The sequence below is a fragment of the Pantoea sp. alder81 genome, from assembly GCF_020179835.1.
Classification (GTDB): domain Bacteria; phylum Pseudomonadota; class Gammaproteobacteria; order Enterobacterales; family Enterobacteriaceae; genus Pantoea.
This window is the reverse complement of sequence record NZ_JAIUDA010000001.1, coordinates 517,663-748,348: the sequence shown is the minus strand read 5'-3', so window position 1 is coordinate 748,348 and position 230,686 is coordinate 517,663. Positions and strand designations below refer to the sequence as shown.

Sequence of the window (230,686 nt, the reverse complement as noted above, 5' to 3'; positions counted from 1 at the left end):
GAAAAACTGATTAGCAACGATGCTGACTGGCAGGAAATGATAGAAGTCTGCCCGATTGTCGCCAATCGTGTCAGTAAACCGCAGCCTGTGCCGCTGGGCCTGCTGGCGCTGCTGACGCTTGAAATCACCGTTCCGCTGAATTCAACACCGCGCCAGGCGCTGTATGACGAAGCCGATATGCTGGAGCTGCCAGCGCCCGGCCAGCCTGCCGACGTGGGTCAGCAAGAAGATTTAGCCCAGCTGCGCAAACGCGATCCTCTGCGGGCGGCGCTGCTGGAGCAAAAACGTGCGCTGTTGCCGGGACTGTATGCCGCGCGTCAGGGCATCGATCTCATGCTGATCTGTACCGCCGCCAGCCAGCGTCTGGATACCGACATTGCGGTCAATGCACTGCGCGAATGGCATATCCATCAAACCGTAGCGGCCAGCGGCGAGAAGCCCCGCCTGATTTGGGCAATCACGCCGCACGATGCGCGCTATCAGCAGCAGCAGATTAATGTTGATGAAGCCGTGCAGCGTCAGATTGGGCAACCAGGACAAAGCTGGGGCTCGATGCTGGCGCTGGATCGCGCTGGCGTCGATCGCATGGGCAGCTGGCTGCAGGATGAGATGCAGCCGGAAGCGCGTCGTGATCGTCTGGCCCAGCAGTTGAGCACCTTGCAGCAGAAGCTGGTCGAACGTTTGCAGCCGTGGACCGAATCCACTGCCACGCCAGAACAGGCGGCACGCAAGCAGGCGATTTCCGACACCTTGCTGAAGTGCTTGCAGCATCGCACCGGCCTGCACGGCGAACTGCTGGAGCGTTTACAGCCTTCGCGCGAAGCGGTGCGCCAGCTGTGGCTGAGCCAGAGCAGCGGCACTGTCGCGCAGCACAGTGCGAAGACCGCAGCCGCTGAGCAGAGCTATTTTGGCATTGGCTTTGAATTTGACCTGTTCAAAGATGAGCCGGTTGCGCCCGCTGAACCGCGTAACAGTGGTCAGCGCGATCAGCAGTTCCCGCAGCAGGTGTTTGCGCTGTGGCTTGAGCACCTGCGCCAGTTGCCGGAAAGCCGCAGTTTGCTGGCACTGCTGAACGTCGATAAACCGACCATGGAAATGCTGGTGGAAGAGCTGATTACCGCCAGCTTCCGCCTGAAGGTGTTGAATAAGCTGCAAAGCGCACTTAATGAACCGGATGCTCAGGCCAGCGCACATGAAGCACGGACCGATCGTCAGGTCTCGCGCGCAATGACGGTGTTGGGTGATTTTGTCGCCTGGCTCGGCTTCCTGCAGCGCCCGGAGAGCGAGCGCCCGGAGAGTCGTGTTAATCGCGGACAAACCATCTTCGCGCGTCCGCCTGCGCCCAGCGTCAGTTTCTCGCCGGGACAGCGCTTAACCCGCTTGTCAGCCGCACCCGCCAATCATACTGCGTATTACATCTATGACTGGCTGGTGGGATTAAATTCGGTGATCGTGGAGAACAACGGTTATACCGGCGGCGGTGACCTGCCCGCCAATGCACGCCAGATGCTGGCTATTTTGCTGCTGCCGTTGCACGCGTAATCAGTCCTGAATCAGGCGCAGCTCGCCTCGCAGCTGCTGCGCCGCTTCTTCCATCAGCGCCAGCACCGGGGCAAATTCCGCCTCACTCGCCAGTGCGACATGATGCAAATGCAGCTCTGCGGGCAGTTGAATCCCGCCTGTCAGCCAATCCCACAGCGCATCCAGATTGCAGCCAAACGCCCCGCTGCAGCCGCTTTGTGCCACAAACTCACGGTAGAACGCCTGGCGATCGGCTAACTGCTGGAAATCAAAAGAGAGCGTCAACATGGTTAGTTCACCTCTTTGAAGCTGCGATAGTGATCGGTTGTCAGAAAGATCAAACCATCTGAAGAGTAAAGCAGACGATCGGCATCGCGGTGACCGCAGTCGTAATTCACATCGGCTTCATACCACTGCCGCCCTTGTTGCATCGGCAGGCGCTGTTCACGATTGCTAAAACGATCGCCACCGATCGCCCGGCCAGGCAATACGTTGCACAAGTCGCCTTTGCTCGGGTTCCAGCCCTGACGACGCGCTTCACCTTTGGTGAGATATAAATCGGGCAGTTTATGGTGCTGCTGCAACCAGCGAGCGACGGTATTGGCCTCGGTGAGTTGTGCAATATCAGCGCTGTGGGCAGCCGTTTTACCGCCTAAATGCGGTTTGAGTCCGGCCCATGTAGCGGCCAGCGCGAGGAGTAATCCAATCCAGAGTTTCTTTGACATAGTGACATCCTGAGGGGCAGGACGCCGATAATAGCAGTTTTAACGCGGAGAAAAACGCGGGCCAGCATGGCTGGCCCTGGCGGAGGTGTTACTGCATCGCGCTGGCGGCAGGAACGGCATGTCGACGCCATGCACCTGGCGCAACACCGAACTGGCGTTTAAAGCTGCGATTGAACGACTGCTGCGAATCAAATCCCAGTGAGATCGCCACATTGAGGATCGGTTCGTTGGTGGTCGTCAGACGATCCGCCGATTTTTTCAGTTTCTTATTACGGATGTACTCACCCAGCGGGTAGCCGGTGTGCTCTTTGAACATACGCTGCAGGTGCCATTTCGAGTAACCGGCGCGCCCTGCTACGGTGTCCAGATCCAGACGTGCTTCAATGTTGTTATCAATCCAGTCGATCAGATCGTGAATAAATGCGTCGCTCATCATCCCATTTTCTCCCGTCGCCTTAACGAACAGTATCAGTATCAGTTGCAATTACACTTTAAGGGTGACTGACTATGACACTTAATGCAAGTTTTATTATTGCATTAAATGCCGCACTCGCCGTAGGGGCTTTCCCCCTTTGAAACGAATTGATCAAAACAGCACATAAAGTGTATCAGATATTCTTGCAGATGCGGTTTGCAGAAGCCTACACTCATCGCGTTTTAATGCAATCTTAAAAGTTGCAGATTTTTCGTACATGTCCTTTTTTTATTACACCAACGCGGAATAACAACAATGCATCTGCAAACATATGGGGTTCGTCGGGCGGTAAGCCTGTCAGGAGTGATGTTGCTGGGAAGCCTGCTGGCCGGTTGCGATCGTGGTGTGGCGCAAAACGCCCCGCCACCCCCGCCCGAAGTGAGTGTCGCGCAGGTGGTAGAGCAAAACGTTAGCCAATGGGATAGCTTCAATGGTCGCTTTGAAGCGGTGCAGAGCGTGCAGCTGCGTCCCCGCGTTTCTGGCTATATCGATCAGGTTAACTATCGCGAAGGCGACGACGTGAAAAAAGGTCAGGTGTTGTTCACCATCGATGACCGCACCTACCGCGCCACGTTAGAACAAGCACAGGCTGAACTGGCCACGGCGCGCAGTCAGGCATCGCTGGCACGCAGTGAATCGGCGCGTACCGATAAACTGATTGGCACCAATGTGGTATCCCGTGAAGAGTGGGAACAGCGTCGTTCTGCAGCCAGCCAGGCGCAGGCCAATGTGCTTTCTGCGCAGGCAGCGGTCGACATGGCGCAGCTGAACCTCGACTTTACCCGCGTGACAGCCCCGATTGATGGCCGCGCCAGCCGCGCGATGATCACCACCGGCAACCTGGTGACCGCAGGTGACAGTGCCAGCGTGCTCACCACGCTGGTGTCGCAGGATCGCATGTATGTCTATTTCGATGTGGATGAAGCCACCTACCTGCAGTATCAGGCAATGGCGCGTAAGGGACAAAACCGCGGCTCGCTGCCGGTGGAAATCGCGCTGACCGGTGAACAGGGTTATCCACATCACGGCACCGTCGATTTCCTCGATAACCAGCTGACTGCCAGCACCGGCACCATTCGCATGCGCGCCTCGCTGGATAATCACGAACGTCAATTTACGCCCGGTCTGTTTGCCCGCGTGCGTCTGCCCGGCAGTGCCGCGTTTAACGCGCTGTTGATCGACGATAAAGCGGTGCTGACCGATCAGGATCGTAAATACGTTTATGTGGTCGATGCGCAGGGTAAAGCCGAGCGTCGCGATATTCAGGCTGGCGAGTTGGCTGATGGCCTGCGCATTGTGCAATCCGGTTTGAAGCCGGGTGACAAGGTGATCGTCAATGGCCTGCAGAAAGTCTTCATGCCTGGCATGCCGGTGAAAGCTCAACCGGTGGCAATGCGCTCCGCTCAATAATAATCGAGACTGCCTGTTATGGATTTCTCCCGCTTTTTTATCGACCGACCGATTTTCGCGGCGGTGCTGTCGATCTTGATATTTACCACCGGTCTGATCGCCATACCGCTGCTGCCGATCAGTGAATACCCCAACGTGGTGCCACCCAGCGTGCAGGTGCGCGCGGAATACCCTGGTGCCAACCCCAAAGTGATTGCTGATTCGGTGGCGACGCCGCTGGAAGAGGCGATCAACGGGGTCGAAAACATGATGTACATGAAGTCAGTCGCCGGTTCTGATGGCGTGCTGGTCACCACCGTGACCTTCCGTCCGGGTACCGATCCCGATCAGGCGCAGGTTCAGGTGCAGAACCGTGTGGCCCAGGCGGAAGCGCGTCTGCCGGAAGAGGTGCGTCAGCTCGGTCTGACCACGCAGAAGATGTCGCCGACGCTGACGCTGGTGGTGCACATGTTCTCGCCGAAGGGCAAGTATGACTCACTCTATCTGCGTAACTACGCCACCCTGAAGGTCAAAGATGAGCTGGCACGCCTGCCGGGTGTCGGTCAGATTCAGATCTTCGGAGCGGGCGAATATGCGATGCGCGTATGGCTCGATCCGAACAAGGTGGCCGCCCGTGGCATGACCGCTTCCGATGTGGTCAGCGCCATGCAGGAGCAAAACGTGCAGGTGTCTGCCGGTCAGTTGGGCGCAGAGCCGACCAAAAAGGCCAGCGACTTCCTGCTGTCGATCAACACTCAGGGCCGTCTGGAAAGCGAAGAACAGTTCGGCAATATCATTCTGAAAACCGCCGATGACGGCTCCCTGGTGCGCCTGCGTGACGTGGCACGTATAGAGATGGGTTCCGGTAGCTACGCCCTGCGCTCTCAGCTGAACAACAAGGACGCGGTGGGTATTGGTATCTTCCAGGCGCCGGGCGCCAACGCCATCGACCTGTCTAACGCCGTGCGTGACAAGATGGCTGAACTGGCCACCCGCTTCCCGGACGATGTGCAGTGGGCCGCGCCGTACGATCCAACCGTGTTCGTGCGTGACTCGATCCGCGCCGTGGTGCAAACGCTGTTTGAAGCGATTGTGCTGGTGGTGTTGGTGGTGATCCTGTTCCTGCAGACCTGGCGCGCGTCCATCATCCCGTTACTGGCGGTGCCGGTGTCGGTGGTGGGAACCTTTAGCGTGCTCTATCTGCTGGGCTTCTCGCTTAACACCCTCAGTTTGTTTGGCCTGGTGTTGGCGATAGGCATCGTGGTGGATGACGCCATCGTGGTGGTGGAGAACGTCGAACGTAATATCGCGATGGGACTCTCACCGACGGCGGCGGCGCATCAGGCGATGCGTGAAGTGTCGGGACCAATTATCGCTATCGCGCTGGTACTGTGTGCGGTATTCGTGCCAATGGCGTTCCTGTCGGGCGTAACCGGCCAGTTCTATAAACAGTTTGCGGTGACGATTGCCATCTCCACGGTGATCTCTGCCATCAACTCACTGACGCTCTCTCCGGCACTGGCGGCCAAGCTGCTGAAGGCGCATGACGCGCCGAAAGATATGCCGACGCGTCTGATTGATCGTTTGCTCGGCTGGATTTTCCGTCCGTTCAACCGCTTCTTCCAGCGCAGTTCGGATGGCTACGAGTCAATGGTCGGCAAAACCCTGCGTCGTCGTGGTGCGGTGTTTGGCGTGTATGTGCTGTTACTGGTGGGTGCGGGCTTTATGTTTCACACCGTACCGGGCGGCTTTATTCCGACGCAGGATAAGTTGTATCTGATTGGCGGCGTGAAAATGCCGGAAGGTTCATCACTGGCGCGTACCGATGAAGTGATTCGTAAGATGAGCGAGATCGGCATGAACACTGAAGGCGTGGCCTATTCGGTTGCTTTCCCTGGCCTGAATGCGTTGCAGTTCACCAATACGCCGAATACCGGCACCGTCTTCTTTGGTCTGAAGCCGTTTAGTGAGCGCACGCGCAGCGCGGCGGAAATTAACGCCGAGATCAACGCGAAAATCTCCAAAATCCAGCAGGGCTTCGGCTTCTCGATTATGCCACCGCCAATTCTGGGGCTGGGGCAAGGATCGGGTTACTCGCTGTATGTGCAGGATCGTGCGGGATTGGGTTACGGTGCGCTGCAAACCGCCATCAATACTTTGTCCGGTGCGGTAATGCAGACGCCAGGCATGATGTTCCCGATCTCCTCTTATCAAGCCAACGTGCCACAGTTGGATGTACAGGTAGATCGTGACAAGGCCAAAGCGCAAGGCGTTTCTCTCACCGATCTGTTTAGCACCCTGCAGGTTTATCTGGGTTCGTCTTACGTCAACGACTTCAATAAGTTTGGTCGTACCTGGCGTGTGATGGCGCAGGCGGACGGGGATTTCCGTAACAGCGTGCAGGATATCGCCAATCTGCGTACCCGCAATAATCAAGGCGAGATGGTGCCGATTGGTAGCATGGTGAACATCACTACCACCTACGGCCCCGATCCGGTGATTCGCTATAACGGCTATCCGGCGGCGGACTTGATTGGTGATGCCGATCCACGCGTGCTCTCTTCGGCACAGGCAATGGAGAAGCTGGAAGCGATGTCGGGTCAGGTACTGCCAAACGGCATGAACATCGAATGGACCGATCTGAGCTATCAGCAGGCAACGCAAGGGAATACCGCGTTTATCGTCTTCCCGGTCGCCGTGCTGCTGGCGTTCCTGGTGCTGGCGGCGCTGTATGAGAGCTGGACGCTGCCGCTGGCGGTGATCCTGATTGTGCCGGTCACCATGCTGTCCGCGCTGGTTGGCGTGTGGCTCACCGGCGGCGATAACAACGTGTTTGTGCAGGTGGGTCTTGTCGTGCTGATGGGGCTGGCGTGTAAGAACGCCATTCTGATCGTCGAGTTCGCCCGTGAGCTGGAGATGCAAGGCAAAGGGATTGTCGAGTCGGCGCTGGAAGCCTGTCGCCTGCGTCTGCGCCCTATCGTGATGACCTCGATTGCCTTTATCGCCGGGACCATTCCGCTGATTCTGGGTGAAGGTGCGGGTGCTGAAGTGCGTGGTGTCACCGGGATTACCGTGTTCTCGGGCATGTTGGGCGTCACGCTGTTTGGCCTGTTCCTGACGCCGGTGTTCTATGTGACGCTGCGTAAACTGGTCACGCGTAAGCAGCCGGATGCGGAAGTGCAAACGGTGTAAGGTTTTACCGTGTTAAACAGGGGCGGTCTTCACAGACCGCCCCTTTTTTATTGGGGAACGAAGAGCTGGAAGCAGGCACCCGGCGCTTTTTTCAGTACGATATCGCCACGATGCAGTTGCAACATGCGTCTGACAATCACCAGGCCTAAACCGCCATTATCGCGACGGTTGGTATCGATGATCGAGGGCCGTTCAAACAACGTCTGACTTAACTCGTAAGAGATGCCAGGACCGCTGTCTTCCAGCTCCAGCATCACTTTTTGATCCTCACTCCAGATACGCAGAGTAATGTTGCCGCCGAGTGGCGTATGACGGATGGCGTTGTCGATCAGATTGGTCAGCACCCGTTCAATCATCGACATATCAGCATCAATCATCGGTAAACCGGGTTGAATGTCTACGGCAAACTGCAGCTGCGCGTTATCGAAAGGCAACTCGAATTTCTGTAATACATCCTGCACCAAATCGGGCAGAGAGAACCGCTCACACTGCGGTGTCACCACGCCGTGCTCCAGACGCGCAAGCTCGAACAGCTGTTGCGCCAGCATGCCCACCTTCTCACTTTGCGTCAGCGCGATCTGCAGATAGCGACTGCGCTCTGCGTCAGTCAGACTGTTGGCTTTCACCGACAAAGTTTCAAGATAACCCTGAATCGACATCAACGGGGTACGCAGATCGTGAGAGATGTTGGCGACAAACTCACGGCGCTGCTGGTCTTTCAACTCTAACGCCTGAACCTGCATTGCAATACGCTTCGCCATATCAATAAAGGCATTGTGCAACTGCGCGACTTCATCCTGTGATGTTGAATAAGGCAGCGCTGCAAAATGCTCCAGCGCATCCTCGCGTGAGACCACTTGTTGCGTCAGTTTTCTGACCGGTCGCGTGACCCAGTAATAGGCGCATCCGCCCGCAATCAGCCCGCATAAGATGATCACCACCACTGACCACAACATCGAACTGCGCAATACCGAGGTCAGCACACCCTGCTGTAACTGTTGATAATTCTCACCCTGCAAAATCACATACAGATAACCAAGGGTGCGATTTCCATCCTGTATGGGCGCGGCACTGAACACTTTTTTGTCGGCCAGAGAACGAGGGTCGTCGCCGTACACAGGCAAAGCAGCACCCTGCAGTAACTTTTGTACCGAACGGACATCAATTTGTTGTCGATGCAGGTGCCCAACCGGCGCGTCGTTGGCCAAAATGCGGCCTTGCGTATCCAGCAGATAGACTTCCACGCTCGGGTTATACGACATCATCTGACCAAACAGCTGTTTCAACGCCGGACGCGCGGTGCCTTCGGCATTCATCAGCACGCTGCTTTTGGCGATTGAACTGGCCAAATTGCGCGACAGGTTCTGCATCATCGCATCGCTGTACTGCTTACGGTTTTGATCCTGAATAACCAAAATCAGCGCACTGCTGATCACCAGCATCAAAGCAAACACCAGCGTCAGTCGTTGGGTGAGAGAGAGACGCTTCATCTGGCATGCTCTCCCTCTTCGGGCACCACGAACTTATATCCCTGCCCCCACACGGTGAGGATCCAGCGCGGTTCGGCCGGTGTCGCTTCGATCTTCAAACGAAGACGGTTGATATGGGTATTCACCGTGTGCTCATAACCTTCGTGCTGGTAGCCCCAGACCAAATTGAGCAGGCTCAACCGCGAGAAGACTTTGCCGGGGTGACGGGCGAAGTGGTACAGCAGCTCGAATTCGCGCGGCGTCAGCTCAATCGGTAGCTGATTGAGGTGAACTTCACGGGCGACGGGATCGATACTCAGCGTGCCGAGACGCAGGTTTCCCGCGTCCTGACGCATATTCTGGCTCATCGCTTCTTGTCGACGAAATAACGCCTTCACGCGAGCGACAAGTTCCAGCATGGAAAAGGGTTTGGTCAGGTAATCATCCGCGCCCAGTTCAAGCCCCAGTACACGATGCACTTCACTGGCGCGGGCGCTGATCATCACAATCGGCGTGTAATGCGGCATATTGCGCGCGCGGCGACATAACTCCAGTCCGTCGACGCCGGGCAGCATAATGTCGAAGATCAGCGCATCCCAGCGTTGGCTTTCCAGCAATTGACTGCCCATGTCACCATCCGCAGCATGCGTAATATCAAAGCCTTCATCGCGCAGGTGAATGTTTAACAGCTCCGCAATATTGCCATCGTCTTCAACGATTAAGATCTTCTTCGCCATGTTTACCGCCTCAATGAACCTCTTTTTTAATCTTATACAGAATCGCCCGTTGGAGTTATCACATTTTGTTTAACTCTGCGTGAGGATTCCGTGATCAATAAACGGGCACTCTGTCATCATTCCGAACAGCATAGCGATATGCAGAGGTAAAGAATGAAAACAGCATCGGGTCGACCTGTTCATCCGCTGTGGTTGAGAGTGTGTCACTGGATAAATGCCGCCGCCATTATCATGATGATTCTAAGTGGATGGCGCATTTATAACGCGTCACCCTTATTCCCCTTCTCTTTTCCTAATCCTTATACGTTAGGAGGATGGCTGGGTGGCGCGTTGCAGTGGCATTTTGCCGTAATGTGGATATTCGGCCTGAATGGTGTGTTTTATCTGGTCATGAATCTCTTCAGTGGCCGCTTCAGGCAACGTTTCTTGCCGCTGAGTATCACGCAACTTTTTAAAGACGCTTTCGCTGCATTAAGGGGCCGACTCGATCACCACGACCTGCGTCATTATAATATGGTGCAAAAATTTGCGTATTTATTGGTGACTGTTGACGGCATTTTATTAGTAGCCTCTGGACTCGTGCTATGGAAATCAGTCCAGTTTTCGCTGCTGCGTGAATTATTAGGCGGATATGACACTGCTCGATTAATACATTTCGGCGCAATGTCCTTTTTATGCATGTTCTTTGTCATTCATCTGGTGATGGTAGCACTGGTTCCCAAAACGCTGTTGCTGATCACTCGTGGGCGCTGAGGATGAAAATGGAAAAGAAACCCATTGCGCTCACTGCCAGCGATGCTTCACACCTGGTTAAAGACGCGCAAGCCTTACTGGCAAAAAAGTTGTCGGGGCACTCCCGCCGTCATTTTCTTCGACTGGGGTTAACCCTTGGTGGCGTGGCGATGCTCAGCGGTTGCGATCTGGATGACAATCCGGATGTTGAAAACGTATTGAATCGCATGTCCCGTTTTAACGATCGCGTTCAGGGATGGTTATTCAACGGACATCAGATGGCGCCGGAATATACTTTGCAAGATATTACACGCCCGTTTCCGTTTAATGCCTTTTATGGCGAAGAAGATATTCCGCAGGTAACCGGGGATGATTACCAGTTGCAGATTATCGGGCTGGTACGTGATAAACGCAGCTGGCGACTTCCTGAGTTATATAAGCTATCGCAGCATGAACAAATCACCCGTCATATATGTGTTGAAGGATGGAGTGCAATTGGCCGCTGGGGCGGTGTGCGATTCAGTGATTTTCTGCAACTTATTGGGGCTGATACCAAAGCGAAATATGTCAGCTTCCGCTGTGCGGATGATTATTACACCAGTATTGATATGGCGACCGCATTGCATCCGCAAACGTTATTGGCACTGAGTTGGGATGGGCGCATATTACCGCCGAAATACGGTTATCCAATGAAACTGCGCATTCCGACAAAACTTGGCTATAAAAACCCGAAGCATATTGTTTCGATTGAAATCACCAACCGCTTTACCGGTGGCTACTGGGAAGATCAGGGCTACAACTGGTTCGGCGGCAGTTAATACCCTCAACCTGAAAGGAAGTTAAGATGAAAAACGTTATTGCAACTGTATTGGCTGGCGCAATGTTAATGGCTTTCTCTGGCGCTTATGCAGCCGATAACATGGCAAAAGATGGCATGCAAAATGAAAGCGGTATGTCGCACGATGGCATGAAGAAAGAGCACATGAAAAAACCGATGAAGAAACATGACAGCATGAAGAAAGACGGCATGTCTAAAGATGGTATGTCTAAAGATGGCATGGCGAAAGATGAGATGTCTAAAGACGGAATGTCTAAGTAAAAATGCGGGTTACCGGGCTGATGTCCGGTAACCGTTTTACTGATTTCAGCGGGATTTTTTGCAGAGGTCTTCAATTTCGAGATCGGGCAGTTCATCGCAGCTGCTGGTATCGTGTTTCTTCAACTCAGCCAGCGCGTCGGCCACGGTGCGCGTCTCAAGCACTTTCAGCGAGGCTTCTTCCGCCTCTTCAGCAATCGATTTGAAGTACCAGCACAGGTTGGCACTCACCAGACAGCGCGGTGCCACATCCGGACGCGAAGCCCAGAGTTTTTTATCTTCGATCACAGAAGTATAAATATCGCGCAGCGTAATCTCCGCGGCTGTACGACCGAGATGAATCGAACCGGTACGGCCAAGCGTAGAGACAATGATGCCATCGCGCGTTAACGGAACCATCAGTTTTCGAATGAAACTGGGGTTCGCTTCAAGACCATACGCCAAAATAGCACTGGTCGAGCGTTTGCCCAGTTGCTCCGCCATCGCTACGCTCAAAACCATCTGCAAAGCTGTCGGGAAGCGGTAATCAAGCATTTCTGTATCCTGAGTTGCGGTTTATCTTATTGTTTTTATGCCGCGGCAGTGAGTAATCAATGAGCAATAAATATAACAAACACTGTTGCTTTTTAGAAGCCAGCGACTGTGATCAAGGCACGTATTCATCATTTGATCAGACAGAAGCGCACAGGCTGCTTAGTTTACTGCTCCCTTTTACGTTTGCGGCTTGAGCGCAGGCAATTTTTGCTTCAGCACCCCCACCAGCAACACGTTCACTAACGCCAACAAGCACAGCAGCCATAATGTGGCATTCGCCCCGAGCTGCTGAAAAACATATCCCCCTACCAGCGGCGTTAATGCCTGGCCAATCAGTGCAGGGCGCGCCATGCGCCCTACCACAATGGCGTAGGCCTCTGGTTTGACCATCACCAGCGGTAAAGTTCCCCGTACAATCGCACGCAGTCCATTTCCTGCACCATAGAGCACCATGCTGACCAGTGCGAACTGCGGATAGAGGGTCAGCAGCAGCAGCCCTAACGCCACTAATCCTACCGAGAAAAATGTCGTCCAAATCGGATGTCCCCGTTTAAACGCGATATCCACGATCCGCGAGCCAACCTGACAAGGGCCCAGAATCGCGCTGATGGCTAAGGCGGCAGTCAATGAGTGACCGCTGGCTTGTAACAAACTGATTAACTGCACCGAAATAGCGGTCATAATCACCGAAGCGAGGGTAAAAATGCTGCATAACAACCAAAAGAGCGACGGTGCCAAATCACCCGTATTGTTACTGCGCTTCGCCGCGACTTTCGCAATAGGCTTAACAGGCGCAGGCAGTGCATACCAATACGCAGGCAGCACGGTCAGGCATAACAGTGCGGCAATGGCGAAACAGGCGCCGCGCCAGTCAAGCCAATGGATGAGCAGCGCGGTGCCCGGCCATACCAGCGTGGTGCAAAAGCCGGAGATGAGGGTAATACCGGTAATTGCCCCGCGAGCCTGTCCACCGTAAAGCGTTCCGAGGGTGGCAAACAGGGAGTCGTATAAACCCATCGCCATTCCAATGCCGATAATCAGCCAGGCAAAGAGGAACAGCAGCAGATGGTGGCTTAATCCCATGATGACCAGGCCCAGCGCCATCACCGCCCCGCTCGACGCCAGTAGTACGCGGCCATAACTGCCCGCAATCAGGCGGCCACTTAAGGGTGCTAACAGGCCAGAAACCAAAATGCCCAAAGACAATGCGCCATATACCCACTGCTGCGACCAGCCGGTTTCCGCCACAATCGGATTCGCCATCACGGCCATGAGATAAAACGAGCCGCCCCACGACAGGATTTGAACCCATCCGAGTGTCACGATGGCAGGAACCGCAGGTTTAGGGTGATGCTCCACGACAAGTTTCCGTTAGCAGGCAAAGCATTGTTATAACATATTCATCCTGCTGGAAAAATGCTTGTGTGCCCTGCTTCGCGAATTCACGCTATCAGGGTGGAAGATTGACTCCGAATGGGATAAGTTAAATGGTATGTTGTAACTATGGAGCGTAACATGTCCCGCTATGATTTGGTGGCCGATTTGCACGAGTGCGTTAACGCGCTGGAGCTGGGTCTTAGCACCCTGCGTCAACAGGTGGAACAGCAGCCGTTGCTGATTGCGCGCGCCTTTAGTTTGCCCGAAATTGAAAAAGGTCATGAGAATGATGAGATTGAGCGCATCGCCGTCACTCAACATCTCGGCCAGAAAGCGCGCGATATGGCGCTGACCCATTACTGTCGTCTGTTTATGCAGCACCAGTCAGAAAAACTGAGCACCAAGGCTGCGGTGCGCTTGCCTGGCGCTATCTGTATTGAAGCGGATGATGCCGTCAGCGAGCACATCAGCCAGCAAGTGTCAGATATCAATGCGCTTAAGCTGCGCCTTGAACACCTGATTACCGTGGAGTCGGGCTTGCCGAGTGAGGCGCGTTTTGAGTTTGTCCACCAGCATCTGCGCGGTTTGATCACCCTGAATGCTTATCGCAGTGTGACCTTACTGCATGCGCCGGACAGCCTGCGCTTTGGCTGGGCCAACAAGAACATTATTAAAAACCTCACGCGTGAAGCCGTGGTCGAGCAGCTGGAACGCAGCCTGAAGGCAAACCGTGCGCAAGCACCCTGGACGCGCGAACAGTGGGCGGAAAAAGTCCAGCAGGAGCTGGATATGATTTTGTCACTGCCCGCCGATGCCAAACTGAAAATCAAACGTCCGGTTAAGGTGCAGCCGATTGCCCGCGTCTGGCGCGCCAGTAACAAAAAACAGGTGCAACTCGCCTGCCCTTCACCGCTTCTGGTGCTGTGTCGGGATAAGACTCAGGTGCCGATTTTAGGGGAATTGCTGGATTACGACGCCGATAACGTCACGCATCGTCATAAGCCGTTGGCGCAGCCGCTGCATTTGGTTATCCCACGGCTGCACTTGTGGAGTGACAAGCTTTAATGAAGAAGCGGCCCTCAGGCCGCCTCTGTCATTGCACATCATCGCTGAACTGAGGGGTATTATCCCTCAGTTTGCCGCGATAATTATTGCTTCATGCTGCCAACCATCTCTTCAGGACGTACCCACTCGTCAAACTGCTCTTCAGTCAGATAGCCGAGTTTCAGCGCTGAGCCTTTTAGCGTTAGCCCTTCTTTATGGGCTTTCTTGGCGATTTCCGCCGCTTTGTCATAACCGATATGGGTATTGAGCGCCGTCACCAGCATCAGCGATTCATTCAGCAACTGATCGATACGTTCGCGCACCGGTTCAATCCCTACCGCACAGTGATGGTTGAAGCTGTCCATCCCGTCGGCCAGCAGGCGAATTGACTGCAGGAAGTTGTGGATCACCATTGGACGGAACACGTTCAACTCAAAGTTGCCCGAAGCACCACCAATATTCACCGCGACGTCGTTACCCATCACCTGGCAGCACAGCATGGTTAAGGCTTCACACTGGGTTGGGTTCACTTTACCTGGCATGATTGAGCTGCCCGGTTCGTTTTCTGGAATGGCAAGTTCACCAATACCACAACGCGGACCCGATGCGAGCCAGCGCACGTCGTTGGCGATTTTCATCAATGACGCTGCCAGACCTTTCAGCGCGCCATGGGCATGCACCAGTGCATCGCAGGTCGCCAGCGCTTCAAATTTATTTGGTGCCGTCACAAAGGGTTGTTGCGTCAGATCGGCCAGCGCTTTCGCCACGCGAACCGCATACTCGGGATGGGTATTTAAACCGGTGCCAACAGCGGTGCCACCCAGCGCCAACTCGGCCACATGAGGAATGCTGTGTTCGATGTGCTTCAGGTTATGCTCCAGCATTGCCACCCAGCCGGAAATTTCCTGGCCCAGGGTCAATGGCGTCGCATCTTGCAGGTGGGTACGACCAATCTTCACGATGTCTTTAAAGGCTTCAGACTTCTCGCTCAGGGTCTTTTTCAGCACATGAATCTGCGGAATCAGCTGCTCCCGCACGGCGATGACCGCGGCCACGTGCATGGCGGTGGGGAACACGTCGTTGGAGCTCTGGCTCTTGTTGACGTCATCGTTTGGGTGCACCAAACGCGACATGCCACGCTCGCCGCCGAGAATTTCACTGGCGCGGTTGGCCAGCACTTCGTTCATGTTCATGTTGGTCTGGGTACCGGAACCGGTCTGCCAGATCGCCAGCGGAAACTCTTCACTGTGTTTATCAGCCAGCACTTCGTCAGCCGCTTTCAGAATCGCTTCTGCTCGTTCAGCCGGAAGCAGGCCGAGATCGCGGTTCACCTGTGCTGCTGCGCGTTTAGTCAACGCTAAAGCATGCACTAATGCGACGGGCATCTTCTCGGTTGAGATACGGAAATGCTCCAGCGAACGCTGGGTTTGTGCCCCCCACAACTTATCTGCCGGTACTTCGATCGGTCCCATTGAATCTTTTTCAATGCGATTCGCTGCCATGACTACGTCTCCTTAGCTCAGATTAGAGGTTTCCGCTCAGGTCGTCTTCCCGCGACGCCGTTGAGCGAGCAAGATTGTCACATACAAGAAATTAACATTATGCGAGCCCATCGCGTTTATTGCACTTGTTGATGTATTTTGTATGGCACTTTCTGCTTTAATAAGCCTATTTACTTACGGTTATTAGGGGTAAACGATGCAAAAAATGAACAATTCGCTGCAAAATTACGCTTGGGGCAGCAAAACTGCGCTGACCGAACTTTACGGCATTGAGAACCCGCAGGGATTACCGATGGCGGAGCTGTGGATGGGCGCCCATCCAAAGAGTCCGTCAACCGTTGAGATCAAGGGTGAAACGCGTTCCCTGCGCGATGTCATCAATGATGACCAAACCGCTACGCTAGGCGCGGCCGTTGCACAGCGTTTTGGCGAGTTGCCTTTCTTGTTTAAAGTGTTGTGTGCCGATCAGGCCTTATCGATTCAGGTGCACCCAAGCAAAGCCGCAGCCGAAGAGGGATTTGCGCGCGAGAATGCTGCCGGGATTCCGATTGGCGCTGCTGAGCGCAACTACAAAGACGCGAATCACAAGCCGGAACTGGTTTATGCCCTGACTCCATTTCAGGCGATGAACGGCTTCCGCGAGATGCACGAAATTGTTTCGCTGCTTGAGCCGGTGGCCGGCGCCCATCCGCAGATCGCTCACTTCCTCGAAAAACCCGATGAGGCCAGCCTTGCCAAACTGTTCTCTACCCTGCTGTCGTTAAAAGACGAGCCTAAATCACTGGCGTTGGCGGTGCTGAAATCTGCACTCAACTCACGCGGTGGCGAACCCTGGCAGACCATCAAAAGCATTGCGGCAGATTATCCGGACGATACCGGCTTGTTCTCGCCGTTGTTGCTGAATGTCATCACCCTGCAGCCTGGCGAAGCCATGTTCCTGTTTGCCGAGACGCCGCACGCCTATTTAAAAGGGGTGGCACTCGAAGTCATGGCGAATTCCGATAACGTTCTGCGCGCGGGACTTACCCCAAAATTCATCGATATCCCAGAGTTGATGGCGAATCTGAAGTTTGAGGCCAAACCGGCTGCCACGCTGTTGACTCAGCCTGTGCAAGCAGGCGATACGCTGAACTTCCCGATTCCGGTGGAGGATTTTGCCTTTGCCATCCACGCCCTCTCCGCCACGCCACAGCCGTTAGCGCAACAGAGTGCGGCGCTGCTGTTTTGCATTGAAGGTCAGGCGGTGATTGAGAAGTCAGGTGAGCAACAGGTGTTGAAGCCCGGTGAGTCGTGCTTCGTTGCCGCCAGTGAATCCCCGGTTAACGCTGCGGGCACAGGACGCCTGGCGCGGGTCTACAACGCGCTCAGTTGATCCGGCTGACGATGCCAGCATTAACTGCTATTCTTTCAGACTATTACTTTAAAACGCCTGCGGGCGTTTTTCTTCACCGTCGCACCCCAAGCAGCGGCGTGCGGACCCAAGGATAAGGACGACTCAGCGATGAAAAAGACCAAGGTTGCCGTAGGTGTAATTGTAGCGATCGGCGTAATCTGGACAGGCGCATCCTGGTTTACCGGCAAGCAGCTGGAAAGCCATATGGATCAAATGTTGCAGAACGCCAACACTCAGCTTAATGCCTATGCGCCGAATGCTCGCCTGACGCTCAGCTATCAGGATTACCAGCGCGGCATCTTCAGCAGCAAAACTAAATTGGTGATTCAGGCCAGTTCACAGACTGAAGACAATCCGCTGCTGAAGCCTGGTCAAAGCATCGTGCTGAACGAAACCATCGACCATGGTCCCTTCCCGTTCGCGCAGTTGAAACGCGGCAGCCTGATCCCAAGCATGGCATCGGTGCATACCGAGCTGGAAAACACCGATGCGGTGAAGAAACTGTTTGAGCTCACCAACGGTAAATCGCTGGTGACCGCTGACACTCGCGTCGGCTACAGCGGGGCAACCGACACCGTGCTGGATCTGCTGGCAGTGGATTATAACAACGCACAGACCGGCGATCGTCTTGCCACCAACGGCGGCACCCTCGAAATCAGCGCGGACAGCAAAGGCGATAAAGTCAGCCTGAATGGCGACTTTTCCAGCATTGCCGTTACCAGCAAAAACCAGGTTGAGCAGCCGGTGCTGTTCACGATTAATGGCCTGAAGCTGAAGGGTGATACTCATCTCAGCCCGGAAGGTGTGCGCGTGGGTGATCAGTCCATCAGCCTGGATAAACTCGACGCCAGCATTAACGGTCAGGAAGGTTTGTCATTGCAGAAGCTGGACACCAAATCCTCCTTCGATAATAAAGATGGCAAAATTGGCGGCGATCTGAATATGAACGTCGGCAATATCACCCTGCAGAAGCAACCGTTCGGCGAAGCTAAGCTGGCGATGAAGTTTGCGCAGTTTGATGCGCAGGCGGTGAAAACCTTCTCAGACAGCTACAACGCGCAAATGCAGGCACTATTGAACCAGCCTGGTCTGGTTGAAGATCCAGTGCGTTATCAGGCCAGTGTGCAAACCATCCTGAAAAATAACCTGCCGACGCTGTTAAAAGGTTCTCCAACCGTCAGCATCGCGCCGCTGAGCTGGAAAAACGATAAAGGTGAAAGCACCTTTAACCTCAGCGTTGGCTTTAACGATCCTGCTACCGTAACGGGCGAAGCGCAGAATCTTGGTGCCGCAGTGGATCGCGTGCTGAAAACGCTCGATGGCAAGCTGAACATCAATATGCCGATGGCCACCGAAGCCATGCGTCATGTGGGTCTGGCTGAAGGGTATCAGAGCGACGATGCGCAGAAGCTGGCGGATCAGCAGGTGAAAGGTCTGGCCGCCATGGGGCAGATGTTCCGTCTGACGCAGCAGCAGGATGACAACATCACCACCAGCCTGCAGTATAGCAACGGTCAGGTGACGATGAATGGCGACAAGATGTCACTGGAGCAGTTCCTGTCACGCTATATGCTGGGCGCGCAAACCAGCGAAGGGATGCCGGAGTAATCAGCTTGCGGGTGCACCTCGGTGTGCCCGCCAATTTTATCCTCCCCGCACCAACTGCGGCGGCACAATCAAGGTTTGCACTTCCGCATCCGGCTTCGCCATTCGTTGCAACATCCTTTCCCCCGCTCGCCTTCCGACATCACGCGCTTCACTGCTGACAAACGTCAGTGAGGAATCATACGACTCACGCTGCGGATCATCATTAAAACCGACCAGCGCCAGCTTTTGCGTAAAGTAGCTGTCCACCGCATCTTCGCCCAGCGAGCGTCCACTGTGAATGGCACCAAAATAACAGCCCAGCGCAGTGCTGGCGTTATGGGCAATGATGGCGGTGATGCGCGGATGATGATGCAGCAAGTCCTGAGTTAACGCTGCAACACTCTGCTGGCGATCGTCGCACTCAATGATCCAGTCTGGACGAAACGGCAGTCCGTATTGCAGCAGCGTCGCACAATAGCCGCCGATACGTTCCGCACGCGTCAATGAAGAACCCAATCCGCCGACCCACGCGATACGCTGATGCCCCTGACGGATCAGGTACTCTGTCGCGATACGCGCGGCCTGGCTATTGTCCGGACGCAAGGAATCGACCTTGTCGAGGCTACTGGCACGTGCGGCGCAAATGAGCGCAATCTGTTGTTCATGCGCCTGCGCGACCAGCGTTTCCGCCTGCGCAACGGCACCCCCCAACACAATGCCATCGGCGCCCTGAGCGGCCAGAGAATCGAAGCAGCGCTGCAGGTGCTGCCCGTGTTGTCCGCTTTGCGTCAGAACCAGCACTTTTCCCTGCTGCTCCAGCACTTCACTCAGCCCCGCCGTCATCGCCGCATAAAACGGCTGGCTGAGATCGCGCACGATCAAGCCAATAACGCCGCTCTCACCGCCACGCAGAATCGATGCTGAACGGTTGCGTACGTAACCCAACTGCTCAATTGCCTGATTAACTCGCTCGGCGGTGGCAGTAGAGATACGTCCTTTACCAGACAGCACCAAAGAGACCGTCGAGACAGAAACGCCAGCCGCTTGTGCGACATCATGAATAGTGGTTTTAGGCTGAGACATCCGGTTCCGTTTCCAACAACTGATGAAGAAACAAAGAGGTAAAACGTTACACTGATTAGCGCAAAAATAAAGCCTGGGATTAGTCACGCTTTGTGACTATAGCCACAAAATTGCTTGGTAAAACGTTTTATCATTCTTTACCATTTTGATAAATTGCCGCTTTTTAACCAGGAGAGACTATGTCCGCCAGCCGACCCAAAATGTCACTTTGGGAATTTTTCCAGAGTCTGGGTAAAACCTTTATGTTGCCCGTTGCTTTGCTGTCGTTTTGCGGCATTTTGCTCGGCATCGGGAGTTCACTGAGCAGTCACGATGTGTTGACGCTGATTCCGATGCTCGATCAGCCCTTCCTGCAATACCTGTTCATCTGGATGGCTAAGTTAGGCTCATTTGCCTTCAGCTATCTGCCAGTGATGTTCGCCATTGCGATTCCCCTGGGCATGGCGCGGGAGAACAAAGGCGTCGCTGCCTTTGCCGGTTTTGTCGGCTACGCAGTGCTGAACCTGAGCGTGAACTTCTGGCTCAATATCAACGGCATTCTGCCAACCACTGATGCGGCGGTGCTGAAAGCCAACAACGTACAAAACATCCTGGGCATTCAGTCCATCGACACCGGTATCCTGGGAGCGGTGATCGTTGGCGTGGTGGTGTTCTGGCTGCATGAGCGCTTCCACAACATTCGCCTGCCGGACGCACTCGCCTTCTTTGGTGGTACGCGCTTTGTGCCGATTGTCACCACCGTAGTGATGGGTTTGCTCGGCTTAGTGGTACCGCTGATTTGGCCATTCTTTGCCCGTGCGATTACCGGCTTAGGCTGGATGATCAACAGTGCCGGTGAATTTGGCCCGATGATCTTCGGCACCGGCGAACGCCTGCTGCTGCCGTTTGGTCTGCAACATATTCTGGTGGCGATTATTCGCTTCACCGATGCGGGCGGCACGCTCGACGTCTGCGGCAAAAGTGTCAGCGGTGCCCTGACCATCTTCCAGGCGCAGCTGGCTTGTCCGGAGACTCATGGCTTCGCGGAGAGCGCCACGCGTTTCCTGTCGCAAGGCAAGATGCCGGCGTTCCTCGGTGGTTTGCCAGGTGCCGCACTGGCGATTTACCACTGTGCGCGTCCTGAAAATCGTCACAAAATTAAAGGGCTGCTGATTTCGGGTGTGGTGGCTTGCGTGGTCGGCGGTACTACTGAACCGATCGAATTCCTGTTCCTGTTCGTGGCACCGGTGCTGTATCTGATCCACGCCCTGTTGACGGGTCTGGGCTTTACCGTGATGGCGATTCTCGGCGTGACCATTGGTAATACTGACGGTAACGTCATCGACTTCTTCGTGTTCGGCGTGCTGCACGGCCTCTCCACCAAATGGTATTGGGTGCCGGTGATTGCGGCGGTGTGGTTCGTGGGTTACTACGCCATCTTCCGTTTTGCTATCACGCGCTTCAACATCAAGACACCGGGGCGCGAAGCAGAAACCAGCAGCGTGGAACAGCAGGTCAGCCGCGCGGGCGTGGGGAAATCGGGCTACAACACCCCGGCGATTCTGGCGGCTCTGGGCGGCGTGGAAAACATCACCTCGCTGGACAACTGTCTGACGCGTTTACGCCTCACCATTGCGGACATGAGCAAAGTGAACGATGCCGCGCTAAAAGCCAATGGCGCAATTGGCGTGGTGCATCTCAACCAAACCAGCCTGCAAGTGGTGATCGGACCGCAAGTGCAGTCGGTGAAAGATGAAATGGCACACCTGATGAGTGCGACGGTGTAATGATGCAGAGCTTTGATTTCGACCAGACCGTGGATCGTCACGGCAGCTGGTGCACGCAATGGGATTTTGTGGCGGATCGCTTCGGTGTGGAGGGCTTATTGCCCTTCACCATCTCCGATATGGATTTCGCCACGGCGCCCTGCATCATTGAAGCGCTGCAACAGCGGTTAAACCATGGTGTATTTGGCTACAGCCGCTGGCAGCACGAGGACTTTACTTCAGCCATTCAACACTGGATGAAGCACCGTTTTGCCACAGAGGTTGAGGCGCAATCGCTGGTTTACGGCCCGTCGGTGATCTACATGGTGGCGCAATTACTGCGCCACTGGACAAAACCCGGCGATGAAGTGCTGATTCATACGCCTGCCTACGATGCGTTTTATAACACTATCAACGGTAATCAGCGCCGCGTGCTGGAACTGCCACTCCAGCGCCAGGGTAATGACTGGCAGTGTGATATGGCGCAACTGGAGCAGCTACTGGCGCGACCCGATTGCAAAGTGATGCTGCTGTGCAGCCCGCACAATCCTACCGGCAAAGTGTGGCAGCGTGAGGAGTTACAGCAAATGGCCGCGCTCTGTGCGCGCCACGATGTGAAGGTGATCAGCGATGAGATCCACATGGATATGGTGTTGGGCGATGCACACCACATCCCGTGGAGCCAGGTGGCGCAATCTCCCTGGGCATTATTTACCTCGGCTTCGAAGAGTTTCAACATTCCGGCACTGACGGGCGCGTGGGGCATCATTCCGCATCAAGCCGATCGCCAGGCCTGGTTCCTCGCACTCAAACAGCAGGATGGCTTATCGTCACCGGCGGTGATGGCCGTCGCGGCGACCATTGCCGCATATCGCGAGGGTGAAGCCTGGCTGGATGCACTGCGCGATTATCTGCAGGCGAATATGCAGCATATCGCGCAGCGGCTTAATACCGCTTTTCCTGCGCTCAGCTGGCAGCCCCCTGCCGCCACCTATCTGGCATGGATTGATCTCACTCCGCTGGGTATTGATGAGCAGGCACTGCAACAGCAGCTGATTCATCAGTACAAAGTGGCGATCATGCCGGGTTCGACTTACGGTGATGCCAGCCGGGGTTATCTGCGCCTCAACGCGGGTTGCCCACGCAGTAAGCTGGATGACGGGTTGGATCGCCTGATTGCTGCTTTAAAATCGTATTAAATGCGCTCGGATGCTGATTAATTCAGCATCCATTTCACGTCTTGCGCAAATCACTGGCGCTGTTGCGCAAGATGTTTTTATAATGCTCTGCACTTTATGAAACTTTAGCGAGTGCGACATGATTGACCTGAAACTCCCCCTGACCGACATCCACCGCCACCTCGATGGCAACATCCGCGCACAAACCATTCTTGATTTAGGTCGCCAGTTTAATCTCGCGCTGCCTGCCAACTCGCTCGACGATCTGCGTCCGCATGTGCAAGTCACGGCCAATGAACCCGATCTGGTGAGCTTCCTGCAGAAGCTGGACTGGGGCGTAAAAGTGCTGGGCGATTTAGACGCCTGCCGCCGCATTGCGCTGGAAAACGTCGAAGATGCTGCGCGCGCAGGGATCCACTACGCGGAACTGCGCTTTTCGCCGGGCTATATGGCGATGACGCACAACCTGCCGATTGCCGGTGTGGTAGAAGCCGTGATTGATGGCGTGCGCGCGGGCGTGAAACAGTACGGCGTGGATGTGAATCTGATCGGCATTATGAGCCGTACCTTTGGTGATGAAGCCTGCCTGCGCGAACTGGAAGGCTTGCTGGCACACCGCGATGGCATTACTGCCGTTGATCTGGCCGGTGATGAGCTTGGCTTCCCGGGCAGTGAGTTCCTCAGCCACTTCAATCGCGCGCGTGATGCCGGTTTCCGCATTACCGTGCACGCCGGTGAAGCCGCGGGTCCGGAAAGCATCTGGCAGGCGATTCGCGAACTCGGCGCGGAGCGTATTGGCCATGGCGTGAAAGCGATTGAGGACCGCGCGCTGATGGACTTCCTGGCTGAGCAGCGTATTGGCATTGAATCCTGCATGACCTCAAATATTCAGACCAGCACCGTGGCTTCGCTGGCCACTCATCCGCTGAAAGCCTTCCTGCAGCACGGCATCCTCGCCACCATCAACACCGATGATCCGGCAGTTCAGGGGATTGAGCTGGCGCATGAGTATGAGCACGCTGCGCCGCAGGCCGGACTCACCGCCGAAGAGATGCGCCAGGCGCAGGAAAATGGTGTGACGATTGCCTTCCTTAGCGATGCAGAGAAAGCTGCGCTGCGTCAGCGCGTGGCGGGGTAACGCGCTTTAAAAGCAAAAAAGGTGCGCATCGCTGCGCACCTTTTTTATTGAAGCCGCCCTGCAGAGTGACCTTGCCTGTTTGCCGGCACGGATTCTCTCAAAGCGCACTTTCATTGTGTCACTTCAGCGACATCGTCTGGCGTTTTTCAGCGGACTGTAAACCAAGTTCAATCAGCTCCATCACCTGAATCGCCTCTTCAGCCTGGACGGGATTCTCACCGGTGCCGGCAATCGCATCGCGAATCGCCGCGTAGTAGGCCGGATAGTTACCCGGCAGCGTCAGCAGCTCTTTTTCCACCATCACGTCGCCTTCTGCCAGCGTCAAAGTGCCGTTGCGCATGTCATAACCCCAATCCTCCTGCGGTGGACGTTCACCCGCTTTCAGACGATCTTCCTGCGGATCGAGGCCATATTTGACGTAGCTGCCACGCGTACCGTGCACCACGAAGCGTGCCGACTCCGCTGCCGCCAGCATGCTGCCGTGCAACACCACACGACGGGTTGGATAGGTCAGCACCGCATGGAAATAATCGGTGGTTTGCGCACCTGGGCGCAGTTCTGCCATATCCACATTGATAGCGACCGGCGGACCAAACAGCTGCAATGCCTGATCCAGCACATGCGGACCCAGATCAAACCAGATACCGCTGCCAGGGCCTTTCATTTCACGCCAGCGCTGACGAACTTCGGGACGGAAACGATCAAAATGCGATTCGAGATAGCGCACATCACCTAAGGCGCCATCAGCCAGCAACGTTTTCAGCGTCAGAAAATCACTGTCCCAGCGGCGGTTGTGGAATACCGACAGCAGCAAACCTTTGGCTTTAGCCAACGCATCCAGCTCACGCGCTTGTGACAGTGTCACGGTGAAAGGTTTATCCACGACGACATGCTTACCGGCATTCAACGCCGCTTTGGCTAATGGGAAGTGAGTGTCATTCGGGGTGGGTATGACAATCAGTTGCAGTGTCGGATCATCCAACAGCGCCTGTGGATCCGAAACCACCTGCACTGAGGGCCAGTCGGCATGCACCTTGCTGGCATCACTGCTGGAGACGGCTGCCAATTCAACGCCAGGCGCGCCGACGATCAAAGGAGCATGAAAGGTTTTGCTGGCAAAACCATAGCCAATCAGGCCGACACGTAATTTATCGCTCATTCTCATTCCTCTTGTTCGTTACCAGACTGATTTAAGACGAATCAGCCAGTAACAACAAGGCGGAATCACCTGAAAACTCAGGAGATAGCACTCCGTGCCGGTTGCCAGCTTTCCTGAGCGACTAAGGCATCGTGCGCATCCTGACTACGACGCCGGAAATCACTGGGACTGACGCCGACCCGTTTGCGGAAAACGCGAGAGAAATAGAGCTGATCGTCATAACCCACTTCTCGCCCAACCGAGGCAATCGGCTCCTGCGTGGTCTGCAGCAGCAATTTGGCGCGGATCACCCGCTGATCTTCACGCCAGCGCAGCAGATTAATGCCCATCTGTTCGCGAAACAGATGCGCCAGCCGTGACGGGGAAAGGCACACGTGCCGCGCCACTTCCTCGATTTTTACCTCGCTTGCCAGATGGTTGGTGACGTACTGACAGGCTTCAATCACGCGCGGATCGCGAATTTGCTGATGGCTGCGCGGATCTTCCTCCACTGCACGCAACAGCAATCGCTCCAGCAGGTTCATCGCCAGCTCCTCGGCAAAGCGACGCCCCGAATTGTGCGTCTGTTCAATGCTGGCGAACAGACGATCAAACTCGGCACGCTGCGCTTCTGGCAACCGCAACCGCCCCACGCCCTGACTCTCATCCTGCCACTGCAACCAGTCTGTCCAGTAAGCACGCGGACGGAAATAGACCCAGCGGTGGAACCAGCATGGGCTGTCAGGTGAACGGCCATAGTAGTGCGGGGTTTTAGGCTGGAACAACAGCAAGTCACCGGGTTCGCAGTCAAACGCCGATTCGCCATCAAAAATGCGCCCCTGACCTTTGATTGTCAGATTAAGGATGTAACCCTTCATACCGAGCGGTCGGTCGATAAAAAAATCCAGCTGATCGTTAGCATTGATCGGCGTTAAGCCCGCCACCAGCCAGGCATTAAAGGGATAGCCGGGTAACAGGGGGTTCTGCTGCTCACTGGGGGGTTCACGATGGTACATAGTGCCCTCACGGTAACCTGTAAATGCGCAGTGCCGCGCGCCAGAAGGGCGACCCTTTGGCCGCCCTGCCTCATCTTTTACGGCTGGAATCAGGCCGCTTTGTTTTTCTGTTTATAGCGGTCAAAAATCACCGCCGCTAACAGTATCAAACCGCGCACCACATACTGTGAGAACGGCGAGATATTCAATAAATTCATCGCATTCTCAACCGTACCCAATATCAGCACGCCCGCCACTACATACGAAATCTTACCGATGCCGCCTTTCAATGAAACGCCGCCCAGCACACAGGCTGAAATCACGATCAATTCATAACCGAGTGAGGTCATCGGCTGACCACTGGTCATGCGCGAGGCCAGAATAATGCCCGCCGCCGCCGAGACCAGCCCCGACAAAATGAAGATGATAATGCGGGTGCGCACCACCGGCACCCCAGCCAGACGTGCCGCTTCCTCATTACCGCCAATCGCCAGCGTGTTGCGACCAAAGGTGGTTTTATTCAGCACGAAACCAAACACAATCATGGTGGCGATGGTCAGCCAGATCGGCGCTGGCAAGCCGAGCCAGTTGGCATATCCGAGGGTGAAGAAGCGCTCATCCTCGATACCGACCGCTTTACCGTCAGAGAAGATATACGCCAGACCACGCACAATCTGCATGGTCGCCAGCGTGGTGATCAGCGCATTGATTTTCAGCCGGGCAATCACAAAGCCGTTGATGAATCCGGTGGCCATACCAAGCACTAAACCGGCAGCCACGCCCAGCCACAGGCTCTCCGTCATGTTAATCACTACAGCGGTCACCACACCGGCACAGGCAATCACCGAGGCGACGGAAAGGTCAAAATCGCCAGACGCGAGGCAAAAAAGCATGCCGCACGCCACCATTCCGGACATCGACATCGCCAGTCCCAGCCCTTTCATATTGATGAAAGTGCCGAAGTTGGGCACGAAGATGGTGCAAACGATAAATAGCAGCGCAAAGACCACCAGCATGCCGAAATTATCCCAGATACGCCCTAACTGCAGTCCGCTGCGCTGTGCCGGTGGCGTGTTGGAAGTGGTAGATGAAGCCATTGTTGCTCTCCTTTACATCAGGCCACGGCGGCCGCTTGAGGTGTTTTCGGCATCGCCAGGCTCAGCGTCAGCTGCTCCGTGGCCGCGTCGTGTGGCAGTTCTCCGGCAATTTCACCTTCGCGCATCACCACGATGCGGTCAGCCAGCCCCATGACTTCGGGCAGATCGCTGGAAGCAAACAGCACCGCGATCCCTTTATTTGCCAGTTGGTAAATCAGGTTATAAATCTCATGCTTGGCACCGACATCAATACCGCGCGTCGGCTCATCCAGCAGAATCACGTTCATCTCTTCGGACAGCCAGCGGCCCAGAATTGCCTTCTGCTGATTGCCCCCTGACAGGTTCATGATCAGCTGCTGCGGCCCTGGTGTTTTGATATTCAGTGAGCGGATGTGGAGATCGGCGTTTTTCGCCTCCCAGCCGGGTTTAATCAGACAACCCGCCGTGAGGTTATGGCGGCGAGCGCTGATATTGATGTTGTCGCGCACCGAGTGCACCGGAATAATGCCTTCAGATTTACGATCCTCCGGGCACAGCATGATCCCCGCGCGAATCGCATCGATCGGCTGGCGGATATTGAGTTTTTTGCCATCCAGCGACACGCTGCCGCCGCGTAGTTTGGTGGCACCGAACAGCCCTTTCATCAACTCGCTGCGCCCTGCGCCCACCAGACCAAACAGGCCAACGATTTCACCGGCACGTACCGTCAGCGAAATCGGCATGCGCACGCCTTTGGCCTCGACCTGATCAAGCTGCAAACGCACTTCACCCAAGGCGCGCGGCGCATAACCGTAGATATCGCCAAGGTTGCGGCCGACCATCGCCTGCACCAGATCGTCATGATGGGTGTTGGCCATGTCAGTGAAGGTGCGCACATAGCGACCATCTTTGAACACGGTGATCGCATCACTCAGGGCAAAAATTTCCTCCATGCGATGCGACACATACAGCACGGTACGGCCCTGATCGCGCAGCTGACGGATGACGCGGAACAGATGCTCGATTTCACGCGCCGAAAGTGAACTGGTCGGCTCATCAAAGGCGATAATGCGCGCATTGCGCGCCAGCGCTTTGGCAATCTCCACCATTTGCCACTGGCCGAGCGACAGATATTTCAGCGGCATATCAGGATCGATATCCATGCCGAGATTTTTAAGCTGCAAATCCGCTTCGTAGCGCAGCAGTTTGCGATTCACCAACCCGCGTTTGTGGGGCAGCTGGCCAAGATAGATGTTCTCCGCCACGCTCATCTCAGGCACCAGATGCAGTTCCTGATAGATGATTGCCACACCCGCATCCAGCGCGTCCACGGTGTTGTTGAAGCTTTTGGTTTCGCCTTTGATGCGAATTTCACCTTGAGTCGGCTGATAACTGCCGCTGAGAATCTTTAACAGCGTGGATTTCCCTGCGCCGTTTTCGCCCATCAGCGCGTGCACTTCCCCGGCGCGGCACTGGAACGAGATATCCTGCAGCGCTTTTACGCCCGGAAAAGTTTTACTGATGCCATGAAAGGACAGAAAGGCTTGATCAGTTTCCATGGAAACTCCTGGATAGTGCCTGTTAGATCACAGGCGCGCATAAATGCGCGCCCTACAAATATCGTGCTCATCATTTGTAGAGGTCACCGTTGACTGCACACCCTACAAATGTCGTGCTCATCATTTGTAGGGTCACCATTAATGGTGACCGTTGACCATTACATCAGCCCTTTCTTCGCCAACTCGGTTTTGAAGTTGTCGCGGGTAATCAGCACCACATCGGTAACTTCGGTGAATTTCGCTGGCTCTTCGCCTTTGGTCACCCAGTTGTAAAGCATCTGGCTGCTCTTATAACCGTGCACATCCGGGCTTGGCAGCAGCGAACCGTAGAAGCCGGTTGCTGCACCTTTTGACAGCTCGCTCACCGCGTCCACACCGTTGATGCCAATGCCAATCACGTCGGGCGCTTTAAAGCCCTGGCCTTCGGTCGCGCGCACGCCACCCAGCACCGTATTGTCATTCATGCCGACGATCAGCCAGTGTTTCACCTCTGGATGCTGCACCAGCAGCGAGTTACCAGCATCAAACGCGCCGGGAATATCGTTGGATTTGGTCGGCACCTGATAGATCTGTTTTTCCGGGAATCCGGCTGCTTTCAGCGCGTCCATCGAACCGCCGGTGCGACGACGTGCAGTGTCCAGCTCATTAGCGGTAATCGCCATTACGCCGGTCTCTTTCGCATCCCAGCCGCGTTTCTGCATCTCTTTGTAGAGTTCCTGGCCCTGACGCTCACCAATTTTGGTTGCGGCCATCATCACCAGCGGCACGGTGTCCATTGGCTTGCCTTTGGCGGTGACGAACTGATCGTCAACTGCAATCACCTTCAGGCCATAGCTGCGCGCCTTCGCCACGATGGCTGAACCCAGTTTCGGATCCGGGGTACAAATCACGAAACCTTTTGCCCCGCTCGCCGCCAGGCTATCAATAGCATTGAGGGTTTTCTCACCGTCGGGCACGGCAATTTTGATCACTTCGAAGCCGAGATCTTTACCGGCCTTATCAGCGAACTTCCATTCGGTCTGGAACCAGGGTTCCTCCGGTTGTTTGACGAGGAAACCGAGTTTCATGGTCTCGGCGATAGCGGATTGTGACATAACCGCGGCGAGACCTACCGCCGCCAGCGCTTTAGTTAATTTATGCATGATGCTCTCCGGCACAATGGTGTTTTTCGCTGTTAATAACGAATCGGTGTAAACGCTACCAATTGGATTTCACGTTTGGGTACAGCGCAAAATCAGCGCGTTAGCTCAAAGGTTGTACAAAGGCTGTGCAAACGCTGGGCTAGTTGTAGCGGTAATGGAGAAGAAAAATGTAGAGCGGTATCACATCCCAAAACGATGACCAATTCCTCCATATATTCAGCGAAATTAACCAGTCATTAACTTTTGCTATCGATCACATAACGGTTTCGATGGCAGAAAAGTGCATATTCTCAGCCAGCGATGACTAACCGCTTACGCACCCGCATTCCAGGATAGAGCCAGATAACTCACACAGGAGAATCCCAATGGGTGCAGGCGCCATAACAATTGGGCTGGATTTTGGCAGTGACTCGGTGCGTGCCCTCGCCGTGGACTGTCACAGTGGTAAAGAGCTGGAAAAGGCAGTGGTGAACTATCCGCGCTGGGCGAAGGGGGAATTCTGTGACGCGCACGCCAACCGTTTCCGCCATCATCCACAAGACTATATTGATGCGCTGGAGCAGGCGGTGGTTGCGGTGGTGCAAACGTTAACCCGCGAACAGCGCGCCGCCGTAGTGGGGATAGGTGTGGATTCAACGGGTTCAACCCCTGCGCCGATTGACCGTGACGGCAACGTTTTAGCGCTGCGTCCGGAGTTCGCCACCAACCCCAACGCCATGTTTGTGTTGTGGAAAGATCACACCGCAATTGAAGAAGCAGAAGAGATCAACCAGCTGTGCCGCAACGGTCATTTCACCGATTACACCCGCTATATCGGCGGCGTGTATTCGTCGGAGTGGTTCTGGGCCAAGATTCTGCACGTGTCACGCCAGGATGCAGCGGTGCGTGATGCGGCAGTGTCTTGGGTGGAACTCTGTGATTGGGTGCCAGCCCTGTTGAGCGGGCGCACCGCCCCGGCGCAGCTGCGGCGTGGACGCTGCGCCGCTGGACACAAATCGCTGTGGCATCCTGAATGGCAGGGTTTACCGCCCGCAGATTTTTTCCGTGCACTCGATCCGATGTTGGTTGAGCAGCTGGATTCTCCATTGTTTACCGACACCTTCACTGCTGATGTACCGGTGGGCACGCTCTCCATCGAATGGGCGCAGCGTTTGGGGTTGTCGGAACAGGTCATTCTCTCCGGTGGCGCCTTCGACTGTCATATGGGCGCAGTCGGTGCGGGCGCGCAGCCTTATACGCTGGTGAAAGTGATTGGCACCTCAACCTGCGACATTCTGATTGCCGACAGTGAGAAAGTCGGTGACCGCGCCATCAAAGGCATTTGCGGCCAGGTCGATGGCAGCGTCGTGCCGGGCGCCATTGGCTGCGAAGCGGGTCAATCTGCGTTTGGTGATATCTACGCCTGGTTCAGTCGCTTGCTGGGCTGGCCGCTGCAACAAGCCGTGGCGCGTCATCCTGAGCTGCAGCCGCAACTCGCCGAGATGCAGCAGGATTTGATCCGCTCCCTCACCGAAGCCTGGGCCGCCGATCCGCAACTTGATCATCTGCCCGTGGTGCTGGATTGGTTCAACGGGCGTCGCACGCCGGATGCCAATCAGCGTCTGAAAGGCGTGATCACCGATTTGAATCTTGGCACCGACGCACCCGCCTTGTTTGGTGGTCTGGTCGCTGCCACGGCATTTGGTGCACGCGCCATTATGGAGTGTTTTGAGAAGCAGCAGATTCCGGTGGAGAGCATTCTGGCGCTCGGGGGCATTGCGCGGAAGTCTCCCGCCATTATGCAAGCCTGTTGCGACGTGATGAATCGTCCGCTGGATATCGTGGCTTCTGACGAGTGTTGCGCGCTGGGTGCTGCCATTTTTGCCGCCGTCGCCGCGAACGTCTATGCCGATGTGCCTGCCGCACAGCAGGTGATGGCAAGTCCGATTGCCGTGACCTTGCAGCCCAACAGTCTGCGCGTGGCGGGCTATCAACAGCTTTATCAACGCTATCAAAACTGGTGCCAGGCCGCTGAACCTCAGTATGCCGCCCGCGCCACATCCGCTAAGTAAAGGAGCGAGAAATGGAACAGAACGTTTGGTTTGTGATTGGAACTCAGCATCTCTACGGAGCGGAAACCTTGCGCCAGGTCGAACATCACGCACGCCAGGTGATGGACGGATTGAATCAGGCGGGCACGCTGCCGGTGCCGCTGGTGTTGAAGCCGCTGGTGAAATCACCGGATGAAGCGCTGGCGCTGTGCCGCGAAGCCAATCACGACAATAGTTGTGTCGGTATCATTACCTGGTTACACACTTTTTCACCGGCCAAGATGTGGATTGGTGGGCTGAGTATCCTGAATAAGCCCCTGTTGCAATTCCATACCCAGTTCAACGCAGAGATTCCGTGGGACAGTATGGATATGGACTTTATGAACCTGAATCAGACCGCGCACGGCGGCCGTGAGTTCGGTTTTATCGGCGCGCGCATGGGCTTACAGCACAGCGTGGTGACCGGCCACTGGCAGGATAAAACCAGCCAGCAGCGTATCGGCCGCTGGATCAATGCGGCACTCGCGAAGCAGGCCAGCCAGCAGCTGAAAGTGGCGCGCTTTGGCGACAATATGCGCGAAGTGGCGGTGACCGAGGGCGATAAAGTGGCCGCGCAGATTCAGTTTGGTTATTCGGTCAACGGTTGGGGCGTCGGCGATCTGGTTGAGGTGGTAAATAGCGTCAGCGATGGCGATGTGCATGCGCTGGTCGATGAATATGAGAGCCAGTATTTGTTCAGCGAGGCTGCCGCCGTCAATGGCGAGAAGCGTCAGAATGTGCTGGATGCAGCGCGCATTGAACTTGGTTTGAAGCGTTTCCTTGATGATGAAGGCTGTAAAGCCTTTACCACTAATTTCCAGACCCTGCACGGCATGACGCAGTTGCCGGGGTTAGCGGTGCAACGTTTGATGGGCCAGGGTTATGGTTTCGCTGGTGAAGGTGACTGGAAGACCGCCGCGCTGCTGCATATTTTGAAAGTGCAAGCCGGAAACCGTGCGGGCGGCACCTCATTTATGGAGGATTACACCTATCACTTCTCACCGGGCAACGATTTGGTGCTCGGCTCACATATGCTGGAAGTGTGCCCATCGATCGCCAAAGAGGCGAAGCCGTTAATTGATGTGCAGTTCCTCGGCATAGGTGGCAAAGCCGATCCGGCGCGCATGATTTTCTCCACGCCAGCCGGTCGCGCGGTGAATGCCAGCGTGATTGATATGGGCGATCGTTTCCGTCTGTTGGTGAATGTGGTGGATGCGATTGAGCAGCCAAAACCGCTGCCGAAGTTGCCAGTTGCGCGTGCTTTGTGGCGTGCCCAGCCCTCACTGGCTACCGCCTCTGAAGCCTGGATCCTGGCCGGCGGTGCGCACCATACGGTGTTTAGTCAGGCACTGGATTTGGATGATATGTATCTGTACGGCGAGCTGAACGGCATTGAGGTGCTGGTGATTGATGAGGATACGCGTTTGCCGGCGTTCAAAGACGCGTTGCGCTGGAATGAGGCGTATTACCGGTTAGCACGTTGATCGTTTGATTACCGGTTAAAGCCGCGTTGAGTCGCGGCTTTTTTGTGGTTAAAACCCTCGTTCCAGTGGGCAAAAGTGGATTGTGGGTAAAACCGTGCGGTTCAGTCGACAAAAGTGGACGCTGTGACTAAAAACGTGCGGTTCAGTCGACAAAGGTGGGCGCTGTGGCTAAAAACGCGCGGTCCAGTCGACAAAGGTGGACGTTACGTAAAGTCGGCGTGAATACATCCCTGTAGCCTCGGACGCCGCATCCATGCGGCGTACGCTTTACTCCACTGCCCACCTTTGTCTCCTTTGTGCAGGTTCGTTGCGGTTTTTGGGAGCTGAATTTGAATTGAACGCTCAGGTTCGCACTGACTACAGCAATAAACATCTCAATTGCCTCATAAAGGCCAGCCCGAAGAGCAAAGCGTTCGCGCCAGGGATGGCGCGGTCGATCTGCATGGATGCGGGGTTCCTTTGCGATCGGGCTGGCCTTTGTGGGGCGATGCACAAAACTTTCAGCAACCCTACCTAACATTCAAAATATGAGCGCCAAAACCTGCAACCCCGCACCCAACATCCACAATTCTCAGCACCAAGCCTCCAACACCCTCGAATCGCAGCCTCAAAACAAAAAAGGTGCACAAATTTGCGCACCTCCTAAAACAAGCCACTAACGACTACGAAGTTAAACGCTTAACCGGCGCATTCTTTTGACGATCCCACATCACGGTCAGCAGGCGCTGCAGGGCAATAAATGCAAATAACAGGATGCCGATGGCGATCTTCGTCCACCACGAACTCAGCGTGCCATCGAAGTTAATCCATGTCTGAATCAGCCCCTGGATCAATACACCAAACAACGTGCCGAGTACCGTGCCGACACCACCGGACAGCAAGGTGCCGCCAATCACCACCGAGGCAATCGCGTCCAGTTCCACGCCCAAGCCTGCCAGGGCATAGCCTGCCGAGGTATAAATCGAGAACACAATCCCCGCCAGTGTCGCCAGGGTAGTGGACAGCATATAAATCTTGATGGTGGTGGCGCGAGTTGAAACGCCCATCAACTGCGCCGACGTCAGGCTGCCGCCGATGGCGTACACCTGATTACCAAATCGCGTGCGATGCGCGAGGATGATCCCGCCGATCACCACCACCAGCATAATCACTGCCAGCAAACTAAGACGACCGCCACCGGGAATCTTCCACGCGAGGCTCGACAGCGTGGAATACAGCGGGTGATCGATGGGAATCGAGTTTTCCGACACCAGATAACTACAACCGCGCAGGAAAAACATCCCCGCCAGCGTAATGATAAAGGCCGGGATCTTCAGCGCATCGATTAGCCAGCCCATCATGGCGCCAAACAGTGCCCCCATCGCCAGCACAATCGCGAAGGCAAGGATTGGATCGACGTGATAATCGCCGATGATCTTCGCCAGAAACACACCGCTAAAGGCGATAACGGCTCCCACCGACAGATCGATACCGCCTGACAAAATCACAAACGTCATGCCGACGGCGATGATGCCGAGAAACGCGTTATCGGTCAGGATATTGCAGATCACGCGTGTCGAGGCAAAGCCAGGGAACTGACTCAGGCAGAACAGATAACCGGCGACAAACACCAGCAGCGTAATCATCAATGGCAGATGGCGCTTAATCATTTTGGTCGTCTCCCTTTCAGCATGGCGATAAAGCGCGGCGATTGCAGTAACAGCACACACATCACCACTACCGCTTTCACGACCTGATTCAACTCCGGCGGGAAGCCAGAGAGCAAAATACCGGTATTCATCGACTGGATAATCAGCGCGCCGATTAACGACAGCACCAGATTAAAACGCCCGCCCATCAGCGATGCGCCGCCAATCACCACGGCGAGAATGGCATCCAACTCCAGCCATAAGCCCGCGTTGTTGGCATCGGCGCCACGAATATCCGCGGCCACGATCAGGCCCGCGACAGCCGCGCACACACCGCTGATGGCATAGGTGGACATCACCACTAACCAACCGTTAACACCGGCATTACGGGCAGCGCGCAGGTTAATGCCCACCGCTTCGATAAACAGACCCAGCGCGGTTTTACGCGTCAGCAGCCACACCAACAGCGCCACCAGCAATGTTATCCACACCGGAACCGGCAGCATCCACAACGAGCCACTGCCGAACCAGCCGAGGCTGTCGCTGTTGAAGGTCACAATCTGACCCTGAGTAATCAGCTGCGCGATACCGCGCCCGGCCACCATCAAAATCAACGTGGCCACAAACGGCTGAATCTTCAGGAGGGCGACCAGCACGCCGTTCCACAAGCCACAGGCCAGTCCGGTACCCAATGTGGCAAGGATGATAAAGCTCAGGCTGTGCCCTGCAACGGTCAGGGTGGCCGCTGTTGCGCCCGCAATCGCCATCACCGCGCCTACCGACAAATCAATCCCGCCGGTGGCAATCACCAGCGTCATACCGATGGCCAGCAGCGCAACCGGCGCAGCGCGGTTGAGGATATCAATCGGGCTGCCGAACAGGCGGCCATCCTGGATATGCACGGCAAAAAAATTGTTCGCGACCAGGCTATCCACCAGCAGCACCAAAATCAGCGCGACGATTTGTGGCATGCCAGGCGGCAACTTCGGCTTACGCCGTTCAGGTTTTGGATGTGTCATAGGGGATTCAAGCATGTTGTGCTCCTCCATCGGCGATGGCATTCACGATTGATGCCACCGACAGCTGCTCCAGCGGGATTTCAGCCACCTGCTTCAGATCGCGCATGATCAACACGCGATCGGCATAGCCCACCAGCTCTTCGAGTTCAGAGGAGATAACCAGTAACGCCAGTCCATCGGCGCACAGTGTTTCAATCAAACGAATAATCTCGGCATGTGCACCAACGTCAATGCCACGCGTCGGTTCGTCGAGGATTAAGAATTGCGGTTTAGTCACCAGCCAGCGTGACAGAAGCACCTTTTGCTGATTACCGCCGGAGAGTAGCTCAACCGGCTGATCGGCATGAGGCGTGCGAATCCCCAGGCTTTTGATAAAGCGCTCGGCGATGGCCTGCTGCTCACGACGTTTGATTGGCCTTAGCCAGCCGCGTTGGGCCTGCAGTGCCAGAATAATATTTTCACGCACTGAAGCCGCACCGATAATACCGTCGGTTTTACGATCTTCCGGGCAGAAACCCATGCCCAAATGGGAAGCTTTGGCCGGTGTCCGAATGTGCTGCACTTTGCCTTTAATGGTGGCGGTACCGCGATCCGCACGACGGATGCCAAACAACACTTCGGCGGTTTCGGTGCGGCCCGATCCCAGTAATCCGGCTAAGCCCACCACTTCTCCCGGGCGCACCTCCAGGTCGAACGGTTCGATGGTGCCCTTCTTGCCGTAATCTTTGAATGACACCACTGGTTGATTGCTCTTCAGCGTACTGCCCTGACGCTGCAGGGCGGTCTCCAACAGCTCGCGCCCCAGCATCAGTTTGATCAATTCGATTTGCGGCAGCGATGCCGTATCACGTGTGGCAATAAACTGCCCGTTGCGCAATACGGTGATGCGATCGGTAATGCGGTACACCTGGTCTAAAAAATGTGTGACAAAAATCAGGCTCATCCCTTTGGCTTTCAGCTGCGCCATCAGGGTGAACAACATTTCGACTTCACTGGCATCAAGGCTGGCTGTGGGTTCGTCGAGGATTAACACCTGAGCCGAGAGATCCACGGCGCGGCAAATCGCAATGATCTGCTGCATTGCCACCGAGTAATGGCCCAGGGGACGCGTCACGTCGAGGGCGAAACCGTAGTTGCGCATCAGCGCATCGGCGTCACGCACCATGCGCTTACGATCGATCATGCCAAAGCGGCGTGGCTCGCGGCCAATATAGAGATTGTCTGCCACCGACATATTCGGCAGGAGATTCACTTCCTGATAAACCGTACCGATGCCCATTTGCTGCGCATCGGCAGTATTGTGCGGTGAAATAGCGGTGCCATTCAGGGTGATGGTGCCTGCATCACGGGTGTAAACGCCGGTCAGCACTTTAATTAACGTGGATTTCCCCGCGCCATTTTCGCCCAGCAGCGCCATGATCTCGCCTTTGCGAATGCTGAATGACACATTATCCAGCGCTTTCACGCCGGGGAAACCTTTGCTGATACCGTTGAGAGTCAGGAGTGCGGATGCATCTGCGGTGCTCATCAGGTTCTACCTCGCCTTACGTCATGAAAAACCGCCCCGAAGGGCGGTTGCGGGGATCAGTAACCCATGCCTTTTTTGGTGTCGAGCTGGGCCTGCGCGGAGTCCGGCAGATACAGTTTCGATTCGGTTTTGATGATTTTTGGTGGCATCGTGCCGTCTTTTTTGAATTTCTCCAGCGCATCGAAAGCCGGACCCGCCATGTTTGGCGTCAGCTCTACGTTGGCATTGGCCTCACCCGCCAGCATCGCTTTGTAGATATCCGGAACGCCATCGATAGAACCGGTAAGGATATCTTTGCCCGGCTTCAGACCCGCCTCTTTGATAGCCTGGATGGCACCGATAGCCATATCATCGTTATGCGCATACACCATGCAGATGTTCTTGCCGTTGTTTTCCGCCTTGATAAAGCTCTCCATTACCTCTTTCCCTTTACTACGGGTAAAGTCGCCGGACTGCGAACGGATCACTTTGATGTTGTTGTGGCCCGCGATGGCTTCGGCAAATCCTTTCTTACGATCGATCGCTACGCTGGCACCCACGGTGCCTTGTAACTCAACCACGTTACACTTCTTGTCGCCGACTGTTTTCACCAGCCAGTCACCGATCAACTTGCCTTCCAGCACGTTGTCTGCGGTCACCACCGCCATATACAGCGACTTGTCTTTTACCACGATGGCGCGGTCTAACAGGAACACCGGAATTTTGGCGTCTTTGGCTTCTTCAAGCACCGGTTCCCAACCGGTTTGTACCACCGGGGCGATGAAGATGGCGTCAACGCCCTGTGCGATGAACGAACGCACCGCTTTGATTTGGTTTTCCTGCTTCTGCTGACCATCGGCGATTTTCAACGTGATACCGCGCTTTTGCGCTTCGCTTTTCGCCACGTTGGTTTCCGCTGAACGCCAGCCAGATTCCGAGCCAACCTGTGAGAAGCCCACCGTCATATCAGCGGCAAGTACAGACGTACTCAATGCTGAACTCACCATGGCGGTTAAGAGTAAACGTTTCCACATAATTTCATTCCTCTGAAGGGAGTGTGCTGTAGGGGTACAAAACGCAGATTAAGCCTGGCGCAAAAGCGAGAAAACAAGCGCGACATGCCTCACAAAATAGAATGAATTAAAGGGGTTACGGAATTAACCACTTAAGAAGTCGTACCAGCCATATGGACGATTTGCCTGAAAATTATTTCAGTAGCCGTTAAATAAATGTAATAAACAGAATCGGTTATGTACGTTAACACTGGAAGCGATTACAGACGTTGCGTAAAGAATGGTTATTGACCGCGGACACGAGCAATGATCAGTTTTGTGATTATTCGCACACTATGTGATGGGTGTTTTTAAAGCTTGCACCTGAATTTGCCAAACTGATCTGCATTATTTGCCCCATAAAGCCTTTATAAGCGTAAAAATCAGGGCGCTAAGTTGAAAAAAGAATGACGTCGTTTATTTGCTTTAAGGGTGTGAGCTTTTTTTACATCCTATCGTGCGTCGGGGCTGAAATTGCCCTATTCGCGGTCAGAAATGCGCGTTTAAAACAGTAAAATGAAGAAAAAATGTCTTTTTATGAGCGAATTAGCTCACGTTGTCTGATTTTTGAATTTTTTTAACGCGTGCGTATGGACTCTGACGGCGTGCTCCCTATACTTGGGCACTTCCCAGTTTTCTATTTTTTAATGGCAATCATGACTGCGCTAGATTACCTGTTGAAATTCCGCAAAGTGAATAATCTTGAGAGTCTGGAAAAACTCTACGACCATCTTAATTATTCGCTGACCGATGATAATGACATCATCAATATGTATCGCGCTGCCGATCACCGTCGTGCTGAACTTGTTTCCGGCGGCCGCCTTTTCGATATGGGACGCGTGCCAAAATCTGTCTGGCGCTACGTAATGTAATTGGTTTTCCCCGCCTTTTTCTGCACTATTGCGTTGTCCATGTCGGGCGTGCCCCGTTTGGACATACAACGCCTTCTAAATTTCGTTACAGGATCCGCAAGATGACCGAATCGGTAAACCCGCCGCGTATTGCTGGCTGGCTGTTGTTGCCGCTGGCCTGGTTGATTATGACAATGCTGACCAGTGCGCTCGTCGTGGCCATGTATCTGAGCCCGTTATTTAATACCGAACTGCGCACCACGCTGTTTACTCACGGCGAGTTGTTGATGCAATGGGCGATTTCTCTGCTCACCGCCGCTGTGGTCTGGGTATACAGTATCTGGGTCTGCTGGATTTTCTGTAAACGTTCTCGCCGCTTACCGCGTCATTACATCCTGTGGCTGCTGATGACCGTGCTACTGGCATTGAAAACGTTCGCGTTCAGCCCGGTGGCGGATAGTAAGGCGATTCAAACGCTGCTGTTATCGCTGCTGGCTGCGGCGGTATTTGTGCCCTACTTCAAACGCTCACAGCGTGTGAAAGAGACGTTTATCCAACCATAACGGCGCGAGTTTCGTCAGGAATTTAATTCTGAGTGCTCTCAACACCCACACATTTTGTGTAGAGGTTGAGATGCACGTCTCAATTCCGGATAATAGACGCCTTTCGGCTTCCCAGGTTAAAAAATGACCGACTACTTACTTCTCTTTATTGGCACCGTGCTGGTGAACAACTTCGTATTAGTGAAGTTTCTCGGCCTATGCCCCTTCATGGGCGTGTCAAAAAAATTGGAAACGGCCATTGGCATGGGACTCGCCACCACTTTCGTGATCACCCTCGCGGCGATCTGCGCCTGGCTGGTGAACCATCTGATTCTGGTGCCGCTCGACCTGGTTTACCTGCGCACGCTGGCGTACATCCTGGTGATCGCCGTAGTGGTGCAATTCACCGAAATGGTGGTGCGCAAAACCAGCCCGTCACTCTATCGCTTGCTGGGTATCTTCCTGCCGCTGATTACCACTAACTGCGCAGTGCTGGGTGTGCCGCTACTGAGCGTCAATCTTAACCATACCTTTTTGCAGGCCGCGGTCTATGGCTTCAGTGCCTCGCTCGGCTTCTCTTTGGTGATGGTGCTGTTCGCCGGTATGCGTGAACGCCTGGTGTTAGCCAACGTCCCTGCGCCATTCAAGGGCAACTCAATTGCATTAGTGACCGCAGGCTTGATGGCGCTGGCCTTTATGGGCTTTACCGGGCTGGTGAAATTCTAATGACCGCGATTTGGATTGCTATTGTGGCGATTGCTGCGCTGGGCCTGGTCTTTGGCGCCCTGCTCGGCTACGCCTCGCGCCGATTCGAGGTGGAAGAAGATCCGATCGTTGAACAGATCGACAGTATTCTGCCGCAGAGTCAGTGCGGACAGTGTGGTTATCCCGGCTGCCGTCCGTATGCGGATGCCGTGGGTAATAACGGTGAAGCCATTAATAAATGCGCCCCCGGTGGCGAGCAAACCATGCTCAAGCTGGCCGCACTGCTGAACGTTGAACCGCAACCGCTGGATGGTGGTGAGGAAGTGCAGGAACCGATCCGCACCGTGGCATGGATTGATGAAGCCAACTGCATCGGCTGCACCAAATGCATCCAGGCTTGCCCGGTGGATGCGATTGTGGGCGCCACACGCGCCATGCATACCGTGCTGAGCGATGTCTGTACTGGCTGCGATTTGTGTGTTGCTCCCTGTCCGACCGACTGTATTGAAATGCGTCCGGTTGCCACCACAACGGCCAACTGGAAATGGGATCTCGAAACCATTCCTGTACGGGTGATCCCGGTAGAAACTCATGCTTAATCTGCTAAAACTGTTCCGCAAAGAAAAACTGTGGGATTTTCAGGGCGGTATTCATCCGCCGGAAATGAAAACCCAGTCAAACGGCACGCCACTAAGCCAGTTGCCGCTGCCTGAACAATTCATCATTCCGTTAAAACAGCATATCGGCCATGAAGGCGAGATTTGCGTGTCGCCTGGCGATCACGTTCTGCGTGGTCAGCCGCTGACTTTTGGTAGCGGACGCATGCTGCCGGTTCACGCGCCGACTTCCGGTACCATCGAAGCGATTGCGCCACATATGACAGCGCACCCTTCGGGTCTTTCCGAACTGTGTATTTTCCTGCGCGCCGATGGTGAAGATCGCTGGACCACGCTCGATCCGCAACCTGACTTCCGTGCGTTGCCACGTGAAGATGTCGTGAAACGTATTCATGAAGCAGGCGTCGCCGGTTTAGGTGGTGCGGGCTTCCCCACCGCCACCAAGCTGCGTGGCGGATTGCGCGGGGTCAAAACCCTGATTATCAACGCCGCCGAATGCGAGCCTTACATCACTGCCGATGATCGTCTGATGCAGGACTGCGCGGCGGAAGTGCTGGAAGGATGTCGCATCCTTGCCTGGGTATTGCAGGCAGAACGAGTGATGATTGGCATCGAAGATAATAAACCCGAGGCGATTGCAGCGCTAAAGCAGGCTTTGGGCGGTGACCGCGAGTTGCAACTGCGCGTTATCCCAACCAAGTACCCATCGGGTGGCGCCAAACAACTGACTAAGATTCTTACCGGCGTTGAAGTGCCGCACGGCGGTCGTTCCACCGATATCGGCGTGCTGATGCAAAACGTCGGTACGGCTTGGGCGGTCAAGCGCGCCATTATCGATGGCGAGCCGATTACCGAACGTGTCGTCACGCTGACAGGCGAAGCCATTGCGCAGCCGCGTAACGTTTGGGGACGTCTGGGCACGCCGGTGAGCCATCTGTTGCACCATGTTGATTTCACACCGGGCTCGCGTCAGATGGTGATCATGGGCGGTCCGCTGATGGGCTTTACGCTGCCATCACTGAACGTGCCGCTGGTTAAAATCTCCAACTGCATTCTGGCGCCGTCAGCCAGTGAGATGGGCAATAACGAAGAAGAGCAGTCTTGTATTCGTTGCAGTGCCTGTGCAGATGCCTGCCCGGCGAAGCTGCTGCCTCAGCAGCTATTCTGGTACAGCCAGGGCGGCGACCATGAGAAAGCGCGTGCCCATAATATTGATGACTGCATTGAGTGCGGTGCCTGTGCGTACGTCTGCCCGAGTAATATTCCGCTGGTGCAATATTATCGCCAGGAGAAGGCCGAATTACGTGCTATCGATCTCGAAGCGAAGCGCACCGCCGAAGCGAAGGCGCGCTTTGAAGCGCGTCAGGCGCGTTTAGAACGTGAAAAGCTGGCGCGTGAAGCGCGTCATGAAGAAGCCAAACAGCGTGTGGCGCGTAGCGATCAGGGTGAACGTGACGCGGCGATTGCTCGCGTGAAGTCGCGTGCCGCCAAAACACCAGAGCAGGAAACCGCCGAACGCGAAGCCCGTCATGCGCAGGCGTTAGCTCAGCAGGCGGAAAAACAGTCTGAAACGCAGGCGCTGAGCCGCCAGTCTGGCGATCCCCGTAAAGCCGCGGTTGAAGCGGCAATTGCGCGTGCTAAGGCGAAGAAGTCTGGTGTCGCTGAGCAACCAGTAAACGACGTTGCTGAAACATCTGTTGCTGAGGCCGATCCGCGTAAAGCGGCGGTTGAAGCCGCTATTGCGCGTGCCAAAGCGAAGAAAGCGGCGGCTGCGGCTGGCGAACAAGCGCCTGAGCCTGCTGATGCAGCTCCGGCTGCTGAAGTCGATCCGCGTAAAGCGGCGGTTGAAGCCGCCATTGCGCGCGCCAAGGCGAAGAAAGCTGCGGCGGCTGCTGGCGAACAAGTTTCTGAGCCTGCTGATGCAGCTCCTGCTGTTGAAGTCGATCCGCGTAAAGCGGCGATTGAAGCCGCCATTGCGCGCGCCAAGGCGAAGAAAGCTGCGGCTGCGGCTGGCGAACAAGTTTCTGAGCCTGCGGATGCAGCTCCTGCTGCTGAAGTCGATCCGCGTAAAGCAGCGGTTGAAGCCGCTATTGCGCGTGCTAAAGCGAAGAAAGCTGCGGCTGCGGCTGGTGAACAAGCATCTGAACCCGCTGATGCAGCCCCGGCCGCTGAAGTCGATCCGCGTAAAGCGGCGGTTGAAGCCGCTATTGCGCGTGCTAAAGCGAAGAAAGCTGCGGCTGCGGCTGGTGAACAAGCATCTGAACCCGCGAATGCAGCTCCGGCCGCTGAAGTCGATCCGCGTAAAGCAGCAGTTGAAGCCGCCATTGCCCGCGCTAAAGCGAAGAAGGCAGCGGCGGCTGAACAAGCATCGGTACCCACTGAAACCGCACCTGAATCATCTTCTGAAGTGGAGGCTGCTGCCTCTCCTGACTCCGCCGACCCACGTAAAGCGGCAATTGCTGCCGCGGTCGCCCGTGCCAAAGCGCGTAAAGCGCAGCAGCAGCCTTCGACGACTGAGGAATAAATGGCTTTTCGTATCGCAAGTTCTCCTTATACCCACAACCGCCGCAGCACCGGCAACATCATGCTGCTGGTGGTGCTGGCTGCCCTGCCGGGCATGGTTGCGCAGTGGTATTTCTTTGGCGTGGGTTTTCTGATTCAGGTATTACTGGCCACCGCCACCGCGTGGATCACTGAAGGCGCCATTTTGCGTCTGCGCAAGACACCGGTGGTTCCGACACTGTCGGATAACTCTGCCCTGCTCACCGCACTGCTGCTCGGTATCAGTCTGCCGCCGCTGGCGCCCTGGTGGCTGGTGGTCATCGGCACCGTGTTTGCCATTGTTATCGCAAAACAACTCTATGGCGGCCTGGGTCAAAACCCGTTTAACCCGGCCATGGTGGGTTATGTGGTCTTACTGATCTCTTTCCCGGTGCAGATGACCAGCTGGTTACCACCAGACTCCTTACAGGCGATCAAACCTGGTTTGCTCGATTCTCTGAGCATGGTTTTCACCAATCACACAATGGCCGGTGAGACCATGCAGCAACTCCAGCTCGGAGTGGATGGCGTGAGTCAGGCCACCCCACTGGATACCTTTAAAACCGGCTTACGTGCCGGGCACAGTGCAGAGCAGTTGCTGGCTGAGCCGATTTATACCGGCGTGCTGGCCGGATTAGGCTGGCAGTGGATCAACCTTGGCTATCTGCTGGGTGGGATGCTGCTGCTGGCGAAGAATGCCATTCGCTGGCACATCCCCGTCAGTTTCCTGGTGTCGCTGGCCTTCTGCGCAACCCTTGGCTGGTTGTTCTCACCGGAATCACTGAACTCGCCGCTGATTCATTTGTTCTCTGGCGCAACCATGCTCGGCGCGTTCTTTATCGCCACCGACCCGGTCACCGCTTCGACGACTAACCGTGGTCGCCTGGTTTATGGTGCATTGATTGGCTTGCTGGTGTGGCTGATTCGAAGTTTTGGGGGTTATCCGGACGGTGTGGCCTTCGCGGTTCTGTTGGCGAACATCTGCGTGCCGCTGATTGATTACTACACCCAGCCGCGCGTTTACGGCCATCGCAAGGATTAATGATGTTCGATGCTATTCGTAAAAATGCCGTGACGCTGGCGGCGTTTGCAGTGATCACCACCGGCGTCACGGCCGTGGTGAACTATGTCACCAAGCCCACGGTGGAACATCAGACGGCGCTGCAGCAAAAGAACCTGCTCGATCAGGTGGTGCCCACCGAGATGTATGACAATCACATTCAGCAAGAGTGTTTCCTGGTGACGGATGCAGCGGCATTAGGCAATAACCAGCCGCATCATCTCTATCTGGCACGTAAAGGTGACAAGCCTGTCGCCGCAGCGCTTGAGACCACCGCGCCAGACGGCTATTCTGGTGCGATTCAGATGTTGGTTGGTGCCGATTTCCAGGGCAAAGTACTGGGCGTGCGCGTAGTGGAACACCATGAAACGCCAGGGCTGGGCGACAAGATCGAACTGCGTATTTCTAACTGGATCAACAGCTTTAACGGCAAAGTCGTGCACGGTGCCGATGACAAGAACTTTGCGGTGAAAAAAGACGGTGGTGAATTTGATCAATTTACCGGCGCCACCATTACCCCGCGCGCGGTGGTCAATGCCACTAAACGTGCCGCCTTACTGATTGAAACGTTGCCAGCGAAGCTCTCTTCGCTGCCAGAATGTGGAGATGCACCATGAGTGAAGCGAAAAACCTGCTGGTTGGCGGCCTGTGGAAAAACAACTCCGCCTTAGTGCAGCTGCTCGGCTTGTGCCCGCTGCTGGCCGTGACCTCAACCGCCACTAACGCCCTCGGTCTTGGCCTGGCCACCACGCTGGTGTTGACCATCACTAACAGCGCCATTTCGGCGTCGCGTCGTTGGGTGCCGGCGGAAATCCGTATCCCTATTTATGTGATGATCATCGCCTCGGTGGTGAGCTGTGTACAGATGCTGATTAATGCTTACGCTTACGGCCTGTATCAATCACTGGGTATCTTCATCCCCCTGATCGTGACCAACTGTATCGTTGTGGGCCGTGCGGAAGCGGTAGCGTCGAAAAGCAGCATTCCGCTCTCCGCGCTGGATGGATTTGCCATTGGTATGGGCGCGACCTGCGCGATGGTGACCTTAGGTTCAATTCGTGAATTGATTGGTAGCGGCACGCTGTTTAACGGTGCTGACCAACTGCTGGGCCCCTGGGCTAAAGCGCTGCGTATTGAAGTGTTCCATTTCGATTCACCGATGTTGCTGGCCATGCTGCCGCCAGGTGCGTTTATCGGTTTGGGTATGTTGCTGGCGGGTAAATATCTGATCGATCAGAAAATGAAGCAACGCGCCGCCTTGCGTGCCTCTGAACCTGAAGCTGCCCCGCAGGGTGAAACCGGGAAAGCAGTGTGAACAAGGATAAGCGACTGGAAATTCTCACGCGTCTGCGTGATGACAACCCGCATCCCACTACGGAACTGAACTTTAGCTCACCCTTTGAACTGCTGATTGCGGTTCTGCTCTCCGCACAATCGACGGATGTCAGCGTCAACAAGGCCACCGCTAAGCTCTATCCGGTGGCCAATACCCCTGCCGCGATTCTGGCGTTAGGCGTGGATGGCGTGAAGGAGTACATCAAGACCATCGGCCTGTTTAACAGCAAGGCAGAGAATGTGATCAAAACCTGCCGCATGCTTATCGAGCAGCATGGCGGTGAAGTCCCCGAAGATCGGGCAGCACTAGAAGCCCTGCCCGGTGTCGGACGCAAGACCGCCAACGTAGTGTTGAATACCGCCTTTGGCTGGCCGACCATTGCGGTGGATACGCATATCTTCCGCGTCAGCAATCGCACCCGCTTCGCGCCCGGCAAAAATGTTGAAGAAGTCGAAGATAAGCTGATTAAAGTGGTGCCTTCCGCCTTTAAAGTCGATTGCCACCATTGGTTGATCTTGCACGGCCGCTATACCTGCGTAGCACGTAAACCGCGCTGTGGCTCCTGCCTGATTGAAGATCTGTGTGAGTTCGACGCCAAAACCGAAGTCTGAGTCCATGCCGATAGCCGGTCGCAATCTCGCGCTCTTGTATCGGCAGTTTGGCGATCCTGTAGATGTGCTGACGCTGGAATCCTCCTCTTTAAACCCACGTCCCGCTGACATGCTGCGTGTGCAAATGCACTATGCGCCGATTAACGCGTCTGACCTGATCCCGATTACCGGTGCTTATCGTCATCGTGTGGCACCTCCGCAGATAGCCGGCTACGAAGGTGTGGGCACCGTGATCGCCGCACCTCCCTCTTTACAGCATCGGGTAGGCCAACGCGTCTTGCCGCTGCGTGGCGTGGGCTGCTGGCAACGTTATGTTGATATCGATCCACAACTCGCCGTTCCGGTTCCGGACGATATCGTGAGTACGCTGGCCGCACGCGCTTATATCAACCCGCTGGCCGCCTGGCTGATGCTGCAGCAATGGCCGGTCAGCGGTAAAAACGTACTCATCACTGCCGGTGGATCCGCGTGCGCGCTTTTGCTGGCCCAGTGGGCCCACCTGCACGGTGCACAACGTGTGGTGGTGGTGTATCGGTCGTCAGCGCATGCAGAGCGGTTGCAAGCTCTGGGCCTGACGGCATTGCAGGACACCGAATGGGAAGCGATGGGTGCAGTAAGTGCGCAAACAGACATCGTGTTTGATGCGGTGGGAGGCGAAACGGGACAATACATCTGGCAGGCGCTGCCTGAGCACGCGCACTTTGTGGCTTATGGCGTCCTAAGCGGCACGCCGGTGCGCGTTAACGCCGCTCGTCCGGCACTGCGCTGGTTTCATGTACGGCACACTTTGGGCGATATTGACGCGGCACAGTGGCAACAGCTTTTCTCAGAAGTCTGGCCGCTGCTGCGTGACAGCGAGTGTGGTGAGGTCGACATTTTCCCATTGAGCGAGTGGCGCGCGGCTATCGAAAGTTATCACCAGTCGGGTCGTGCGCGTAAACCCCTGCTATGTCTGGACAAGTGAAGAGAGGCAAAGCAGCCTCTCTGTTCAATCTATTATTTGGCCGCGGCCTGCAGCCAGGCGACCACCAGCGGGGATAGTCGATTTTGCAGCGCCGCTCGCTCTGACTGAAACAGCGTCGCAACAAAGAACGGATGATCGGTCAGTTCAACGCCACGGACATCCTGATCCAAATCCCACGAGGTAATCTTCAGATTATTGGTCGCCAGCGCGGCGCTAAATTCTGGATTCACGCCGAAATTGCAGTGATAGCCTTCATTACTTTCGAGCGCGCCGTAGGCCTGCGCAATGCGTGAGCCCGCTTCGAATGTCACCGTGCCACGCTGTTCCACCAGCGAACAGGCTAGCGGGGCAATCACCCAGCGCCCACCTTCATCCGTTTCCGCATGTCCGGCATCTTCCCAACCCAGCACATTGCGAGCGTACTCCACCACCGCATACTGGAAACCGCCACACGAACCCAGGAAAGGTTTGTGGTTTTCACGCGCCCAGCGGATCGTTGCAAAGACACCTTCGTCGTTCAGATACGGGCTGCCTGGCACAACCCAGATGGCATCGTAATCGTTCCAGTTATGTTGATGGATATCAGGAGTGGCGATCCAGTCGGCGGTAACGTCTAGCGAGAGGGATTTTGCGGCAAACTGTACAGCAGGAGGAATGGCTTGATGTGCAACGGCATTGGCACGGTAATCGCCAACAAGGGCGACACGAACTGACTGCGTCATGGCTACGTCCTTTTAGGGAAAAAACGAGGTTACAGCAAACATCACGACCTGTCTAAGCGCATTTCCGCGCAAGATCACTCACTTTCGCTTGCGAGCATTGTGGTTAAAGCCTGCATTTTATGCGGTTAAAAACTGCCCTTAATGGTGATTAACTCGACAGACGTCGACCGCGCAATCGTTTACTTCTTTTACGGATTTTATTAATTCGTAATTTTGTGCGCAGGATCAACAAATTAGCCTATTGGAAACTTCAACCCGCCCATTACGCTCAACAATCAAGCAATTGTGCTTAGTAAGTGTGCAACCGCAAGCTTTATATTGGTATAAATAATCATCTACAGCGTTATATTCTGTAAAATACGCCTTAAGGAGTTTATATCAGGAAAATGATCTTCAGGATCTCCAGTTAGTACGATTATTCTGATATAATGCCACCCAGCAATATTTAACACTGATTTACAACTTCTTATAACGGCATTAACCCTACCTGTTACAAGTATTTCAGCGTGCAAAAAATGCTTGCCCTGATGGCCTGATTCAGCCAAATTAGGCGCCGTTTTTCCTTTCTAATAACAATGTTGCGCGGGATTGCTCAGCCCGACGCAGACTTAATTCCTGTCGTAAAACAGGCTATGTATAAACTGAGGTACACGTGTCAACTGCAAACAAACACACTGACGAGGCAGTAAGCCTCAACGCGTTCAAGCAACCGAAAGCGTTTTATCTGATTTTCTCCATCGAACTGTGGGAGCGTTTCGGCTACTACGGTCTGCAAGCCATCATGGCCGTTTACCTGGTGAAACAGCTGGGGATGTCCGAAGCGGACTCCATTACCCTGTTCACCTCGTTCAGCGCCCTGGTCTACGGCATGGTCGCGATTGGCGGCTGGCTGGGCGATAAAGTATTGGGCACCAAACGCGTGATTGTGCTCGGCGTGATCGTGCTGGCTCTCGGTTATGCACTGATCGCCTTCTCAGGCCACGATACCGCGATGGTGTACGTTGGCATGGCGACCATTGCCGTGGGCAGTGGCTTGTTTAAAGCCAACCCCTCTTCTTTGCTGTCTACCTGCTACGAGAAAGATGATCCGCGCATCGACGGTGCTTTCACCATGTTCTACATGTCGATCAACATCGGTTCACTGTTCTCGATGATGCTGACACCGTGGCTGGCTGCACATTACGGCTGGGGCGCTGCTTTCTCGCTCTCCGTAGTGGGTCTGGTGATTACCTTACTGAACTTCCTGTTCTGCCAGCGCCTGGTGAAAAACTACGGCTCTAAACCTGACTTTGCACCGCTGAACGTCAGCAAATTGCTGATGACGCTGGTGGGTGTAGTGGCTCTGGTGGCGATCGCGGCCTGGCTGTTACATCACCAAACCATCGCTCGCATTGCGCTGGGCGTGATTGCCATCGGTATCGTGCTGGTGTTTGCGAAAGAAGCTTTTGCGCTGCAGGGTGCGGCTCGTCGTAAAATGATCGTGGCCTTCCTGCTGATGGTCGAAGCGATTGTGTTCTTTGTGCTCTACATGCAGATGCCAACCTCACTCAACTTCTTTGCCATTCGTAACGTTGAGCATGCCATTCTGGGCATCACTTTCGAACCCGAACAGTTCCAGGCGCTGAACCCGTTCTGGATCATGCTGGCTAGCCCGATTCTGGCCGCGGTGTATAACAAGCTGGGCGACAAACTGCCTATGCCGCACAAATTCGCCATCGGTATGGTGCTGTGCTCTGCCGCGTTCCTGGTGCTGCCATTTGGTGCCAAATTCGCTAACGATGCCGGTATTGTCTCTGTGAACTGGCTGATCATCAGCTATGCACTGCAGAGTGTGGGCGAACTGATGATTTCTGGTCTCGGCCTGGCGATGGTGGCTCAGTTAGTCCCACAGCGTCTGATGGGCTTCATCATGGGTTCGTGGTTCCTGACCACTGCGGGTGCCGCAATGATTGCCGGTAAAGTGGCTAACCTGATGGCCGTGCCGAGTGATGTGACCGATCCCCATGCCTCACTGGAAGTTTACAGCCATGTGTTCCAGCAGATTGGTATTGCTACCGGCGTGATCGCTATCCTGATGCTGATCACCGCGCCACTGCTGAACCGTATGACGCAGAGTGATGCTCCACAGCCTGAACTGAAAAGCGCTAACGCGAATCAGTAATGAAGGTGATGTGAACAAGCCGGGCAAATGCCCGGCTTTTTTATTTCCTGTTACTCATTTATTCACACCGGTTTAACGTTTCCTGCTGCCAAAGCTTCGCTTTTAATCCACTTACCCGCATGATGACGGCTTCTTGTTTATCAAGCGGTAATTATCATGGACCGATTCGAAGAGCTGCAGGTATTTGTCGCGGTGGTTCAGCAAGGCAGCCTGGCCGGCGCCGCACGTCTGCTACAGCGATCCCCACCGGTCATCACACGATCGTTAAACGCACTCGAATCCCGTCTCGGCACCACCCTGATTGAACGCACCACGCGTCAACTCGCGCCGACAGAAGCCGGCTGGCAGCTGTTTGAACGTGCGCAGCAAATATTAGGTGATTATCAGCACGCGCTGGACAGCGCGCATCACAGTGGCCTGCAGGGGTTGCTGCGTATCACTGCGCCCGTGCCTTTTGGTCGACGCCATATCATGCCGCTGGTCAATGCCTTTTTGCAGCAGCATCCTGAGATGCAGATCGAAGTGGTATTGAGCGACAGCTATCAGGATTTGATAGAAAACGGACTGGATATCGCGCTGCGCATTGGAGAATTACAGGATTCCTCAATGGTGGCACGTAAAGTGGGCAGCGTGCGTTCGACATTGGTGGCGAGCCCAGAATATCTCAGGCTTGCGGGTGCGCCTGCACATCCAACAGAGCTCCAGCAACATACCGTGATCACCAGCTTACGCCACACAAGAGAGTGGCGCTTTGCGCAGGATTTACGCGTGCGCATTTTGCCACGTCTGCGCGTTAACGATATTGAAAGCCAGCTGGAAACGCTGCGGGGTGGCCAGGGGATTGGTCGTTTGCTGTCGTACCAGGTGCTGGATGATATTCGTGATGGCAAACTGATCCGTCTATTACCCGAGTGGGAACCTGCCCCATTGCCGGTACAGCTGGTCACACAGCGGGTTAAGAACATGACACCCAAGGTGCGGCAGTTCTGGGACTATGCGCTGGAACAATTGCCTTCGCTTCCTTGTTTTGCTCCAGAAAAGTTAAAAGCGGACCGTAATTCCTGATCGCGGTCACTGGTAAATTATTTTCGCAGATTTATGCTAATTCGATCACAACCACACTTCCAGGAGAAGCCATGATGAAACTCTATTGCAAGCCCGGTGCCTGTTCGCTATCACCGCATATTGTTGCGCTTGAATGCGGGCTGGACTTTACCCAGGTCAATGTCGATCTGCAGAAAAAGGTCACCGAGCAGGGAGAAGATTACTGGCAAATTAACCCCAAAGGACAGGTTCCCGCGCTGCAATTTGATGACGGCAGCTTGTTGACCGAGGGCGTTGCCATTGTGCAGTATCTGGCGGATCTGAAGCCAGACCGCAATTTGCTGGCACCGACCGGCAGCCTGACGCGCTACCACACCATTGAATGGCTGAGCTTTGTCAGCAGTGAACTGCACAAAACCTTTTCTCCGCTGTTCCGCCCGGACACACCGGAAGAGTACAAAGCGATTGTGCGAGCGCAGTTAGAGAAGAAATATCAGGCGGTAAATGAAGCGCTGCAAGACAAGCAGTGGCTGATGGGCCTGCGTTATACCGTGGCCGATGTCTATCTGTTCGTGGTCACACGCTGGGCAAAAGCCATCAAGCTGGATTTGAGCGGGTTAACGGCGCTTGAAGCTTGGTTTGATCGCGTCGCGGAACGCCCGGCGGTGCAGGCAGCGTTGAAGGCGGAAGGTTTGGTTTAAGACGATTCAGGCGCACACTGTGCGCCTGTTTTGCATTGTGTCTGCAGGCCACCGGGTGGTTGCCTGCAGATTTCGCAGCTGTTACAGCTTCTCAGCAGCAAAATGCTGAGTCGGTTGCGCAATCGCGTCCTGTGCCGCCACCAGTTGCAGCTCATACTCGCCCATCTCATGGGTTTTCAGCATCACTTCATACACTGCGGCGGTAACGTGCTCCAGCGCATCCTGCAACGATTTACCATGAAGCAGATCGACCAGCAGTAAACCACTGGTGAGATCGCCGACGCCTACTGGCTGACGTACCCCGAAATCCACCAGCGGACGGCTGATGTGCCAGCACTCGTCAGCGGTGACCAGCAGCATTTCAAAGCGATCGCTGCGGCGTCCGGCACGCGCCAGATGCTTCACCAGCACCACTTTGGGGCCCTGCGCGACTAAGGCACGGGCGGCAACCACCGCCTGCTCCACGTTAGACACTTCGTGACCGCTGAGCATTTCCAGCTCCAGCAAGTTCGGGGCGATGATATCGCTGGCCGGCATCGCCATCTTGCAATGGAATTCCGCGACGCCGGGCGCCACGATGCAGCCCTTCTCAGGATGGCCCATCACCGGATCGCAGAAGAACCACGCGTTCGGATTGGCGGCTTTCACCTGACGCACGATCTCCAGAATCTGCTCGCCCTGCTCTGCAGACCCTAAATAGCCGCTCAGCACCGCATCACAGGTCTTCAGACGGTCAATCGCCGCAATGCCTTTGACGATGTCGGTCAGATGCGTAGCGGGCATCACAGTGCCGGTCCAGTGACCGTACTGCGTATGGTTAGAGAACTGTACGGTGTTCAACGGCCAAACGTTTGCGCCCATACGACGCATTGGGAATTCGGCGGCGCTGTTACCAGCGTGGCCGTAAACCACATGAGACTGGATTGCGAGGATATTTTTCATTATTGCCCTGTACTGATTGCCCTGTACTGCCTTGCCATAAAAAAGGGCCGGAAACCGGCCCTCGAACCTTACTGCCAGTTAATCAGGCAGTAGTGTTTTTTACCGCGACGCAACAGCGTGAAGCGACCAAACAGTTTGTCGCTGTCGCTGAAACGATACTCGGCGTCAGATTGTTTTTCACCGTTAAGCGACACGGCGTTAGAACCGATCATGGTACGCGCCTGGCCACGAGACGGCACCAGTTCAGCGGCCACCAGCGCCTGCTGCAGATCGTCTTCCGCATTCAGGTTAATCACCGGCATACCATCCTGCGCCAACTGCTCGAAGTCCGCTTCGGTCATTTCGGTCAGGCTGCCTGAGAACAGGCTGTCGGTGATACGTTTTGCCGCGGTCAGACCCGCTTCGCCGTGCACCAGACGGGTAACTAACTCTGCCAGCACATACTGCGCACGTGGCGCCTTACCGCTGTTCTTGTCTTCCTCTTCCAGCGCATTGATCTCTTCAATGCTCATAAAGGTGAAGAACTTCAGGAAGCGATACACGTCAGCATCGGCCGTGTTGATCCAGAACTGGTAGAACTTGTACGGGCTGGTTTTCTTCGCATCAAGCCAGACTGCGCCACCTTCGGTTTTACCGAATTTGGTACCGTCTGATTTGGTGATCAACGGAACGGTCAAGCCCCACGCTTGCTGCTGATGCAGGCGACGCGTTAGGTCGATACCTGAAGTGATGTTGCCCCACTGATCGGAACCACCAATCTGCAGCACCACATCGTGACGCTTGTTCAGCTCCGCGAAGTCATAACCCTGCAATAGGTTGTAGGAGAATTCGGTGTAGGAGATACCCTGATCTTCACGATTCAGACGCTGCTTCACCGCTTCGCGGTTAATCATCTGGTTCACCGAGAAGTGCTTGCCAATATCGCGCAGGAAGGTCAGCACGTTCATGCCGCCGAACCAGTCGTAGTTATTGGCCGCAATGGCGCTGTTGTCACCGCAATCGAAGCTAAGGAAAGGCGCCACCTGGTTGCGGATCTTCTCGACCCACTCGCCCACGGTATCAGCGGTGTTGAGTTTACGTTCTGCTGCTTTAAAGCTGGGATCGCCAATCAGACCGGTGGCACCACCCACCAGCGCGACCGGCTTGTGTCCGGCGTCCTGAAAACGTTTCAGGCAGAGCAGCGGCACCAGATGGCCCAAGTGCAAGCTATCAGCGGTCGGATCGAAGCCGCAATAGAGTGCAATTGGCCCTTGCGCCAGTCGCTCTGCTAACGCTTCCTCGTCCGTTACCTGGGCGACTAAGCCCCTTTCTTGCAATTGTTGTATCAGGTTACTGCTGGTCATCACTGACTCCAAATTGATCAGACTGCACCTAGGCTGGTACACAGCTTTCCGCTGAGATGCGGATACGAAAAAAAAGAGGGCTATAGCATAAAGCGCTGACGCCAACTGCGCCAGCGTTGAAAGGGGGTAAAACGCAGTTTTACGGGGCTAAACGGTCAATCGTCCAGCCATCGGCTTCACGTTGATAGAGGAAGCGATCGTGCAGACGATGCTCGCCGCCCTGCCAGAACTCCACGGTGTGGAATTTGACGCGATATCCGCCCCAGAAACTGGGTAAAGGCACTTCGCCTTGCTGGAATTTCTGCTTCAGTTCAAGGAACTTGCCCTCCAGCACGCCGCGCGCCGAAATACGGCTCGATTGCTTCGACACCCAGGCACCAATCTGGCTGTCACGCGGACGGCTGCTGAAGTATTTCAATACTTCCAGTGGCGTCAGTTTCTCAACTTCACCCAGCACCATCACCTGACGCTCAAGGAAGTGCCACGGGAAGTGAAGCGAGATGCGCGGGTTATCGGCCAGTTGCAGCGCCTTACGGCTGCCAAGGTTGGTGTAAAACACCATACCTTGCTCATCATAATGCTTCAGCAACACGATGCGCTGATAAGGCTGACCGCTGCTGTCCACGGTGGCGACGGTCATCGCTGTGGGATCAGGCAATTGCGCATCGCACGCCTGCCTGAGCCAATGTTCAAACAGCGCCAGCGGATTGTCTGGCAGATCGTTACGTCTCAGTCCGCCGCGGGTGTACTCACGACGCAAATGGGCAATATTTTGCAAGCTATCACTGTCGCTCATGCTGATTCTCTTCGTTACTGGGCGGACGCATCCGCATTTTGCAATTCACAGTCATTAATCACGATTTTGTCATTGCGCTCAACAAAAGCGCCATTGCCTTTCGACCAGAAGACATAAGTGCCGTCGCTGTATCGCGCGCCGGAAGCCGATACAGTTTGCGTTAAGGTGAGCGGTTTACCATCCAGAATAAAGCTCACCTGCTGCTTTGGATTATCCAGTGTCACCGTCAACGGCAAAGTGCCGCACTGGTAGCGCAATGTCTGGGGTGCTGGCTGCTCTTTGTGCATCATGCCGCAACCACTCAGCGCAACGGCACAGCCCAACATCATAGCGATTTTTTTCATCGTTCACTCCTTAACGTGTTAATCGGGCATTCGCCGGATAAATGGCGCCCAACACACTCATTTCTCGTGCACCGGTCACCGCCGGTAAATTACCAGGCAGACCGGATAAAGTGCGAAACGCCAGCCAGGCGAACGCCAACGCTTCCATATCATCGCCACTGATCCCGGCTTCATCGGTCGTCCCGACTTCCGTTCCCGGCAGATAAGCTGCCAGTCGGGCCATCAGCACCGGATTGCGACTTCCACCACCGCAGACCAACAGCCGATCGCAGCCATCGTTGAGCTGAACTTGCTGAGCAATGGTTAGTGCAGTGAGTTCGCTAAGTGTGGCCTGCACGTCCTGCGGTGCCAGTGCCGGGAAGCGCTGTAGTTGGCGCTCAACCCAGCCAAGATTGAAATATTCACGGCCGGTACTTTTGGGTGGTGGCAGCGCAAACCAGGGGTCGTTGAGCATTTCATCAAGCAGTGCAGGCACCACCTGACCACTGCGTGCCCAGCTGGCATCTTTATCATAGGGCACGCCCTTATGGCGCCAGATCCACGCATCAATCAGCATATTGCCGGGGCCGGTATCAAAGCCACGCACCGGCTGGCCTGGGATCAACAACGACAGATTGGCAATACCGCCAATATTGAGCACCATGCGCCTTTCAGTGCTGTCCATCAGTAGCGCCTGATGGAACGCGGGAACCAGTGGCGCACCTTGTCCACCTAAAGCCATGTCGCGACGTCTAAAATCGGCCACCACTGTGACTCCTGTGGCTGCGGCGATCTGATTGCTATCACCAATCTGCAGCGTATTCGGCGCGTCGCTCTGTGGTTCATGCCAAACGGTCTGACCATGGCAACCTATTGCCATGATGTCGCTGGCTTCCAGAGATTGCCGCTGCATTAGGGTCAACACCGCTTCTGCAAACAGCTTGCCCAATCGGGTATCCAGTTGGCCGAGTTGTGACAGGGTCAGCGATTGCCCCTGACAGATGGCCAGCACCTGTTGGCGAATCTCCTGCGGCATTGGGTGGCAATAGCTGGCCTGCTGCGCCACCATATGCTCATCAATGACCGCCAGCACCACATCTACCCCGTCGAGGCTGGTGCCGGACATCACACCAATATAGCGTCCTGATTTCATAGCGGTTCCTTACCCACGTGCGAGTCTTCAATACGATTCTGTTTAGCCTGGCAAATATCAGCGGCTAATTCTATGATAAAATTCCGCTTTTCAACCGCACAGCACACAGCATTTCAGCGCTAAAATATTTTCAGCACGAAATTGAATTTTTGTTGAGGGGCAATGGTCTATCCTTCGCCTCAGCCGCGTATTATTTGGACATAGAGTCAATTGCCAGCTTTCTGTCTTATACTCTTGCTGTAGAGGACGAGAACATGGCGTTTTTTTGCATTAAGGAGCTTTCTGATGATTAAGCGTTTTGTAGCCGTGGCACTGACCGGCCTGACGCTGGCAGGTTGTGTCAGCAATGACACCCTTTCCGGTGATGTGTATAGCGCCAATGAAGCCAAACAAGTACAAAGTGTTTCTTACGGTACTCTGGTGTCGGTTCGCCCGGTTAAAATCCAGGGTGGCGATGAAAATAACGTGATTGGCGCGATTGGTGGTGCGGTACTGGGTGGTTTCCTCGGTAACACCATTGGTGGCGGTACCGGTCGTAGTCTGGCTACGGCAGGGGGTGCGGTACTCGGCGGCGTCGCAGGTCAGGGCGTACAGGGTGCAGTTAACAAGTCTGACGGTGTTGAGCTGGAAATCCGTAAAGACGATGGCAACACCATTATGGTGGTGCAGAAGCAGGCTGCAACCCGTTACTCCGTGGGTCAGCGCGTCGTGATGGCGTCTAACGGCAGCCAGGTGACCGTTTCACCACGCTAAGCGAACAGATAAAAAAAACCGACGCCAGCGCGTCGGTTTTTTTATTTCTCGCGGTTCTGGAACTCAAGAATGTTTTTTTCCAGCCGTGCAATCAGCGTGACCATCTGATTGATCTCTTCAAGGCTGATGCCTGAAAGGATGTCATCACGGGTGGCGTCAATCACATTTTCAACCTTCTCAATGATCGGCTCGGCTTGCTTAGTCAGCTTGATGCGCTTGGCACGACGATCGTTAGCGCAGGTGGCACGGGTGATTAATCCTTTCTCTTCCAGCTGATCCAGCGTACGCACCAGTGAAGGCTGTTCAATACCAATGGCTTTTGCCAACTGGATTTGCGACTGCTCTGGCGGGAGTTGATGAATATTGTGTAACGTCACCCAATGCGTTTGTGTCAGCTCAAGCGGCTTCAAACGCTGGTCAATCAAGGCACGCCAGATGCGTACCAGCCGAGACAGGTCTGTTCCGAGGGGCGTATCCATTTCATCTCCTTATAATTAGCTTGCTAGCTATCAAGCCAGATTTTACACTATTCTGCGAGTTTACAGGACAAATTACAAATCTCAGGCCAGACGGCACGCTCTCTTCTACGCTAGTTATAGAGAGAACCTGGGACCATGAAGGATGAAAACACGTGTCCATTACCGCACTTTCCGCCACCGCTCCGCTTACTGACCTGGTATTTGGTGCCTCGCTGTTCTTTCCGCCGCTGTTTAAAGCCGTGCTGCTGGGGTTCTTTTTCTGGTTACTGATTCACCCCTTGCTGCGCGGCTGGATGTACTCCGGCGACATCTGGCATCCCACCTTGATGGATCTTTCCCTGTTTGTTCTCTGCGTCACTGGCGCACTGTGGATACTGAGCCTCGGATAAATCACCATGAAATTCAACCCTTTTAAATACTTTTCAACTCTGGTGGTGTTTGCCCTGGCCCTGATTGCCGGCTGGTGGATGTGGAACTACTACATGCAGTCACCGTGGACGCGTGATGGCAAAGTGCGCGCTGAGTTGGTGGATATCACACCGGAAGTTTCAGGGCGAATCATTGATCTGAAGGTGCATGACAACCAGTTTGTGCATAAAGGTGACGTCCTACTGAAAATCGATCCCGTGCCCTGGCAAATTGCCCTGGATAACGCAGATGCCCAGCTGGCGAAGGCGCAATCCGATCTGGCCAAAGCTCAGCATGAGGCCAATCGCCGCGCCAGCCTGCCGCGCAACGTGATTTCAGCAGAAGATATGGATGCCGCGCGATTAACAGCGAACGCCGCCACCGCCACCACTAAAGCGGCACAGGCCAGTCTGGATCAGGCGCGCTGGAACCTGCAGCAAACCACCCTTACCGCCCCCACCGACGGTTGGATCAGCAACCTGACACTCCGTCCCGGCAATTACGCCACCGCCGGAACGCCACTGTTCGCATTGGTGGATAGCCACTCTTATTACGTGATGGGTTATTTCGAAGAGACCAAACTGCGTCACATTCAGCCCGGCGCAGACGCGCAAATTGTGCTGTACAGCAACGGTGCTCGCTTACGGGGCAAAGTGGAGAGTATCGGGCGCGCCATTTACGATCAGAGCGTTGCAACGGACAGCGGATTAGTGCCGGACATCAAACCGAATGTGCCCTGGGTGCGACTGGCGCAGCGGGTGCCGGTGCGCATTCGATTGGATGCAATTCCGGATGATGTTCCGCTGGTGGCGGGCACCACCTGTACGATTTCCATCGCACATTGAGGCCGCCATGAATCTGCAGTGGCTGGCCTGGCAAAATCTACCCTGGATTAAAGCAACCGGGGGAGAATGGCGCTATGCCTTACGTAACGCGATTGCCATGTGTCTGGCGCTGACCATCGCCTATGCGCTGCAACTGGACGAACCCTATTGGGCGATGACGTCCGCCGCTGTGGTGAGTTTCCCGACCGTGGGCGGCGCGATCAGTAAAAGTCTGGGTCGCATTGTCGGCAGTTTGCTGGGCGCCACGGCAGCCCTGTTGATTGCCGGACACACGCTCAACGAGCCCTGGCTATTTGCCTTTTTTATGGCTGGCTGGCTGGCGTTCTGTACGTGGATCGCCAACCACTATCAAAACAATGTTGCTTACGCGTTCTCACTGGCCGGATATACCGCGGCGATCATTGCCTTTAGCAGCGTCAACATTACCGATGTGACCCAGCTGTGGGATATCACTCAGGCGCGCGTTTGCGAAGTGATTTCAGGCATTCTGTGTGCCGGTCTGATGATGATGGTTTTGCCCAGCACGTCGGATGGCAACACCTTAATGAACTCGCTGCGGCAGATGCACGCCCGTCTGCTGGATCATGCGGTTTTACTGTTGCAGCAAAGCAGCACCGATAACGTGCGCACCGCGCATGAGAATGTCATCAGCCAGATTCTCACCATGAACTTGCTGCGTATTCAGGCGTTCTGGAGCCATTACCGCTATCGCCGTCAGAACAACGTGCTCAACTATGTTTTGCACCAGCAGCTACGCCTGACCAGCGTTCTCTCCAGCCTGCGCCGCATGCTGCTTAACTGGCCGGATGCGCCTCCGGAACTCTACGCCGCCATTCAGCAACTGTTGCACGAACTGGCATTACCGCAGTGTGATAAGTATCGACTGGCGCGCATACTGCGCAGCGTGACACCGGAAGCAACCGGCGATTACCGCCAGCGCGCCTTTGTTCAGCGTCTGCGCTACTTCTGTTGGGTTTACCTCAACGTCAATCGCTGGATACGCTTGATTGAACGCGCTGACGCCGATACGCGCTTTCAGCCCCCGGATGTGCCCTCTTTGGCACGAGAAAGCGACAGCGCTGAAGCGGGCTGGAGTGCGTTACGCACCTTCAGCGTTATCATGCTGGGCTGTGCCTTTTGGATCGATACGCAGTGGGATGCGGGCGCGGCAGCCCTGACGCTGACAGCGATTGCCTGCGTACTCTACTCTTCCGCTCCCTCCCCCAGTGGCAGCGTGTCACTGTTGCTAAAAACCCTGCTGTGGCTGTCGGTGTTCAGTTTTCTGCTGCAATACGGATTGATGGTGCAAATCAGCGCCCTGTGGCAATTTCTGCTGGTGCTGTTTCCGCTACTGATTACCTTGCAACTGTTTAAGCTGCAGCAGAAAAAACGCGCGGGGATGTGGGGGCAATTTATTGTGTTTATGGGTTCATTTATCGCCGTCACCAATCCGCCGGACTGGGATTATCAAAGCTTCCTCAACGATAATCTGGCAAAAGTGTGCGGCGTGCTGCTGGCATGGATGGCGTTTCAGGTACTGCGTCCGAGTTCCGATGCGCGCCGAAGCCGCCGGCATATTCGCGCGTTACGCCATGCGTTTCTTGACCAGCTGCGACGCCATCCACGCCTAAGCGAAAGCCACTTTGAATCGCAGATCTATCATCACATTAGCCAGTTGAGCAATAGCCGTGATGAACAGGCGCGTGTCTGGCTGCTGCGCTGGGGCGTGGTGCTGCTCAACTGTTCTCACATCGTCTGGCAATTACGTGAATGGCGACCCGCCTCAAGCACTCTGGCACAGATGCGCGATAGTAGTTTGCAGGATTTACAACGGATTATGAGCCTGCGCGGCGTGCGTCACACTTCGTTGCAGGCCACACTGGATGAGCTGGAAGGTATGATTGCGCAACTGCAGCAGCAGCCTGATAGCGAGGCCAATACGTTGGCGGGCATTTTATGGCGCCTGCGCTGCTCACTGGCACAGTTAAGTCAGGCGGTGCCGGATTGATTACTGGCAATACTGCGTGGTCTGACGGTTGAAATCATCCTGCAACTGCTGCAAAGTTTTGTGCCCTTCAAAACGGGTTTTGTCCTGCTCGGTCATCGGCTCAATCACCAGAAATCGCTCTTCATACGAATAGATAAAGCGGCGATCGAGATAGGTGCCGGTGAAACTTTTACCCCGAATTGAGCCACACACGGTAGTTAACGCGCGGTGAAAAAACTCGGTGTGCAGGAAGTTAGTTTCGGTGGCGCTGCGCAGCACGTTCTGGCAGCCCTGCGCCTGTAACCGCTCAAGGGTGTGCTGAGTCAGCCATTCCCGGCCACGGGCAATATCCTCACAACTTGCACGCAGCGGGTTGGTATCAATGGTGCGCTGTAGCTGGCGGCTGGTATCTAACCTCAACTGCGTTTCGTTGGGTTGATCACATCCCGCGAGTAATACACATAACAGCAAAATCCCACGCGTTTTCATTCCTGCCCCTGAGAGGTTCTATTCCTGAATCAACATCATAGGACGGATATCGCACGGAGTGTAGCGGGAAAATGGGTCAGAATTTTTCCGGCAGTGAAAAGATGCAGACGGCAGATTGCCTGCCGCCTAATAGTTTAAATCACCCCACAGGCAAATCGGGCACCGCCTCCACCCAGCGGCTGCGGATGGTCAGCATGATTATCGCCACCCACATGAACCATTAACGCCTTACCTTTCACTTCGCTCAGCGATTTTATACGTGGCGCAACCACCGGATAGTCGGCCTTGCCATCGTCGGTGACATAAAGCGCAGGCAGATCGCCCAGATGACCGTCGGCGTAGGGTCCGAGGTGTTTGCCGGTATTCTGGGGATCAAGGTGTCCACCGGCCGCGCCGGCCGCAACGGTTTTGCCATCCGATTGTCCAGGCTCACAACTGCCTTTGGCATGCACGTGGAATCCATGGACTCCCGGTTTAAGGCCCGTCAGCGCGGGTGCAAACTGCAAACCATATGGCGTTTCACTGATAGTGACTTTGCCGATGGCGGCGCCGGTACCTTGTGCAGTGACCTCATGCAGTGTCACCTCTTCAGAGGCGGCCTGAGCCCCAGCAGCACAGACCAGCGCCAGTGTGGCGATGAGAATTTTCTTCATAACGTCTCCTTACGGTTGAAATGCCCTGTAAGCCTGGACTGGAATAGGCGAGGCTGCCGTAATTTGACGTAGTTTTACGCTTCAGGGCACATCAAAACCGAGCGCCGCTTTACGAATGCGGAACCACTGCTGACGATCAAGCGTCAATTGGCAAGCACCTGCCGCTTCGCTGACGCGTGTGGCTTTACCGGATCCGATGATCGGCAATGGGCGGCTTGGCAATTTCATCACCCAGGCATACACCACCTGTTCGATGCTACTCGCACCGATTTCCTGTTTTACCTGCTCAAGCTCATCACGCAATGGCTGATAATGCGCATCGTTAAACAGGCGCCCACCCCCCAGGCATGACCAGGCCATTGGGCGGATACGCACCTGCTGACACTGATCGAGCGTGCCGTCGAGTAGCGTTGACTGTTCCAGCGGAGAGATTTCCAGTTGGTTGGTGACCAGGCTAAACGGCAGGCGAGATTGCAGCAGCGTGAACTGGGAAGCGGTAAAGTTCGACACGCCGAAATGGCGCACTTTGCCGCTCTGGTGCAGCGCCATAAAGGCCTCGGCGATTTCATCCGCATCCATTAAGGGATCCGGACGATGAATCAGCAGCAGATCAAGATAATCAGTGCTGAAATAGCGTAGGGAATTTTCCGCACTGTGCAGGATGTGGCTGGCCTCGGTAATGTAATGACCGATTTTATGTTCTGGTTTGGCGCGCGTCGCAATGCCGCACTTCGTCACAATCTGCAGTTTTTCACGCAGCCCCGGCGCCAGACGCAGCGCCTCACCAAAGGCGGCTTCACAACCGTAGTCACCGTAAATATCGGCGTGATCCACGGTAGTAATGCCTAATGCCAGATGATGCTCGATAAAGGCCACCAACTGCTGCGGCGTCATACCCCACTCCAGCAGGCGCCAGTAGCCGACGATCAACGGTGAGAATTGAGGCCCCTGTGGGGCGATAGTTTGCGGTTGTAACATCGATAAACTCCCTTGAACGCGAATGCGGAAAGCGAATCTGGGAGTATAACGGAAAGGCAAATCATCGTTTTCTTAAAACAGTGAGGGTTGTTGCGGATCATGATTTTCATCGACTTTTTGTTGTCGATGCGAGCGCAGCCAGCGTTGACGACATAACCTCAACACATCGCGTTTTTGCGCATCGGTAAACGTCATCCAGTTAAAACGTTCCTCACGGCTACGCAGGCAGCCACGACAGTATCCACGTGCGTCACTCTGACAGATACCGCGACAGGGGCTGGGTACAGGGAAGAACTCTAATTGCTCGGCCACATCCACTCCGATTTAACAACAGGCTTCATATTGATAACAGCATAGTGACATTGTGCAAAGCGTATACGCAGTTCGGCCATATTTCATCCAGTCATGACCACGGAAATGGATATTTACCATTGATGCCAGCGCAGCAACCTTTGGTTCGGTACTGTTTAATAAGCGTTAAGGTTTTCCTCATGTTGAATTCATACGATTGTCACATTCCATCCTGCTACTGAGTTTTCATGAAATTCCCGAACAAGTTACAGTGCCATGCCAGCAGTTTTAATCTGATCGCCGCCCTGTTTTTTACCCTCGTGCTCAACGCCCTGTTTCTGCTGCGCGCCTGGGAAATTATCCCTTACGATCGCATTCACGATTACCTGTTTGCAGCCAGCATTCCGGTGGTTTTGGCCTCTGCGTTCTATCTGATTTTCTCGTTGCTGGCATGGCCCTATGTTCGCAAGCCGCTGCTTATTCTGTTGGTGCTGGCCAGCGCCGCCGCTAACTACTTTATGCACAGTTTCGGTACGGTGATTGACACCAATATGATCGAAAACGTGTTTGAGTCGGATGCTCAGGAAGCTGGAGCACTGATCAGCAGTGGTTATGTGGTGTGGATGATCTTGATGGGGTTGGTGCCCGTCGCCGCCATCTGCATGGTACGCATCAAAACCGGGCAACGCTGGTGGTGGAGCCTGCTGCAACGCCTGGCCGGGGCGCTGGGTGCGATTTTGCTGATTCTGCTGATGGCGGTGCTGTTCTATAAAGATTACGCCTCACTGATTCGCAACAATAAAGGGCTGGTGAAAATGATCACTCCGGCCAATATTGTTAGCGGCACCGGTCATTACGTTGATCAACGTTATCTGCAAGACAGTCAGGCGCTGGTAAAAATTGGCCAGGATGCCAAAAAAGGCCCGCTGATCGCTGCTGAGCCGAAGAAAACGTTGGTGGTATTAGTGGTGGGCGAAACCGGACGTGCCGAGAACTTTTCACTGGGTGGCTATGCGCGTGAAACCAACCCTGAACTGAAAAAACAGCAGGTCATTTACTACCCCGACGCCAGCTCCTGCGGTACCGAAACGGCCATTTCCGTTCCCTGTATGTTCTCCAACATGCCACGTGAGCATTACGATGCCAATCTGGCGCATCATCAGGAAGGCGTGTTAGATATTCTCGCCCATGCTGGTGTTAGCGTACTGTGGCGTGAAAATGATGGCGGCTGTAAAGGTGCCTGCGATCGCGTGCCGCACACCGATATGACGCAGTGGAATCTGTCGCAATATTGTCACGATGGTTTCTGCCTGGATGATGTCCTGCTGCATCGTTTTGATAACTATGTTGATAGTCTGCACAATGATGGGATTATCGTGTTGCATCAGATGGGTAGCCATGGGCCGGCCTATTATCAGCGCTATCCGGCGGAATTCCGTCGCTTCACGCCAACCTGCGATAGCAACCAGATTCAGGATTGCGACCATCAGGCGTTGGTGAATACCTATGACAACTCTCTGCTGTACACCGACGATATGGTGAGTCGCACCATTGATAAACTCAAAGCCTTAAGCGATCGCTTTAATGTAGCGCTGGTCTATCTCTCGGATCACGGTGAATCGCTGGGCGAACACGGTATGTACCTGCACGGTGCGCCCTATATGTTTGCCCCTTCACAGCAGACACACATCCCTCTGCTGATGTGGATGTCGCCTGGCTATGCTGCGGCTTACCACATTAATGAGTCCTGCTTACGTCAGCAGGCCGCGAGCGAGAAAGTGTCGCAAGACAATCTTTTCCATACCGTTTTGGGCATGTTCAACATTCAGACGCAAGAGTACCAACCGCAGCTGGACATGATCAGATCGTGCCAAAGTGCCGGATAAGGTTTGCATTAGACCGACTGGTCTAATACTGTGTGGCCCATGAACAAGACTGTGCAACGCAACGAAACCCGTGAACACCTGCTCGCCACTGGCGAGCAGGTTTGTTTGCAACGTGGTTTTACCGGAATGGGCCTGAGCGAAATGCTGGCGCTGGCAGAAGTGCCGAAAGGATCGTTTTACCATTACTTCCGTTCCAAAGAAGCATTTGGCGTCGCGTTGCTGGAACGCTATTTCGTTAACTACCTGCAGCAGGTCGAGCAGCAGTTAAATCAGCCGGGCTTGTCAGCGCGTGAACGTTTGCTGACGCACTTCCGCTATGGCGCAACGCTGTTTATCGAGCAAGGCCATATTGTGGGCTGTCTGGGTGTGAAGTTATCCGCGGAAGTTTGCGATTTATCAGAACCGATGCGTGATGCTTTACAACACGGTGCCAGCGCCATGATCGCAGCTTATGCACGCTGTCTGAGCGAAGTCGCCGCGGAGCAGACACTGCCGTATGGGCAAACGCCAGAGCAACTGGCTCAGCGCTGTTATCTGTTGTGGTTAGGTGCCAGTCTGCAAAGCAAGATTTCACGAGAGTCAGGCCCGATTAGCCTGGCACTTGAAACCATTGAACAGTGGTTAAATGGCCACTGATTTTTAAAAACCGTAGTTTCTAGACGACCGGTCTACTTATAGGAGTCATCATGGCGAGTAAACAGCTGTTCTCCCCACTTAAAGTGGGCGCGATTACCGTACCTAACCGCGTATTCATGGCGCCGCTGACGCGTCTGCGCAGCATTGAGCCAGGCGACATCCCGACTCCGCTGATGGCGGAATATTATCAGCAGCGCGCCAGCGCCGGTTTGATCATTACTGAAGCAACGCAGATCTCTTTCCAGGCGAAAGGTTATGCTGGCGCACCGGGTTTGCATACTCAGCAGCAAATCGCCGCGTGGAAAGTTATCAACGAAAGCATTCACGCTGCGAAAGGTCACAGCGCCGTGCAACTGTGGCACACCGGCCGCATTTCGCATAATAGCGTTCAGCCGGAAGGCAAAGCGCCCGTTGCACCTTCTGCTATCGCCGCTGGAACGCGTACCTCACTGCGTGCTGAAGATGGCACCGTTTACCGTGAAGACACCTCACTGCCGCGTGAACTGAGCGTGGCGGAAATTCAGCAGATCGTAAAAGATTTCGGTCAGGCCGCGGCGAACGCGCGTGAAGCCGATTTCGACCTGCTGGAACTGCATTCTGCTCATGGCTACCTGATGCACCAGTTCCTGGCGCCCGCTTCCAACCAGCGCACCGATGAATACGGCGGCTCGATCGAGAAGCGTGGTCGTTTCGCGCTGGAAGTGGTGGATGCGGCGATTGCTAACTGGTCTGCCGATCGTATCGGCATTCGTATCTCGCCAATCGGAGCCTTCCAGAATCTGGAAAATGGTGCCGATGAAGAAGCTGCCGCGCTGTGGTACATCTCCGAGCTGGGCCAACGTGGTATCGCGTATCTGCACCTGTCTGAGCCAGACTGGGCCGGTGGCCAGCCTTACAGCGACGCTTTCCGTGAAAAAGTCCGTGCGCTGTTCCCTGGCGTGATCATCGGCGCGGGCGCTTATAGCGTTGAGAAAGCTGACGACCTGATCGCCCGCGGCTTGATCGATGCTGTGGCGTTTGGCCGCGACTTTATTGCTAACCCGGATCTGGTTGAGCGTCTGCAGCAAGACGCACCGCTAAATCCACAGCGCCCGGAAAGTTTCTACGGCGGCGGCGCTGAAGGCTACACTGATTACCCAAGCCTGTAAGAAACAGCACTGCCGCACCGGATGTGCGGCAGTGCTGTTTCTTCAGGGCATTAACTGGCTATACTTGCTAGTCTTTGTCATTCCCTGATGACTTTTCAAAAGAGGATGTTATGCGTTTACTTCACACCATGTTACGCGTTGGCGATCTGCAACGTTCTATCGATTTTTATACCCGCGTGCTGGGCATGCGCGTACTGCGTCAGAGCGAAAACACCGAATACAAATACACCCTGGCTTTCGTGGGTTACACCGAAGAGAGTGAAGGTGCAGTGATTGAACTGACCTACAACTGGGGCGTGGATAAGTACGACCTCGGTAATGCTTATGGTCACATTGCGTTGGGCGTCGATAACGTCGCAGAGACCTGTGAGCGCATCCGCAGTGTCGGTGGCAACGTGACGCGTGAAGCCGGTCCGGTTAAAGGCGGCAGCACCATTATTGCGTTTGTCGAAGATCCCGATGGCTATAAAATCGAACTGATCGAAAACAAACACGCTGGTCACGGCCTCGGTCACTGATGCCGTTAGTCAGTCTGCTAATTTGCAGGCTGACTTCCCTCTCCTGCTGCACCCTCCTGTAATTTTTGCCATAATGCGCGCTGCCCCATTTCTTGCTATGAGATCCTGATGTCTGAATCGAACGCCTTAAACGCTCTTCATCAACGCTTCCGTGGTTTTTATCCAGTGGTTATTGACGTCGAAACCGCCGGCTTTAACGCGCAAACCGATGCACTGCTGGAAATTGCGGCCACCACGCTCAAAATGGATGAGGACGGTTGGTTACACCGTGATGAAACCCTGCACTTTCACGTTGAACCGTTTGAAGGCGCGATCCTTAATCCTGCAGCGCTGGCGTTTACCGGCATCGATCCCACCAATCCTTTGCGCGGTGCGGTGAGCGAATACGAAGCCCTGCATGCCATTTTCAAGATGGTGCGTAAAGGCACAAAAGATCATGGCTGTAATCGCGCGATTATCGTGGCGCACAATGCCACTTTCGATTTGAACTTTGTGATGGCCGCCGCCGAGCGCGCCAGCCTGAAGCGTAATCCCTTCCATCCGTTTGCCACTTTTGATACTGCGGCGCTGAGCGGTTTGGTGTTGGGACAGACGGTTTTGGCAAAAGCCTGCAAAGCTGCGGGGATGGAGTTTGATAGTACGCAGGCGCACTCTGCGCTGTACGACACCGAGCAAACGGCCACGCTGTTCTGCGAGCTGGTGAATCGCTGGAAACGCCTGGGGGGTTGGCCACTGGCTTTCAATGAAGAGCAGACTGAAGACGACGCCTCTGCCTGATGGGCTGGCTGACTGGCTGATTGCCGGATGAGTACGCAAAGAAAAGGCCGACATTTGTCGGCCTTCGCAATTATTCCGCTTCTTTATACTTCTCAGCGGTTTCTTTCACCAGCGGCTGCAATTCGCCACGCTGGAACATCTCAACGATGATGTCGCAACCGCCGACCAGCTCACCGTCAACCCACAGTTGCGGGAAGGTTGGCCAGTTAGCAAATTTCGGCATTTCAGCGCGGATATCCGGGTTCTGCAGGATATCGACATACGCGAAGCGCTCACCACAGGCAGAAAGCGCCTGCACAGCTTGTGCAGAGAAACCGCAGCTTGGCAGTTTCGGGGAACCTTTCATGTATAACAGAATCGGGTTTTCTGCGATCTGGCGCTGAATTTTTTCAACAGTACTCATTATTGCCTTCCTTAATCCTTCACTTCGTGTTTGTTTATTGTAGCGACTTCAGCCCCACACTGAAAACGGGATTTTGCGTTACCGACCTGCTGATCGCCATGTTTGTTAAGTTCAAACAGGATAGATAACATTTCCCTATCATTAATAAGCATGAACAAATTAATAATTAGCAATAATTTCGCTGCGTTAAACAGCTGAAATCGCTCAATTTAGCGACATTATCTACCTGGTAACAGATTAATAGAAAAAGGCCTTACCTTTTAGAAAAAAAGTGGATTAGAATTGCTTCGGCGCTGATCGTTGATCAGATTTCTCTTACTCTGCCGCAGCCTGCTTTTTGCCAGACTGCTTAACCTGTAACCGGACTATGCGTTTACTGATTACGCTTTTCATACTGGCTTTTGCGCAACTGTTTTTTAACGTGGCTTCTGCTTCCCAGCATGCCCCGATTAATGCCAGTTTGCATAATGCCGAGAAAAAAAGTGCGCGCGAAGATGAGCGCCGCAAGCGACGCCCGGTTAAAACAACGGCTAAAAAGTCTCGCCTGACGACTACCGTGCAGAAACTCAAGCTGAAAAAGCAGACTAAGACCGAAACCGCCTTAAACAAAACCAGCCGCAAAAAATCCCTGCTTAAATCGCCATCGAAAAAGTATGGCCATCAACGCCTCGCGAAAAAGTCTGCTGATGTGGATGATGAAGTTCAGGGGCTGACCGGCATCAAGATGAGCAAAACCCACCGTCTGCGCTATCAGAAAGCTCGTGAAACCGCCATGACGAAGCTGATGGGACAGTTGGGTAAACCTTATCAGTGGGGCGGCACTTCCCCACACACCGGTTTCGATTGCAGTGGTCTGGTGTGGTATGCCTATAAAGATCTCGTGAAATACAAATTCCCGCGCACGGCGAATGAGATGTATCACCTGCACGATGCCTCGCCCATTAAGCGCGAGCTGCTGGAAAAAGGGGATTTGGTGTTCTTCCGCATTAATAACCGCGGGACGGCCGATCATGTTGGCGTCTACCTCGGCAACGGTAAATTTATACAGTCACCCCGTACCGGTAAAGACATTCAGATTAGTGCATTAGGCGAAGACTACTGGCAGAAACACTATGTGGGTGCGCGCCGTATGATGACACCAAAAACCATTCGCTAGTTGTTGCGCAACATCCTGTGGCATTGGCCACAAAAAAAGCCGGACGCTTAATCAGTGCCGGCTTTTTTTATTGATGCGTTTTGTATTAATGAAGAATGGCTGTAAAGCTAAACGCAATAATCATCAACAGTGCGCCAACCGTGGTCATTAGCGCCAGCTTTAGATCTGTACTCATCACTACTCCTTAGTCACACATTTATTAGGGTTAAAACAATTTTCGCACAGCGGTGGGCAAAAATCTCGTGTTATCCGCGTTGGCTTGCTAGAATCGCCGCCTTTCGTTGCGCAACTGATTTTGCGCATGCTGTATTTACAGCCTGCTGAAGTGATTTTCCCTGCCTGAAACGGCAGATTTGCCCCCCATTTTAGGGCGTAAAACCCTTCGCAGACGCAAACGTTTAACAATATACTTATCAGTGAGTTGTGATAAGCCGGGGAGTACCTTTTTCATGGCAACAATTAAAGATGTAGCGAAACGCGCTGGGGTATCCACCACCACAGTTTCGCATGTCATCAACAAAACGCGTTTTGTCGCAGAAGAAACGCGTAACGCCGTATGGGAAGCGATTAAAGAACTGCACTATTCGCCGAGCGCCGTTGCACGCAGTTTGAAGGTGAATCACACCAAAACGCTGGGACTGTTAGCCACGTCCAGCGAAGCGCCCTATTTTGCCGAAATCATCGAAGCGGTTGAAAACCACTGTTTTGAACGCGGTTACACCTTGATTCTGGGTAACGCGCATAACGATCTGCAAAAGCAGCGTGCTTACCTCTCAATGATGGCGCAAAAGCGCGTTGATGGTCTGTTGGTGATGTGCTCTGAGTATCCTGACGATCTGCTGCAGATGCTGGAAGAGAACCGCAATATTCCGATGGTGGTGATGGACTGGGGCGCCTCGCGTGGCGACTTCACCGATACCGTTCAGGATAACGCCTTCCAGGGCGGTTATCTGGCTGGACGCTACCTTATCGAGCGTGGCCACCGAGATATCGGTGCGATTCCAGGTCAGATGGAACGCAACACGGGCGGCGGTCGTCATGCGGGCTTTCTTCAGGCGATGAGCGAAGCCGGCGTGACCGTGCGTCCGGAATGGGTGGTTCAAGGCGACTTCGAGCCAGAATCAGGTTATCAGGCGATGCAGCAAATACTCAATCAGAAGCAGCGTCCGACTGCCGTGTTCTGCGGTGGCGATATCATGGCGATGGGCGCGATATGTGCCGCCGATGAGATGGGACTGCGCGTGCCGCAGGATATCTCCGTCATTGGCTATGATAACGTGCGCAACGCCCGTTATTTCACCCCGGCGCTCACCACAGTCCACCAACCGAAAGCGGAGTTGGGCAAAAAGGCCCTCGAAATGCTGCTGGATCGCATCACCAGCAAGCGCGAAGAGCCACAGACTATTGAGGTGCAGCCAACATTGATTGAGCGACGTTCCGTGGGGGACGGTCCGTTCCGCGATTACCGCCGTTAAAGCTCATTTTCGCTGAGCCATTCGTGGTTCAGCGTTTCCGCGTCGCCGAGATAAGCGAGTAACCACGCCAGCGCCGGTGACGCGCGCTGTTCTGACCAACTGACGCAGCAGGGACTTTCCGGAAACGGCTGCGGCAGTGATAGCTCAACCAACGCCCCCCTATCCAGTAATGGCCGCGCCAGATGGCCCGGCACCATCCCCACGCACAGTCCCGCCTGCAAACAATCCATCCCCGTTTCCCACTCTGGCACCACCAGACGTCGCTGATTATCCAGCGTCCAGGTCATGCGTCTTGGCAATGCGCGAGAGGTATCTTCCAGCACCAGTGATGGCCAGGCACGCAGCGCCTCTTCATTGAGATCGCTATGCGCCGCCAGGGGATGGCCGGGACTGACCACACAACGCCAGTTGAGGGCGCCCATGTCCTGAAATGCAAAACGGCCACCCACCGGAATCGCCTGAGTGGCGCCAATCGCCACATCAACACGCCCGTCGGCCAGGGCATCCCATACACCGTTAAACACTTCGTAGCTGATGATCAATTCCATGTCCGGAAAATGACGGTAGAAGTCTTTCACCAGCTGCCGGGTACGCTGTGGTTTTACAATGCAATCCACGGCAATACTGAGCTGTCCACGCCAGCCATTCGCCAGTTGCTGACACTGTCTGCGTGTTGCCAGCATTTTTTTGATAACAGATCGCCCTTCACGTACAAAATGCTCGCCCGCCGGGGTTAAAACCACCTCACGGTGCTGACGTTCAAACAACGGCACCGCCAACCAGGTTTCCAACTGGCGCACCGTATAGCTTATGGCAGAGGGCACGCGATGTAACTCCTGCGCCGCCGCACTAAAACTGCCATTGCGCGCGACCGCATCAACCACTTCCAGCGCATATTCAGACCACATATTTTAGCCTTCAAAAATTTTAACAGCACTGCTCAAATATTAGCGTTTCACAAAGAATGACGCACTCTTTTACACTCCCCGGCGTTCAATCTGCCAATGAGAAACACTATGTTGTCGTCAAAAGGATTTATGCCCTATCTTGCCGTGCTCAGCATGCTCGGCTTCCTCGCCACGGATATGTATCTGCCTGCTTTTGGGGATATGCAGCGTGACTTTGCCACCGCGCCGGGCACCATTAGCGCCAGCCTCAGTCTTTTTCTCGGTGGATTTGCCTGCGCACAGGTATTTTGGGGGCCGCTGTCAGACCGCTTTGGACGTAAACCGATTTTATTGGCAGGTTTAACGATTTTTGCCTTGGGTTGCCTCGGGATGTTGTGGGTGACCGACGTTAACATGATGCTGGCACTGCGCTTTGTGCAGGCTGTGGGCGTGTGTGCCGCCGCCGTAAGCTGGCAGGCGCTGGTAGTCGATCGCTACCCCAAAGCCCAGGCCAACAAAGTTTTCGCCACCATTATGCCGCTGGTTGCCCTATCCCCCGCTCTGGCACCTCTACTGGGCGCGTGGCTGATGGGTCATTTCCACTGGCGTAGCATCTTTATCGCGCTGACAATTATCACCGTGCTGCTGATCATCGGTACATTGCAGCTTGCCGCGCCTAAAAAAAACAAAGCTGATAATACGCCGCAACCCGGCTGGCTGAATTTGCTCACCACGCGCATCTACAGCGGTAACGTGCTGATTTACTCCGCCTGTTCCGCCAGTTTCTTTGCCTGGCTAACCGGTTCGCCGTTTATTCTGGCTTCTGCGGGTTTAACTCCCGCCGATATTGGTCTGAGCTACATTCCACAAACTATTGCGTTTCTGATTGGTGGCTTTAGTTGCCGTGCGATGCTGAGCCGATATCAGGGATCACAGTTGCTGCCGTGGTTGTTGGTGCTGTATAGCCTGAGTATTTTGAGTCTGTTTGTTGTCGCGATGATGCCCGCGCCTTCTTTGATTGCACTGCTGCTGCCTTTCTGCGGTATGGCACTGTCTAATGGCGCCATCTATCCGATTGTCGTTTCCAGCGCCTTAGCGCCTTTCCCGCACGCCACAGGCAAAGCAGCAGGCTTACAAAACCTGTTACAACTGGGCCTGTGCTTTATTGCCAGCCTGGTAGTTTCGGCCGGATTAGAACAGGCGCTCTATAACACCACACTGGTGATGGTTGCCACGGTAGTGCTGGCCTGGGCCGGCTTCATCTGGCAACGCAGCTTAAACGCACAAAGTGATATTGCTCACACCTCCCGTCCCTGCGAAGATAATCACTGATGCAACGATTATCGTTAGCAAACTAACGATAACTCGTTGAATATTGACCCACGTGAGCATATACTCAGTGGGTCAGCACTTCTGTAACAAATCAATAACATAATTGCATTAATTTTAAGCGACTCTGTCGCTGGGATGGCGTCTGCACGATCTTCCTCTCCTGATTGGTGCCAGACATTTCTATTCAGATTCATACCTCTGTAAAACGTCGGATATCTGGCGCACGGATTTTCCGTGAGTTCTCTCACAGGCCTAAGGAAATTGACTATTATTTCCACAGGTTCAAATCGGAAAGGTGATGGAGAAGCTATGAGTTCATCGTGTATAGAAGAAGTGAGCCTTGAAGAAAACCACTGGTTTCGCATCGTCAACGAATTACTGGAACGCGCTGATGTTGCAGTCAATGGCACACGCCCCTGGGATATTCAGGTCAAGCATCCGGATTTTTTTAAACGTGTTTTGCAGGAAGGATCGCTAGGTCTGGGTGAAAGTTATATGGATGGCTGGTGGGAATGCGAACAATTGGATGTCTTTTTCCATCGCGTTCTGCAACAACATCTGGATAAACAACTCCCACGTCATTTTAAAGATACCTTGCGTATTGCGGCCGCGCGTTTAACCAATTTACAGTCGAAAAAACGTGCCTGGATTGTCGGTAAAGAACATTACGATCTCGGTAACGATCTTTTTTCACTGATGCTCGATCCCTTTATGCAGTACTCCTGCGGTTACTGGAAAGACGCTGAAACACTGGAACAGGCTCAGTCTGCCAAACTGGATATGATTTGCCGCAAGCTTCAGCTTGAGCCGGGCATGACGCTGCTCGATATCGGCTGCGGTTGGGGCGGGCTGGCAGAATTTGCTGCACGTAACTACGGTGCCAAAGTCCATGGCGTGACCATTTCTGCTGAGCAACAGAAATTGGCGCAGCAGCGTTGCGAAGGGCTCGACGTCACTATTTTGCTGCAGGATTACCGTGATTTGAATTTGCAGTTCGATCGCATCGTATCAGTCGGCATGTTCGAACACGTGGGGCCGAAAAACTATGCCACTTATTTTGACGTTGCCGATCGCAATCTCAAACCAGACGGCATATTTTTACTGCACACCATTGGTGCCATCACTACCGATATGAACGTCGATCCCTGGATTGATAAGTATATCTTCCCCAACGGATGCCTACCGTCTGTGCGCCAGATTGCTGATGCCAGCGAAAAGCATTTTATTATGGAAGACTGGCATAATTTTGGTGCGGATTATGACACCACCTTAATGGCCTGGCATGAACGGTTTCTGACAACGTGGCCGCAGCTCGCTGATAAATATGGCGATCGCTTCAAGCGGATGTTTAGTTACTATCTTAATGCCTGTGCTGGCGCCTTCCGCGCGCGTGATATTCAACTCTGGCAGGTGGTATTTAGCCGTGGCAAAGAGGGTGGATTACGCGTAGCGCGTTAAGGGAAGTTAAGGAGAGAAAAGGCGCCGCGGCGCCTTTTTTTTTTGAATTATTCGGTATCGGTGGCTTGTAAAAGTGCAACAGCCGCGGCTTCACGTTGGGCCAATACGCGCTCTACCGTTTCCACAATCGCCTGGGTGTGCGGATCGATCTCGATATTCACTTTATGCCCCAGTTTTTTCGCACCCAGCGTGGTGCGATCCAGTGTTTCCGGGATCAGGTGCACACAGAATTTACTTTTAGTGACGTCACCCACCGTCAGGCTGATACCATCGATACCGACGAAACCTTTATGCAGGATATATTTGATCTGCGACGCATCCTGTAATTTAAACCACACTTCACGGTTATTTTCTGACTGGATAATTTTGCAGATTTCCGCCGTGGTCATAATATGGCCAGACATTAAATGACCGCCAATTTCATCACTGAACTTCGCCGCGCGTTCAATATTCACCACGTCGCCAACCGTTAATTCACCCAGGTTGGTAATGCGCAGGGTTTCCTTGATCAGGTCGAAGCTCACGCGATCGCCCTCAATCGCCGTCACCGTCAGGCAGCATCCGTTGTGCGCTACCGATGCCCCTAATGCTAATCCCGGTAAAAGGTCTTCCGGCAGACGCACGATATGGGTACGAAACAACTTTTTTTCTTCTACGGCGATAATTTCGGCCGTGCCCTGCACAATTCCAGTAAACATACTTTCAGCCTCTGCGAAGTTTGCGCCAGTTTATCACAGCTTAGGCTGCACGTTTAATTTGCCGGAGTTCAAACTTTACACAATTAACTTAACAAAATGCGATCAAAGTTTGGTGGAACGCAGCGCGGCCGCTACACTATGCCGCGCATTCTCTGGGGATATCTCCCCTCTTCTCTTCTTAATTTAAGCAGGTGTTACGTGCAGAAGTATTTAACAGAAGCGCGTCAATTGCTGGCCCTCGCGATCCCGGTCATCCTTGCTCAGGTGGCTCAGACGGCGATGGGTTTTGTGGATACCATTATGGCCGGTGCGGTGAGCGCCACGGATATGGCCGCCGTTGCTGTCGGCACCTCTATCTGGCTTCCCGCCATTCTGTTTGGTCATGGTCTTCTGCTGGCGTTGACGCCAACCGTTGCGCAATTCAACGGCTCAGGGCGACGCGAACGCATCGCGGAACAAGTGCGTCAGGGCTATTGGCTGGCACTGGCCGTTGCGTTGCTGATCATGGTGGTGTTGTGGAATGCCGGCTATTTGATTCATGCCATGCATGATATCGACCCGCAGCTGGCGGCTAAAGCCGAGGGTTACCTGCATGCATTACTGTGGGGTGCACCCGGCTACCTGTTCTTCCAGGTGGCACGTAATCAGTGCGAAGGATTATCGAAAACCAAACCAGCCATGCTGCTGGGCTTTTTAGGCTTGCTGGTAAACATTCCGCTTAACTACGTCTTCATCTATGGCCATTTTGGTATGCCAGCACTCGGGGGCGTAGGTTGTGGTGTTGCCACCGCCTCGGTTTATTGGGTGATGTTTATAGTGATGCGCTTCTGGGTGAAACGCATGGCGAGTATGCGCGATATTCGCATGAACAGCCGCTGGTCTCCGCCCTCACGCGTCATCCTTTCACGACTGTTTAACCTTGGCTTGCCGGTGGCGCTGGCGCTGTTCTTTGAGGTCACTTTGTTTGCGGTGGTGGCGCTGCTGGTCTCTCCACTGGGGATCGTTAAAGTCGCGGGTCATCAGATTGCACTTAACTTCAGTTCGCTGATGTTTGTTCTGCCGCTCTCACTCGGCGTCGCGACCACTATCCGTGTCGGTTATCGTCTTGGGCAGGGTTCGACGGAGCAGGCACGCGTGGCAGCATGGACGGGACAGGGCGTCGGTATCAGCATGGCCGCCATCACGGCGATTTTCACCATCACCTTCCGTGAACATATCGCCGCACTTTACACCGCCAACCCAGAAGTGATTACTCTGGCTGCTCAGTTGATGCTGCTCGCCGCCATCTACCAGTTCTCAGATTCAATTCAGGTGATCGGTAGCGGGATTCTGCGCGGCTATAAAGACACGCGCTCAATCTTCTTTATTACCCTGATTGCTTATTGGGTGCTGGGTTTACCGGTCGGTTATATCCTGGCACTCACCGACTGGGTGATACCGCAACTCGGTCCAGCGGGATTCTGGTGCGGATTTATCGTCGGCCTGACATCCGCTGCGATTATGATGATTTGGCGCATTCGTCGATTGCAACGTTTGCCATCACAGGTGATTCTGGCGCGCGCGGCGCGCTAAGTGGCTGAACAGGCCGTTATTTGCCTCCGCAATGCCTAAAAAAACAGCGGGTCGCACAGATGCTGGTCAGTCGTCATGGAAAATCATTTTTTCCCTTGCCAGCATCGCGGCCTGCCGTTAATATTCGTCCCCGCTGTCGCCCTGACAGCATGTTGCGCTCTTAGCTCAGTTGGTTAGAGCACCACCTTGACATGGTGGGGGTCGATGGTTCGAGTCCATTAGAGCGCACCAAGTGCGTCCGTAGCTCAGTTGGTTAGAGCACCACCTTGACATGGTGGGGGTCGGTGGTTCGAGTCCACTCGGACGCACCAAATTTCTGAAATGCGCTCTTAGCTCAGTTGGTTAGAGCACCACCTTGACATGGTGGGGGTCGATGGTTCGAGTCCATTAGAGCGCACCACTTTTTGTTTTCTCTCCTTTTGCGCAACACCCCTTTCCTTGATCTGTATCGTTTTCTCTCTCAGCTTTTATATTGGTTTTCGCATACTTAGCGTCTATACTATGCCGCGTTGTCCACCTGAAAGGTTTCAGCGCTAACGTGCCTATGCAAACAACTCAAATGATTTGCGCAACACTGCTCTGCCAGTTCCCTCGCGTACTGCATAACTTCTCTGCACGCTTAGTCTCTGTCACCTATTCTTACTCCTGTACGATCCAAACCAACACCACACACATTTTCACTTCGCTGCCAAACGCTGCGAATCCCGACCTCTATCATCCATCACAACTTACAGAAAACCTGACATGAAAAAGACCAAGATTGTTTGTACTATCGGTCCGAAAACCGAATCTGAAGAGATGCTGACTCAACTGCTGGAAGCGGGCATGAACGTCATGCGCCTGAACTTCTCTCACGGGGATTATGCCGAACATGGTCAGCGCATCACTAACATGCGTGCCGTTATGGAAAAAACCGGTCGTCAGGCCGCGATTCTGCTGGACACCAAAGGTCCTGAAATTCGTACCATGAAGCTGGAAGGCGGTAACGATGTTTCGCTGAAAGCGGGCCAGACCTTCACTTTCACTACCGATCAATCTGTGATTGGTAACAGCGATCGTGTTGCTGTGACCTATGCAGGCTTCACCGAAGACCTGAAAATCGGCAATACCGTGCTGGTCGATGATGGCCTGATTGGTATGCAGGTGACCGAAGTCACTGAAAACACCGTCGTGTGTAACGTGCTGAACAACGGTGACCTGGGCGAAAACAAAGGCGTTAACCTGCCGGGCGTTTCCATCCAGTTGCCAGCATTGGCTGAAAAAGACAAACGTGACCTGATCTTCGGTTGCGAGCAAGGCGTTGATTTTGTCGCGGCCTCCTTCATCCGTAAACGTTCAGATGTGCTGGAAATCCGTGAGCATTTGAAAGCCCACGGCGGCGAGCACATCCAGATCATCTCTAAAATCGAAAACCAGGAAGGCCTGAACAACTTCGACGAGATTCTCGAGGCGTCTGACGGCATCATGGTTGCACGTGGCGATCTGGGTGTAGAGATTCCGGTTGAAGAAGTCATCTTCGCGCAGAAGATGATGATCAAGAAATGTAACAAAGCACGCAAAGTGGTCATTACCGCAACGCAGATGCTGGATTCTATGATCAAGAACCCGCGCCCTACCCGCGCGGAAGCAGGCGACGTGGCGAACGCCATCCTTGATGGTACTGATGCCGTTATGCTGTCAGGTGAGAGTGCTAAGGGTCGTTACCCGCTGGAATCTGTGACCATCATGGCGACCATCTGTGAGCGTACTGACCGCGTAATGAAATCACGCATCGGTGAGCTGCAGGATTCACGCAAAATGCGCATCACCGAAGCGGTTTGCCGTGGCGCAGTGGAAACAGCAGAAAAGCTGGAAGCCCCATTGATCGTGGTAGCGACCGAAGGCGGTAAGTCTGCTAAGGCGATTCGTAAGTACTTCCCGGATGCCACCATTCTGGCGCTGACCACTAATGCAACCACCGCACGCCAGCTGATTCTGAGCAAAGGCGTTGAGACGCGTCTGGTGACAGAAATTGCTTCTACGGATGATTTCTACCGTATTGGTAAAGAAATGGCGCTGGAAAGTGGCTACGCGCAGAAAGGCGATGTTGTGGTGATGGTATCGGGTGCACTGGTTCCAAGTGGCACGACCAACACCGCTTCAGTCCACGTAATCTGATTTTTAGCTGAAGTTTTATTTAAAAGCGCCTTTTTCAGGCGCTTTTTTTATTCCTGCGCTAATACAAAATCCAGAATTTTCCAATCGATAATAACTATTCAATATCCCGCACAGTTAAGGTTAGTCCGATTAAATCTCTCTGTTTTAGCTAAATATTTTCATCATCTTCTGCGAAACGCTGTTTCTTTGAGCGAACGATCAAATTTAAGCATGTTCTCATCAAAAATTTATTCTCAACTCAAAAAGCTTTGTGTAATACTTGTAACGCTACATGGAGATTAACTCAATTCTAGAGGGTATTAATAATGAATCGTACTAAACTGGTACTGGGCGCGGTAATTCTGGGTTCAACTCTGCTGGCTGGTTGCTCAAGCAACGCTAAAATCGACCAGCTGTCTTCAGACGTTCAGACTCTGAACGCTAAAGTTGACCAGCTGAGCAACGACGTGAACGCAATCCGTTCTGACGTTCAGGCTGCTAAAGATGACGCAGCTCGCGCTAACCAGCGTCTGGACAACCAGGCTCACTCTTACCGTAAGTAAGAGTTCTGGTTTGAAAAATGGTGCCCATGTGGCACCATTTTTTTTGTCCTGATTTTACTTCAATCTGAGTCAGGGTTTTGCGCCACTCTCACCCATTGCCTGGCTGATGGTCGCTTGTCCGGCCCCTGAACCATCCTGCTGCGTTTGCAGCACATCAGGTAACGTTGTGTCCTGCGTAACCGGCTCGCCGCTGCTAACCAGCACTGGCATCCCAGAACGACGCGCGATGACTTCTTTGATCATTGCGGTGTCGCTTTTCTGGCTATTGATGAACGCTTTCGATTTTGCCGTCAACGCAATCGGCATGGTTTGCGGATCGTCCTTATCATTGCGGGATAAAGGCTGATGCACCTCAACGTAACGCTTGCCATCCGGTTCCACCGCATACTTGATAGGCTCGTTGATGATTTGCACCCGTGTTCCTTTCGGCACGCTGTTGAACAGCGCTTCGATATCGTCCGGACGTAAACGAATACAGCCCGAGCTAACACGCATCCCAATACCAAAATCGGCGTTAGTACCGTGGATTAGGTATTGGCCAGTACCCCGTGCCAGACGCATGGCAAACAGGCCCATCGGGTTATCTGGCCCTGCCGGAACGACACCCGGCAAGGTGATGCCTTCTTTGGCGTAGCGTTTGCGGATGTTGACGGTAGGCGTCCAGGTGGGATTGGGGATTTTCTGGCTGATGCTGGTGACCATACTCGGCGTCGCCGCACCCAACTGGCCGATACCGATCGGATACACCACCACGCGGTTCTCCCCTTTCGGATAGTAATACAGACGCAGTTCAGCAAGGTTGATGACGATACCTTCACGTGGCGCATCAGGCAGCAGCATCTGTAACGGCACGGTCAATTGCGTCCCCGCCTTAGGCAACCAGGGATCGACGCCAGGATTGGCCTCCAGCATGCCGAGCATACCAATCTTGTAATGCGATGCGATGCTCTCTAAGGGCCGTTTGTCGTCAGGGACAGTGGTCAGGATATTCTCGCCAATTAAACGGCTGTTATCAGCTGGCAGGGGATATTCCGTTGCAAATGCAGGTGCAGAAAGCCCGAAGCAGGACAACAGCAATGCACCGGCTAAACGTAACGCTGGTTTCATGCAATTTCTCTTTGTCGGATTGAACAGACCCCGGTCATGCCGGGGTCTGGGGAGTGTAACTTAGCTGAGGCTTTGAGCGTTATGACGGATCGCGCGAATCATCGCTTCCAATCCTTGAGAACGTGTAGGAGTGAGGTGTTGAGTCAACTCTAATTCTGCGAACCAATGACCGACATCCAGCGCGAGAATCTCCTGCGCTTGCAAGCCCTGATAGAGGCTAAATACTACCGCAATCAAACCTTTAACAATGGCGGCATCACTGTCGCCTTCAAAGGCGATGGTGCCATCAGCTTGTGGGGTCATGCGGATCCACACCTGGCTCTGGCAACCGGAAATCACATGCTCTGGCTGCTGTAAGCTTTCAGAGGATTCTGGTAATTTCGCACCGAGTTCAATGATGTAGAGATACTTCTCTTCCCAATTAGCGCAACGGTTAAAGTTGCGCACCAGCTTCTCTTTCTCTGGCAAATTCGCCATGGATAACTCCTGAAATCTGCTCAACCGCCCAGCAGACGATGAATACGCGTCAAACCTGCTGCCAGGCGATCGGCTTCTTCTTCACTGTTATACAGTGCAAATGAGGCACGACACATCGCGGGCACCGCATAATGGCGCATCAGAGGCATAGCACAGTGATGTCCGGTGCGGATGGCAATGCCGTATTGATCGAGGAAACTCCCGACGTCGAATGCATGATGCTTACCGAGGTTGAACGCCACCACGCCACTGCGCTGCGCCGGACCGTAGATAATCAGGTCGGGTACCGACGCGAGTTTATCTAATGCATAGCGCATCAGTGACGTCTCACGTTCGTTGATGACATCTAATCCCAGCTCACTGATCCAGTTCAGCGCCGCGCCTAAGCCGATAATGCCACCGGTATTTGGTGTGCCAGCTTCAAAACGCCACGGTGTTGAGTTCCAGGTGGTGCCGGTTGGCAGCATCACCTGATCGATCATTGAACCGCCGCCTTCCCATGGTGGCATGATGTCCTGCAGTGCTTTACGCGCATACAGTACGCCAATCCCGGTTGGGCCATAGATTTTATGACCCGAGAAGACGTAGAAATCGCAATCGATATCCTGCACATCCACCGTGTGATGCATTACCGCCTGAGCACCGTCCACCAACGTGACAACGCCAGCGGCTTTCGCCTGCGCCACGATGGCTTTCACCGGATTAACGGTACCGAGCACGTTAGAAACGTGCGTCACCGCCAGCAAGCGCGTGCGGCTGTCGATCAACCCACTCAGTTGCTCAAGGGCTAATTCACCCTGCTCGTTGAGCGGCAGAACACGAATCTCAGCCCCGGTGCGCTGCGCCACCATCTGCCACGGCACGATGTTAGCGTGGTGCTCCATCTCCGTGATGATGATGTTATCGCCCGATTGCAGCTGACTGCCGCCCCAGCTGTTGGCCACCAGATTGATGCCTTCAGTGGTGCCTTTGACGAAGATAATCTCTTCTGGCGACGCCGCATTCAGAAAACGCGACGCTTGTGTGCGCACGTTTTCCATATCGGTGGTGGCCTGGGCACTCAGCGAGTGAATGCCACGGTGCACGGCCGCATAGCCGTGCTGGTAGAAATAACTTTCCGCATTGATGACCGCGAGCGGGCGCTGAGCGCTGGCCGCGCTATCAAGGTAGGCCAGCGGATGTCCGTTGACCTCACGTTTCAGAATCGGAAATTCCGCTCTGATTCGTTCGAGATCGAAAGTCATAACTCAACTCCAGGGAAACGCGCACTAATGCGTTCCAGCACCAGTTGGCGCAGCGGTTCTTCTTCCAGCATCTCGGTCAATTCAGCCGCGAATGCATGAATAATCATCTGCTGGGCAGCATCTTCCGGGATACCACGCGAGCGCAGATAGAACATCTGCTCATCGTCGATGCGGCCAATGGTCGCACCATGGCTGCACTTCACGTCATCCGCGTAGATTTCCAGCTGCGGCTTGGTGTCCACTTCTGCCAGACGACCGAGCAACAGGTTGTTGTTGGTCATCTGTCCGTCAGTTTTTAGTGCATGCTTCGCCACTTTGATGTGACCGTTGAAAATAGAACGGCCTTTATCGCGCGAGATGGTTTTGTGCAGCTGACGACTCAGGCAGTAGCCTTTGTTGTGTTCCAGATAGCTGCGGGTATCCGCCACTTCTGCATTGATTGGCAGCACCAGGCTGTTCAGTGACAGCTGGGTATTTTCACCGTTCAGCTGCACGCTGGTGTTGTGACGAGACAAGCCAGCACCCAGCAGGAAGCTGGTGCTGCTGACCTTCGCATCACGACCAATCACAATGTCATTGTGCGCAAAGTGATAGCTGCTGCTCTCTTCAAACGCCAGCTTGATGTGTTTCAGCTGAGCATTGTCGGCGACGGCAAAAGTAAAGCGTGCACCGGTAAAGTGTGCCGCACCGTTCAGCGTCACGTAATGCTCGATCACTTCAGCTTCAGCGCTCTGCTCCAGCTCAAGGTGATGGCGGTGATGAACGGTGTTCAGCGCATCGGCTTTGCCACTGGTGATGTGCAGTAAATACAGCGGACGTGCCGCCGATTTACCGCGCGCCAGGCGAATCGAGGTCACTTCTTCCGCCAGGCTTTCGGTCAGATGCAGGAACACTTCTGGCTGCACCGCAGCCGGCAGCGGACGGCGTTCAGCCGCGCGGCTGTGCTGCACGTCGAACAGTTCGGTGTCGCGCGCGCTCAGCTCGGGCTGGAAACGGCCATCAACAAACACCAGACGAATCGCATCCACTGGCAGCGCCAGTTCAGCAACCTGTTCCGCCGTGACGGTCTGCGCTTCTGGCAGCACGAACTGATTGGCGAACAGTCCATCCAGTGCGGTGTATTTCCAGTTTTCATGCTTACGGGTCGGCAAGCCGACACGCATTAATTGCTGCCAGTGCTGCTGTGCCTGCAGAGAACGCACCTCACCGCGCGATTCAAACAGGTGATGCCACTGTTGCAGGGCGTTATCACTCTTCGTCGGTAAGCCAGCCATAGCCTTGCTCCTCCAGCTGTTTAACCAGCGAGAAATCGCCAGACTTAACGATTTTGCCCTGATACAGCACGTGCACGTGATCTGGCTTGATGTAATCCAGGATACGCTGGTAGTGGGTCACGATGATGAATGAACGCTTGCCGTCGCGCAGGCTGTTAACGCCTTCGGCCACGATTTTCAACGCATCGATATCCAGACCGGAGTCGGTTTCATCCAGGATGCACAGCTCTGGCTCAAGAGCAGCCATCTGCAGAATGTCGTTACGCTTCTTCTCACCACCGGAGAAGCCGACGTTCACTGAGCGGGTCAGCAGATCTTCAGGCATCTTCAGCAGTTTAATTTTGTCTTCGATGAAGTCCTGGAAATCAAAACGATCCAGCTCTTCCTGCTCACGGTATTTGCGCACCGCATTCACAGAGGTCTGCAGGAAGAATTGGTTGCTGACGCCCGGAATTTCTACCGGATATTGGAACGCCATGAAGATGCCTTCGCCCGCGCGCTCTTCTGGTTCCAGCTCGAGCAGGTCTTTGCCATGGAAGCTGACAGAACCACCGGTCACTTCGTAATCTTCACGACCTGCCAGCGTTGCGGACAGGGTACTTTTACCTGAGCCGTTAGGGCCCATGATGGCGTGGACTTCGCCTGGTTTCACTTCAAGGTTCAGACCGCGCAAAATCTCTTTGTCTTCAACGCTAACCTGTAAATCTTTAATGCTTAACATACTCTTTCCTTCACATTGCTTCCGGCAACGCGTGTGGCATCAGCCCACACTGTGCTCAAGGCTGATAGCCAACAGTTTTTGCGCTTCCACGGCGAATTCCAGTGGCAGCTCGGAGAAAACGTCTTTGCAGAAGCCGTTGACGATCATTGAGATCGCATCTTCTTCGCTAATGCCGCGCTGCAGGCAGTAGAACATCTGGTCTTCACCAATACGCGAGGTCGTGGCTTCATGTTCCAGCTGTGCAGTGTTGTTGCGCGTTTCCACATACGGGAAGGTGTGCGCGCCGCACTCGGCACCAATCAGCATCGAGTCACATTGGGTGAAGTTACGCGCGTTGGTCGCGGTTGGCATGATTTTCACCAGACCACGATAGGTGTTTTCGCTCTTACCGGCGGAGATCCCTTTCGAGATGATGGTCGACTTGGTGTTTTTACCAATGTGGATCATCTTGGTACCGGTATCCGCCTGCTGACGGCCGCTGGTCAGCGCTACGGAGTAGAACTCACCTACGGAGTAGTCACCACGCAGAATGCAGCTTGGGTATTTCCAGGTGATGGCTGAACCGGTTTCAGACTGCGTCCAGGACATCTTGCTGTGGTCGCCTTCACAAAGCGCACGCTTGGTCACGAAATTGAGGATACCGCCCTCGCCTTCACCGCCTGGGAACCAGTTCTGTACGGTGGAGTATTTGACTTCAGCGTTTTTGTGGATGATGACTTCAACCACTGCAGCGTGCAGCTGGTAGGTGTCACGCACTGGCGCTGAACAACCTTCGATATAGCTGACGTAACTGTCTTCATCGGCGATCAGAATGGTACGTTCGAACTGACCCGTTTTCGCCGCGTTGATACGAAAATAAGTCGACAGCTCCATCGGGCAACGCACGCCTTTTGGGATGTAAACAAAAGTACCGTCTGAAGCCACAGCAGAGTTCAATGCCGCGAAGAAGTTATCGTTGTGAGGAACCACAGTACCGAGATACTTCTGCACCAGCTCTGGATGATCGTGAATCGCTTCGCCGAATGAGCAGAAGATAATGCCTTGCTCAGCCAGTTTGTCACGGTAGGTGGTGGAAACGGATACGGAGTCGAAAATCGCATCAACGGCGACTTCACGGCCTTCACGCACCGGAACACCCAACTGATTGAAAGCGTCTTCAACTTCTTTGGTCAGGTAATCACTTGATGCAACGCTGCCAGAAGTTTGCTTCGCGCCCGGTTCAGAAGCGCAGCTATCGTCGCAATTGCCGCAAGACGGCGCGGAATAGTAGCTGTAATCCTGATAATCGAGTGAGGTGTAGTTGGCTTTCAACCAATGTGGTTCTTCCATCTCTAACCAGGCACGGAAGGCCTTGAGGCGGAATTCCAGCATCCACTCAGGTTCGTTACGTTTGGCCGAAATGGCTCGCACTACATCTTCATTGATTCCGTGTGCCAATTCGTCGGTTTGCAACTGGGTAAAGAAGCCTTCTTTATAATTCAGGCTACCTTCCCACGTTTGTACATCGTCAGATGCTTCGCTGTGTCGTGACATTTTACTTACTCGACGCCAAAGCTCTCACCGCACCCGCAGGCGTGCTGAGCTTTAGGGTTGTTGAATTTAAAAATCTGGTTCAGGCCTTCGCGGACATAATCCAGTTCGGTGCCGTCAACAAACGGCATTGCCTGAAGAGGCACAAATAATTTTGCGCCGAATTGCTCAAACGTCAGGTCGTCATCGGCAGGCTCTTTTGCCAGATCCATAACGTACCCAAAACCGGCACAGCCGGACTGCTTCACACCCAGCTTAAGGCCCTTAACTTCAGGATCCGCCTCAACAAGGTTAAGAATCTGTTTCGCTGCCGATTCGGTCAGCGTTAGCCCTTTCCAGACGAAATCGTCAGGTGAAAAGGAAGCTGCATTTACTGATGACATAGTGCTACCTCGTAAGTCTGGGCCTTTTCAGGCTATCCCCCTATGGTAGTGATATCACATACCACTTCAACCTCTTGTTTTGCAGGGATAATCATCTCGTGCTGTTTTTTACTGTTGCTTTATTAAGCATAGTCGCTTCAATCGAGCTTGTGAGCGGCAATCCCGTGCGCGCCACACCCGCGTAACCCGTTCAAATGACGTAAAATTTAGAAATCCAACTTTACGACATCGTCATGATTGATAGGTTACGCCTTTCTTCAATGTAAAGAGATTGTTATTGCCGATTTTAGTAACAGGCAAAGGAAATCAATAAAATTTCATTGCGGGAATTGCATTCCTGACGCGGTTGAATATGATAATGATTATCATTAACCCATTTAAGGTAGCGACATGACGCTTACCGTCTCAGCCTGGTTACAACACAAAATCGATGAATATAAGTTTTCGGTGCGTGATATCACCGTCGACTTCTACATGGCTCAGGCTAAGCTCAACCGCACCGATTGTACTATCGACCAACTGCGCCGCTTTAACGACACCTGTCTCGACATGGCAGAAATCTGCGAGCTCAACGGCGACGATCAAAGCTATCTGCATGCCATGGGCAAGCTCCATCACCGCTTAGTGCAGGAGATGGGCAATGCCGATCGCGACCGTTTATTCCGTATTCAGGCCTATCAACTGGCGCGCCTGTCTTTGACTCGCTTGTGTCATCAACTGGCGCTCAGCGGCGAGTGGGATCAAGCCACCAGCCTGCAGAGTGATTTCGTCCGTCACGCAGGCTGGATATTCTAATCCAGCTTTGTGACGACTCCTACAATTTGTTTACATCATTTCCAGTAATGCTTGCAGCGGATGGCGCATGCCGTTGCCTTCGGCGCGTTTAACCTGGCTGCGACACGAGAAGCCGGTTGCCAGACAACGCTGACGTGGCAGCTTCTGTAACTGCGGATGCCAAGAGAGTTCGTAGATGCCCAGCGAATTTTCGAGGTTTTTGCTCTCATGTCCGTACGTCCCCGCCATACCGCAGCACCCGACGTTGACGTTCTCCAGCTTCGCACCAAAACGCGCAAAGATGTCCTGCCACTGATTCGGCGTTGAAGGCAGCGCAGTGACTTCAGTGCAGTGCGCAAACAGATACCAGGCCTCGCCGCTGGCAGTTTGTACCACGCGCGCATCCAAAGCTTGCTGCAACCATTCGTGGACCAGTTGCACCTTAAAATCACCGCGTTGCTCACCGAGCACTTCCTGATACTCATCGCGATAACAGAGCACCGTGGCGGGATCGACCCCAACCATCGGCATCCCCAATTTGGCGACACGATTAAGGAACTCGGCGGTTTTCCCGGCAGTGCGTGCAAAGCGCTGCAGGAAACCTTTCACATGCTGCGCCTTACCGTTCGGTGAGAAAGGTAACAACACCGGACGATAACCGAGCTTTTCAATCAATTTCACGAAATCGGTGACCAACTGTGCTTCGTAATAGCTGGTGAACGGATCCTGCACCACCAGCACACAGTTTTCCCGCTGCACAATATCCATCGCCTCCAGCTGTTCCAGCGTCACGCTCATGGCCGGATGGCCGCCGAGCTGCTGTTTCAGGCTTGGAGAGGAGAGCAACGGCAGATCGACCATGCCAATGTGCGTTTTACTGAGATCGCGCACCCACGGCTGCTTAAGGAAGAAGTTGAACACCTTAGGCGCTTTGGCCATCAAAGGCGCATAACTCTCTACCGTCGCCACCATATGGTCGCTCATCGGACGCAGATAGCGTGTGTGATAAAGCTGCAGGAAGCGTGAACGGAAGCTCGGCACATCGATCTTGATCGGACACTGGGTTGAACAGGCTTTGCAGGCTAAACAGCCCGACATTGCCTCTTTCACTTCATGCGAGAAGTCGTACTCACCCTGCCTGGCATGCCAGGAATTGCGCGTGCGTTGGATCAGGGTACGCAGGCTGGCGCCCTGTTTCGGCAGCGCCTGCTCCAGCTGCGAAGGGTCAACCCCCTGCTCAGACAGTAAACGCAGCCATTCACGCGTTAGCGTCGCGCGACCTTTCGGTGAGTGAATGCGGTTACGGGTGATTTTCATCGACGGGCACATCGGGCTACGCGCATCAAAGTTGAAACATAAGCCGTTGCCGTTACACTCCATGGCACCACGCCACTCATTGCGCACCGTGACCGGAATCTGACGATCGTAAGTGCCGCGCTTTACTGCATCCACCTGCATCATCGGCTCGTTGCTGCCAAGCGGGGTACAAATCTTGCCAGGGTTCAGGCGATTATCGGGATCGAAGGCGGCTTTAATGGCGCGCAGTTCGTTAAACAGCGTCTCGCCAAAAAATTCCGGGCTGTACTGCGCGCGGAAACCTTTGCCGTGCTCACCCCACAGCAGTCCACCGTAGCGCGCGGTCAGCGCCACTACTTCATCAGAGATTTGCTTCATCAGCATCTCTTGCTGCGGGTCGCACATATCCAGCGCCGGACGTACGTGCAGCACACCGGCGTCTACGTGGCCAAACATGCCATAGCTCAGGCCATGGCTGTCGAGCAAAGCACGGAAATCGACGATGTAATCCGCCAGTTGTTCCGGCGGAACCGCCGTATCTTCCACAAACGGAATCGGCTTGGCGCGCCCTTTGGCGTTACCCAGCAAGCCCACCGCTTTTTTGCGCATATTATAGATGCGCTCGATACCGCCCAAATCGTTACACAGTTGGTAGCCGATCACGCCGCCCTGCTGCTGCGTCATCAGCTCATCCAGTCGTGCACACAGGCTGTTGACCTGATGCTCAATCAATTCGCCATCATCACCGGCAAATTCAACAATATTCAGGCCGAGCATTTCCTTGTCCGGCACATCGGTAATCAGCTCTTTAACCGAATGCCAGACAATATCTTCACGCGCCAGATTCAGCACTTTTGAGTCAACGGTTTCCACTGACAACGCTTTGGCTTCCACCATAAAAGGTGCATTACGCAGCGCAGAGTCAAAGGAGTCGTATTTGATGTTCACCAGACGGCGCACTTTAGGGATTGGCGTGATATCCAGGCGCGCTTCGGCGATAAAGGCCAGCGTCCCTTCTGCACCGCATAACAGGCGTGTCAGATCGAAGGTTTGCAGGTCATCGCTGAACACATGACGCAAGTCATAACCGGTCAGGAAGCGGTTAAGCTTAGGGAATTTATCCAGAATCAGGTCACGCTGATCGCGACAGCGATTCAGCACCTGATGATAGATACGCCCTTCTGCCGTGGGCGTAGTCGCCAGTTGCTCCGCCAGTTCTGTAGGCATTGCGCGGGTATCAAGGATATCGCCGCCGAGCAGAACTGCCCGCAGCCCTTCCACGTGATCTGAGGTTTTGCCGTAGACCAACGAACCCTGCCCGGATGCATCGGTATTGATCATGCCGCCTAAGGTGGCGCGGTTACTGGTGGAAAGCTCCGGCGAGAAGAAGAAACCATAAGGTTTGAGCCAGGCATTGAGCTGGTCTTTAACCACTCCCGCTTCTACGCGCACCCAACCCTGTTCAGGGTTGATTTCAAGGATGCGATTCATGTAGCGAGACATGTCGACCACGATGCCCTGATTAAGTGACTGGCCGTTGGTACCGGTGCCACCGCCGCGCGGGGTGAAGACCAGGCTTTTAAACCGGGTTTCACCCGCCAGCCGCGCGATCAGTGCTACGTCCGCCGTCGAACGCGGAAATAGCGCAGCATCAGGCAACAGCTGATAAATGCTGTTATCGGTAGAAAGCGAGAGACGATCGGCATAACTGGTGGCGGTATCGCCGGTAAAGCCTTGCTCTTTTAATGACTGCAGGAATGTCAGCACCAGTTGAACGAGGCCTGGCGCCTGGGAAATCTGTGGGATCATTATTGCGTGACCGAGATGTTGTAAACGTTTGCGTGGTTATTTTTTTCAACCATTGGTTTTATCATATTTTTTTATCGCCTGCTGTTTTTTCAGGAAAGAGCTCAGCGATGCCTGCTTTTTTCTGTTTAATTTTCAGGAAATAGATCATCATTGATCAGGGCCTGTGCGGTCCACCATGAAGGATTAATTGAGGTCAAAACGTTGTGATGAAAAGCCTGCAACGCGGTATGGATCTACCGCAACTGCTGTTCTCGTTGATGTTCATGCTCATCATGATCATTGCCTGTCTGTGGGTGGTACAGCCCTTTATTTTGGGCTTTGCCTGGGCCAGCATGGTGGTGATTGCGACCTGGCCATTAATGATCCGTTTGCAGCATTTGCTGTGGGGACGGCGATCGCTGGCGGTGATCGCCATGACCATTCTGTTACTGCTGCTGTTTATTATTCCGATTGCCCTGCTGGTGAGTAGCCTGATCGATAACAGCGCGCCGGTGATTGCCTGGGCCACCCAGCGTCATCTGGTTTTCCCGGATTTTGTCTGGCTGCGCGAAATTCCTTATGTCGGCAACAAAACCTACTCCAGCTATCACAAAATGGTCGATGGCGGCGGTACGGCAATTTTGAACCAGCTGCAGCCTTATATTGGTCGCACCACGGGCTTCTTCGTGGCGCAGGCCGGCCACTTTGGCCGCTTTATGATTCATCTGGCCGTAATGTTGCTGTTTAGCGTCCTGCTCTACTGGCGCGGTGAGCAGGTCGGTCAGGGTATTCGTCACTTTGCTTATCGCATGGGCGGACCTCGTGGCGATGCCGCCGTCCTGCTGGCCGGTCAGGCGATTCGTGCCGTGGCGCTGGGCGTAGTGGTGACGGCGCTGGTACAGGGTGTGCTGGGCGGCATTGGTCTGGCAATCTCAGGCATCCCTTATGCCACCTTGCTCACCGTGCTGATGATTCTGACGTGCCTGGTGCAGCTTGGGCCGTTAGTGGTGCTGGTGCCGGCCATCATCTGGCTCTACTGGAGTGGCGATACCACCTGGGGCACGATACTGCTGGTATGGAGTTGCGTGGTCGGCACGCTTGATAGCGTATTGCGTCCGATGCTGATTCGTATGGGTGCGGATTTGCCGATGATTTTGATTCTTTCCGGTGTGATCGGGGGATTGATCGCCTTCGGCATGATTGGGCTGTTCATCGGCCCGGTGGTTCTAGCCGTATCCTATCGTTTGGTTTCTGTGTGGATGCATGAAGCGCCCGCTCCGGATGATGACCCGCAAACAGCCATCGAAGCCCTTGCCGAGCATGAGGAAGAGCAACTTTAAAGCAGACCCTGCCAATCAGCGGTGCAGCCAATTGCACCGCTTTCCTCTTCCGCTGCCGATTTGTCTTATCCACCCCGCTGAAAACTTGTTAATCGCCGCCACACAATTGCCCACAACATTTATTTTTTTCCATAAGCGATTTTTAAGAAAAAACGCAGATTTAGGCGCTTTAGGTGGATTTCGCTAACGGAATGATTATTTTTCGAACTGAATCGTCAGGCGCAACCGTTAAAAGGGCGAAGAAAAGATTATCAGCTTTAAACTAATAAGAGGATTCTTAAAGACGCCAGCAGGCCTGATGAATAACATGAATCCTAAGTTTGAGATCAAACCACTGATTTTTAAACAACCTTTTTCCCCTGAGTAAAGTGAAGAATTGCTGTGTGTAGTCTTTGCCCATCCCCTGTGATGGGCTTTTTTTTTGCATTTTTTATGGATAAAGAAAAGGCCAGCAGCGCTGGCCTTAATGATTTCATCAAGGACGCTTCAGATTTACCCCGAACGCGTCCTAATTGATGCCTGATTAGTGCTTAGCCGCATTCAATTCCGCCAGATTTAACCAGGTTTGCACCACGGTATCCGGGTTCAAAGACAGGCTATCAATGCCCTGCTCCATCAGCCATGCAGCGAAGTCTTCATGATCTGAAGGACCCTGGCCGCAAATCCCAACGTATTTGCCCTGTTTCTTGGCGGCCTGAATCGACATCGACAGCAGCGCCTTCACCGCTTCATTGCGCTCATCAAACAACGCCGAAACCACGCCAGAATCGCGATCCAGACCCAGCGCCAGCTGCGTCATATCGTTCGATCCGATAGAGAAGCCATCGAAGTACTGCAGGAACTGTTCAGCCAGCAAGGCGTTTGATGGGATCTCACACATCATAATCACTTTCAAACCGTTTTCACCGCGCTTCAGGCCTTGCTTGCCGAGTTCCTCGACCACCGCCGCCGCCTGGTCAACGGTACGCACAAATGGAATCATGATCTCAACGTTGGTCAGACCCATTTCATTACGCACGCGTTTCACGGCTGCGCACTCCAGCGCGAAGCAGTCGCGGAAGCTATCCGCTACATAGCGACCCGCCCCACGGAAGCCCAGCATCGGGTTCTCTTCTTCCGGCTCGTAACGCTCGCCGCCCACCAGGTTGGCGTATTCGTTAGTTTTGAAATCAGAGAGACGCACAATCACGCGTTTAGGCGCAAAGGCGGCGCCCAGCGTGGCGATCCCTTCCGTCAGACGTGCGATGTAGAACTCAACCGGATCATCGAAGCCTTTCATCATCTGACGGATCTGCTGCTGCAATTCAGGCGTTTGCTGGTCAAATTCCAGCAACGCTTTCGGGTGCACGCCGATCATACGGTTAATAATGAACTCGAGACGCGCCAGACCGACACCTTCGTTTGGCAGGCAAGCGAAGTCAAAGGCGCGATCCGGGTTACCGACGTTCATCATGATTTTCAGTGGCAGATCCGGCATGGTGTCTACCTGCGAGCTGGTGACTTCAAAGTCCAGCAGGTCTTGATAAACATAACCCGTATCGCCTTCGGCACAGGATACCGTCACTTTGTGGCCATCTTTTAAGTGATCGGTGGCATCGCCACAGCCGACGACCGCAGGAATACCCAGCTCACGCGCGATGATCGCCGCATGGCAGGTACGACCGCCGCGATTGGTCACAATCGCTGAGGCTTTCTTCATGATCGGTTCCCAATCCGGGTCGGTCATGTCAGTGACCAGTACGTCACCTTTCTCGATGCGATGCATTTCGCTGATGTCGTGAATGACTTTCACTTCACCCGCACCAATGCGATGGCCGATAGCACGACCTTCGACCATGACCTTGCCTTTGCCCTGCAGGGTATAACGCTCCATCACCTGGCCGTTAGATCGCACGGTTTCAGGACGCGCCTGTACGATAAACAGCTTGCCGGTGTGGCCATCTTTTGCCCACTCAATATCCATGGGTCGCTTGTAGTGCTGCTCAATCAGCACCGCCTGGCGCGCCAGATCCTGCACTTCCTCGTCGGTCAGGCTAAAGCGATCGCGCTGTTCCTGATCGACATCTTCAATGCGCACCTGCTCACCGTGTTCCTGAGAATCGGCATACACCATGCGAATTTTTTTGGAACCCATGGTACGTCGCACGATCGCCGGGCGATTGGCTGCCAGCGTCGGTTTGTGCACGTAGAATTCATCCGGGTTCACCGCACCCTGTACCACCATCTCACCGAGACCGAACGCCGAGGTGATAAAGACCACCTGGTCGAAGCCGGATTCGGTATCAATGGTGAACATCACGCCGGAAGACGCGAGGTCGGATCGCACCATGCGCTGAATACCGGCGGACAGGGCAACGCCACGATGGTCGTAGCCCTGGTGCACACGGTAAGAAATCGCACGATCGTTAAATAAGGAAGCGTACACGTGCTTCACGGCCACCAGCACCGCATCAAAGCCCTGCACGTTAAGGAAGGTTTCCTGTTGCCCCGCAAACGAGGCATCGGGCATATCCTCGGCGGTAGCGGACGAGCGCACCGCAAAGGAAGCGTCGGCATCATCAGAGGAAAGTTGCTCGTAGGCAGTACGAATCGCCTCTTCCAGTTCAGGCAGGAATGGCGTATCCACGACCCATTGACGAATTTGTTTACCGGCCTTAGCCAGCTCTTCAACATCATCAATATCCGTTTTGTCCAGCAAATCATAAATGCGCTGGTTCAGTCCGCTTTGATCGAGAAACAGATTAAAGGCGTAAGATGTCGTGGCATAACCGTTTGGTACGGAGACGCCCAGTGACGACAAGTTAGTAATCATTTCTCCCAGGGAGGCATTCTTGCCACCCACGCGATCAACATCATGCATGCCAAGCTGGTTGTACCAGAGCACTAGCGACTGTTGGTCTTGATTGGACATTGAGATTATCCTTCATTTAAATGATTGGAGCACATGGAACATTTTGCTATTCGCCAAAACAGCCTGGCACAATCAATAAATAAAGACTAAGTGTTGAATCGTTAAAGCAGAAAAAGAAACGCAAAATCGGACTAGTACCTGTAAGCGATCGCGTTGCGCAACGGGCTTATTAACGCAGATAAATTGCCGCAACGATATTTTTCCCCTTTTCAGAGAGTTAGTCATTGCTTTTTGTTGCGCAACGCATTCAGACTTTATTTTTACCTTGTGATAAAAATTGCGGGGAAATAGCCATTTTCAAAACAGCATTTCATCTAATATTGGTCATCACACAAATCAATTGCCAGTAGATAGCGCCGTCAATATGGATATTTCATTTTATTTTTAATTAAAATGAAATATCAGCAATGGCATTGTTACGTAAAAGTAAATGAGAGGGGATTTCGCCTATGAGCACTGAGCGCAGTGTGTTCTACATTTCAGATGGCACCGCCATTACCGCGGAGGTATTGGGGCATGCCGTGCTGTCGCAATTCCCCGTGAATATCAACAGTGTGACCCTGCCGTTTGTGGAGAATGTCCAGCGTGCCCAAGCGGTGAAGGCGCAGATTAACGCGCTGTACCAGCAAAGCGGCGTGCGCCCAATTGTGTTCTTTTCTATTGTTACCCCGGATGTGCGTGAAATCATTCTGGAAAGCGAAGGCTTTTGTCAGGACATCGTGCAGGCGTTGGTGGGGCCGTTGCAAAGTGAACTTGGCGTTTCTTCCATGCCGGTGGCACACCGGACCCATGGCCTGACGGCGAGCAATCTCGGCAAATATGACGCGCGTATCGCCGCCATCGATTACACCCTGGCGCATGACGATGGTATCTCGCTGCGTGGACTGGAAGATGCGCAGGTGATTTTGCTGGGTGTTTCTCGCTGTGGCAAAACGCCCACCAGCCTCTATCTGGCGATGCAGTTTGGTGTGCGTGCGGCCAACTATCCTTTTATTGCCGATGATATGGACAACCTCAAATTGCCGCCGGCGTTGCGCGCCCATCAACATAAACTCTTTGGATTAACCATCGATCCGGAACGTCTGGCGGCGATTCGTCAGGAACGCGCAGAGAATACCCGTTATGCCTCAATGCGCCAGTGCCGCCTGGAAGTGGGCGAAGTGGAAGCCCTGTTCCGCACGCATCAGATTCGTTACCTCAACAGTACCAACTATTCAGTAGAAGAGATTGCCACCAAAATCCTCGACATTATGGGTCTGCGTCGCAGCATGTATTGATCTGTATGCCAGGCCGTAAAGCCTGGCTTCCGTCCTGTTTCACTCACCTTTCTTTTTAGCGGGTTGAATTCGCGGCCTATTGGTTTATTGTGACCACCATCACTTCCCGGTATTTCACCGCTGCGAAGAACAGATTTTGAGAATCCCAATGAACAAGACTGATGAACTGCGTACCGCACGCATCGGCAGCCTGCTAACGCCCGCTGCGCTTGCGCAAGAACACCCCATTTCGCCGGAGGTGGCTGCCACCGTCACGGCTGCGCGCCAACGTATTGCACGCATTTTAACCGGTGAAGATCCCCGCTTGCTGGTGATTATCGGTCCGTGCTCGCTACATGATCCCAAAGCCGCGCTGGAATATGCCGAACGCCTGAACGTTTTACGCGAGCGTTACCAGGATCGTCTGGAAATCGTGATGCGTGCTTACTTTGAAAAACCGCGCACGGTGGTGGGCTGGAAAGGATTGATTTCAGACCCGGATCTGGATGGCAGTTTCGACGTCAATCGCGGCATCGCCATTGCACGCAAACTGCTGCTGGATATCAACGCCACCGGTATGCCGACCGCCACCGAGTTCCTTGATATGGTGATCGGCCAGTTTATTGCCGACCTGATCAGCTGGGGCGCAATTGGTGCACGCACCACTGAAAGTCAGATCCATCGTGAAATGGCATCGGCGCTGTCGTGCCCGGTCGGATTCAAAAACGGCACCGACGGCAATGTGCAAATCGCGGTGGATGCCATTCGCGCCTCGCGCGTCAGTCATATGTTCCTCTCACCGGATAAGCACGGTCAGATGACGATTTACCAGACCAGCGGTAATCCGCACGGTCATGTGATTCTGCGCGGTGGCCGTCAGCCTAACTATCACGCCGAAGATGTTGCGGCCGCTGCCGCAAATCTGCGTGATTTTAATTTGCCGGAGCAGCTGATCATCGACTTTAGCCATGGTAACTGCCTCAAGCAGCATCGTCGTCAGCGCGACGTCGCGGATGATGTGGCAGCACAAATTCGTGCGGGATCACGTGCGGTCGCGGGCGTGATGATTGAGAGTTTCCTGCAGGAAGGTAATCAGAAAGTGGTGAGCGGCGAGCCGTTAAACTACGGTCAGTCCATTACCGATCCGTGCCTGAGCTGGGAAGACAGCGCAGAAGTGCTGGAAAAACTGGCTGCCGCCGTCGACAGCCGTTTTTAATCAGACTAGCTGGAGCAACTCACTTCCAGCGTTTTGCCCCACTCTGGCGGCCGTTGGCGTAACTCTGCGCTGACGGCCGCATCATTAAATGGCTGCTGTAATGCCAGATGGAGCCGCTCCAGCGCCGCCTTCTCACCCTGCTCAACCTCCTCAATCACCTGCTGTGCCAGATAGTTGCGCAACACCAGCGCCGGGTTAGCCGCTTTCATCACCTGCTGGCGTTGATCATCTGATGCCTCATCCTGCAGCAGACGCTGGCGATAACTTTCGTACCAGCGATCAAACGCCTCGCGATCGACAAATTCATCACGCAGCGGCGATCGCTGTTGATGCTGCTGTGTTTCACTCAGTAAGCGGAAGGTAAAGGTGTAATCGCTTCGCTCTTGCGTCATCAGTGACAGCAGTTGCGTCAGAATCGCGTTGTCATTGGCATCGGCGGTTAACAGGCCCAGTTTAGCGCGCATCTTCTCGCCCCATACCCGCATCAGTTCCGTTTCATACTGGCTGAGCGCCTGTTTCAGCTGATCCGTGCTCATCAATCCTGATAATGCATGCGCCAGACGGTTGAGATTCCACAAACCAATCATCGGCTGATTTTCAAAAGAGTATCGCCCCTGATAATCGCTGTGGTTGCAGATGAATCCGGGTTGGTAATCATCGAGGAAACCATACGGACCGTAATCCAGCGTCAGTCCGAGGATCGACATGTTGTCGGTATTCATCACGCCATGCGCAAAGCCTACGCTCTGCCATTGGGCGATCAGGCTGGCGGTGCGTTTCACGATATCGGTAAACCACAGCACATAGCGGTCAGCGTCATCGATTAACTGCGGCCAGTGATGGCGAATGGCGTAATCCGCTAGCTGCCGGACTTTTTCCTGCTCGCCGCCATAGTAAAAATGTTCAAAGTGGCCAAACCGCAGATGGCTTTCGGCGATGCGCATCAACATCGCACCGCGTTCCTGCGTTTCGCGCAGTACCGGCTCATCGCCAATCGCCAGTGCCAGCGCGCGGGTGGTGGGAATCCCCAGATGGTGCAGCGCTTCAGAAGCAAGGAACTCACGGACGCTGGAACGAATCACCGCCCGGCCATCGCCCATACGCGAATACGGCGTTAATCCGGCCCCTTTCAGATGCCAGTCGAGTTTACGACCGTTCGTCAGTTGCTGCTCACCCAGCAAAATGCCACGCCCATCGCCCAGTTGCCCGGCCCACACGCCAAATTGATGTCCGCTATACACCTGCGCCAGCGGTGCCATTCCCGGCAGCAATTCATGACCGCTCCAGACGCCGTGGCCTTGCCCCGTGAACAATCCGGCATCCAGTTCCATTTCTGCCGCTAACGGCGCGTTGTGATAAAACAGACGTCCGCCTTCCAGCGGCGTTGGCATTAGCGCCGTATAGCTTCCCGGCAGCTCTTGCTGCCAGCTATTAATAAATCGCATCACTACTCCAGAAGGTGCACAAGAAAAGCACCAACAGTGAGTTTATAGAATAGCGATCAGTGTAACGCTGAGCGTGCGCTGATGACAGTTGAAAGGATTACTGCTGAGAGGGAGTGTGCAGAGTGGCATCAGGATAAATAAGATCGCCTAACCGTTCCGCTTTGACAACCGGGAACAAACTGCCTTGCAGATGAGCACCGTTTAACGTACTGACCTTCTCGAGCATGAGATTATCGTCAACACCACAGATAATAATCTGGTCGGCATTATCAGAGAAATTATCGATCACCGTTTGTATAAAAGGTGTAAAGGATGCACGTTTAGCCAGGCTCTGGATAAAGGCTTTATCCAGTTTCAGCACACTAAACAGATTATCGTAGACTGCGGTTGCAGGCGCTTTACCCGCACCAAATTGAGAAAGCGATAAACGGAATTCCTGCTGTAACGATGCCAACAATGGCTGCGCTTTTCCGCGCGCTAATTGCGGAAACGTTTCGCTAATATCGAGAATAATAAAAGGAAGTTGTTTAAATTTCCTTAACAGAAATTCACTTTCAAGCAGCGATAACGCCATTGAATCATCAATACGAACCAAAGCGGTAATTTGATTTAGCTCAAAAAAGTCACGGTACTTTTCCAGCAAAGAAAGCTGGCTCTGCATTAAGCGTAATTGCTGCGCATCGTCTAATTGCGGCAACAGCAAATCCTGCGGCAGCGTAATAGGTGCGCTGTCGTGAACGAATTGCGTAACCAGCTCGACCGCAGTAAGCTGGCCAGCCAGAGTATAAACTGGATAGAACCAGGTTTCCGACTGATAGTCGGCAGATAAATGGACTTTCATTTTAGCAGCCAGAAGCAGTGGCAATTGGCGCATCGTATATCAATGAAAACGGTCAGGCAATAGGACCAAACGTTAGAAGAGACGCAATTTTATGCCTGATTAAACCGTTTTAAGCCATAAATAAAACTTAAGCCAAATAGCCGGGGTTATTGTCCATACTGATTAAATAAATTCAGCCTTATTTTTAGTATTAAAGCGGGCTCAGGTAAAGTGCCATTTTAAATGAGAGTTAAATTTGGGGGGAATTCAATAATTTTCAGGCCGGGAAAACCCTGGGGAGAATACGTCATTTAGCACTGGTATGGTAAACATTCAGATACGACGTGCCTGCCAAAATACTTTGCGCCAATAGACATTATCCAGCGAAGAGCGAATCACGCCCTGGCTGGTGGAGGCATGGATAAAAGTGTTATCGGTATCATAAATACCTACATGCAGGCCGTTTTCACCGCTACCGGTTTTAAAGAAAACCAGATCGCCAGGCAGCAAATCACTTTTATCGATGCGGGTGCCAATATCGGTCTGGTCGACAGTAGAACGCGGCAGCTGCATGTCGAATTTATCGCGGAAGGTCAGATAAACAAAGCCAGAGCAATCCACACCGCCGCGACTTAATCCGCCGTAGCGATAAGGTGTGCCGCGCCAGCGACCTAGCTGATCGTTAAGTTGGGCAATCACGGTGATGGAATCAGACAGGCGGCCATTGGGCGGCGGCGCGCGATGGCTACTACATCCAGCCAGCAGCATTATCAGAAGAAATACCGTTATTCGCATCAGAATGTCCCTAAATCCGTCGCCCGGCTGACACTTTAGCGGCAAATCTGCTTAGCAGGCAATGTTATTCAGGGAATAAACAGCAGAGGGCCTTGCGGCGTATCGAATTGTTCAAACTCCGTTTGATATAACGGCGCCAGATTGGCGGCGGTCAAGACATCCCGAGCACGCCCTTGCATCACCACTTCCCCCTGATGCATCAATCCTACCCGGTCAGCATGGCGCAGGCTGTGGTTGAGGTCGTGGCCGCTGGCAATGACCGCAATACCCGCGTGGCACAGCTGGAGCAGCAATTTATCCACGGCTCGCTGCTGCGCGACATCCAGTGCCGTCATCGGCTCATCCAGAATTAAAAGCTTGCCGTGAGGATTGATCGCCGGATGGATCTGCATCACCACGGCCGCCAGCCGCACACGCTGCCATTCACCACCGGAGAGCTGCGTCAGTTTACGGGTTAATTTGTCCTGCACGCTGAGTTGCGCCAGCACATCATTGAGTGTGACATCGGCCTGCGGCGACGCCGAAGAGAAATGCAGACGAAGATAGTGCCACACGGGCATGGTGCCCAACGCCGCCTGTTGCTGCGGTAACCAGGCGCGCCGCTGTGCCAGCGCGGCTCCGCTTAGGGTATTCAGCGACTCTCCTGCGAGCTGGATGACACCTTCCGTCGGCAATAATCCCGACAGCACGCTGAGTAACGTGCTTTTCCCCGCGCCGTTAGGGCCAACCAGATGCACCCACTCCCCCGCGTTGACGCTGAAATCAACAGGAGCCAGACGTCCCGCGACGCTGACTCCCTGACACTGCAACAACATTTACTCTGCCAGCGCCTGCTCAACGCGTTTCAGGATGATCGGATCATCAGGCGTCATATCCGGAGAGAAACGTGCAACCACCTTGCCCTGTTTGTTGATGAGGAATTTTTCGAAGTTCCACAAAATGTCGCCCTCGGCTTTAGGTGCACGACCTTTACTCACCATACGCTCGAGGAAACCGCTGCCTTCAGGACGTTCGGCTTCAGGCTGTGCCGCCGTTAACTGCGCATACAGCGGGTGACGATCTGCACCATTCACATCGGTTTTGTCGAACATCGGGAAAGTCACACCGTAAGTGGTGCTGCAGAAGGTTTTAATCTCTTCGTTGCTGCCCGGCTCCTGCTCCAAAAACTGGTTGCAGGGGAAACCCAGCACGCTAAAGCTTTTGTCCTGCCAGGCTTTCTGCAGTGACTCAAGCTGCTCATACTGCGCCGTCAGCCCACATTTTGACGCTACGTTAACCACCAGCAGTACGTTGTCCTGATACTCTGCCAGCGTGGTTTTTTCGCCGTCCAGGGTAACCAGTTCTGTCTGATAAATGCTCATTGTCGATTCCTGTTGTTGAGACCAAGATGCCAGCCAACGCTAGCGCGAAGATTTCACTAATAGCACGATAAACAGCGGTGCTCCGAGGGTGGCCGTGACCACGCCAATCGGCAACTCCGCAGACGTCAGCACCAGTCGGGCGATAATATCTGCACCGAGTAGCACCGCAGCCCCTGCCAGCGCCGAGGCGGGCAGCAGGTAACGATGATCGCTAAAACCGCTTAAGCGTAACAGATGGGGGATAACCAATCCGACAAAGCCAATTGCGCCGGCCATCGCCACGCTGGTGCCGACCAGCCAGCCCATCGCCAGCACTAACAGGTTGCGCCACAACAGCAACGGCAGGCCCAGCTGACGCGCCGAAGTTTCCCCCAGCGCGAGTAAATTCAGCGTCCGCGCGGTCGCGGTCAGCAGCAGAGTGACCGGCAACAACGCCAGCATCATCCAGCCATAGCGCCAGTCAATGCCGCTGAAGCCGCCCATCATCCAGTACATTAACTGCCGCAGATCGAGGCTGGTGCTAAAGTACACGGCCCATGTCATCACTGCGCTACAGATAATGCCGAGCGCCACGCCGGTGAGCAATAAGCGGCTGACGGAAAGCTGGCGATGAGCGAAGTGCAGCAGTATCAGCGTGATCAATAACGCTCCCGCCATTGCTGCCAGCGCCAGGCTCCACAGTGAGCCATTGCCCAGCATCACACCCAGCACTAACCCAATGCCGGCGCCATTGGACACGCCAAGTAAGCCGGGTTCAGCCAGCGGATTGTTGAACAGCGCCTGCATCACCACGCCACACACCGCCAGCGCAGCCCCAACCAGCAGCACGGCCAGCGTGCGCGGTAAGCGCAACTGCCAGACGAAGAGTTCACCGTTAGAGGAAAACCATTGGGTTGGCGATATCCAGCTGTCTCCGGCGCACAGGCTGAGTACAAACAGCAACAGCAGAGCGGCACCGAGCAGCATAAGCCAGCGCTGGCTACGGCGATCGGCCTGACGGGCAAGCTGTTCCAACAGAGTCATAGGTAAGATTGGCTGAGAAAACAGAGATTTGATTGTAGAGGGATTGTGGCAAAAAGAAAGCGGCACCGAGTGGGTGCCGCTGAGCGTAGCTTACTGATGAGGCGGGATTGGTTGACCGTGATTGTCACGCTGATCGTGGTTATCACGCTGGTCATGATGCTGATCGCGCGGCTGCGGTTTGTTATCGTGGCGCGGTGCATTGCCAGGATGCTGTGACTGCCAGCCGTTACCGTTCCAGTAACCGTGCGGGCCTTTGGTACCGATGCGTTGATTGTGGTGCTGCTTCCACCAGGTTGGCGCACGCCAGTCGTAGCCATCCCAATAGTAGCCACGTTTATCCTGATCACCGATATGAATAGAAACACCCGGTGTGTTGATGTTAACGGAAACATTGGCGCTCGCCAGCAGCGGCATGCCTAACAGGATGCCCAGTAAAAGTGCTGTCTTTTTCATCAGCAATACCCCTTGTTATGTGATGGCGCTGTTATAACAAATGGATTGCCGCAGTCACTATCAGTCAGTGCCGATTTTCATCCTATTTTCCGGATACTTACGAAATCCTGACATTATGGAAAGATTGCGCAGAACGGCTATTTTGCAGCCAATAAAAAAGGCCGCTAAGCGGCCTTTTTGTCATACTGAAATTAGTCAGCGTCCTTCGGTGTCGCGTTCTCAACGCGACTTTTCAACTTTTGTCCCGGACGGAAGGTCACCACTCGGCGGGCAGTGATAGGAATATCTTCCCCCGTCTTCGGGTTACGGCCCGGACGTTGGTTTTTGTCACGCAGATCAAAATTACCAAATCCGGACAGTTTAACCTGTTCTCCGTTTTCCAACGCGCGGCGAACTTCTTCAAAGAAGAGCTCAACCAACTCTTTGGCATCGCGTTTGCTCAACCCGAGTTTTTCAAACAGGTACTCTGACATTTCAGCTTTTGTAAGCGCCATAGGTTCAATCCCTCAAGGTTGCCTGGAATCGCTCTTTTAATGCCGCAACGCATTTGGCAACGGTCGCGGCAATCTCCTCTTCTTCGAGTGTCCGGCTGGTATCCTGCAAAATCAGGCTAATCGCGAGGCTCTTTTCGCCCTCGTTCACGCCCTTACCACGGTACACGTCAAACAAGTTTACGCCAACTACCTGATTTACGCCAACTTTCTTACACTCCGCGATGATATCTGCTGCGGGCACGTTTTCAGCCACTACCACAGCGATATCACGACGGTTCGCCGGGAAGCGTGAAATCTCGCGCGCGTCAGGCAGGACGCGGTCTGCGACCTTATTCCAAAGCAGTTCAAACACTAAGGTGCGGCCGTTGAGATCCAGCTTACGTTCCAACTCCGGATGAACCACTCCGATAAATCCGATTCGTTCGCCGCGTAAATAAATTGCCGCGCTCTGTCCTGGATGCAGCGCCGGATTGGCTTCTGCACGGAAAGAAATTTCATCGAGTTTACCGGTCAAATCCAGTAACGATTCTAAATCGCCTTTTAAATCATAGAAGTCAACTGTCTGACGCGCCAGATCCCAATGCTCTTCGTAGCGATTACCGCTCAGAACGCCCGCCAGCATAAGATCCTGGCGGATACCGAGATCGGCCTGCGTATCAGGAACAAAGCGCAAACCGCTTTCAAACAGGCGTACACGGCTTTGCTGACGATTTTGGTTATAGACTACGGCGCCGAGCAGACCGGTCCACAGTGACAGGCGCATTGCGGACATGTCGCTGGAAATCGGGCTTGGCAGGATCAGCGCTTCTTCACCCGGATGCAGCAGCTGCTGCACTTTCGGATCAACGAAGCTGTAGGTAATCGCTTCCTGATAGCCTTTATCGACCAACAGGTTACGCGCGCGCTTCAGCGACAGATCCGCTTCGCGATGCTTCGTCATAATCAGGCTGGCTTTTACCGGCACGTCTGGGATGTTGTTGTAGCCGTATACGCGGGCCACTTCCTCAACCAGATCTTCCTCAATCGCCATATCGAAACGCCAGCTTGGCGCAACGGCTGTCCACTCGCCATTGCCTACGGTCACTTCGCAGCCGAGACGCGTCAGGATATCGGTGACCTGCTCATCGGCGATCACGTGACCGATAAGGCGGTCGAGTTTTTCGCGACGCAGCGTGATGGTGGCGCGCTCAGGCAGTTTACTGGCGTCGGTTTGATCGATAACCGGACCCGCTTCACCGCCACAGATGTCCAGCAGCAGTTGGGTTGCGCGTTCAATGGCTTTGAATTGCAGAGCCGGATCAACACCACGCTCGTAACGATGCGACGCATCGGTATGCAGGCCCTGACGACGTGCACGGCCGGTGATCGCCAGCGGTTCAAAGAAGGCACACTCAAACAGCACGTTTTTGGTTTCTTCGTTCACACCAGAGTGCTCACCACCAAAAATGCCGCCCATCGCCAGCGCTTTCTGATGATCAGCTATCACCAGCGTATCGCTGTTGAGTTTGGCTTCGGTGCCATCCAGTAAGGTCAGGACTTCACCCTGTTCCGCCATGCGAACCACGATGCCGCCGTCAATGCGGTCGAGGTCAAAGGCGTGCATCGGCTGACCGAGTTCCAGCAGAACGTAGTTGGTGATATCTACTACCGGATCGATAGAACGGATGCCGCAGCGGCGCAGTTTTTCACGCATCCACAGTGGCGTTGCCGCTTTCACATTGATGCCTTTTACTACGCGGCCCAGATAACGTGGGCAAGCGGCGGTGGCATCTACGCGGATCGGGAAGGTGTCGGTAATGGTCGCTTTAACCGGCTCAATCGTTGGCTCGGTGAGCGGCAAACCGTTGACCACTGCCACATCGCGCGCGATACCGATAATACCGAGGCAATCGGCACGGTTTGGCGTCACGCTGATTTCGATGGTGTTGTCATCCAACTGCAGATAGCTGCGGATGTCAGTGCCAATAGGCGCATCAGCAGGCAGTTCAATGATGCCACTGTGATCGTCGGAAATACCCAGCTCAGAGAAAGAACACAGCATGCCTTCGGAAGGCTCACCGCGCAGTTTCGCTGCTTTGATTTTGAAATCGCCTGGCAGCACCGCGCCAACGGTAGCCACTGCGACTTTCAGGCCCTGGCGGCAGTTTGGCGCGCCACAGACGATATCCAGCAGACGATCGCCGCCCACGTTGATTTTGGTCACGCGCAGTTTGTCCGCGTTCGGGTGCTGGCCGCACTCCACCACTTCACCCACCACCACGCCATTGAAGGCACCGGCGACCGGATCCACGCCGTCCACTTCCAGGCCGGCCATGGTGATTTGCTCAGACAGCGCAGCGCTGTCCAGGGCTGGATTTACCCATTCGCGTAACCAGAGTTCACTGAATTTCATTGGATAACCTGCCCTTATTTGAATTGTTTGAGGAAACGTAAATCATTTTCGAAGAAGGCGCGCAGATCGTTCACGCCATAACGCAGCATGGTGAGACGCTCCATCCCCATGCCGAAAGCGAAGCCAGAATAGATTTCCGGATCGATGCCCACATTGCGCAACACATTTGGATGCACCATGCCGCAGCCCAGCACCTCCAGCCACTTGCCATTTTTACCCATCACATCCACTTCCGCGGACGGTTCGGTGAACGGGAAGTAAGAAGGACGGAAACGAATCTGCAGGTCTTCTTCAAAGAAGTTGTTCAGGAAATCGTGCAGCGTGCCTTTCAGGTTGGTGAAGCTGATGTCTTTATCGACAATCAGACCTTCCATCTGATGGAACATTGGGGTGTGAGTTTGATCGTAGTCGTTACGATAAACGCGACCTGGCGCGATGATGCGGATCGGCGGTTGCTGATTTTTCATAGTGCGGATCTGCACGCCAGACGTCTGGGTACGTAGCAGACGAGTGGCATCGAACCAGAAGGTATCGTGGTCAGCACGTGCCGGATGGTGGCCAGGAATGTTCAGTGCGTCGAAGTTATGATAGTCATCTTCGATTTCCGGACCGGTAACCACCGCAAAGCCCAGCTCACCGAAGAAGTTTTCAATACGATCGATGGTGCGGGTCACCGGATGCAGACCACCGTTCTCAACGCGACGGCCTGGCAGCGAGACGTCGATGGTCTCAGCGGCGAGGCGCGCATTCAGTTCAGCACTTTCCAGCGTGTTTTTACGCTCGGTCAGGCGGTCCTGAACCTGCTGCTTCGCTTCGTTGATTACCGCGCCTGCTGCCGGACGATCTTCCGCTGGTAGCTCACGCAGGGTGGTCATTTGCAGCGTCAGATGCCCTTTCTTACCCAGGAATTCGACGCGCACGGCGTCCAGGGCGGCGATATCCGCCGCCTCGTCGATAGCGGCCGTGGCACGGGCCACCAGGTCTGCGAGTTGGGACATGATTTCCTCTTCTTCCAGCCGGGCTGGTCAGTTCTTGTAAGGACCGTGAGATCCGATTAAGTGTCGCCAGAAACAGAAAAGCCTCCACGAGGGAGGCTTTCAGCGCGATTTTTCGTTTCTTTTCTTATGCGCAAAAGCCCCTGATTGTCAGGCGCTAAAGTAAAAAAAGAAACGGAAAATAGCAGCGTGCATGCTTGCGTTACCTTGTCTTGATAGAAACCGCACTATTGAAAAGCCCAGCGGTTAAAATGTCAATCTTTTGCGTGAGTTGCAGGCAATAAAAAAGGGAGCAAGCTCCCTTTTTCATCTGACTTACGCCAGAGCTGATTTTGCTTTTTCGACCAGTGCCGTGAAGGTCACTTTGTCGAATACAGCGATGTCAGCCAGAATCTTACGGTCGATTTCAATAGAGGCTTTTTTCAGGCCATTAATGAAACGGCTGTAAGAGATACCGTTCTGACGGGCCGCAGCGTTGATACGCGCGATCCACAGCTGACGGAACTGACGCTTACGTTGACGACGGTCACGGTAAGCATACTGACCAGCTTTGATAACAGCCTGGAAAGCAACGCGGTAAACACGTGAACGTGCACCGTAGTAGCCTTTAGCTTGTTTTAAGATTTTCTTGTGACGTGCGCGAGCAATTACACCACGTTTTACGCGAGCCATGTGAGCTCTCCTATATCATATTCTGTGATGCCCTATTCTCTGCAGTACGCAAAGTATTCAGGCAGATTTATAAAAAGTTTACTTATGCGTACGGCAGGCAGGCAATAACCAGACCCAGATCGCCTTTAGACACCATGCCTTTCGGACGCAGGTGACGTTTACGCTTGGTAGACTTCTTAGTCAGAATATGACGCAGGTTCGCGTGCTTACGCTTGAAGCCGCCAGAAGCGGTCTTCTTGAAGCGCTTAGCCGCGCCACGGACAGTTTTAATCTTTGGCATTTTTACAAATATCCACTTCGCATTGTTAATAAAATGAATCAGACAGGCGAATAAAAATCCGCACAGCGCGAGCGCTGCGCGGCATTATTACTTGAAGGCCTACTGTTTCTTCTTCGGTGCGAGCACCATGATCATCTGACGACCTTCGATCTTCGAAGGGAAGGACTCGACAATCGCCAGATCCATGTCTTCACACAGATCTTTACGGACGCGGTTAAGCACTTCCATACCGATCTGCTGGTGCGCCATCTCACGACCGCGGAAACGCAGCGTGATTTTGGCTTTATCGCCCTCTTCCAGAAAGCGAATCAGGTTGCGTAGTTTGACCTGATAGTCGCCATCATCGGTACCAGGACGGAATTTGATTTCCTTGACCTGGATAACTTTCTGCTTCTTCTTCTGTTCCTTAGAAGACTTACTCTTTTCATAAAGGAACTTGCCGTAATCCATAATACGGCAAACCGGCGGTTCGGCGTTCGGGCTGATTTCAACTAAATCTACGCCAGCTTCTTCGGCTTTTTCAATTGCTTCGCGCAATGTAACAATGCCAAGTTGCTCGCCGTCTACGCCAGTTAAGCGCACTTCGGTAGCACGGATTTCGCCGTTGATACGGTTCGGACGCGTTGGTTGTACTCGTTTTCCGCCTTTAATAACCTTATTCCTCTAATTGGTGAAGATGTCGGCTGCGAATCTCTTGTTGCAGCTTCTCAACAAACACATCTACGTCCATGCTCCCGAGGTCTTTACCACGGCGGGTGCGCACGGCAACTTTGCCTGCTTCCACCTCTTTCTCACCGCAAACCAGCATATAAGGGACGCGACGTAATGTGTGCTCGCGGATTTTAAAGCCTATCTTCTCGTTTCTCAAGTCTGCTTTGACACGAATGCCCGCTTTCTGCAATTTCTTTGTCAATTCGCTGACATAATCTGCCTGACTGTCGGTAATATTCATCACCACAGCCTGCACCGGTGCCAGCCAGCTCGGGAAGAAGCCCGCGAACTCTTCGGTCAGGATGCCGATAAAGCGCTCCATTGAACCGAGAATTGCACGGTGAATCATCACCGGCGTCTGACGATCGTTATTTTCGCCCACATAGGTGGCGTCCAAACGTTTTGGCAGGGAGAAGTCTAGCTGAACGGTGCCGCACTGCCATGCGCGGTCGAGGCAATCGTACAGGGTAAACTCAATTTTCGGGCCGTAGAAGGCACCCTCTCCTGGCTGATATTCGAACGGAATCTCGTTCTCCTTCAGCGCTTCTGCTAAATCTACTTCCGCACGGTCCCACATTTCATCGGTACCGATACGTTTTTCCGGACGGGTCGACAGTTTCACCACGATTTTTTCAAAACCGAAGGTGCTGTACATGTCGTACACCATACGAATACAGCTATTCACTTCATCACGGACCTGATCTTCGGTACAGAAGACGTGCGCATCATCCTGGGTGAAACCACGGACACGCATCAGGCCGTGTAATGCGCCTGATGGCTCATTACGGTGGCAGCTACCAAACTCAGCCATACGCAGCGGCAGGTCACGGTAAGATTTCAGACCCTGATTAAAGATCTGAACGTGGCCTGGGCAGTTCATCGGCTTGATGCAATATTCACGGTTCTCTGAAGAGGTGGTGAACATCGCTTCTTTGTAGTTTTCCCAGTGGCCGGTTTTTTCCCACAGCACACGGTCCATCATGAACGGACCTTTCACTTCCTGGTAGTCGTACTCTTTCAGCTTGGTGCGCACGAACACTTCCAGTTCACGGAAGATAGTCCAGCCATCGTTGTGCCAGAACACCATGCCCGGCGCTTCTTCCTGCATATGATACAGGTCGAGCTGCTTACCAATTTTACGGTGATCGCGCTTCGCCGCTTCTTCCAGACGCTGCAGATAAGCAGCCAGCTGCTTCTTATCGCCCCACGCTGTACCGTAAATACGCTGCAGCATTTTGTTATCGCTGTTGCCGCGCCAGTAAGCACCGGAGATTTTCTGCAGTTTGAAGTGATGGCAGAAACGCATGTTCGGCACGTGCGGACCACGGCACATGTCGATATATTCTTCATGTTGATACAGGCCAGGACGATCGTCGTGGCTGATGTTTTCGTCAAGAATGGTGGTTTTGTAGCTTTCGCCACGTTCAGCAAACACGTCACGTGCTTCCTGCCAGCTCACCTTTTTCTTCACAACATCGTAATTAGTCTCAGCCAGCTGGTGCATACGCTTTTCCAGCAGCTCAAGATCTTCCTGCGTCAGGGTGTGTTCGAGATCGACGTCATAATAGAAGCCGTTATCGATCACCGGACCAATCGCCATTTTGGTATTCGGCCACAGCTGTTTAATCGCATGCCCTAACAGGTGCGCACAGGAGTGACGAATAATTTCCAGACCGGCTTCATCTTTGGCGGTGATAATTGCCACCTGAGCATCTTCGGTGATCGGATCAACCGCATCCACCAGCTCGCCATTTACGCGACCGGCAATACAGGCTTTCGCCAGGCCCGGTCCGATATCCATCGCGATGTCCATCACGCTGACCGGACGGTCAAAGACGCGCTGGCTGCCATCAGGAAGAGTAATTACTGGCATTTCATATCCTTAATTGCAGTGGTAAGCCACACGAAAGCCTACATGCAACATTGAGTTCTGTTTGTGTAACCCGGCGTAATGTCAGACCCACGTTGTCGGAATGACGCCAGGAATGTAAAGCGCCGGAGATAATAGCAGCTTTCGCTCGCGATCTAAACCCGTGAAAAATGCGCTAAGCCATCGGGAGATAAAAAAAAACCGCTGCAAGGCACAAGCCGGCAGCGGTTTTTTTCATCACAGCTTGCTTACATGGCGTAGGAGAGCTGGATGGTGGTTTTGGTATCGGTACGATCCGGCGCAGATTCCGGCGGATTGTTGTTCCAGGTCACGTTATACGCCAGCTTCAGAGCGAAGTGATCGTTGATGGCGACCTGCAAACCGGTTTCAGAGTTAAGGGTCGTATCTTCACCGAAGCTGCTCAACACGGAAACACCCTGGATGAACTTGGTGGTATCGGTCAGCTGCCACTGGTAGCTCACAGCACCGTAACCCAGTGCCTTGGTTTCGTGACCACCTTCATGGAAGTCATCGTAACGAACACCAGGACCGAATTCAGCACGCAGTGAATGCACCGGACCGTTCAGGATCTGGCGACCATAACCTGCGGTTGCTACATCACGTGCGTCATAACCGTTAAAACGGTCGCTCAACCAGCTCGCCTGACCGAACAGATAGTCCGCGCTGTTCATGTTGTAACGGGTACGCCCACCGATGTTGTAAGTCTCTGAGGAACGCTCATCGTTAGATGAGTTGTTCGCGGCGTTGCCCCACAAACTGTAAGCGGTGTTGGTCTGATACCACGTCATATTGGTTGACGCGCTCAAAGATGAACTGGTGGTATTCCCTGTCTGTGCCAAATAACCGGCTGACGCGCTGCCTTCAAACGGTTTTTTTGCCGTTGAAGGGTCATCCATAGAGGTAAAAACGGTGTTATCTGCAAATGCCTGGTGACAAAATGCTCCAGCAGAGAGCAATAAAACAGCGGACAGCTTATTAAAGGCTTTCATTAAATGTGACCCGTACGACAGTTTAAAAAAGAGTGAGTCTGAAGAGTTTTCCCAGCCAATCAATGCAATTTACGGTAAGTTTTGTAAATAAGTATGAAGGTGCCAGAAATGCCAGGTTCCGCGTTGGAACCGCATGGTTAATAGGAGTTTTCCCATTACCGGTGCGCATTATAAGAGGCAATTAGCGAAATAGCAGCCCAATTGCTACAAGAATTTTCTGAAGCCCGCTGACGCAGATTTACACCTCTCTTTCTGGCCTCAATTGTGCAGAATTCGCTCTATCCGCAGCGCTGGTCTACGCTGAAATCTGTTCCATTACAATGAGGTGAATGATGAGTGACCACAACCTTAAACGTTACATTGTCACGCTAAGCTACCCCGATGAGAGTCTTGGGGATCTTCAATCCCTCAACAGCGTGATGGTCAGCGGCGGCTACACCACCACGCTTCACGATGATGAAGGCCATTCGCATGAACTGGGAACCAACAGTTTCGGCATCATCAGTGCCCTGGAACAACATGAGATTACGGAACACGCCGCCGGGCTGGCAGATGTTGCCTTACATCGCAAAGTGGAGGTGGAAATCATCACACTGGAAGAATTTCTTAAGGCAAAACTCTGACGTGCCACAAATAATCGCAGCGCCGCTGGTTTTGCTGAAGTTTTGAGCGCTACAATCCATCTGACGCAGCGAATAAAGAGGATTACCCCATGTGGTCAGCCATTAGTCGTCTGTTAAGCGAACACGCCGGTGAAGCTGAAGTCACTGAACGTTATGAACTTCCCGGTGGCGATGTGCATCCCGCCTGGCGCCTACGCTATGGCGATCTCGACGTTTTCGTCAAATGTAATAAGCGCGATATGCTCACTCTGTTTAGCTGGGAAGCTGACCAGCTGGGCTTGCTGGCGCGGACGCAGACGGTGCGGGTGCCAAAAGTGTATGGCGTTGGTAATGACCGCGACAGCAGCTTTTTGCTGCTGGAGTATATTCAGCCAGAGGCGCTAAACGAACTTAGTGCCTTCCAGCTTGGCCAGCAGTTAGCTCGTCTGCATCAATGGAGCGAGCAACCGCAGTTTGGCCTCGATTATGACAACAACATCACCACCTCCCCACAGCCCAACAGTTGGTTACGTCGCTGGTCGGTATTCTTTGCTGAACAGCGTATTGGCTGGCAGCTGCAGTTGGCCGCTGAGAAAGGGGTGCAATATGGCAACACCGAATTGATCGTCGATTGCGTACAACGCGCGCTGGCTAATCATCATCCTGAACCTTCTTTGCTACACGGCGACTTATGGCCTGCCAATTGCGCGGACAGCAGCAGTGGACCATGGCTGTTTGACCCTGCCTGCTATTGGGGCGATCGGGAGTGCGATCTCGCGATGTTGAATTACTACGTCGAATTGCCGCGCCAGATTTACGAGGGATATCACTCAATATGGCCACTGGCAGAAGGGTTTTCACAACGGCAGCCGGTGTATCAGCTCTATTATTTGCTTAATCGCGCCAACGTGTTTGCAGGTAACTGGACAAACGCCGCACAATTCGCGATTGACCAGCTATTAAATGAAGATGCGTTAGGACAACGTCAGGCCAGACCGGCCTGACGCTTTACAGCATGCCCAGTAATTTCAGGACAAAATAACCGGCGATGGCAATGACAATCGGCAGGATATAGAGCGGGAAAATCTGCAACAAAATGGTATGACGCGGTATATGGATTTTCTCTTCCAATTGCGCACGCGTGCGCCCATCCACACCTTTGGCTTGTTCGAGAATCAGCTGATCCTCAATGCCTTCTTTGATATGGCGTGACTGACGCCACATACGCGCGCCAGATGCCTGTAAAGCAATCCCGACGAAAATCAGAATGTAGATGATCCAGAAGCCAATATTGGCACCGCCATTAAACTCAGGTACTGGCGAATTTTGCCAAAACATGTTCAAAAACGGCGTGTTGAACTTGATCATGTCGACCATGACATGGACAAAATCCAGCATCACTGCATCAATTCCCGGCTGTTTTTCACTGTGTTTAAACATGAAACCCAGAATCGAGATGATGGTAGATAGCAGCGCTGGAATAAAAATTACCCAGCCAGCCACTCGCTTAAGGATGGCGATGCGGCCAGCCTGTTGGTAAGTCATGGTGTCTCCCTTCACATACAGTAGTTTTGCCCTAAGTCTACCTGCACTACGGCATTTTTTCCTGAAAAATGCGTAACCTGCCGTGAGTCGGATTTCCCTGCTGCCCATGGTATGGTAGGGCAAATTTCAAACGGAGCTGTTGTATGTCTTATCGTCGCCCGGTGTTGGCCGCTATTTTTGATATGGACGGATTGCTGATCGACTCTGAACCCTTATGGGATCAGGCAGAACTGGATGTGTTTGCGAGTCTCGGCGTGGATATCACACGCCGCCATGAACTGCCCGATACGCTGGGTCTGCGCATCGATCAAACCGTTCGCATGTGGTACGAAGCCTTGCCGTGGAGCGGCCCGGATCAGGCAGAAGTAACGCAACGTATCATTGCACGCGCATTAGCATTAGTTGAGGAGACGCGTCCCTTGCTGCCCGGTGTTGAACAGGCATTGCAACTTTGCCAGCAGCAGGGATTAAACATCGCCCTCGCCTCCGCCTCACCGCTGTTGATGCTTGAGCGCGTGCTGGAGATGTTCGACCTGCGCAAGTACTTCGACGCGATTGCTTCAGCCGAAGCTCTGCCGTACAGCAAACCTCATCCGCAGGTTTATCTGGATGCGGCCGCGAAGTTAGGTGTGGACCCGCTGAACTGCGTGACGCTGGAAGATTCGTTTAATGGCATGATCGCTACTAAAGCCGCGCGCATGCGTTCGATTGTAGTGCCTGCAGCCGAGTACGCGGATGATGCGCGTTGGGCGCTGGCCAATGTGAAGCTGGCGAATTTGACTGAATTAAAAGCTGAGCATCTGTTCAATTAATTCCGATGCACCTGTGCCGGGCCAGGACTCAGCCCATCCACTCTCGTTGCCCGCCTCTGGGCAACGCTTTGCATTATTCCCAAACGCTCACTACGGCAACATCACCGCGTATTTGATCGCTCACACAAATAAATAAAACAACGTTTCATTTTTATTGAATTAACATCCCATCCTGCCTAAGATGCCCAAAGACCCACTTCGGGACACTTCCTTTAACTTTGAGAGGTCTGAGATGGACGTTCGTCAAAGCATTCATACTGAGCATGCAAAAAATCTGGACACTGCCGGATTACGTCGCGAATTTTTGATCGAAAAAATTTTTGACGCCGACAACTACACCCTGACCTACAGCCACATTGACCGCATCATCATTGGCGGCGTTATGCCCGTGCAACAGTCGGTGACGATTGGCGAGGAAGTCGGCAAGCAATTGGGCGTCAGCTATTTTCTCGAACGCCGCGAGCTGGGGGTGATTAATATTGGCGGGCCGGGCTTAATTGACGTCGATGGAAAAACCTGGGAGGTGGGCCATCAGGAGGCGCTGTATGTCGGCCAGGGCGCTAAAAGCGTGGTTTTCCGCAGCAGCGATGCCAGCCATCCAGCGAAGTTTTACTACAACAGCGCACCGGCACACACCCGTTATCCGGATAAAAAGATCACCTTAGAAGATGCGGTCAAAGCCACGCTGGGCGATGCCGCAACCTCAAACCGCCGCACTATTAATAAATTTATCGTGCCGGATGTGTTACCCACCTGCCAGCTCACCATGGGACTGACGCGCCTTGATGACGGCAATCTGTGGAACACCATGCCGTGCCATACCCATGAACGTCGAATGGAAGTGTACTTCTACTTTGATATGGCGGATGACAGTGCCGTCTTCCACATGATGGGCCAACCGCAGGAGACGCGCCATTTGCTGGTGCATAACGAGCAGGCGGTGATTTCGCCGAGCTGGTCTATTCATGCCGGAGTGGGCACACAGCGCTATACCTTTATCTGGGGCATGGTGGGCGAAAACCAGGTATTCGATGACATGGACCACGTCAGCATCAGCGCGCTGCGCTAACAGGAGCGAAAGATGATCCTTAACGCATTTAATCTGGAAGGCAAAATTGCGCTGGTGACCGGCTGCAACACCGGTTTAGGTCAGGGAATGGCATTAGGACTGGCGCAAGCGGGCTGCGACATCATCGGCGTTAACCGCGCCGGACCTGCCGACACCCAGGATAAAGTGGAAGCCTTAGGTCGCCGCTTTTGGTCGATTCAGGCCGACCTGACTCAGCCATCAGGGGTGCCGCAGATTGTTGAACAAGCCGTTGCCCAGGCTGGGCGCATCGATATTCTGGTGAATAACGCAGGCATCATCCGCCGTGAGGATGCCCTCAACTTCAGCGAGCAGGATTGGGATGATGTGATGAACATCAACAGCAAAAGCCTGTTCTTCCTGTCTCAGCAGGTGGCGCGCCAGTTTATCGCTCAGGGCAACGGCGGCAAGATTATCAATATCGCCTCGATGCTCTCCTTCCAGGGCGGCATTCGCGTGCCTTCCTATACGGCGTCGAAAAGTGCGGTGATGGGCTTAACGCGTCTGATGGCAAATGAGTGGGCAAAACACGGCATTAATGTTAATGCCATCGCTCCCGGCTATATGGCGACCAATAACACCGAACAACTGCGCAATGATGAGTCGCGCAACGAAGAGATCCTCGGGCGTATCCCTGCCGGCCGCTGGGGTATTCCGGATGACATGATGGGTCCGATTGTTTTCCTGGCTTCTGACGCGGCGAATTATGTTCATGGCTACACGCTCGCCGTCGATGGCGGATGGTTAGCACGCTAACCTGTTCTTTTCCCGCGTCATTATGACGCGGGAAAGTGAAAAATATTAACGCTTCGTTACAGCGTCACCGTTCTATTTCACTGGATAAATCCCTATACTGGATGCATCGACAGTTTTTGCAGCCAGGTTTCATCATGACGGCCGAAGGCCATATCATTTTTGCCATTGCCAGCGCGATTTTTGCCAAGCGTGCGGAGCTGACGCCAGTGATGGCCAGCGCCGACTGGTGGCATCTCGTGCCTGCTGCGCTGTTGACCTGTCTGCTGCCCGATATCGACCATCCTAAATCCGTATTAGGTCAGCGCCTGAGATGGATCTCGCAACCTATTGCCCGCGCCTTTGGCCATCGCGGGTTTACCCACAGCTTGCTGGCGGTGGCGATAAGCCTGTGGCTGTTCCAGATCAACGTCCCGGCGGACTGGTTCCTGCCTGCCGATGTTCTGCAGGGGATGACGTTGGGCTATCTCAGCCACATCGTCGCCGACATGTTGACTCCCGCAGGCGTTCCCTTGCTCTGGCCGTGCCGCTGGCGTTTCCGTTTGCCACTGCTCAACAGCCAAAAAGGCAATCAGCTGGAACGTGCACTTTGCCTCGCATTGGTCGGCTACGCACTGTGGTTTCCGGCTGGCATGCCCTCTTTTGGTGCCAACGGTTGGCCCGAGCAACTGTTTAATACGCTGCAAAATGGTGTCGGTCGATTAGTTAATGGCCAAAGCGGTCAATAACCAGGCAAATCAATCAATAAAGTTATAAACCATTCCTTTTGAGTATAAGCCTGCACTTTCCTGAACTGGTAACATTCCTGACATTCCCTGACGGGAACTTACTGTTTTCCGCGCCAGCCAAACCTGCTGCGCGGCACATCTCTGGAGTCGAGTATGGATTTTCCCCTCATTATTAATATCGTCGCCTTCGTTGCGTTGCTGATTCTGTTGAATCGCATTGGCAATCAAAGCTGGAGCCTGTCGAAGCGCGTGCTGACCGGTTTGGTGATTGGCGTATTGTTCGGCCTGGCGCTGCAAACCATTTATGGCGAAAACAGCCCGGTGGTGAAGGCCTCGATTGGCTGGTTCAACATCGTCGGCAATGGTTATGTCCAGCTGCTGCAGATGATTGTGATGCCGCTGGTATTTGCCTCGATCCTGAGCGCGGTGGCACGTCTGCATAATGCCTCTTCACTCGGCAAAATCAGCGTGCTGACCATTGGCGTATTGCTGTTCACTACCGCTATTTCGGCGCTGGTGGGTGTGATGGTCACCGGTCTGTTTGGCCTGAGCGCGGAAGGTCTGGTGCAGGGTGTGCAGGAAACCGCACGCCTGAGCGCGATACAAAGCAACTATGTTGGCAAGGTTGCAGATCTCAGCACGCCGCAGTTGCTACTCTCCTTTATCCCGAAAAATCCATTTGCTGATATGGCGGGCGCGAACCCCACCTCAATCATCAGCGTGGTGATTTTCGCCGCCTTCCTTGGTGTCGCTGCACTGCAGCTGTTGAAGGATGACAAAGTCAAAGGCGAGCGCGTGCTGGTGGCGATTGACACTCTGCAGTCCTGGGTGATGAAGCTGGTACGTTTGATCATGAAGCTGACGCCTTACGGCGTGCTGGCGCTGATGACCAAAGTGGTAGCGGGCTCTAACCTGCAGGACATCATCAAGCTGGGCGGTTTCGTGGTCGCCTCTTATCTCGGTCTGGCGATTATGTTTGGCGTACATGCCCTGCTGCTGTCGGTGAACGGCATCAACCCGATGCGCTTCTTCCGTAAAGTATGGCCGGTGATCACCTTCGCTTTCACCAGCCGTTCCAGTGCAGCCAGTATTCCGCTGAACGTGGAAACGCAGACGCGCCGTCTTGGCGTGCCGGAATCGATTGCCAGCTTCTCGGCTTCCTTCGGTGCCACCATTGGTCAGAACGGTTGTGCTGGTTTGTATCCAACCATGCTGGCGGTGATGGTCGCGCCAACGGTCGGCATCAACCCGTTTGATCCGATGTGGATTGCCACGCTGGTCGGTATCGTCACGCTGAGTTCTGCGGGTGTTGCCGGTGTCGGCGGCGGAGCCACATTCGCAGCGCTGATTGTGCTGCCTGCGATGGGCTTGCCGGTAACGCTGGTTGCGCTGCTGATCTCCATCGAGCCGCTGATCGATATGGGCCGTACCGCATTGAACGTCAATGGTTCGATGACGGCCGGTTCACTCACCAGCCGCTGGCTCGGTTTGACTGACAAAAAAGTGCTGGAGAGCGACGAGCACGCCGAACTGGCGCATCGTTAATTCCGACGCAATTGAACAACGGCAGGCCTACTCGCCTGCCGTTTTTTTATGGCTTAAACTCCGCAATTATCCCCGATCGTGGCGCTAGCGTCAGGAAAGCGTTAAGCATGGTAAACAGACGAAAAATCAGCCACTTTTCTCTTGAGTTTTCTCATCAGAAGGCTAATTCTGCTATCAGTCATAGCAGGAGAATCACCGATGAAACACGTTATCGCCTCGGTGCTGGCGTTAACCTTATTAACGCCCGCCATTAGTTTTGCCCACCCTTACGGCTGGGGCCCCGGCCCAGGTCCACATTGGGGTGGTGGCCCACGTTGGGGCGGTCCTGGTCCGCTGCGCTTCTTACCTGAAGCGGCGACAGCGGTACTGATAGGCGGTCTCACCTATTACATGCTGAATGGTAACTACTACCAGCGCCAGGGCGATACCTACGTGGTGGTCCAGTCGCCTGAGGCGCCGCCAGAAGGTGGGATGCGCGTACTGGATTTCAACGGAAAACGCTATTACGTGCAGGAAGGTCACTACTATCAGCGTGAGATGGGCGGCAATTATGTTGAAGTGCCCCGCCCTTACGGACTGTAAGCGTTAAACGAAAAAAGGCCCGTCATTGACGGGCCTTTTTGCATTCGGCAAGAATTACTGCGCAGCTTGCGGATCGGTATCGTAGTCTTTACAGCTCTGGAAGCCGTAGTTCATTACGCGGCCCACATCGTTATAGCTGACAAAGTAGGTCTGTGGTTTACCATCACGCTCACCAATCACGTATGTCTGGCAAGTACCACGGGCATGTACCATGGTGATTTCAGTTGATGGCGCACCTGCAATCTGGCGAACCTGATCGCGCGTCATACCTTTTTTCACATCCTTAACCACCGGCTTAGTCACATAGCTTTCGGCTTTGTCATAAGTCGTACAACCAGACAGGGCTACCAGCGTCACAGCGGCAGCGATACATCCCAGCACTTTTTTCATCTTTATATTCCTCATACTTTGTCCATGTCACACTAAGCCTGGAACATAAATCCAGATTAATCAAATCAATGGCAATGTTTTAGGCAATTTCTGAAACGTTAGTTTTTCGTAAAGTTGCTGTGTTGCCGCTTCACGCTTCGTATAATCCCCCGGCAAAAAAATCTCAAGACATCAATAAGACAGAGGATCAATGACACCTGCACACTCTAATCGGCTGGTTTACGCCATTACGCTGGGCCTGCTTGCGGCACTCGGACCGCTCTGCATCGACCTGTATCTGCCCGCCTTACCTGAACTGGCGCGCGATCTGCACACCGAAACCGCCACCGCGCAGTTGAGTTTAACCGCAGGTTTGCTGGGGCTCGGCGCAGGACAATTGCTGTTTGGCCCGATGAGCGACAAATTTGGCCGTATTCGCCCCCTGATGCTGTCACTGGTGCTGTTGTTTATCGCTTCCATTGGCTGCGCGCTGGCAAAAGACATTCACTCGCTGCTGGTAGCACGTCTGTTTGAAGGCCTGGCGGGCGCTGGCGGTGCGGTATTGTCACGCGCCATCGCGCGCGATATGTACAGTGGCCATGAACTGACGCGTTTCTTTGCCCTATTGATGCTGGTAAATGGTCTGGCGCCGATTGGTGCGCCGGTGCTTGGCGGCGTGTTAATGACGGTGCTGAACTGGCGCGGCATTTTTGTGGTACTCGGGTGTATCGCCGTACTGCTAATCTTCCTCGCGCGCTGGAAACTGCACGAAACGCTGCCCGCCGAACGTCGCAGCCAGGGCTCGATCTTTTCCGCCTGGGCGGCTCTCGGCCAGGTGATCACCCATCGTCCATTTATGGGCTTTTGCCTGACACAGGGCTTTATGATGTCCGGGATGTTTGCCTACATTGGCGCTTCCCCGTTTGTGTTACAGCAAATCTATGGTTTGTCACCGCAGGCGTTTAGTTTCTGCTTCGCGGCCAATGGCTTCGGCCTGATTATTGCATCGCAAACCAGTGCACGTTTGTGCCCGCTTTGGGGTGAATATCGTGTTCTGAAAGGCGGGCTGACGCTGGCGTTTGTCGCGTCGAGTTGCCTGCTATTAGCCGGCCTGACTGGTGCGCCACTGCCGATTATTCTGCTGGCACTGTTCTTCACCATCGCCAGTAACGGTGTGATTGCGACCACGGCTTCGTCTCTTGCGATGCAGAGTCAGGGACATCGTGCGGGCAGCGCCTCGGCGGTGATTGGCGTCACCATGTTTACCTTAGGCGCCATTGCTGTGCCAGTGACCGGGCTGGGCGGCACCTCGGTGGCGAGCATGACGGGCACCATCTTTGGCTGCTTTATGCTGGCAATTTTGATGTTCATCCTGTTGGCACAAAAACCGAAAAGCGCCTGAAAAGCCTGCAAATAAGTGCGACAACAAGCCATGCGGCTTGTTGTTTGCCAGCGGAGGCGTTAGCTTTAGCAGATGATTCGCATTGTGCCGTCAGGCTACTGACTTGAGGAGAGGTTCATGTCACTGCAGCAGGAAATCATTGAAGCGTTGGGTGTGAAACCCGTTATCGATCCGCAACAGGAAGTCCGCGTCAGCGTCGATTTTCTGAAATCCTACCTGAAAGCCAATCCATTCCTGAAAACCCTGGTGCTCGGCATCAGCGGCGGGCAGGACTCCACGCTAACCGGCATTCTGTCTCAAACCGCCATTCGCGAGTTGCGTGACGAGACCGGCGATAAGGATTACACCTTTATCGCCGTGCGCCTGCCGTATGGCGTGCAGGCCGATGAACAGGATTGTCAGGATGCGCTGGCGTTTATCCAGCCGGATCGCACGTTGGTCGTGAATATCAAGGAAGCAATTCTCGCCAGTGAGCGCGCGTTGAAAGAAGCGGGCATCGTGGTTTCCGATTTCGTGCGCGGCAACGAGAAAGCGCGTGAGCGTATGAAGGCACAATACAGCATCGCCGGCATGACCAAAGGCGTGGTGGTGGGCACCGACCATGCGGCCGAAGCCGTGACCGGTTTCTTCACCAAATACGGTGACGGCGGCAGCGATATCAACCCGATTTTCCGCCTGCACAAAGGCCAGGGCAAACAGCTGTTAAAAACCCTCGGCTGCCCGGAACACTTGTATCTGAAGCATCCTACTGCCGATCTGGAAGACGATCGTCCTGGCTTGCAGGACGAAGTGGCGCTTGGCGTTACCTATCAACAGATTGACGCTTATCTGGAAGGCAAAACCATCGATGCCGCCGCCGCGAAGACCATTGAAGGCTGGTATCTGAAAACCGAACACAAACGTCGCCCGCCGATTACCGTGTTCGATGATTTCTGGAAAAAGTAACTTCTCTACGTTTCCCGCCGCTATCGCGGGAAACGCCCTCCTTCTGCCGCTGACTGGCGAGAAAAGCATCACGCTGATATACTGGACAGACAACCAGTAATCGGAGTGAGTTTTGGTCAGACGTGCAGCCAGCCACCGCCTCGAATTTGATGCGGCCGCGATTTATCAATATCCCGAACATTTACGTCAGTGGCTGGAAGGGTTACCCAATCAGCCTGGCGTTTATACCTTTCACGGTGACAGCGATAACCTGCCGCTGTATATCGGCAAAAGCGTCAACCTGCGCAGTCGGGTGATGTCGCATTTTCGCACCCCGGATGAAGCCAGTATGTTGCGCCAGGCACGGCGCGTGACCTGGATCCCTACCGCTGGCGATCTTGGTGCGCAATTGCTGGAAGCGCAGATGATCAAAACGCAGCAGCCGCTGTTTAATAAGCGCCTGCGCAAAAATCGTCAGCTTTGTTCTTTGCAGCTTGGCGATGGCGCTCCGCAGGTCGTGTACGCCAAAGATCTCGACTTCTCGTGCTCACCCAACCTCTACGGTTTGTTTCGCAGTCGCTTTGCGGCCATGGAAAAACTCAAGACGATTGCCGATGAACAGCGCCTGTGCCATGGATTGCTGGGATTAGAGCGTTTAACGCCGGGACGCGGCTGTTTTCGCGCCGCGCTAAAACGCTGCGCTGGGGCGTGTTGTGGCAATGAATCCATTGAAGCCCATCAGCAACGCTTGCATGAGGCGCTGGAACAGATGCGTGTGGTGTGCTGGCCGTGGCAAGGCCCGGTTGGCATGGTAGAAGTGGGAACGGCGATGACGCAGATTCACGTCATTGATCACTGGTTCTGGCTCGGTTCGGTCGCCACCGAAGTGGAGGCTCGCCAACTGCAGCGCGCACGTCAGGGTTTTGATCATGACGGCTATAAAATTTTGTGCCGCCCGCTACTGTCCGGGGTTTTCCCGCTGATTGAACTTTAAAACAAAACCGCCGACGCTGCCCAAAGCATCAGATGCAGTGGACAGCGTCGGCGGTCTCAAACCGATTAGCTAAACGGCTTATTCACCATCAGCCGGCGGTGGCGGCATTTTACCGTCATGCGGGCCTTTCTCTGTCAGACGTTTCTCAAAGTTGGCGTTGTACTGTTTTTTCTGTTCAGGCGTCAGCACGTTGTAAATCTTGTTCTGCGTTTCCATCATGCTCACCGCACGATCTTTCGCGTTGGCGGTCATTTTCTCAGCCTGCGCTTCGGCTTTCGCTTTATCGAAAGTATCTGAAGCGATGATGCTGTGGTCCGCACGGCGCTCTTCCAGAGATGGACGTTTCATCTCTTTATGGCTGTCACGCATGATGGTTTTGATCTGCGCTTTCTGCGCATCCGTCAAATTCAGGCCTTTGAACATCATCTCCATACCGTGATGACGCATTGGCGGCTTGTGCATTGGTTTTTCGCTACCTGCTGGCGGTGGTGTCAGATTGTCCGCTGCAGCGTGGACGATGTTGGCAGCACCAAGAGCCATTGCAGTAGCCAGGAACAGGGAAGTGAGTTTACGCATAATATTTGTCCTTACTATTCAGTTTCATGACGACAAGGTGTGTCGCGTCTTCGGAAACAAGCATACGACGCCTAACGTCAACTACTCAGAGTCTGAGTAAAGCCCTGAAAGCATAAAAGACAGTAATCAGGCAATCATGGAGAGAAAGAGAAGAAATGCGTGAGGAATTGCAAAAGAGTATGACAATCAAAGGGAAATACGCAGGAATTAAGGAGGAGTGTAACGGTATTGTCGGTTTTGCGGAAGGGAAAAATGGGTGAATTTCATTCACCCATTTTTATTTATAACGTCAGCGCCTGCGTTTGCGCGTTCTCTTCCACCAGCATCAAGCCAGCACGCAGGCCAGCGGCAACATGAGGATTGGGAAACAGCACATATTCGCGTGCCTGTTGCACGTAATAGCGCGTCTCACCCTCTTCTGCCAGCAACGTGCCCTGCGGAAACGCGGTAAAGTTCAGGGTTTCTGGCCCCATGTGCAGGACAAACTCGTCACTGTGACGGGTAATCTGCTGTGCCACGCGATAGTGTCGCGGCTGTTCCCGCACTTCTGGCAATGGCTCACCGTACAGCAATGCCGCCAGCGCCAACTGTACCGCCGCGAATTGGCTGAGATCGTTTTCACCAAACGGCAGCGCCTTCCCCAGTTCCAGCGTACAGCTGGCCGCATCGTGATGCTCACAGCTGTAGTGGGTAAAGGTGCCTCCTGGTGAACGATGAAACACCAATGCCTCCAGCTCTGCCGCCGCCAGCCAGTGCAGAAAATCGTCCGGCCATGGCTGAGGATTCAGCGGCATCACGCCGAAGCGCGCATGGTACGAGCCACGAATCGCGGTATGCAGATCGAGATGCCAGCGCACTTCATGATCGCGACACTCGTGCCAAAACCGCTCAAGCGCTTGCTCCAGCTGCAGCGTACGCTGGGCTTCAGGTAAGTCAGGCACCTTCTGCCAGCGCCCTCCGAACAAACGGTTAATATCATATTGCTGATAGCGTTTGCCGCTGCGCAGCGCTTCTGGATTGCCCAATATCACTAGCAACCGCACTGCCAACGGCTGATCTCCCCGCAGCAGTGGCTTCAGCAGCAGGTTAAGAATCTCAACCGGCGCCGTTTCGTTGCCGTGTACGCCGGCCGAGAGTACCAATGCCTGCTGCGTCGGCGCGTGTGGTGTCAGGGATAAAATGCCCTCGTCATGCCACTGCCACTGCAAATGGGCGTTGCTGCCCTGCCGCTGCTGGGGCGGCTTGCCTGACAGGGTCTGTTGTAGAAAATCCTGCATGTAGACTCCTTTTCAACTCAGAAGCTTGACTTCCACTCTGAGGTTAACGCTGAAATGCGTAGACACTGCCTAAGTCTAGCAGCTGTGTCAGCTCATCCAGCGCGGTGCGTCCTTCACGCAGCAATTGCGGATCGGCCAAATCGGCTTGCGTGAGGCGATCTCGGTAGTGGCGATCCACCCAGCTGTTCAGGGTGGTGAACAGGCGATCATTCATCAGTACCGCTGGATTGAGGGCCTGGCGCTCTGCTTCATTCAGCACCACGCGTAAACGCAGACAGGCTGGTCCACCGCCGTTACACATGCTCTCACGTAGGTCGAACACCGTGAGTTCACGAATCGGTCCGCCGCTCTCCACCAGCCCGGACAAATAGCGCCATACACCCGCGTGCTGGCGCGACTCTTCTGGCAGCACCAGTCGCATCCCACCTTCAGGATGCTGCAACAGCTGGCTGTTAAACAGATAGGTATTCACCGCGTCCGCCACTGACACTTGATCGCGTGGCACCACAATAGGCTGGAAGCCAGGCACGCGCGCCGCCAGCTGTTGCAATAACGCAGGCTGTTCAACAAACGCTTCTTCATGGCAGAACAGCACCTGCTGGTTGCTAACGGCGATGACATCGTTGTGGAACACGCCCTGATCGATTACCAGCGGGTTTTGCTGAGCAAACAGCGTGCGCTGGTCGTCGAGCTGATGCAGACGCGCCACCGCGGCGCTGGCCTCTCGCGTTTGACGTGCCGGATAACGCGCCGGTGCAGCGCCCTGCTGTTGCCCATCACGACCATAAATAAACAGCTGCACACCCGCATCACCATACCCGGCGCAAAAGCGGTTGTGGTTAGCGGCACCTTCATCGCCAAACAGGGCCACCTGCGGCAAAGCGTCATGCACGCTGAAGTGCTGCGGATCGCGGAAAATGGCGCGCAGCAAGTCGGCGGTTTCCGGCGCTTCGATGGCGCGATGAAACTTATTATTGAGGTTGGCCACGGTGAAGTGTACGCGGCCATCGGCGCTGTCGGCTGAAGGCGATACGGTAGCGGCATTCGCCACCCACATTGCCGAGGCAGAACTGGCCGCAGACAATAGCTGCGGTGCCTGCTGAGCGGCTTTCGCCAGTACCTGTTCATCCGTGCCAGCGAAACCCAGCTGGCGCAATAGCGGGATATTCGGCCGCTCATGCGGCGGAATCACCCCTTGCACGTAGCCCATGTCCGCCAGCGCTTTCATTTTCAACAGGCCCTGCTTCGCGGCCAGACGCGGGTTAGAAGGCTGCAGCTGATTGCGCGTTGAGGCTTCATTACCAAAGGAGAGCCCGGCGTAATGGTGCGTCAGGCCGACCAGTCCATCAAAGTTGGCTTCAAACGCTTTCATTATTCAGCTCCTTCCGCGGAGAAATCGAGTCCCGGCGATAAGCTGCCCGGCAACGCCAGGCTGGGGCTCTCCAAAGATGCCATCGGCCACGCGCAGTAATCCGCTGCATACCAGGCGCTGGCGCGATGGTTACCGGAAGCCCCCACACCGCCAAACGGCGCTGAGCTAGCGGCACCGGTTAACGGTTTATTCCAGTTAACAATCCCGGCACGCGCCTCCAGCAGCAGCTGGTCGAACTGCTCGCGCTGCGGAGAAATCAAGCCGCAGGACAAGCCGTAACGCGTCTGGTTGGCAATACGAATCGCCTGATCGTATTCATCGTAACGGATCACCTGCAGCAGCGGACCAAACACCTCTTCGTCAGGCAGTTTCGCCACGTCGGTCATCTCAATGATGCCGGGAGTGATAATGGCGCTGTCGCGATCCGGCCAGTGCATCGCCAGCAACACCTTGCCGCCCAGATCGATACGCTGCTGCCAGGCCGCATGAATATGTCCAGCGGCGGTAGGTGAAATCACGCTGCCCATAAAGGGTTGCGGTTCAGCATTCCAGGCGCCAGGTTGCAGACGTCCGGCCACTTCCACCAAACGCTGCAGGAAGGCATCGCCTGCCGCTCCGCGTTTCACCAACAGACGACGTGCACAGGTACAGCGCTGTCCAGCCGTAATAAAAGCTGACTGAATCGCAATGTGTACCGCGCCATCAAGGTCTGAAGGATCTTCAACGATCAGCGCATTGTTACCGCCCATCTCCAGCGCCAGCATTTTCTCGGGCTGCCCGGCAAACTGGCGGTGCAGGTGATAGCCCGTTGCGGCGCTGCCGGTAAACAGCAGGCCATCAATTTGTGGCTCATGCGCCAGCGCCTGGCCGGTTTCGCGCGCGCCCTGCAACAGCGCTATCACGCCTGCCGGCAGTCCCGCCTGCTCCCACAGCTCAACGGTTTTTTCCGCTGTCATCGGCGTGAGTTCACTCGGTTTAAACACCACGCAGTTGCCCGCCAACAGCGCAGGAACGATATGACCGTTCGGCAGATGGCCGGGGAAATTGTAAGGACCAAACACTGCGAGCACGCCATGCGGACGATGGCGCAGCGAGCTTTCACCGTCAGCCTGCTCTCCGGTACGGGTGTGATAGGCTTTCACCGAGATGGCGATTTTATTGATCATCGCCTGCACTTCGGTCAGGGTTTCCCAGCGCGGTTTACCGGTTTCTTTGGCGATGGTTTCTGCTAGAGCAGATTTGTGGCTCTCAAGTAATGTGGCGAAGGCTTCCACTACCGCCTGACGTTCTGCAAAAGGTTTGCGTGCCCACGCGGGAAAGGCGGCGCGTGCCGCCTCGCAAGCTGCCGCCACCTGCGCGCCGGTCGCGGCTCGGCCTTGCCACAACGTTTCACCGTTCACCGGGTTTTGTTTGGTTAACGCTTCCGCGCCGCCTGTCAGCCATTGACCATTAATGAAGTGCGTCATGCTTTTTTCTCCTCGCGGCACAGCGTGACTACACGCAATGCATCGCCATAATCGCAGCGCAACGTCGTGCGCTGATGTTCATTGATGCGTACTTTCCCGCTCGCCATATCGACGGGCAGCAGCGCCACGCGGAAATGCTGGTAATCACCGTTGGCGACCAGACACAGCGGCCAGTTTTCATCCGCTTCCCCTGCTTCCGCCTGAAGCAGATGACTTTTACGAATGGCGCGAATGCGATCAATCTCGCACTCCAGCGTTGGGCCGCCGTCAAAGATGTCGACGTAATTGAGATAACGAAACCCTTCCGCTTCCAGCACGGCGCGCGCGGGCGCTGTTTTCGGATGCACTTCGCCAATCACTTTTTGCGCCGCTTCACTGAGATAGTGGATGTACAGCGGATGTTTTGGCATCAGCTCGGCTATAAAAGCTTTCTGCCCGGTGCCGCTGAGGAAATCGGCCTCACGAAACTCCATCGAGAAGAAACGGCTGCCGACGCTGTCCCAGAACGGGGAATGACCGGTGTCATCACTGACACCGCGCATCTCTGCCACCACATGCTTCATGAAGCGGTCGCGGAAATTAGCCATAAACAGAAAGCGGGATTTCGACAGCAGATGGCCATTTTTGCCATCGCGATAATCGGGATCGAGGAACAGCGTGCACAGCTCGCTGCTGCCGGTGTGATCGTTACTCAACGACAACGTTGGCAAGCTGGCGTAGACGTTTAACTCTTTCGAGGCGTGTACCTGGGTGCCCACACGGAAGTTGTACCACGGGTCTTGAAGGCCCACGGCCACTTCAATAGCACAGATGCCGACAGCACGATTGTCTTCGCTGTCGGCCAGTACAAACACATAGCCTTGTTCAGCACGCGGTAGCGCGCCCTGCCAGGTGAGCAGAGAACGCTCAATACGCGCTTTCAGTGTATCGCTATCGGCGGGCAGCGAAGTTAAGCCGCCCCCGGTTTTGCCCGCCAGCGACAGCAACTGCGCAAGGTCGTCACGTTCGACGGGGCGAATCACCATCATGATGCGGCTCCTGTGAGCACGCGAGCGCAGGCACGTTCAAAGCGCGCCAGTCCCTCTTTCACTTCCGCTTCGCTGATGTTCAGCGCTGGCGCGAAACGCACCACGTTAGCACCGGCAATCAGCACCATTACGCCTTCTTCAGCCGCCGCCAGGTTGAACTGCTTCGCTTTCCCGGCAAAGTCTTCATTCAGCACGGCGCCAATCAATAGCCCGAGGCCGCGAACTTCTTTAAAGATCGGCAGGCGCTGATTCATCTCCTGCAAAGCATCGACAAACCACTGGTGGCGCTGCGCCACGCCAGCCATAAAATCGGGTTGGTTAATTAGCTCCATCACTTTACCCGCGACCGCACCCGCCAGCGGGTTACCGCCGTAGGTGGTGCCATGGGTGCCCACGCCCATTACCAATGCCAGGTCTTCGCGTGTCAGCATCGCGCCAATCGGGAAGCCGCCACCCAGCGCTTTGGCAGTGGTCAGGACATCCGGCGTCACGCCATAATGCATGTAGGCATACAGCGAACCGGTACGACCTACGCCGCTTTGCACTTCATCAAAAATCAGGGTTGCCTGATGTTTGTCGCACAGTTCACGCAGGCCACGCAGGAAACCAGGATCGGCAGGTAACACACCGCCCTCACCCTGAATAGGTTCGACAATAACTGCACAAGTGTGGTCGTTGATCAGTGCTGCGGCGGAGGCCAGATCGTTGAAGGTGGCATGCTCAATGGCCGGCGGCAGCGGTGCAAAATCACGAGAGTAAGCCGGTTGTCCGCCTGCTGAAACGGTAAACAGCGTGCGTCCATGAAATGCATTATTGAAGGCTACGATGCCATTTTTCTCTGCACCAAAACGATCGTGTGCGACTTTACGGGCCAGCTTTAGTGCCGCCTCATTGGCTTCTGCCCCGGAGTTACAGAAGAACACGCGATCGGCGAAGGTGGCGTCAATGAGTTGTTTAGCCAGACGCAAAATAGGTTCATTGGTATAGCCATTGCCGGTATGCCACAGTTTTCCTGCCTGATCTGTCAGTGCCTGCTGCAACGCCGGATGCGCATGCCCTAAAGCATTCACTGCAATGCCACCTGCAAAGTCGATGTAATCCTTACCTTGTTGATCCCAGAGTGTTGAACCTTCCGCACGGACCGGAACAAAAGACGCGGGGGCGTATACCGGCATCATCCATTGATCAAAATCGTGACGTGAAACTTGCAGTGACATAGCCATTTCTCCTGCTCCACTTCAGGTGAAGCTTTTGTTTTAAAATTGTTAAAAGCTGTTGTATTGCCGCTCTACTGTAGAGTGCAGCAAGCGTGCCAGCTAGCGAAAAAAATGCATAAATCACCTGACGCAACGAAATATCAATAACTTAAAACACCTCACTATTCATTAAAATTGCATAAAAAGTGAATAGATGTCTGATGGAGTGAGTGTGGCAGTGATTTCTTTAGCAGATTTATGCAATTACAAAATGAAATAGTGCTTTTGTGATCGGAGAGGGAATATTTCGCCAGAAAGGTGCGCTAAACGCCCTAATTTAGGGCGGCTTGTGCAATCTCGGTGCACGTATGCGCGGTCATTGTGCAGATATTATCAAGAGGCTAAATGCCAGAGTTGAGATCTTTATTAACATCCAGCGAACAGATTGAATATCTTTTAAGCAAAGTTTATTAAACGAAAGCTAAATAACATTTAGTGACTATGGTTATTATCAAAGCGGAAATAAAAAGACACAAAGTGGTGAACTTGATAATTACCGTGCTAATGATTAGGTGGGTTTCGATATTTGTTATTGAACAATAAAGCATAGGCTTGTGCTATTTAACCAAAATATTAAAAAGGTTATTTACTGTTCTTTAATTTTAAATAAACCGTTTATTTTCAATAAAATACATATTTTATTCGCATTCTAATGGATGCATGATGGGATAAGTTTATCCAATGTAAAATCCCATATAATGGAAGTTGAGATTAAAAATCACACAAAAAGCCAATCGGAAATATTTAGTTACAGATATTGCACTGTTGATCTTGAACCTTTTGTGTCATTTTCTTTTCACCCCGATTACGGGGACACAATTAAAAAATATCACAGGGTAAATTATAAATGATGAAGCGCTCCTTACTGGCAGCAGTGATGCCTTTACTGCTGGGACTTTCTTCGGCTCAGGCCGCCGAAATCTATAACAAAGATGGCAACAAGCTGGACCTGACCGGCAAAATCAACGTTTCGCATCTGTTCTCTGATAACGACAGCGCAAACGGTGAAGTTTCTTCCTATACCCGTCTGGGCTTTAAAGGCGAAACCAAAATTAATGACCAACTGACCGGCTATGGTCAGTGGCAATACCAGTACAGCCTGAGCAACTCTGAAGGCAGCGATGCCAACTCAGGCAACAAAACCCGTCTGGGCTTTGCGGGTCTGAAAATTGCTCAGTTCGGTTCAATCGACTACGGCCGTAACTACGGCCTGGTGTATGACGTGCTGGGTTACACCGATATGCTGCCATACTTTGGTGGTGATTCAGGTTACACCGATGCGTTCCTGTCAGGCCGTTCGACCGGTGTGCTGACCTGGCGTAACAAAGATTTCTTCGGTCTGGTGAAAGGCTGGAACGTTGCCGCGCAGTATGAAGGCAAAAACGAGCGCTCTGATAGCGCGACCGCCAGCAACCTGGCTGTTCGTCGTTCGAATGGTGACGGCTTTGCGCTGTCAACGTCTTATGACTTTGACTTTGGTCTGAGCCTGGTAGGTTCTTACGCTAATCTGGATCGCGTAACTGCACAGAACACCGCGACCTACGGCCGTGGCGATAAAGCACAGAGCTGGGCAGCCGGTCTGAAATACGATGCTAACCAGATTTACCTGGCGACCATCTATGGCGAAACGCAGAATGCGACGCCTATCGGTAACAGCGGTTTCGCTAACAAAGCGGTTAACTTTGAAGCCGTTGCACAGTATCAGTTCCTGAACGGCCTGCGTCCATCACTGGGCTATGTGTCTTCTCGCGCGAAAGATGTCGAGAACAACGTGGGCGATACCGATCTGTTCAAGTACGTTGCCGTTGGCGTGACTTACTACTTCAACAAGAACATGTCCGCTTACGCAGAATATAAAATCAACCTGTTGAAAGATAACAACGCGTTGAACATCAACACTGACGACGTAACTGCTGTTGGTCTGGTGTATCAGTTCTAAGTGAGTATCCCTCATTGCATACCGGCTAGTGTCGGCTGGGTATGAGCCAGGGGCAGCGCAAGCTGCCCTTTTTTATTGTCGTTATACAGGTACTCAATCGTGATTGAGGACGCGATAACTGACTGTTTCCGTTATTACTCTTCATGATTTTACACTCATGGAGACTACGTTAATGATTCGATTTTGTATTTGTGCACTTATGCTGATGATGTGTGCGTCGCTTGCACAGGCCGCAACGGGCTTTCGTCAAATAACACTTGAAAGCCAGGGCAACCGTCCGCTCAATGTTGCTTTTTGGTATCCCACTGCCGCCACGGGCGTCTTTGAAGAAGTGGGTGAGAACCCCGTGTTCTATGGTGAGTCGGTGTTACGCAATGCAACGCCTCGTCCAGGACAGCATCCTTTAGTCCTTCTGTCTCACGGCTATGGCGGTAACTGGCGTAACCTCAACTGGTTGGCGCATGCACTCACTGTGCAGGGATATATCGTCGCTGCCCCCAATCATCCCGGTACAACAACTGAGAATCACGATCCTGCTACTGCCCGGAAACTTTGGCTGCGTCCAGATGATATCAGCCGGGTACTTGATCGGTTATTGGCAGACGAACACCTGGCAGGAAAGGTCGATTCGTTGCGCATCGCCGCCATCGGCCACTCACTTGGAGGGTGGACAGTGATGGAGTTAATCGGTGCCCGGTTTTCGTCAAACAGATTTGTTCAGGATTGTCAGAACCACGCGCAACTAGCAGACTGTCAATTAATCGAGACTTTAGGTATCAGCAATACAAAAACCGCTTCTTTATTAGATGCTCAATTACGTAACCCACGTATTAAAGCGGCCGTATCGCTTGATCTTGGTCTGGCGCGCGGATTCACACCTGAGAGCCTGGCAAGGGTTTCTGTGCCAGTGCTGGTGTTATCCGCAGAACAAGACAGTGCTGAACTTCCCGCCTCACTGGTATCCGGCTATCTGGCGCAGTATCTTCCGCCGCAACAGACATCGTTTTCACGTATAAGAGGCGCAACCCACTTTAGTTTTATGCAGCGCTGTAAACCCCATGGTGCTGAGTTAATCGAACAATCTTCCCCTGGTGAGGGCTTCGTTTGCCGGGATCAAGGCAGCCGCACCCGCGCCGATATTCATCAGGAGTTAATCGCCCGTATCACTCGCTTTCTGACAGCGGCATTGACCCCGCCTGCTGACGAAATGCACTCGGCGTCTGTCCGCTAATGCGCAAAAACTCGCGATTGAAATTTGATTTAGTGGTGAATCCTGACGCCAGCATCACCTCCGTAATCGGCAGTGAGCTGCTTCGAAGCAACTGCTGCGCATGAGCGATGCGAAAACCATTTATCCACTGAGAAACATTGCAGTGGTAAGTCGCATTGATCGCACGTGAGATATGACGCGAGGGAATACCGGATTTGCGTGCTAACAGATTCAACGTGAGTTGTGTATTAAGGAACAGGTCATCCTGCCGCAGTCGATTTTCCAGTTGCAGGCACAAGGCTGCCTGCTCAGGCGTCTGCAACGGAGAAGAATCGGGCAGTACTGTCTCAATACTCACTTCCCGGGGGCGGGTCCGTGCTGCAAGTACAATCGCCAGACTAAGCAAAGGCAGCATTAAACTTTGCAGTATCGCGATGATTTGTGGCACAAGCTTGCCCTGATGCAAAGTGAATTCGAGCGCCACCAGCAAATCTGTCATACCAGAGAAGCAAAGAAAAACACCGGCGGTAAGAGCCATTCTTGCCGCCAGGCCGACTTCACCGATGCGCGCATCGCTAAATCGATCCCCACCGCCTGAGCCCATAAGAATCAATGTCGCCCCGTATCCGATGTAAAGCACAAATAGCGCGCTATCAATGGCTTCTGGCCAGAACTGCATAATGATGATGGCCAGCGCGGGTGGGACGATTTTCCAGCGTGAATATTGATGAGTCGTATGCGGGCTGAAACAGTGCCAGGCCAGCGCCGGGATTAGCGTTGCTAATAACACGCGCAAAGCCATGAGTGGTGTTGACGGCCAGATCCAACGTAATGCTCCCACCGCCAGTAACAGTGAGCAGACGACCAGAAATAGCAGCGTGGTTTGGTGGCGTTGCTTATCGTTCGCCGCTAAGGTCACGATTAAAATTAGCAGCACCAGTAGCGTAACCAGCGGAACCGGAATTGAAGGCATGCAGTAAGAATCCATTCTTGACAATAAGCCGCTATCTTACCAGGTTCATGCACTGAAGTGGCTGGAATTTCGTCGATGACCGTTTTTAAGGCGCCAGCAAATCGAAGCGATTATCCTCACCGGAATTAATGCTAAACGGTTCCTGGATTTGCAGCGTAATCCAGTTGGAAGTCACCCGCCCCCCCTTGCTGTCTTCCAGCGTAACCGCCAGACGATAGCTGTTAGTGGCGTCAGATGCGCTGTTCCACGCGGGCATAATAATGCTCCACCCTTGCGGATCGTTAGGATTCGCACCCGGCGTGAGGCTTAACGCCTGGGTATCGCCCTGCCACGTCACCCTGGTTATCGGATTCGCATTGCGGATTTGCAATTTCAGCGGCAGGCTTTCGCCGCCGTTTAATTGCCATGGCGGTGTGGCGAGGAATACCGATAAGGTTTTGCGCTGACGATACTCCACCACCGGCGTATTGTTGCGCGTCACCATGTCGTAACGGCTGCCGCGCAGCGAACGCGCTTCGGCCACGTTATCGGCACTCAACTGCTGGCTCAACGGCACGCCGAAACGATAGTTAAGATGTAAACCCAGCTGATCCTGACTTTCACCTTCATTACTGGTTTTGTGGCTGGCAGAAAATGTCACCAGCGGTACCGGCGTGTACGAGACGCCAAAAGTCAGTGCCGAAGGATTGTGATAGGTATTGCCGCTGCTAAACAGATCCACATCATCGCCCAGATACTGCTCCCAACTTACCGACATGCCGAGTTGGCGATAAAACGGCAGATAGCCCTGAGTGGTGAAGTCGTAGCCGCGCGCCATTCGTTGCTGCTGGAAGGGATCGCGGTTTTGCCAGCCCGATAGCGGTGTGTAGTAATTAGCCGAGAAGCGCAGGTAATCGCCCCAGGCTTCGGTTCCCACTGAAGCGCGCTGCAATCCGCTGTTGAACATGCGATCGACAAAACCGTTATAACCGAGCAGCCATTTGCCCGCCGTCCAGCGTTGTCCTAAGCCGATATTGCCCACCAGCCCATCATCCGTTTGGTGGAAGCCCACCTCACTAAACGTCAGATATTGATAGCGATCGGCCCACGGCGTAAGCAGAGAGGCGCCACTGCCGGTGAAGTTACCATCCATATCGACGTTAAAATCGATCTGCGCTTTACCATAAGGCGATAGCAGAGATTGGCCCTCATCCACCACGCGGTTTGCCACTTCATCGCGGAAATGATTAAACGCCCAGATACCCGCCTGATGACCAAAAGTGTTGTCACTGGTGCTGTCCTGACTGGCTTCACCAATGCTCTTAGCGATGGTCGCCAGATTTTTGCTGAAAGCCGCATTCTCATCTTCATAGCCAAGTGCGGGGAGATCGCTGGCCATCTTCTGGAAGCGTTCAGGATCGCTAAAAGGCGCATCAGCGACATGCGTGTCAGTGACCAGCGCCAGAGCAGGCGCGGTGAAAAGCAGCCCCGTTGCAGCGGGCAGCATGCGCAGTGATTTGAAAGCAGAGAAAACAGATGTCATAGCAAAAACAGGCTTTTATCCAGTTTAGAATTTGAAGTGGCTCACAAAACTGTACTGGAATACCCTAACACATTCTGCCGATATTGCAGAAAAAGCCGGGCTGAATTAGGACATCGCCTGATTCGCAAAAGGCATCATCTTATCTTGATAGCGACATCGCTCCGCAGAGCGCCCTGCGTAAAGCCCCGCAAGACGCTCACGGCTGCTGCGATTAGGAGAAGATCAGCCCGCCATCCACATTGATGGTTTGACCGGTAATGTAGCGCGCATCATCCGAGGCGAGAAACGCCACCAGCCCGGCGACGTCTTGCGGCTGCCCGGCGCGTTTCAGCGGGATATTTTCCACCCATTCCGCCATCAACTCGCCTTTGCCATACTGCTTTTTATCGCTGCTAAGAATTTCTCCCCAAACGCGATCGTTGTAATCCCACATCTCACTTTCGATGATGCCCGGACAGAAGGCATTCACGGTGATGTGCCACGGCGCCAATTCCAGCGCCAGGCTCTGAGTAATACCGATGACGCCCATTTTACTGGCTGCATAGTGTGGCGTGTAAATAAAACCCTGCCGCCCCTGCCCTGATGAGGTGTTGATCAGGCTGCCGCTGCCCTGCTTCACCATATATTTCGCCGCCTCGCGGCAGCACAGCCACACGGCCGTGGTGTTGACCGCCAGAATTTTTTCAAAGTCGCTCTTTGGCATTGAATCAAAGCGATCAATCGTGATCACCCCGGCATTTTGGATCGACACATCAATGGTGCCGAAGCGCTCCGCCGCCTGCTGGTAAAGCTGCTGAACCGCCGTCTCATCGGTCACATCCACCTGCAGCGCCAGAATCTCGCTGCCGTACTGTTCTTCCAGCGCCTGCGCCGTGGTGAATACCCGATCCGAGTTAGACACCATTACCAGCCGCGCACCATCCCGCGCAAATCGTGCGGCAATGCCCGCGCCAATCCCGCGGCATGCGCCGGTAATCACCACCGTTTTTCCACTAAAATCGCGTGTCATGTTGCCTCCTGTTATCCATGCGTTGCTTCAGGCAGGGCGGCCGATTGCTGCTTTTTTTCATGTCTGCGCAGCAGCACCACCTTACTTTGTAATTTTTGCTGGAACTGGTCGATCACCACGGCGGTAACAATCACCAGCCCTTTAATCACCATTTGCCAGAAATCGCTGACGCCCATCATCACCATGCCATCGGCGAGGAACACGATGACAAAGTCACCAATAATCGAACCCGATACGCGCCCGCGCCCTCCTGCCAGCGCGGTTCCGCCCAAAACGGTTGCGCCGATGGCGTCCATCTCGAACATGTTGCCGGTCATTGGGTGCGCAGTTTGCAGCTGGGATGCGACGATCAATCCCACCAGCGCAGCGCACAAACCCGAGAAGGCATAAACGAACACTTTGACTTTGATGATCGGCACACCCGCCAGACGAGCCGCGGATTCATTGCCGCCGGTGGCATAGATGTAACGGCCCAGCGGGGTTTTGCGCGTCAGATAGAGGCCGAGCAGCAGGAAGCCAATCATCAACCAGATAGGAATATAAACGCCGAGCACGCTGCCGGATCCCAGCATGGCGAAACCGGTGTTGCCGAGCGCCGTAACACCCACCAGATTGGCGTAAGTGCTGCCATCGTTGAACAGTAACGCGGCCCCGCGTGCCACATACATCATGCCGAGGGTGCAGATAAAGGGCGCGACGCCCAGACGTGTGACGACGGTGCCATTGATCAGCCCCAGCCCGATGCCGAACAGCGCCACCACCAGGATCACTTCCGGCACGTTAAAGAACAGCGTATTGCCGCCCCACAGCGGCACGCCATTGGTGAGCAGCGCCCCTGCCACCATGCCGCAGATGCCCGCCACCGCGCCGACAGACAGATCGATGCCACCCGTCAGGATCACCAGCGTCATGCCAATCGCCAGCAGCCCGGTAATGGCAACGTGCTGCGTCATGATCAGCAGGTTTGAAGTAGTCAGGAAGTTGGGCACCATAAAGCTGAAAAAGCCCACCACGATCAGTAACGCAATAAAGGTTCGCGCTTTCAGCAAGTACATATAAAGCAGGTATTTCTGGTTCATTTATTGCTCTCCTGCGGGCTCAATCATGCGGTGTTGAGGCGCTAATCAGCGCTTCTCGCGTTGCCGCGCTGCGCGGTAAATCGGCGGTAATACGGCCATCGGCCATCACCAGAATGCGATCGGCCAGTGCCATCACCTCGTCCAGTTCAGAAGAGGAGAACATCACCGCCAGACCTTGCTGTGCGAGATTGCCAATCAGGTGATACACGTCCGTTTTTGCCCCCACATCGATTCCACGCGTAGGTTCATCCAGCAGCACCACCTGTGGGCCGGTCATCAGCGCTTTTCCCAGCACCACTTTCTGCTGGTTGCCACCGCTAAGTGAGGTGATCGGTAGATCCGGGTCGCTGACTTTAATGGCAAGATGGCCAATCATTTCATCGACGCGGCTTTGCTCTTTACGGGGATTGAGTAATCGCAGCGCACGGCGGAAACCGCGCAGGCTGAGATCGCTGAGCGTCATGTTGGCGGTGATCGACATTAACTGCACCACGCCCTCGGTCTGTCGGTCTTCCGGCACCAGCGCAATGCCTTTTTTTAACCGCTGCTGGAAGTTGCGTTTATCCAGTACTTCACCGTTCAGGCTGACGCTGCCAGACTGACAATGCATCATGCCAATCAGCCCTTTAAACAATTCCGTGCGTCCCGCGCCCAGCAAACCGTAAATGCCGATCACTTCGCCTTTACGCAGCGAAAACGACACATCATTGAGCTTGTAGCCGCCATTCTGATGCAGTGCCGTCAGCCCGTTGACGTTCAAAATCGTTTCGCCCTGAGTGGCGGGCTGATAGTCGAAGTGTTTTTTCTTGTCGCCGACCATCTGTTCGATGATCCAGGGAACCGAAGCGTCACGCACTTCTCGCTCACTGATAAAGCGGCCGTCACGAAAAATGGTGATGTGATCGCCAATCTCCATCAGCTCTTCCAGTCGATGCGAGATATAGATGATGGTGACGCCACGCCGTTTCAGCTGGTCAATCACGTTGAACAGCACCTTCACTTCAGACTGGCTGAGCGCACTGGTGGGTTCATCCATGATCAGCACGCGCGTATCTTTCGACAGCGCCCGGGCAATCTCGACCAGCTGTTGATGGCCAATCCCCAATTCGCCCAGCGCCGCATAAGGGTCAACATCCAGCTCAAGCCGCTCAAGCAACGATTTCGCCAACGCATATTGATACTTTTCGTTAATCACACCGCGCTGGAAAAATTCATTGGCGATAAAGATGTTGTCCATCACGTTCATGTTGGGGAACAGATTAAGTTCCTGAAAGATGATGCTGATACCGTGCTTTTCCGCCTGATGAGTGGAGTTGAGCGACACCACTTCGCCATCCAGCAGAATTTCACCGGACGAAGGGGTTTCCACGCCCGCCAGCATCTTCATCATGGTGGATTTACCGGCACCGTTTTCACCAATCAGCACGTTCACTTTGTTGCGATAGACGCGATAGTTCACCTGATCGAGCGCGGTGACGCCGGGGTAAATACGCGAAACATTGCGGGTTTCGATAATCACGTCACTTTGAGGATTTTGCATGCCCGCTCCTTACTGCCGCACGATGGCAGCAGGTGTGACATTCGGCACCTGCTCAGGGGTATCGAAGCTGCTGAACACGCCAGAAAGCTGCACTTTATCGCCCACTTTGGGCTTAAAGGCGCTCATCATATTGGCGGCCTGCTGATTAATGGCGCGGCTGTAGTCACCAAACAACACCTGATCGTTGAAGTCCTGATAGCTGGCCCCTTTATAGGCATCACGCAGCACCGTGCCGGGGAAAATCGGACCGACCTGCACCGTCACGTTATCGCCGGAAACGTCTTTCACCGTCATGCGCCCATTGCGTGACGTGGTGTTCACCGCCGTCACCTCACCGCTAACCTTGACGCTGAACACACAAGGATTCTCCTCTTGCGACCGGTAGCCGTAGGTTTGACAGGCGCTGTCAAAATCTTTAGCGGATTTCAGCGCGTTGAGCAGTTCGGCGACTGGTTTTGCATCATGCTGAATCTGCGGCACCAGTTTCTGCTGCCAGGTCTGAGCGATATTGGCCATTTTCGGATTCGGGGGATTTTTCAGGTCGGCCAGCTCCTGCTGCGACACAATGCGGCAACCGCTAAGGATCACGATAGGCAGCAGTAACCAGAGTCGTTTGTGCATCACATTCTCCTGGGGCGCCTGCATAACAGGCGCACCGATTATTGATTACGACTTGTAGTTAAAGTCCTGCACGCCTTTGGCATTGTCCGGGGTGATCAGAATGCCGCGGAACATCACGCGCTGCTTCTCTGGCTTCACCCCTTTCTGGATGAAGTTGTCGAGATCGGTCACGCCCTGCGCGGCGATAGCCTGTGCCTGCAACATCACCGTGGCTTTCAGATCGCCTTTTTCCACCGCATCACGTTCGTCGTTGCTGCCATCGATGCCCACCACGGTGACATCATTGCGTCCTGCGGCTTTGAGTGCCGCTATCGCGCCCAAGGCCACCGGGCCATTGCCACAGATCACGCCTTTCACATCGGGATGGGCCTGCAAAATGCTGTCCATGATGCGTTTGCCATCAATCAGGGTGCCTTTGGCATCCTGACGCGCGACAGATTTCATATCCGGATACTGATCCAGCACCTGATGGAAGGATTTCGAACGGGTGACGCAGTTGTTGTCCGCGAGGTTACAAGTCAACTCGGCATAACTGCCCTTTTCACCCATCTTCTCGACAAACACGTTGGCCACATCCGAACCGGCCTGGAAGTTGTTGTGGGTAATCTGCGCCAGTGCTACATCGTCCACCGGGATTTCACGGTTGATCAGTACCACGGGAATGCCTGCATCTTTGGCTTTTTTGATCGCCGCGACGCTGGCGGTGGAGTCGGCGTTATCCAGCACAATGCCCTGCACTTTTTTACCGATGGCCGCATCGATCAGCTCGCTTTGTTTCTTAACGTCTTCACCGTGCGACAGCACACTGGTTTTGTAGCCCAGCTGTTGCGCTTTGAGGTTGGCGCCTTTGGCTTCGGAAGCGTAATAAGGGTTATCCAGCGAGTTCACCAGAATCATGATGGTGCCTTTGTCGGCAGCGAAACTGGATTGGGCGATCAGGCAACTGGCAATGGCGGTGAACAACAGGGTACGTTTTTTCATGTTCGTGCTCTCTCATTGTTTTGTAGTTATTGCAGGGTTGAGGCCTTACTGGTGCTGGCGCGGCATTACCAGATGGTGAAGCCGCCATCGATCATTAAATCTGCGCCGGTGATCATGTCGCTGCCGTTGCTGGCGAAGAACAGCACGGCGGCGGCAATTTCATCGGTGTAAGCAAAACGTCCTAACGGAATCAGTTTCTTCATCTGTTCACCCTTCTCACCGCGCCAGGCTTTTTCGCCCATCGGCGTCAGCACCACGGTGGGTGACAAGGTATTGACGTTGATGCGGTGTGGCGCGAACTCTTTGGCCATCACTTTGGTCATGCCGAGCAGGCCAGCTTTGGCAGAGGTATAGGCCACATGGTTATCAATGGCGATGGAAGCGGCTTGCGAGGCGATATTGATGATCTTGCCGCCGTTACCGGCGCGCACCATGCGTTTGCCCGCCGCTTGCGAGCAGAGGAAAGGGCCAGTGAGATTGACGGCGATCTGCTTCTGCCACTCGGCAAAGTCGGTTTCCAGTACCGGCTGTAACATCACATAACCTGCACAGTTCACCAGGATATCGATGTGGCCGTAGTGCTGTTCAACCTGGTCGAATGCCGTCTCTACTGAGTCAGCATCGGTCACGTCACAGCACACCAGCAGTACGCGTTCGGCAGAAAATTGTTCCTGCACGGCCGCCACGCGATCGCTTTCGAATGGAGGGTAAAGCAGGGCCAGCCGTGCACCTTTTTCTAACAGCATGGTGTTACTGGCCATGGCAATCCCACCCAGGCCACCGGTCACCACCGCGACTTTGCCGGTGAGATCCAGATCGGTATTCACGCCGTAGCGCAGGTTGACATCGTATTCCCCACTCATCCTTTTTCTCCTGTGTGCATGTTCAGCGGCTCTGGTTATCTCTGGCCGGATAGGTTTGCAGTAATATTGATTTTCGAACAAAAATATAAGCTATCGTTTCGCAATGGTTTGTGGGTGAGATCAAATTTCATACAAATGATGAAAACTATTTTTATCCATCTGTTTTTAAAGCAAATAACAAAATGCCCTGTTTTTCGATATAGAAATAACAGCTGGCGGGTGTATGTAAAATCAATTGCATGGCTTTATCTTATTTTCATTCGAAAATGCATCTTTGTGCGAGCCGCCTCGCAAATCCCCAACACGCAGAGTAAAATCATCACGGGTTTTCTTATGGTTAAAACCAGACCGTGATTGGAAAGAGGGAGCATTTCGATTGAAAAGCAAAACTGAGCAGCTGGCTGATATGCAGCAGCGTCGTGAGAAGATCCTGGAGATGATCCGCGAAGACGGCACAGTCACGGTTAAAGCGCTTACCGATACCTTTGGCCTGACCGAAGCGACCATCCGCACCGATTTGCGTATGCTACAAAAAGCCGGACATGTGCAGCGCTATCACGGTGGCGCCACGCTGATGACCGGGAAGCAGAATACCGGCGCGCTATTGCTTGAGCGTCAAACCCACCTTGATGAAAAAGAAGCGATTGGCCGTCTGGCCGCACAGTATGTCGAAAACGGCGATACGGTGATTTTCGATTCCGGCACCACCACCACGGCGATTGCCGAGGCGATTGGTCACATCCGCCGTTTATCGGTGATCACCACGGCGGTGAATATTGCGCTGAAGCTGGGGGGTGAACCGGGGATCAATATCCTGCTGACGGGCGGCACCTTTAAGTTTCCGACGCTCTCGACGTCCGGGGAGAAGGCGGCTTCTTTCTTTGAAAACGTGCTGGCCGAAAAGCTGTTCCTCGCCACCGCCTGTATTTCACCGCGCCTCGGGTTAAGCTTCCCCAGCGAGACCGATATCAAAGTGAAGATGGCGATGATCAACTCCGCCAGTACGGTGTTTGTGGTGGCAGACTCCAGCAAAATCGATAAGGTGTCGATGTTTGCCCTGCCCTGTGACTGGAGCAAAATCCATTATTTGATCACCGATCGCGGGATCACTCCGGCGCAGATTGCGGCGTTTGAAGCGTTGGGGGTGCAGGTGTTAGTGGCAGGCATTGAAGAGGCAAAAAAACGCGCAGTGTTTTGAGCATCAATTCAGGGGCGGCCAACTCGCCGCCGCCCCTAAGTGCTGATTAGAAACCTAAGCTATCCAGCAAGTCATCCACCTGATCCTGGTTCGCCACCACGCCGGGTGCATTGGCATGGATCTGCGGGCCATTCAACAGGCTGCTGGCGTCTTTACGCGCGGCAGCGTTGGCTTCTGGCATATTCTCCAGCAGCACCATCAGCAACTGACGCTCGATCTCCTGGATCACATCCATCATGCGCTTGATCACCTGACCGGTAAGGTCCTGGAAATCCTGCGCCATCATGATCTCGAGCAGCTGCTTGTTGGTGTAAGAGGTATGCGCCGGCACATCACTGAGAAATTCGCGCGTATCCGAAACCAACTCGCGTGCATCCGCCAGCTCAATCGGGTTTTCAAACCACTCATCCCAACGGCCTTTCAGCTGGTTGGCGTTGGCTTCCATTTGGTCCTGGTGTGGCTGCGCGGCTTCAACACAGTTCAGTGCGCGTTCTGCCGCTTGCGCCGTCATCTGCACCACGTAATCCAGACGGTCACGGGCATCCGGAATCGCTTCCGCCGCTTCGGCAATCGCCTGGTCTAACCCCAATTCGCGCAGGCTGTCGCGCAACATACGCGTCAGCGAGCCGATACGGGTAATAATGTCGTGTGCCGAGGCTTCTTCGGTTGGTTTCGGAAGGTCGCTCATCACATCTCCTTACATACCCAGTTTTTCGAAAATTTTACCCAGCTTTTCTTCCAGCGTGGCTGCGGTGAACGGCTTCACTACGTAACCGCTGGCACCGGCCTGGGCAGCTGCAATGATGTTCTCTTTTTTCGCTTCGGCGGTAACCATTAGCACCGGCAGTTTGCTCAACGCCGCATCAGCACGAATGGTTTTCAGCAGTTCCAGACCGTCCATGTTGGGCATGTTCCAGTCGGATACCACGAAATCAAAACCACCCGCACGCAGTTTGGTCAGTGCATCAACACCGTCCTCTGCTTCTTCAACGTTGTTGAATCCCAGCTCTTTCAGCAGGTTGCGGACGATACGACGCATCGTATTGAAGTCATCCACCACCAAAAAGCGCATGTTTTTATCAGCCATATCTACTCCTGTGTTGTCTCGTCCGGCAGGACGGGCTCGTTAAATTCGCAATGCCTGTCCGGCGCTAATTTTTGCCAGCATGTGCTGACTGATGTGTCCTAAATCGACTACTTCACTGGTGCCGCCCATCGCAATCGCTTCGCGCGGCATACCAAAGACGACGCAACTTGCTTCATCCTGCGCGATGGTCCAGGCACCGGCGCGATGCATTTCCAGCATCCCGGCGGCACCGTCGTTACCCATCCCGGTGAGGATGACACCCACGGCATTTCGTCCTGCGTGTACCGCCACGGACCGGAACAGCACGTCAACAGACGGCTTATGACGGTTCACCGGTGGGCCATCATTCAGTTTCACCACGTAGTTGGCGCCGCTGCGGCCCAACTCCATGTGCATGGCACCCGGTGCGATATAGGCATGACCGGGCAAAATACGTTCGCCATCTTCCGCTTCTTTCACGGTGATCTGGCACAACTTGTTCAGGCGCTCGGCAAACGAGCGAGTAAAGCCTGGTGGCATATGTTGGGTGATCAACAGCGCCGGGCTGGTTGCGGGCAGCGGCTGTAGCACATGGCGTATCGCCTCCGTACCGCCGGTGGAAGAGCCAATCGCGATCAGCTTCTCACTACTCAGCAGCGGGCCAGCTTTCAGCATCACCGGGGCGGGTGTGGCCGGGCGCGCATGCAATTTCGCGCGTGCCGCTGCGCGAATTTTGTCGGCGATCATCTGGCTATAAGCCAGCATGCCTTCACGAATACCCAACTGCGGCTTGGTGACAAAATCAACAGCGCCCAACTCCAGCGCGCGTAACGTCACTTCCGAGCCTTTACCGGTCAGTGATGACACCATCACCACTGGCATCGGACGCAGGCGCATTAACTTCTCCAGGAAGTCGAGGCCATCCATACGCGGCATTTCGACATCCAGCGTCAGCACCTGTGGGTTGTATTGCTTGATTAAATCCCGCGCCACCAACGGATCCGGTGCAGTAGCGACCATCTCCATATCGGCGTGGCTGTTGATGATCTCCGTCATCAACTGTCGCATTAGCGCGGAGTCATCCACGCACATCACGGTGATTTTGCTCATCGTCTTTCCTTGGTCAATCCATAGACTGTCTGTCCACGCAGCCAGAACTCTTTACTGATCTGGCTGAAGTTCTCTGAGTGTCCAGCGAACAGCACACCGCCGGGCTTCAGCAGGGGAACGAAACGGCGCAGGATTTTTTCCTGCGTCTCTTTATCGAAATAGATCATCACGTTACGACAGAAAATCGCGTCGAACGGACCCGGCAACGCCCAGTCGTTGGCCAGTAAATTCAGCTGCGAATAGTTCACCATGCTGGCGAGATCGGAGCGGACGCGCACCATGCCTTCATGCGGCCCGGTGCCACGCAGGAAAAAGCGTTGCAGCTGCGATTGCGATAAGGTGCGCAGCTCTTCCTGGCGATACACGCCCGCCACGGCTTTTTCCAGTACCTGTGTATCAATGTCGCTGGCGTGCACCTGGAACTTACCCGGTCCGGTACCCAGCGTTTCTGCCAGCGTCATGGCGATGGAGTACGGCTCTTCGCCGGTTGAGGCGGCGGTACTCCACACGCTGTAACTGCCACTGCGCTTACGCGCATGATCCGCGAGGATCGGGAAGTGATGCGCCTCGCGGAAGAATGAGGTCAGATTAGTGGTCAGCGCGTTAATAAACGCCTGCCACTCTGCACTGTTCTGGTCTTGCTCCAGCAACGCCAGATAACGACCAAAATCATCAATATTCAGCGTGCGTAAACGGCGCACTAAGCGGTTGTAAACCATCTCCCGCTTGTGATCGGCCAGCACGATGCCCGCGCGTTGATAGATCAGCTGGCTGATACGACGAAAATGCGTATCTGAGAGCGGCAGGCGCTGCACCATTTGCGAGAGCAGCGTGGTCGCTTCACTTTGATCCAATAACGTCGATTTCTTCATGTCAGGTCACCCGGCAACAAACTGATTAAATTGTGATACTGCGATTACTGCTGTGCTGCCAGTTGGGCCGCCTTGCGGCGGCCACACGGATTAAAAGGTTTCCCAGTTATCGTCCGCGCTACGTGCACCTGCGGGTTGTGCCAGCGATTTTGCTGCGGCTGGACGCAAAGTTTTTGGCGCTGTAGATACGTTAACGGCCTGAGCGACAAATTCTTTACCAATATTGAACACCGCAACCGACTGTTTCAGTCGACTGGCCTGATCCTCCAGTGCCGCAGCCGCCGTGGCTGACTCTTCCACCAGCGCGGCGTTCTGCTGTGTCACCTGATCCATCTCGTTCACCGCCAGGCCAACCTGGTCGATTCCGCGACTCTGTTCATCCGACGCCGAGGCAATTTCGCCCATGATGTCGGTGACGCGAGTGACGGCGTTGACGATGTTGGTCATGGTTTCACCAGCACTTTCCACCAGTACCGAACCGGTATTCACGCGGCTTACGGAGTCTTCAATCAGACCTTTGATCTCTTTCGCTGCCTGGGCGCTGCGCTGTGCCAGACTGCGCACCTCACCTGCCACCACCGCAAAGCCACGACCCTGTTCGCCCGCACGTGCGGCTTCCACCGCGGCGTTCAGCGCCAGAATGTTGGTCTGGAAAGCGATGCCATCGATCACACTGATGATGTCAGCGATTTTCTTCGAGCTGCCGGTGATCTCTTTCATGGTGGTGACCACGCCATCCACCACTTTGCCGCCGTGCTGCGCGGTTTCTGAGGCGGTGAGCGCCAGCTGAGAAGCCTGACGGGCATTCTCGGCGTTCTGCTTCACGGTCGCAGTCAGCTGCTCCATGCTGGCAGCGGTCTCTTCCAGGGAAGCGGCCTGCTGTTCAGTACGTGAAGAGAGATCGTTGTTACCCATGGCGATTTCGCTGGCACCGGTGTAAATGGCATCAGAGCCATCACGCACGGTACGCACGGTGTTCGCCAGTTCCTGCTGCATGTGCTGCAGTGAACTGAGCAATTCGCCCATTTCGTTGCGCATGCTGACATCGATCTGCTGCGTCAGGTCGCCGCGGGCGATATGACGAATATGTTCGATACTCTGCTTCAGAGGACGAATCAGCACGTTACGCATGCCGCTCCACACCAGTGCAATCACCAGCAGAGTCACCAGTAAGGTGCCGACCACCAGCATAATGGAGTGCTGATAGGCGCTTTCATTGGCGTCAATGCCCTGCTTCGCCAGCACGATGTTGTAGCCGAGCCAGGCGGTGTAATCCTTTTCAAATTTATCCTGCATGCCTTGAGTAGGCTGATCGACAAAACCTTTGAAGTTTCCGTTACCCAGGAAATCAATCAGCTCTGCCAGTCCTCCACGGAAGGCGTTGTAGTTGGCCTGCAGGACCTTGACGTTCTCTGCACTTTTGCCTTTCTCAGACAAATTGGCGTTGAACTCGGCAAAAGCCTGGTCAGCGTTTTTCAACTCCTCACTTGCCAGCGCCACCAGATCTTTCACAGTTGCGCCTGAGCCAGCCTGTTGGCTGTCCAGCAAATAGCGGATCCCTGCACGGTTCAGCGTGTTACGCGCCTGAACCAGCGATACCCAAGAGGTGCCCATCGCCCGTTGCAGCGTGCTGAGACGCTGGTTGTAGGCAAAATTCTCTTTATCGGCTTTCACCGTGTTAAAAAACATCCCTCCGGAAAACAGCTGCAGCAAGGCAAACAGCGCCAGCACACACAACAGCCCGGAAACGACTCGAATACGACTAAACATAAACACCTCATTGGTTGGCGGATCGCTCCTGTTATCGGCGATTGCGGGGGGATCTTTATGTTGTCTATGACGGGTTGGACCAGCGGGAATTAAGGAGGATCAGGGATAAATTAAAGTGTGCCGACAGGTGTTCGGGCGCACCTGCGTGCGCCCGAACGAAAGACGCTTAAAACGTCTCCCAGTTGCTGTCACTGACGGGCGCAGTTACGGCTTTGCGTGGTGCACTCAGCACCGGCTGCGCGCTCTGTGGCTGACGCACTGCAGCAGTGGCCTGTGAAGCTCGCGGCACGCGGAATACCGCCACTGACTGGCTCAAACGGCTGGCCTGCTCTTCCAATGACGCCGCGGCGGCTGCCGATTCTTCCACCAGCGAGGCATTCTGCTGGGTCACGCGATCCATCTCGGTGACCGCCTGGCCGACCTGATCGATACCGCGACTCTGCTCATCTGACGCAGAAGCAATTTCCCCCATGATATCGGTCACGCGCGTCACCGCACCGACGATATCATTCATGGTTTCACCGGCAGTACCCACCAGCTGTGAACCGCTGTTTACTCGATTCACCGAGTCTTCAATCAGACCCTTAATCTCTTTGGCCGCCTGCGCACTGCGCTGTGCCAGATTACGCACTTCACCGGCCACCACCGCAAAGCCACGACCCTGTTCACCGGCACGCGCGGCTTCAACTGCAGCGTTCAGTGCCAGAATATTGGTCTGGAAGGCAATGCCATCGATCACGCTGATGATATCGGCGATTTTCTTCGAACTGCCAGCGATATCACTCATGGTGCGCACCACGCCATCCACCACTTCACCGCCTTTGCGTGCGGTATCAGAAGCGCTGAGCGCCAGCTGAGAAGCCTGACGGGCATTCTCGGCATTCTGCTTCACGGTCGCTGTCAGCTGCTCCATGCTGGCCGCCGTCTGTTCCAGCGAAGCCGCCTGCTCTTCAGTACGGGCGGAGAGATCGTTGTTGCCCGCCGAGATTTCGCTCGCGCCGGTAAAGATGGCATCAGAACCGTCACGCACGTTGCTGACGGTACGCACCAGCGACTGCTGCATCTCATGCAGGCTGGCCGCCAGTTGGCTCATCTCGTTACGTCCTTCCACGGCAATATGCTGCGTCAGGTCGCCAGAAGCGATATGGCGGATATGGCCCAGTAGCTGATGCAGTGGCTGGATCAGCACGGTACGCAGACCAAACCAGCAGCCGATAATCACGAATACCACCACCAGCGCCACCACCACCAGCAGCCACATCATCATATGGAACGCTTGCTGGTTTTGCGCCACGCCTTTCTCCGCCAGCGCACTCTGCGCCGTGCGCCATTCCGCATAGGTGGCTTTCATCTTCACCTGTTTGGCTTCAATATTCTGCGCAAACATGCCCTGCAGATCGTTGGCTTTCAAACGTTCCAGCATCGCTTTCAGGCCATCATTGAAGGCGGCGTAATCGGTTTCCAGTCGATCGCGCAACGCCTCCGGCAAACCTGGCGTGCCCGGCAGATCGTAATAACGCTGATAATGACCCGCCGCAACATCCAACTGTTTTTCAGTCTGCGCAATCAACGCCTGCAGCTGGCCGCCATTCGCTTGTGCGGCTGCAGTACCCTGCATGCGCAGCATCGCGCGGTTCAATACGGTACGGGTCTGGTTGAGTTCAATCCAGGCATCGGACATCGCGCCGACGTTGTTGGTGGAGGTTTGCGCCACCGCAAAAGCTTCTTTATCTTTTTGTAAGGCAGACCAGAACAATCCGCCGGAAATTAACTGCAAAGCACCAAAGACCAGCAAGACTGCGATCAGGCTGGTGACAACATTGATTCGTTTTAACATGGGTTCTCCAAAGAATAAGGCGTTTCGGCTCCCGCTGTTATCGACCGCTGTTGTTAAATTTTGAGGGGCTTTAACGGATTTTACGAAATATAATTCTGCCAATAACTTTCTTTACAGTGTTTTATAACTAAAGAAATTGTCATTAAAAAAAATGCGCCTTTATCGGTTGAGCGATAAAAGCGCATTGATGTTACTGGAATAAAAGATATTACGGACGCGCTAGCGCACGACCTTACAGAGGATTAAAACGTTTCCCAGTTGCTGTCGCTGACCGGCGCCGTGACGGCTTTACGTGGCGCACTCAACACCGGCGGTGCAATCTGTGGATGACGCACGCCCGCACTGGCCACTGTGGACTGTGCGCCACGTGGCACACGGAACACCGCCACCGACTGGCTCAGGCGGCTGGCCTGCTCTTCCAGCGAAGCCGCTGCCGCAGCAGACTCTTCCACCAGCGAGGCGTTTTGCTGGGTCACGCGGTCCATTTCGGTCACTGCCTGTCCGACCTGATCGATCCCGCGACTCTGCTCATCAGATGCTGAGGCAATTTCGCCCATGATATCGGTGACGCGGGTAACCGCACTGACGATCTCACTCATGGTTTCACCGGCGGTGCCCACCAGCTGTGAACCGCTGTTAACGCGATTGACGGAGTCTTCAATCAGACCCTTAATCTCTTTTGCCGCCTGCGCACTGCGCTGTGCCAGACTGCGCACTTCACCGGCCACCACGGCAAAACCACGGCCCTGTTCACCGGCACGCGCCGCTTCAACCGCCGCGTTCAACGCCAGAATGTTGGTCTGGAAAGCGATACCATCGATCACGCTGATGATGTCGGCAATCTTCTTCGAACTTCCGGAAATGTCGCTCATGGTACGCACCACGCCTTCCACCACGTTGCCGCCCTTCTGCGCGGTTTCAGAGGCACTCAGCGCCAGTTGTGATGCCTGACGCGCGTTTTCTGCGTTCTGTTTCACTGTGGCGGTGAGCTGTTCCATGCTGGCTGCCGTCTGTTCCAGCGAGGCGGCCTGCTCTTCCGTGCGGGCGGAGAGATCGTTGTTACCCGCCGAAATTTCACTGGCGCCGGTGAAGATGGCGTCGGAACCGTCGCGTACATTACTGACGGTGCGCACCAGAGACTGCTGCATCTCATGCAGACTGCTCGCCAGTTGGCTCATCTCGTTGCGGCCTTCAATGGCAATGGTCTGCGTCAGGTCGCCCTGCGCGATATGCTGGATATGCTGAATGTTGTCGTTGAGCGGTTTAATTAAGATCTTACGCAGGCCAAACCAGCACAGCGCAATCACGCCAATCACCACTACCATCACCACGCCCAGCAGCCACATCATGCGTTGATAAGCCGCCAGGTTTTCTGCCACACCCTGCGCCGTTAAGCGATCCTGATCGGTTCGCCATTGGCTGTAATCTTTCAGGAAAGCACTCTGGCTCGGCGCCACGGGTACTTTGCCGGCCTGAACTAAATCGTTTGCCAGCAGTGCGTCCTGCATCTGACTCAACGCGTTAGCATAGGCAGTGTAAGTTCCATCAAGATGCTGATTGAGTACGACATCCTGTCCCGGTGTATCAGGGGTCGTTTTGAACAGTTGATAGTTATCCGCTGCCGTTTTCTGAAACGCCTTGCTGTCGTTATAAAGCCCGGCGATGTCCGGCTCTGAGCCATTCAGTTTGCTGGTGGCCATACGCAGCTGAATACGCGTCAACACCACACGGCTTTGGTTGAGGCTCATATAAGCATCATTAATAGCGGCGGTATTTTTACTGGCCAGTTGTGAAATATTAAAACTGTTTTTGTCATCACTCAGTGCTCTGAAGAACAGTGAGCCGGATGCCAGTTGCAGAAAGCCAAAGATGAAAAGCACCAGCAACAGGCTGGTTACAACGCGGATTCTCGTAAACATAGTTTGCCCTGGAAAAAGAAGAAAATAATGCAGAGCAGTTATCGACCAATGACCGGAATTATTGAGGGGGGAATGCGAAGAATAGTGGGAAATTATTGTTTAATTACAATGAATTAATTTACACAAGTGATGATAACGGGCCGCCGTGTAGCGGCCCGTTTTATGCGCTTACGCGCTGCGCAGCGTATCCACCAGCGCCATCTCTTCGCTGCTTAGCAGCTTCTCGATGTCGACCAGAATCAGCATACGATCGCCCAGCGCGCCGAGGCCGGTCAGATACTCGGTGGACATGGTGACTGCGAACTCTGGAGCCGGACGAATCTGTTCCTGCATCAGGGACAACACGTCAGACACGCCATCCACCACGATACCCACTACGCGGTGCTCAAGATTCAGCACGATCACCACGGTGTTTTCGTTGTATTCCACATCCAGCTGCGCGAACTTCACGCGCAGATCGATGATCGGCACGATCACGCCGCGCAGGTTAGTCACACCCTTGATGAACTCTGGGGTGTTAGCGATACGCGTTACCTGATCGTAACCACGGATCTCCTGCACTTTCAGAATGTCGATGCCGTACTCTTCGTCACCCAGGGTGAATACTAAGAATTCCTGGCCCACGGTTTCGCCAGCGATTTTGGTCACGGTTGCCATGTCAGTCATTTTTTTGCCCTTTATTTATCTATTACGCTGCGGCACCGGCCACACGCTTTTCACGGTTCAACGATTGCAGTGCAGAAACATCCACAATCAGCGCCACGCTACCATCGCCGAGGATGGTGGCGGCAGAAATGCCCGGCACTTTGCGGTAGTTACTTTCCAGGTTCTTCACGACCACCTGATGCTGGCCAATCAACTGATCCACCAACAGTGCATAACGACGGCCTGCGCTTTGCAGAATTACCACGATGCCCTGTGTGGCATCGGTTTTCGCATTCTGCACATCAAACACATTCCACAGCTCAACCAGCGGCAGATACTCGCCACGCACTTCCAGTACGCGCTCGCCACCCGCCAGCGGTTTCAGCTCTTCAGCGGTCGGCTGCAGGGATTCCATCACCGCATTCAGCGGCAGAATGAACACCTCATCCGCCACGCGCACTGACATGCCATCAAGGATCGCCAGCGTCAGTGGCAGCAGGATGCGAATGGTGGTGCCTTTACCCTGCTTCGAGGAGATTTCGACGTGACCGCCCATCTCCTGAATGTTACGTTTCACCACGTCCATGCCCACGCCACGGCCGGACACGTCCGTGACCTGTTCCGCCGTTGAGAAGCCCGGTGCGAAGATCAGCATGCCGACTTCTTCATCGCTCATGCTTTCGCTGACCGGCAGGCCAGAGGACAGGGCTTTCGCCAGAATACGTTCACGGTTCAGACCGGCACCGTCATCGATCACTTCGATGCAGATGTTGCCGCCCTGATGTTCCGCTGACAGCGTCAGGTTGCCCACTGCGGTTTTGCTCGAAGCCAGACGCTTCTCTGGCGTTTCGATACCGTGGTCAAGGCTGTTACGCACCAGGTGTGTTAACGGATCGATAATGCGCTCGATCAGGCTCTTATCCAGTTCGGTTGAGCTACCCAGCAGCGTCAGCTCCACCTCTTTGCCCAGCTTGCTGGCCAGATCGCGTACCAGACGCGGGAAGCGGCTAAACACATACTCCATCGGCATCATACGAATCGACATCACCGACTCTTGCAGGTCACGCGCGTTACGCTCCAGCTGGCCCATGCTGTTCAGCAGGTCGCCGTGCGCCACGGGATCCAGTTCGCCAGAACGCTGTGCCAGCATCGATTGGGTGATCACCAACTCACCCACCAGGTTGATCAGCTGATCGACCTTCTCAACCGCCACGCGAATACTGCTGGATTCGCTGACTTTGGCCGGCGCTGCCGCACGTTTCGCTTCGCGTTTGGCTGGCGGAGTAATATCCGTCACGGTGGCCGTTTGCACCGGCGCTGCGGCTTCAACAGCTGCTGGCTCGGCAGGTGCTGCTGCTGGAGCTGCCGCGCCTTCCGGGAACTGAATCTGTGATTCATCAAGCACAAAACAGAGCACCGCAACGATGTCGTCTTTGCCGACGCCATCAATGGTCACTTCTAACGAGTTAGTACCTTTCACCACGTTGGAGACGGTGCCGAGATTGCCCAGCTCCTCCAGCATCAGTTCCGGCTCTTTCTCTTTCAAATCGACCAGTTGCAGGCGTAAACCCGCTGCCGCTGCCGGGGCCGCTGCGATATCGACCACATCGGCCACTTTCGCCGGTTCTGGTGCGATTCCTTTGGCTTCCAGCGCCAGCTGACGCAGTGCTTCGCAGATATATTTGAAGTTTTCTGCGTTGGGTTCCTGCGCCGTTTTATAGGCATCGAGCTGTTCTTGCATAATATCTTTGGTTTCCAAAAACAGGTTGATGATGTTGGTGCTGAGCTGCATTTCGCCGCGGCGCGCACCATCCAGAATGTTTTCCAGGATGTGGGTGGTTTCCTGTAAAACCGTAAAGCCAAACGTACCGGCTCCGCCCTTAATGGAGTGGGCGGCGCGGAAGATGGCATTCAACTGCTCGGAATCGGGCTCCTGGGGATCCAATCCCAACAGGTGTTGCTCCATATCCGCTAACAGCTCATCGGCTTCATCGAAAAACGTCTGGTAAAAATCGCTGATGTCCATGCTCACGGGATCACCTCGGCTGTGAGGGTTGGTCTGGTGTCACCGCGCCTGCCGCTGGCTGCGCTGCTGGTGCAGGGACGACCGTACTGGCCGGCGAAGCCGGAGTCGCGGTAGAACTTGCGGGTGCAGCAGATGCAGCGGGACCGGTCGGTGCGGTAATGTCGGGAATAATTTGTGCCGGGTCAGTTATCTGCGCGGCATCGCTCTCAGAGTTCTCTTTCTCAATCGCAGCCTGGGTGTCATGGTTCAACACCAGCAGACTGATACGACGGTTTACAGCATCGTTCGAACCACGATTCTTTAACTTCATGGTGTCAGCCATGCCCACCACACGCAGCATTTTCCCTGCGTCCAGGCCGCCGATCACCAGTTCGCGACGTGAAGCATTGGCGCGATCTGCTGATAACTCCCAGTTGCTGTAGCCACGATCGCCAGACGCATACTGGAAATCATCGGTATGCCCAGCGAGACTGATTTTGTTCGGGATATCGTTCAGCACCGGCGCAATGGCGCGCAGGATGTCACGCATGTACGGCTCCACTTCTGCGCTACCGGTTTTGAACATCGGGCGGTTCTGGCTATCAATAATCTGAATGCGCAGCCCCTCTTCCACCATGTTGATGATCAGATGCGGACGCAGTGCTCTCAAACGTGGATCGGCTTCAATCAGCTGATCCAACTTCTCGCGCAGGCGATTCAGGCGAATCTCCTCCAGCTTTTTCTTTTGCGCATCCATATCGACCACTTTCTTCACTTCACCGTCTTTACGCGTCGGGTCATCGCCGCCGCCAGGGATCGGGCTTTCGCTGTCGCTGCTGCGCTGGCCGCCGGTCAGGGCGACCTTCAGCGGCGTACGGAAGTATTCTGCAATCTGAATCAACTCTTTCGGGCTGGAAATCGAGAGCAGCCACATCACCATAAAGAACGCCATCATCGCCGTCATAAAGTCGGCATAGGCAATCTTCCACGAACCGTGGCTGCCATGATGACCTTTATGTTTGCGCTTTTTAACCAGCACAATGGGGCGATTGCCTGCCTTCATGAGTTCTGATCCGAGGTTTGTTTCGCAGGGTTTTTCGCGTTACGCACGTGCTCTTCCAGCTCGGAGAACGACGGACGCTCAGCGGAATACAGGGTCTTACGGCCAAACTCCACGGCGATTTGCGGCGCGTAACCATTCAGGCTGGAGAGCAAGGTCACCTTGACGCACTGCATCATTTTGGTGGTTTCAGCACACTTCTGACGCAGCACCGATGCCAGTGGCGAGATAAAGCCATAAGCCAGCAAGATACCGAGGAAGGTTCCCACCATGGCGTGTGCCACCAGGGCGCCTAACTCTGCTGCCGGGCGATCGGCCGATGCCAGTGCATGCACGACGCCCATTACCGCGGCGACGATACCGAAGGCGGGTAAGCCGTCACCCACTGCCGATATGCTTTGTGCTGGTACTTCGCATTCGTGTTCGTAGGTTTCAATCTCTTCATCCATCAGGGCTTCGATTTCGAATGCGTTCATATTTCCGCTGACCATTAGACGTAAATAATCGGTAATAAAATCCACCAACTGTTTATCGGCCAAAATACGCGGATAGTTAGCAAAAATTTCACTCTGGCTGGGGTCTTCAATGTCGCGTTCTAAAGAGAGCATGCCCTGCTGACGTGATTTCGCCATCAGGCGATACAGCAGCGCCATTAAATCCATGTATACAGCTTTGTTATATTTCGAGCCGCGCATTAACATTGGCAAGGCTTTTAATGTTTTCTTGATCGACTTGCCATTGTTGCCCACTAAAAAAGCACCAATACCCGCACCGCCGATAATAATCAGCTCTGCAGGTTGATAAAGCGCCCCCAGATGGCCACCGACCATCATATAGCCGCCCAACACGGAGCCGACGACCACGATATAACCCAGAATAATCAGCACAAAAAATCCTTACGTCCGTAACGTGTTGGTAGAAGTTAAGCCAGAGAGCCGCAGGTGTTATTCGTAAATCGTGGGCAAAAAAAAAGCAGCGGGCTAAGCCGCTGCTGGATGTTTTCCACGATGCGAACAAACTTAAACGGCGCGTTTAACCTGTTCATCCAGCAGTTGTGGAAAGGTATCGGCAGAATCTGCAGAAAGTTTACGTCTTTTTACGGCACGTGATGGCGGCTGGCACAGGCTGCAAACAAAGCTGCCAACAGGCTGATGAGCATGGTTAATAAAGCTCCCGCCACAGCATTTACAGTCAGACAATTCCAGCATGCCGCTTTCAACGAATCGCACCAGGGTCCATGCACGCGTTAGCGCCAACAGCGGGCCCTCGTCCGATTGCGGACACTGCTCAAGATACAAGCGATAGGCTTTGATCACTGCATCAACACCATTGCTCAACCCGGTTTTCAGCAAGAACTGCCAGGCATTACAGAACATGGATGAGTGAATGTTTTGTTCCCAGGTCATGAACCAATCAGTCGAGAATGGCAGCATGCCTTTCGGTGGTGGTGCACCACGCAGCTCTTTGTACAGTTTAATCAGGCGACCACGGCTCAGCTGGGTTTCACTTTCCAGCATCTGCAGTCGTGCGCCCAACGTAATCAGCTCCATGGCCAGCTGAATATCGCGCGCTTCCTGAACAATACTTTTTTCGGTCATTACACCGCCCTCTTCTTCGCGGAGACGTCATCTTTTGACGCGCTGCGCAATAAACGGCTGGATAATAAAATGCCGGTGTGGATTTGCTGCAAATCATCCACGCGTGATTCTTGAGTCAAACGATTAATGTGGTTGTGATCGGTAAAGCGGAACTGGCAAACCAACTGGTTGGTTTCCGCTAATTTTACCATCTCAGGTAAGGTTAATTGCGACAATGCATCGGCCATCGATTCATCGATGCCTAAACGAAACATTGCTGAAGCTTTTTCCTGGTTAATTAAACGCTGAGCAAGAAGCAAATATGACAGATTGATGTCATATATATGTTTTAGTAATTCTGATGTACCCATTTTTTTCCATCCTGATAGACGCGACACATATACGGCCACAGAATTTAAATTTCTATGGTTCGGGCTGCTGGTTGGTAAATCTAAAGATGGCAAAAAATAATCAGGCAAAGCCAACGTGTACTGAACTGTTTCACTTCCCGCCGGGACACTGATCAGTAGTAGTCAAAACTCCAGGCCATTCTTTTATCGAGTTGTAACCATCTTCCGTGACGTCTGCTTACAGTTTTTTAAGACTAATCCGAAAACAAGGCAAATCTATATCGTCTGATATCGACATACAACGTGAGTGGAGCGAAATTTTAGATAAAGTGTGATCTGCATCACACTTTTAAGGCAAATTTTTTCCTGGAACCTTCAGGATTGCTTTTCTGTTGTGCGTTTTTTGAGCGATTTTTAATTGTTTCGCTAATATTTCACTCTAAAATCCGCCTCTTTAGCCTCTGCGGGCGATTGTCATGACAACGCGATCTTTTATCTGCTGAGTTGGTTTTAAACGGCGATATATGACCACATCATATTCAATAGGCAGCATAATATGCTGATTTAAGCGAAAACTATTTGCTTCTAAATTAATCACTTACAGGGAATATTGCTGAAAGGCACTACCACCATGATGATAGATAAGCGTGAAGACTGGACGCAGCGCGCCTGGGAACTGTCAGGGCTTTGTAGGGAGTGTTTAGCGAACGGCAGTGGATGTAACAGAGCGTTACATTAGGGATGTGAATGAATTGAAGATTTTACGTATTGATTTGAGATAACTATCGGCCTGACCAACCAAACCTTTAGGGCTGACATGAAAAAAAAGCTTTTTCCGGGATCAATTGCACGCTTTTTAACCAAAATGTGCGGTTTTAGCTGCCACGTCAGGCAGTTACCCCATAAGGAAATGAAAACGATTTCGCAGGTTTAGGATGGACAGTGAAAACGGTGCGCAGAGTTGCGCACCGGGAAGCAGAGTTAAGCGAGTTTAGGGAAGGTGGCGACTTTGTTGGCCATACCATGATCGGCGCTACGAGCTGGCAATCCATTCAAATCACGCAGGAAGCTCTCACGCCATTGGGTAATATCTTGCTTGCGCAACACTGCCATCATGTCGTTGTAGCGCGAGATACGCTCTGTGCGTGGCATAGTGAGCGCTCGGTCGAGTGCCGCAGCCACTTCATCACGATCGTAAGGATTCACGATCAGTGCCGATGTCAGCTCGTTCGCCGCCCCGGCAAAGCGTGACAATACCAGCACGCCCGGATCGTCCGGGTCCTGCGCGGCCACATACTCTTTCGCCACCAGGTTCATACCGTCACGCAGTGGCGTGACCAGACCCACATCGGTTAAGCGGAAGATTTTCATTAACAGGCGGCGATCAAAGTGCTGGTTCAGATAGTAGAGCGGTGTCCAGCCGAGCGTGCCGTACTTACCGTTAATGCGCCCCGCTTCCGTCTCTAATTGATGACGAATATCCTGATAGGCCTGCACATCGCCACGCGACGTCGGCGCAATTTGTGAATAACGGATTTTGCCGCGATGGTGCGGGAAATTCTCCAGCAGTGCCTCATAAGCCAGAAAACGTTCCGGCAAGCCTTTGGAATAATCCAGTCGCTCGCTGGCAATGATATTTTGCACATCGCCCAGCTCACGTTTCATCGCCGCCATCTTCGGTGGCAAATGTCCCTCGGCCATCTCTTTAATGCTGTCCGGCTCGATACCAATCGGATACACATCGGTCATAAAGGTATTGCCAAAGGCGCGGTGTTTCTTTTCACCTTTATTCTGCAACTGCGTCAGCTGGCTCAGGCTATCGAGGAAGGCCACGCGATCGGACTCAGTCTGGAAACCCAGCAGGTCATAATCGCACAGCATCTCCAGCAGCGTCTGATGCGGTGGCAGCGCATTGAAGATCTCCGGCGTCGGGAACGGGATATGCAGGAAGAAGCCGATACGATTGTTAACGCCCAGTTTGCGCAACTCGGCCGCAAACGGCAGCAGATGGTAATCATGGATCCACAACACATCGTCAGGTTGCAGCAGCGGCTTCAGGCGCTGGGCCAGCAAGGTGTTGACTCGGCAATAGCCATCCCAGGCTTCGCGCTGATACTGCACTAAATCCAGACGATAGTGGAAGGCCGGCCAGATAACGGTATTAGAGAACTGGCAGTAGTACTGATCGTAATCGTTCTGATTGAGCGGCATTGAGGCATACGTAATGCCATCCTGTTCAACTTGCGAAAGTGACTCATCCTCTTCCTCGCCAGAGAATTCACAGATTTCTCCGTTCCAGCCAAACCACAAGCCTCCGGTGGTGCGTAACGCGTCCAAAATGCCCACCGCAAGACCACCCGCGCTGGCTTTGCCTCCATCCGGAATGGCGATACGGTTAGATACCACGACTAAACGACTCATAACCTTGACTCCTTACCGACGATGTCATGTTCTAGTTGTAATAATAGTTGCGCCAGCCAGTGCCATACCGCCTCAACACTGTCGAGACGGTAGTGCGCATGGCTGGCGCCTTCTCCGACCTTGACTGAAATGCCCTGCATGGCGTTAACGGCGAGAAATCCTTTTTCATCGGTCAGATCGTCGCCCACGAAGACCGGAATCCGGCCTATAAAGGGGGCTTCTTGCATAAATTCACGTACCGCAGCACCTTTATCGATGCCCTGCGGTTTGAGTTCCACCACGCACTTACCCGGCTGTAGCGCCAGCGCAGGAAAGCGCGTTACGGCGTCTTCCGCCAGTTGCATGATGGATTTTTCGTACTCGGGCGCGTTGCGAAAGTGCAGCGCAAACGCCATGCCTTTCACTTCCAGCAGGGTGCCTGGCCACTGGTCGAGCGTCTGCTGCAGTTCGGTTTGAAGCGTTTGCGCAATGTCGCCAGGCAGCGAGTGCCGATGCACGCGCCCACTGGCATCACGACGTTCCGCACCATGCACGCCAGCAGCGGGCGCTTCCAGTGGCGCAACCAGCGCATCCAGTTGCGCAATCGGACGGCCCGATACCAGCGCCAGAGCACCATGACTCAGATTGGAGATTTGTTGCAAATGCTGGCGCACCGATGCGGGGATGGAAACCGACTCGGGTTGCGATTCAATAGTCGCTAGCGTGCCGTCGACATCAAAAAAGAAGGCATAAAGACCGCCGCTGAGTGACGGCAAGGTGCTGTTCTGATTAACCGCAGGGGTCACGTCTCCTCCTGTTCATTAGGCTGTAACAGGATGTTCGAAGTCAGGCTGGGTGTTTTAGTCCGATGTCTGGACTGAGGCGAGGAGGTTGGGCCAAAAACGGGGGACTACAATAGGTAACACTCCACAAACTCACAACTTTATTGCCAACACAGCAACCTGACTGCGAACATCGTCAGCGTTAAGTCTAGACGGAGATCACAGTTTTGCCAGGCACAGCGGGTTTTTGTGTGAGAAAAGTGTCGGTTTCAGGTGTTTGTGACTTCAAAAAATCGCACCCTTTCCTTTTATTACGCTTCGCTTTTTAACGAGGCTGAATTTTGCCTGACCGCCTTTCCCTGATGACACCGCATTTACCAGATTTTCCTCACTTGCATCCGCGCCGCCGATTGGCTTATGGTGCGGTTACCGTGCAATTTAAGGCGGAAAAAAGGCCGATAAAGGCCCATATCTGCGCCAAATGGCGCTTTAAGGCAGGCATTCAGGACGATGAAAATCCGATCAAGTTCACACTTTAGCGATGTCATGGTGGGTAACAGCCGATGATCCCCCAGAGCTACAGTCAGCGCGTTCACTTCTATTACTGCATTTTGGTCGCACTGAAGATCAATGCAAAAACGCGCAAACCCGCTGGCGTACGCGGCAAGAATAATTTTCTGCTGAAATGGCTGCGTAACGCGCAGAACAACACCATTTTCCACCCCGACATCACCAGCGAAATTGAGTGGCTGCGTGGCAAAATTATCAGCTCCGGGCCGGATGCCGATTTAGAGCCGATGCTGCAATACGTTTATGACACCGCCAAGCGCGCCGAAACCCTGCGTTTAGGATCGTGAATACCCCACCTCCCTGTTAAAGTAACCTGCTGAAAAATCAGTGATGGAACGTTCGGCTGCACGAACATCAACAGGGATGGATAACAGGACATCAGATATGAATTTCACCATACGCAAGGCTCAGGCCGAGGACGCGGAACTGCTTCACCAACTGGGACGCATGACCTACAGCGCGCATTTTAAACATATGTGGGTTTCCACCGACGAGATGGATGCGTTTATCGATAAAGAATACGGTCTGACGGTGCTGCAGAGCAGCCTCGCAGCAGAAAATGAGAGCTGGCTGATCGCAGAGACCGACCACCCAGTGGGTTTTGCTAAAGTCACCTGGAATACGCCAGTGCCTGATTCCGGTATGACCGGCGCCATGCTGAATAAGCTCTACCTGAATCCCGATCAAACCGGGAAAAACTTCGGCAAAATCATGTTTCAAAGCATCATCAATGAAGCCCGTGAGAAGCAGGAAGGTTACATGTGGCTGGAAGTGATGGCCGAGAACGTGCGTGCGCGTAAGTTCTGGGAAGCCTTTGGCATGCAGCACATCAAAGATATCCCGTTTGTCACCGCCTCACAGCAAAGCACGCTGCAAATTCTGGGTATGGTGATTTAACCTGATAAGGCGCCGCGAACACTGATTTCACCGCGCCCTTTCCTCCTTTATCCGCTTTCATCCCCGTCCTTACCACTTATTCAGATTTGTTCTAACGATATAATCAGTTTTTCTTTTAAGCCATCCCTCCGCATCATAACGGCAACACAGGAGGCGTTATGGCTGATATCTCTCTACATAAACCATCACACGGCATTGCGCATTTCGCGCCCGGTTTACTGCTCACGGCAGTGATTGCGCTGGCTACCGCATGGCTCGCAAATCTGCCCTCGGTCGCACAGCTTGGGCTGGGCGCCCTGACGCTGGCGATCATCGGCGGGATCATTCTCGGGAATACGCTCTACCCGACGGTACACGGCCAGTGTGATGCGGGCGTGCAGTTCGCCAAACAGAAACTGCTGCGTCTTGGCATCATCCTTTATGGCTTCCGCCTCACCTTCCAGCAGGTGCTGGATGTCGGCGTCAGCGGTGTGGTGATCGATGTGCTGATGCTGACCAGCACCTTTACCCTCGCCTGCTGGCTGGGACGCAAAATCCTGAAGCTGGATCGTGAAACCGCGTGGTTGATTGGTGCAGGCAGCAGTATTTGCGGTGCCGCTGCTGTACTGGCGACTGAACCGGTAATTAAAGCGGAATCCTCTAAAGTGGCGGTGGCCGTCGCTACCGTGGTGATCTTCGGTACGCTGGCGATTTTCCTTTATCCGCTGATTTGGCATAGCGTTTCGCCTTGGCTGCCAGGCCTTAGCCTGAGCGAATTTGGTATTTACACCGGTTCAACCATGCATGAAGTGGCACAGGTGGTGGCGGCCGGACATGCTATCAGCCCGGAAACAGAGAATGCGGCGGTGATTGCCAAAATGCTGCGCGTAATGATGCTGGCTCCGTTCCTGGTGGTGATTGGCGTGATGGTGCGTCGCAGTTCACCCGCCACTGGAGGAGAGAAACAGCGCATTACTTTCCCGTGGTTTGCACTGGCATTTATTCTGGTGGCGCTGTTTAACTCAGCGCATTTAATTCCCGCCCCTGCCATTGCGGTGATTAATCAGCTGGATAACGTGTTACTCGCCATGGCGATGGCAGCACTGGGACTCACCACACATATGAGTCAATTGAAAAGAGCCGGCTTTCGCCCGCTGCTGTTAGGTCTGATGTTGTTTATCTGGCTGATTGTCGGTGGTGGAGCCATTAATCTCGCGGTTCATCATTGGCTTGGATAAATTTTTGCCGCCCACCCGGGCGGCAAAAATCCTTATTACTTGAAGTGTTTTCTTGAGTAGATCGCGGTTTGTCTGCGGCTTTTAATACGAAATTTCGCATGGGAGATCACGGTCATCCACTTTGGATCGACCTTGTTGGTCAAATAGATATTCAACTGATCCAACAGCGCCTCCCAATTCTTCGCCTGCCAGGCTTTATCACTACCAAGACTCTCCTTCATTCGCTGAATAAGGCTATCCACCCTGGCCTTTACATCACTCAGCGTTTCTCCGGCCTGATGTGCTGCTGCTAATTTCCGGATTTCGGTGGCGTAATAATTGATATCGATCTCGTTTTCGCGCACGCGAACCTCTGCTTATTATTGGTCCGTAATATTACAGTAACCTAAGTCTGCGAATTAACATAATCGGCAATACCTCTCGCCGCTTCGCTATTCTTACACACCCGTACTATTTTTCAGCAATGACGCGCAATATTCGTGCGATCGGGCAATTAAAAACGCCGCCTTCAGGCGGCGTTTCACAGGGCTCGGGTCGTAATATAAAATGGGATTTCATTATTTTTTCGAAATCTTAACGCATTTCTTTCAGTTACCCATTAAACAAACAGACCCACGAGTTTTCAGTCAATTGGCGAGCATCCACTGGCTTAGATTCACTCTTTAATCGTGAATTCAAGCTCACTCAGTTTTTGATATTCCTTCGCCAGCTTTTTCAGCTGTACTGAGCGCATTTTATCCGCGCGCGCCAGGGCTTCTTCTTCGGTTAACTGAAACTCTTTTTTCTTAAAGAACTGCTCAAAGTTGTACTCACGATCGCGGCGCTGTACAAACACCTCGCCATCGTTTTTGAGTTCGCCTTCTGCGATGTAAATGCCCCGGGTTAATGCATATTTTGTTATATAAGCTTTTGTCATGCTGTCCTCTCATCTTGCCTCGTCCGTTAATTAAAGCAAAATCGCGACGAGTTTTACAGCACCTTGAAGAAAAAACAGTCTATTGCTGGATTGTATTGCCATTGATTTAATTAACGTTTTAATTAAACCGAACGCAAAGGCGAAGCGAAGAAATTCATCTGGTATGGTGGCAATTAAAAGCGCAGCGTGCCTTTAAGATTCCAGTAATGCAAAGTCATCCCATATGAAATTCCCGCCCAGCGCCTCAAATGATAGCTTTCATTTTTTCTGGATATTTTCCCAACTCAACCCAAAACGCATAAGGTATTTACGTAAGCGATCGGCATCATTTGGCTGTTTTTTATGCTGCCGCGAGACCGCAAATAAATGTCGGCCCGCTTCAGATAATGTTGTGGTGAGTTGGCAGACTTCCAGCACGGTTTCGAGTTGTTTTTGATCGAAGAGTCATTTAGCAGAAGCAGCAATCATGGCGTTGAGGTTCGTGCCGGGGCCAGCAAAGCCACAAACGCGATCACATACTCAGTAAAGCGTACCCCTGATTTTGCAGCGTGGTCATCGTGGTGAGTGCGGAAGGTGTATGGATCACTGAATCTGCAATCCATTGAGGTTCGTAGTGATGCCAGGCAAGCGCCTGATCGCACACCGTGACTTTGACGCCCTGCTGTTCCAGCGCCGATATCAGCGCAAGGTTGGGATTATCCACACCAAATAGCTGTCGAAAGCGGGTGTTTTCCAGCATCGCGGGCGTCGCTTCGCCATTCACCGCCACCACAAATTTTAACTGCTTTGCTGGCACTCCGGCCGCCACATAGGTATTCACCACTTGTGCCACATGCTCCAGCGCCGGATTCACCTGACCGCGTTCTTCCGCGCCACGACTGACTTTGAAGACCACTTTGTTACTCAGCGCACTGCTGGGCTGGAATGCGCTGCTGGCGTCATAATGCACTTTGCCGTAACCGGCGATGGCTGGCGTGGTCCAGTTGATGGTGGGATCGGAAGGAGGAGCACTGTCTTTCGGGGCAAAGAGGGTTTCATTTTGGCTGAGTAAGGCACCTAACACCCCACCCGCTACTGCGACAACTGCGCTAATCACCACTGAACGCATCTCTTTTCCCCCACGACATCGTGAAAAATCGGCCTGCCAAGTATGGCATGGATTGCCACTTTGTCGGCTTATCGTGGAGGTATACGGGCATATTCAGCCATTTCCTAACGCTCGGTGAAAAGTGGCGGCTCATGTTATGCGCTAATCCGCTATTCACTTCGCCACCGGCAGATCCGCATATCGTGTGGTGTACGCCGGTGACAACATCTCGCGCTTCATCGCCCAGGATTTTTGAATTCCTTGCCCGGCGAACCATAGTTTTCCCGCGCCGCTTTGATTAATGCCATCGATCACCCGCATCAGCGTTTCACTATTCGCCCGCGGCTGGATGTCATCAAACAGATTGAGCTGCGCCACGCCCTGACTGAAGAAGTCACCTAACATCACCCCCGCTTTCATATAGCGGCACCCTTCCCGCCAGATGCGATCCAGCGCCTCGGTGGCCACGCGGATAATATCGCGGCTGTCGTTGGTGGGCGTCAGCACTTTAATGATCGCCTGATTGCCGTAAAAGATTTCACCCTCCGCATGCGGGCTGGTGCGAATAAACACGCCGATCTGTCGGCAATACTGTCTCTCGCCACGCAACTTTTCGGCGGCGCGCACGGCATAGTTGCACACCGCTTCACGCATATCGGCGTACTCCGTGATGCGTCCCGCAAAAGAACGTGAGCAGACAATCTGCTGCTTCACTGGCGCAAACTCTTCCAGTTCGAGACAAGGTTCACCGCGCAGCTCGCGCACGGTGCGCTCCAGCACCACATTGAAGTGCTTGCGGATCACCCAGGTGCTTTGCTCCGACAAATCCAATGCGGTGGTGATGCCCATGGCATTCAGCTTCTTGCTGATGCGGCGCCCTACGCCCCACACATCTGCCACATCGACTAAAGCCATTAACTTCTTTTGCCGCTCAAGGTTGGAGAGATCCAGCACGCCGCCGGTTTTGCTCCATTTCTTGGCGGCATGATTGGCCAGCTTGGCCAGGGTTTTGGTGGGCGCGATTCCCACCCCCACCGCCAGATGCGTTTCGCGTTTAATCCGATCCTGAACTTCCCGTCCGAACTCTTCCAGCACGCGGCAATTCCGCACCCCCGTGAGGTTCATAAACGCCTCATCGATGGAGTAGATCTCAACGGCGGGCGCCATCTCTTCCAGTATCGTCATCACGCGCAGGCTCATGTCGGCGTAGAGCGCATAGTTAGAGCTGAAGACATGCACGTTATGGCGACGCAACACATCTTTGATTTTGAAATAGGGGCCGCCCATGCCGATATCCAGCTTCTTGGCCTCGGCCGAACGCGCGATGACACAGCCATCGTTGTTGCTTAACACAATCACCGGCTTGCCTTTGAGATCCGGCCTGAACACCGTCTCGCACGAGGCATAGAATGAGTTCACATCCACCAGCGCAAACATCACCTTCTCAGCGTCTTGATGACATGTTTAACGACACCGAAGACCTCAAACTGATCCGGGTCGGGAATGGGAATGATGGCGTGCGCCGCATTCATCGGTTTGAGGTGCAGATAGGGCTTCAGCATCAGCTGCTTCACCGTGAATTCCCCCGCGATGGCAGCCACCACCACATCACCCTGCTCGGGTTTTACAGCACTATCGACGATCAGCATATCGCCATCGCTGATCCCGCCTTCGATCATCGAGTCACCGCTGACTTTGATGAAGTAAGTGGCGCTGGGGTGCGTGACGCAAAAATCATTGAGGTCAATACGCTGCTCAACGTAATCCTGCGCCGGTGACGGAAAACCACACGGCACACGACTGATAAACAAGGGCAAACTGAGGATGGCGCGGAGTTCCGCCGGTTGATAAAACACCATGATGATGGCCTTCGAAAAAGATACTGTATATAAACACAGTATTACTATATCGGGCAGTTTGATCAAGCCGGTTCCTTCGGGAGGGTGCAAAACGATTGGCAGGAAAGGAGATTTAGTTTTGTTTGGTTTTAACGACGGGATGGGTGTGATGAGGTGGTTTTGGGCTAGGGTGAAATGAGGGTTCGCCGCTGGGTTGAACGACTTTTTCTCACGACTTCATACAGGAATGACATTTTGCCTCAACCTCAAGACCAGAGCATGCGCCGAACAGCCTTTATTGCGGATACCACTGCGCTGATTTTATTTTTCACCACGACGGGCATGATTAATGAACGATGGATCGCCGGCATGGCGTGGGATCAGGTGCTGCATGCCCGTTTGATTGGTGCCGTTTTGATGGTGCCGGTTGCCCGCCCTTACGGTATGTGGCGCGATTGGGTGATGCAGCGTGCGGGATCGGGCCGGGTTTCGAAGCTGCTGTGGGACAGTATCGCGCTGGTGAGTTTTCAGGTGCCGATCTATGCGGCGATCATTGCTTTTAGCGGTGCGTCGGGCAGTGGTTTGCTGCGTGGTACGCTTGGTGCTGCCCTGATGATGCTGTTTTTAGGAAGGCCTTATGGCGCGTTTTTAAATTGGGTGCGGGGAGTGTTTGGTTTGCCGCCTGGTGGGGAAAAACCGATGTCGTTGGATAGCTAAATAATTATCTAGCGGGAGCGAATGAATATTATTCAAAGCTGAAAAATGGAGTGTTAACCTGTTGATGAATAGTTGTTTCCCACACATTAATCATAAAATTCACACCACAACGTTATTAAGACGAGTCGTAATGCAACATTCAGAATAACGTCTAGGGTTAAGTTGAGGTTGTCATTAATTCGATCTGATGGAGGATTTTCAGTGTTATTTCAAGATGACGAGAAAGGCCATATTATCATTGGTGAAGCTGCATTAAGCCTGGCTTTATGTCGAAAGGAAATCAGTGTTGCAAACCTTTTTTCACAGCTTGGTTTGATGTCTAAATCAGAGAGTAATATTGACCGGTTGACTCAAATCGCTAAAGCCAGAAACTGGCTAATGAGTTTTGAGTCACCTTCAGTCGCTGAGGCGCAAATACCTTATTTGCAGACCTTAGTTGGCCTGAACAATGAACTGAATTAACGATATATGATCTGAAGCCAAAGGACGTATCCGGTTCCGGCCGGACAACGACGAAGCGGATGACCTCATCGGTTACACGTGAGTGTACACCGGCCGGAGACACTGTCAGGGACGACACTCTCAAAATGATTTGCCAGAATCTGTCTTTCGCTACTTCACTGACGAAGCAACCGAGTGATCAGGCATAAGTTGGTAACTCACTCCACGTAAAACATTCCCGCATAAAAAAACCGCAAACATGAAGATGCCTTTGAGCATAAATTGGTCTAATGAAATTTATGGACGATGCCAGGGCTGTTTTTGGTGATCATCGCCCTCCCAATTTTGAAAAAATGCGCTAAGTTTATTTCACATGGGGTTTCTACATCACTCGAAATTCCACCCTGTACAAAACCCGCACTCAACCCATTGATTGCGATTGTTATACGTTACAGCCTGACCATAATGACGCCTGAGTAGCGGACATAAGGGATAAAATCATGTATCAGAGCACACAACAGTCAACCAATAGCGCGAAGTCTTTCCTTCACTTAGATGCGATTCGCGACAAAGCAACGACTGAAACCGTTGTGATTGAAGCAGCCGCAGGTGAAATCACCCAACGTGGCATGAGAGTCACTAGCGGCGCCGTTATTTTGCAATTGATCACTGAAGTGCAGAATGCCTCTGATCCAGTACAAATTGATGTGTTACTCAATGCCCTAAAAATCGTGGTCGGGATGACTCCCGGTGAAGAGGAACGCTGGGCATACTTCAACTGGTAAAAGTGTTTATAAAGACTAAACACATCCTAGATCATTGATATTGAAGGTAAAATAACGTCCAGGTTAACAAACTGAACGACGGCGTTTATCGACATTCCTGTTATTTCAATGGGGTATAGAAAGCATTGATGATCAGTGCTGATGCCGCGCGCTCAGGCTATGGCAGTCACAAAGTACCCCATTGAGTTGCCCGCTACTCCTCTTTCACCCATTGCAAAAAATCCGCAATCGCAGCTTCAATAACCTGCTGGCTCAATGTCTCAGCCTCAACGATCATCCTCAACCCATGCCCATAAGCGAACCCCGGCAGAAACTGATAACCACAGCAAATCTTCGGCGGTTGATCCTGCGCGATTTCCCGCTCACGCTTCTCGGTAAATAGAGGATATTCCTGTCATCAATCCTTGTTAATCGACTGGGTTTGGCCATAGCTATTATTTAATATATCTAAATTGTGGACATTAATGCCTGATACCTTAAAAATCATAAACCTATGACTTACATACTGAGGCAGAAAAAGTGTATGAGCAAACAGCTGGAATTCATGTTGCTGGCGCTTGAATACTCCCAACAAGCATTACCATTATGCAGACCAAATCCCCCTGTAGGATGCGTGATTGTCCATGAAGGTAATGTGGTTTCTAAAGGTTTCACACAATCTCCGGGCCACCATCACGCTGAGATAGACGCCATTTCAAAACTCACCTTTCCAATTAGTGAATGTGAAATATTTGTCACACTTGAACCCTGCTCTTTTGAGGGCAGAACCCCCTCCTGTGCTCTAACTCTCGCTGAGCTGAAGCCACAACATATCTATGTTGCTATAGAAGACCCACATCCGGGAAACAGGGGGGAAGGACTCAATATTTTAAAGAATGCAGGTATCAGCTATACGCTAGGTATCGGTAAACACGAAGTAGAGGATTTTCTGTCACCTTATTTGGTGAGGTCATATTAGGCGCCTGCAAATTTCGAAGCTGCTCGCGCCGGAAAGGCAAGGTCTGCTTCACGCTCAGGCTGTGTGCAAACTCTGCCCCAAAACTGAAGTGTGCGCATCTACGCAAAATCTGGAAGTGCCCGACTGGCTGGCTGAGCCAGATTTTACGTATGAGCGCAGTTTTCAGCCCTGCTTTTGGCAGTTTAAGCGACCAAATTAGTTTTCACACAGCCTGCGCTCAAAGCCGACCTGACATCTCGCCAGTTGATCCATTCCGTACCAGAAGCTGTAGTGCAACCAGTAATGCCTTAGTTGCGTAATGAAATAGATGACGAACAGTGTTTTGTTTACGTAAGGTAAATGCTCATTCCTCAGCCAAAAAAAGGACTAAGCATGGGCAGGTTTCAGGGTAAACGTATACTGATCACGGGTGGTACAAGTGGCATGGGGCTGGCAGGCGCGCAGCGCATTATCACTGAAGGTGGTGAGGTAGCTATTACAGGACTGAGTGAAGAAAGACTGGAACGCGCCCGTACTCTGCTGCCTAAAACATCGCTTATTTTGAAAAGTGATTCTGCAAGCGAAGTTGACATCAATACGCTAAAGGAAGCTATTAGCGATTGGGGTTTACTTGATGGATTATGGCTCAATGCTGGCTTCGCGGAGGTCAGCTCTCCAGAATCTGTAACGGCGGATTCTTTTAATCGCATGATGAACGCAAATGTGCGCGGCCCGATGCTACAGCTTGCCGCCCTATCAAAATCACTTAATGCAGGTGCATCCGTTCTGGTTACTTCGTCCTCTTCAACTTACGAAGGTGCGGCTATGACAAGCCTGTATGCAGCGACGAAAGGCGCCGTTATCGCTATGGTCAAAAGCTGGGCATCTGCGCTGGCCGAACGTGGCATTCGCGCCAATACTTTGGTGCCAGGTCCAATTGAAACTAATTTCAGGCACTTTATGCCAGAGGATTCGCGTCAGCAGTTTGAAGATTTCGTGGTAAGCCAGGTTCCTTTAGGTCGCGCAGGCACAGCAGAAGAAGCCGCTGCGGTTGCACTCTTCCTCCTGTCCGATGACGCATCCTATGTTACTGGCAGCCAGTATGCTGTAGACGGCGGGCTGGTACATTACTGATGTATCTAAAAGGAATTATGAAATCTGTCGAGTAGATTCAATAAAGTCTGCTGTTCGCTCACAGTGGATCTCGCCCAGCGGCAGGTCTGCTCCGTGCCAAAAGCAGACATTTGGCTTTGTGGTAATTGAACGATCTTCACTTATTTTATTGCATCAAACTACTGGATAAAATCCCAAGTTTCAGGTTTGAGTAAATTCAAGAACAACATGGGTACTGCCTGTACAAATTTCGTCGCACGTAAATTTAGCAATATCAGAAAAATTTATTGAAATAGGGGTACATGAGAGTTAGTTTGGCATGAGTTGAGTTCAGGAAAGAAGGCGTAAAAGTGTTCAACTTGCGGGCAGAAGCCCTCCTATTAAATTGTTAGGTGTAGGGAGAGTGTGTGCCAAATATAGTTTTCGAAGATCGGGCAGTTGCATTCATTGATGTCTTAGAATTTAAGTCCGTTGTAGAAAGCTTTGACTCGGGAGATAGAACATTTCTTGAAGAATTGTTCGAAACATTGGGGGCGGTCGTTCCGAGATTAGATGGTAAGGTCAGTCCATCCATACGTCGAGATCTAATTCCGAAATATATTTCCATTTCCGACAGTATTATTTTAAATCCGCCATTAACCTCGGAAAAAATGAGTGGCTATCTCAATACCGATATCAAGAGAAACTAGTTCATTGTTTACACCTAACAATTCAATCAAAATCATGCCTGCGGCATCGAATGCATCAAAGCTGAGCCGGTTATGAGGCGTTATACATATTGAGGAAACATGGCAACATCACCTGAGCATCAATTTATTGCAGAAGCAATGGACAGTGTTTTATCAAGATACGCAAGTACCAAGTTGCTTGGAGTTCTTGAAGCTGGAAGGAAGAAATTCGACTACAGCTGTGTGTTAGAAAGAGACTTTCATCGAGTCTTATCTTCACAGATTTTATGGTCGCATACTGAGGGGATTCATAAAGACCTGATGACCTTGCTGCACGAAGAAGAATCGTATCTGAAAGTTTATTTTGCAAAAGATACAACCAAACACCGAATGCGAATCGATGAAGTTATCTCAGAGTATAAGAAAAACTCACAAACCCGTGCACTGCTAAAAGGGTTACGAATAATCTACCTTCCTAGTGAATTTGACGCTGACAAATTATCGGAACAAAAGTTAATGTCAGGTCTTATGTCTCATCTAGTATGCAAAGATTTGCTTTTTGGTACTGTCTTTGGGAGGTTATCTAGTTTTGACATTAGAGTTTTTGCAAATCATGGAGGGCCATTTGGTCTTAAATACGCTGTGCTTGATGAGATTACAGAAAATGGATTAATCCATAACCCAACATTTAAAGAAAGGCTAGGTTACTCAACTACAGGTACAATAAGAGAAGTTACGACAATGTTGTCAGCATTGGGGTTAGTCAAACGACTAGACAACTCAGTTATTTTTCTGCCAACCCTTAAAGGGCGAATGCTCCTGGATTTAGCAAGGAAATTGGTGGTTGATAACAGCTCCAATGAAACAGCGAGCGGTGAGTTTGAAATCATTAAAAGTCTATTGTTCCCAATTGGTTCAAGTGGTCAGTTTAATTACTTAAAAGAGATCAAAGAGTCAGCACTTTACTCAGCCAACAATTTTGGAAGGAAGCTAACTGTAAGCGCCCAGTCGGAAGGCACAAAGTTTTATAAAAAGTTCAATTGGGATGATTGGCGTGAGCAACTTAAAATGATGCCAGAATTAAAAGACAATTTGTTCACTGAACCTGACTTCGACTATGTGTATTAAAAATATGTATAACAAACCGTTCAAGCGGGACTGTTAATATTTTTCTCGGTTTCGCTTCGTTACGCATTCTGGCCATACATGATAAGAAATTAAACAGGGAGTTAGCCACTCATGAACATGGGCATAGCTATAAATGGGAATCTAGAATGAAATTTAGAAATGAAGTATATAATATAATGAACTGGTTAATGACTTAATATTGGATACCTTTTACATCGATAGGCCTAATAGAGGAAAAGTTGCTTCAATTAGGCAATACGCTGAAGTGATCGTCAGGGAAATACTAGACTTACCTGAAAGTGAAAAAGTTGCTATGGGATATAGAGGAGTAATCGAAAAGCTGAAGAAAATAAGTAATAACAATCAGATGCTGATGCTTTCTGTTAACACGATAGGCATTTAACAACTGACTCAGGTCGTCCGCTTCGATCACTTGAGACGTCCAATAGTTGCGCTATTGGGCGCTGTTTTGTCCGCTATTCGCCGAGAATTCAATGGCTCGAGCAACGCTATCCTTAATCAAGGGGAGACGTTGCCATGAAACGAAGAACTCGGATTAACTATACGTCAGAACAGAAGGCGATTATCTGGGACAGATATAAGCAAGGTTATTCCCTGCATGATATCGCCAGATATGTTCGACAGATTTCATTCTTCTATCATGCCCACAATCCACCAGACAGGTGGCTACCGTCCTCCCGTTCGAAAGCGGCATCGATTAGCGCTTACACTTGATTGTAGGCTGAAACCCTTATGTATCTTTAAAAAAATGATGCATAAATAACTATATTTTAAAGGCGATTGGTAGATTTCTACTCTACTAACGATTATATGTTGGCATTAACTTTTTTTGAAAATGCCACTTTAGTTATCAAAACGCTGGAGCCTTTTCTCCGAAGTATTGGTACCAATAATCTTTCCAGCTAGAATGCAAAGCAAATTGCGGATTTCTACCATCTTCGTGAAACTCTAGCCATGGAAGATCCAAAATATTGTCCTTTCTAAGTTCTCTTGACATATTAGTAGTTGCTATCTTCGGTCTATTAACATCAATAACAATATGATCATTTATTATTTTCGTCAACTCTACAGCATGACTTCTTTCGAAACCTCTTGCCTTTCTTAATGCTAATGCGACCATTATTATAGGAATGTAAATAGTTCCATCTATTTTTAATAAGCCAATGTCTTTAGGGATCGAATTTATTATTATACTATCAATAGGTTTTTCTACATTTTTATGTTTCCCATTATTAATAGGAAGTTGCAGGTCCTCACTTGATGTCACTAAATTCAACTTTAGTTGATGAGCATTCTCGAAAGTTAAAATTGAATTTTTTACTGACCTGTAATCCGACTTCGGAATTTCTATGTATTTCAACTCATCATTTTCATCTGATTCAATTATTAAACCTAAAGGGGCGGAACTTGATGACATAAGCTCTACATAACAACCATAATCAAGAGTGTAGAGTGTATATTTTTTCCCTATTGCATTTCGAGCCGAGACACCTTGTTTTAATACGTGAATAACACGCATATCATAAAGATAATCAATCAGTGGGTTATGGTTTTCATTACTTATTAAGAAACCTCTTGTTTTGCGATGCCCAATGACTTCATTTATTATTTTATCAAGTAATACGACAGCTTCAGGTTTGCTATTTAGAGCAGTATGTTTATTCACCTGAAACCATTTTTGCGCAGATTTCCGGACATGTACAATTGAAATTTTATTTTCTAATGCCGACTGTGCAGCAAGTGAAATTATATTTATAGCATCACGTGGAACTCCTTCCACAGCGCGGACATACTCATCAAATGCTGATGGTTGAGTAAAAACATCATTGATAAATAAACCTGCTTCAGCATCACATATTGAATTTTTATCAATCGCCTGGGCATGCTTATGAAGAAGGTTTTTGAAAAAAGTCTTAGCAGCATCGCGATCATTATCAAAAACCATATATTCATCTAAATTAATAACGGAAGATGCGTCAGAACCTAGCTCAATCCCCACTCGAACGCCAGTATCTTGATCATTTAGCAAAAAATTACATCGATGAGCTATTGCGGCTATTTTTACTGTGATACCAGAGATAGGATATAGAATTCTACGTAGAAGCTCTGCAAGATAAGGTTGGAGGTCCATTGGAACCTCAGACCATTCATCAATTAATACCCACAACTCCTTCCCTGGTAATCTTGAAACTATATTACTAAGTAGCTTAGTTATTTCTCCAAAGTGAATTCTTAATGTTTTCTTTCCTGATACTTTTGACCTCTCAGTATTATCTGAAGAAATTTTATCTGAACATGTGAAGTTAGCAGATATTCTTTTATCAGTTACCCCAATGCCTAACGAAGAATTCATGGAACTGTGGTTTGCCGAACCCCTCTCTTCCTCTGAGACACCTTCGATACTTAATGAGGTAGCCTTATCAATAAAATCATTAAGTAATTCTGTTATCTCAGTCGTATTTACAAGATTTTTTTCAAAAATATATTCTAGGATAGTTTCATGGATAGCACATAACGTGTCAGAAAGTAATCTGGTGGCCCTTTCACTTAATGATATATTTGGATCAGAAAAAATTCCTCCGGTAGAACCTATCAACCTCATATCTATAGGAACGCAAATGATTCCATTTTGTTGAATATTATTACAAAGAACAGTTAAAAAATGCGTTTTCCCCGTACCTCTTCTACCAAACATTATCTGATTATCGTTACTGGACAATAAGGTGTATGTTGGTCCAATATCAACGAAGGATCTTATTAGATGATCTGGTTGAAGTTTCTCTGCCCTCTTGGCCAGCCTCATCATAATTGAATTTATATTTCGCATAGCAGCCCATTCTATTTTGTAATTTCAAAAGATTATGAAGAAGAGAAAAATACCATCTAAAAACTGCACCACAAGACTGCTTAATGTCAAAGAGGTAATCATTCAACTGCAACATTATCACCTGGAGTAGATAAATAACAAACAGCCCTGCAATGCAGCATCAAGATTATCATAAATGGGTTCTATTTGCGCAACAAACACGATCTCGATAAGGGCTAAACATTGGGAGTGTCCGTTCCTCGCTCGCCGCGGTTCATTCCGGACAAGCATAGCTGCTCAGTGCCAACAGCAGATGTTGTTTTAATCAGTATTTGCTCATCAATGCAGTTCAGGTGAGTTAACAAATAAAAAAAACTGTAATCTGTGAAAGAAACATGAACTCCCAGCCAGTCTTGAAGCTCTCAGGTGTGCAGATTAATCATCTTCACGGTTTTTTTGCTCACTTATTACTCGCTCAGCTTCCTTGTCATAGCCATCCGCTAAAACTCTTAAGGTAACGGCGAATCGCTGATAGCCTGCGTTTTCTACCTCCTCTGCTTTAGTCCGGAACTGGTCCGCCAGTTCTTTCTCAGGTTTCCCAGTTGGATCGACCCAGTGTGCACCGCGAGAATTGTAGGTTCCTAGTCTGTAGCCTTCACGCATGTTTTCAGCATCTCGATCATTTAAGGCAGAAGCGATGGCTCGGTTTATCCACAAGCCATCGGGATCGGAGGGAGCAGCAATTAAAACTTCGCCAATTTTGCTTAGTGCAACTTCTAAGTGACCTGATTCTGTTGCAATTTTCTTAACCTTCTCAAGCCATTCACTAAAGCTATCTTCGCTAAACGTACCATTTTTTTGGCTTCCCGGAGGGATCTCCCATTTTTCTAGGAGTCGCCATGCATTTCTAGCAATGGCTTTCGATTGCTCAGTGGATTCGATGGCTGAAGGTTCCTCTTTGTCGGAACGGAAAATGAGTCGAATTACTTCGCAGAAAAACTCGGGGTCAGTAGCCATTCTGTTTTCCAGTAACTGGGGCACAGTACCTCTGTGACCATCAAGCAGAGGAATATATGCCCATTCAACGCTAAATAGATCTTCCTGATTTACATCAGATTTAGTTTGAAGAAATTTGATTAAAGTCGTTATGTGGTATGCGTCCATATTGGAACTTGATTCATCAGTTGAAAGAGCCGCCAGCAACGCACGAACACACTGATTATCATCTATGGGTTGCTTGTTCTGATGCATTCTGTATAGACCGTGGATTGCCGCATGGGGTCTGCTATGTTCAATCAGTTTATCAATGGCGCCAGCCAGCTCACCTTCAGTCTGATAGACATTGGCATCGGTGCGGGTCCAGTATTCGCCTTCGAAAGCTTGAAGGTATTGAGAAGCTCGTCCCCATGTCTCCCCAGAGAAAGGTAAATAGGCAAGGAACTGGCCTAACTGCTTAGGGGTCCATTCAGATTTGTCGAGATTGTCGCACCACTCCCAACCCTTGAACCAAAAACGCTTCCAAATAAAGGCGCTAACCAATGCCTTGTGCTTATTTTCTGTTGTGTCTAGGAAATGAGGTAACAGGATAGTTTCAAACACATCATTGCTTAAAGTTCCAAGTACGCTGCCGACCTTGTTCGGTGCAGAAACGCTGTCAGCAAATCGCATGACACCCTCTGCCCCATAAAGCTGAAAAATTTTCGAAATTGCGGATTCGCGCTCCGCTTCGATTTTCTTTTGTTGCTCTTCCCAGTCACCATTTTCATCGTACAGGTCAATGTCCCGGTTTGAAAAAAGGTGCTGGTATAAGTGGAACGGATTGTCGGGAGCCAGCTGCTCTGCAATATTTTCAATGTGGGTTATAAGATCATCAGGCAGCGCCCAATTGGCATCAGAGAATCGCCTGTGTTTATTTGATAACTGATTGAGATGATCCCATAACAAAACACGTTTTTCTTCATGCAGCCTGAGAATTGGTTTAGAGGAGAGAATCTCAAGCAGTTGATCAAAAGCAGGGGCTGGCAGATGATCAAAATGGTCAATCAATAAGGTCAGGCGACCGGTATCTTCTCGGACGATCGCAACGGCAAGCTCCGCGTAAAACGATGTCTGCTGCCAGTACTCCTGATTCGTTACTTCGTTTTGCCAGTCATCGGGGATGGTTCGTCGCCAAGAAGGTTTGTGTGTCCCAAAGGAGCTTTGATGTTGACCCGGTAAAAGCTGAACAAGTAAATTCCAGGCAATATCAGGCCATTCTTTAAAAATGACTTTAACTGCAGCCTGCCGTTTTTCAATTGTTGCGAGAGTTTGTGGCAACCACGGCAATAATATAGTGGAAAGCGAATTGGATGGCCGATTAGACCATTTACCTCCCGGATCGTGGCTGGCGAGTTCTGCAAGCACAGCACAGACCCTCACCAAATGTTGTTCATCCCAGGCTAACCCTTCTAGAGCCCATAGCAATCCAGTCAGATAATTCCCCCCCGTTATTCCATTCCCTTCCTGGGCAAATAGCTCATCAAATGCACAGGGTGTCTGGCGCATTGCCTTCTCAACTGTATCAAGAAATTTTGCGGGTGCGGCTTCAGCTAGAGTGGGTAATATGCCGTTGAGGCTACCCCATAGAACCCAGTCCGCATCTGTTAATATTTCGCGAATCGCCACGTTACTGCAAGCTTCGGCCTTCCCCTGAGAACAGTTGATACAGGATTCTGGTCGGCTTCCCAAGATTGCCATACCTTCAGCTATACCCTGTCGCAGCATCGGTGAATAATGGAGTTCCTTACCATAAATGCTCGCAGCGTAACGCTCTTCAGCAGGTAATTCAAAAACAGGATCTGGCTCTTTGAGTACTGAAATGGTGAGCGACCTGAACAAATCGAGATTCTGATCAAGTATACGGGATCCCAGAATACTCCACAGTTCCATTCGATTAGCGACTTTCCAGACGCCATTTCGGACAGACAAAGGGCTGTCTGGTGAGTGTAATATTTCTCGTGCCTTCCTTAACCATTCGTCATAGCTAATTCCAAGCAGTTGGGTTAGCACGTCTAAGTCATATCCATTTTTTTCATTCCACCTCCCGACCAATAATGCAATGGCTAAACAGGAAGCATCAGGATGGTGGGCCCAGTCGATTTGTACTGTCTGCGGTACCGCCCTTAATTCCTCAGGAATCTCAGCAACAACCCTTTGTTTGAATACTTCTGAAAGATCGTCTGGGATCTTAATGGAGGTGATTGTTCCTGCATCCTGATTCCATGTTTGCACGATATCGACTATCCGCGACCAGACCCATTGAGGATACTGCTGATGAAATTGCGCGATGTGGGAATGCAGCAGAGACAGAACTACACCGAACTCATTACCTAGATCGTAGCCAAGTAAATGGAAGTGGTTCAAAAAATCATAAAGTTCATCATCTGTTAGATCATCACCGTTATTTGCAACCTTCAGATGATACTGGATGACCTCCAGTTTCTCGCTGCTTCTGGCTGGGCTGAACTTGGCTTGTCGGACGTTCCTAAGAAATTCATCCACATTTTTGGTATGCCTGGCTTGATTAAGCAGCCATTGCACATTGTGGGTATCGGTCGAACTTAGCGGGCCGGTTATCAGCGCAATGACATCTTTTTTCCTAGTGAACATTTCAGAATTATTGAAATCATTCCAAGCGGCCTGCATCACTTCCCCAAATATCGCACTACCTTGCGTAATTGATATAGAATGCTTGACTTGCCCAAGAAGCTTCTGCTTTTCTTTACTGGTAGGATTCTCGACAATGACAATGAGATCGTCGGTATCGAAACCATCAATTTTCCCCTGAAGTTTGATTTCTACAATAGGCCAGCAAGGAAGGCATGGCGCATTGCCGCCAGTGAGCATCAGTGCAACAAACGACGCCTGAACATGTGCCTCAAAATGAACACCGCCACCGCCTGTAGAAAAAGGATTGCTCAGATTTTTTTTATTTGCCATGAATAATCACATCCGCATTTTTGATTCAGAATAAATTAGAAATATGCTAACTCAAACTTTATCCCGCTCCCATCGTGAGTGGCGACTGTTTATCTAAACACTCTTGTGGGGTCAGTTCACAGTCCCAAAAATGTCCGCAGATCGCTCACAGCTGACCTCCACCACCAATCCGCCTCAAGTCAGTCGCCGGCTTAGCAACAAAAATACACCCCCAAACATTATGGTAAATCCCGTGCTGTGCTCAGGCAGTTTTATCTCGAAACTACTTAAGCAAATATCTCCAAAGCACAAACAAGGATCGAGCCAAATGAACATAACCAAAATCGACCACATCCATATGCACGTCTACGTCTACGTATACGTCTACGTCTACGTTGACGATATCGAGAAAGCAGAGCACTGGTATCAGGAAATCCTTGGCTTCACCCGCGATAGCTCCCTGTACTTCTGGTTTGAACAAGGAGGGCCGCTGGTCATCAGGAATGATGGCGCATCGCTTTCCCTCTTCCTGAAAAAATCCCAGCACCCAGGTCACACTATGGCTTTTGCCGTGCAGGCGTCAGCGCTTCTCGAACTCATACCTTTACTCAAGTCCAAAAACATCGCCTATACCGTCAGTGATCACGATGTCTCTATGTCGCTTTACTTCAGCGATCTCAGTGGCAACAAGATTGAAATAACGTCCTGGGAATATAAGCAGGCAAAACAGATATTGGAAAACGCGGTATAACGATTCGCCAACCAGCAGCGGATAACGCTACAATCAATAACGGACTAATATTTTGAAAGGAGTCAAAAATTGAAATTTCACTATTCGCTTCATCGCCTTGGCCTGATAAAGCAATGGCAAAAAGACAGTTTCAGGATCGTTTTTTTTATTCTCATCGGCCTATTCTTTTCAGCCGTCATCAAATGGCTCTTACCCCAATTAACTCATGGTAATATCACCGGCGGCTTTGCCGGTATGCTATGCGGGCTTGCAGCGAGTTTTTGGTTTACTAATATTGCGTGGCTTACGTTTAAGACCCCCATTCGCTTAAGCGACCTGGATTCAGTTCTGGAGAAATACAATTACCAGCAAACTCAGCAAGGTTATTATGAGCTGCAGATAGCGAAATACAGAAGATTCAAATCCCAGCGCATTTATATAAGTAACGATGGCAATGAGATCACGCTTGAAGGCCCCTACAACACCCTCAAAAGAATCATTAATAAACTCAACAAATAGTCGGAAATTTTGAGAGGCGTTAAATGATGACTGGCGCAAATACCCAACCAGTCATCGTTATTCTTAACCGTGCATCACCACATTAAACCCTTCATCCGCATGCGGTGCGACGAAGTAGCTGCTAATCACTTCGAACTGCGCATCGGTGGCCGCGAAGTCATGCTCACCTTCTGCGTTGCGCGCATGCAAACGACTTTTGCACACAGCATCCGGCACATCGATAAAGTGCAGTTGATGTTCCGCCTGTGCACTCTGGATCACCGCCTTCATCCACTGGCGTTGGCCCACGGTGTTCGCCGGGAAATCCAGCACCACTGACACACCGCATTGCAGCAGCGAGATCAGGTGTGGCGTCATCGCATTGCGTAACTTGCCCGCACAACGCACGTAGTCCGCGACATCCTGCATCTCTTCGGCGAACAGATGCGCCAGCCAGGCGTCTTCGCTAATAATCACCGCGCCGGTTTGTTGGGCCAGCTGATGCGCCAGCGTTGATTTTCCGGCCGCGATTTTGCCGCACAGCAGATGCAAAACAGGACGAGATGTGGACACAGACGCAGATTCCATTAGCCAGCTCCAGATAAAATGACGCTCTACCATGCCGTTAAATGCCGGTCCAGTAAAGCCTGGCATCTACACTTACGCTATCTCTGTAAAAATAAGGAGCCGCATGATGAGTCAACGCCTGCACAAAATCGACTTCCCGGTCAGCAAGGCGCGGAAGTATCTGGAACCCGGTCCGGTGGTGTTGCTGAGTTCGCAATTTGAAGATCACCACGACATCATGACGCTCGGCTGGCACACCATTCTGGAGTTCTCGCCGTCACTGGTGGGCTGCATGATCGCCAACGGCAACTACAGCCATGAGCTGATTCGGCAAAGCGGACAATGCGTGATTAATATCCCCTCGGCGGATTTGGTGGATAGCGTGGTGGCGATTGGTAACTGCCATGGCGATCGTCTCGATAAGTTCGATGCCTTTCACCTCACGCCAGAACCGGCAAAGGTGGTGAATGTACCGCTGATCGATGAGTGCTTCGCCAGCTTTGAGTGTCAGCTGTATGACGACTCGATGGTGAATAACTACGGCTTCTTTGTTTTCGAAATTGTCAAAGCGCACGTGGCCGATAAACCGGAATTTCCGCCGACGCTGCACTACACTGGCGAAGGACGTTTTACCGTCATGAGTCATACCGTGCTCGACAAGCACCGCGATTTTAAGCCAGAAATGTTAATTTAAGCGGCTTGAATTCGCCCTCGAGCGCCCACACAGTTACGCTTTCGACCTGACAGGAGTAATAACAATGGCAACCGAATATGCGGTGATCGCCGGTGGCTGTTTCTGGTGTACCGAAGCAGTGTTCAAAGATGTGATTGGCGTGGAGTCAGTCGAAAGTGGGTATACCGGCGGGGAGCGCCCGAACCCAACCTATGAGCAGGTGTGCAGCGGTGCCACCGGCCACGCCGAAGCGATCCGCTTAGGTTTCGATCCAGAACAAGTGAAGTACGGCGATCTGCTGGATATCAGCTTTGCGACGCACGACCCAACCCAGCTGAACCGTCAGGGCAACGACGTCGGTACCCAGTATCGTTCAGCGATCTTCCCGGCGAACCCAGAGCAGGAAGCCGAAGCGATTGCTGCCATTGCCCGTGCACAAGCCGATCTCAACGTGCCAGTGGTCACCACCATTGAGCCGCTGAAAGAGTGGTATCCGGCAGAAGATTACCATCAGGATTACTGGGATGGTGCCGGTCAGCGTAACGGCTACTGCATGGCGGTGATCCCACCAAAACTGCAGAAGCTGCGTAAGAGCTTTGCCAATCGCGTGAAGCAGGGCTAATCCAGCCCCTGGGATGCGGCCTCTGAACGCCGCATCCTGAATGCTTATCACCATGAAAGGTCGTCATTTATGACGACCTTTTTGCATTTAGCCGTCATAATAGCGCCCTCTTCTCTTCTGGGAGCGATGATGACCACGCCTCAACCCGCAATCCCCGCGCGCAAGCGGCCCATGAAACTCAACACGCTAGTGACGCTGATGCTCAGCGCGGTGATCGTGCTGGTGCTGCTGAGTGTGCACATGTTCTATTTCTTCCAGATTGGTGCTTCAACCCGTGCCCAGTTGGAAGATAAAGCCATGGCGGTGGCCCGCACGCTGGCGAGATCGCCGGAGATTCAGCAGGCGCTGACGCAGCCGGTGGCAAATGCCAATATCCAACCCATCGCGAAAGCCGTGGAAGAGAGCAACAATCTGCTGTTTATTACCGTCACCAATATGGACGGTATCCGCTATTCTCATCGCAATCCGGAACTGGTCGGCAAACACTTTATCGGCGAAGACATTGGGCCCGCCCTGCGCGGCCATGAAAACGTCTCGGTGAATAAAGGTTCGCTGGCAAAAGCGCTGCGCGTGTTTACCCCGGTGTATAACGCGGAGGATCGGCAGATCGGTGTGGTGGCGATTGGTATTTCCCTTGATGCCGTTACCGATCAGATCAACGAAAGCCGCTGGAGCATTATCTGGACCATCCTGATTGGTACGCTGGCGGGGGCGATTGGCACCCTGGTGCTGGTGCGCGTGCTGAAGCGCATTCTGTTCGGCCTCGAACCCTACGAGATTTCCACCCTGTTTGAGCAGCGTCAGGCGATTCTTAACTCGGTCAAAGAAGGCGTGGTGGCGATGGACGATCAGGCGCAGGTGACGCTGGTGAATCAGGCGGCGCGCACCCTGCTTAATGAGCCGTCGTCCAGCGGTAGGATTGATAACGAGGGTATTGATGATGCCTCGGTGATCAATCAACACCTGCGAGATGTGCTGCACAGCGGTCGCGCACGCCGTGATGAAGAGCTGAACGTGAATGGTCGCTTGTTGTTGTGCAATACGGTGCCGGTGCGCAGCCAGGGACGCATTATTGGCGCGGTCTGTACTTTCAGGGACAAGACCGAAATCAGCCGACTGATGCAGCGTCTGACGGGCATGGTAAACTACGTCGATGCGCTGCGAGAACGCTCGCACGAGTTTATGAACAAGCTGCACGTGATTCTCGGCCTGCTGCACATGAAAAACTATGCGCAGGTGGAAGCGTATATCCTGAAAACCGCCAATAATTACCAGACTGAGATTGGCTATTTGCTGGATCGCATCAAGTCACCGGTGATTGCCGGTTTTCTGCTGAGCAAGATTAATCGCGCTTCGGATTGCGGTCATCGCCTGACCATCAGCGATGCCAGCTTTGTGCCGGACAGCGGCAACGAAGACCAGATGGCGGGCCTGATCACCGTGGTCGGTAATCTGGTGGAGAACGCCATTGATGCGCTCAGCGAGCAGACCGAAGGCGAGATCCATGTGATGCTGCACTATCAAAACGGCTGGCTGGCGTGCGAAGTGAGTGACGATGGTCCCGGCATTGAGCCTGACAATCTCGCAACGATTTTTGACAAAGGGTTCTCCACCAAAGGAGAGAACCGTGGCGTGGGCCTGTTCCTGCTGAAACAGCAGACGGAAAACCTCGGTGGCGGCGTGACCGTTGAGTCAGAACCCGGCGTATTTACCCAATTTTTAGTACAACTTCCCTGGGATGGAGGAAACCAATCCGCATGATCAATGTGTTAGTGGTCGATGATGACGCCATGGTCGCTGAACTGAACCGATCCTTTATCGGTCAGGTTCAGGGCTTCCACTGCTGTGGAACCGCTTCGACCCTGAAGCAGGCCAAAGAGATTTTGTTCAACAGCGACACGCCGATCGATCTGGTGCTGCTGGATATCTACATGCAGCAGGAGAATGGCCTCGATCTGTTGCCGGAACTGCGCCAGGCCCAGAGTTCGGTGGAAGTGATCATCATTTCATCCGCTGCCGATGCGGAGAATATCAAAACCTCGCTGCACTACGGCGTGGTGGATTATCTGATCAAGCCGTTCCAGTTCCCGCGTTTCGAAGAGGCGCTCACCGGCTGGCGGCAGAAGAAGTCGTTGATGGATAATCAGCACTACTATCAGCAGTCTGATGTCGATCTGTTGATCCACGGCAACCCGGCAACGCAGCATGACAACAAGCGCCTGCCGAAAGGCTTAACCCCGCAGACGCTGCGTACCTTGTGTCAGTGGATTGATGCCCATCCCGGTCATGAGTTCTCGACGGATGAACTGGCGGCAGAAGTGAATATTTCGCGCGTGTCGTGCCGTAAATATCTGATTTGGCTGGCGCAGATTAATATCCTGTTCACCAGCATTCATTACGGCGCAACGGGTCGTCCGGTGTATCGCTATCGTTTACAGCCGGAATACCATTCGCTGTTGCAGCAGTACTGTCAGTAACGCAGTTGCCAGTCGAAATCGCGCTGATGGAACTGGAAGTGGCGCGGTGAAGAGCAGATGATTTGCCGATCGCGGGTGACGAACACCGCATCCAGATCGGGCTGGTCGGCCAGATAGTCCAGCCCCTGCTCCAAACCCATGCCGTACAGCAGCGTGGTGTAGATGTCGCCATCCAATGAGCGATCGGAAATCACCGTCACGCTCAGCAACTCGTTATCCAGCGGATAGCCGGTGTGCGGATCGAAGATATGGTGCCAGCATTTACCGTCCAGTTCGAAATAGCGCTCGTAAATCCCCGATGTCACCACCGATTTGCCCTGCACCTGCAGCACGCCCAATAGTTCATCATCGCGTCCAAACGGCTTTTTCAGGCCGATGCTCCAGCCTTGTGGCTCATGTGGTGGTGCACCGAGTGTTTGCACATTGCCCCCGAGATTGATCAGCGCCTGCGGCACGCCCTGCTGGCGCAGAAATGACTGCACCACATCAGCGATATAGCCTTTGGCGATGGCACCGAGATCGATCTCCATGCCCGGCTGTTGCAGGAACACTGAGCGATCCTCGGGGTTGAGGATCACCTGATGTGGATCGGTGAGCAGCAACAGTGCGGCGATCTCATTAGCGGGTGGCACGGCACGCCCTTGAAAACCAATCTTCCAGCGTTTGACCACCGGACCAATGGTGAAGTTAAAAGCGCTGCCGGGTGACACGCTGACAGCATGCGCCACGCTGATCAAACGGAACACCGCCTCACTGACGCGCACCGGATGGCGACCCGCCGCGTGGTTAATCGACATCACTTCGGATTCGGCACGATTAACGGTGAACAGGTTTTCCTGCTGCTTGATGAGTTGAAAGACCTGGCGGGCTAAGGTGGGGTTATCGTCGAACAGTTTGAGCAGGATGGGAGAACCCATCAAAACCGCAGAGTAGGCGTAGACGCCGGCGTCGGAAGTCATGAGCGCCTCAACAAGGGGAAAAGGTGCGCATAAATGCGCACCCTACAGTGGTGGGGAGAGTCACCAGGATGGTGACCTCCTGCCCTCTAATTACCTAACGCCAGTTTAGCCGCATTGTGACCGGCTTTAATACCGAAGATGATGATATCCGCCACCGCGTTACCACCGATACGGTTCGCGCCGTGGATACCGCCAACCACTTCACCGGCAGCCCAGGCACCCGGAATCACCTGTTTCTGCGCATCCAGCACCGCAGTATCGGTGTTGATGGTGACGCCGCCCATGGTGTGGTGCACGCCCGGGGCGATACGGATCGCGAAGTAAGGACCCTGATTCAGCGGATGACGCAGCGCCGTGGTACGACCGAAGTCTTCATCTTTCTGGTTAATCACAAACTCGTTGTAACGGCCCAGAGTGGTCTGCAGCGCTTCCTGATCCATGTTAAGTTTCACCGCCAGCTCGTGCGGCGTTGGCGCGCTGATCACAAAGCCTTTGGCGATATACTCGTCAGCCGCTTTGTTGTTGGCACGCACCTGCTCATCAAACACGATCCAGGCGCTTTTCTCAGGCAGTGCGATGATCTCAGCAGATACTTTGTCACGGGTTTCCATCTCATTGTAGAAACGATGACCGGCCTGACTCACCAGAATCGCCCCACCGCCGCGCATCGCCTCTGAGATCAGGTAAGAAGTGGTCTGCTCAACCGTGGGGTGAATCTGAATCTCGCCCATGTCCACGGTATCCGCACCGATGTGCTGCAACATGGCGATACCGCTGCCGGTCGCACCTTTGTGGTTGGTGGTCACGAAGCCATCCAGCTCAGGGCGGTATTTCACCACCATCTCACGGTTAGCACTGAAACCACCGGTCGCAACAATCACGCTTTTTGCATTGAGAATGCGGCTGTCGTTGTACTCATCCACCACTTTCACGCCAGTAACAGCACCGTTTTCCACCAGGATTTCTGCCACTGAGGTCTCTAACAGCACTTCAATCTCACGCTGGTTAACATTCTTCACCAGGCCGCTAATCAGGAAGCCACCCACTGCAGAACGGTCTTCGGGACGGTGCGTGCGGTCAATGCTCATACCACCGGTGATGGTGATGTCGCACAGCTCAATCTCTTTCGCCGCCAGCCACTCAATCGCTTCTGGCGCCTGCTCAACAAACTCGCGCAGCAGCACCGGATTGTTTTTGAACTTGCCGCCCTTCAGCGTCTCTTCGTAGAACAGCTCTTTGCTGTCTTCGATGCCTTTCAGTTTCTGATAGCGGGTTTCGGCAGCGTTCATGCCCACCGAGGCTTTGATGGTGTTACCGCCGATGGTCGGCATCTTCTCGATAATCACCACGCGAGCGCCGTCGTCATGCGCCTGAATCGCCGCCGCCAGACCTGCACCACCGGTGCCGATCACCACCACGTCGTAGTTAACAGGCGCGTTCGGGTTGCCGCCTTCGTCAATCACATACTCTTTGCTGGAGGTGGTCAGCGCACGTGATACCGCTTTTTTCAGCGCCTCACTCTGCGTGGTCGCGCCAGTGATGGCATCCACGTGTGGGCTGTTGGCGACCAGAATGCGTTCACGCAGGCTTTCAAAGGTGCTGGTGAAGTCGACGTCCAGACTCGGATCCGGCACCAGTGAGATATCGGTGATACGGTCGGTATCGAGGGTGACATTGATTTTCAGTTTCAGCGCTTCAGCTTCAACTTTCGCCTGATAAACACCGGCTTTGTACTTACGATGGCCATCGCTGACGTCGCGGATCATCGCATCCACCAGCGAGAAGCGCCACAGCGGTTCTGGAATCGTCAGCGCCTCACGTTTGGTGCTGTCGATGTAGAGATCCATGTGTTCGTTTTTGATGATGCGATCGGCCCAGTCCGGATAGGCGATGCAGGCTTTACCCACCGCCACCAGATCAAAGCCGTGCTCCAGCGCGTTCTCGGCATCTTCTTTATTGACCACGCCGCCGACGCCAATCACCGGCACTTTCGCCAGGGTCGCTGAGCGCTCCGCCAGATATTTGGTGATCAGTGGCGTTGGATCTTTAGTGTCGATAATCGATGGACGCAGCAGCTGGCCGACGGAGAAGTGCACGTAATCCAGACCGCGCGCCGCCAGTTTTTCCAGCAGATACATCGTGTCGTCCCAACGGATGCCGGGAACTTCCAGCTCTTCCGGTGAGAAGCGATAGCCGATGATGAAGTCCGCCGCCGCAAAGCGATCGGCCATTTTATGGGTGATCTCCAGCACTTCCATTGGGAAGCGTGCGCGGTTATCGCGGCTGCCGCCCCATTTGTCATCGCGCTGGTTGGAGTTAGGTGAGTAGAACTGCTGGATCAGATAGGTGTTCGCGCCGTGGATCTCAACGCCATCGAAACCGGCTTTGATCGCACGGTTCACGGCGTCACCAAACTTGGTGATCATCACATCCACTTCTTCTGCGGTCAGCGCCTGCGGTTTGGTGGCACCTTCACGCGGTGCGGCAATGGCGCTCGGTGCGACCGGCGTTTTACCGCCAATCAGCGCCGGTTCCACCATACGGCCACCGTGGTAGATCTGCAGAATGGCTTTTGAGCCTTCAGATTTGATAGCATGCGCAATTTTCGCCAGGCCGGCAATTTTGTTGTCGCTGTCGATACCCAACGCGCCAGGGAAAGCCGGGCCACGGTTATCGATAAAGCAGCATTCAACAATCACCGTACCGATGCTGCCAGCACGTACGCGGTAATACTCGACAAGATCACTGGTGACGCCGCCGTCAAAATAGCCGGTACAGGTGGTCATCGGTGCCATTACCAAACGGTTTTTGAGCACCGCACCTTTCGGTAGCGTAAGCGGGTTAAGGATCGGGGTGAGCTTATTCATAATGAGCAACTCCAGAATTAAGAAATTGTGTATTCAATTCTTTGGCGGTTCGGAGCGGTTTATAATTATTTAAGTGGTCCGATATCATGGCGCAAATATACCATTTTATTTAGTTACATAACCCAGATTGTTAGTTATATAAGTTTTACGTTTGGAAATGATATTTAATGCTCATTGCTGGAATTAGCGCTCCGCTAAGTTTTAACCAAGACTTGACAAAAATCAAATTTTTCCTTACATTTAAAACAAATGCAGTACTATCATAAAGATAAAACTTATGATCCCGCCTCATTTTGCTCGATTTTCCGCGTTTCGGTTGTTTGTAGCGTTTAATCCACAGCAGACAGAAAGTTAAATAAAAAGCAAAAGATAAAAATTAAAAAACAGTGCATATTTTTTATTGATCTAGATCAAAAGAGATATTTTAATTAATCGCATCACAGCTGTAATCAATAGATAATTCGCGTATCAAATTTGCAAAGCAAAGATTCATTAAAGAGCAAAATTTAAATTGTCACGACTCATCTGCTGCACGCCTGTTGAAACCAAAAGAACAGTGTGTCCGTGACAATCAATCGCATTCTTCCTAACTTGCAGACAAAACTATGAACACACAAACAACCCAGAGTGCCTCCCCCGTAGTGCCTCCTGCGGCGCCGGGGAAAAAGAATCGCCTGATTATGTTGTGCCTGCCGATCATTGTGGCGGTGCTGTTGCTGCTGGTCCCTACCCCTGCCGGGCTGGAACCTTACGCATGGCACTTCTTCGCTATCTTTGTTGGCGTGATTGTGGGACTGATTTTTGAACCGCTGCCGGGCGCCGTTATCGGCCTGACGGGTGTGGTGGTGATTGCGCTGTTCAGCCAGTGGGTGCTGTTTAGCCCGGCCGAACTGGCGGATCCCAAGTTCAAAACCGCGGCGCAGTCGTTCAAATGGGCAGTGAGTGGCTTCGGCAACTCCACCGTCTGGTTGATCTTCGGTGCCTTTATGTTCGCCGCCGGCTACGATAAAACCCAGTTCGGTCGCCGCCTGGCGCTGATTCTGGTCAAATATCTTGGTCGTCGCAGCCTGACGCTGGGCTACGCCATCACCTTCGCTGACCTGTTACTGGCACCGTTTACGCCATCGAACACTGCGCGCAGTGGCGGTACCATCTATCCGATCATCGCCAACCTGCCGCCGCTGTACGGTTCAAAACCGAATGACCCGAGCGCACGTAAGATTGGTTCTTACCTGATGTGGGTGGCTATCACCGCCGCGTGTATCACCAGCTCGATGTTCCTCTCTGCGCTGGCACCGAACCTGTTGGCCATCGCGCTGGTAAAAAGCATCGTTGGTTTTGAAATTTCCTGGGGCATGTGGTTCCTCGCCTTCCTGCCACTCGGCGTACTGTTGATTCTCATCATGCCGCTACTGGCTTACTGGCTCTATCCGCCAGAAGTGAAGGTCAATGATGAAGTGCCGCGTTGGGCGACCGCTGAACTGGCGAAGCTGGGCAAACTGACACGCAATGAAATTCTGCTGCTGGTGTTTGTGGTCTCGGCACTGATGATGTGGATCTTCGCTGCGGCATGGATTGAACCGGCGATGGCTGCCCTGTTGGTTATCGTGCTGATGCTGTGGACCGGTGTACTGAACTGGAACGACATCACCAGCAACAAAGCCGCATGGAACACCTTCGCGTGGTTTGCCACACTTGTAGCTCTGGCCGATGGTCTGGCGCGCGTTGGCTTTATCGCCTGGTTGGGTAAAGAAGGCGCACAACTGCTGCAGGGTTATGACCCACAAATTTCTGCGGTGGTGCTGCTGATTGCCTTCTACTTACTGCACTACCTGTTCGCCAGTACCACAGCGCACACCACCGCACTGTTGCCAGCGATGCTGACCATTGCCGCCTCGATTCCAGGCATCAATATGCCGGTGTTCTGCTTAATGATGTGTGTGTCCCTGGGTGTGATGGGCATTATCACCCCGTACGGCACTGGCCCAAGCCCGATTTACTACGGTAGCGGCTATCTGCCGACCAAAGATTACTGGCGCCTCGGCACCATCTTCGGTGGTCTGTTCCTGGTGGCTCTGATGGTTATCGCCTATCCATGGATGGTGATGATGTTCTGATGATGTTGCTTCGATGTTAAAAACGGAGCCGCGCAGTACCGTGAAAGTGTTATGATGCTCGCCAGTCAGCCCCTGTGGAGGGCTGGCGAGAGAAAATCAAAAAACAGATCGCATAATTTGTCACCTGCCACCCTGACAGATGACACGAAGCTAAGTGAGCCAACATGTCGAACAAACCCTTCTATTATCAGAATCCCTTTCCTCTCGCCAAAGATGATACCGAATACTATCTGCTGAGCAGCGATTACGTTTCAGTAGCGAACTTCGATGGCGAAGAGGTCCTAAAAGTTGATCCGAAAGCGCTGACGCTGCTGGCTAAACAGGCGTTCCATGACGCCTCCTTTATGCTGCGCGCCTCGCATCAGGCACAGGTTGCCGCGATTCTGGCGGATGACGAAGCCAGTAAAAACGACAAGTACGTAGCCCTGCAGTTCCTGCGTAACTCGGAAATCGCCGCGAAAGGCGTGCTGCCGACCTGCCAGGACACCGGCACGGCCATCATCATGGGCAAGAAAGGCCAGCGCGTCTGGACCGGCGGTGGCGATGAAGCGGCACTGTCGCAAGGTGTCTACAACACCTTTATTGAAGACAACCTGCGTTACTCACAGAACGCCGCGCTGGATATGTACAAAGAGGTCAACACTGGCACCAACCTGCCGGCGCAGATCGATCTCTATAGCGTGGATGGTGACGAGTACAAATTCCTGTGCATCGCTAAAGGTGGCGGTTCCGCCAACAAGACTTACCTGTATCAGGAAACCAAAGCGCTGATCACCCCGGCCAAGCTGAAGAATTACCTGGTCGATAAAATGATGTCGCTCGGCACCGCCGCCTGCCCGCCGTACCATATCGCGTTTGTGATTGGCGGCACCTCAGCGGAAAGCACGCTGAAAACCGTGAAGCTGGCCTCAACGCATTACTATGATTCGCTGCCCACCGAAGGTAACGAACACGGCCAGGCATTCCGCGACGTGGCGCTGGAGCAGGAGCTGCTGAAAGCCTCACAAGAGCTGGGCCTCGGCGCACAGTTCGGCGGTAAATATTTCGCTCACGATATTCGCGTGGTGCGTCTGCCGCGTCATGGCGCGTCTTGCCCAGTCGGCATGGGTGTGTCGTGCTCGGCGGACCGTAATATCAAAGCCAAGATCAACCGTGAAGGGATCTGGATTGAGAAGATGGAAGACAATCCAGGCCGCTATATCCCGGAAGAACTGCGCCAGCAGGGCGAAGGCGAAGTGGTGAATGTCGATCTTAACCAGCCAATGAGTGAAATTCTGGCGCTGCTGTCGGCCTATCCTGTGTCGACCCGCCTGTCGCTGAACGGCACCATCATCGTGGCGCGTGATATTGCCCACGCCAAGTTGAAAGAGCGTATTGATAACGGTGAAGGCCTGCCGCAGTACATCAAAGATCATCCGGTGTATTACGCCGGTCCGGCCAAAACGCCGGAAGGTTACGCGTCCGGTTCACTCGGCCCAACTACGGCGGGTCGTATGGACTCCTACGTTGACCTGCTGCAGGAAAACGGCGGCAGCATGGTGATGCTGGCGAAAGGTAACCGTAGCAAGCAAGTCACCGACGCCTGCCACAAACACGGCGGCTTCTACCTCGGCAGCATTGGCGGCCCTGCAGCGGTGCTGGCGCAGCAAAGTATTAAGAGCCTGGAGTGCGTGGAGTACGCGGAACTGGGAATGGAAGCGATCTGGAAGATTGAAGTGGAAAACTTCCCGGCGTTTATCCTGGTGGATGACAAAGGGAATGACTTCTTCCAGCAGATCCACAATCAGTGCTCTGCCTGCGTGAAGTAAGCGTTTAAGCAGTGATAAAACTAAAAAATCCGCGGCTAAAGGGCTGCGGATTTTTTTATGGGTTGAGCACTGCGCGATGCTTACATCGCACCGAGTTGTACGTCTAACAGCATATCGGCATCATCATCGTTTTGACCAATCACGTAAATCGCCTGACGGCCTGGCAGATTCACCGTGATGATGTGCTGATCATCGGCATCCAGCACGTCGTCGTGCTGTTCCTGAAACTTGTGCAATGTGTTCATGTTTTTTCCTTAAAATGGTGCGCGACTTTACTTTCCCTACACTCTTATATCGACAAGACCCGGCTCAAATGTAGCGGAATATTCTGCTTTCGTGATGCAGGCACTCTGGCATGGCTAAATGACAGTCAGATTAAAGAAGTAACGCACATTTCTTACTGCGATGCTGTCAGCGCCGGGCAACCCGGTAACGCCGGATAACGGATGCAATCGGCTGTCACCGCTTTTTCACTGTGCGGGGTATTTTCTGGTGCCCAGCGATAATCCACCATGTAAGCGCGATACACCGTATTACCTATGTAGTGGTCACGCGGCATCGCTTTGCCGTAATACGGGCTGACGTACTCCCAGACAATCGCGCCCTGCGGCGTCACCTGAAACAGCCGTCCGCTCTGCCCTTCGTTGATCAAGGTGTTGCCATTCGGCAGGCGTTGCGCGTTGCTGATATAGGCACTGTAGAAAGTAGAAATTGCCTGTCCCGATTTCTCGTCGGTGTACTCCCAGACGATCTGTTTGGTTTGCGGATTCACTTCAATGACGCGTGAGGCAGAGAAGAATCCCTGACGTGATGGTGGGAAACCGGCATTGCCCTGATTGTCAAAAATCAGAATATTGCCAGCACCCGGCAAGCCCGGTCCGACCATGTGCACATCATGTTCGCCAATCAGCTGATCCAATGGACGCGGCAGCGGCGTATCCAGCTTGAGTGCTGGATAATCTGGCCCAATGCGCCACACTACTTTCCCGGTCTGCCGATCGACGATCACGGCCACGTTACCGTTGCGTGAGTTAAACAGGATGTTGTCCCGGGCAAAACGCTGATCGCCCTTATCAAACCACGGGTTCGGGCCCAGCGGAGCTGCCGTGTTCATATGCAAAAAGTCAGCATCCTGACTATCACGGATCATCGCCAGCTGTGCGTCAGAAAAGCCCAGCTCGTTGAGGTGATCGGCCACTGACCAGCTCCACAGCTTCTCTCCCTGCGGCGACACTTCCTCCAGCGTGTTATCGATAATGCGATAGTTGTAGCCGGGCAGCTGGCGTAGTGCTGCGCCCAGTACCAGCGTGTTGCCATCCGCCAGACGCTGGATTTCATGGTGCTGATGCACCGGCTGCTACTGACTGCCATATTGCCACTGCACCGCACCGTTCCAGTCCACCTCCGCCACGCTGGCGTTCACCATGCCATTGCCGGGACTGGCTTCTTTATCGAGATCTTTCTGATGCTCCAGCTGTACCAACAGATGGCCACGCTGGCCATTCACTCGATCGGTGGGAATCGGCCAGCTCGGGAATCCTTCATAGGCCCAGCGATGCACTTCCTGCCCGGTCATATCAATTAAGTGCGTTTGGTTATCGCTGCCGGGGATCACCACATACCCGTTCCAGGCACGCGCGGGATCGTAATAGGTGACGCCGGTTGGAATGGCACTCGGAATCGCCGAAGCACCGAAAGAGAGGGAAAGCAGGCAGACAGACAGCGTTGCCGGAATACGCATGGTTTACCATCCTGAATAAGGGAGTCGTGAGCAGCCCTTATAGCGTAGATGTGAAACCCGGCAGGATTAGTCCGAATGAGGCATGGCGGAAAAAAGGCAGCGGTGTGATCCGCTGCCTGAGCGCTGAGTTTAGAAGAAACCGAGCGGTTGCGTGCTGTAGCTTACCAGCAGGTTTTTGGTTTGCTGGTAGTGATCGAGCATCATTTTGTGGGTTTCACGACCGATGCCGGATTTTTTATAGCCACCAAACGCCGCATGTGCGGGATAGAGGTGATAGCAGTTGGTCCAAACGCGACCGGCTTTGATTGCACGGCCCATGCGATAGGCGCGGTTGATGTCACGAGTCCAGACGCCAGCACCCAGCCCATAAATCGAGTCATTGGCGATGGCGAGGGCTTCCGCTTCATCTTTGAAGGTCAATACACCGACTACCGGCCCAAAGATCTCCTCCTGGAACACGCGCATACTGTTGTCACCTTTCAACAGCGTTGGCTGGATGTAGTAGCCGCTATCAAACGCTTCACCAATTTTCTCTACACCGCCGCCATGCAGCACCTGTGCGCCCTCTTTCTGCGCGATTTCCAGATAAGAGAGGATTTTATCGAACTGCTGCTGTGACGCCTGCGCGCCAATCATGGTTTCGGTGTCCAGTGGATCGCCGCGTTTGATGGTTTTGATGCGTTTCATGACGGCCGCCATAAACGGCTCAAAGATCGACTCCTGCACCAATGCGCGTGACGGACAGGTACAGACTTCACCCTGATTGAGGAAGCCAAGCACTACGCCTTCTGCTGCTTTTTCGATAAAGCTCTCTTCCGCATCCATGATGTCTTCAAAGAAGATGTTCGGCGATTTACCGCCCAGCTCAACGGTGGACGGGATCAGGCTTTTCGCCGCCAGTTCAAGAATGTGCCCACCGGTGGCGGTGGAGCCGGTAAAGGCGATTTTGGCGATGCCCGGATGTGACGCCAGCGCTTCACCGGCTTCTTTACCGTAACCGTGCACCACGTTGATGACACCCGGTGGCACCAGATCTTTGATCACTTCCATAAACAGGGTGATCGACAACGGCGTCTGCTCAGCCGGTTTTAACACCACGCAATTACCCGCTCCGAGCGCCGGCGCCAGTTTCCACGCCGCCATCAGCAACGGGAAGTTCCACGGGATGATTTGCCCGACCACGCCCAGCGGTTCGTGGAAGTGATAAGCAGCGGTGAACTCATCGATTTCCGCTGCGGTGCCTTCCTGTGCGCGCACACAGCCCGCGAAGTAGCGGAAGTGATCCACCGCCAGTGGCAGGTCAGCGGCCAGAGTTTCACGCACCGGCTTGCCGTTATCCCAGGTTTCGTTGACCGCGATATATTCCAGTTTCTCTTCCAGGCGATCGGCGATTTTCAGCAGCACCAGTGAACGCGCCTGCGGGGAGGTTTTGCCCCATGCATCCGCAGCAGCCTGTGCTGCCGCTACCGCATTATCGACATCGGCCTTATCCGAACGCGGGAACTCGCCGATGGTGGAACCGTTGATTGGGGTGGTGTTGACGAAGTAATTACCGTTCACCGGCGCAACGAATTCGCCGTTGATAAAGTTGCCATAACGCGATTGCAGAGTGATGAGAGAACCTTGTTCTCCCGGAGCAGCGTAACGCATGGTGTTTCTCCTTGCGGGACAGAGTGGCGAATAACAACTATGAAACCTGTTATTAACATTGATCGATCAATGTCAGCCTGTCAGATCGCAGAGCGGGAAACTGTGACCGCACCGAAGGAAAATTCCGGGAATGAGGGTTTGAGATTTATGCGTGATGATCTCTCACGCCAGTCTCAGCATTGATTAAACGTTAGGCACTTGCCCGCCGCACTTCCGCTTTAGGATTACGGGGTCTATTGCGCCACTTCACAGACGCGTTATCAGGTCCACATGCCGCCGTTTTCTCCCCCGCTTCGTTGCGGATAATTCCGAGTTTTGGCGCAGATGCAGCGAAAAGCGAAACAAACGCAATGAATTTGGTCAATATGAAACAGGATACTCATCAGGAGAAAGAGATGTTGGCTTCAGCCCTGACGTTAATGCGCGCCAAAGCGAACTTCGTTCAGCAATTTATTCGAAACCCGCGCAAGATGGGCAGCATCACGCCCTCCTCTGCTGCGCTGTGCCGCACCATGTGCGATGCAGCCAACTGGGATCACAGCCTGCGTATTGCCGAACTCGGTGCCGGGGACGGTGTATTAACTCGCCATATTCTGGACAGAATGTCGCCGCAAGCCCAGCTGGATGTGTTTGAAATCAGCCCTGATCTGGTGGCAAACCTGCGCGAATGGACCGATCCGCGCATGCAGGTGCGAGCCTGCTCGGCCGAGTACTTGTCTGGTGAATACGATGTAATTTTTTCTGGCCTGCCGCTGCTATCGCTGCCGCCGGAAACGCGTGAAGCGATTCTTAGCGCCGTGCACGATGTATTGGGCCCACGCGGTGTATTTATTCAGTTCCAATACACCTCATTGACCCAACCTACTCTGTCACGTTACTTCACCTGGCAGCGCCAGCGGGTGTTGAAAAATATGCCGCCCGCCTGGGTATATCGCTGCACCCGACATTACGCGCCCTGAGCCTGCACGCGCGGCTGCGGCCGCGTTTGCTGCCAGAATCTTTGTAGCAACTCTCGTGACCAATCCTCACCGACGACCTGCGCGCCATCATCACTCACGCCCGCCGGTAAGCAGGTGGTCATGATTTCGCGGGTAAACTCAGGATGGAACTGCACTGACAGCGCCTGCGGGGAATAACGTAAAATCTGGCAGCCATCCAGCTCGGAATGCGCCAATACTTTAGCCTGCGACGGCGGTGTGATCACTGACTGACGATGTGACAACCACGCCTGGAACTCACCAGGCAATGTCGCTAACCAGGGATCATCACTGGCGGTGTGGGTCAGGTTTTTCAAGCCACGCTCCCAGCCGTTCGGGTTATCCCCCACTTTGCCGCCCAGCGCATACGCCATCAGCTGATGACCGTAACAGACACCCAGCAGCGGCAGATCCGCTTCCAGTGCACCGCGAATCCATGCGGCCGTGCGTTCGCTCCAGTCGGCGTGATCGGTCACCATCGCCCATGAACCGCTGAGAATAGCGCCGCTGACGCGATCAAACGCCGGCAGCTCTTCGCCAAGGTGCGGACGGACAATGACATAGTCATCAGGCTGCAGTTGCAGCGCATCAATAAACCAGACGGGTTGTTCACCAATTTGCGCCACAACCTGCGGTGGCGGTACTTCGAGTTGAATCAGAGCAAGGGGTAACGCGCGGCTGTGTGTCATTCCGAATTTATTCCTTAACGGAGTCAGGTTTCGGACATCCACTTTGACAGGAAATCAGTGACCTGTCTTATTTTTTTCCTGCATAAGCTCATGCCATAACGAAAAATATTTTTGCACAATGTCACAGAAATGCACGGCTTCGTGCCATGATTAGCCGGTGATTACCCCCTTTCATGTGAAGGATGACATTGTGGCAGTGCGGCATTTCTTTATGGTTCTGATGGTGGTCTCCATCTGGGCTTTCAATAACGTGGCAGTGAAGTGGGGATTGCTGGAACTTCCGCCGCTGTTCCTCACCTGGATGCGTTTTGTGGTGGTGGCGATTGTGCTGGTGCCGTTCTGCCGCATCACGCGCGAACAGCTGCCGTGGCTGCTCACATTGGCCTTCACCTTTGGTTTTATGCACTTCTCGCTGCTGTTTGTCGGCATGCGCTACACCGATGCCGGTACCGGCGCGATTGTGGTACAACTCGGCACGCCGATTGCCATGTTGCTGGCGATGCTGGTGCTGAAAGAGAAGCTGCGTCTGGTGCAACTGTTCGGCATCGGCGTCTCTATGTGCGGTGTGGCGGTACTCTCCGGCAGCCCGACGATTCCGGCCTGGTGGGTATTGTGCATTCTTCTGTGCAGCGCCTTTGGCTGGGCCATCAGCAACATGATTGTGAAGAAATCGCCGCCGATTAAACCACTGACGCTTACCGGCTGGATCTCGTTCCTCGCCGTGCCGATTGTCGGTGCCGCTTCCTGGCTTACCGAATCGCAGCAATTTTATGCCCTGAGCCACGCGGGCTGGCGCGGCTGGTTTGGTATTCTGTACAGCGCGCTGGCTTCATCGATCGTGGCTTATACGCTTTGGTATTCGCTGCTGAAAAAGTACAACGTCAACTTAATCATGCCTTACTCGCTGCTCACACCTGTGCTGGCCGTTTTGATGGGCGTATTTGTGCTGGGCGATAGCATGAACAGCTTTAAGATTCTCGGCGCGTCTCTGGTGGTGCTTGGTACAGCTATTGCGGTGATCAACCTGCGTAATCTGCGCATGCACGCGCGCTTTCCTCGCCTGCGCCGCCGTTAAATTCTCTCTGCTATGCTTGAGTCTCGCGCGTTTTCCGGAGACTCAATATGGATACTCAATCTGCTGCCGCGCTATGGCAGCAACTGTGGCAAGGATTGCGTGGCGCGGAACCCCTTCCCGCGCTCAGCTTTCTCCAGCCCGATACCTTTTCTTCCGCGTTTGCCGTCAGTGAACTGGCTGCCACCAGCATTGGGCTCGCGAGCCAAGCGCTGAGCGATTTGCTCAGGCAATCAGCCCCGGTCAGTGTCAATGTAAGACTTGCCTCTCGCTGGTTTCAACATAGCCTCACGCCGTTAAATCGTCCTCCTGCCGCACTTTGGGATCCTTTTGCTGGCGATTACGCCACCACCGATGGCTGGATCCGTCTGCACACCAACGCCCCGCATCACCGAGCCGCGATGGAGCGGGTGCTGGGGCAACAAGCCGACCGCGCCGCGCTAGCAAAAGGAGTTGCGCACTGGCAAGCGGAAGCGCTGGAGCAGGCCGTGATTGAGGCAGGCGGTTGTGCCGCGCAAATGCGCAGTGAGCAGCAGTGGCTACAGCATCCTCAAGGCGTGGCCGTCAGTAGTGAAGCACTGATCGCCCAACAGGCCACGGGGGATGCGCCCACGCCTGGCTGGCAGCTGCCGACGGCACGTCCCTTGCTCGGCGTGCGCGTGCTAGACCTGACGCGCATTATCGCCGGACCGGTCGCCACGCGTTTTCTTGCCAGCCTCGGCGCGCAGGTGCTGCGTATCGATCCTTACGGCTGGGAAGAGCCGACGCTGGAAGAGGAGATCACCTGCGGCAAACGCTGTGCCCGGCTCGATCTCAAATCCAAAGCGGGACTTAAACAACTGCGCGATCTGATCAAACACGCCGATGTGATGGTGCATGGCTATCGTGCGGATGCGCTGGAAAAACTGGGGCTGGATGCAGAGTCTCGTCGCAAACTGGCACCCGGATTGGTGGATGTGAGCCTGAATGCGTGGGGCTGGAGCGGGCCGTGGCGCAATCGGCGTGGCTTTGACAGCCTGGTGCAGATGGGATGTGGCATCGCCGAACAGGGCATGAGCTGGAGTGGTAACGCTAAACCAACACCGCTGCCGGTGCAGGCGCTGGATCACGCCACCGGCTATATGATGGCCGCCGCCGTGCTGGAAGGGATGCGTCAGCGTCGTGAAAATCATGTTGGCTGGCAGGCTCGCTTATCGCTGGCGCGCACCGCAAGGCTATTGCAACAGTTTGGCGCGTCACCGCAACAGCCGCAGCATGGCATTACGGCACAGCACGGCGATGCGCTGGCGACAGTTGAGATCAATGCATGGGGGATTGCTGAAAGGTTGCGTGCCGCTGCGTATCTGCCCGGCACGCCGATGATCTGCGCCACGCCGGGCGTCAAACTCGGCAGTAGCGCAGCCAGCTGGTAATCAGGCTTCTTCGCTGTCGTCTTCGTTCAGCTCGTCGTACATTGCCTGAATGGCTTCACGACTCAGCGCGGCCAGCGTGCGGTAAAACGCGCTGGTCGCGTGCGCTTCGACTTTACCGAGGAACGCGCCGCACCATGGCATCAGATAGTCGTCGAACAGCGCCAGCTGCGCGGCGGACTCATCTTCCGCAGACTGATCTTCCAGCCACGAGGCCGCCAGCAGCAGCACGCCAAAGTGATCGGCTGGTGCATCGCTCAACGGCATGCCGCGTGAGGTGAGAAACGCACGCACATCCGCCTCTTGCGGGCCGTTTGGCCACTGTGAAGCATAAGGCGGTACGCTACATTCGCTGCCGACAAACAGCGCGTTGTAATCCGCAGCCAATGCCTGCGGATCGCTGTTCTGTTGCAGACGCGTCAACAGTTCATCCTGCTCCAGCGGCCACTGAGCCTTCAGTTTGCCTTCACGTAACATGGTGAAAAGCGGCACCAGCAGCGGATCTTGTGGCTGGCGGTTGAACAGCGAGCCGATGACGCGGCAGAGAATGGAAAACTCATTCATGCAACAGAATTCCTTGAGGCTAAAAGTTAAAAGTCCGCAAATTCAGCAATGTGCTTACCGGTACGCTGTTCGAGGAAATCGAGCAGGCGGCGCGGCGTGACATTTAACACGCGATCCTCGGGAAAATCCACTTCGCGTGTGATGCGGATGCAGTGTTCGAAATGACCGAGAGTAAACGCGGTGTGTGAATCTGAACCAAACGCCAGACGCCCGCCTGCATCACGCACCGCTTCGGCGATGGCACGACAGTTCGGCTCACTGCCCGGACGTGAATGGGTAAAGGAGGAGTTGTTGATCTCCAGCGCCACATCATAATGGGCGGCGGCTTCGGCAATCGCGCGGATATCGACCGGAAATTTTGGGTTGCCCGGATGCGAAATGATGTGCACCAGCCCACCCGCCATCGCGGCAATCATCGCCTCGGTGTGATGTGCTTTGTCACGTGGCGCATACACCGGCTCATGGAAACCGGCCACGATCAGGTCCAGTGCATCCAGCATCGGGCCGCTACAATCAATTTCGCCCTGCTGATTTTTGATGTTGGCTTCAATACCGCGCAACACGCCTACGCCATCAATCACGCGTGGCCAGATGCGCATGTTTACGAAGTGCCAGTAATGCGGCGCATCCGCCATATCCGGGCCGTGATCGGTGATGGCAAACAGCTTCAGGCCATTCTGCTTCGCCTGCACCACATAGTCATGCAGCGTGCTGTAAGCGTGGGTACTGGCAACGGTGTGCATATGCAAATCGACGGGATACATCCTCTTCTCCTGACTCAATATGAATTAATAACCGCGCTGACGATCGACTAAACCACCCGGTTGATCCCCCTGCTCCAGAGCAAGTATGGCACCGGCAATGAAATCCATCGCCTCGCCGGGCAACGTGATAGCCGCAGTATGTGGCGTCAATGTGACATGTGGATGAGACCAGAGCGGGTGATCCGCTGGCAGCGGCTCAGTCTGGAACACATCTAGCGCCGCGCCCGCCAGTTGGCCGCTGTTCAGCGCCGCCAGCAGATCGGCTTCCACCACATGCGCGCCACGCGCCAGATTGAGGAAAAAGGCCCCGTGCGGTAACACGCGCAGCAACTTTTCATCGATCAGGTTGGTAGTTTCCGGCGTGGTGGGCAGCAGATCAATCAGCACCTGAGTGCCATCGAGAAACGCTTCCAGCTGATCGCGACCATGGAAGGTTTGCACGCCATCAATCTGCTTAGCCGAGCGGCTCCAGCAGCGCAGCGGGAAGCCCCACTGACGCAAACTTTCGAGCACGCTACTGCCTAATACGCCCGCGCCGAGCACGCCGATGGTGAAGTTGGCGCGGTCCGCTGTGTCGAGTGGCTGCCAGTTTGCCTGTTGCTGCTGCTGACGATAATCGGCAAAACGGCGGAACCAGCCCAGCACACACCAGTTGGCGTACTCCTGCATCTGTCGCGCCATACCGGTGTCTTCGAGACGGAACAACGGCACGTCATCGGATAGCATTTCCGGGTGGGCGTGCAGCTGCCTGAGGATTTCGTCCACGCCCGCGCCCATGGCAAACACGCCTTTTAATGAGCGGCCAGCCAGCATCTCAATGGGCGGTGAACGCACAATGGCGTAATCCGCCGGTGCGCTATCGCCTGGCTGCCAGAAACGCACGTTGGCTTGCGGTAAACGCTGACGTAGCCCTGCAAGCCAGCGATCGGGGGCTTGCGACGGGTGATACCAGATAATCTCCATACAGTTCTCCTTTTTTTCCTTCAGCCTCAGGTAAATAGCGGCTAAGGGCAAGTAAAAACCTTAGGGTTAATGCAATTTCATGCGTGATTAATTCCCGCTGCTTCACATTTCCATGGCTTAAGGCGGCTAAGCAGCGCGTTACCGACTAAAGTTGTTTGGGTGGTCAATGTGTTAGCGCACCACCTTTTCGGACAAGGAGAAAAACCGATGATAAAAAATGTCAAATTCACGCCCGCCCCTCTGACGTTCTTACTCAGCGCGGCGCTGCTGGCAAGTGCTTCTGTAGCGCATGCTGAAGATACCAGCCGCATGCTAAGCAGCCAGCCGCAGCCACCCGATATCCGACTGGGGCCACTGTTCAATGCCGTGCAACAGGCAAAATTTTATCCGGACCAGAAAACCTTTGCCGACGCGGTACCGAAGTACAATCCTTCCTCGATACTGGCAGACTGGCAGATGCAAAAGAGCCAGCGCAATTTCGACCTGAAGCATTTCGTTGACGCGAACTTCACACTGCCCAAAGAGCAGGACAAATATGTGCCGCCTGCCGGTCAGAGCCTGCGTGAGCATATCAACGGCTTGTGGCCAGTACTGACCCGATCCACGCCGACCGCCAGCCAGTATGATTCCCTGTTGCCGCTGCCGAAACCCTATGTGGTGCCGGGTGGGCGTTTCCGTGAAGTCTATTACTGGGACAGTTACTTCACCATGCTGGGTCTGGCTGAGAGCGGGCACTGGGATCGCGTGCAGGATATGGTGGACAACTTCGCCACCGAACTGGATAGATACGGCCACATCCCGAACGGCAACCGCAGTTACTATCTCAGCCGCTCACAGCCACCGTTCTTTAGCCTGATGGTGGATCTGCTGGCCACGCACAAAGGTGATGACGTCTACCGTCAGTATCTGCCGCAGTTGCAGAAAGAGTATGACTACTGGATGGCGGATAGCGATAAAGTCGCCGCCGGTCAGGCCAGCAAGCGCGTAATCAAACTAGGCGATGGCACCCTACTCAACCGCTACTGGGACGAACGTGATGCACCGCGCACAGAATCCTGGCTCGACGATGTGAATACCGCCAACAAAGCGCCCGATCGTAATAAGCAGCAGGTGTATCGCGACCTGCGCGCGGGTGCGGCCTCCGGTTGGGATTTCAGTTCACGCTGGTTTACCGATGCCCACAATCTGGCCTCGATCCGCACCACGCAGCTGGCACCGGTCGATCTCAACAGCCTGATGTTCCATCTGGAGCAGGTGCTGTCTAAAGCCTCGAAACTGGCGAATCAGGATGATAAAGCCAAACAGTTCGCAGCAGATGCTGAGAAACGCCAGGCTGCTATCAATCGTTATCTGTGGGACGAGAAACAGGGTTGGTATGCCGACTACGACTGGCAGAAGAAGCAAGTCCATCCTCAGCTGACTGCTGCCACGTTGTTCCCGCTGTATATGCAGGTGGCGAGTGATAAACAGGCGGACCGCACCGCCAAAGCGGTAGAAAAACAGCTGCTGAAACCCGGCGGTTTGGTGACGACCACCGTTAATAACGGTCAGCAATGGGATGCGCCAAATGGCTGGGCACCGCTGCAATGGGTGGCGGTGGAAGGTCTGGAACATTACAAGCAACCGAAGCTGGCGCAAGAGATTGGTCAGCGCTTCCTGCAGAACGTGCAGGCCACTTACGACAAAGAGCACAAGCTGGTTGAGAAGTACGTGGTAGAAGGCGCGCAGTTAGGTGGCGGTGGTGGCGGTGAATACCCACTGCAGGACGGCTTCGGCTGGACCAATGGCGTAACACTCAAACTGCTCGATAAATACTGCCCGAAAGATAAAACCTGTAATAACGCGCGCGATATCCCGAATATGCCTGCGCTGAGTGCAGGGAAATAGCCCTTTCCCTCTGTAGTCGTTAAAACGTCGATAACCGCTGCTACTGTTTTGTTCGTCAAACGGTAGCAGCGCAACGCTTTTGCGATATCCTGGCTTCAGATTGGTAATGCCATCCCTCCTGTTGATTTCCTCACAATCTCTTGAACCCACATTAACAACTTGAAACACACCTCACTTAAAGATAATAATTCTCACTCTTAATTTTAATCGTATTCTCATTAGTTTTGTGGCGATGGTGCTTCGCTGCTTTTTACCTGCTTCCCGTTAAAGGATTTTCGATGACGCTTTTTACCCTCAATCGTGGCCGCGTGCTGTGCGCACTGGCTCTGGCCCTACCTGCCGCAACCTTCGCGGAAGAATCCATTGTGGTCACCGCGCAACCGCAAGAGAGCGCCAACTCACCGACGCAAGGCTATCTCGCCACCCGCAGTAGTGGGAGTAAAACCGACCAGCCGTTGATCACCACTCCGCAGTCCATTTCAGTGGTGACCCGTCAGCAGATGGAAGATCAGGGCGCACTCGATCTCAATCAGGCACTGAACTACACGCCGGGTGTGTTCACCAACTTCGGTGGTGCCGCCACCCGTTATGACACCATTGCGCTGCGCGGTTTCCATGGCGGCGACGTCGATAACACCTTCCTGGATGGCTTGCGCATCATGAGTGATGGCGGCAGCTTTAACATCCTGCAGGTGGACAACTGGTTCCTCGATCGCGTTGACGTGATCAAAGGCCCCTCTTCCGCACTTTACGGCCAGACCGTGCCCGGCGGGTTAGTGAATCAGGTCAGTAAGCGGCCGCAGTTCGCTGAAGAGGGCCATTTCCGCCTGTCGACCGGCACCAACGCCACCAACAGCGCCGCCTTTGATTACACCAATGCGATTAACGATCAGTGGGCATTCCGTCTCACCGGCATCACGCGTAACAGCGACACGCAATACGATCACACCCGCGAAGAAAAATATGCGATTTCGCCACAGTTGCTGTGGCAGCCCAGCGAAGACACCAGTCTGGTACTGCGTGCCTATCTGCAAAAAGATCCGTCCGGGGGTTATCACGGTTCCGTGCCCGCTGAAGGCACGCTTTACAGCCACAATGGCCGTAAGCTGAGTGATGGATTTTACGAAGGCGACAGTGCGCTGGATCAGTTCAAGCGCCACGAGCAGATCTACAGCTACGACTTCTCGCACCGCTTCAATGAAGTGTGGTCTGTCTACTCCACTGCCAGCTATAGCCACTCTAATGTCGATCTCGATCAGGTGTATCAGATTGGCTGGAATGCCACCAATCCGGATCTGCTGACCCGCTACTTCTCCGGTGAACGTTCTTCTCTCAGCGCATGGGCCAACGACAACCGCCTGCAGGCCGATTTTGCCACTGGTGCGCTGCAGCATCGTGTGATCCTCGGTGCCGAGTACCATCGTTATAAGAACGATTTAAGCAAAGCCGGTGGCTATGCGAGTTCCCTGAATCCATGGACCGGCGAAGCGGTTGGCAACATGCCGGATTACAGCTGGAGTGAGGAAACCCGCCGTTACTACCAGACCGGACTCTACTTGCAGGATGAAATGCAACTTGACCGCTGGCATCTGGATCTCTCCGGCCGCTACGACCGTATCGTCTCCAATAATGGCACCAGCCGTCGTCAGGATGACCACATCAGCGGCCGTGCTGCACTGTTGTATGCGTTCGACAGCGGTATTTCACCGTACGTCAGTTGGAGCCAGGCGATTACTCCGGCCTCTCTGACCGACCCGTATGGCAATCAGTTGAAGCCGACCACTTCCGAGCAATATGAAGCCGGTGTGAAATACCAGCCGGTGGGCACGCGCGATATGTACTCCATCGCGCTGTATGATTTGACGCAGAACGATGTGGCGAACCGTAACGTGGTGGATAGCACCTTTACTCCATCGGGAAAAGTGCATTCGCAGGGCATTGAGCTGGAAGCACGCAACCAGCTGACGCCGCGCCTCAGCACCATCGCCGGTTATACCCTCAACCATCTGCGCTACAAGGATTCGGTAGACGGCAATGATGGCCACACGCCATACGTCACGCCGAACAGCATGGCATCATTCTGGGGTCACTATCAGTTTGATTACGGCCTGAGCGCGGGCGCGGGTGTGCGTTATATCGGTAAGCAGTGGGCTGATAATGAAAACACCACACGTTTGCCGTCAGTGACGCTGTTTGATGCTTCCGTACGGGCCGATCTCGGTGCGTGGGATTCACAGTTGAAAGGGGCATGGCTGCAGGTGAATGCCAATAACCTGACCGACAAAAAGTATCTCGCCGCCTGCTATGGCACCGGTTACTGCTATCGCGGTGCGGAGCGGACCATTACCGCCACCGTGGGTTACGATTTCTAACCGCCATAAAAAAATCCGCATCCCGTTGGGGATGCGGATTTCATTAAATCAGGGTGTACTGCTAGGTACGCACTTTACGGTAGATCCACAGCACCACGATGGCACCAATCACCGCCACCACGAAGCTGCCAAAGTTGAAACCGTCAACCTTGCCGAAGCCAAACAGGGTACTGATCCAGCCGCCAACCACCGCGCCGACAACCCCTAATACCACAGTGATGATGAATCCGCCGCCATCTTTACCTGGCATGATCCATTTAGCGATGATCCCGGCAATCAAACCAAAAATAATCCATGAAAGAATACCCATTTACTGCTCCTTACGTTATGAATCAAGGTGTTCACTGCGATTAGTATAGTCGGATATTTTTAATCTGCTTGATGAACATCACAGTAAAAAAATAGTTAGCAGGCTAAAGCTTTTTGTCAGGCCGTCGATAACAGTTCGATAGCCGTGTCACCCGTGATAATAACAATCGGATAAGTGGAGCAGGATGTGAAAGACGCCGATAACGAACAATATCTCAAACGAGGCACCCTTGCTGTTTTAAACGTAATGAAGGATTTGTTACGTTTCCAGACCCCATTAATGGTCAGTTTTTCGCGCGGTCAATTTATCAGCCGCATGTTGGATGCCGATGAAGATCGCGTAATCTTCGATCTTGGCAGTAATGCACTGGATAACGATTTAGCGCTGCAGGGCGGTGAAGTGAATATCGCTGCAGAAACCCAGGGTGCTAAAGTGGAATTCGGCTTGATCAAACTGGAGCGCACCGAGTTTGAAGGCTTACCCGCTTTCGCTGCCCCGCTGCCTGAGCTGCTGTGGCAGATTCAGCGTCGTGAATTTTTCCGTGTTTCAGCTCCGATGGAACCGGTGTTTTACTGCCATACGCAGTGGCCGGATGGTAGCAAAGCGCGTTTTCGTTTACAGGATCTCTCTCTCGGTGGCGCGGGCGTATTGCTGGATGACAGCTTGCCGGAGGGCCTGAATCGGGGTGATACCTTTAAGAACCTGCGCGTGGAATTGGGCGAATACGGTCATTTTGAGGTCACCGCGCAGCTGCTGCATATAGGCGAGCGCAGCACGGTCACCAGCAAGAATGAAACCCGCACAACTCCTCGTCTCAGCTTCCGGTTTACCGCCATTGAGCCCGTACAGGAACGCCAGCTACAGCAAGTGATCTTTGCGCTGGAACGTCTGGCCCGAGACAAAGCGAATCGCTTCCAGTAATTCCCTGCTGGCGCCACAAAAGGCGCCAGCCAGGCTATCCTTTCCTTGCTTTCACTTTTTATCGCCTCCCAGCAAGGAGAATCTCCCCAATGGAAAACTGGCTTTCTGCCCATCGTTTACAACTCATTTTTCTCAATCAAACCTTCTGGATAAACAGCGCCATCATCGTCTTCGGTACTCTGATGATGTATTGGCTTTTGCGTACCCTCATCCGCTTTGTATCCAACCGTATTGCGCACTACAGCGAGCAGCGGAATCACCGCGTCACCACACTGCTGGTGGAAATTTTGCGCAGCACCAGCCAGCCTTTGCTGCTGATTTTCTCATTACTGATTGCACTGAGATTTGTCGACCTACCCGCCAGCTGGAGTGTGACGATTGCACACGGCTGGTTCCTGGCCTTTATTCTGCAAATGACCATGTGGATTGACTGTGGCATCCGGCTCTGGCTACAGAGTTTGCTGCGTGATCCATTGCACGTGCGCAATCCGGTGACCACGGTGATCCTCGGCATTCTGCTACGTGTGGTGGTGTGGGTGATGATGATGTTGGCGATCCTGTCCAACATGGGCATCAATATTACGGCACTGGTCGCCAGCCTCGGCGTCGGCGGCATTGCGATCGCCCTGGCGATTCAGACGGTGTTGAGTGACGTATTTGCCTCGCTGGCCATTGGTTTTGACAAGCCCTTTGAGCATGGCGATTTTATTGTGTTCGGCGATGTGGCGGGCTCAATCGAACACATTGGTCTGAAAACCACCCGGCTGCGCAGCCTCAGCGGCGAACAGATCGTTTGCTCGAACACCATCTTGCTGCAGCAGACCATCCACAATTACAAACGCATGCAGCAGCGTCGCATCGTGTTTAAGTTCGGCATCAATTACGGTACGCCTGCTGAGAAAGTGCGACAAATTGGTAGCATGGTGAAGGAGATCATTCAGGATGTGCCGGATACTCGTTTTGACCGCGCACATTTCCTCGCTTTTGATGAGTCGCAGCTGACATTTGAAGTGGTCTACTTCGTGCTCAGTGCCGAGTACAACAAGTATATGGACATCCAGCAGGAAATTAACCTCCAGCTGATGGCGCAACTGGAGCAGAAGCAGATTCGTTTTGCTTTCCCAATGCGTCGCGTCGAGTTTACGGGGGGTGTATTACCACGGATTAATCTCAGCGATGCCTCCAATGAATCCTCACCCCAGACGGCACAACGTTAGTGACCGATGTTCAGGCGGTTACCCCGCCTGAACGCTAATGCGGTTGATAACGACAACGCGCCACCGCTTCCAGCCAGCCGCGATAATTCTCCTGCATGATGGCCGCGCGATCGCTGCGCGGTTCAACCACGCTGCCTCCCTGCAGCGCCTGCATATCACTGCCCTGCTGCCACCAGCCGAGTAAACGTCCCGCCAGCAACGCGGCACCAAGCGCGGAGACTTCGGCGGTGGGTGCACGTTTTAATGGTCGCTGCAACACGTCTGCCTGTAGCTGCATCAGCCAACTGTTTTCGGTTGCCGTGCCATCGACACAGAGCGCGGGCAGTTGCACACCACTGGCCTGCTCCATGGCGAAGAACACGTCGGCGATCTGGAAGGTGATCGATTCCAGCGCCACCCGCGCCAGCACCTCTGGCGTGGCTGCATCGGTGAGGCCGCACACCATGCCGCGCGCTTTCAAATCCCACCAGGGTGCGCCCAGGCCCGATAATGCCGGCACGAAGTAGATGCCCTGATTGTGTTCGCTGCGCTGCGCCATCGCCGTCAGTTCACGTGGATCGCTGATGCCCAGCATGCGTCCCAGCCAGGCGGCACCTGAACCGGTGTGGGTAATGTTGCCCTCAAAGGCAAAACGCAGCGTGCCATCGTGCCAGGCCACCGTGGTACTGAGGCCATTCTCGGTCAGCAGTGGCGTTGCCATCGACATCATCAGCGATGAACCGGTACCGTAAGTGGCTTTCACCACTTCTTCACCCGCACTGCGTTGCGCCTGCAAAGCCGCATGAGAATCTCCGATGCGCGACAGAATCGGCGTGCCCGCTTTCAGCCCGGGGATGTCCTGTACTGTGACCACACCCTGCGCACTGGCGGAGGGCACAATGTGCGGCAGTGCCGCACGCGGGATATGGAACAGCGCCAGCAGTTCGTCATCCCAGTCACCGCTGTGCAAATTGTAGAGTTGGGTGCGAGCCGCGTTGGCGTGATCGGTGACAAAACTTTCGCCGCCGCTTAATTGCCAGCTGAGCCAGCTATCCACCGTGCCGATGCAGAGTTCACCGGCTTGTGCACGCGCCAGTCCATCCGGAATTGTCGCCAGCATCCCGGTGAGTTTGCCCGCCGGAAACATCGGGTCCACCGCCAAGCCGGTTAAACCGGTGATGCGTGGCGCTTTGCCCGCCATGCGTAAATCGCGACAAAAGGCTTCCGAACGGCGATCCTGCCAGCTCACCAGCGGCGTCAACGGCTGGCCGTCGCGGCGCTGCCAGATCAGCACCGACTCTCGCTGGTTGCTGATCGCTACTGCGGCCACATCTGCCCCGTCGCACTGCGTCAGACAGCTTTCTATCGCCTGTTTCACTGCCTGCCAGATCGCCATTGGATCCTGCTCGGCCAATCCCGGCTGCGGATGGGCCAGCGTCAGAGGTTGACTGCCGCGCGCCACCACGTTGCCTGCACGGTCCACCGCAATGGCTTTCGCATTCGTCGTACCTTCATCAATTGCCAGTATTAATGGACCCGCCATGTTTACGCTCCTGCACACATGCGCACTGCACTCTTCACCACGCTGGCGGCGTCGATACCATGATGCGCGCGCGTGGAGGCGCGATCGCCAGCAATCGCGTATTGCCCATCCGGGATGCCCAGACGCAACAGCGGAATACCGCAGCCGCCTTCAGCCAGCACTTCTGCCACCAGGCTGCCGACGCCGCCATTGACGTTGTGTTCTTCTACGGTGATCACCGCCGGATAATGCTTTAACAGCTCTTGCAGGCGTTGGGTATCACAGGGACGAATTGATGGAATGGCGATCACACCTGCGCTGATTCCCTGTTCCTGTAATTGCTCAGCCGCGTTCACCGCCTCATGTACGGTGGAGCCCATTGCCACCAGCACGATGTCGTTGCCTTCACGCAGCACGTCGATCTGGCCGGGACGGAACTGGTAGTTTTCATCGTGCAGCTGCGGCAGGTCTTTACCATCCAGACGGATGTAAACCGGACCCACATGTGCAAGGGCATAATCGATGATCTGGCGGCACTCGAGCGGGCAGGATGGCGCGTAAATTTCGATATTGCCGAAGCCACGCATCACCGCAATATCATCAATGCTGTGGTGGGTGCTGGCCAGCGGGCCATAGCTGGCACCGGCATTCAGGCCAAACAGTTTGACGTTGGTGTTGTTGTAGCAGACATCCACTTTCACCTGCTCATTGGCGCGCGAAATCAGGAACGGTGCTGCATTACAGGTCACCGCCACTTTACCACCAATCGCCAGACCCGCCGCCGTGCCCACCAGCGTTTGTTCCGCGATGCCAACGTTGATCAGGCGATCCGGGAACGCTTTAATAAAGGGCGATATTTTGGCCGTCGAGGTCGAATCCGCCACCACCGGCACCAGATCCACACCGCGATTCACGGCATCAATAAAGGCCTCCACCATCACCGTAGCCAGGTGTTTTGCATTACTCATCTTTCAATTCCTCCAGTGCCAGTTCGATCTCTTCCCCTTTCGGCACGCGGTGATGCCACTCTGGTTTGCCCTGAATAAAGGAGATGCCAAAGCCTTTCTCGGTATGCGCCACAATCACCTGCGGCTTGCCGTTGCGCGGCAGGTTTTCAATGGTTTCCACCACGGAAGCCATATCGTTGCCATTACACTCGGTGACTTCCAGACCGAAGGCGCGCCATTTGTCCGGCAGCGGATCGGTGTTCATGATGTCGCGCGTATGCCCCGCCAGCTGCAGTTTGTTCTTGTCGTTGATGATCACCAGGTTATCGAGGTTGTAGTGCGCCGCCACCAGCGCGGCCTCCCAGTTACTGCCCTCGGCCAGTTCGCCGTCGCCGGTGACCACAAAGATGCGGCGGTCGCTGTTGTCTTTCTTCGCCGCCAGCGCAATGCCGACCGCCACCGGTAAACCGTGGCCCAGCGCACCGGTGTTGAGTTCCACGCCCGGCGTTTTCTGTCGCACCGGATGACCCGGCAGATGCGAATCCGAATGCTGATAAGTCGGCAGCCATTCCGTCGGGAAGTAGCCCGCCTCTGCCAGCACACAGTAATAGCCGCCGACCGCATGCCCTTTCGACTGGATGTAGATGTCACGCTGCGGATCGTTGGTGCGATCCGGTGCGCAATTCAGGATGCGGAAGTAGAGCGCCGTCAGGATTTCGACCTGAGAGAGATCGGCACCGGTGTGTCCACCCGCCGGGCTACCCGCATTCAGCTGGATGATGCGGCGACGCACGGCGCGCGCTTTCGCGGTCAGGTCCGCCACCGAGTATTTGAAAGGATTCATAGACACCTCTGCATTTTAAAGCGTTATTGAATATATATTCACAACAGATAAAAAATTTACCCAGATTTTTACCCTAAATAAACTGAGTTGCGGGAAGGCGGCCAACTCGTAAATCCCCAGGAGCTTACTCAGGTAAGTGACTGGGGTGAGCGAGTGCAGCCAACGCACCTGCGGCTCGGCTTATGACGGGTAACGATTAACCTTTGGCCTCACCTTCCTGAATCATTGCCTTCTGTGCCACCACTGCGGCTTTCTGCTGCATGCGGCTTTGCATTTGATCGATGATCACCGCCACGATAATCACGATGCCTTTGATCACCATTTGCCAGAACTCGCTGACGCCCATCATGATCAGACCGTCCGCCAGGAAGCCAATTACAAAGGCCCCCACCAGCGTGCCCAAAATGGTGCCACGCCCTCCGGCCAGTGAAGTGCCACCGAGCACCACCGCCGCAATCGCATTCATCTCAAATGAAGTACCGTTGGCCGGATGGCTGGCCACCAACTGCGAGGAAACCACAATGCCGGCAATCGCCGCACAGAAACCTGAAATGGTGTACACCCAGATTTTTACTGACTTCACTTTGACGCCGGAGAGTTCTGCCGCACGCTCGTTATCACCAATCGCATACACCTGACGGCCAAACGGCAGGCGGCGTGCCACATAGGCAATCACTAACGCCAATACCACCATCATCCAGATCGCCCATGGCAGGCCAAGGAAATAGCCCGCGCCGATCTTGTCAAAACCGGTGTTACCGAGCTGTGGATTGCCCTGCAAGCCGGGAAACGTTTCGCCGCCAGAGGTCAGCATCGCTGCCCCGCGCAGGATGTACATGGTGCCCAGCGTGCAGATAAACGGGGCCACATTGTATTTCGTGATGATCCAGCCATTCACTGCACCAATCAGTCCGCCCACCACTAACACCACGGGCACAATTACCCAGACGCTGGGAAAGATGGCAATACCAAACATCGGCAACACAATGCCTTTGGTGATCAACCAGCCGGCAACCATGCCGCACAGGCCCAGCGTGGCACCGATGGAGAGATCAATCCCCGCCGTGATAATGACAAAGGTGATGCCGAGCGCCAGAAACGCATTGATGGCGATGTGTTTGACCATGATCACCATGCTGCCCACCGCGAGGAAATCCGGCACGGTGATGGCGAAGAAGCCAACAATGAGGAACAACGCGATAAAGGTGCGCAGCTTCAGCAGCAGCAGAATCATGCCTTCACGTGAGTTGAAAACCTTACCTGGCGAAGCGAGCGCCATTGCGCCATTGTTTTTCATGCTCAGAACCCCTGTGCACTTGCTTTAACCAGCGCTGCCTCTTCCGCTTCCGCGCGCGGCAGGTCAGCTGTCAACTTGCCGCCGGACATCACAAGAATGCGATCGGCGACAGCCATAATTTCTTTTAGATCGGAGGTGGAAAACACCACGGCAATGCCCTGCTCTGACAGTTTCACCATCATGCGGAACACTTCCGCTTTGGCCCCGACATCAATACCCCGGCTTGGCTCATCCAGCAGCAATAAACGCGGGTTGGTGAGCAAGGAACGGCCAATCACCACTTTCTGCTGATTGCCGCCACTCAGCGCACTGATCGCCACCTCGGGGGAGGAGATTTTGATCGCCAGATTGCCCACGGTGCTGTTCACCGCTTCCCGCTCTGCCTGTTCCGAAATCACGGTGCGATGGGACAGACGACGCCATAAACTGGCAATAGTGAGATTGCTGGCCACGGAGGAGACTGGGAAAATACCGGCCCGCTTGCGATCTTCCGGCACTAGGCTCATGCCCATACGAATGCGTTCGGCGGTCGGCAAGCGCGTCGGCAGCGGTTTGCTGTCCAGCCACAGCTTGCCGAGATAGTTGCGCTGACTGCCGAGCAGGCACTCAAACAGCTCAGTGCGTCCCGCGCCCATCAGTCCATAAATGCCGACGATCTCCCCGGCGCGCACGTTAAAACTGACGTCGTCCACCAGCTTATTGCCATGGGCACTGACGCAGGTGATGTGCTCGGCTTCCAGCACCGCGGCGCCGAACTGACGATCGGGCGGCAGAAAGTTACTCACTGGCTCGCTGCCGAGCATTTCACGCACGATCCACGGCACATCGATGTCGCTGACCTTCGCTTCCGCCTGAAAACGACCGTCGCGCAGGATGGTGATCACATCGCCAATCGCCATCAGTTCCTCAAGGCGATGCGAGATGTAGATGATGGAAACGCCCTGCCGCGTCAGTTCGCGGATCACACGGAACAGGATCTCCACTTCTGTTTTGCTCAGCGCCGACGTCGGTTCATCCAGAATTAAGATGTCGGCGTTCTCTGCCAGCGCTTTGGCGATTTCCACCAGTTGCTGCTGGCCCACTTTCAGGTTGCCGACGATCTCATCCGGCGAAATCGGCTGGTCGAGACGTTGCAATAACGCAGCGGTACGGCGCTTCTGTTCTGCTTCGTTAATCGGGCTGATGCCGCGCTGGATTTCCCGCCCCAGGAAGATGTTTTCCGCCACGCTCAGGTTCTCAAACAGATTGAGTTCCTGATGCACCATGCCGATACCGTGGCGGGCGGCGTCTCGCGTACTGCTCAACACCACTTTTTCGCCGTTGAGGAACATTTCGCCACTGGTGGGCTGCTGTACCCCGGCGAGAATCTTCATTAACGTGGATTTCCCCGCCCCGTTTTCGCCGATGATGACGTTCACTTTGCCGCGCCAGACACGATAATCGACACGATCCAGCGCCAGAGTGCCCGGGAACAGCATCGACATTTGACTGGCCTGCAAGATGATTTCATCGCTCATCATGGATTCCCCTGCTGCAACTGAATCGCCACCACATCATCCACCTGATTCGGCTCCATGCTGACCGCTAACAGCGCCTGCACCGGTTTACCTACCCAGCTGGCATCGACCGGCGGAAGTTGCTTAACCGCATGCCGGTTCAACGCTTTGGTCAGCTGCGCGTATTGCACCTGGTTGGTGAACTCTTCAAAGCGATAGCCCGCCGCATCACGAATCGCATTACTGCGCAGCACCGGTCCAATCAACACCTTGACCGGTTTGCCATTGATGGTGACGGTCAGGCTGCGTTCACGTTCGTTGCTGTTATCAAAGGCGGTGACGGTGCCAGCGGCACGCACAAACACGCTTTCGCTGCCCCCCGCTTTGACGGTATGACTTTTGGTTTCCATATCCGCCCAGCTAAGCGCCTGCTTCTCGGCCGGTTGCTGCACCCGGCTGGCCCAGCTTGCTTCCGCAATTTGCTGTGGCGTCTGGTTGCTGTAACCGGGTTTGGCATTGGGATCTTTCGGCATGATGGGATTGCCGTTTGCATCGAGATCCACCACGGTGCAGGCGGTTAACATCAGCGATAGGAGCCCAACCATCAGCCCGGCTGCTGCTTTTCCCTTCATGCCGACCTCCGTCTTATTTCGCCAGGTTGAAGTTTTTCAGCTTCGAGGCATTGCTGTCGTCGATCAGCACGCAATCCATCAGCTGCTTCTCTTCTTTTTGCGCTTTGCCGTTTTTCAGGTAGTAATCCACCTGCTCAACCGCCATCTGAGCCTGATCCCAGCCCGGCTGCAGCACCGTGGCTTTGATGTTGCCTTTATTGATGATGGAGTCACGGGTGTAGTCGCTGCCGTCAAAGCCGACCACAATCACGTTGGTTTTACCGGCGGCTTTCAGCGCCGCTTCCGCACCCAGCGCCATAGTGTCGTTTCCGGAGATCACCCCCACGATATTGGGATTCTTCTGCAGAATGGTTTCCATACGGCTGAAGGCTTCGGTCTGGCTCCAGTTGGCACTCTGCTGCGCCACCATCTTCATATCGGGATAGTCATCCAGCACGTCGTGATAGCCCTGCGAGCGCACGCCCGCGTTGGTATCCGACTCTTTGCCCAGCAGCTCGACGTAGTCACCTTTGCCGTTCAGCAGCTTGGCGAACTTCTCTGCACCCAGCTGCGCGCCCTGGTAGTTATTGGAGACAATCTGCGCCACGGCGATACCGGTTTTGTTGATCTCACGGTCTATCAGGAAGGTTGGGATACCGGCATCTTTGGCTTTCTGCACCGGGCCAACGGTAGCGTCTGCGCCGGCGTTATCCAGGATGATCGCTTTGGCCTTACGCGCAATGGCGGTATCGATCAGCTGGTTCTGCTTATTCACATCATCATCGTGCGAGGCCACCAGCGTGGTGTAGCCGAGCGCTTTGGCCTTCTCCTGCGCACCGTCGGCTTCGGCTTTAAAGAACGGGTTATCGTGAGACGGCGTGATAATGGCAATCAAACCTTTTTCTGCCGCCAGCGTTGCCGCTGAGGCCAACATCAGTGAAGCCAGTAGGGTCATTTTGAGGACAGAAGCTTTCATTGATTTTTCTCCGCTTGAATATATATTCAATTGCGATTTTATATGCATAATGACTATGCGCTGGCTTGTCTAACTCGTCCATCGCGCGATCCTGAAAAAGCGAAAACGATCACAAAATGTTCTGCGTTGTTATTTATGACTGGCTGATTAACAATACCAGGCAGGTTAAGAGAGAGAAAAAACCATGGCAAAACAGGATGAACAGCGGCTGATGGTGAAAATCGCCACGCTTTATTATGTGGAAGGCATGAAGCAGTCCGACATTGCCCAGCTGCTGAAGCTGTCGCAATCCTTTGTGTCACGCATCCTTAATCGCAGCGTGAAAGAAGGCGTGGTGAAGATCAGCGTGGTGCCGCCAGCCAATGTCTATCCCGAACTGGAGAAGGCGATTGAGCAACAGTATCAGCTGCCACAGGTGATTGTGGTGGATGTGCCGGATCAGGCTTCCGCGCTGCAAATTAAACAGGCAATTGGTTCAGCGGCAGCGCACTATCTGGAAACTCGTTTGCGCGCCGATGAGCTGATCGGAATTTCATCATGGAGTGGCACCATTCGCGCGATGGTGGATGCATTACATCCGCTCACTGCGCCCTGCAAAGGCGTGATCCAACTGCTCGGCGGCGTGGGTGCTAACGGCAACGTGCAGGCTACCATCCTGACGCAAAATCTGGCGGCGCTGCTGGATTGTCCGGCCTGGCTGCTGCCGTCACAGTCGATTGAACATTCGGTACAGGATCGCCAACGCTTATCAGTGAACCCAGACGTGGCCGTGGTGCTGGAAAAGTTTGATCAGGTGGATCTGGCGATCGTCGGCATCGGCGATCTTGAGCCTTCGGCGCTGCTGCGCAACTCGGGTAACTACTATGACGGCGAGATGCTGCGCACGCTGGCAGAACGCGGTGCGGTGGGCGATATCTGCCTGCATTACTTTGACGCTGAAGGAAAGCCAGTGCTGAGCGCCGAGGAAGATCCGGTGATTGGCATGGAACTGGCGCAGGTCAAGCAGTGCGCACAAGTAGTGGCGCTGGCGGGCGGCAAAGAAAAAGCCCAGGCGATTCGTGGGGCGTTACGCGGCGGGTATGTGAAAGTGCTGATTGTGGATTATCCAACGGCACGGTTGCTGATGGAATGATGTCATTGAAGCTGGCGCCATGAATGGCGCCTCTATCGGAGACGAGTGCACCGTTAAGCGCACCGGAAGATATCAGCCAATGGTGCGATAAGCCGTGGTGACCTTCCATAAATAACGTGGAGCCTGTGCCGCCGGATGTTTGTTCTGAACATGCTGGTAAAACTCGTCTGGCGACATGGAATTGATCATCGCAATCGCCTGATCGCGATTACGTGAGAACGTGCGCAGCAGCGCACCGGCACCGTTGGCGTAGGAAACAATGGTGGCATAGCGCAGCGTCAGTGGATTTCGAATACCGGCCAACTCAGAATCCTGCAGCAGCTTGAGATAAGCCGCACCGATATCGATATTCTTTGCCGGATCGCGCAATTCTGATGACGTCGGCTGACCGTGGCGTCCCTGGGTGCGATACACCGCACGACCCGCCGTTGAGGCTTTAATCTGCATCAACCCTACCGCGTTTGAACGGCTGGTAACGGTGGGATTGCCTCCGGATTCGACACTAATAATGGCGCTGATTAACTTCTCATCAACGCCATAATGACTGGCGGCATCTTCGGTAAACAGTGACCATGCATCATTCACTTTCGACGGGGGTGCCTGGGTTAATGGCGTATTTTTCTCTGGCACGACCGTTTTTTCTGGCTCACTAGCACAGCCCGCGAGCAACAGCGCAGATAGCATAAGTAGTCGAATTTTCACTGATTTTTGGTTCCGCAATAGAGTTGGCGCAAGCTATCATACCTGGCGCAGCGCAATGCAAAATTACCGTTTATCCTAAATACGTAAAAAACCTTGTGCTACCGTGACTTCAGTAACGGATTTCGCCATCATCGGCAGGCCACTTTAAATCAGGATGAACGCTATGCTTTCCCCTCGCTCCATTCGTCTGATCGCCCCCTCTGGCTATTGCCATAATCAGGATGCGGCCCAACGCGCTGTGAGTCGTTTACTGGCACAGGGACATCAGTTGGACAACTTATCAGCGATTTCGCGCCGCTTCCAGCGTTTTGCGGGCGACGATGGGGAACGATTAAATGATGTGAATCAGTTGGCAACGTTGACCACCCTGCCCGATATCGTGCTGGCGGTGCGAGGCGGTTACGGTGCGTCACGATTACTGGATCAAATTGATTATGTGGGTTTGCAGCGCCAACTGCTCAACCAGCCGATTGCCCTGTGTGGCCACAGTGACTTCACCGCGATTCAGCTGGCGTTGCTGGCGCAAACCGGATTGGTGACCTTCAGCGGCCCAATGCTGGCAGGCAACTTCGGCGCAGAGGCATTATCCGAATTTACCCTGTCACACTTTTGGCAGGCGCTCTCTTCTCCTACAGTCAATATCAGCTGGCAGTCTCACAGCCCGGATGCAGGGCGCTGGCAAGGAACGTTGTGGGGCGGCAATCTGGCGATGATCTGTTCTCTGATCGGCACGCCGTGGATGCCACAGATTGAAAACGGCATTTTGGTGATCGAGGATGTGAATGAGCATCCTTTCCGCATTGAACGTATGCTGATTCAACTGCATCAGAGCGGTATTCTGGCGCGTCAGCAGGCGATTATCACCGGCAGTTTTACCAGCACCTCACTGTCTGCCTATGACAATGGTTTCGATTTTGCCAGCGTATGGCAACGCATCCGCGATGAATACCAGATTCCGGTCATCAGCGATCTGGCGTTTGGCCACGATGCCGATACCGTCACGCTGCCGCTGGGCGCCAGCGCGACCTTACAGCTTGAACAGGGCGAAGCACAGCTTGCCTTCACCGGCCACCCGACATTGCGCTAACGTTTTGCCGCAGGAGACCGACATTGAAGCCACTGTACGAAGATTTGTGGATCTCCACCCCGGAATTTCCCGCCGAAGAAACGGCGAATGATTTAATGATGCATGGCTTTATGCTGCGCCATCCGCGCGGCAATCTGGTCATCGGCCGTATCGAACATCCGCTCGATCATGAATTTCTCAATGATGCGGGCGGCGTGATTCGCCACTACTTCACCCACTGGCATGAAGCCGCGCCCGGTGCCGTGGCAATCCAGCAGCGCTTTAACAGCGCGCTATACTGCCACAGCCGTTCATTGGGACCCGTAAGCCTTATCGTCGAACCCGATGAGACCTTCATCCAGCAGGAAACCCATTTTGGCGATTTCCATCTGCTGCCGACACCTGGACACACGCCAGGCAGCTGCAGTTATCTTTATCATTCCCCGCTGGGCCAGACTTATCTGTTCGTTGGCGATACCTTGACCTGTGATTACAACCGCTGGATCAGCGTGCTGGTGCCAGAGAGTAATCCGCAGGAATTGCAGCAATCGCTGGAGCTGTACCGCGCACTGCGTCCGGACGTCGTGCTAATGAGTACCACGCGCGGTCACCTGTCATGGGCGAAAGTCGATTTGCAGAGTTGGCTGGCGGCAATCGATGAGGCAGAACAGTCGCCGCTGGATTTACGCCAGCAGCCACTGATGTAGCTACAGCGATTTACTGAGATAGTGACGCTGATGGTGACGCGGGTAATTATCGAGGCTGAAGCGTAAGCTGTAGCCCATCTTTTCATAGAAAGGGCGCGCCTGGAAACTGGCCGTATCAACCTGTGCATAGCGGCAACCACGGGCGCGGGCTTCTGTTTCGGCGGCCTGAATCAACTGTGTGCCGGCACCCTGCCCGCGTAACGCATCCCCTACCCACAGCAGATCAATCCGCAGCCAGTTGCCAAAGGTGGAGCCGGTCAATCCGGCCAGCTTGCGGCCCGAAGCATCCTTAATGAATACCCCTATTGCCTGCATCTCACTGGGATCGATAAAGCGGCTGTTATATTCGGTGAGGCCAAGACGGACGTCATCCAGATCTTGTGCGGTGACGGTGTCGGTTACGCTTAATTGCATCGTCTTCTCCTTTGACTGGCAACTATGAATTGGGGCGCTGGCTGTCGTCGTAACGCTCCAGCGAAAGAATTTCTGTATCGCGTTTTTCGGTACGATTGCAGGGAATCAGTTTATCGCTATTGGCAAAGACAAAGAACGTATCGTCATTATTTTTGTTCACAATCAGCTGATCGCCATTACGAAAACGGGTGATCGCCACTTTGTCACCGCCTTGCAAACGGGTGCGCTGTTGTCCTGCAGCAACCTGAAAATGTCGACTGGGCCACATCAGGGTGCTCAAACCATACCCCGCGCGCGACACCGTCATGGTCGGTCGTCCTGGGCAGGTAATTTGAAACTCGCTGTCGCTCCACGCTGGCGCGATTTGGCACGCCATTAAGCCAACGGCAATAGCTATCGCCTTCATTGGGTTCTCCGCTGAGGTTAGATGATGATTTCGTTGGAATTTATGCCGGGAAGCGTAACACAGAAAAAAGCGGGATGACGGATAATGGCCCGCTGAATGCGGGCCTGCAAAGATAGGAGATACTGTAAACGTTTAATTAACCGAGTTCATATCTTTGATTTGATTACGGTTTATCTGCTGTTCTTTACCATCAATATCTTTGTAAGTAATCATGCCGGTATCTTCATCCACTTTGGGTTTGCCTTGCACCACAATGGTTTGTCCATCAGTGGTGTGCAGGACGTGATCGGATGCGCAGCCCGCCAGTAGTAGGCCAAGGCTAAAAGTACCAATTAAAAGCAGTGTCTTTTTCATCTCATCCTCCTTTTGGATTCACTGTCAGGTTTAGCACAGCGCTCAGTCATGTGAACCAGGAGAAAGATTAATCTGTGAAGAACAATCGCTGCGCATCAGCCGGTAACGACTGAGCAGCAGCTATATTGCATGGATTTCCATCACAAACGGATGGGAGAAGGAACACACTGAAGGGAATTACTCTGCTGCGACCTGAGCGGCCACTAACATTAACGCCAGACCCGCATCTTCCGGATCGAAGCCTTGCATCACTTCTTGAATGGCCGCTACACAGTTCATAATCTGCTTTTTTTTGTCGGCTTCTAATTTGTCAATCGCGTGCTGAAGAATCATTAAACTGGCTTCTTCTTCTTTCATAGATTTGCCCTTGTTTTGCTTACCTGATGCGCAACGCTGGCAAGAATAACGTTTATCTGCTACCAAAGTCACCCCTTTACATTCTTACCGCTTAACGATTAAGCAAATGGCAAATGGGAAGCGGTGCCAGACCTGCTATGATCAGCATATCAGTGAGCATTAGCGGGCCACTGCAAACAAGGATACGAACCAGGACAGGATCATGTTGCGAATCACGGTAGTACTCACCCTCTTATTATTGGCTGGCTGCAGCTCAACACCCAAAGGTGTCGACTGCCCGGGCGAAGTCGCGACCATTTATGGACAATCGATGGGGCAGACTCAGGCGCGCATTTTCGATTTAGTGAATGCTTTTACGGTCACGCGTGATGGCGTGGCGGTGAAAAGTGGCACGTTGCACTCCAGCGATCGTTTCCAGTATGTGCCTTCCGCCGTCACGCCCGAAGGCTTCACTGCGCAGCGTCTATCAAATAAGCAATTTCGCCTGATTAACCCTTATCAGAACACCATGATTACCTGGACGTGCCCTTAAACGTGCTTAGCCAGGCAAGATGGTTTATTGTCAGGCTTCCTCACGCTGCGGACCTGCATTATGGAAAAGAGTCTGGATAATAACGGCTACATCGATTTCCCCTTCCCCGCTTCCACCAACGCGGATGGCTCGGTAAATCCCTGTGGGTTCGACCTCACGCTGGAGACCGATCGCATCGACGAAATCTCGGCGGGTAAACATTCCGAAAATTTACGGCGTTTACTGGAAGAGGTGAATTTGCAGGATGGGGTGTTCATGACTTTAGCCTGTGACTGGCAGCAGCGTGATGATGGGGTGTGTGGATTTATCGATGTGGCATTACGCCCGGCACTCTCAAGTGGCAGCAGTGACGAAACGCAAAGCCTGGATCAGGCGTTTGAACTCTATCTGAGCCGTCAGGAGAAGCAGCACAACATGCAGGCGGGCACGCTGGTGAATTATGCGCGTGCCGTGTTGGATTGGGGTTGGTCGCCTTTGCATCAGCGCCATATGCGCTATGAGAAAGTCACCATTCGCTATTACTGCCAGCAAGCCGATGATGCCGAGTGGTGTTTTGACCATTTACGCCACTTTTTTGTGACCTGGTATCCGGCTTATCGCGGCAACGCGTAGGGTGTCAGTGAACACCCTCTTGCACTTATGGCCTGACCAGGCGAATCGCATGTTCCAGCATCCGCTGTTCATCACGTTCGTCATGCGCGCGATGGTGGCGAGTACGCTGTAATAAATCGGTGATCTCGGCACGTTTGGTTTCATGACCACATTCAGACAGTACGATCACCGCGTCGCCAATGACCCGGCACACTTCATCGTAATCGTCTTCACTCAACACATCACGTTTCATCTCTCCTCCCGCTGTTGTCTGGCCTGAAAAACAGTGATGCAGAATGCACCTTTTCTCCATCAAGCCTGGACAGAATTCAGCATTCCTGCAAACCGCTGTTACAACCTCGTGGTTCTGCGGGTTGCTTGCCTGAAAATCTGTGACTACGCTGAATCGTAATATTCACAAACAGCAGGGAGTCATCATGACTGATAAAGCGGAAGCAAAATTGAACGAAGCAGCGGGCGCAGTAGAAGAAAAAATTGGGGAATGGACCGGCTCTCGCAAACATCAGGCTAAGGGTGCCGCGCGTCGTTATCCCGCACAAGCCAGTTATGCCGTGCAGGATGCAGCAGACTGCGTGGTCAAATCGGTACGTGATAACCCGGCGACGGGCCTGGCGGTTGCCGCCAGCATCGGTATCATTGTCGGATTCCTGCTCGGCAGGAAGTAATCGGTGATGGGGGGCCTGTGCGGCCCCAATACTCCGTGGTAATGACCAGCCTTATTCAACCTGACTAATGTCGATGACCCGCCTCATCCAACCTTTCCTGAATATGCTCATCCGGCGTCTCCGCCACATCAGCCGTACTGTTATTCACATCCAAATGACGACCATGATGCACCGAAGTGTAGAGCGGCTCGTCAGGCAGCTGCGCACAGCTACCGAATGAAATTAACAGAAAAAACCACGCCGCGATCGCCTTCTTACCCATCCCAACGCCCATCCACACAGATTTAAGTCGGCTAAGATTGCCTGAGAGAGTGCAAATTAGCGTCAGCGACACGCAAAGCTGTGTGGGCAGATGTGAGCAATCAGGCTTGCGAGCGACGCGCTTTGTATCGTGCGACCATGGTGATCAGCGCCTGATAAATCAGACCGGCATACAAGCTTTTCACTATGACCATCGGAATCGCCTCCCCTTGCGCCTGCCACGACATAAACCACATGAAGATGCCCCACAGCAGGGAAAACAGCAGCCAGCCTTTAACGAATTTGATTACACCCTGCATACCACCTCCAAAATCAGAAGCGCTGAAGATAACGGGTTTAAAGTAAAAAGGCACGATGATGGATTCATGAATGCTAACTGTTTCAAAGTTTTTCGAAATGTATTGTCATGAGCGAACCTTCTCAATAAATTGCGCACTTGTCGCATACAGTATGATGGCAGTTTGTGATTGAATCCCCGCCAACGTAGTCAGGCTTGTGGTTAAGATGAAATATTTAAGTGATATCCAGAGATTTATCGAAAGTAATACCTTGTTATCCACCACGTTTAGCCTGTTGCTATTGGTGATTGCCGGTATGGTGACCCATCTGATCTGCAAATTCTTTGTGGTAAAGGTGGTGCGTAAAGTCTTCTTTAGTTCGCACAAGAATCAGGTGCCACTCGATAAAGATGTAAGGCTTTCTGAGAAGCTCTCTAACTTTATCCCGGTGATCACGGTCTTTTTCCTGCTGCAGTTTATGCCGGACTTGCCCGAGCATTTGCTGATCGCGATAAAGACCATCTGCGGCATTTTGTTCTTTGTCTATCTGTCGCTGTTCTTCACTGAAGTGCTGGAGATCGTTAATAACTCCTATTCCCGCAAGTCAAAGCGCAAGAATCACTCGATCAAAGGTTATATTCAGGTCGGCAAAATTCTGGTGCACATCATTTCGGCGATTATGATTCTGGCGATTATGTCTAATAAATCACCAGTCATTATTATCTCGAGTTTGGGTGCGGTTGCCGCGGTATTGATGTTGGTCTTTCAGCACACCTTAATGTCGCTGGTGGCGAATATTCAGGTGTCATCCAACGATGTGCTGCAACTTGGCGACTGGATTGAGATGCCGGATAAAGGTATTAGCGGCGAAGTGATCGATATTGCGCTGCACACCATTACGCTGCGCAACTGGGATAACACTTTGTCGCGCATCCCAACAAAAAATTTCCTCACGGAAACCTATACTAACTGGCAGGCGATGTTCTCCTCCGGCGCGCGCCGAATCATGCGTAGCTTTCACCTCGACCAAATGTCGATTCGCTTTCTCGATCACGAACTCATTCAGCAGATGAGTCAGATTCGCGGCGTCAGCGAGCAGCTTTCATCGTTAATGGATGGACGAGACAGCAATGCCGTGGGTGACCGCTGGTTAGCCGAAAACGGCATAACTAACTTGACGGTGTTCCGCAAATATCTCACCGCGTGGCTGTCGCAGCGTGATGACATTAAGCAGGATATGTATATCGTGGTGCGCGCCATGAAGCCTTCGCCGGAAGGTTTGCCGGTAGAAGTCTATTGCTTCACCTCGTCGATATTTTGGGTTGAGTATGAGAATTCGCAATCAGCGATCTTCGAATATATTTATGCGATTGTCGGGCAGTTTGGGCTGCGCATGTATCAGCATCCAGGCGGCAATGATTTTTGGCGCTTGTCGCAGCAGCATGCATCAGCCTCCAAATCCGTTGAACAGCAAGCCGATTAATTTAGCGCATAAAAAAACGGGAGCCCATTGGGCTCCCGTTATGCATTCTGCCTGAGGGCAAATTACATGTTCGCGATGATCGCGTCACCAAACTCTGAACATTTCAGCAGTTTAGCGCCATCCATCAGACGCTCAAAGTCATAGGTCACGGTCTTAGCGGCGATTGCGCCTTCCATGCCTTTAACAATCAGGTCTGCGGCTTCGAACCACTCCATGTGGCGCAGCATCATTTCTGCGGACAGGATGACGGAACCTGGGTTCACTTTATCCTGACCAGCGTACTTAGGTGCAGTACCGTGGGTTGCTTCGAACAGTGCGCATTCGTCACCGATGTTTGCGCCAGGTGCAATACCGATACCGCCAACCTGTGCCGCCAGGGCGTCAGAGATGTAGTCACCGTTCAGGTTCATACAAGCGATAACGTCGTATTCGGCTGGACGCAACAGGATCTGCTGCAGGAAGGCGTCAGCGATCACGTCTTTCACGATGATCTCTTTGCCGGTGTTCGGGTTCTTGAACTTCATCCACGGACCGCCATCGATCAGCTCGCCGCCGAACTCTTCTTTCACCAACTGGTAGCCCCAGTCTTTGAAAGAGCCTTCGGTGAACTTCATGATGTTGCCTTTGTGAACCAGGGTCAGAGAATCACGATCGTTAGTGATAGTGTACTCAACCGCAGCACGCACCAGACGTTTAGTACCCGCTTCAGAGCACGGCTTCACGCCGATACCACACTGTTCTGGGAAGCGAATTTTCTTCACGCCCATCTCTTCGCGCAGGAACTTGATGACTTTATCCGCTTCTGGCGTGCCCGCTTTCCACTCGATACCGGCATAGATATCTTCTGAGTTTTCGCGGAAGATCACCATATCGGTCTCTTCTGGGCGTTTAACCGGGCTTGGGGTGCCGGTGTAGTAGCGAACCGGACGCAGACACACGTACAGATCCAGCTCCTGACGCAGCGCAACGTTCAGAGAACGAATACCGCCACCGACTGGGGTCGTCAGTGGGCCTTTGATGGCAACGCGGTACTCTTTGATTAAATCGAGGGTTTCTTGCGGCAGCCAGACGTCCTGACCGTAAAGCTCTACTGATTTCTCACCAGTATAAATTTCCATCCAGGAAATTTTACGCTCACCGTTGTAGGCTTTCTTCACAGCGGCATCAACCACTTTCAGCATTACAGGGGAAACATCAACGCCGATGCCATCACCTTCGATGTAAGGAATGACTGGGTTATTCGGAACGTTCAGTTTGCCCTGATCCAGGGTGATTTTTTGACCTTCCGCCGGAACAACTACTTTGCTTTCCATCAACCTCTCCTTCGAGCGATTTTTTGTTAATGATTTGTAAGATGCGGGTCAATACTACTTGAATATTTCCGCTACGCCAATCACCGCAGTTTCGCGCTATAATGCGCCGATTGTTTCTGACTGCAAAGCCCATGCGAAAAACTTCTCAACGAATTCACCAGGATAAGCGTCCAAACACCGCAGCACGCCAGCCCGTGCGCCGTGACACACGTCCAAAAGGACCGCGACGCGTCATACTCTTTAACAAACCTTTCGATGTTTTACCGCAGTTCAGCGACGAGGCGGGACGCCGCACGCTCAAGGATTTCGTGCCGATTAGCGACGTTTATGCCGCGGGCCGCCTCGACCGCGACAGCGAAGGTTTGATGATTCTGACCAACGATGGCGCGCTGCAGGCGCAACTGACTCAGCCCGGTAAACGCACCGGAAAAATTTATTACGTTCAGGTTGAAGGCGCACCACAGGAATCAGATTTATCCCTGTTACGCAGTGGTGTCACACTCAACGATGGACCAACGCTGCCCGCAGGCATCGAGTTAGTCACCGAGCCAAAGTGGCTGTGGCCGCGCCAGCCGCCGATCCGCGAGCGGAAAGCCATCCCCACCAGCTGGTTGAAAATCACCTTGTATGAGGGGCGCAACCGTCAGGTGCGTCGCATGACGGCGCATATTGGGTTTCCCACATTACGCCTGATTCGCTTTGCCATGGGCAATTATCAACTCGACGATTTGGCCTTGGGTGAGTGGCGTGATGTGAGTGCAGAAGCTTAAAACCGGGCTTTTCGATAACTTTTAGTTAACAATTTCGGAGGAAGGATGTTTAAACCTCATGTAACCGTGGCTTGTATCGTACAGGCACAAGGCGAATTGCTGGTGGTTGAAGAGCGTGTTCACGGCCGCATTACCTGGAATCAGCCGGCGGGTCATCTGGAGGCCGATGAAACGATCATCGAAGCGGCGCAGCGCGAATTATTTGAAGAGACCGGCATTGACGCCAAACCCGAATATTTCCTCGGCGTGCAGCAGTGGATCGCGCCTGACGATACGCCTTTTGTGCGTTTCCTGTTTGGTCTCGATCTGCCGGAAAAATGCGAGACATCGCCACACGATCGTGACATCGATTGCTGCTGGTGGCTGCCGCCAGAGCAGATTCTCACTGCGAATCGCCTGCGTTCACCGCTGGTCGCCGAAAGTGTACGATTGTGGCAACAAGGCGCACGTTATCCGCTGCAACTGGTGGCACCGTTCCAGTGGCCGTTTCACGAAGGTGCGCGCCCGGCTTCGGCATGATAGAATGCGCCGCCTGTTTTTATCGTAATTAAGAGTGCGTCATGTCTGACAACAGCCAGAAAAAAGTGATCGTCGGAATGTCCGGCGGCGTCGATTCTTCCGTATCCGCCTGGCTACTGCAACAGCAGGGCTATCAGGTTGAAGGCCTGTTCATGAAGAACTGGGAGGAAGACGACGGCGAGGAGTATTGTACCGCCGCTGACGATCTGGCTGACGCACAAGCCGTGTGTGACAAACTCGGCATGAAACTGCACAAAATTAACTTCGCGGCTGAGTACTGGGATAACGTGTTCGAACACTTCCTGGAAGAGTACAAAGCGGGCCGCACGCCAAATCCCGATATTCTGTGCAACAAAGAGATTAAGTTTAAAGCCTTCCTCGAATTTGCGGCTGAAGATCTTGGCGCTGACTTTATCGCCACCGGTCACTATGTGCGCCGCGCCGATGTAAATGGCACCAGCCAGTTACTGCGCGGCCTCGATGGCAATAAAGATCAAAGCTACTTCCTCTACACCCTAAGCCATGAGCAGATTGCACAAAGCCTGTTCCCGGTGGGCGAGTTGGAGAAACCCGAAGTCCGCCGCATCGCTGAAGAACTGGATTTGATCACCGCGAAGAAAAAAGACTCGACCGGTATCTGTTTTATCGGCGAGCGCAAATTCCGCGACTTCCTTGGCCGTTACTTACCGGCACAACCGGGTGAAATCGAAACCGTTGACGGTGAGATTGTCGGCGAACATCAGGGGCTGATGTATCACACGCTCGGTCAGCGTAAAGGGCTGGGTATTGGCGGTCGCAAAGAGAGCAACGACGATCCCTGGTATGTGGTCGATAAAGACGTAGCGCGCAATCGTCTGGTGGTGGCTCAGGGAGCGGAGCATCCTCGCCTGATGTCCGTTGGTCTGATTGCTCAACAGCTGGATTGGGTCGATCGCCAAACGATGACGGCACCGCTGCGCTGCACGGTGAAAACCCGTTATCGCCAGACCGATATTCCATGCGAAATTATCCCGCTCGATGGCGAGCGTATTGAAGTGCGTTTTGACGAGCCGGTTGCGGCCGTCACGCCTGGCCAGTCGGCCGTATTTTATCTGGGTGATGTTTGCCTCGGCGGCGGCATTATTGAACAGCGCCTGCCACTGGCAGAAGCCTGAGGTCGGCACTGCCGACGCGATGACAGGAGTTAAGCGTGGCCAAGAACTATTATGAGATAACGCTCGCGCTGGCGGGCATTTGCCAGTCCGCGCATCTGGTGCAGCAATTAGCGCATCAGGGCACTTGCAACAATGCCGCATTAACTGTGTCGCTGCGCAGCCTGTTGGATCTGAACCCAGGCTCGACGCTGGCGGTCTTTGGCAATGATGAAGCGAATCTGCACCTCGGTCTGGAATCGCTGATGGCCGTGCTGAACAGCGGCAGCCGCCAGGGTGCGGGAGCTGAAATGACGCGCTACACCCTGAGCATGATGGTGCTGGAACGTAAACTGCACGGCAACGGCACGGCACTTAACACGCTCTCCCAGCGCATCGCGCAGCTTGATCGGCAATTAGCCCATTACGAGCTGGAATCAGAAACCATTACTGGGGCTATGGCGGGGATTTATGTCGATGTCATCAGCCCGCTGGGTCCGCGCATTCAGGTCACCGGTTCGCCGCAGGTATTACAGAATTCTCAGGTACAA

At 53.5% G+C, this 230,686-nt stretch carries 221 protein-coding genes, 3 tRNA genes, 1 other RNA gene, 2 pseudogenes and 1 other annotated feature (2 of these 228 running past the window's edge); of the genes and pseudogenes, 102 read left to right on the top strand and 125 right to left on the bottom strand.

Going from position 1 to position 230,686, the window contains the following annotated elements; translation table 11 throughout:
• A protein-coding gene (locus tag LBW88_RS03605) for a virulence factor SrfC family protein (RefSeq protein WP_224928668.1) crosses the window boundary here: on the top strand, nt 1–1,542 show its 3' portion. Its footprint begins 828 nt before the window's first position; the window shows 1,542 of its 2,370 coding nt (coding positions 829–2,370); the start codon falls outside the window, past its left edge; it ends in the stop codon at nt 1,540–1,542.
• Here the strand turns inward: LBW88_RS03605 and LBW88_RS03600 are convergent, their stop codons facing one another.
• The 3 genes from LBW88_RS03600 to LBW88_RS03590 all read right to left on the bottom strand — a co-directional run bounded on the left by LBW88_RS03600 (nt 1,543) and on the right by LBW88_RS03590 (nt 2,682).
• Nucleotides 1,543–1,809, bottom strand: coding sequence for a barstar family protein (locus LBW88_RS03600; RefSeq protein ID WP_224928671.1), 267 nt, complete (start codon nt 1,807–1,809; stop codon nt 1,543–1,545).
• Nucleotides 1,810–1,811: 2 nt separating this feature from the next.
• Nucleotides 1,812–2,246, bottom strand: coding sequence for a ribonuclease domain-containing protein (locus LBW88_RS03595; protein ID WP_224928674.1), 435 nt, complete (start codon nt 2,244–2,246; stop codon nt 1,812–1,814).
• A gap of 88 nt (nt 2,247–2,334) precedes the next feature.
• Nucleotides 2,335–2,682, bottom strand: a complete 348-nt coding sequence (locus tag LBW88_RS03590; protein ID WP_100700021.1) for a helix-turn-helix domain-containing protein — start codon at nt 2,680–2,682, stop codon at nt 2,335–2,337.
• Nucleotides 2,683–2,976: 294 nt separating this feature from the next.
• On the opposite strand from LBW88_RS03590, the gene LBW88_RS03585 reads away from it, so the two are divergent.
• Both LBW88_RS03585 and oqxB read left to right on the top strand, forming a co-directional pair.
• Nucleotides 2,977–4,131 (top strand): efflux RND transporter periplasmic adaptor subunit, encoded by a 1,155-nt coding sequence (locus tag LBW88_RS03585; RefSeq protein WP_224928677.1) that lies wholly within the window; start codon nt 2,977–2,979, stop codon nt 4,129–4,131.
• 18 nt (nt 4,132–4,149) lie between these two features.
• The gene (gene oqxB, locus LBW88_RS03580) at nt 4,150–7,302 is read left to right on the top strand and encodes a multidrug efflux RND transporter permease subunit OqxB (RefSeq protein WP_224928680.1); all 3,153 of its coding nucleotides are present in this window, start codon (nt 4,150–4,152) and stop codon (nt 7,300–7,302) included.
• 47 nt (nt 7,303–7,349) lie between these two features.
• Here the strand turns inward: oqxB and LBW88_RS03575 are convergent, their stop codons facing one another.
• Both LBW88_RS03575 and LBW88_RS03570 read right to left on the bottom strand, forming a co-directional pair.
• Entirely contained in the window at nt 7,350–8,792 is a 1,443-nt protein-coding gene (locus LBW88_RS03575) for a sensor histidine kinase (RefSeq protein ID WP_224928683.1), read from the bottom strand.
• Complete coding sequence (locus LBW88_RS03570) at nt 8,789–9,508, bottom strand: response regulator transcription factor (RefSeq protein WP_224928686.1); 720 nt, start codon at nt 9,506–9,508, stop codon at nt 8,789–8,791. Before LBW88_RS03570 ends, LBW88_RS03575 begins: the two co-directional genes overlap by 4 nt.
• A 153-nt stretch (nt 9,509–9,661) precedes the next feature.
• Here LBW88_RS03570 and LBW88_RS03565 point away from each other — a divergent pair, with 153 nt between their 5' ends.
• From LBW88_RS03565 to LBW88_RS03555, 3 genes are read left to right on the top strand one after another with little or no spacing between them, the layout of a single operon-like run.
• Nucleotides 9,662–10,261 (top strand): cytochrome b/b6 domain-containing protein, encoded by a 600-nt coding sequence (locus LBW88_RS03565; RefSeq protein ID WP_224928689.1) that lies wholly within the window; start codon nt 9,662–9,664, stop codon nt 10,259–10,261.
• 8 nt (nt 10,262–10,269) lie between these two features.
• A complete protein-coding gene (locus LBW88_RS03560) occupies nt 10,270–11,058 on the top strand; it encodes a molybdopterin-dependent oxidoreductase (RefSeq protein ID WP_224928692.1) in 789 nt (262 codons plus the stop codon).
• A 26-nt stretch (nt 11,059–11,084) separates the two neighbouring features.
• The gene (locus tag LBW88_RS03555; RefSeq protein WP_224928695.1) at nt 11,085–11,339 is read left to right on the top strand and encodes a pentapeptide MXKDX repeat protein; all 255 of its coding nucleotides are present in this window, start codon (nt 11,085–11,087) and stop codon (nt 11,337–11,339) included.
• Between the two features lie 45 nt (nt 11,340–11,384).
• Here LBW88_RS03555 and LBW88_RS03550 read toward each other — a convergent pair whose 3' ends face one another.
• Nucleotides 11,385–11,870 carry an RrF2 family transcriptional regulator gene (locus tag LBW88_RS03550; RefSeq protein WP_224928698.1) on the bottom strand — a complete coding sequence of 162 codons (486 nt, stop codon included), beginning with the start codon at nt 11,868–11,870 and terminating at the stop codon, nt 11,385–11,387.
• Nucleotides 11,871–12,047: 177 nt separating this feature from the next.
• On the bottom strand, nt 12,048–13,229 hold the full coding sequence (locus LBW88_RS03545; protein WP_224928700.1) for an MFS transporter: 1,182 nt from the start codon (nt 13,227–13,229) through the stop codon (nt 12,048–12,050).
• A gap of 156 nt (nt 13,230–13,385) precedes the next feature.
• On the opposite strand from LBW88_RS03545, the gene tus reads away from it, so the two are divergent.
• A complete protein-coding gene (tus, locus tag LBW88_RS03540; protein WP_224928703.1) occupies nt 13,386–14,312 on the top strand; it encodes a DNA replication terminus site-binding protein in 927 nt (308 codons plus the stop codon).
• Between the two features lie 83 nt (nt 14,313–14,395).
• Here tus and fumC read toward each other — a convergent pair whose 3' ends face one another.
• Entirely contained in the window at nt 14,396–15,793 is a 1,398-nt protein-coding gene (gene fumC, locus LBW88_RS03535) for a class II fumarate hydratase (protein ID WP_034827360.1), read from the bottom strand.
• 196 nt (nt 15,794–15,989) lie between these two features.
• On the opposite strand from fumC, the gene manA reads away from it, so the two are divergent.
• The gene (gene manA / locus LBW88_RS03530; protein WP_224928706.1) at nt 15,990–17,165 is read left to right on the top strand and encodes a mannose-6-phosphate isomerase; all 1,176 of its coding nucleotides are present in this window, start codon (nt 15,990–15,992) and stop codon (nt 17,163–17,165) included.
• Nucleotides 17,166–17,294: 129 nt separating this feature from the next.
• Nucleotides 17,295–18,794, top strand: a complete 1,500-nt coding sequence (locus tag LBW88_RS03525) for a YdgA family protein (protein ID WP_224928709.1) — start codon at nt 17,295–17,297, stop codon at nt 18,792–18,794.
• Nucleotides 18,795–18,830: 36 nt separating this feature from the next.
• Here the strand turns inward: LBW88_RS03525 and malI are convergent, their stop codons facing one another.
• The gene (gene malI, locus LBW88_RS03520; protein WP_224928713.1) at nt 18,831–19,856 is read right to left on the bottom strand and encodes a Mal regulon transcriptional regulator MalI; all 1,026 of its coding nucleotides are present in this window, start codon (nt 19,854–19,856) and stop codon (nt 18,831–18,833) included.
• A gap of 179 nt (nt 19,857–20,035) precedes the next feature.
• On the opposite strand from malI, the gene malX reads away from it, so the two are divergent.
• From malX to add, 3 genes are all read left to right on the top strand, one after another.
• Nucleotides 20,036–21,622 carry a maltose/glucose-specific PTS transporter subunit IIBC gene (malX, locus tag LBW88_RS03515; RefSeq protein ID WP_224928716.1) on the top strand — a complete coding sequence of 529 codons (1,587 nt, stop codon included), beginning with the start codon at nt 20,036–20,038 and terminating at the stop codon, nt 21,620–21,622.
• Nucleotides 21,622–22,800: a MalY/PatB family protein gene (locus LBW88_RS03510; protein WP_224928718.1), complete on the top strand. Its 1,179-nt coding sequence runs from the start codon at nt 21,622–21,624 to the stop codon at nt 22,798–22,800. Before malX ends, LBW88_RS03510 begins: the two co-directional genes overlap by 1 nt.
• Before the next feature lie 118 nt (nt 22,801–22,918).
• A complete protein-coding gene (add, locus tag LBW88_RS03505; RefSeq protein ID WP_034827380.1) occupies nt 22,919–23,917 on the top strand; it encodes an adenosine deaminase in 999 nt (332 codons plus the stop codon).
• A 118-nt stretch (nt 23,918–24,035) separates the two neighbouring features.
• Here the strand turns inward: add and LBW88_RS03500 are convergent, their stop codons facing one another.
• From LBW88_RS03500 to LBW88_RS03480, 5 genes are all read right to left on the bottom strand, one after another.
• Complete coding sequence (locus LBW88_RS03500; RefSeq protein ID WP_224928721.1) at nt 24,036–25,076, bottom strand: oxidoreductase; 1,041 nt, start codon at nt 25,074–25,076, stop codon at nt 24,036–24,038.
• A 77-nt stretch (nt 25,077–25,153) separates the two neighbouring features.
• Nucleotides 25,154–26,071, bottom strand: coding sequence for an arabinose operon transcriptional regulator AraC (gene araC / locus LBW88_RS03495; RefSeq protein WP_034827384.1), 918 nt, complete (start codon nt 26,069–26,071; stop codon nt 25,154–25,156).
• Nucleotides 26,072–26,160: 89 nt separating this feature from the next.
• Nucleotides 26,161–27,147 (bottom strand): L-arabinose ABC transporter permease AraH, encoded by a 987-nt coding sequence (gene araH, locus LBW88_RS03490; RefSeq protein WP_224928724.1) that lies wholly within the window; start codon nt 27,145–27,147, stop codon nt 26,161–26,163.
• Between the two features lie 17 nt (nt 27,148–27,164).
• Nucleotides 27,165–28,685, bottom strand: coding sequence for an L-arabinose ABC transporter ATP-binding protein AraG (araG, locus tag LBW88_RS03485; protein ID WP_224928728.1), 1,521 nt, complete (start codon nt 28,683–28,685; stop codon nt 27,165–27,167).
• Between the two features lie 158 nt (nt 28,686–28,843).
• Complete coding sequence (locus LBW88_RS03480; RefSeq protein ID WP_224928731.1) at nt 28,844–29,827, bottom strand: arabinose ABC transporter substrate-binding protein; 984 nt, start codon at nt 29,825–29,827, stop codon at nt 28,844–28,846.
• 365 nt (nt 29,828–30,192) lie between these two features.
• On the opposite strand from LBW88_RS03480, the gene LBW88_RS03475 reads away from it, so the two are divergent.
• Together LBW88_RS03475 and araA are read left to right on the top strand one after the other, a co-directional pair.
• The gene (locus LBW88_RS03475) at nt 30,193–31,878 is read left to right on the top strand and encodes a ribulokinase (RefSeq protein ID WP_224928734.1); all 1,686 of its coding nucleotides are present in this window, start codon (nt 30,193–30,195) and stop codon (nt 31,876–31,878) included.
• A gap of 11 nt (nt 31,879–31,889) precedes the next feature.
• Nucleotides 31,890–33,380, top strand: coding sequence for an L-arabinose isomerase (araA, locus tag LBW88_RS03470; protein WP_224928736.1), 1,491 nt, complete (start codon nt 31,890–31,892; stop codon nt 33,378–33,380).
• A 662-nt stretch (nt 33,381–34,042) separates the two neighbouring features.
• On the opposite strand, the gene yjfF is transcribed toward araA, so the two are convergent.
• Genes yjfF through ytfQ form a run of 4 tightly spaced genes read right to left on the bottom strand, consistent with a single transcriptional unit; the run spans nt 34,043 to nt 38,568 of the window.
• Nucleotides 34,043–35,029 (bottom strand): galactofuranose ABC transporter, permease protein YjfF, encoded by a 987-nt coding sequence (gene yjfF, locus LBW88_RS03465; protein WP_224928738.1) that lies wholly within the window; start codon nt 35,027–35,029, stop codon nt 34,043–34,045.
• On the bottom strand, nt 35,026–36,042 hold the full coding sequence (gene ytfT, locus LBW88_RS03460; protein ID WP_224928741.1) for a galactofuranose ABC transporter, ATP-binding protein YtfT: 1,017 nt from the start codon (nt 36,040–36,042) through the stop codon (nt 35,026–35,028). The genes yjfF and ytfT overlap by 4 nt, the downstream gene beginning before the upstream one ends.
• A complete protein-coding gene (gene ytfR, locus LBW88_RS03455; RefSeq protein WP_224928746.1) occupies nt 36,035–37,555 on the bottom strand; it encodes a galactofuranose ABC transporter, ATP-binding protein YtfR in 1,521 nt (506 codons plus the stop codon). Before ytfR ends, ytfT begins: the two co-directional genes overlap by 8 nt.
• A 56-nt stretch (nt 37,556–37,611) precedes the next feature.
• Nucleotides 37,612–38,568: a galactofuranose ABC transporter, galactofuranose-binding protein YtfQ gene (gene ytfQ / locus LBW88_RS03450; protein WP_097119804.1), complete on the bottom strand. Its 957-nt coding sequence runs from the start codon at nt 38,566–38,568 to the stop codon at nt 37,612–37,614.
• A 674-nt stretch (nt 38,569–39,242) separates the two neighbouring features.
• Between ytfQ and ydgT the strand changes: the two genes are divergently transcribed.
• The 10 genes from ydgT (at nt 39,243) to LBW88_RS03400 (ending at nt 47,813) form a co-directional block, all read left to right on the top strand.
• Complete coding sequence (gene ydgT, locus LBW88_RS03445; RefSeq protein WP_038647227.1) at nt 39,243–39,458, top strand: transcription modulator YdgT; 216 nt, start codon at nt 39,243–39,245, stop codon at nt 39,456–39,458.
• A 101-nt stretch (nt 39,459–39,559) separates the two neighbouring features.
• A complete protein-coding gene (locus tag LBW88_RS03440) occupies nt 39,560–40,000 on the top strand; it encodes a DUF2569 domain-containing protein (protein WP_224928749.1) in 441 nt (146 codons plus the stop codon).
• Nucleotides 40,001–40,123: 123 nt separating this feature from the next.
• Entirely contained in the window at nt 40,124–40,705 is a 582-nt protein-coding gene (gene rsxA, locus LBW88_RS03435; RefSeq protein WP_084938429.1) for an electron transport complex subunit RsxA, read from the top strand.
• Complete coding sequence (rsxB, locus tag LBW88_RS03430) at nt 40,705–41,283, top strand: electron transport complex subunit RsxB (RefSeq protein WP_034827415.1); 579 nt, start codon at nt 40,705–40,707, stop codon at nt 41,281–41,283. The genes rsxA and rsxB overlap by 1 nt, the downstream gene beginning before the upstream one ends.
• Nucleotides 41,276–43,825, top strand: a complete 2,550-nt coding sequence (rsxC, locus tag LBW88_RS03425) for an electron transport complex subunit RsxC (RefSeq protein WP_224928752.1) — start codon at nt 41,276–41,278, stop codon at nt 43,823–43,825. The genes rsxB and rsxC overlap by 8 nt, the downstream gene beginning before the upstream one ends.
• Nucleotides 43,826–44,884: an electron transport complex subunit RsxD gene (gene rsxD / locus LBW88_RS03420; protein ID WP_224928755.1), complete on the top strand. Its 1,059-nt coding sequence runs from the start codon at nt 43,826–43,828 to the stop codon at nt 44,882–44,884.
• A gap of 2 nt (nt 44,885–44,886) precedes the next feature.
• Nucleotides 44,887–45,519, top strand: a complete 633-nt coding sequence (gene rsxG, locus LBW88_RS03415) for an electron transport complex subunit RsxG (protein ID WP_224928758.1) — start codon at nt 44,887–44,889, stop codon at nt 45,517–45,519.
• Nucleotides 45,516–46,217: an electron transport complex subunit E gene (locus LBW88_RS03410; protein WP_224928761.1), complete on the top strand. Its 702-nt coding sequence runs from the start codon at nt 45,516–45,518 to the stop codon at nt 46,215–46,217. The genes rsxG and LBW88_RS03410 overlap by 4 nt, the downstream gene beginning before the upstream one ends.
• On the top strand, nt 46,214–46,849 hold the full coding sequence (gene nth, locus LBW88_RS03405; protein ID WP_224928764.1) for an endonuclease III: 636 nt from the start codon (nt 46,214–46,216) through the stop codon (nt 46,847–46,849). The genes LBW88_RS03410 and nth overlap by 4 nt, the downstream gene beginning before the upstream one ends.
• The gene (locus LBW88_RS03400) at nt 46,821–47,813 is read left to right on the top strand and encodes a zinc-dependent alcohol dehydrogenase family protein (protein WP_320442521.1); all 993 of its coding nucleotides are present in this window, start codon (nt 46,821–46,823) and stop codon (nt 47,811–47,813) included. The genes nth and LBW88_RS03400 overlap by 29 nt, the downstream gene beginning before the upstream one ends.
• Nucleotides 47,814–47,845: 32 nt before the next feature.
• Here LBW88_RS03400 and LBW88_RS03395 read toward each other — a convergent pair whose 3' ends face one another.
• Nucleotides 47,846–48,535: a CTP synthase gene (locus LBW88_RS03395; protein ID WP_224928767.1), complete on the bottom strand. Its 690-nt coding sequence runs from the start codon at nt 48,533–48,535 to the stop codon at nt 47,846–47,848.
• Nucleotides 48,536–49,187: 652 nt separating this feature from the next.
• Between LBW88_RS03395 and dtpA the strand changes: the two genes are divergently transcribed.
• The 3 genes from dtpA to gstA all read left to right on the top strand — a co-directional run bounded on the left by dtpA (nt 49,188) and on the right by gstA (nt 52,441).
• Nucleotides 49,188–50,696, top strand: a complete 1,509-nt coding sequence (gene dtpA, locus LBW88_RS03390; protein WP_224928770.1) for a dipeptide/tripeptide permease DtpA — start codon at nt 49,188–49,190, stop codon at nt 50,694–50,696.
• A 156-nt stretch (nt 50,697–50,852) separates the two neighbouring features.
• A complete protein-coding gene (locus tag LBW88_RS03385; RefSeq protein WP_224928773.1) occupies nt 50,853–51,761 on the top strand; it encodes a LysR family transcriptional regulator in 909 nt (302 codons plus the stop codon).
• A gap of 74 nt (nt 51,762–51,835) precedes the next feature.
• Complete coding sequence (gstA, locus tag LBW88_RS03380; protein WP_224930256.1) at nt 51,836–52,441, top strand: glutathione transferase GstA; 606 nt, start codon at nt 51,836–51,838, stop codon at nt 52,439–52,441.
• Between the two features lie 81 nt (nt 52,442–52,522).
• On the opposite strand, the gene pdxY is transcribed toward gstA, so the two are convergent.
• From pdxY to anmK, 5 genes are all read right to left on the bottom strand, one after another.
• The gene (gene pdxY / locus LBW88_RS03375; protein WP_224930258.1) at nt 52,523–53,386 is read right to left on the bottom strand and encodes a pyridoxal kinase PdxY; all 864 of its coding nucleotides are present in this window, start codon (nt 53,384–53,386) and stop codon (nt 52,523–52,525) included.
• Nucleotides 53,387–53,451: 65 nt separating this feature from the next.
• Nucleotides 53,452–54,726, bottom strand: a complete 1,275-nt coding sequence (gene tyrS / locus LBW88_RS03370; RefSeq protein WP_224928776.1) for a tyrosine--tRNA ligase — start codon at nt 54,724–54,726, stop codon at nt 53,452–53,454.
• 139 nt (nt 54,727–54,865) lie between these two features.
• On the bottom strand, nt 54,866–55,522 hold the full coding sequence (pdxH, locus tag LBW88_RS03365; protein WP_224928779.1) for a pyridoxamine 5'-phosphate oxidase: 657 nt from the start codon (nt 55,520–55,522) through the stop codon (nt 54,866–54,868).
• A gap of 14 nt (nt 55,523–55,536) precedes the next feature.
• On the bottom strand, nt 55,537–55,866 hold the full coding sequence (locus LBW88_RS03360; protein WP_414004065.1) for an MliC family protein: 330 nt from the start codon (nt 55,864–55,866) through the stop codon (nt 55,537–55,539).
• Between the two features lie 10 nt (nt 55,867–55,876).
• On the bottom strand, nt 55,877–56,998 hold the full coding sequence (gene anmK / locus LBW88_RS03355; protein WP_224928783.1) for an anhydro-N-acetylmuramic acid kinase: 1,122 nt from the start codon (nt 56,996–56,998) through the stop codon (nt 55,877–55,879).
• A 285-nt stretch (nt 56,999–57,283) separates the two neighbouring features.
• Here anmK and slyB point away from each other — a divergent pair, with 285 nt between their 5' ends.
• Nucleotides 57,284–57,751 (top strand): outer membrane lipoprotein SlyB, encoded by a 468-nt coding sequence (slyB, locus tag LBW88_RS03350; RefSeq protein WP_034821586.1) that lies wholly within the window; start codon nt 57,284–57,286, stop codon nt 57,749–57,751.
• 41 nt (nt 57,752–57,792) lie between these two features.
• Here the strand turns inward: slyB and slyA are convergent, their stop codons facing one another.
• The gene (gene slyA / locus LBW88_RS03345) at nt 57,793–58,230 is read right to left on the bottom strand and encodes a transcriptional regulator SlyA (RefSeq protein WP_224928786.1); all 438 of its coding nucleotides are present in this window, start codon (nt 58,228–58,230) and stop codon (nt 57,793–57,795) included.
• A 152-nt stretch (nt 58,231–58,382) separates the two neighbouring features.
• On the opposite strand from slyA, the gene LBW88_RS03340 reads away from it, so the two are divergent.
• From LBW88_RS03340 to LBW88_RS03330, 3 genes are read left to right on the top strand one after another with little or no spacing between them, the layout of a single operon-like run.
• Entirely contained in the window at nt 58,383–58,619 is a 237-nt protein-coding gene (locus LBW88_RS03340) for a DUF1656 domain-containing protein (protein WP_038647264.1), read from the top strand.
• A 6-nt stretch (nt 58,620–58,625) separates the two neighbouring features.
• Entirely contained in the window at nt 58,626–59,483 is an 858-nt protein-coding gene (locus tag LBW88_RS03335; RefSeq protein ID WP_224928789.1) for an HlyD family secretion protein, read from the top strand.
• Between the two features lie 7 nt (nt 59,484–59,490).
• Nucleotides 59,491–61,491, top strand: coding sequence for an FUSC family protein (locus tag LBW88_RS03330; protein ID WP_224928792.1), 2,001 nt, complete (start codon nt 59,491–59,493; stop codon nt 61,489–61,491).
• On the opposite strand, the gene LBW88_RS03325 is transcribed toward LBW88_RS03330, so the two are convergent.
• From LBW88_RS03325 to LBW88_RS03310, 4 genes are all read right to left on the bottom strand, one after another.
• Entirely contained in the window at nt 61,492–61,959 is a 468-nt protein-coding gene (locus LBW88_RS03325; protein ID WP_224928795.1) for a hypothetical protein, read from the bottom strand.
• A 134-nt stretch (nt 61,960–62,093) separates the two neighbouring features.
• Nucleotides 62,094–62,612: a superoxide dismutase family protein gene (gene sodC / locus LBW88_RS03320; protein ID WP_224928798.1), complete on the bottom strand. Its 519-nt coding sequence runs from the start codon at nt 62,610–62,612 to the stop codon at nt 62,094–62,096.
• An 81-nt stretch (nt 62,613–62,693) separates the two neighbouring features.
• Nucleotides 62,694–63,590 carry an aldo/keto reductase gene (locus LBW88_RS03315; RefSeq protein WP_224928801.1) on the bottom strand — a complete coding sequence of 299 codons (897 nt, stop codon included), beginning with the start codon at nt 63,588–63,590 and terminating at the stop codon, nt 62,694–62,696.
• 72 nt (nt 63,591–63,662) lie between these two features.
• Entirely contained in the window at nt 63,663–63,902 is a 240-nt protein-coding gene (locus LBW88_RS03310) for a DUF1289 domain-containing protein (RefSeq protein WP_224928804.1), read from the bottom strand.
• Nucleotides 63,903–64,129: 227 nt separating this feature from the next.
• On the opposite strand from LBW88_RS03310, the gene eptA reads away from it, so the two are divergent.
• The 5 genes from eptA to rnt all read left to right on the top strand — a co-directional run bounded on the left by eptA (nt 64,130) and on the right by rnt (nt 68,846).
• A complete protein-coding gene (eptA, locus tag LBW88_RS03305; RefSeq protein ID WP_224928807.1) occupies nt 64,130–65,767 on the top strand; it encodes a phosphoethanolamine transferase EptA in 1,638 nt (545 codons plus the stop codon).
• A 39-nt stretch (nt 65,768–65,806) separates the two neighbouring features.
• Nucleotides 65,807–66,403, top strand: a complete 597-nt coding sequence (locus LBW88_RS03300) for a TetR/AcrR family transcriptional regulator (protein ID WP_224928809.1) — start codon at nt 65,807–65,809, stop codon at nt 66,401–66,403.
• A 50-nt stretch (nt 66,404–66,453) separates the two neighbouring features.
• Nucleotides 66,454–67,551 (top strand): alkene reductase, encoded by a 1,098-nt coding sequence (locus LBW88_RS03295; RefSeq protein WP_224928812.1) that lies wholly within the window; start codon nt 66,454–66,456, stop codon nt 67,549–67,551.
• Between the two features lie 110 nt (nt 67,552–67,661).
• A complete protein-coding gene (gene gloA, locus LBW88_RS03290) occupies nt 67,662–68,069 on the top strand; it encodes a lactoylglutathione lyase (protein WP_224928815.1) in 408 nt (135 codons plus the stop codon).
• A gap of 108 nt (nt 68,070–68,177) precedes the next feature.
• Nucleotides 68,178–68,846 carry a ribonuclease T gene (gene rnt, locus LBW88_RS03285; RefSeq protein WP_224928818.1) on the top strand — a complete coding sequence of 223 codons (669 nt, stop codon included), beginning with the start codon at nt 68,178–68,180 and terminating at the stop codon, nt 68,844–68,846.
• Between the two features lie 70 nt (nt 68,847–68,916).
• Here rnt and LBW88_RS03280 read toward each other — a convergent pair whose 3' ends face one another.
• Entirely contained in the window at nt 68,917–69,252 is a 336-nt protein-coding gene (locus LBW88_RS03280) for a Grx4 family monothiol glutaredoxin (RefSeq protein WP_197079559.1), read from the bottom strand.
• Between the two features lie 364 nt (nt 69,253–69,616).
• Between LBW88_RS03280 and LBW88_RS03275 the strand changes: the two genes are divergently transcribed.
• Nucleotides 69,617–70,405, top strand: coding sequence for a C40 family peptidase (locus LBW88_RS03275; protein WP_224928821.1), 789 nt, complete (start codon nt 69,617–69,619; stop codon nt 70,403–70,405).
• A gap of 85 nt (nt 70,406–70,490) precedes the next feature.
• Here LBW88_RS03275 and LBW88_RS03270 read toward each other — a convergent pair whose 3' ends face one another.
• Entirely contained in the window at nt 70,491–70,580 is a 90-nt protein-coding gene (locus tag LBW88_RS03270) for a YnhF family membrane protein (RefSeq protein ID WP_097119278.1), read from the bottom strand.
• 274 nt (nt 70,581–70,854) lie between these two features.
• On the opposite strand from LBW88_RS03270, the gene purR reads away from it, so the two are divergent.
• Nucleotides 70,855–71,880: an HTH-type transcriptional repressor PurR gene (purR, locus tag LBW88_RS03265; RefSeq protein WP_224928824.1), complete on the top strand. Its 1,026-nt coding sequence runs from the start codon at nt 70,855–70,857 to the stop codon at nt 71,878–71,880.
• Here the strand turns inward: purR and punR are convergent.
• Nucleotides 71,877–72,788 carry a DNA-binding transcriptional activator PunR gene (gene punR, locus LBW88_RS03260; protein ID WP_224928827.1) on the bottom strand — a complete coding sequence of 304 codons (912 nt, stop codon included), beginning with the start codon at nt 72,786–72,788 and terminating at the stop codon, nt 71,877–71,879. The genes purR and punR overlap by 4 nt on opposite strands.
• A gap of 108 nt (nt 72,789–72,896) precedes the next feature.
• Here punR and punC point away from each other — a divergent pair, with 108 nt between their 5' ends.
• The gene (gene punC, locus LBW88_RS03255) at nt 72,897–74,099 is read left to right on the top strand and encodes a purine nucleoside transporter PunC (RefSeq protein ID WP_224928830.1); all 1,203 of its coding nucleotides are present in this window, start codon (nt 72,897–72,899) and stop codon (nt 74,097–74,099) included.
• A 309-nt stretch (nt 74,100–74,408) separates the two neighbouring features.
• Nucleotides 74,409–75,557: a cyclopropane fatty acyl phospholipid synthase gene (cfa, locus tag LBW88_RS03250; RefSeq protein WP_224928834.1), complete on the top strand. Its 1,149-nt coding sequence runs from the start codon at nt 74,409–74,411 to the stop codon at nt 75,555–75,557.
• Nucleotides 75,558–75,604: 47 nt separating this feature from the next.
• On the opposite strand, the gene LBW88_RS03245 is transcribed toward cfa, so the two are convergent.
• Nucleotides 75,605–76,255, bottom strand: a complete 651-nt coding sequence (locus tag LBW88_RS03245; RefSeq protein WP_224928837.1) for a riboflavin synthase subunit alpha — start codon at nt 76,253–76,255, stop codon at nt 75,605–75,607.
• A gap of 198 nt (nt 76,256–76,453) precedes the next feature.
• Between LBW88_RS03245 and LBW88_RS03240 the strand changes: the two genes are divergently transcribed.
• The 6 genes from LBW88_RS03240 (at nt 76,454) to LBW88_RS03215 (ending at nt 80,526) form a co-directional block, all read left to right on the top strand.
• Nucleotides 76,454–77,827, top strand: a complete 1,374-nt coding sequence (locus LBW88_RS03240; protein ID WP_224928839.1) for an MATE family efflux transporter — start codon at nt 76,454–76,456, stop codon at nt 77,825–77,827.
• 154 nt (nt 77,828–77,981) lie between these two features.
• A tRNA-Val gene (locus LBW88_RS03235) sits at nt 77,982–78,058 on the top strand.
• A 3-nt stretch (nt 78,059–78,061) separates the two neighbouring features.
• Nucleotides 78,062–78,138 (top strand) — tRNA-Val (locus LBW88_RS03230).
• A gap of 12 nt (nt 78,139–78,150) precedes the next feature.
• A tRNA-Val gene (locus LBW88_RS03225) sits at nt 78,151–78,227 on the top strand.
• Nucleotides 78,228–78,571: 344 nt separating this feature from the next.
• Nucleotides 78,572–79,984: a pyruvate kinase PykF gene (pykF, locus tag LBW88_RS03220; RefSeq protein ID WP_224928843.1), complete on the top strand. Its 1,413-nt coding sequence runs from the start codon at nt 78,572–78,574 to the stop codon at nt 79,982–79,984.
• Nucleotides 79,985–80,289: 305 nt separating this feature from the next.
• On the top strand, nt 80,290–80,526 hold the full coding sequence (locus tag LBW88_RS03215) for a major outer membrane lipoprotein (protein WP_007374746.1): 237 nt from the start codon (nt 80,290–80,292) through the stop codon (nt 80,524–80,526).
• Between the two features lie 69 nt (nt 80,527–80,595).
• Here the strand turns inward: LBW88_RS03215 and LBW88_RS03210 are convergent, their stop codons facing one another.
• The 7 genes from LBW88_RS03210 to sufA are packed head-to-tail and all read right to left on the bottom strand — an operon-like array spanning nt 80,596 to nt 87,262.
• A complete protein-coding gene (locus LBW88_RS03210) occupies nt 80,596–81,633 on the bottom strand; it encodes a L,D-transpeptidase family protein (protein ID WP_224928846.1) in 1,038 nt (345 codons plus the stop codon).
• Between the two features lie 60 nt (nt 81,634–81,693).
• Entirely contained in the window at nt 81,694–82,110 is a 417-nt protein-coding gene (sufE, locus tag LBW88_RS03205) for a cysteine desulfuration protein SufE (protein ID WP_034821679.1), read from the bottom strand.
• Nucleotides 82,111–82,130: 20 nt separating this feature from the next.
• Entirely contained in the window at nt 82,131–83,354 is a 1,224-nt protein-coding gene (gene sufS, locus LBW88_RS03200) for a cysteine desulfurase SufS (protein ID WP_224928849.1), read from the bottom strand.
• Entirely contained in the window at nt 83,351–84,628 is a 1,278-nt protein-coding gene (sufD, locus tag LBW88_RS03195) for a Fe-S cluster assembly protein SufD (protein WP_224928852.1), read from the bottom strand. Before sufD ends, sufS begins: the two co-directional genes overlap by 4 nt.
• Entirely contained in the window at nt 84,603–85,349 is a 747-nt protein-coding gene (gene sufC / locus LBW88_RS03190) for a Fe-S cluster assembly ATPase SufC (protein ID WP_034821684.1), read from the bottom strand. Before sufC ends, sufD begins: the two co-directional genes overlap by 26 nt.
• A gap of 39 nt (nt 85,350–85,388) precedes the next feature.
• Entirely contained in the window at nt 85,389–86,882 is a 1,494-nt protein-coding gene (gene sufB / locus LBW88_RS03185; RefSeq protein WP_224928855.1) for a Fe-S cluster assembly protein SufB, read from the bottom strand.
• Between the two features lie 5 nt (nt 86,883–86,887).
• Nucleotides 86,888–87,262, bottom strand: coding sequence for a Fe-S cluster assembly scaffold SufA (gene sufA, locus LBW88_RS03180; protein WP_224928858.1), 375 nt, complete (start codon nt 87,260–87,262; stop codon nt 86,888–86,890).
• Nucleotides 87,263–87,652: 390 nt separating this feature from the next.
• Here sufA and LBW88_RS03175 point away from each other — a divergent pair, with 390 nt between their 5' ends.
• Nucleotides 87,653–88,057 carry a hypothetical protein gene (locus LBW88_RS03175; RefSeq protein WP_100699891.1) on the top strand — a complete coding sequence of 135 codons (405 nt, stop codon included), beginning with the start codon at nt 87,653–87,655 and terminating at the stop codon, nt 88,055–88,057.
• Between the two features lie 30 nt (nt 88,058–88,087).
• On the opposite strand, the gene LBW88_RS03170 is transcribed toward LBW88_RS03175, so the two are convergent.
• Nucleotides 88,088–91,141 (bottom strand): FAD-binding and (Fe-S)-binding domain-containing protein, encoded by a 3,054-nt coding sequence (locus LBW88_RS03170; RefSeq protein ID WP_224928861.1) that lies wholly within the window; start codon nt 91,139–91,141, stop codon nt 88,088–88,090.
• A 206-nt stretch (nt 91,142–91,347) separates the two neighbouring features.
• Here LBW88_RS03170 and ydiK point away from each other — a divergent pair, with 206 nt between their 5' ends.
• Together ydiK and rprA are read left to right on the top strand one after the other, a co-directional pair.
• The gene (gene ydiK, locus LBW88_RS03165) at nt 91,348–92,460 is read left to right on the top strand and encodes an AI-2E family transporter YdiK (protein ID WP_224928863.1); all 1,113 of its coding nucleotides are present in this window, start codon (nt 91,348–91,350) and stop codon (nt 92,458–92,460) included.
• 315 nt (nt 92,461–92,775) lie between these two features.
• An RNA gene (gene rprA, locus LBW88_RS03160) (antisense sRNA RprA) lies at nt 92,776–92,884 on the top strand.
• A 99-nt stretch (nt 92,885–92,983) separates the two neighbouring features.
• Here the strand turns inward: rprA and ppsA are convergent.
• On the bottom strand, nt 92,984–95,371 hold the full coding sequence (gene ppsA / locus LBW88_RS03155; protein ID WP_224928866.1) for a phosphoenolpyruvate synthase: 2,388 nt from the start codon (nt 95,369–95,371) through the stop codon (nt 92,984–92,986).
• Between the two features lie 449 nt (nt 95,372–95,820).
• Between ppsA and LBW88_RS03150 the strand changes: the two genes are divergently transcribed.
• The gene (locus LBW88_RS03150; RefSeq protein ID WP_058959746.1) at nt 95,821–96,648 is read left to right on the top strand and encodes a pyruvate, water dikinase regulatory protein; all 828 of its coding nucleotides are present in this window, start codon (nt 95,821–95,823) and stop codon (nt 96,646–96,648) included.
• A gap of 148 nt (nt 96,649–96,796) precedes the next feature.
• Nucleotides 96,797–97,843, top strand: a complete 1,047-nt coding sequence (locus LBW88_RS03145) for a 3-deoxy-7-phosphoheptulonate synthase (protein ID WP_034821698.1) — start codon at nt 96,797–96,799, stop codon at nt 97,841–97,843.
• Between the two features lie 5 nt (nt 97,844–97,848).
• On the opposite strand, the gene LBW88_RS03140 is transcribed toward LBW88_RS03145, so the two are convergent.
• From LBW88_RS03140 to LBW88_RS03065, 16 genes are all read right to left on the bottom strand, one after another.
• Nucleotides 97,849–99,288, bottom strand: coding sequence for a protein adenylyltransferase SelO (locus LBW88_RS03140; RefSeq protein ID WP_224928869.1), 1,440 nt, complete (start codon nt 99,286–99,288; stop codon nt 97,849–97,851).
• Between the two features lie 97 nt (nt 99,289–99,385).
• Nucleotides 99,386–100,129: an EAL domain-containing protein gene (locus tag LBW88_RS03135; RefSeq protein ID WP_224928872.1), complete on the bottom strand. Its 744-nt coding sequence runs from the start codon at nt 100,127–100,129 to the stop codon at nt 99,386–99,388.
• A 312-nt stretch (nt 100,130–100,441) separates the two neighbouring features.
• Nucleotides 100,442–100,903: an NlpC/P60 family protein gene (locus LBW88_RS03130; RefSeq protein ID WP_200571625.1), complete on the bottom strand. Its 462-nt coding sequence runs from the start codon at nt 100,901–100,903 to the stop codon at nt 100,442–100,444.
• Between the two features lie 68 nt (nt 100,904–100,971).
• The gene (gene btuD / locus LBW88_RS03125) at nt 100,972–101,718 is read right to left on the bottom strand and encodes a vitamin B12 ABC transporter ATP-binding protein BtuD (protein WP_224928875.1); all 747 of its coding nucleotides are present in this window, start codon (nt 101,716–101,718) and stop codon (nt 100,972–100,974) included.
• Complete coding sequence (locus tag LBW88_RS03120; RefSeq protein WP_224928878.1) at nt 101,719–102,264, bottom strand: glutathione peroxidase; 546 nt, start codon at nt 102,262–102,264, stop codon at nt 101,719–101,721.
• Nucleotides 102,265–102,303: 39 nt separating this feature from the next.
• Nucleotides 102,304–103,287, bottom strand: coding sequence for a vitamin B12 ABC transporter permease BtuC (gene btuC, locus LBW88_RS03115; protein ID WP_224928880.1), 984 nt, complete (start codon nt 103,285–103,287; stop codon nt 102,304–102,306).
• Nucleotides 103,288–103,377: 90 nt separating this feature from the next.
• A complete protein-coding gene (locus LBW88_RS03110) occupies nt 103,378–103,740 on the bottom strand; it encodes a DUF2502 domain-containing protein (RefSeq protein ID WP_200571613.1) in 363 nt (120 codons plus the stop codon).
• Between the two features lie 191 nt (nt 103,741–103,931).
• Nucleotides 103,932–104,234 carry an integration host factor subunit alpha gene (ihfA, locus tag LBW88_RS03105; RefSeq protein WP_007892687.1) on the bottom strand — a complete coding sequence of 101 codons (303 nt, stop codon included), beginning with the start codon at nt 104,232–104,234 and terminating at the stop codon, nt 103,932–103,934.
• Between the two features lie 4 nt (nt 104,235–104,238).
• Entirely contained in the window at nt 104,239–106,626 is a 2,388-nt protein-coding gene (gene pheT, locus LBW88_RS03100; protein WP_224928885.1) for a phenylalanine--tRNA ligase subunit beta, read from the bottom strand.
• Nucleotides 106,627–106,640: 14 nt separating this feature from the next.
• Nucleotides 106,641–107,624, bottom strand: a complete 984-nt coding sequence (gene pheS, locus LBW88_RS03095) for a phenylalanine--tRNA ligase subunit alpha (protein WP_224928887.1) — start codon at nt 107,622–107,624, stop codon at nt 106,641–106,643.
• A gap of 71 nt (nt 107,625–107,695) precedes the next feature.
• Nucleotides 107,696–107,821: a sequence feature (Phe leader region), on the bottom strand.
• The gene (gene pheM, locus LBW88_RS03090) at nt 107,772–107,816 is read right to left on the bottom strand and encodes a pheST operon leader peptide PheM (protein ID WP_121626058.1); all 45 of its coding nucleotides are present in this window, start codon (nt 107,814–107,816) and stop codon (nt 107,772–107,774) included. Its footprint overlaps the feature before it by 45 nt.
• Nucleotides 107,822–107,936: 115 nt before the next feature.
• Nucleotides 107,937–108,293 (bottom strand): 50S ribosomal protein L20, encoded by a 357-nt coding sequence (gene rplT / locus LBW88_RS03085; RefSeq protein WP_007892678.1) that lies wholly within the window; start codon nt 108,291–108,293, stop codon nt 107,937–107,939.
• 82 nt (nt 108,294–108,375) lie between these two features.
• Nucleotides 108,376–108,573, bottom strand: coding sequence for a 50S ribosomal protein L35 (rpmI, locus tag LBW88_RS03080; RefSeq protein WP_004157374.1), 198 nt, complete (start codon nt 108,571–108,573; stop codon nt 108,376–108,378).
• 99 nt (nt 108,574–108,672) lie between these two features.
• The gene (gene infC / locus LBW88_RS03075) at nt 108,673–109,224 is read right to left on the bottom strand and encodes a translation initiation factor IF-3 (RefSeq protein WP_036621995.1); all 552 of its coding nucleotides are present in this window, start codon (nt 109,222–109,224) and stop codon (nt 108,673–108,675) included.
• A gap of 4 nt (nt 109,225–109,228) precedes the next feature.
• Nucleotides 109,229–111,157 carry a threonine--tRNA ligase gene (thrS, locus tag LBW88_RS03070; protein ID WP_224928890.1) on the bottom strand — a complete coding sequence of 643 codons (1,929 nt, stop codon included), beginning with the start codon at nt 111,155–111,157 and terminating at the stop codon, nt 109,229–109,231.
• A 245-nt stretch (nt 111,158–111,402) separates the two neighbouring features.
• Entirely contained in the window at nt 111,403–112,164 is a 762-nt protein-coding gene (locus tag LBW88_RS03065; RefSeq protein ID WP_224928893.1) for a YdiY family protein, read from the bottom strand.
• A 332-nt stretch (nt 112,165–112,496) separates the two neighbouring features.
• Here LBW88_RS03065 and ghoS point away from each other — a divergent pair, with 332 nt between their 5' ends.
• A complete protein-coding gene (gene ghoS, locus LBW88_RS03060; RefSeq protein WP_224928896.1) occupies nt 112,497–112,787 on the top strand; it encodes a type V toxin-antitoxin system endoribonuclease antitoxin GhoS in 291 nt (96 codons plus the stop codon).
• Between the two features lie 89 nt (nt 112,788–112,876).
• Nucleotides 112,877–113,770, top strand: a complete 894-nt coding sequence (locus LBW88_RS03055) for a fructosamine kinase family protein (protein WP_224928899.1) — start codon at nt 112,877–112,879, stop codon at nt 113,768–113,770.
• Between the two features lie 4 nt (nt 113,771–113,774).
• Here LBW88_RS03055 and LBW88_RS03050 read toward each other — a convergent pair whose 3' ends face one another.
• A complete protein-coding gene (locus LBW88_RS03050) occupies nt 113,775–114,311 on the bottom strand; it encodes a YniB family protein (protein WP_224928902.1) in 537 nt (178 codons plus the stop codon).
• A gap of 143 nt (nt 114,312–114,454) precedes the next feature.
• Between LBW88_RS03050 and hxpB the strand changes: the two genes are divergently transcribed.
• The 6 genes from hxpB to LBW88_RS03020 all read left to right on the top strand — a co-directional run bounded on the left by hxpB (nt 114,455) and on the right by LBW88_RS03020 (nt 119,818).
• Nucleotides 114,455–115,123 (top strand): hexitol phosphatase HxpB, encoded by a 669-nt coding sequence (hxpB, locus tag LBW88_RS03045; RefSeq protein ID WP_224928905.1) that lies wholly within the window; start codon nt 114,455–114,457, stop codon nt 115,121–115,123.
• 232 nt (nt 115,124–115,355) lie between these two features.
• Nucleotides 115,356–116,192 carry a 5-dehydro-4-deoxy-D-glucuronate isomerase gene (gene kduI, locus LBW88_RS03040; protein ID WP_224928908.1) on the top strand — a complete coding sequence of 279 codons (837 nt, stop codon included), beginning with the start codon at nt 115,356–115,358 and terminating at the stop codon, nt 116,190–116,192.
• A 12-nt stretch (nt 116,193–116,204) separates the two neighbouring features.
• The gene (kduD, locus tag LBW88_RS03035) at nt 116,205–116,966 is read left to right on the top strand and encodes a 2-dehydro-3-deoxy-D-gluconate 5-dehydrogenase KduD (RefSeq protein ID WP_224928911.1); all 762 of its coding nucleotides are present in this window, start codon (nt 116,205–116,207) and stop codon (nt 116,964–116,966) included.
• 134 nt (nt 116,967–117,100) lie between these two features.
• Nucleotides 117,101–117,691 carry a metal-dependent hydrolase gene (locus tag LBW88_RS03030; protein ID WP_200571592.1) on the top strand — a complete coding sequence of 197 codons (591 nt, stop codon included), beginning with the start codon at nt 117,101–117,103 and terminating at the stop codon, nt 117,689–117,691.
• Nucleotides 117,692–117,844: 153 nt separating this feature from the next.
• Entirely contained in the window at nt 117,845–119,236 is a 1,392-nt protein-coding gene (locus LBW88_RS03025) for an L-cystine transporter (protein WP_100699870.1), read from the top strand.
• Between the two features lie 198 nt (nt 119,237–119,434).
• Nucleotides 119,435–119,818: a DUF6515 family protein gene (locus LBW88_RS03020; protein ID WP_224928914.1), complete on the top strand. Its 384-nt coding sequence runs from the start codon at nt 119,435–119,437 to the stop codon at nt 119,816–119,818.
• A gap of 54 nt (nt 119,819–119,872) precedes the next feature.
• Here LBW88_RS03020 and osmE read toward each other — a convergent pair whose 3' ends face one another.
• On the bottom strand, nt 119,873–120,208 hold the full coding sequence (osmE, locus tag LBW88_RS03015) for an osmotically-inducible lipoprotein OsmE (RefSeq protein WP_224928917.1): 336 nt from the start codon (nt 120,206–120,208) through the stop codon (nt 119,873–119,875).
• 190 nt (nt 120,209–120,398) lie between these two features.
• Here osmE and LBW88_RS03010 point away from each other — a divergent pair, with 190 nt between their 5' ends.
• The 3 genes from LBW88_RS03010 (at nt 120,399) to cho (ending at nt 123,507) form a co-directional block, all read left to right on the top strand.
• Nucleotides 120,399–121,589, top strand: coding sequence for a multidrug effflux MFS transporter (locus LBW88_RS03010; protein ID WP_224928921.1), 1,191 nt, complete (start codon nt 120,399–120,401; stop codon nt 121,587–121,589).
• Between the two features lie 117 nt (nt 121,590–121,706).
• Nucleotides 121,707–122,534: an ammonia-dependent NAD(+) synthetase gene (nadE, locus tag LBW88_RS03005; RefSeq protein WP_224928924.1), complete on the top strand. Its 828-nt coding sequence runs from the start codon at nt 121,707–121,709 to the stop codon at nt 122,532–122,534.
• 112 nt (nt 122,535–122,646) lie between these two features.
• The gene (gene cho, locus LBW88_RS03000; protein ID WP_224928926.1) at nt 122,647–123,507 is read left to right on the top strand and encodes an excinuclease Cho; all 861 of its coding nucleotides are present in this window, start codon (nt 122,647–122,649) and stop codon (nt 123,505–123,507) included.
• 78 nt (nt 123,508–123,585) lie between these two features.
• Here cho and spy read toward each other — a convergent pair whose 3' ends face one another.
• From spy to LBW88_RS02970, 6 genes are all read right to left on the bottom strand, one after another.
• Nucleotides 123,586–124,083, bottom strand: coding sequence for an ATP-independent periplasmic protein-refolding chaperone Spy (spy, locus tag LBW88_RS02995; protein ID WP_224928929.1), 498 nt, complete (start codon nt 124,081–124,083; stop codon nt 123,586–123,588).
• 281 nt (nt 124,084–124,364) lie between these two features.
• Nucleotides 124,365–125,360: a succinylglutamate desuccinylase gene (gene astE, locus LBW88_RS02990; protein ID WP_224928932.1), complete on the bottom strand. Its 996-nt coding sequence runs from the start codon at nt 125,358–125,360 to the stop codon at nt 124,365–124,367.
• 43 nt (nt 125,361–125,403) lie between these two features.
• Nucleotides 125,404–126,732, bottom strand: a complete 1,329-nt coding sequence (gene astB / locus LBW88_RS02985; RefSeq protein ID WP_224928934.1) for an N-succinylarginine dihydrolase — start codon at nt 126,730–126,732, stop codon at nt 125,404–125,406.
• Nucleotides 126,732–128,198, bottom strand: coding sequence for a succinylglutamate-semialdehyde dehydrogenase (gene astD / locus LBW88_RS02980; RefSeq protein ID WP_224928937.1), 1,467 nt, complete (start codon nt 128,196–128,198; stop codon nt 126,732–126,734). Before astD ends, astB begins: the two co-directional genes overlap by 1 nt.
• Nucleotides 128,195–129,226, bottom strand: coding sequence for an arginine N-succinyltransferase (gene astA / locus LBW88_RS02975; protein WP_224928939.1), 1,032 nt, complete (start codon nt 129,224–129,226; stop codon nt 128,195–128,197). Before astA ends, astD begins: the two co-directional genes overlap by 4 nt.
• The gene (locus LBW88_RS02970; protein WP_224928942.1) at nt 129,223–130,443 is read right to left on the bottom strand and encodes an aspartate aminotransferase family protein; all 1,221 of its coding nucleotides are present in this window, start codon (nt 130,441–130,443) and stop codon (nt 129,223–129,225) included. Before LBW88_RS02970 ends, astA begins: the two co-directional genes overlap by 4 nt.
• Nucleotides 130,444–131,329: 886 nt before the next feature.
• Here LBW88_RS02970 and LBW88_RS02965 point away from each other — a divergent pair.
• Both LBW88_RS02965 and LBW88_RS02960 read left to right on the top strand, forming a co-directional pair.
• The gene (locus LBW88_RS02965) at nt 131,330–132,421 is read left to right on the top strand and encodes a porin (protein WP_320442522.1); all 1,092 of its coding nucleotides are present in this window, start codon (nt 131,330–131,332) and stop codon (nt 132,419–132,421) included.
• A gap of 157 nt (nt 132,422–132,578) precedes the next feature.
• Entirely contained in the window at nt 132,579–133,652 is a 1,074-nt protein-coding gene (locus LBW88_RS02960) for an alpha/beta hydrolase family protein (protein WP_224928945.1), read from the top strand.
• Here LBW88_RS02960 and LBW88_RS02955 read toward each other — a convergent pair.
• From LBW88_RS02955 to LBW88_RS02920, 8 genes are all read right to left on the bottom strand, one after another.
• On the bottom strand, nt 133,585–134,604 hold the full coding sequence (locus LBW88_RS02955) for a helix-turn-helix domain-containing protein (protein WP_224928948.1): 1,020 nt from the start codon (nt 134,602–134,604) through the stop codon (nt 133,585–133,587). The two genes, LBW88_RS02960 and LBW88_RS02955, sit on opposite strands and share 68 nt — an antisense overlap.
• A gap of 85 nt (nt 134,605–134,689) precedes the next feature.
• Nucleotides 134,690–136,126 carry a YchO/YchP family invasin gene (locus LBW88_RS02950; RefSeq protein ID WP_414004066.1) on the bottom strand — a complete coding sequence of 479 codons (1,437 nt, stop codon included), beginning with the start codon at nt 136,124–136,126 and terminating at the stop codon, nt 134,690–134,692.
• Between the two features lie 211 nt (nt 136,127–136,337).
• Nucleotides 136,338–137,135: a glucose 1-dehydrogenase gene (locus LBW88_RS02945; protein WP_224928951.1), complete on the bottom strand. Its 798-nt coding sequence runs from the start codon at nt 137,133–137,135 to the stop codon at nt 136,338–136,340.
• An 11-nt stretch (nt 137,136–137,146) separates the two neighbouring features.
• Nucleotides 137,147–138,214 carry an ABC transporter permease gene (locus LBW88_RS02940; protein WP_224928953.1) on the bottom strand — a complete coding sequence of 356 codons (1,068 nt, stop codon included), beginning with the start codon at nt 138,212–138,214 and terminating at the stop codon, nt 137,147–137,149.
• A 19-nt stretch (nt 138,215–138,233) separates the two neighbouring features.
• Nucleotides 138,234–139,754 carry a sugar ABC transporter ATP-binding protein gene (locus LBW88_RS02935; RefSeq protein ID WP_224928955.1) on the bottom strand — a complete coding sequence of 507 codons (1,521 nt, stop codon included), beginning with the start codon at nt 139,752–139,754 and terminating at the stop codon, nt 138,234–138,236.
• A gap of 9 nt (nt 139,755–139,763) precedes the next feature.
• Entirely contained in the window at nt 139,764–140,375 is a 612-nt protein-coding gene (locus LBW88_RS02930; protein ID WP_224928958.1) for a DUF2291 family protein, read from the bottom strand.
• 45 nt (nt 140,376–140,420) lie between these two features.
• A complete protein-coding gene (locus LBW88_RS02925) occupies nt 140,421–141,356 on the bottom strand; it encodes a D-ribose ABC transporter substrate-binding protein (RefSeq protein WP_224928961.1) in 936 nt (311 codons plus the stop codon).
• A 65-nt stretch (nt 141,357–141,421) separates the two neighbouring features.
• The gene (locus tag LBW88_RS02920; RefSeq protein ID WP_224928965.1) at nt 141,422–142,219 is read right to left on the bottom strand and encodes a GolD/DthD family dehydrogenase; all 798 of its coding nucleotides are present in this window, start codon (nt 142,217–142,219) and stop codon (nt 141,422–141,424) included.
• 376 nt (nt 142,220–142,595) lie between these two features.
• On the opposite strand from LBW88_RS02920, the gene LBW88_RS02915 reads away from it, so the two are divergent.
• The gene (locus LBW88_RS02915; protein WP_097119239.1) at nt 142,596–143,417 is read left to right on the top strand and encodes a DeoR/GlpR family DNA-binding transcription regulator; all 822 of its coding nucleotides are present in this window, start codon (nt 142,596–142,598) and stop codon (nt 143,415–143,417) included.
• 46 nt (nt 143,418–143,463) lie between these two features.
• On the opposite strand, the gene cheZ is transcribed toward LBW88_RS02915, so the two are convergent.
• From cheZ to otsB, 15 genes are all read right to left on the bottom strand, one after another.
• Entirely contained in the window at nt 143,464–144,105 is a 642-nt protein-coding gene (gene cheZ, locus LBW88_RS02910; RefSeq protein ID WP_224928969.1) for a protein phosphatase CheZ, read from the bottom strand.
• 9 nt (nt 144,106–144,114) lie between these two features.
• Nucleotides 144,115–144,504: a chemotaxis response regulator CheY gene (cheY, locus tag LBW88_RS02905; RefSeq protein WP_224928972.1), complete on the bottom strand. Its 390-nt coding sequence runs from the start codon at nt 144,502–144,504 to the stop codon at nt 144,115–144,117.
• Between the two features lie 39 nt (nt 144,505–144,543).
• A complete protein-coding gene (locus LBW88_RS02900) occupies nt 144,544–145,593 on the bottom strand; it encodes a protein-glutamate methylesterase/protein-glutamine glutaminase (RefSeq protein ID WP_224928975.1) in 1,050 nt (349 codons plus the stop codon).
• Nucleotides 145,590–146,465 carry a protein-glutamate O-methyltransferase CheR gene (cheR, locus tag LBW88_RS02895; RefSeq protein WP_034821825.1) on the bottom strand — a complete coding sequence of 292 codons (876 nt, stop codon included), beginning with the start codon at nt 146,463–146,465 and terminating at the stop codon, nt 145,590–145,592. The genes LBW88_RS02900 and cheR overlap by 4 nt, the downstream gene beginning before the upstream one ends.
• Nucleotides 146,466–146,555: 90 nt before the next feature.
• A complete protein-coding gene (locus tag LBW88_RS02890; RefSeq protein WP_224928978.1) occupies nt 146,556–148,235 on the bottom strand; it encodes a methyl-accepting chemotaxis protein in 1,680 nt (559 codons plus the stop codon).
• Between the two features lie 166 nt (nt 148,236–148,401).
• Nucleotides 148,402–150,072, bottom strand: coding sequence for a methyl-accepting chemotaxis protein (locus LBW88_RS02885; RefSeq protein WP_224928981.1), 1,671 nt, complete (start codon nt 150,070–150,072; stop codon nt 148,402–148,404).
• A 242-nt stretch (nt 150,073–150,314) separates the two neighbouring features.
• Nucleotides 150,315–151,991 carry a methyl-accepting chemotaxis protein gene (locus LBW88_RS02880; RefSeq protein WP_224928984.1) on the bottom strand — a complete coding sequence of 559 codons (1,677 nt, stop codon included), beginning with the start codon at nt 151,989–151,991 and terminating at the stop codon, nt 150,315–150,317.
• Between the two features lie 168 nt (nt 151,992–152,159).
• Nucleotides 152,160–152,657 (bottom strand): chemotaxis protein CheW, encoded by a 498-nt coding sequence (cheW, locus tag LBW88_RS02875; protein WP_224928988.1) that lies wholly within the window; start codon nt 152,655–152,657, stop codon nt 152,160–152,162.
• 22 nt (nt 152,658–152,679) lie between these two features.
• Nucleotides 152,680–154,662 (bottom strand): chemotaxis protein CheA, encoded by a 1,983-nt coding sequence (gene cheA / locus LBW88_RS02870; protein ID WP_224930269.1) that lies wholly within the window; start codon nt 154,660–154,662, stop codon nt 152,680–152,682.
• A gap of 10 nt (nt 154,663–154,672) precedes the next feature.
• On the bottom strand, nt 154,673–155,704 hold the full coding sequence (motB, locus tag LBW88_RS02865) for a flagellar motor protein MotB (RefSeq protein WP_224928990.1): 1,032 nt from the start codon (nt 155,702–155,704) through the stop codon (nt 154,673–154,675).
• Entirely contained in the window at nt 155,701–156,588 is an 888-nt protein-coding gene (gene motA / locus LBW88_RS02860) for a flagellar motor stator protein MotA (RefSeq protein ID WP_100699837.1), read from the bottom strand. Before motA ends, motB begins: the two co-directional genes overlap by 4 nt.
• 132 nt (nt 156,589–156,720) lie before the next feature.
• The gene (gene flhC / locus LBW88_RS02855; protein WP_200571527.1) at nt 156,721–157,299 is read right to left on the bottom strand and encodes a flagellar transcriptional regulator FlhC; all 579 of its coding nucleotides are present in this window, start codon (nt 157,297–157,299) and stop codon (nt 156,721–156,723) included.
• The gene (flhD, locus tag LBW88_RS02850) at nt 157,299–157,649 is read right to left on the bottom strand and encodes a flagellar transcriptional regulator FlhD (protein ID WP_064740987.1); all 351 of its coding nucleotides are present in this window, start codon (nt 157,647–157,649) and stop codon (nt 157,299–157,301) included. The genes flhC and flhD overlap by 1 nt, the downstream gene beginning before the upstream one ends.
• A 960-nt stretch (nt 157,650–158,609) precedes the next feature.
• A complete protein-coding gene (gene otsA / locus LBW88_RS02845; RefSeq protein WP_224928994.1) occupies nt 158,610–160,049 on the bottom strand; it encodes an alpha,alpha-trehalose-phosphate synthase in 1,440 nt (479 codons plus the stop codon).
• Nucleotides 160,046–160,834 (bottom strand): trehalose-phosphatase, encoded by a 789-nt coding sequence (otsB, locus tag LBW88_RS02840; RefSeq protein ID WP_224928996.1) that lies wholly within the window; start codon nt 160,832–160,834, stop codon nt 160,046–160,048. Before otsB ends, otsA begins: the two co-directional genes overlap by 4 nt.
• Nucleotides 160,835–161,373: 539 nt before the next feature.
• Here otsB and LBW88_RS02835 point away from each other — a divergent pair.
• The 3 genes from LBW88_RS02835 to LBW88_RS02825 all read left to right on the top strand — a co-directional run bounded on the left by LBW88_RS02835 (nt 161,374) and on the right by LBW88_RS02825 (nt 163,494).
• A complete protein-coding gene (locus tag LBW88_RS02835; protein WP_234465340.1) occupies nt 161,374–161,667 on the top strand; it encodes a hypothetical protein in 294 nt (97 codons plus the stop codon).
• A 97-nt stretch (nt 161,668–161,764) separates the two neighbouring features.
• The gene (locus LBW88_RS02830; protein ID WP_200571514.1) at nt 161,765–162,277 is read left to right on the top strand and encodes a GNAT family N-acetyltransferase; all 513 of its coding nucleotides are present in this window, start codon (nt 161,765–161,767) and stop codon (nt 162,275–162,277) included.
• Nucleotides 162,278–162,435: 158 nt separating this feature from the next.
• Nucleotides 162,436–163,494 carry a YeiH family putative sulfate export transporter gene (locus tag LBW88_RS02825; protein WP_224928999.1) on the top strand — a complete coding sequence of 353 codons (1,059 nt, stop codon included), beginning with the start codon at nt 162,436–162,438 and terminating at the stop codon, nt 163,492–163,494.
• 35 nt (nt 163,495–163,529) lie between these two features.
• Here the strand turns inward: LBW88_RS02825 and LBW88_RS02820 are convergent, their stop codons facing one another.
• From LBW88_RS02820 to umuD, 6 genes and pseudogenes are all read right to left on the bottom strand, one after another.
• Nucleotides 163,530–163,838: a hypothetical protein gene (locus LBW88_RS02820; RefSeq protein WP_224929002.1), complete on the bottom strand. Its 309-nt coding sequence runs from the start codon at nt 163,836–163,838 to the stop codon at nt 163,530–163,532.
• A 311-nt stretch (nt 163,839–164,149) separates the two neighbouring features.
• A complete protein-coding gene (locus LBW88_RS02815; RefSeq protein ID WP_224929005.1) occupies nt 164,150–164,410 on the bottom strand; it encodes a hypothetical protein in 261 nt (86 codons plus the stop codon).
• 258 nt (nt 164,411–164,668) lie between these two features.
• Nucleotides 164,669–164,854 (bottom strand): annotated as a pseudogene (locus LBW88_RS02810) (sigma 54-dependent transcriptional regulator); the annotation flags it as partial.
• 67 nt (nt 164,855–164,921) lie between these two features.
• The gene (locus tag LBW88_RS02805; protein ID WP_224929008.1) at nt 164,922–165,518 is read right to left on the bottom strand and encodes a DsrE family protein; all 597 of its coding nucleotides are present in this window, start codon (nt 165,516–165,518) and stop codon (nt 164,922–164,924) included.
• 153 nt (nt 165,519–165,671) lie between these two features.
• Entirely contained in the window at nt 165,672–166,934 is a 1,263-nt protein-coding gene (gene umuC, locus LBW88_RS02800; protein ID WP_224929010.1) for a translesion error-prone DNA polymerase V subunit UmuC, read from the bottom strand.
• The gene (gene umuD / locus LBW88_RS02795) at nt 166,934–167,356 is read right to left on the bottom strand and encodes a translesion error-prone DNA polymerase V autoproteolytic subunit (RefSeq protein WP_224929013.1); all 423 of its coding nucleotides are present in this window, start codon (nt 167,354–167,356) and stop codon (nt 166,934–166,936) included. The genes umuC and umuD overlap by 1 nt, the downstream gene beginning before the upstream one ends.
• Before the next feature lie 258 nt (nt 167,357–167,614).
• On the opposite strand from umuD, the gene alaE reads away from it, so the two are divergent.
• The 8 genes and pseudogenes from alaE to LBW88_RS02755 form a co-directional block, all read left to right on the top strand.
• Nucleotides 167,615–168,052 carry an L-alanine exporter AlaE gene (alaE, locus tag LBW88_RS02790; RefSeq protein ID WP_224929016.1) on the top strand — a complete coding sequence of 146 codons (438 nt, stop codon included), beginning with the start codon at nt 167,615–167,617 and terminating at the stop codon, nt 168,050–168,052.
• A gap of 201 nt (nt 168,053–168,253) precedes the next feature.
• Complete coding sequence (locus LBW88_RS02785; RefSeq protein ID WP_224929019.1) at nt 168,254–168,514, top strand: hypothetical protein; 261 nt, start codon at nt 168,254–168,256, stop codon at nt 168,512–168,514.
• Nucleotides 168,515–168,993: 479 nt separating this feature from the next.
• The gene (locus LBW88_RS02780; protein ID WP_224929021.1) at nt 168,994–169,278 is read left to right on the top strand and encodes a biofilm development regulator YmgB/AriR family protein; all 285 of its coding nucleotides are present in this window, start codon (nt 168,994–168,996) and stop codon (nt 169,276–169,278) included.
• 523 nt (nt 169,279–169,801) lie between these two features.
• On the top strand, nt 169,802–170,236 hold the full coding sequence (locus tag LBW88_RS02775; protein ID WP_224929024.1) for a bifunctional diaminohydroxyphosphoribosylaminopyrimidine deaminase/5-amino-6-(5-phosphoribosylamino)uracil reductase RibD: 435 nt from the start codon (nt 169,802–169,804) through the stop codon (nt 170,234–170,236).
• A gap of 372 nt (nt 170,237–170,608) precedes the next feature.
• Entirely contained in the window at nt 170,609–171,349 is a 741-nt protein-coding gene (locus LBW88_RS02770; protein ID WP_224929026.1) for an SDR family oxidoreductase, read from the top strand.
• Nucleotides 171,350–171,735: 386 nt separating this feature from the next.
• Complete coding sequence (locus tag LBW88_RS02765; protein ID WP_224929029.1) at nt 171,736–172,017, top strand: hypothetical protein; 282 nt, start codon at nt 171,736–171,738, stop codon at nt 172,015–172,017.
• Between the two features lie 99 nt (nt 172,018–172,116).
• On the top strand, nt 172,117–173,124 hold the full coding sequence (locus LBW88_RS02760) for a hypothetical protein (RefSeq protein ID WP_224929031.1): 1,008 nt from the start codon (nt 172,117–172,119) through the stop codon (nt 173,122–173,124).
• A gap of 537 nt (nt 173,125–173,661) precedes the next feature.
• Nucleotides 173,662–173,866, top strand: a pseudogene (locus tag LBW88_RS02755) (IS30 family transposase); the annotation flags it as partial.
• A gap of 129 nt (nt 173,867–173,995) precedes the next feature.
• On the opposite strand, the gene LBW88_RS02750 reads toward LBW88_RS02755, so the two are convergent.
• Both LBW88_RS02750 and LBW88_RS02745 read right to left on the bottom strand, forming a co-directional pair.
• A complete protein-coding gene (locus LBW88_RS02750; protein WP_224929034.1) occupies nt 173,996–175,972 on the bottom strand; it encodes a hypothetical protein in 1,977 nt (658 codons plus the stop codon).
• 414 nt (nt 175,973–176,386) lie between these two features.
• On the bottom strand, nt 176,387–179,929 hold the full coding sequence (locus tag LBW88_RS02745; protein ID WP_224929037.1) for a hypothetical protein: 3,543 nt from the start codon (nt 179,927–179,929) through the stop codon (nt 176,387–176,389).
• Between the two features lie 307 nt (nt 179,930–180,236).
• Here LBW88_RS02745 and LBW88_RS02740 point away from each other — a divergent pair, with 307 nt between their 5' ends.
• Both LBW88_RS02740 and LBW88_RS02735 read left to right on the top strand, forming a co-directional pair.
• Nucleotides 180,237–180,659, top strand: coding sequence for a VOC family protein (locus LBW88_RS02740; RefSeq protein ID WP_224929039.1), 423 nt, complete (start codon nt 180,237–180,239; stop codon nt 180,657–180,659).
• A gap of 69 nt (nt 180,660–180,728) precedes the next feature.
• A complete protein-coding gene (locus tag LBW88_RS02735) occupies nt 180,729–181,157 on the top strand; it encodes a hypothetical protein (protein WP_224929042.1) in 429 nt (142 codons plus the stop codon).
• A 63-nt stretch (nt 181,158–181,220) separates the two neighbouring features.
• Here LBW88_RS02735 and LBW88_RS02730 read toward each other — a convergent pair whose 3' ends face one another.
• Nucleotides 181,221–181,724, bottom strand: coding sequence for an AAA family ATPase (locus tag LBW88_RS02730; RefSeq protein WP_224929046.1), 504 nt, complete (start codon nt 181,722–181,724; stop codon nt 181,221–181,223).
• A 106-nt stretch (nt 181,725–181,830) separates the two neighbouring features.
• On the opposite strand from LBW88_RS02730, the gene LBW88_RS02725 reads away from it, so the two are divergent.
• The 4 genes from LBW88_RS02725 to dcuR all read left to right on the top strand — a co-directional run bounded on the left by LBW88_RS02725 (nt 181,831) and on the right by dcuR (nt 185,475).
• Nucleotides 181,831–182,397 carry a flavin reductase family protein gene (locus tag LBW88_RS02725; RefSeq protein WP_224930272.1) on the top strand — a complete coding sequence of 189 codons (567 nt, stop codon included), beginning with the start codon at nt 181,831–181,833 and terminating at the stop codon, nt 182,395–182,397.
• 64 nt (nt 182,398–182,461) lie between these two features.
• Entirely contained in the window at nt 182,462–182,998 is a 537-nt protein-coding gene (gene msrA, locus LBW88_RS02720) for a peptide-methionine (S)-S-oxide reductase MsrA (RefSeq protein WP_224929049.1), read from the top strand.
• A gap of 129 nt (nt 182,999–183,127) precedes the next feature.
• Entirely contained in the window at nt 183,128–184,759 is a 1,632-nt protein-coding gene (locus tag LBW88_RS02715) for a sensor histidine kinase (protein ID WP_224930275.1), read from the top strand.
• The gene (dcuR, locus tag LBW88_RS02710; RefSeq protein ID WP_224929051.1) at nt 184,756–185,475 is read left to right on the top strand and encodes a two-component system response regulator DcuR; all 720 of its coding nucleotides are present in this window, start codon (nt 184,756–184,758) and stop codon (nt 185,473–185,475) included. Before LBW88_RS02715 ends, dcuR begins: the two co-directional genes overlap by 4 nt.
• Here dcuR and LBW88_RS02705 read toward each other — a convergent pair.
• Together LBW88_RS02705 and LBW88_RS02700 are read right to left on the bottom strand one after the other, a co-directional pair.
• Nucleotides 185,469–186,434 (bottom strand): FAD:protein FMN transferase, encoded by a 966-nt coding sequence (locus LBW88_RS02705; protein ID WP_224929054.1) that lies wholly within the window; start codon nt 186,432–186,434, stop codon nt 185,469–185,471. The genes dcuR and LBW88_RS02705 overlap by 7 nt on opposite strands.
• 86 nt (nt 186,435–186,520) lie before the next feature.
• Nucleotides 186,521–189,301, bottom strand: a complete 2,781-nt coding sequence (locus LBW88_RS02700) for a flavocytochrome c (RefSeq protein ID WP_224929058.1) — start codon at nt 189,299–189,301, stop codon at nt 186,521–186,523.
• Nucleotides 189,302–189,906: 605 nt separating this feature from the next.
• On the opposite strand from LBW88_RS02700, the gene LBW88_RS02695 reads away from it, so the two are divergent.
• Both LBW88_RS02695 and fumA read left to right on the top strand, forming a co-directional pair.
• On the top strand, nt 189,907–191,418 hold the full coding sequence (locus LBW88_RS02695; protein WP_320442523.1) for an anion permease: 1,512 nt from the start codon (nt 189,907–189,909) through the stop codon (nt 191,416–191,418).
• A 164-nt stretch (nt 191,419–191,582) separates the two neighbouring features.
• Entirely contained in the window at nt 191,583–193,226 is a 1,644-nt protein-coding gene (fumA, locus tag LBW88_RS02690) for a class I fumarate hydratase FumA (RefSeq protein WP_224929061.1), read from the top strand.
• Between the two features lie 80 nt (nt 193,227–193,306).
• Here fumA and LBW88_RS02685 read toward each other — a convergent pair whose 3' ends face one another.
• The 4 genes from LBW88_RS02685 to LBW88_RS02670 all read right to left on the bottom strand — a co-directional run bounded on the left by LBW88_RS02685 (nt 193,307) and on the right by LBW88_RS02670 (nt 196,617).
• Entirely contained in the window at nt 193,307–193,471 is a 165-nt protein-coding gene (locus LBW88_RS02685; protein ID WP_166931753.1) for a hypothetical protein, read from the bottom strand.
• A gap of 152 nt (nt 193,472–193,623) precedes the next feature.
• Nucleotides 193,624–194,577 carry an aryl-sulfate sulfotransferase gene (locus tag LBW88_RS02680; RefSeq protein ID WP_224929064.1) on the bottom strand — a complete coding sequence of 318 codons (954 nt, stop codon included), beginning with the start codon at nt 194,575–194,577 and terminating at the stop codon, nt 193,624–193,626.
• 6 nt (nt 194,578–194,583) lie between these two features.
• Nucleotides 194,584–194,967 carry a hypothetical protein gene (locus LBW88_RS02675; protein WP_224929068.1) on the bottom strand — a complete coding sequence of 128 codons (384 nt, stop codon included), beginning with the start codon at nt 194,965–194,967 and terminating at the stop codon, nt 194,584–194,586.
• Between the two features lie 129 nt (nt 194,968–195,096).
• Complete coding sequence (locus LBW88_RS02670) at nt 195,097–196,617, bottom strand: aldehyde dehydrogenase family protein (protein WP_058959688.1); 1,521 nt, start codon at nt 196,615–196,617, stop codon at nt 195,097–195,099.
• A gap of 395 nt (nt 196,618–197,012) precedes the next feature.
• Here LBW88_RS02670 and LBW88_RS02665 point away from each other — a divergent pair, with 395 nt between their 5' ends.
• Nucleotides 197,013–197,576, top strand: coding sequence for a class I SAM-dependent methyltransferase (locus tag LBW88_RS02665; RefSeq protein WP_224930281.1), 564 nt, complete (start codon nt 197,013–197,015; stop codon nt 197,574–197,576).
• Here LBW88_RS02665 and LBW88_RS02660 read toward each other — a convergent pair.
• A complete protein-coding gene (locus LBW88_RS02660; protein WP_224929071.1) occupies nt 197,564–198,283 on the bottom strand; it encodes a glutamine amidotransferase in 720 nt (239 codons plus the stop codon). The two genes, LBW88_RS02665 and LBW88_RS02660, sit on opposite strands and share 13 nt — an antisense overlap.
• Before the next feature lie 190 nt (nt 198,284–198,473).
• Here LBW88_RS02660 and LBW88_RS02655 point away from each other — a divergent pair, with 190 nt between their 5' ends.
• Together LBW88_RS02655 and LBW88_RS02650 are read left to right on the top strand one after the other, a co-directional pair.
• Nucleotides 198,474–199,358 carry a DMT family transporter gene (locus LBW88_RS02655; protein ID WP_224929074.1) on the top strand — a complete coding sequence of 295 codons (885 nt, stop codon included), beginning with the start codon at nt 198,474–198,476 and terminating at the stop codon, nt 199,356–199,358.
• A gap of 47 nt (nt 199,359–199,405) precedes the next feature.
• Nucleotides 199,406–200,767 (top strand): CoA transferase, encoded by a 1,362-nt coding sequence (locus LBW88_RS02650; protein ID WP_224929077.1) that lies wholly within the window; start codon nt 199,406–199,408, stop codon nt 200,765–200,767.
• Here the strand turns inward: LBW88_RS02650 and LBW88_RS02645 are convergent, their stop codons facing one another.
• Genes LBW88_RS02645 through ghrA form a run of 3 tightly spaced genes read right to left on the bottom strand, consistent with a single transcriptional unit; the run spans nt 200,768 to nt 203,055 of the window.
• Nucleotides 200,768–201,328 (bottom strand): molecular chaperone, encoded by a 561-nt coding sequence (locus LBW88_RS02645; RefSeq protein ID WP_224929080.1) that lies wholly within the window; start codon nt 201,326–201,328, stop codon nt 200,768–200,770.
• A 26-nt stretch (nt 201,329–201,354) separates the two neighbouring features.
• Nucleotides 201,355–202,092, bottom strand: a complete 738-nt coding sequence (locus tag LBW88_RS02640; RefSeq protein WP_034821944.1) for a phosphatase — start codon at nt 202,090–202,092, stop codon at nt 201,355–201,357.
• A gap of 24 nt (nt 202,093–202,116) precedes the next feature.
• A complete protein-coding gene (gene ghrA / locus LBW88_RS02635; protein ID WP_224929083.1) occupies nt 202,117–203,055 on the bottom strand; it encodes a glyoxylate/hydroxypyruvate reductase GhrA in 939 nt (312 codons plus the stop codon).
• 207 nt (nt 203,056–203,262) lie between these two features.
• Between ghrA and treA the strand changes: the two genes are divergently transcribed.
• Nucleotides 203,263–204,942: an alpha,alpha-trehalase TreA gene (gene treA / locus LBW88_RS02630; protein ID WP_224929086.1), complete on the top strand. Its 1,680-nt coding sequence runs from the start codon at nt 203,263–203,265 to the stop codon at nt 204,940–204,942.
• Nucleotides 204,943–205,220: 278 nt separating this feature from the next.
• Complete coding sequence (locus tag LBW88_RS02625) at nt 205,221–207,314, top strand: TonB-dependent siderophore receptor (RefSeq protein ID WP_224929089.1); 2,094 nt, start codon at nt 205,221–205,223, stop codon at nt 207,312–207,314.
• A gap of 61 nt (nt 207,315–207,375) precedes the next feature.
• Here the strand turns inward: LBW88_RS02625 and LBW88_RS02620 are convergent, their stop codons facing one another.
• Nucleotides 207,376–207,624: a GlsB/YeaQ/YmgE family stress response membrane protein gene (locus LBW88_RS02620; protein ID WP_224929091.1), complete on the bottom strand. Its 249-nt coding sequence runs from the start codon at nt 207,622–207,624 to the stop codon at nt 207,376–207,378.
• A gap of 186 nt (nt 207,625–207,810) precedes the next feature.
• Here LBW88_RS02620 and LBW88_RS02615 point away from each other — a divergent pair, with 186 nt between their 5' ends.
• On the top strand, nt 207,811–208,545 hold the full coding sequence (locus LBW88_RS02615) for a flagellar brake protein (RefSeq protein WP_224929094.1): 735 nt from the start codon (nt 207,811–207,813) through the stop codon (nt 208,543–208,545).
• 89 nt (nt 208,546–208,634) lie between these two features.
• Nucleotides 208,635–209,762 (top strand): mechanosensitive ion channel family protein, encoded by a 1,128-nt coding sequence (locus tag LBW88_RS02610; protein WP_058959679.1) that lies wholly within the window; start codon nt 208,635–208,637, stop codon nt 209,760–209,762.
• Nucleotides 209,763–209,796: 34 nt separating this feature from the next.
• On the opposite strand, the gene LBW88_RS02605 is transcribed toward LBW88_RS02610, so the two are convergent.
• The 7 genes from LBW88_RS02605 to LBW88_RS02575 form a co-directional block, all read right to left on the bottom strand.
• Complete coding sequence (locus tag LBW88_RS02605) at nt 209,797–211,284, bottom strand: FGGY family carbohydrate kinase (protein ID WP_224929097.1); 1,488 nt, start codon at nt 211,282–211,284, stop codon at nt 209,797–209,799.
• 2 nt (nt 211,285–211,286) lie between these two features.
• Nucleotides 211,287–212,231: a transketolase family protein gene (locus LBW88_RS02600; RefSeq protein ID WP_224929100.1), complete on the bottom strand. Its 945-nt coding sequence runs from the start codon at nt 212,229–212,231 to the stop codon at nt 211,287–211,289.
• The gene (locus LBW88_RS02595; protein ID WP_224929102.1) at nt 212,224–213,054 is read right to left on the bottom strand and encodes a transketolase; all 831 of its coding nucleotides are present in this window, start codon (nt 213,052–213,054) and stop codon (nt 212,224–212,226) included. Before LBW88_RS02595 ends, LBW88_RS02600 begins: the two co-directional genes overlap by 8 nt.
• Before the next feature lie 196 nt (nt 213,055–213,250).
• Complete coding sequence (locus tag LBW88_RS02590) at nt 213,251–214,351, bottom strand: ABC transporter permease (RefSeq protein WP_224929105.1); 1,101 nt, start codon at nt 214,349–214,351, stop codon at nt 213,251–213,253.
• A gap of 2 nt (nt 214,352–214,353) precedes the next feature.
• Nucleotides 214,354–215,868 (bottom strand): sugar ABC transporter ATP-binding protein, encoded by a 1,515-nt coding sequence (locus LBW88_RS02585; RefSeq protein ID WP_224930284.1) that lies wholly within the window; start codon nt 215,866–215,868, stop codon nt 214,354–214,356.
• Nucleotides 215,868–216,479 (bottom strand): DUF2291 family protein, encoded by a 612-nt coding sequence (locus LBW88_RS02580; RefSeq protein WP_224929107.1) that lies wholly within the window; start codon nt 216,477–216,479, stop codon nt 215,868–215,870. Before LBW88_RS02580 ends, LBW88_RS02585 begins: the two co-directional genes overlap by 1 nt.
• 13 nt (nt 216,480–216,492) lie before the next feature.
• Entirely contained in the window at nt 216,493–217,434 is a 942-nt protein-coding gene (locus LBW88_RS02575) for a D-ribose ABC transporter substrate-binding protein (RefSeq protein WP_224929110.1), read from the bottom strand.
• 184 nt (nt 217,435–217,618) lie between these two features.
• Between LBW88_RS02575 and LBW88_RS02570 the strand changes: the two genes are divergently transcribed.
• Nucleotides 217,619–218,566, top strand: a complete 948-nt coding sequence (locus tag LBW88_RS02570; RefSeq protein WP_200571400.1) for a sugar-binding transcriptional regulator — start codon at nt 217,619–217,621, stop codon at nt 218,564–218,566.
• A gap of 72 nt (nt 218,567–218,638) precedes the next feature.
• On the opposite strand, the gene emtA is transcribed toward LBW88_RS02570, so the two are convergent.
• Entirely contained in the window at nt 218,639–219,268 is a 630-nt protein-coding gene (gene emtA / locus LBW88_RS02565; RefSeq protein WP_224929113.1) for a membrane-bound lytic murein transglycosylase EmtA, read from the bottom strand.
• Nucleotides 219,269–219,431: 163 nt separating this feature from the next.
• On the opposite strand from emtA, the gene ldcA reads away from it, so the two are divergent.
• Together ldcA and LBW88_RS02555 are read left to right on the top strand one after the other, a co-directional pair.
• Entirely contained in the window at nt 219,432–220,355 is a 924-nt protein-coding gene (gene ldcA / locus LBW88_RS02560; protein WP_224929116.1) for a muramoyltetrapeptide carboxypeptidase, read from the top strand.
• A gap of 23 nt (nt 220,356–220,378) precedes the next feature.
• Nucleotides 220,379–221,041: an MBL fold metallo-hydrolase gene (locus tag LBW88_RS02555; protein ID WP_224929119.1), complete on the top strand. Its 663-nt coding sequence runs from the start codon at nt 220,379–220,381 to the stop codon at nt 221,039–221,041.
• On the opposite strand, the gene LBW88_RS02550 is transcribed toward LBW88_RS02555, so the two are convergent.
• From LBW88_RS02550 to LBW88_RS02535, 4 genes are all read right to left on the bottom strand, one after another.
• Nucleotides 221,042–221,455: a GNAT family N-acetyltransferase gene (locus tag LBW88_RS02550; RefSeq protein WP_224929122.1), complete on the bottom strand. Its 414-nt coding sequence runs from the start codon at nt 221,453–221,455 to the stop codon at nt 221,042–221,044.
• 22 nt (nt 221,456–221,477) lie between these two features.
• A complete protein-coding gene (locus LBW88_RS02545; protein WP_224929125.1) occupies nt 221,478–221,861 on the bottom strand; it encodes a hypothetical protein in 384 nt (127 codons plus the stop codon).
• Nucleotides 221,862–221,993: 132 nt separating this feature from the next.
• Nucleotides 221,994–222,215, bottom strand: a complete 222-nt coding sequence (locus LBW88_RS02540; protein WP_038647524.1) for a YgdI/YgdR family lipoprotein — start codon at nt 222,213–222,215, stop codon at nt 221,994–221,996.
• A 177-nt stretch (nt 222,216–222,392) separates the two neighbouring features.
• Nucleotides 222,393–222,572 (bottom strand): hypothetical protein, encoded by a 180-nt coding sequence (locus tag LBW88_RS02535; protein WP_045813892.1) that lies wholly within the window; start codon nt 222,570–222,572, stop codon nt 222,393–222,395.
• A gap of 202 nt (nt 222,573–222,774) precedes the next feature.
• Here LBW88_RS02535 and LBW88_RS02530 point away from each other — a divergent pair, with 202 nt between their 5' ends.
• Nucleotides 222,775–223,104: a hypothetical protein gene (locus LBW88_RS02530; protein WP_200680425.1), complete on the top strand. Its 330-nt coding sequence runs from the start codon at nt 222,775–222,777 to the stop codon at nt 223,102–223,104.
• Nucleotides 223,105–223,164: 60 nt separating this feature from the next.
• The gene (locus LBW88_RS02525; protein ID WP_224929128.1) at nt 223,165–223,716 is read left to right on the top strand and encodes a hypothetical protein; all 552 of its coding nucleotides are present in this window, start codon (nt 223,165–223,167) and stop codon (nt 223,714–223,716) included.
• Between the two features lie 25 nt (nt 223,717–223,741).
• On the opposite strand, the gene LBW88_RS02520 is transcribed toward LBW88_RS02525, so the two are convergent.
• Nucleotides 223,742–223,948, bottom strand: coding sequence for a DUF2767 family protein (locus LBW88_RS02520; RefSeq protein ID WP_224929131.1), 207 nt, complete (start codon nt 223,946–223,948; stop codon nt 223,742–223,744).
• Nucleotides 223,949–224,132: 184 nt separating this feature from the next.
• On the opposite strand from LBW88_RS02520, the gene LBW88_RS02515 reads away from it, so the two are divergent.
• Nucleotides 224,133–224,381, top strand: a complete 249-nt coding sequence (locus LBW88_RS02515; protein WP_034822005.1) for a DUF883 family protein — start codon at nt 224,133–224,135, stop codon at nt 224,379–224,381.
• A 64-nt stretch (nt 224,382–224,445) separates the two neighbouring features.
• Here LBW88_RS02515 and LBW88_RS02510 read toward each other — a convergent pair whose 3' ends face one another.
• Nucleotides 224,446–224,643 carry a hypothetical protein gene (locus tag LBW88_RS02510; RefSeq protein WP_224929134.1) on the bottom strand — a complete coding sequence of 66 codons (198 nt, stop codon included), beginning with the start codon at nt 224,641–224,643 and terminating at the stop codon, nt 224,446–224,448.
• Between the two features lie 100 nt (nt 224,644–224,743).
• Nucleotides 224,744–224,941 (bottom strand): DUF6404 family protein, encoded by a 198-nt coding sequence (locus LBW88_RS02505; RefSeq protein ID WP_414004067.1) that lies wholly within the window; start codon nt 224,939–224,941, stop codon nt 224,744–224,746.
• Nucleotides 224,942–225,146: 205 nt separating this feature from the next.
• Between LBW88_RS02505 and LBW88_RS02500 the strand changes: the two genes are divergently transcribed.
• Nucleotides 225,147–226,403, top strand: coding sequence for a mechanosensitive ion channel family protein (locus tag LBW88_RS02500; RefSeq protein ID WP_224929139.1), 1,257 nt, complete (start codon nt 225,147–225,149; stop codon nt 226,401–226,403).
• A gap of 62 nt (nt 226,404–226,465) precedes the next feature.
• On the opposite strand, the gene icd is transcribed toward LBW88_RS02500, so the two are convergent.
• Nucleotides 226,466–227,716, bottom strand: a complete 1,251-nt coding sequence (gene icd, locus LBW88_RS02495; protein WP_224929142.1) for an NADP-dependent isocitrate dehydrogenase — start codon at nt 227,714–227,716, stop codon at nt 226,466–226,468.
• 131 nt (nt 227,717–227,847) lie between these two features.
• Between icd and rluE the strand changes: the two genes are divergently transcribed.
• The 4 genes in view from rluE to hflD are tightly spaced (at most 45 nt apart) and all read left to right on the top strand, a layout consistent with a single transcriptional unit that may run on beyond the window.
• Nucleotides 227,848–228,486 carry a 23S rRNA pseudouridine(2457) synthase RluE gene (gene rluE, locus LBW88_RS02490; protein ID WP_224929145.1) on the top strand — a complete coding sequence of 213 codons (639 nt, stop codon included), beginning with the start codon at nt 227,848–227,850 and terminating at the stop codon, nt 228,484–228,486.
• Between the two features lie 45 nt (nt 228,487–228,531).
• On the top strand, nt 228,532–229,005 hold the full coding sequence (locus LBW88_RS02485; protein WP_224929148.1) for an NUDIX domain-containing protein: 474 nt from the start codon (nt 228,532–228,534) through the stop codon (nt 229,003–229,005).
• Nucleotides 229,006–229,046: 41 nt separating this feature from the next.
• On the top strand, nt 229,047–230,159 hold the full coding sequence (gene mnmA, locus LBW88_RS02480) for a tRNA 2-thiouridine(34) synthase MnmA (RefSeq protein WP_224929151.1): 1,113 nt from the start codon (nt 229,047–229,049) through the stop codon (nt 230,157–230,159).
• 35 nt (nt 230,160–230,194) lie between these two features.
• Nucleotides 230,195–230,686, top strand: partial view of a high frequency lysogenization protein HflD gene (gene hflD, locus LBW88_RS02475; RefSeq protein WP_224929153.1) — the 5' portion only. The gene runs 150 nt beyond the window's last position; only the first 492 of its 642 coding nucleotides appear in the window; its start codon is at nt 230,195–230,197; its stop codon lies off the right edge, out of view.

Excerpts from the sequence above, each read along its gene's own strand:
- LBW88_RS03275 (WP_224928821.1), top strand. The coding sequence starts at position 69,617 with ATGCGTTTACTGATTACGCTTTTCATACTGGCTTTTGCGCAACTGTTT.
- LBW88_RS02740 (WP_224929039.1), top strand. The coding sequence starts at position 180,237 with ATGAACATAACCAAAATCGACCACATCCATATGCACGTCTACGTCTAC.
- anmK (WP_224928783.1), bottom strand. The coding sequence starts at position 56,998 with ATGAAATCAGGACGCTATATTGGTGTGATGTCCGGCACCAGCCTCGAC.
- LBW88_RS03245 (WP_224928837.1), bottom strand. The coding sequence starts at position 76,255 with ATGTTTACTGGAATTGTGCAGGGCACGGCCGAAATTATCGCCGTAGAA.
- LBW88_RS02505 (WP_414004067.1), bottom strand. The coding sequence starts at position 224,941 with ATGCAGGGTGTAATCAAATTCGTTAAAGGCTGGCTGCTGTTTTCCCTG.
- LBW88_RS02930 (WP_224928958.1), bottom strand. The coding sequence starts at position 140,375 with ATGCACAAACGACTCTGGTTACTGCTGCCTATCGTGATCCTTAGCGGT.
- slyA (WP_224928786.1), bottom strand. The coding sequence starts at position 58,230 with ATGGATACGCCCCTCGGAACAGACCTGTCTCGGCTGGTACGCATCTGG.
- LBW88_RS02625 (WP_224929089.1), top strand. The coding sequence starts at position 205,221 with ATGACGCTTTTTACCCTCAATCGTGGCCGCGTGCTGTGCGCACTGGCT.
- LBW88_RS03010 (WP_224928921.1), top strand. The coding sequence starts at position 120,399 with ATGACACCTGCACACTCTAATCGGCTGGTTTACGCCATTACGCTGGGC.
- rsxB (WP_034827415.1), top strand. The coding sequence starts at position 40,705 with ATGACCGCGATTTGGATTGCTATTGTGGCGATTGCTGCGCTGGGCCTG.
- LBW88_RS03500 (WP_224928721.1), bottom strand. The coding sequence starts at position 25,076 with ATGAGCGATAAATTACGTGTCGGCCTGATTGGCTATGGTTTTGCCAGC.
- LBW88_RS03595 (WP_224928674.1), bottom strand. The coding sequence starts at position 2,246 with ATGTCAAAGAAACTCTGGATTGGATTACTCCTCGCGCTGGCCGCTACA.
- LBW88_RS03480 (WP_224928731.1), bottom strand. The coding sequence starts at position 29,827 with ATGCATAAATTAACTAAAGCGCTGGCGGCGGTAGGTCTCGCCGCGGTT.
- LBW88_RS03135 (WP_224928872.1), bottom strand. The coding sequence starts at position 100,129 with ATGAAAGTCCATTTATCTGCCGACTATCAGTCGGAAACCTGGTTCTAT.
- rsxG (WP_224928758.1), top strand. The coding sequence starts at position 44,887 with ATGTTCGATGCTATTCGTAAAAATGCCGTGACGCTGGCGGCGTTTGCA.
- LBW88_RS02660 (WP_224929071.1), bottom strand. The coding sequence starts at position 198,283 with ATGACACACAGCCGCGCGTTACCCCTTGCTCTGATTCAACTCGAAGTA.
- LBW88_RS03020 (WP_224928914.1), top strand. The coding sequence starts at position 119,435 with ATGAAACACGTTATCGCCTCGGTGCTGGCGTTAACCTTATTAACGCCC.
- araH (WP_224928724.1), bottom strand. The coding sequence starts at position 27,147 with ATGGCTTCATCTACCACTTCCAACACGCCACCGGCACAGCGCAGCGGA.
- LBW88_RS03510 (WP_224928718.1), top strand. The coding sequence starts at position 21,622 with ATGATGCAGAGCTTTGATTTCGACCAGACCGTGGATCGTCACGGCAGC.
- punC (WP_224928830.1), top strand. The coding sequence starts at position 72,897 with ATGTTGTCGTCAAAAGGATTTATGCCCTATCTTGCCGTGCTCAGCATG.
- LBW88_RS02590 (WP_224929105.1), bottom strand. The coding sequence starts at position 214,351 with ATGAAAAACAATGGCGCAATGGCGCTCGCTTCGCCAGGTAAGGTTTTC.
- LBW88_RS03395 (WP_224928767.1), bottom strand. The coding sequence starts at position 48,535 with ATGACGCAGTCAGTTCGTGTCGCCCTTGTTGGCGATTACCGTGCCAAT.
- ytfR (WP_224928746.1), bottom strand. The coding sequence starts at position 37,555 with ATGAGCACCGCAGATGCATCCGCACTCCTGACTCTCAACGGTATCAGC.
- sufA (WP_224928858.1), bottom strand. The coding sequence starts at position 87,262 with ATGTCATCAGTAAATGCAGCTTCCTTTTCACCTGACGATTTCGTCTGG.
- LBW88_RS02550 (WP_224929122.1), bottom strand. The coding sequence starts at position 221,455 with ATGCAATTAAGCGTAACCGACACCGTCACCGCACAAGATCTGGATGAC.
- icd (WP_224929142.1), bottom strand. The coding sequence starts at position 227,716 with ATGGAAAGCAAAGTAGTTGTTCCGGCGGAAGGTCAAAAAATCACCCTG.
- araG (WP_224928728.1), bottom strand. The coding sequence starts at position 28,685 with ATGGAAACTGATCAAGCCTTTCTGTCCTTTCATGGCATCAGTAAAACT.
- ytfQ (WP_097119804.1), bottom strand. The coding sequence starts at position 38,568 with ATGTGGAAACGTTTACTCTTAACCGCCATGGTGAGTTCAGCATTGAGT.
- LBW88_RS02770 (WP_224929026.1), top strand. The coding sequence starts at position 170,609 with ATGGGCAGGTTTCAGGGTAAACGTATACTGATCACGGGTGGTACAAGT.
- oqxB (WP_224928680.1), top strand. The coding sequence starts at position 4,150 with ATGGATTTCTCCCGCTTTTTTATCGACCGACCGATTTTCGCGGCGGTG.
- LBW88_RS02575 (WP_224929110.1), bottom strand. The coding sequence starts at position 217,434 with ATGAAAGCTTCTGTCCTCAAAATGACCCTACTGGCTTCACTGATGTTG.
- LBW88_RS03330 (WP_224928792.1), top strand. The coding sequence starts at position 59,491 with ATGAATCTGCAGTGGCTGGCCTGGCAAAATCTACCCTGGATTAAAGCA.
- LBW88_RS03120 (WP_224928878.1), bottom strand. The coding sequence starts at position 102,264 with ATGAGCATTTATCAGACAGAACTGGTTACCCTGGACGGCGAAAAAACC.
- LBW88_RS02935 (WP_224928955.1), bottom strand. The coding sequence starts at position 139,754 with ATGCAAAATCCTCAAAGTGACGTGATTATCGAAACCCGCAATGTTTCG.
- LBW88_RS03360 (WP_414004065.1), bottom strand. The coding sequence starts at position 55,866 with ATGAAAAAAATCGCTATGATGTTGGGCTGTGCCGTTGCGCTGAGTGGT.
- cheA (WP_224930269.1), bottom strand. The coding sequence starts at position 154,662 with ATGGACATCAGCGATTTTTACCAGACGTTTTTCGATGAAGCCGATGAG.
- LBW88_RS03585 (WP_224928677.1), top strand. The coding sequence starts at position 2,977 with ATGCATCTGCAAACATATGGGGTTCGTCGGGCGGTAAGCCTGTCAGGA.
- LBW88_RS02965 (WP_320442522.1), top strand. The coding sequence starts at position 131,330 with ATGATGAAGCGCTCCTTACTGGCAGCAGTGATGCCTTTACTGCTGGGA.
- LBW88_RS02610 (WP_058959679.1), top strand. The coding sequence starts at position 208,635 with ATGGAAAACTGGCTTTCTGCCCATCGTTTACAACTCATTTTTCTCAAT.
- LBW88_RS02570 (WP_200571400.1), top strand. The coding sequence starts at position 217,619 with ATGGCAAAACAGGATGAACAGCGGCTGATGGTGAAAATCGCCACGCTT.
- slyB (WP_034821586.1), top strand. The coding sequence starts at position 57,284 with ATGATTAAGCGTTTTGTAGCCGTGGCACTGACCGGCCTGACGCTGGCA.
- LBW88_RS03475 (WP_224928734.1), top strand. The coding sequence starts at position 30,193 with ATGGGTGCAGGCGCCATAACAATTGGGCTGGATTTTGGCAGTGACTCG.
- kduD (WP_224928911.1), top strand. The coding sequence starts at position 116,205 with ATGATCCTTAACGCATTTAATCTGGAAGGCAAAATTGCGCTGGTGACC.
- gloA (WP_224928815.1), top strand. The coding sequence starts at position 67,662 with ATGCGTTTACTTCACACCATGTTACGCGTTGGCGATCTGCAACGTTCT.
- LBW88_RS02685 (WP_166931753.1), bottom strand. The coding sequence starts at position 193,471 with ATGAACACATTGCACAAGTTTCAGGAACAGCACGACGACGTGCTGGAT.
- cfa (WP_224928834.1), top strand. The coding sequence starts at position 74,409 with ATGAGTTCATCGTGTATAGAAGAAGTGAGCCTTGAAGAAAACCACTGG.
- malX (WP_224928716.1), top strand. The coding sequence starts at position 20,036 with ATGTCCGCCAGCCGACCCAAAATGTCACTTTGGGAATTTTTCCAGAGT.
- LBW88_RS02535 (WP_045813892.1), bottom strand. The coding sequence starts at position 222,572 with ATGAAAGAAGAAGAAGCCAGTTTAATGATTCTTCAGCACGCGATTGAC.
- LBW88_RS02945 (WP_224928951.1), bottom strand. The coding sequence starts at position 137,135 with ATGACACGCGATTTTAGTGGAAAAACGGTGGTGATTACCGGCGCATGC.
- LBW88_RS03210 (WP_224928846.1), bottom strand. The coding sequence starts at position 81,633 with ATGAAACCAGCGTTACGTTTAGCCGGTGCATTGCTGTTGTCCTGCTTC.
- treA (WP_224929086.1), top strand. The coding sequence starts at position 203,263 with ATGATAAAAAATGTCAAATTCACGCCCGCCCCTCTGACGTTCTTACTC.
- LBW88_RS03575 (WP_224928683.1), bottom strand. The coding sequence starts at position 8,792 with ATGAAGCGTCTCTCTCTCACCCAACGACTGACGCTGGTGTTTGCTTTG.
- otsA (WP_224928994.1), bottom strand. The coding sequence starts at position 160,049 with ATGAGTCGTTTAGTCGTGGTATCTAACCGTATCGCCATTCCGGATGGA.
- LBW88_RS02780 (WP_224929021.1), top strand. The coding sequence starts at position 168,994 with ATGTATCAGAGCACACAACAGTCAACCAATAGCGCGAAGTCTTTCCTT.
- LBW88_RS02955 (WP_224928948.1), bottom strand. The coding sequence starts at position 134,604 with ATGCCTTCAATTCCGGTTCCGCTGGTTACGCTACTGGTGCTGCTAATT.
- sufS (WP_224928849.1), bottom strand. The coding sequence starts at position 83,354 with ATGACTTTCGATCTCGAACGAATCAGAGCGGAATTTCCGATTCTGAAA.
- LBW88_RS02880 (WP_224928984.1), bottom strand. The coding sequence starts at position 151,991 with ATGTTTACGAGAATCCGCGTTGTAACCAGCCTGTTGCTGGTGCTTTTC.
- LBW88_RS02775 (WP_224929024.1), top strand. The coding sequence starts at position 169,802 with ATGAGCAAACAGCTGGAATTCATGTTGCTGGCGCTTGAATACTCCCAA.
- LBW88_RS03140 (WP_224928869.1), bottom strand. The coding sequence starts at position 99,288 with ATGCGATTTATTAATAGCTGGCAGCAAGAGCTGCCGGGAAGCTATACG.
- LBW88_RS02600 (WP_224929100.1), bottom strand. The coding sequence starts at position 212,231 with ATGAGTAATGCAAAACACCTGGCTACGGTGATGGTGGAGGCCTTTATT.
- LBW88_RS02815 (WP_224929005.1), bottom strand. The coding sequence starts at position 164,410 with ATGACAAAAGCTTATATAACAAAATATGCATTAACCCGGGGCATTTAC.
- LBW88_RS03065 (WP_224928893.1), bottom strand. The coding sequence starts at position 112,164 with ATGAAAGCCTTTAATAAGCTGTCCGCTGTTTTATTGCTCTCTGCTGGA.
- sufB (WP_224928855.1), bottom strand. The coding sequence starts at position 86,882 with ATGTCACGACACAGCGAAGCATCTGACGATGTACAAACGTGGGAAGGT.
- LBW88_RS02510 (WP_224929134.1), bottom strand. The coding sequence starts at position 224,643 with ATGGGTAAGAAGGCGATCGCGGCGTGGTTTTTTCTGTTAATTTCATTC.
- LBW88_RS03335 (WP_224928789.1), top strand. The coding sequence starts at position 58,626 with ATGAAATTCAACCCTTTTAAATACTTTTCAACTCTGGTGGTGTTTGCC.
- LBW88_RS02805 (WP_224929008.1), bottom strand. The coding sequence starts at position 165,518 with ATGCGTTCAGTGGTGATTAGCGCAGTTGTCGCAGTAGCGGGTGGGGTG.
- LBW88_RS02925 (WP_224928961.1), bottom strand. The coding sequence starts at position 141,356 with ATGAAAAAACGTACCCTGTTGTTCACCGCCATTGCCAGTTGCCTGATC.
- rsxA (WP_084938429.1), top strand. The coding sequence starts at position 40,124 with ATGACCGACTACTTACTTCTCTTTATTGGCACCGTGCTGGTGAACAAC.
- punR (WP_224928827.1), bottom strand. The coding sequence starts at position 72,788 with ATGTGGTCTGAATATGCGCTGGAAGTGGTTGATGCGGTCGCGCGCAAT.
- ldcA (WP_224929116.1), top strand. The coding sequence starts at position 219,432 with ATGCTTTCCCCTCGCTCCATTCGTCTGATCGCCCCCTCTGGCTATTGC.
- LBW88_RS02525 (WP_224929128.1), top strand. The coding sequence starts at position 223,165 with ATGGAAAAGAGTCTGGATAATAACGGCTACATCGATTTCCCCTTCCCC.
- LBW88_RS03600 (WP_224928671.1), bottom strand. The coding sequence starts at position 1,809 with ATGTTGACGCTCTCTTTTGATTTCCAGCAGTTAGCCGATCGCCAGGCG.
- LBW88_RS02950 (WP_414004066.1), bottom strand. The coding sequence starts at position 136,126 with ATGACATCTGTTTTCTCTGCTTTCAAATCACTGCGCATGCTGCCCGCT.
- rplT (WP_007892678.1), bottom strand. The coding sequence starts at position 108,293 with ATGGCTCGCGTAAAACGTGGTGTAATTGCTCGCGCACGTCACAAGAAA.
- ytfT (WP_224928741.1), bottom strand. The coding sequence starts at position 36,042 with ATGCTTGAATCCCCTATGACACATCCAAAACCTGAACGGCGTAAGCCG.
- LBW88_RS03130 (WP_200571625.1), bottom strand. The coding sequence starts at position 100,903 with ATGCGAATAACGGTATTTCTTCTGATAATGCTGCTGGCTGGATGTAGT.
- LBW88_RS03295 (WP_224928812.1), top strand. The coding sequence starts at position 66,454 with ATGGCGAGTAAACAGCTGTTCTCCCCACTTAAAGTGGGCGCGATTACC.
- msrA (WP_224929049.1), top strand. The coding sequence starts at position 182,462 with ATGGCAACCGAATATGCGGTGATCGCCGGTGGCTGTTTCTGGTGTACC.
- sufD (WP_224928852.1), bottom strand. The coding sequence starts at position 84,628 with ATGGCTGGCTTACCGACGAAGAGTGATAACGCCCTGCAACAGTGGCAT.
- fumA (WP_224929061.1), top strand. The coding sequence starts at position 191,583 with ATGTCGAACAAACCCTTCTATTATCAGAATCCCTTTCCTCTCGCCAAA.
- LBW88_RS03560 (WP_224928692.1), top strand. The coding sequence starts at position 10,270 with ATGGAAAAGAAACCCATTGCGCTCACTGCCAGCGATGCTTCACACCTG.
- umuD (WP_224929013.1), bottom strand. The coding sequence starts at position 167,356 with ATGGTGTTTTATCAACCGGCGGAACTCCGCGCCATCCTCAGTTTGCCC.
- ihfA (WP_007892687.1), bottom strand. The coding sequence starts at position 104,234 with ATGGCGCTTACAAAAGCTGAAATGTCAGAGTACCTGTTTGAAAAACTC.
- LBW88_RS02595 (WP_224929102.1), bottom strand. The coding sequence starts at position 213,054 with ATGAATCCTTTCAAATACTCGGTGGCGGACCTGACCGCGAAAGCGCGC.
- LBW88_RS03055 (WP_224928899.1), top strand. The coding sequence starts at position 112,877 with ATGTGGTCAGCCATTAGTCGTCTGTTAAGCGAACACGCCGGTGAAGCT.
- umuC (WP_224929010.1), bottom strand. The coding sequence starts at position 166,934 with ATGTTTGCGCTGGTGGATGTGAACTCATTCTATGCCTCGTGCGAGACG.
- btuC (WP_224928880.1), bottom strand. The coding sequence starts at position 103,287 with ATGACTCTGTTGGAACAGCTTGCCCGTCAGGCCGATCGCCGTAGCCAG.
- LBW88_RS02760 (WP_224929031.1), top strand. The coding sequence starts at position 172,117 with ATGGCAACATCACCTGAGCATCAATTTATTGCAGAAGCAATGGACAGT.
- LBW88_RS03110 (WP_200571613.1), bottom strand. The coding sequence starts at position 103,740 with ATGAAAAAGACAGCACTTTTACTGGGCATCCTGTTAGGCATGCCGCTG.
- LBW88_RS03550 (WP_224928698.1), bottom strand. The coding sequence starts at position 11,870 with ATGCTTGATTACCGCTTCCCGACAGCTTTGCAGATGGTTTTGAGCGTA.
- LBW88_RS02830 (WP_200571514.1), top strand. The coding sequence starts at position 161,765 with ATGAATTTCACCATACGCAAGGCTCAGGCCGAGGACGCGGAACTGCTT.
- LBW88_RS03440 (WP_224928749.1), top strand. The coding sequence starts at position 39,560 with ATGACCGAATCGGTAAACCCGCCGCGTATTGCTGGCTGGCTGTTGTTG.
- tus (WP_224928703.1), top strand. The coding sequence starts at position 13,386 with ATGTCCCGCTATGATTTGGTGGCCGATTTGCACGAGTGCGTTAACGCG.
- LBW88_RS02970 (WP_224928942.1), bottom strand. The coding sequence starts at position 130,443 with ATGTCACTGCAAGTTTCACGTCACGATTTTGATCAATGGATGATGCCG.
- LBW88_RS03170 (WP_224928861.1), bottom strand. The coding sequence starts at position 91,141 with ATGATCCCACAGATTTCCCAGGCGCCAGGCCTCGTTCAACTGGTGCTG.
- gstA (WP_224930256.1), top strand. The coding sequence starts at position 51,836 with ATGAAACTCTATTGCAAGCCCGGTGCCTGTTCGCTATCACCGCATATT.
- rluE (WP_224929145.1), top strand. The coding sequence starts at position 227,848 with ATGCGAAAAACTTCTCAACGAATTCACCAGGATAAGCGTCCAAACACC.
- LBW88_RS02515 (WP_034822005.1), top strand. The coding sequence starts at position 224,133 with ATGACTGATAAAGCGGAAGCAAAATTGAACGAAGCAGCGGGCGCAGTA.
- LBW88_RS02960 (WP_224928945.1), top strand. The coding sequence starts at position 132,579 with ATGGAGACTACGTTAATGATTCGATTTTGTATTTGTGCACTTATGCTG.
- LBW88_RS02665 (WP_224930281.1), top strand. The coding sequence starts at position 197,013 with ATGTTGGCTTCAGCCCTGACGTTAATGCGCGCCAAAGCGAACTTCGTT.
- LBW88_RS02825 (WP_224928999.1), top strand. The coding sequence starts at position 162,436 with ATGGCTGATATCTCTCTACATAAACCATCACACGGCATTGCGCATTTC.
- LBW88_RS02940 (WP_224928953.1), bottom strand. The coding sequence starts at position 138,214 with ATGAACCAGAAATACCTGCTTTATATGTACTTGCTGAAAGCGCGAACC.
- LBW88_RS02645 (WP_224929080.1), bottom strand. The coding sequence starts at position 201,328 with ATGAATGAGTTTTCCATTCTCTGCCGCGTCATCGGCTCGCTGTTCAAC.
- LBW88_RS03315 (WP_224928801.1), bottom strand. The coding sequence starts at position 63,590 with ATGTTACAACCGCAAACTATCGCCCCACAGGGGCCTCAATTCTCACCG.
- astE (WP_224928932.1), bottom strand. The coding sequence starts at position 125,360 with ATGCAGGATTTTCTACAACAGACCCTGTCAGGCAAGCCGCCCCAGCAG.
- LBW88_RS02520 (WP_224929131.1), bottom strand. The coding sequence starts at position 223,948 with ATGAAACGTGATGTGTTGAGTGAAGACGATTACGATGAAGTGTGCCGG.
- LBW88_RS03525 (WP_224928709.1), top strand. The coding sequence starts at position 17,295 with ATGAAAAAGACCAAGGTTGCCGTAGGTGTAATTGTAGCGATCGGCGTA.
- LBW88_RS03555 (WP_224928695.1), top strand. The coding sequence starts at position 11,085 with ATGAAAAACGTTATTGCAACTGTATTGGCTGGCGCAATGTTAATGGCT.
- rsxD (WP_224928755.1), top strand. The coding sequence starts at position 43,826 with ATGGCTTTTCGTATCGCAAGTTCTCCTTATACCCACAACCGCCGCAGC.
- sufC (WP_034821684.1), bottom strand. The coding sequence starts at position 85,349 with ATGTTAAGCATTAAAGATTTACAGGTTAGCGTTGAAGACAAAGAGATT.
- mnmA (WP_224929151.1), top strand. The coding sequence starts at position 229,047 with ATGTCTGACAACAGCCAGAAAAAAGTGATCGTCGGAATGTCCGGCGGC.
- LBW88_RS03050 (WP_224928902.1), bottom strand. The coding sequence starts at position 114,311 with ATGACTTACCAACAGGCTGGCCGCATCGCCATCCTTAAGCGAGTGGCT.
- manA (WP_224928706.1), top strand. The coding sequence starts at position 15,990 with ATGCAAAAAATGAACAATTCGCTGCAAAATTACGCTTGGGGCAGCAAA.
- LBW88_RS02730 (WP_224929046.1), bottom strand. The coding sequence starts at position 181,724 with ATGGAATCTGCGTCTGTGTCCACATCTCGTCCTGTTTTGCATCTGCTG.
- astB (WP_224928934.1), bottom strand. The coding sequence starts at position 126,732 with ATGAAAGCGTTTGAAGCCAACTTTGATGGACTGGTCGGCCTGACGCAC.
- LBW88_RS02745 (WP_224929037.1), bottom strand. The coding sequence starts at position 179,929 with ATGGCAAATAAAAAAAATCTGAGCAATCCTTTTTCTACAGGCGGTGGC.
- LBW88_RS03565 (WP_224928689.1), top strand. The coding sequence starts at position 9,662 with ATGAAAACAGCATCGGGTCGACCTGTTCATCCGCTGTGGTTGAGAGTG.
- LBW88_RS02485 (WP_224929148.1), top strand. The coding sequence starts at position 228,532 with ATGTTTAAACCTCATGTAACCGTGGCTTGTATCGTACAGGCACAAGGC.
- ydiK (WP_224928863.1), top strand. The coding sequence starts at position 91,348 with ATGAAAAGCCTGCAACGCGGTATGGATCTACCGCAACTGCTGTTCTCG.
- LBW88_RS03030 (WP_200571592.1), top strand. The coding sequence starts at position 117,101 with ATGACGGCCGAAGGCCATATCATTTTTGCCATTGCCAGCGCGATTTTT.
- LBW88_RS02835 (WP_234465340.1), top strand. The coding sequence starts at position 161,374 with ATGATCCCCCAGAGCTACAGTCAGCGCGTTCACTTCTATTACTGCATT.
- sufE (WP_034821679.1), bottom strand. The coding sequence starts at position 82,110 with ATGGCGAATTTGCCAGAGAAAGAGAAGCTGGTGCGCAACTTTAACCGT.
- pheS (WP_224928887.1), bottom strand. The coding sequence starts at position 107,624 with ATGTCCCAACTCGCAGACCTGGTGGCCCGTGCCACGGCCGCTATCGAC.
- ppsA (WP_224928866.1), bottom strand. The coding sequence starts at position 95,371 with ATGTCCAATCAAGACCAACAGTCGCTAGTGCTCTGGTACAACCAGCTT.
- LBW88_RS03175 (WP_100699891.1), top strand. The coding sequence starts at position 87,653 with ATGACGCTTACCGTCTCAGCCTGGTTACAACACAAAATCGATGAATAT.
- LBW88_RS03325 (WP_224928795.1), bottom strand. The coding sequence starts at position 61,959 with ATGAAAACGCGTGGGATTTTGCTGTTATGTGTATTACTCGCGGGATGT.
- LBW88_RS02715 (WP_224930275.1), top strand. The coding sequence starts at position 183,128 with ATGACCACGCCTCAACCCGCAATCCCCGCGCGCAAGCGGCCCATGAAA.
- LBW88_RS02920 (WP_224928965.1), bottom strand. The coding sequence starts at position 142,219 with ATGAGTGGGGAATACGATGTCAACCTGCGCTACGGCGTGAATACCGAT.
- pheT (WP_224928885.1), bottom strand. The coding sequence starts at position 106,626 with ATGAAATTCAGTGAACTCTGGTTACGCGAATGGGTAAATCCAGCCCTG.
- rpmI (WP_004157374.1), bottom strand. The coding sequence starts at position 108,573 with ATGCCAAAGATTAAAACTGTCCGTGGCGCGGCTAAGCGCTTCAAGAAG.
- LBW88_RS02670 (WP_058959688.1), bottom strand. The coding sequence starts at position 196,617 with ATGCGTTACGCTGCTCCGGGAGAACAAGGTTCTCTCATCACTCTGCAA.
- motB (WP_224928990.1), bottom strand. The coding sequence starts at position 155,704 with ATGAAGGCAGGCAATCGCCCCATTGTGCTGGTTAAAAAGCGCAAACAT.
- LBW88_RS02530 (WP_200680425.1), top strand. The coding sequence starts at position 222,775 with ATGTTGCGAATCACGGTAGTACTCACCCTCTTATTATTGGCTGGCTGC.
- LBW88_RS02725 (WP_224930272.1), top strand. The coding sequence starts at position 181,831 with ATGAGTCAACGCCTGCACAAAATCGACTTCCCGGTCAGCAAGGCGCGG.
- LBW88_RS02675 (WP_224929068.1), bottom strand. The coding sequence starts at position 194,967 with ATGCGTATTCCGGCAACGCTGTCTGTCTGCCTGCTTTCCCTCTCTTTC.
- LBW88_RS02545 (WP_224929125.1), bottom strand. The coding sequence starts at position 221,861 with ATGAAGGCGATAGCTATTGCCGTTGGCTTAATGGCGTGCCAAATCGCG.
- tyrS (WP_224928776.1), bottom strand. The coding sequence starts at position 54,726 with ATGACCAGCAGTAACCTGATACAACAATTGCAAGAAAGGGGCTTAGTC.
- LBW88_RS02700 (WP_224929058.1), bottom strand. The coding sequence starts at position 189,301 with ATGAATAAGCTCACCCCGATCCTTAACCCGCTTACGCTACCGAAAGGT.
- spy (WP_224928929.1), bottom strand. The coding sequence starts at position 124,083 with ATGCGTAAACTCACTTCCCTGTTCCTGGCTACTGCAATGGCTCTTGGT.
- LBW88_RS02620 (WP_224929091.1), bottom strand. The coding sequence starts at position 207,624 with ATGGGTATTCTTTCATGGATTATTTTTGGTTTGATTGCCGGGATCATC.
- LBW88_RS02580 (WP_224929107.1), bottom strand. The coding sequence starts at position 216,479 with ATGAAGGGAAAAGCAGCAGCCGGGCTGATGGTTGGGCTCCTATCGCTG.
- btuD (WP_224928875.1), bottom strand. The coding sequence starts at position 101,718 with ATGTTGTTGCAGTGTCAGGGAGTCAGCGTCGCGGGACGTCTGGCTCCT.
- LBW88_RS02890 (WP_224928978.1), bottom strand. The coding sequence starts at position 148,235 with ATGTTTAGTCGTATTCGAGTCGTTTCCGGGCTGTTGTGTGTGCTGGCG.
- rnt (WP_224928818.1), top strand. The coding sequence starts at position 68,178 with ATGTCTGAATCGAACGCCTTAAACGCTCTTCATCAACGCTTCCGTGGT.
- dcuR (WP_224929051.1), top strand. The coding sequence starts at position 184,756 with ATGATCAATGTGTTAGTGGTCGATGATGACGCCATGGTCGCTGAACTG.
- LBW88_RS03570 (WP_224928686.1), bottom strand. The coding sequence starts at position 9,508 with ATGGCGAAGAAGATCTTAATCGTTGAAGACGATGGCAATATTGCGGAG.
- alaE (WP_224929016.1), top strand. The coding sequence starts at position 167,615 with ATGCGCCGAACAGCCTTTATTGCGGATACCACTGCGCTGATTTTATTT.
- LBW88_RS02500 (WP_224929139.1), top strand. The coding sequence starts at position 225,147 with ATGAAATATTTAAGTGATATCCAGAGATTTATCGAAAGTAATACCTTG.
- pykF (WP_224928843.1), top strand. The coding sequence starts at position 78,572 with ATGAAAAAGACCAAGATTGTTTGTACTATCGGTCCGAAAACCGAATCT.
- cheR (WP_034821825.1), bottom strand. The coding sequence starts at position 146,465 with ATGAAGAAATCGACGTTATTGGATCAAAGTGAAGCGACCACGCTGCTC.
- astD (WP_224928937.1), bottom strand. The coding sequence starts at position 128,198 with ATGACGCACTTCATTAATGGTCAATGGCTGACAGGCGGCGCGGAAGCG.
- flhD (WP_064740987.1), bottom strand. The coding sequence starts at position 157,649 with ATGGGTACATCAGAATTACTAAAACATATATATGACATCAATCTGTCA.
- add (WP_034827380.1), top strand. The coding sequence starts at position 22,919 with ATGATTGACCTGAAACTCCCCCTGACCGACATCCACCGCCACCTCGAT.
- ghrA (WP_224929083.1), bottom strand. The coding sequence starts at position 203,055 with ATGGAGATTATCTGGTATCACCCGTCGCAAGCCCCCGATCGCTGGCTT.
- fumC (WP_034827360.1), bottom strand. The coding sequence starts at position 15,793 with ATGGCAGCGAATCGCATTGAAAAAGATTCAATGGGACCGATCGAAGTA.
- purR (WP_224928824.1), top strand. The coding sequence starts at position 70,855 with ATGGCAACAATTAAAGATGTAGCGAAACGCGCTGGGGTATCCACCACC.
- LBW88_RS02750 (WP_224929034.1), bottom strand. The coding sequence starts at position 175,972 with ATGCGAAATATAAATTCAATTATGATGAGGCTGGCCAAGAGGGCAGAG.
- araA (WP_224928736.1), top strand. The coding sequence starts at position 31,890 with ATGGAACAGAACGTTTGGTTTGTGATTGGAACTCAGCATCTCTACGGA.
- LBW88_RS03410 (WP_224928761.1), top strand. The coding sequence starts at position 45,516 with ATGAGTGAAGCGAAAAACCTGCTGGTTGGCGGCCTGTGGAAAAACAAC.
- LBW88_RS03300 (WP_224928809.1), top strand. The coding sequence starts at position 65,807 with ATGAACAAGACTGTGCAACGCAACGAAACCCGTGAACACCTGCTCGCC.
- flhC (WP_200571527.1), bottom strand. The coding sequence starts at position 157,299 with ATGACCGAAAAAAGTATTGTTCAGGAAGCGCGCGATATTCAGCTGGCC.
- LBW88_RS03025 (WP_100699870.1), top strand. The coding sequence starts at position 117,845 with ATGGATTTTCCCCTCATTATTAATATCGTCGCCTTCGTTGCGTTGCTG.
- LBW88_RS03385 (WP_224928773.1), top strand. The coding sequence starts at position 50,853 with ATGGACCGATTCGAAGAGCTGCAGGTATTTGTCGCGGTGGTTCAGCAA.
- nadE (WP_224928924.1), top strand. The coding sequence starts at position 121,707 with ATGTCACTGCAGCAGGAAATCATTGAAGCGTTGGGTGTGAAACCCGTT.
- pdxH (WP_224928779.1), bottom strand. The coding sequence starts at position 55,522 with ATGAGCGACAGTGATAGCTTGCAAAATATTGCCCATTTGCGTCGTGAG.
- osmE (WP_224928917.1), bottom strand. The coding sequence starts at position 120,208 with ATGAAAAAAGTGCTGGGATGTATCGCTGCCGCTGTGACGCTGGTAGCC.
- LBW88_RS02705 (WP_224929054.1), bottom strand. The coding sequence starts at position 186,434 with ATGACTTCCGACGCCGGCGTCTACGCCTACTCTGCGGTTTTGATGGGT.
- astA (WP_224928939.1), bottom strand. The coding sequence starts at position 129,226 with ATGATGGTGATTCGCCCCGTCGAACGTGACGACCTTGCGCAGTTGCTG.
- LBW88_RS03270 (WP_097119278.1), bottom strand. The coding sequence starts at position 70,580 with ATGAGTACAGATCTAAAGCTGGCGCTAATGACCACGGTTGGCGCACTG.
- LBW88_RS03145 (WP_034821698.1), top strand. The coding sequence starts at position 96,797 with ATGAACAAGACTGATGAACTGCGTACCGCACGCATCGGCAGCCTGCTA.
- cheZ (WP_224928969.1), bottom strand. The coding sequence starts at position 144,105 with ATGAGCGACCTTCCGAAACCAACCGAAGAAGCCTCGGCACACGACATT.
- thrS (WP_224928890.1), bottom strand. The coding sequence starts at position 111,157 with ATGCCAGTAATTACTCTTCCTGATGGCAGCCAGCGCGTCTTTGACCGT.
- araC (WP_034827384.1), bottom strand. The coding sequence starts at position 26,071 with ATGTACCATCGTGAACCCCCCAGTGAGCAGCAGAACCCCCTGTTACCC.
- hxpB (WP_224928905.1), top strand. The coding sequence starts at position 114,455 with ATGTCTTATCGTCGCCCGGTGTTGGCCGCTATTTTTGATATGGACGGA.
- rsxC (WP_224928752.1), top strand. The coding sequence starts at position 41,276 with ATGCTTAATCTGCTAAAACTGTTCCGCAAAGAAAAACTGTGGGATTTT.
- yjfF (WP_224928738.1), bottom strand. The coding sequence starts at position 35,029 with ATGATTAAGCGCCATCTGCCATTGATGATTACGCTGCTGGTGTTTGTC.
- cheW (WP_224928988.1), bottom strand. The coding sequence starts at position 152,657 with ATGACTGACATGGCAACCGTGACCAAAATCGCTGGCGAAACCGTGGGC.
- cheY (WP_224928972.1), bottom strand. The coding sequence starts at position 144,504 with ATGGCTGATAAAAACATGCGCTTTTTGGTGGTGGATGACTTCAATACG.
- LBW88_RS02540 (WP_038647524.1), bottom strand. The coding sequence starts at position 222,215 with ATGAAAAAGACACTGCTTTTAATTGGTACTTTTAGCCTTGGCCTACTA.
- ghoS (WP_224928896.1), top strand. The coding sequence starts at position 112,497 with ATGAGTGACCACAACCTTAAACGTTACATTGTCACGCTAAGCTACCCC.
- LBW88_RS02640 (WP_034821944.1), bottom strand. The coding sequence starts at position 202,092 with ATGTATCCCGTCGATTTGCATATGCACACCGTTGCCAGTACCCACGCT.
- LBW88_RS02650 (WP_224929077.1), top strand. The coding sequence starts at position 199,406 with ATGGATACTCAATCTGCTGCCGCGCTATGGCAGCAACTGTGGCAAGGA.
- LBW88_RS02605 (WP_224929097.1), bottom strand. The coding sequence starts at position 211,284 with ATGGCGGGTCCATTAATACTGGCAATTGATGAAGGTACGACGAATGCG.
- ydgT (WP_038647227.1), top strand. The coding sequence starts at position 39,243 with ATGACTGCGCTAGATTACCTGTTGAAATTCCGCAAAGTGAATAATCTT.
- LBW88_RS03150 (WP_058959746.1), top strand. The coding sequence starts at position 95,821 with ATGAGCACTGAGCGCAGTGTGTTCTACATTTCAGATGGCACCGCCATT.
- sodC (WP_224928798.1), bottom strand. The coding sequence starts at position 62,612 with ATGAAGAAAATTCTCATCGCCACACTGGCGCTGGTCTGTGCTGCTGGG.
- LBW88_RS02585 (WP_224930284.1), bottom strand. The coding sequence starts at position 215,868 with ATGAGCGATGAAATCATCTTGCAGGCCAGTCAAATGTCGATGCTGTTC.
- malI (WP_224928713.1), bottom strand. The coding sequence starts at position 19,856 with ATGTCTCAGCCTAAAACCACTATTCATGATGTCGCACAAGCGGCTGGC.
- LBW88_RS02900 (WP_224928975.1), bottom strand. The coding sequence starts at position 145,593 with ATGAGCAAAATCACCGTGATGTGCGTGGATGACTCCGCGCTAATGCGA.
- kduI (WP_224928908.1), top strand. The coding sequence starts at position 115,356 with ATGGACGTTCGTCAAAGCATTCATACTGAGCATGCAAAAAATCTGGAC.
- LBW88_RS02695 (WP_320442523.1), top strand. The coding sequence starts at position 189,907 with ATGAACACACAAACAACCCAGAGTGCCTCCCCCGTAGTGCCTCCTGCG.
- eptA (WP_224928807.1), top strand. The coding sequence starts at position 64,130 with ATGAAATTCCCGAACAAGTTACAGTGCCATGCCAGCAGTTTTAATCTG.
- LBW88_RS03215 (WP_007374746.1), top strand. The coding sequence starts at position 80,290 with ATGAATCGTACTAAACTGGTACTGGGCGCGGTAATTCTGGGTTCAACT.
- LBW88_RS02885 (WP_224928981.1), bottom strand. The coding sequence starts at position 150,072 with ATGTTAAAACGAATCAATGTTGTCACCAGCCTGATCGCAGTCTTGCTG.
- LBW88_RS03590 (WP_100700021.1), bottom strand. The coding sequence starts at position 2,682 with ATGATGAGCGACGCATTTATTCACGATCTGATCGACTGGATTGATAAC.